This is a genomic window from Thioalkalivibrio thiocyanodenitrificans ARhD 1, assembly GCF_000378965.1.
Classification (GTDB): domain Bacteria; phylum Pseudomonadota; class Gammaproteobacteria; order Ectothiorhodospirales; family Ectothiorhodospiraceae; genus Thioalkalivibrio_A; species Thioalkalivibrio_A thiocyanodenitrificans.
Genome location: NZ_KB900536.1, coordinates 259,583 through 485,320 on the forward strand (window position 1 = coordinate 259,583; position 225,738 = coordinate 485,320).

206 protein-coding genes, 6 tRNA genes, 2 pseudogenes and 1 other annotated feature (1 of these 215 running past the window's edge) are annotated in these 225,738 nt (G+C 64.4%); of the genes and pseudogenes, 118 read left to right on the forward strand and 96 right to left on the reverse strand.

Annotated elements, in window-relative coordinates:
* The first annotated feature begins 799 nt into the window (after positions 1-799).
* Both ltrA and THITHI_RS19600 read left to right on the forward strand, forming a co-directional pair.
* Entirely contained in the window at positions 800-2,311 is a 1,512-nt protein-coding gene (gene ltrA, locus THITHI_RS0101125; RefSeq protein ID WP_033336886.1) for a group II intron reverse transcriptase/maturase, read from the forward strand.
* Positions 2,312-2,394: 83 nt separating this feature from the next.
* Positions 2,395-2,889, forward strand: a pseudogene (locus tag THITHI_RS19600) (IS3 family transposase); the annotation flags it as partial.
* Positions 2,890-2,993: 104 nt separating this feature from the next.
* Here THITHI_RS19600 and THITHI_RS20040 read toward each other — a convergent pair.
* Positions 2,994-3,973: pseudogene (locus tag THITHI_RS20040) on the reverse strand (IS3 family transposase).
* A 454-nt stretch (positions 3,974-4,427) separates the two neighbouring features.
* On the opposite strand from THITHI_RS20040, the gene THITHI_RS19690 reads away from it, so the two are divergent.
* Positions 4,428-6,038, forward strand: coding sequence for a DUF6538 domain-containing protein (locus THITHI_RS19690; RefSeq protein ID WP_198005558.1), 1,611 nt, complete (start codon positions 4,428-4,430; stop codon positions 6,036-6,038).
* Between the two features lie 195 nt (positions 6,039-6,233).
* Here the strand turns inward: THITHI_RS19690 and THITHI_RS20495 are convergent, their stop codons facing one another.
* The 3 genes from THITHI_RS20495 to THITHI_RS0101155 all read right to left on the reverse strand — a co-directional run bounded on the left by THITHI_RS20495 (position 6,234) and on the right by THITHI_RS0101155 (position 10,568).
* Positions 6,234-6,926 carry a hypothetical protein gene (locus THITHI_RS20495; protein ID WP_156820440.1) on the reverse strand — a complete coding sequence of 231 codons (693 nt, stop codon included), beginning with the start codon at positions 6,924-6,926 and terminating at the stop codon, positions 6,234-6,236.
* Between the two features lie 265 nt (positions 6,927-7,191).
* Positions 7,192-8,244: a hypothetical protein gene (locus THITHI_RS0101150; protein WP_018231233.1), complete on the reverse strand. Its 1,053-nt coding sequence runs from the start codon at positions 8,242-8,244 to the stop codon at positions 7,192-7,194.
* Between the two features lie 755 nt (positions 8,245-8,999).
* Positions 9,000-10,568 (reverse strand): rhomboid family intramembrane serine protease, encoded by a 1,569-nt coding sequence (locus THITHI_RS0101155; RefSeq protein WP_018231234.1) that lies wholly within the window; start codon positions 10,566-10,568, stop codon positions 9,000-9,002.
* A 508-nt stretch (positions 10,569-11,076) separates the two neighbouring features.
* Between THITHI_RS0101155 and THITHI_RS0101165 the strand changes: the two genes are divergently transcribed.
* From THITHI_RS0101165 to THITHI_RS0101180, 3 genes are all read left to right on the forward strand, one after another.
* Positions 11,077-12,305, forward strand: a protein-coding gene (locus THITHI_RS0101165; RefSeq protein ID WP_156820441.1) for an IS3 family transposase whose coding sequence is annotated in 2 segments (ribosomal slippage) — positions 11,077-11,356 and positions 11,356-12,305 — 1,230 coding nt in all. Because the reading frame shifts where the segments join, the coding sequence is not laid out codon by codon here.
* Positions 11,355-11,471: a sequence feature (AL1L pseudoknot), on the forward strand. Its footprint overlaps the gene before it by 117 nt.
* A gap of 75 nt (positions 12,306-12,380) precedes the next feature.
* Complete coding sequence (locus THITHI_RS20045) at positions 12,381-13,223, forward strand: hypothetical protein (protein WP_198005559.1); 843 nt, start codon at positions 12,381-12,383, stop codon at positions 13,221-13,223.
* 170 nt (positions 13,224-13,393) lie between these two features.
* On the forward strand, positions 13,394-14,917 hold the full coding sequence (locus THITHI_RS0101180) for a transposase (protein WP_018231194.1): 1,524 nt from the start codon (positions 13,394-13,396) through the stop codon (positions 14,915-14,917).
* A 318-nt stretch (positions 14,918-15,235) separates the two neighbouring features.
* On the opposite strand, the gene THITHI_RS0101185 is transcribed toward THITHI_RS0101180, so the two are convergent.
* Entirely contained in the window at positions 15,236-16,303 is a 1,068-nt protein-coding gene (locus THITHI_RS0101185; RefSeq protein WP_018231239.1) for an IS481 family transposase, read from the reverse strand.
* 203 nt (positions 16,304-16,506) lie between these two features.
* Here THITHI_RS0101185 and THITHI_RS0101190 point away from each other — a divergent pair, with 203 nt between their 5' ends.
* A complete protein-coding gene (locus THITHI_RS0101190; protein WP_156820442.1) occupies positions 16,507-16,749 on the forward strand; it encodes a type II toxin-antitoxin system Phd/YefM family antitoxin in 243 nt (80 codons plus the stop codon).
* Positions 16,746-17,132 (forward strand): type II toxin-antitoxin system VapC family toxin, encoded by a 387-nt coding sequence (locus tag THITHI_RS0101195; protein WP_018231241.1) that lies wholly within the window; start codon positions 16,746-16,748, stop codon positions 17,130-17,132. The genes THITHI_RS0101190 and THITHI_RS0101195 overlap by 4 nt, the downstream gene beginning before the upstream one ends.
* 209 nt (positions 17,133-17,341) lie before the next feature.
* On the opposite strand, the gene THITHI_RS0101200 is transcribed toward THITHI_RS0101195, so the two are convergent.
* Complete coding sequence (locus THITHI_RS0101200) at positions 17,342-17,968, reverse strand: Rieske 2Fe-2S domain-containing protein (RefSeq protein WP_018231242.1); 627 nt, start codon at positions 17,966-17,968, stop codon at positions 17,342-17,344.
* A gap of 218 nt (positions 17,969-18,186) precedes the next feature.
* On the opposite strand from THITHI_RS0101200, the gene THITHI_RS20500 reads away from it, so the two are divergent.
* On the forward strand, positions 18,187-18,324 hold the full coding sequence (locus THITHI_RS20500) for a hypothetical protein (protein ID WP_156820443.1): 138 nt from the start codon (positions 18,187-18,189) through the stop codon (positions 18,322-18,324).
* Between the two features lie 5 nt (positions 18,325-18,329).
* Positions 18,330-19,772 (forward strand): DUF2779 domain-containing protein, encoded by a 1,443-nt coding sequence (locus THITHI_RS0101210; RefSeq protein WP_018231244.1) that lies wholly within the window; start codon positions 18,330-18,332, stop codon positions 19,770-19,772.
* A gap of 352 nt (positions 19,773-20,124) precedes the next feature.
* Here THITHI_RS0101210 and THITHI_RS0101215 read toward each other — a convergent pair whose 3' ends face one another.
* Complete coding sequence (locus tag THITHI_RS0101215; RefSeq protein WP_033336888.1) at positions 20,125-21,123, reverse strand: helix-turn-helix transcriptional regulator; 999 nt, start codon at positions 21,121-21,123, stop codon at positions 20,125-20,127.
* Between the two features lie 515 nt (positions 21,124-21,638).
* Here THITHI_RS0101215 and THITHI_RS0101220 point away from each other — a divergent pair.
* The 6 genes from THITHI_RS0101220 to THITHI_RS0101245 all read left to right on the forward strand — a co-directional run bounded on the left by THITHI_RS0101220 (position 21,639) and on the right by THITHI_RS0101245 (position 28,329).
* On the forward strand, positions 21,639-22,202 hold the full coding sequence (locus THITHI_RS0101220) for a hypothetical protein (RefSeq protein ID WP_018231246.1): 564 nt from the start codon (positions 21,639-21,641) through the stop codon (positions 22,200-22,202).
* Between the two features lie 243 nt (positions 22,203-22,445).
* Complete coding sequence (locus tag THITHI_RS0101225; RefSeq protein WP_018231247.1) at positions 22,446-22,961, forward strand: 3'-5' exonuclease; 516 nt, start codon at positions 22,446-22,448, stop codon at positions 22,959-22,961.
* Between the two features lie 270 nt (positions 22,962-23,231).
* Entirely contained in the window at positions 23,232-24,854 is a 1,623-nt protein-coding gene (locus THITHI_RS0101230; RefSeq protein WP_018231248.1) for a SagB/ThcOx family dehydrogenase, read from the forward strand.
* Positions 24,855-24,997: 143 nt separating this feature from the next.
* A complete protein-coding gene (locus THITHI_RS20945; RefSeq protein ID WP_026185947.1) occupies positions 24,998-25,699 on the forward strand; it encodes a UPF0149 family protein in 702 nt (233 codons plus the stop codon).
* A gap of 1 nt (position 25,700) precedes the next feature.
* Positions 25,701-27,602, forward strand: a complete 1,902-nt coding sequence (locus THITHI_RS0101240) for a DUF294 nucleotidyltransferase-like domain-containing protein (protein WP_018231250.1) — start codon at positions 25,701-25,703, stop codon at positions 27,600-27,602.
* A gap of 4 nt (positions 27,603-27,606) precedes the next feature.
* Positions 27,607-28,329, forward strand: coding sequence for a 3'-5' exonuclease (locus THITHI_RS0101245; RefSeq protein ID WP_018231251.1), 723 nt, complete (start codon positions 27,607-27,609; stop codon positions 28,327-28,329).
* A gap of 76 nt (positions 28,330-28,405) precedes the next feature.
* Here the strand turns inward: THITHI_RS0101245 and THITHI_RS0101250 are convergent, their stop codons facing one another.
* The 3 genes from THITHI_RS0101250 to THITHI_RS0101260 all read right to left on the reverse strand — a co-directional run bounded on the left by THITHI_RS0101250 (position 28,406) and on the right by THITHI_RS0101260 (position 31,733).
* Complete coding sequence (locus tag THITHI_RS0101250) at positions 28,406-30,043, reverse strand: BCCT family transporter (RefSeq protein WP_156820579.1); 1,638 nt, start codon at positions 30,041-30,043, stop codon at positions 28,406-28,408.
* 59 nt (positions 30,044-30,102) lie between these two features.
* Entirely contained in the window at positions 30,103-30,531 is a 429-nt protein-coding gene (locus THITHI_RS0101255; protein WP_018231253.1) for a universal stress protein, read from the reverse strand.
* Positions 30,532-30,737: 206 nt separating this feature from the next.
* The gene (locus THITHI_RS0101260; RefSeq protein WP_018231254.1) at positions 30,738-31,733 is read right to left on the reverse strand and encodes a porin; all 996 of its coding nucleotides are present in this window, start codon (positions 31,731-31,733) and stop codon (positions 30,738-30,740) included.
* A 556-nt stretch (positions 31,734-32,289) separates the two neighbouring features.
* Here THITHI_RS0101260 and THITHI_RS0101265 point away from each other — a divergent pair.
* From THITHI_RS0101265 to THITHI_RS0101290, 6 genes are all read left to right on the forward strand, one after another.
* On the forward strand, positions 32,290-33,633 hold the full coding sequence (locus THITHI_RS0101265) for an NTP/NDP exchange transporter (RefSeq protein ID WP_018231255.1): 1,344 nt from the start codon (positions 32,290-32,292) through the stop codon (positions 33,631-33,633).
* Between the two features lie 6 nt (positions 33,634-33,639).
* Positions 33,640-34,584, forward strand: coding sequence for an aldo/keto reductase (locus THITHI_RS0101270; protein ID WP_018231256.1), 945 nt, complete (start codon positions 33,640-33,642; stop codon positions 34,582-34,584).
* A gap of 660 nt (positions 34,585-35,244) precedes the next feature.
* Entirely contained in the window at positions 35,245-37,680 is a 2,436-nt protein-coding gene (locus THITHI_RS20505; protein ID WP_156820444.1) for a hypothetical protein, read from the forward strand.
* 185 nt (positions 37,681-37,865) lie between these two features.
* On the forward strand, positions 37,866-38,318 hold the full coding sequence (locus THITHI_RS0101280; protein ID WP_026185949.1) for a hypothetical protein: 453 nt from the start codon (positions 37,866-37,868) through the stop codon (positions 38,316-38,318).
* Positions 38,319-38,372: 54 nt separating this feature from the next.
* Positions 38,373-39,302, forward strand: a complete 930-nt coding sequence (locus THITHI_RS0101285) for a DUF3426 domain-containing protein (protein WP_026185950.1) — start codon at positions 38,373-38,375, stop codon at positions 39,300-39,302.
* Positions 39,303-39,363: 61 nt separating this feature from the next.
* The gene (locus tag THITHI_RS0101290; protein WP_018231257.1) at positions 39,364-40,200 is read left to right on the forward strand and encodes a hypothetical protein; all 837 of its coding nucleotides are present in this window, start codon (positions 39,364-39,366) and stop codon (positions 40,198-40,200) included.
* 376 nt (positions 40,201-40,576) lie between these two features.
* On the opposite strand, the gene THITHI_RS0101295 is transcribed toward THITHI_RS0101290, so the two are convergent.
* Positions 40,577-41,485, reverse strand: a complete 909-nt coding sequence (locus tag THITHI_RS0101295; protein ID WP_018231258.1) for a cytochrome c — start codon at positions 41,483-41,485, stop codon at positions 40,577-40,579.
* 7 nt (positions 41,486-41,492) lie between these two features.
* A complete protein-coding gene (locus THITHI_RS0101300; protein WP_018231259.1) occupies positions 41,493-41,969 on the reverse strand; it encodes a c-type cytochrome in 477 nt (158 codons plus the stop codon).
* A gap of 217 nt (positions 41,970-42,186) precedes the next feature.
* Here THITHI_RS0101300 and THITHI_RS0101305 point away from each other — a divergent pair.
* Positions 42,187-42,263: transfer RNA gene (locus THITHI_RS0101305), tRNA-Arg, on the forward strand.
* A gap of 75 nt (positions 42,264-42,338) precedes the next feature.
* On the opposite strand, the gene THITHI_RS0101310 is transcribed toward THITHI_RS0101305, so the two are convergent.
* The 3 genes from THITHI_RS0101310 to THITHI_RS0101320 all read right to left on the reverse strand — a co-directional run bounded on the left by THITHI_RS0101310 (position 42,339) and on the right by THITHI_RS0101320 (position 45,644).
* Positions 42,339-43,628, reverse strand: coding sequence for a TRAP transporter large permease (locus THITHI_RS0101310; protein WP_018231260.1), 1,290 nt, complete (start codon positions 43,626-43,628; stop codon positions 42,339-42,341).
* A 15-nt stretch (positions 43,629-43,643) separates the two neighbouring features.
* Positions 43,644-44,156: a TRAP transporter small permease gene (locus THITHI_RS0101315; RefSeq protein ID WP_026185951.1), complete on the reverse strand. Its 513-nt coding sequence runs from the start codon at positions 44,154-44,156 to the stop codon at positions 43,644-43,646.
* 258 nt (positions 44,157-44,414) lie between these two features.
* A complete protein-coding gene (locus THITHI_RS0101320; RefSeq protein ID WP_018231262.1) occupies positions 44,415-45,644 on the reverse strand; it encodes a TRAP transporter substrate-binding protein in 1,230 nt (409 codons plus the stop codon).
* Positions 45,645-46,049: 405 nt separating this feature from the next.
* On the opposite strand from THITHI_RS0101320, the gene THITHI_RS0101325 reads away from it, so the two are divergent.
* On the forward strand, positions 46,050-47,699 hold the full coding sequence (locus THITHI_RS0101325) for a GMC family oxidoreductase (protein ID WP_018231263.1): 1,650 nt from the start codon (positions 46,050-46,052) through the stop codon (positions 47,697-47,699).
* Between the two features lie 214 nt (positions 47,700-47,913).
* A complete protein-coding gene (locus THITHI_RS0101330; protein ID WP_018231264.1) occupies positions 47,914-48,747 on the forward strand; it encodes an IclR family transcriptional regulator in 834 nt (277 codons plus the stop codon).
* Positions 48,748-48,882: 135 nt separating this feature from the next.
* Here the strand turns inward: THITHI_RS0101330 and THITHI_RS0101335 are convergent, their stop codons facing one another.
* From THITHI_RS0101335 to THITHI_RS0101400, 13 genes are all read right to left on the reverse strand, one after another.
* Positions 48,883-50,418 carry a TRIC cation channel family protein gene (locus tag THITHI_RS0101335; RefSeq protein ID WP_198005560.1) on the reverse strand — a complete coding sequence of 512 codons (1,536 nt, stop codon included), beginning with the start codon at positions 50,416-50,418 and terminating at the stop codon, positions 48,883-48,885.
* Positions 50,419-50,711: 293 nt separating this feature from the next.
* Positions 50,712-53,492 carry a bifunctional diguanylate cyclase/phosphodiesterase gene (locus THITHI_RS0101340; RefSeq protein WP_018231266.1) on the reverse strand — a complete coding sequence of 927 codons (2,781 nt, stop codon included), beginning with the start codon at positions 53,490-53,492 and terminating at the stop codon, positions 50,712-50,714.
* A 3-nt stretch (positions 53,493-53,495) separates the two neighbouring features.
* A complete protein-coding gene (locus THITHI_RS0101345) occupies positions 53,496-54,416 on the reverse strand; it encodes a phosphate/phosphite/phosphonate ABC transporter substrate-binding protein (protein WP_018231267.1) in 921 nt (306 codons plus the stop codon).
* Between the two features lie 267 nt (positions 54,417-54,683).
* A complete protein-coding gene (locus THITHI_RS0101350) occupies positions 54,684-55,388 on the reverse strand; it encodes an MBL fold metallo-hydrolase (RefSeq protein WP_018231268.1) in 705 nt (234 codons plus the stop codon).
* 76 nt (positions 55,389-55,464) lie between these two features.
* Positions 55,465-55,668, reverse strand: coding sequence for a YgaP family membrane protein (locus tag THITHI_RS0101355; protein ID WP_018231269.1), 204 nt, complete (start codon positions 55,666-55,668; stop codon positions 55,465-55,467).
* Positions 55,669-55,720: 52 nt separating this feature from the next.
* Entirely contained in the window at positions 55,721-57,019 is a 1,299-nt protein-coding gene (locus tag THITHI_RS0101360; RefSeq protein WP_018231270.1) for a citrate synthase, read from the reverse strand.
* A 263-nt stretch (positions 57,020-57,282) separates the two neighbouring features.
* Positions 57,283-57,687, reverse strand: coding sequence for an ExbD/TolR family protein (locus THITHI_RS0101365; RefSeq protein WP_018231271.1), 405 nt, complete (start codon positions 57,685-57,687; stop codon positions 57,283-57,285).
* Positions 57,687-58,373, reverse strand: coding sequence for a MotA/TolQ/ExbB proton channel family protein (locus THITHI_RS18260; RefSeq protein ID WP_018231272.1), 687 nt, complete (start codon positions 58,371-58,373; stop codon positions 57,687-57,689). Before THITHI_RS18260 ends, THITHI_RS0101365 begins: the two co-directional genes overlap by 1 nt.
* An 81-nt stretch (positions 58,374-58,454) precedes the next feature.
* Positions 58,455-59,282, reverse strand: a complete 828-nt coding sequence (locus THITHI_RS0101375; RefSeq protein WP_018231273.1) for an energy transducer TonB — start codon at positions 59,280-59,282, stop codon at positions 58,455-58,457.
* A gap of 714 nt (positions 59,283-59,996) precedes the next feature.
* Positions 59,997-60,671 (reverse strand): sulfite exporter TauE/SafE family protein, encoded by a 675-nt coding sequence (locus tag THITHI_RS0101385; RefSeq protein WP_018231275.1) that lies wholly within the window; start codon positions 60,669-60,671, stop codon positions 59,997-59,999.
* Positions 60,672-60,923: 252 nt separating this feature from the next.
* Complete coding sequence (locus THITHI_RS0101390; protein ID WP_018231276.1) at positions 60,924-61,880, reverse strand: sigma-54 interaction domain-containing protein; 957 nt, start codon at positions 61,878-61,880, stop codon at positions 60,924-60,926.
* Between the two features lie 298 nt (positions 61,881-62,178).
* Entirely contained in the window at positions 62,179-62,538 is a 360-nt protein-coding gene (locus tag THITHI_RS18265; protein WP_198005561.1) for a zinc ribbon domain-containing protein, read from the reverse strand.
* Positions 62,539-62,754: 216 nt separating this feature from the next.
* Positions 62,755-62,829, reverse strand: a tRNA-Val gene (locus THITHI_RS0101400).
* Positions 62,830-62,889: 60 nt separating this feature from the next.
* On the opposite strand from THITHI_RS0101400, the gene THITHI_RS0101405 reads away from it, so the two are divergent.
* Complete coding sequence (locus THITHI_RS0101405) at positions 62,890-63,300, forward strand: gamma-glutamylcyclotransferase family protein (RefSeq protein ID WP_018231278.1); 411 nt, start codon at positions 62,890-62,892, stop codon at positions 63,298-63,300.
* 69 nt (positions 63,301-63,369) lie between these two features.
* Here THITHI_RS0101405 and ispG read toward each other — a convergent pair whose 3' ends face one another.
* From ispG to THITHI_RS0101425, 4 genes are all read right to left on the reverse strand, one after another.
* Positions 63,370-64,602: a flavodoxin-dependent (E)-4-hydroxy-3-methylbut-2-enyl-diphosphate synthase gene (ispG, locus tag THITHI_RS0101410; RefSeq protein WP_018231279.1), complete on the reverse strand. Its 1,233-nt coding sequence runs from the start codon at positions 64,600-64,602 to the stop codon at positions 63,370-63,372.
* A 165-nt stretch (positions 64,603-64,767) separates the two neighbouring features.
* Entirely contained in the window at positions 64,768-66,123 is a 1,356-nt protein-coding gene (gene mgtE, locus THITHI_RS0101415) for a magnesium transporter (protein ID WP_018231280.1), read from the reverse strand.
* Positions 66,124-66,130: 7 nt separating this feature from the next.
* Complete coding sequence (mgtE, locus tag THITHI_RS0101420; RefSeq protein ID WP_018231281.1) at positions 66,131-67,498, reverse strand: magnesium transporter; 1,368 nt, start codon at positions 67,496-67,498, stop codon at positions 66,131-66,133.
* A gap of 420 nt (positions 67,499-67,918) precedes the next feature.
* Positions 67,919-68,248, reverse strand: coding sequence for a hypothetical protein (locus THITHI_RS0101425; protein ID WP_018231282.1), 330 nt, complete (start codon positions 68,246-68,248; stop codon positions 67,919-67,921).
* Positions 68,249-68,566: 318 nt separating this feature from the next.
* Here THITHI_RS0101425 and THITHI_RS0101430 point away from each other — a divergent pair, with 318 nt between their 5' ends.
* From THITHI_RS0101430 to THITHI_RS0101440, 3 genes are all read left to right on the forward strand, one after another.
* Positions 68,567-69,256: an ABC transporter ATP-binding protein gene (locus THITHI_RS0101430; protein WP_018231283.1), complete on the forward strand. Its 690-nt coding sequence runs from the start codon at positions 68,567-68,569 to the stop codon at positions 69,254-69,256.
* Positions 69,253-71,769 carry an ABC transporter permease gene (locus tag THITHI_RS0101435; protein WP_018231284.1) on the forward strand — a complete coding sequence of 839 codons (2,517 nt, stop codon included), beginning with the start codon at positions 69,253-69,255 and terminating at the stop codon, positions 71,767-71,769. Before THITHI_RS0101430 ends, THITHI_RS0101435 begins: the two co-directional genes overlap by 4 nt.
* A 221-nt stretch (positions 71,770-71,990) precedes the next feature.
* Complete coding sequence (locus THITHI_RS0101440; RefSeq protein ID WP_018231285.1) at positions 71,991-73,001, forward strand: lipocalin-like domain-containing protein; 1,011 nt, start codon at positions 71,991-71,993, stop codon at positions 72,999-73,001.
* 134 nt (positions 73,002-73,135) lie between these two features.
* Here the strand turns inward: THITHI_RS0101440 and corA are convergent, their stop codons facing one another.
* Positions 73,136-74,209: a magnesium/cobalt transporter CorA gene (gene corA / locus THITHI_RS0101445; RefSeq protein WP_018231286.1), complete on the reverse strand. Its 1,074-nt coding sequence runs from the start codon at positions 74,207-74,209 to the stop codon at positions 73,136-73,138.
* Between the two features lie 262 nt (positions 74,210-74,471).
* Here corA and THITHI_RS0101450 point away from each other — a divergent pair, with 262 nt between their 5' ends.
* Together THITHI_RS0101450 and THITHI_RS0101455 are read left to right on the forward strand one after the other, a co-directional pair.
* On the forward strand, positions 74,472-75,164 hold the full coding sequence (locus tag THITHI_RS0101450) for an HAD family hydrolase (protein WP_018231287.1): 693 nt from the start codon (positions 74,472-74,474) through the stop codon (positions 75,162-75,164).
* A gap of 84 nt (positions 75,165-75,248) precedes the next feature.
* A complete protein-coding gene (locus THITHI_RS0101455) occupies positions 75,249-75,725 on the forward strand; it encodes a low molecular weight protein-tyrosine-phosphatase (RefSeq protein WP_018231288.1) in 477 nt (158 codons plus the stop codon).
* A gap of 86 nt (positions 75,726-75,811) precedes the next feature.
* Here the strand turns inward: THITHI_RS0101455 and THITHI_RS0101460 are convergent, their stop codons facing one another.
* Entirely contained in the window at positions 75,812-78,697 is a 2,886-nt protein-coding gene (locus THITHI_RS0101460; RefSeq protein WP_051079898.1) for an Rne/Rng family ribonuclease, read from the reverse strand.
* Between the two features lie 2 nt (positions 78,698-78,699).
* Here THITHI_RS0101460 and THITHI_RS18270 point away from each other — a divergent pair, with 2 nt between their 5' ends.
* The 4 genes from THITHI_RS18270 to THITHI_RS0101475 all read left to right on the forward strand — a co-directional run bounded on the left by THITHI_RS18270 (position 78,700) and on the right by THITHI_RS0101475 (position 81,962).
* Complete coding sequence (locus THITHI_RS18270) at positions 78,700-78,879, forward strand: hypothetical protein (protein WP_033336889.1); 180 nt, start codon at positions 78,700-78,702, stop codon at positions 78,877-78,879.
* 258 nt (positions 78,880-79,137) lie between these two features.
* Complete coding sequence (locus THITHI_RS0101465; RefSeq protein WP_026185952.1) at positions 79,138-80,109, forward strand: RluA family pseudouridine synthase; 972 nt, start codon at positions 79,138-79,140, stop codon at positions 80,107-80,109.
* Positions 80,110-80,292: 183 nt separating this feature from the next.
* On the forward strand, positions 80,293-80,979 hold the full coding sequence (locus tag THITHI_RS0101470; protein WP_018231292.1) for an HAD family hydrolase: 687 nt from the start codon (positions 80,293-80,295) through the stop codon (positions 80,977-80,979).
* 44 nt (positions 80,980-81,023) lie between these two features.
* Positions 81,024-81,962 carry a S49 family peptidase gene (locus THITHI_RS0101475; RefSeq protein WP_018231293.1) on the forward strand — a complete coding sequence of 313 codons (939 nt, stop codon included), beginning with the start codon at positions 81,024-81,026 and terminating at the stop codon, positions 81,960-81,962.
* A 31-nt stretch (positions 81,963-81,993) separates the two neighbouring features.
* Here the strand turns inward: THITHI_RS0101475 and THITHI_RS0101480 are convergent, their stop codons facing one another.
* From THITHI_RS0101480 to THITHI_RS0101510, 7 genes are all read right to left on the reverse strand, one after another.
* The gene (locus THITHI_RS0101480; protein ID WP_018231294.1) at positions 81,994-82,776 is read right to left on the reverse strand and encodes a CsiV family protein; all 783 of its coding nucleotides are present in this window, start codon (positions 82,774-82,776) and stop codon (positions 81,994-81,996) included.
* Positions 82,776-86,255: a transcription-repair coupling factor gene (gene mfd, locus THITHI_RS0101485; protein WP_018231295.1), complete on the reverse strand. Its 3,480-nt coding sequence runs from the start codon at positions 86,253-86,255 to the stop codon at positions 82,776-82,778. Before mfd ends, THITHI_RS0101480 begins: the two co-directional genes overlap by 1 nt.
* A 172-nt stretch (positions 86,256-86,427) precedes the next feature.
* Positions 86,428-86,655, reverse strand: a complete 228-nt coding sequence (locus THITHI_RS0101490; protein ID WP_018231296.1) for a YgaP family membrane protein — start codon at positions 86,653-86,655, stop codon at positions 86,428-86,430.
* Positions 86,656-86,831: 176 nt separating this feature from the next.
* Positions 86,832-87,503 (reverse strand): Crp/Fnr family transcriptional regulator, encoded by a 672-nt coding sequence (locus tag THITHI_RS0101495; protein ID WP_018231297.1) that lies wholly within the window; start codon positions 87,501-87,503, stop codon positions 86,832-86,834.
* Positions 87,504-87,516: 13 nt separating this feature from the next.
* Positions 87,517-88,392: a carbon-nitrogen hydrolase gene (locus THITHI_RS0101500; protein ID WP_018231298.1), complete on the reverse strand. Its 876-nt coding sequence runs from the start codon at positions 88,390-88,392 to the stop codon at positions 87,517-87,519.
* Positions 88,393-88,535: 143 nt separating this feature from the next.
* Positions 88,536-89,582 carry an agmatine deiminase family protein gene (locus THITHI_RS0101505; RefSeq protein ID WP_018231299.1) on the reverse strand — a complete coding sequence of 349 codons (1,047 nt, stop codon included), beginning with the start codon at positions 89,580-89,582 and terminating at the stop codon, positions 88,536-88,538.
* 8 nt (positions 89,583-89,590) lie between these two features.
* Positions 89,591-89,890, reverse strand: a complete 300-nt coding sequence (locus THITHI_RS0101510; RefSeq protein WP_232199368.1) for a hypothetical protein — start codon at positions 89,888-89,890, stop codon at positions 89,591-89,593.
* Positions 89,891-90,060: 170 nt separating this feature from the next.
* On the opposite strand from THITHI_RS0101510, the gene sfsA reads away from it, so the two are divergent.
* The 3 genes from sfsA to lolD all read left to right on the forward strand — a co-directional run bounded on the left by sfsA (position 90,061) and on the right by lolD (position 92,778).
* A complete protein-coding gene (gene sfsA, locus THITHI_RS0101515) occupies positions 90,061-90,768 on the forward strand; it encodes a DNA/RNA nuclease SfsA (RefSeq protein WP_018231301.1) in 708 nt (235 codons plus the stop codon).
* 66 nt (positions 90,769-90,834) lie between these two features.
* The gene (locus THITHI_RS0101520; protein ID WP_018231302.1) at positions 90,835-92,082 is read left to right on the forward strand and encodes a lipoprotein-releasing ABC transporter permease subunit; all 1,248 of its coding nucleotides are present in this window, start codon (positions 90,835-90,837) and stop codon (positions 92,080-92,082) included.
* Between the two features lie 3 nt (positions 92,083-92,085).
* Complete coding sequence (lolD, locus tag THITHI_RS0101525; RefSeq protein WP_018231303.1) at positions 92,086-92,778, forward strand: lipoprotein-releasing ABC transporter ATP-binding protein LolD; 693 nt, start codon at positions 92,086-92,088, stop codon at positions 92,776-92,778.
* Between the two features lie 173 nt (positions 92,779-92,951).
* Here the strand turns inward: lolD and THITHI_RS0101530 are convergent, their stop codons facing one another.
* Positions 92,952-93,467 carry a DUF2062 domain-containing protein gene (locus THITHI_RS0101530; RefSeq protein WP_018231304.1) on the reverse strand — a complete coding sequence of 172 codons (516 nt, stop codon included), beginning with the start codon at positions 93,465-93,467 and terminating at the stop codon, positions 92,952-92,954.
* A 78-nt stretch (positions 93,468-93,545) separates the two neighbouring features.
* On the opposite strand from THITHI_RS0101530, the gene THITHI_RS0101535 reads away from it, so the two are divergent.
* From THITHI_RS0101535 to kdsB, 7 genes are all read left to right on the forward strand, one after another.
* Positions 93,546-95,852: a DNA internalization-related competence protein ComEC/Rec2 gene (locus tag THITHI_RS0101535; RefSeq protein WP_018231305.1), complete on the forward strand. Its 2,307-nt coding sequence runs from the start codon at positions 93,546-93,548 to the stop codon at positions 95,850-95,852.
* 220 nt (positions 95,853-96,072) lie between these two features.
* Entirely contained in the window at positions 96,073-96,693 is a 621-nt protein-coding gene (locus tag THITHI_RS0101540) for a MotA/TolQ/ExbB proton channel family protein (protein ID WP_026185957.1), read from the forward strand.
* Positions 96,690-97,112, forward strand: a complete 423-nt coding sequence (locus THITHI_RS0101545) for an ExbD/TolR family protein (protein WP_018231307.1) — start codon at positions 96,690-96,692, stop codon at positions 97,110-97,112. The genes THITHI_RS0101540 and THITHI_RS0101545 overlap by 4 nt, the downstream gene beginning before the upstream one ends.
* Positions 97,113-97,122: 10 nt before the next feature.
* Entirely contained in the window at positions 97,123-98,886 is a 1,764-nt protein-coding gene (gene msbA / locus THITHI_RS0101550) for a lipid A export permease/ATP-binding protein MsbA (protein ID WP_018231308.1), read from the forward strand.
* Between the two features lie 144 nt (positions 98,887-99,030).
* Positions 99,031-100,029, forward strand: a complete 999-nt coding sequence (lpxK, locus tag THITHI_RS0101555) for a tetraacyldisaccharide 4'-kinase (protein ID WP_026185958.1) — start codon at positions 99,031-99,033, stop codon at positions 100,027-100,029.
* Positions 100,030-100,033: 4 nt separating this feature from the next.
* The gene (locus THITHI_RS0101560) at positions 100,034-100,228 is read left to right on the forward strand and encodes a Trm112 family protein (protein ID WP_018231310.1); all 195 of its coding nucleotides are present in this window, start codon (positions 100,034-100,036) and stop codon (positions 100,226-100,228) included.
* A gap of 27 nt (positions 100,229-100,255) precedes the next feature.
* Positions 100,256-101,026 carry a 3-deoxy-manno-octulosonate cytidylyltransferase gene (gene kdsB / locus THITHI_RS0101565; RefSeq protein WP_018231311.1) on the forward strand — a complete coding sequence of 257 codons (771 nt, stop codon included), beginning with the start codon at positions 100,256-100,258 and terminating at the stop codon, positions 101,024-101,026.
* Positions 101,027-101,184: 158 nt separating this feature from the next.
* Here kdsB and THITHI_RS0101570 read toward each other — a convergent pair whose 3' ends face one another.
* Positions 101,185-101,466, reverse strand: a complete 282-nt coding sequence (locus THITHI_RS0101570; RefSeq protein WP_018231312.1) for a hypothetical protein — start codon at positions 101,464-101,466, stop codon at positions 101,185-101,187.
* Positions 101,467-101,559: 93 nt separating this feature from the next.
* On the opposite strand from THITHI_RS0101570, the gene THITHI_RS0101575 reads away from it, so the two are divergent.
* Together THITHI_RS0101575 and THITHI_RS0101580 are read left to right on the forward strand one after the other, a co-directional pair.
* A complete protein-coding gene (locus THITHI_RS0101575; RefSeq protein ID WP_018231313.1) occupies positions 101,560-102,153 on the forward strand; it encodes an NUDIX domain-containing protein in 594 nt (197 codons plus the stop codon).
* A 61-nt stretch (positions 102,154-102,214) separates the two neighbouring features.
* A complete protein-coding gene (locus tag THITHI_RS0101580; RefSeq protein ID WP_018231314.1) occupies positions 102,215-102,457 on the forward strand; it encodes a hypothetical protein in 243 nt (80 codons plus the stop codon).
* On the opposite strand, the gene THITHI_RS0101585 is transcribed toward THITHI_RS0101580, so the two are convergent.
* The 8 genes from THITHI_RS0101585 to THITHI_RS0101620 form a co-directional block, all read right to left on the reverse strand.
* Positions 102,418-103,833, reverse strand: a complete 1,416-nt coding sequence (locus THITHI_RS0101585) for a glycosyltransferase family 39 protein (protein ID WP_018231315.1) — start codon at positions 103,831-103,833, stop codon at positions 102,418-102,420. The two genes, THITHI_RS0101580 and THITHI_RS0101585, sit on opposite strands and share 40 nt — an antisense overlap.
* A gap of 310 nt (positions 103,834-104,143) precedes the next feature.
* Complete coding sequence (locus THITHI_RS0101590) at positions 104,144-104,905, reverse strand: SDR family oxidoreductase (RefSeq protein WP_018231316.1); 762 nt, start codon at positions 104,903-104,905, stop codon at positions 104,144-104,146.
* Positions 104,902-106,203, reverse strand: a complete 1,302-nt coding sequence (locus THITHI_RS0101595; RefSeq protein ID WP_051079899.1) for an FAD-binding oxidoreductase — start codon at positions 106,201-106,203, stop codon at positions 104,902-104,904. The genes THITHI_RS0101590 and THITHI_RS0101595 overlap by 4 nt, the downstream gene beginning before the upstream one ends.
* Positions 106,203-107,672, reverse strand: a complete 1,470-nt coding sequence (locus THITHI_RS0101600) for a UbiA family prenyltransferase (protein ID WP_018231318.1) — start codon at positions 107,670-107,672, stop codon at positions 106,203-106,205. The genes THITHI_RS0101595 and THITHI_RS0101600 overlap by 1 nt, the downstream gene beginning before the upstream one ends.
* 245 nt (positions 107,673-107,917) lie before the next feature.
* Entirely contained in the window at positions 107,918-108,712 is a 795-nt protein-coding gene (locus THITHI_RS0101605; RefSeq protein WP_232199369.1) for a methyltransferase domain-containing protein, read from the reverse strand.
* A gap of 52 nt (positions 108,713-108,764) precedes the next feature.
* The gene (locus THITHI_RS0101610; protein WP_232199370.1) at positions 108,765-109,895 is read right to left on the reverse strand and encodes a phosphotransferase family protein; all 1,131 of its coding nucleotides are present in this window, start codon (positions 109,893-109,895) and stop codon (positions 108,765-108,767) included.
* Between the two features lie 113 nt (positions 109,896-110,008).
* The gene (locus THITHI_RS0101615) at positions 110,009-110,419 is read right to left on the reverse strand and encodes a carboxymuconolactone decarboxylase family protein (RefSeq protein ID WP_026185961.1); all 411 of its coding nucleotides are present in this window, start codon (positions 110,417-110,419) and stop codon (positions 110,009-110,011) included.
* 50 nt (positions 110,420-110,469) lie between these two features.
* Positions 110,470-110,736, reverse strand: a complete 267-nt coding sequence (locus tag THITHI_RS0101620) for a hypothetical protein (RefSeq protein ID WP_018231322.1) — start codon at positions 110,734-110,736, stop codon at positions 110,470-110,472.
* Positions 110,737-110,884: 148 nt separating this feature from the next.
* Here THITHI_RS0101620 and THITHI_RS18275 point away from each other — a divergent pair, with 148 nt between their 5' ends.
* On the forward strand, positions 110,885-111,937 hold the full coding sequence (locus THITHI_RS18275; RefSeq protein WP_018231323.1) for a GlxA family transcriptional regulator: 1,053 nt from the start codon (positions 110,885-110,887) through the stop codon (positions 111,935-111,937).
* A gap of 324 nt (positions 111,938-112,261) precedes the next feature.
* Here the strand turns inward: THITHI_RS18275 and THITHI_RS0101630 are convergent, their stop codons facing one another.
* From THITHI_RS0101630 to THITHI_RS0101645, 4 genes are all read right to left on the reverse strand, one after another.
* Positions 112,262-112,738 carry a CHRD domain-containing protein gene (locus THITHI_RS0101630; RefSeq protein WP_018231324.1) on the reverse strand — a complete coding sequence of 159 codons (477 nt, stop codon included), beginning with the start codon at positions 112,736-112,738 and terminating at the stop codon, positions 112,262-112,264.
* Between the two features lie 575 nt (positions 112,739-113,313).
* Complete coding sequence (locus THITHI_RS0101635) at positions 113,314-113,577, reverse strand: hypothetical protein (RefSeq protein WP_018231326.1); 264 nt, start codon at positions 113,575-113,577, stop codon at positions 113,314-113,316.
* 129 nt (positions 113,578-113,706) lie between these two features.
* Positions 113,707-114,225, reverse strand: coding sequence for a DUF7931 domain-containing protein (locus THITHI_RS0101640; RefSeq protein WP_232199371.1), 519 nt, complete (start codon positions 114,223-114,225; stop codon positions 113,707-113,709).
* The gene (locus THITHI_RS0101645; protein ID WP_051079964.1) at positions 114,188-114,703 is read right to left on the reverse strand and encodes a GNAT family N-acetyltransferase; all 516 of its coding nucleotides are present in this window, start codon (positions 114,701-114,703) and stop codon (positions 114,188-114,190) included. Before THITHI_RS0101645 ends, THITHI_RS0101640 begins: the two co-directional genes overlap by 38 nt.
* Positions 114,704-115,229: 526 nt before the next feature.
* On the opposite strand from THITHI_RS0101645, the gene folE reads away from it, so the two are divergent.
* Entirely contained in the window at positions 115,230-115,775 is a 546-nt protein-coding gene (folE, locus tag THITHI_RS0101650; protein ID WP_232199446.1) for a GTP cyclohydrolase I FolE, read from the forward strand.
* 111 nt (positions 115,776-115,886) lie between these two features.
* On the opposite strand, the gene THITHI_RS0101655 is transcribed toward folE, so the two are convergent.
* Both THITHI_RS0101655 and THITHI_RS0101660 read right to left on the reverse strand, forming a co-directional pair.
* On the reverse strand, positions 115,887-116,447 hold the full coding sequence (locus tag THITHI_RS0101655; protein WP_018231330.1) for a Tll0287-like domain-containing protein: 561 nt from the start codon (positions 116,445-116,447) through the stop codon (positions 115,887-115,889).
* Between the two features lie 150 nt (positions 116,448-116,597).
* Positions 116,598-117,143: a Smr/MutS family protein gene (locus tag THITHI_RS0101660; RefSeq protein ID WP_018231331.1), complete on the reverse strand. Its 546-nt coding sequence runs from the start codon at positions 117,141-117,143 to the stop codon at positions 116,598-116,600.
* 138 nt (positions 117,144-117,281) lie between these two features.
* Here THITHI_RS0101660 and surE point away from each other — a divergent pair, with 138 nt between their 5' ends.
* Genes surE through rpoS form a run of 5 tightly spaced genes read left to right on the forward strand, consistent with a single transcriptional unit; the run spans position 117,282 to position 121,158 of the window.
* On the forward strand, positions 117,282-118,037 hold the full coding sequence (gene surE, locus THITHI_RS0101665; protein WP_018231332.1) for a 5'/3'-nucleotidase SurE: 756 nt from the start codon (positions 117,282-117,284) through the stop codon (positions 118,035-118,037).
* 26 nt (positions 118,038-118,063) lie between these two features.
* On the forward strand, positions 118,064-118,702 hold the full coding sequence (locus THITHI_RS0101670; RefSeq protein WP_033337002.1) for a protein-L-isoaspartate(D-aspartate) O-methyltransferase: 639 nt from the start codon (positions 118,064-118,066) through the stop codon (positions 118,700-118,702).
* Complete coding sequence (locus tag THITHI_RS0101675; RefSeq protein ID WP_018231334.1) at positions 118,699-119,286, forward strand: YqaA family protein; 588 nt, start codon at positions 118,699-118,701, stop codon at positions 119,284-119,286. The genes THITHI_RS0101670 and THITHI_RS0101675 overlap by 4 nt, the downstream gene beginning before the upstream one ends.
* Entirely contained in the window at positions 119,283-120,068 is a 786-nt protein-coding gene (locus THITHI_RS18280; protein ID WP_033336890.1) for a peptidoglycan DD-metalloendopeptidase family protein, read from the forward strand. The genes THITHI_RS0101675 and THITHI_RS18280 overlap by 4 nt, the downstream gene beginning before the upstream one ends.
* 34 nt (positions 120,069-120,102) lie before the next feature.
* On the forward strand, positions 120,103-121,158 hold the full coding sequence (rpoS, locus tag THITHI_RS0101685; protein ID WP_018231336.1) for an RNA polymerase sigma factor RpoS: 1,056 nt from the start codon (positions 120,103-120,105) through the stop codon (positions 121,156-121,158).
* Between the two features lie 218 nt (positions 121,159-121,376).
* Here the strand turns inward: rpoS and THITHI_RS0101690 are convergent, their stop codons facing one another.
* Positions 121,377-121,748 carry an Mth938-like domain-containing protein gene (locus THITHI_RS0101690; RefSeq protein ID WP_018231337.1) on the reverse strand — a complete coding sequence of 124 codons (372 nt, stop codon included), beginning with the start codon at positions 121,746-121,748 and terminating at the stop codon, positions 121,377-121,379.
* A gap of 218 nt (positions 121,749-121,966) precedes the next feature.
* Between THITHI_RS0101690 and alaC the strand changes: the two genes are divergently transcribed.
* The 3 genes from alaC to thrC all read left to right on the forward strand — a co-directional run bounded on the left by alaC (position 121,967) and on the right by thrC (position 125,815).
* The gene (gene alaC / locus THITHI_RS0101695) at positions 121,967-123,169 is read left to right on the forward strand and encodes an alanine transaminase (protein ID WP_018231338.1); all 1,203 of its coding nucleotides are present in this window, start codon (positions 121,967-121,969) and stop codon (positions 123,167-123,169) included.
* 43 nt (positions 123,170-123,212) lie between these two features.
* Complete coding sequence (locus THITHI_RS0101700) at positions 123,213-124,523, forward strand: homoserine dehydrogenase (RefSeq protein WP_018231339.1); 1,311 nt, start codon at positions 123,213-123,215, stop codon at positions 124,521-124,523.
* Positions 124,524-124,675: 152 nt separating this feature from the next.
* Positions 124,676-125,815, forward strand: coding sequence for a threonine synthase (gene thrC / locus THITHI_RS0101705; RefSeq protein WP_018231340.1), 1,140 nt, complete (start codon positions 124,676-124,678; stop codon positions 125,813-125,815).
* 101 nt (positions 125,816-125,916) lie between these two features.
* Here the strand turns inward: thrC and THITHI_RS0101710 are convergent, their stop codons facing one another.
* A complete protein-coding gene (locus tag THITHI_RS0101710; RefSeq protein ID WP_018231341.1) occupies positions 125,917-126,789 on the reverse strand; it encodes an ATP-binding protein in 873 nt (290 codons plus the stop codon).
* Between the two features lie 162 nt (positions 126,790-126,951).
* On the opposite strand from THITHI_RS0101710, the gene uvrA reads away from it, so the two are divergent.
* Together uvrA and THITHI_RS0101720 are read left to right on the forward strand one after the other, a co-directional pair.
* Positions 126,952-132,450 (forward strand): excinuclease ABC subunit UvrA, encoded by a 5,499-nt coding sequence (uvrA, locus tag THITHI_RS0101715; RefSeq protein WP_018231342.1) that lies wholly within the window; start codon positions 126,952-126,954, stop codon positions 132,448-132,450.
* Positions 132,451-132,610: 160 nt separating this feature from the next.
* Positions 132,611-133,048 (forward strand): bacteriohemerythrin, encoded by a 438-nt coding sequence (locus THITHI_RS0101720; RefSeq protein WP_018231343.1) that lies wholly within the window; start codon positions 132,611-132,613, stop codon positions 133,046-133,048.
* A gap of 64 nt (positions 133,049-133,112) precedes the next feature.
* Here THITHI_RS0101720 and THITHI_RS0101725 read toward each other — a convergent pair whose 3' ends face one another.
* Complete coding sequence (locus THITHI_RS0101725) at positions 133,113-133,547, reverse strand: Rrf2 family transcriptional regulator (protein WP_018231344.1); 435 nt, start codon at positions 133,545-133,547, stop codon at positions 133,113-133,115.
* Positions 133,548-133,744: 197 nt separating this feature from the next.
* Entirely contained in the window at positions 133,745-135,412 is a 1,668-nt protein-coding gene (gene ettA, locus THITHI_RS0101730; protein WP_018231345.1) for an energy-dependent translational throttle protein EttA, read from the reverse strand.
* Positions 135,413-135,562: 150 nt separating this feature from the next.
* Here ettA and THITHI_RS0101735 point away from each other — a divergent pair, with 150 nt between their 5' ends.
* From THITHI_RS0101735 to selD, 3 genes are all read left to right on the forward strand, one after another.
* Positions 135,563-136,474 carry an alpha/beta hydrolase gene (locus THITHI_RS0101735; RefSeq protein ID WP_018231346.1) on the forward strand — a complete coding sequence of 304 codons (912 nt, stop codon included), beginning with the start codon at positions 135,563-135,565 and terminating at the stop codon, positions 136,472-136,474.
* 484 nt (positions 136,475-136,958) lie between these two features.
* Positions 136,959-138,173 (forward strand): bifunctional alpha/beta hydrolase/OsmC family protein, encoded by a 1,215-nt coding sequence (locus tag THITHI_RS0101740; RefSeq protein WP_018231347.1) that lies wholly within the window; start codon positions 136,959-136,961, stop codon positions 138,171-138,173.
* 51 nt (positions 138,174-138,224) lie between these two features.
* Complete coding sequence (selD, locus tag THITHI_RS0101745; protein WP_026185963.1) at positions 138,225-140,495, forward strand: selenide, water dikinase SelD; 2,271 nt, start codon at positions 138,225-138,227, stop codon at positions 140,493-140,495.
* 8 nt (positions 140,496-140,503) lie between these two features.
* Here selD and senB read toward each other — a convergent pair whose 3' ends face one another.
* Positions 140,504-141,457: a selenoneine biosynthesis selenosugar synthase SenB gene (gene senB, locus THITHI_RS0101750; RefSeq protein ID WP_018231349.1), complete on the reverse strand. Its 954-nt coding sequence runs from the start codon at positions 141,455-141,457 to the stop codon at positions 140,504-140,506.
* A gap of 60 nt (positions 141,458-141,517) precedes the next feature.
* Between senB and senA the strand changes: the two genes are divergently transcribed.
* The 17 genes from senA to lysS all read left to right on the forward strand — a co-directional run bounded on the left by senA (position 141,518) and on the right by lysS (position 157,392).
* The gene (gene senA / locus THITHI_RS0101755; protein ID WP_232199372.1) at positions 141,518-142,816 is read left to right on the forward strand and encodes a selenoneine synthase SenA; all 1,299 of its coding nucleotides are present in this window, start codon (positions 141,518-141,520) and stop codon (positions 142,814-142,816) included.
* A gap of 106 nt (positions 142,817-142,922) precedes the next feature.
* Positions 142,923-142,999, forward strand: a tRNA-Val gene (locus tag THITHI_RS0101760).
* A gap of 133 nt (positions 143,000-143,132) precedes the next feature.
* Positions 143,133-145,064: a threonine--tRNA ligase gene (gene thrS, locus THITHI_RS0101765; RefSeq protein WP_018231351.1), complete on the forward strand. Its 1,932-nt coding sequence runs from the start codon at positions 143,133-143,135 to the stop codon at positions 145,062-145,064.
* A gap of 3 nt (positions 145,065-145,067) precedes the next feature.
* Positions 145,068-145,583: a translation initiation factor IF-3 gene (gene infC, locus THITHI_RS0101770; RefSeq protein ID WP_083908631.1), complete on the forward strand. Its 516-nt coding sequence runs from the start codon at positions 145,068-145,070 to the stop codon at positions 145,581-145,583.
* A 95-nt stretch (positions 145,584-145,678) separates the two neighbouring features.
* Complete coding sequence (rpmI, locus tag THITHI_RS0101775) at positions 145,679-145,876, forward strand: 50S ribosomal protein L35 (protein ID WP_018231353.1); 198 nt, start codon at positions 145,679-145,681, stop codon at positions 145,874-145,876.
* A gap of 12 nt (positions 145,877-145,888) precedes the next feature.
* Positions 145,889-146,248, forward strand: a complete 360-nt coding sequence (gene rplT / locus THITHI_RS0101780; protein WP_018231354.1) for a 50S ribosomal protein L20 — start codon at positions 145,889-145,891, stop codon at positions 146,246-146,248.
* Positions 146,249-146,358: 110 nt separating this feature from the next.
* Positions 146,359-147,378: a phenylalanine--tRNA ligase subunit alpha gene (gene pheS, locus THITHI_RS0101785; protein ID WP_018231355.1), complete on the forward strand. Its 1,020-nt coding sequence runs from the start codon at positions 146,359-146,361 to the stop codon at positions 147,376-147,378.
* Between the two features lie 159 nt (positions 147,379-147,537).
* Positions 147,538-149,910 (forward strand): phenylalanine--tRNA ligase subunit beta, encoded by a 2,373-nt coding sequence (gene pheT, locus THITHI_RS0101790; RefSeq protein WP_018231356.1) that lies wholly within the window; start codon positions 147,538-147,540, stop codon positions 149,908-149,910.
* Between the two features lie 4 nt (positions 149,911-149,914).
* Positions 149,915-150,214 (forward strand): integration host factor subunit alpha, encoded by a 300-nt coding sequence (ihfA, locus tag THITHI_RS0101795; protein ID WP_018231357.1) that lies wholly within the window; start codon positions 149,915-149,917, stop codon positions 150,212-150,214.
* The gene (locus THITHI_RS0101800; RefSeq protein ID WP_018231358.1) at positions 150,195-150,551 is read left to right on the forward strand and encodes a MerR family transcriptional regulator; all 357 of its coding nucleotides are present in this window, start codon (positions 150,195-150,197) and stop codon (positions 150,549-150,551) included. Before ihfA ends, THITHI_RS0101800 begins: the two co-directional genes overlap by 20 nt.
* Before the next feature lie 138 nt (positions 150,552-150,689).
* A tRNA-Pro gene (locus THITHI_RS0101805) sits at positions 150,690-150,766 on the forward strand.
* Between the two features lie 265 nt (positions 150,767-151,031).
* A complete protein-coding gene (locus THITHI_RS0101810; protein ID WP_018231359.1) occupies positions 151,032-151,217 on the forward strand; it encodes a hypothetical protein in 186 nt (61 codons plus the stop codon).
* A gap of 213 nt (positions 151,218-151,430) precedes the next feature.
* Positions 151,431-151,856, forward strand: a complete 426-nt coding sequence (locus THITHI_RS0101820) for a phosphate-starvation-inducible protein PsiE (RefSeq protein WP_026185965.1) — start codon at positions 151,431-151,433, stop codon at positions 151,854-151,856.
* A gap of 5 nt (positions 151,857-151,861) precedes the next feature.
* Positions 151,862-152,890 carry a hypothetical protein gene (locus tag THITHI_RS0101825; protein ID WP_018231362.1) on the forward strand — a complete coding sequence of 343 codons (1,029 nt, stop codon included), beginning with the start codon at positions 151,862-151,864 and terminating at the stop codon, positions 152,888-152,890.
* Positions 152,887-154,635: a single-stranded-DNA-specific exonuclease RecJ gene (recJ, locus tag THITHI_RS0101830; protein WP_018231363.1), complete on the forward strand. Its 1,749-nt coding sequence runs from the start codon at positions 152,887-152,889 to the stop codon at positions 154,633-154,635. The genes THITHI_RS0101825 and recJ overlap by 4 nt, the downstream gene beginning before the upstream one ends.
* Positions 154,636-154,743: 108 nt before the next feature.
* A protein-coding gene (prfB, locus tag THITHI_RS0101835) for a peptide chain release factor 2 (RefSeq protein WP_156820448.1) occupies positions 154,744-155,839 on the forward strand; the annotation gives its coding sequence in 2 pieces (ribosomal slippage) (positions 154,744-154,815 and positions 154,817-155,839; 1,095 coding nt in all).
* Between the two features lie 53 nt (positions 155,840-155,892).
* A complete protein-coding gene (gene lysS, locus THITHI_RS0101840) occupies positions 155,893-157,392 on the forward strand; it encodes a lysine--tRNA ligase (protein ID WP_026185967.1) in 1,500 nt (499 codons plus the stop codon).
* Positions 157,393-157,521: 129 nt separating this feature from the next.
* Here the strand turns inward: lysS and THITHI_RS20730 are convergent, their stop codons facing one another.
* Positions 157,522-157,677, reverse strand: coding sequence for a hypothetical protein (locus tag THITHI_RS20730; RefSeq protein ID WP_018231366.1), 156 nt, complete (start codon positions 157,675-157,677; stop codon positions 157,522-157,524).
* The gene (gene ygfZ / locus THITHI_RS0101850; RefSeq protein WP_018231367.1) at positions 157,677-158,741 is read right to left on the reverse strand and encodes a CAF17-like 4Fe-4S cluster assembly/insertion protein YgfZ; all 1,065 of its coding nucleotides are present in this window, start codon (positions 158,739-158,741) and stop codon (positions 157,677-157,679) included. Before ygfZ ends, THITHI_RS20730 begins: the two co-directional genes overlap by 1 nt.
* 185 nt (positions 158,742-158,926) lie before the next feature.
* On the opposite strand from ygfZ, the gene sdhC reads away from it, so the two are divergent.
* The 11 genes from sdhC (at position 158,927) to THITHI_RS0101905 (ending at position 169,834) form a co-directional block, all read left to right on the forward strand.
* Positions 158,927-159,307, forward strand: coding sequence for a succinate dehydrogenase, cytochrome b556 subunit (gene sdhC / locus THITHI_RS0101855; RefSeq protein ID WP_018231368.1), 381 nt, complete (start codon positions 158,927-158,929; stop codon positions 159,305-159,307).
* A gap of 8 nt (positions 159,308-159,315) precedes the next feature.
* Positions 159,316-159,651 (forward strand): succinate dehydrogenase, hydrophobic membrane anchor protein, encoded by a 336-nt coding sequence (sdhD, locus tag THITHI_RS0101860; protein WP_018231369.1) that lies wholly within the window; start codon positions 159,316-159,318, stop codon positions 159,649-159,651.
* Positions 159,642-161,405: a succinate dehydrogenase flavoprotein subunit gene (gene sdhA / locus THITHI_RS0101865; RefSeq protein ID WP_018231370.1), complete on the forward strand. Its 1,764-nt coding sequence runs from the start codon at positions 159,642-159,644 to the stop codon at positions 161,403-161,405. The genes sdhD and sdhA overlap by 10 nt, the downstream gene beginning before the upstream one ends.
* 56 nt (positions 161,406-161,461) lie before the next feature.
* Positions 161,462-162,352 carry a GGDEF domain-containing protein gene (locus THITHI_RS18285; RefSeq protein WP_083908633.1) on the forward strand — a complete coding sequence of 297 codons (891 nt, stop codon included), beginning with the start codon at positions 161,462-161,464 and terminating at the stop codon, positions 162,350-162,352.
* Between the two features lie 226 nt (positions 162,353-162,578).
* Positions 162,579-163,748: an MFS transporter gene (locus THITHI_RS0101875; protein ID WP_018231372.1), complete on the forward strand. Its 1,170-nt coding sequence runs from the start codon at positions 162,579-162,581 to the stop codon at positions 163,746-163,748.
* Positions 163,749-163,925: 177 nt separating this feature from the next.
* A complete protein-coding gene (locus tag THITHI_RS0101880) occupies positions 163,926-164,966 on the forward strand; it encodes a TAXI family TRAP transporter solute-binding subunit (protein ID WP_018231373.1) in 1,041 nt (346 codons plus the stop codon).
* Positions 164,967-165,054: 88 nt separating this feature from the next.
* On the forward strand, positions 165,055-167,022 hold the full coding sequence (locus THITHI_RS0101885; protein ID WP_232199374.1) for a TRAP transporter permease: 1,968 nt from the start codon (positions 165,055-165,057) through the stop codon (positions 167,020-167,022).
* Positions 167,019-167,984, forward strand: coding sequence for a D-2-hydroxyacid dehydrogenase family protein (locus tag THITHI_RS0101890; protein ID WP_018231375.1), 966 nt, complete (start codon positions 167,019-167,021; stop codon positions 167,982-167,984). The genes THITHI_RS0101885 and THITHI_RS0101890 overlap by 4 nt, the downstream gene beginning before the upstream one ends.
* Positions 167,985-168,027: 43 nt before the next feature.
* Complete coding sequence (locus THITHI_RS0101895) at positions 168,028-168,432, forward strand: carboxymuconolactone decarboxylase family protein (protein WP_018231376.1); 405 nt, start codon at positions 168,028-168,030, stop codon at positions 168,430-168,432.
* Positions 168,429-168,818 carry a VOC family protein gene (locus THITHI_RS0101900; protein ID WP_018231377.1) on the forward strand — a complete coding sequence of 130 codons (390 nt, stop codon included), beginning with the start codon at positions 168,429-168,431 and terminating at the stop codon, positions 168,816-168,818. The genes THITHI_RS0101895 and THITHI_RS0101900 overlap by 4 nt, the downstream gene beginning before the upstream one ends.
* A 164-nt stretch (positions 168,819-168,982) precedes the next feature.
* Positions 168,983-169,834: a response regulator gene (locus THITHI_RS0101905; protein ID WP_018231378.1), complete on the forward strand. Its 852-nt coding sequence runs from the start codon at positions 168,983-168,985 to the stop codon at positions 169,832-169,834.
* Positions 169,835-169,855: 21 nt separating this feature from the next.
* Here THITHI_RS0101905 and THITHI_RS18290 read toward each other — a convergent pair whose 3' ends face one another.
* From THITHI_RS18290 to THITHI_RS19695, 5 genes are all read right to left on the reverse strand, one after another.
* A complete protein-coding gene (locus THITHI_RS18290; RefSeq protein ID WP_018231379.1) occupies positions 169,856-170,362 on the reverse strand; it encodes a DsrE family protein in 507 nt (168 codons plus the stop codon).
* Positions 170,359-171,561, reverse strand: coding sequence for an efflux RND transporter periplasmic adaptor subunit (locus THITHI_RS0101915; protein WP_018231380.1), 1,203 nt, complete (start codon positions 171,559-171,561; stop codon positions 170,359-170,361). Before THITHI_RS0101915 ends, THITHI_RS18290 begins: the two co-directional genes overlap by 4 nt.
* Positions 171,562-171,675: 114 nt before the next feature.
* On the reverse strand, positions 171,676-174,039 hold the full coding sequence (locus THITHI_RS0101920) for an ABC transporter permease (protein WP_018231381.1): 2,364 nt from the start codon (positions 174,037-174,039) through the stop codon (positions 171,676-171,678).
* A complete protein-coding gene (locus THITHI_RS0101925; protein ID WP_018231382.1) occupies positions 174,036-174,761 on the reverse strand; it encodes an ABC transporter ATP-binding protein in 726 nt (241 codons plus the stop codon). The genes THITHI_RS0101920 and THITHI_RS0101925 overlap by 4 nt, the downstream gene beginning before the upstream one ends.
* Before the next feature lie 23 nt (positions 174,762-174,784).
* Entirely contained in the window at positions 174,785-175,438 is a 654-nt protein-coding gene (locus tag THITHI_RS19695) for a YhcB family protein (RefSeq protein ID WP_018231383.1), read from the reverse strand.
* A gap of 531 nt (positions 175,439-175,969) precedes the next feature.
* Between THITHI_RS19695 and THITHI_RS0101935 the strand changes: the two genes are divergently transcribed.
* Genes THITHI_RS0101935 through THITHI_RS18300 form a run of 3 tightly spaced genes read left to right on the forward strand, consistent with a single transcriptional unit; the run spans position 175,970 to position 177,500 of the window.
* Positions 175,970-176,671 (forward strand): succinate dehydrogenase iron-sulfur subunit, encoded by a 702-nt coding sequence (locus tag THITHI_RS0101935; protein WP_018231384.1) that lies wholly within the window; start codon positions 175,970-175,972, stop codon positions 176,669-176,671.
* A gap of 3 nt (positions 176,672-176,674) precedes the next feature.
* A complete protein-coding gene (locus THITHI_RS0101940) occupies positions 176,675-176,950 on the forward strand; it encodes an FAD assembly factor SdhE (protein ID WP_018231385.1) in 276 nt (91 codons plus the stop codon).
* A gap of 13 nt (positions 176,951-176,963) precedes the next feature.
* Positions 176,964-177,500 (forward strand): protein YgfX, encoded by a 537-nt coding sequence (locus THITHI_RS18300; RefSeq protein ID WP_018231386.1) that lies wholly within the window; start codon positions 176,964-176,966, stop codon positions 177,498-177,500.
* A gap of 56 nt (positions 177,501-177,556) precedes the next feature.
* On the opposite strand, the gene THITHI_RS0101950 is transcribed toward THITHI_RS18300, so the two are convergent.
* A complete protein-coding gene (locus tag THITHI_RS0101950; protein ID WP_018231387.1) occupies positions 177,557-179,191 on the reverse strand; it encodes an alpha-D-glucose phosphate-specific phosphoglucomutase in 1,635 nt (544 codons plus the stop codon).
* Between the two features lie 84 nt (positions 179,192-179,275).
* On the opposite strand from THITHI_RS0101950, the gene THITHI_RS0101955 reads away from it, so the two are divergent.
* From THITHI_RS0101955 to iscU (THITHI_RS0101970), 4 genes are all read left to right on the forward strand, one after another.
* Positions 179,276-179,776, forward strand: coding sequence for a DUF1249 domain-containing protein (locus THITHI_RS0101955; RefSeq protein ID WP_026185970.1), 501 nt, complete (start codon positions 179,276-179,278; stop codon positions 179,774-179,776).
* Positions 179,777-180,115: 339 nt separating this feature from the next.
* Complete coding sequence (locus tag THITHI_RS0101960; protein ID WP_026185971.1) at positions 180,116-180,592, forward strand: Fe-S cluster assembly transcription factor; 477 nt, start codon at positions 180,116-180,118, stop codon at positions 180,590-180,592.
* Between the two features lie 10 nt (positions 180,593-180,602).
* On the forward strand, positions 180,603-181,823 hold the full coding sequence (locus tag THITHI_RS0101965; RefSeq protein ID WP_018231390.1) for an IscS subfamily cysteine desulfurase: 1,221 nt from the start codon (positions 180,603-180,605) through the stop codon (positions 181,821-181,823).
* A gap of 118 nt (positions 181,824-181,941) precedes the next feature.
* Entirely contained in the window at positions 181,942-182,352 is a 411-nt protein-coding gene (gene iscU, locus THITHI_RS0101970; protein ID WP_018231391.1) for a Fe-S cluster assembly scaffold IscU, read from the forward strand.
* A gap of 202 nt (positions 182,353-182,554) precedes the next feature.
* On the opposite strand, the gene THITHI_RS0101975 is transcribed toward iscU (THITHI_RS0101970), so the two are convergent.
* The 4 genes from THITHI_RS0101975 to THITHI_RS0101990 all read right to left on the reverse strand — a co-directional run bounded on the left by THITHI_RS0101975 (position 182,555) and on the right by THITHI_RS0101990 (position 187,236).
* Entirely contained in the window at positions 182,555-184,543 is a 1,989-nt protein-coding gene (locus tag THITHI_RS0101975) for a transglutaminase TgpA family protein (RefSeq protein WP_018231392.1), read from the reverse strand.
* Complete coding sequence (locus THITHI_RS0101980) at positions 184,540-185,508, reverse strand: DUF58 domain-containing protein (protein WP_018231393.1); 969 nt, start codon at positions 185,506-185,508, stop codon at positions 184,540-184,542. The genes THITHI_RS0101975 and THITHI_RS0101980 overlap by 4 nt, the downstream gene beginning before the upstream one ends.
* A 15-nt stretch (positions 185,509-185,523) precedes the next feature.
* Positions 185,524-186,471, reverse strand: a complete 948-nt coding sequence (locus tag THITHI_RS0101985; RefSeq protein ID WP_026185972.1) for an AAA family ATPase — start codon at positions 186,469-186,471, stop codon at positions 185,524-185,526.
* Positions 186,472-186,633: 162 nt separating this feature from the next.
* Entirely contained in the window at positions 186,634-187,236 is a 603-nt protein-coding gene (locus THITHI_RS0101990; RefSeq protein ID WP_026185973.1) for a GNAT family N-acetyltransferase, read from the reverse strand.
* A gap of 181 nt (positions 187,237-187,417) precedes the next feature.
* Between THITHI_RS0101990 and THITHI_RS0101995 the strand changes: the two genes are divergently transcribed.
* The 4 genes from THITHI_RS0101995 to THITHI_RS0102010 are packed head-to-tail and all read left to right on the forward strand — an operon-like array spanning position 187,418 to position 191,001.
* A complete protein-coding gene (locus THITHI_RS0101995; protein WP_018231396.1) occupies positions 187,418-188,500 on the forward strand; it encodes an ABC transporter permease in 1,083 nt (360 codons plus the stop codon).
* On the forward strand, positions 188,500-189,309 hold the full coding sequence (locus THITHI_RS0102000; protein WP_018231397.1) for an ABC transporter ATP-binding protein: 810 nt from the start codon (positions 188,500-188,502) through the stop codon (positions 189,307-189,309). The genes THITHI_RS0101995 and THITHI_RS0102000 overlap by 1 nt, the downstream gene beginning before the upstream one ends.
* Before the next feature lie 34 nt (positions 189,310-189,343).
* Positions 189,344-190,351 (forward strand): MlaD family protein, encoded by a 1,008-nt coding sequence (locus THITHI_RS0102005; RefSeq protein WP_018231398.1) that lies wholly within the window; start codon positions 189,344-189,346, stop codon positions 190,349-190,351.
* Positions 190,348-191,001: an ABC-type transport auxiliary lipoprotein family protein gene (locus tag THITHI_RS0102010; RefSeq protein WP_018231399.1), complete on the forward strand. Its 654-nt coding sequence runs from the start codon at positions 190,348-190,350 to the stop codon at positions 190,999-191,001. The genes THITHI_RS0102005 and THITHI_RS0102010 overlap by 4 nt, the downstream gene beginning before the upstream one ends.
* Here THITHI_RS0102010 and THITHI_RS18305 read toward each other — a convergent pair.
* From THITHI_RS18305 to glgB, 3 genes are all read right to left on the reverse strand, one after another.
* Positions 190,990-191,856 carry an HPP family protein gene (locus tag THITHI_RS18305; protein ID WP_018231400.1) on the reverse strand — a complete coding sequence of 289 codons (867 nt, stop codon included), beginning with the start codon at positions 191,854-191,856 and terminating at the stop codon, positions 190,990-190,992. The two genes, THITHI_RS0102010 and THITHI_RS18305, sit on opposite strands and share 12 nt — an antisense overlap.
* A gap of 310 nt (positions 191,857-192,166) precedes the next feature.
* A tRNA-Ala gene (locus THITHI_RS0102020) sits at positions 192,167-192,242 on the reverse strand.
* 190 nt (positions 192,243-192,432) lie between these two features.
* Positions 192,433-194,616, reverse strand: coding sequence for a 1,4-alpha-glucan branching protein GlgB (gene glgB / locus THITHI_RS0102025; protein ID WP_018231401.1), 2,184 nt, complete (start codon positions 194,614-194,616; stop codon positions 192,433-192,435).
* A 166-nt stretch (positions 194,617-194,782) separates the two neighbouring features.
* On the opposite strand from glgB, the gene glgC reads away from it, so the two are divergent.
* The 3 genes from glgC to malQ all read left to right on the forward strand — a co-directional run bounded on the left by glgC (position 194,783) and on the right by malQ (position 199,338).
* Positions 194,783-196,048, forward strand: coding sequence for a glucose-1-phosphate adenylyltransferase (gene glgC / locus THITHI_RS0102030; protein WP_018231402.1), 1,266 nt, complete (start codon positions 194,783-194,785; stop codon positions 196,046-196,048).
* Positions 196,038-197,771, forward strand: a complete 1,734-nt coding sequence (locus THITHI_RS0102035) for a glycoside hydrolase family 57 protein (RefSeq protein ID WP_018231403.1) — start codon at positions 196,038-196,040, stop codon at positions 197,769-197,771. Before glgC ends, THITHI_RS0102035 begins: the two co-directional genes overlap by 11 nt.
* A 61-nt stretch (positions 197,772-197,832) precedes the next feature.
* Positions 197,833-199,338 carry a 4-alpha-glucanotransferase gene (gene malQ, locus THITHI_RS0102040; RefSeq protein ID WP_026185976.1) on the forward strand — a complete coding sequence of 502 codons (1,506 nt, stop codon included), beginning with the start codon at positions 197,833-197,835 and terminating at the stop codon, positions 199,336-199,338.
* A 133-nt stretch (positions 199,339-199,471) separates the two neighbouring features.
* Here the strand turns inward: malQ and THITHI_RS0102045 are convergent, their stop codons facing one another.
* Positions 199,472-199,984 carry a DsrE family protein gene (locus THITHI_RS0102045; protein ID WP_018231405.1) on the reverse strand — a complete coding sequence of 171 codons (513 nt, stop codon included), beginning with the start codon at positions 199,982-199,984 and terminating at the stop codon, positions 199,472-199,474.
* Positions 199,985-200,193: 209 nt separating this feature from the next.
* Here THITHI_RS0102045 and THITHI_RS0102050 point away from each other — a divergent pair.
* Positions 200,194-200,280 (forward strand) — tRNA-Leu (locus tag THITHI_RS0102050).
* 495 nt (positions 200,281-200,775) lie between these two features.
* Here THITHI_RS0102050 and THITHI_RS18310 read toward each other — a convergent pair.
* The 16 genes from THITHI_RS18310 to THITHI_RS0102135 form a co-directional block, all read right to left on the reverse strand.
* On the reverse strand, positions 200,776-201,888 hold the full coding sequence (locus THITHI_RS18310; RefSeq protein ID WP_018231407.1) for a phage major capsid protein: 1,113 nt from the start codon (positions 201,886-201,888) through the stop codon (positions 200,776-200,778).
* 13 nt (positions 201,889-201,901) lie between these two features.
* Positions 201,902-202,531: an HK97 family phage prohead protease gene (locus THITHI_RS0102065; protein ID WP_018231408.1), complete on the reverse strand. Its 630-nt coding sequence runs from the start codon at positions 202,529-202,531 to the stop codon at positions 201,902-201,904.
* Between the two features lie 141 nt (positions 202,532-202,672).
* Entirely contained in the window at positions 202,673-202,927 is a 255-nt protein-coding gene (locus tag THITHI_RS0102070; protein WP_018231409.1) for a hypothetical protein, read from the reverse strand.
* Positions 202,920-203,087, reverse strand: a complete 168-nt coding sequence (locus THITHI_RS20735; protein ID WP_018231410.1) for a hypothetical protein — start codon at positions 203,085-203,087, stop codon at positions 202,920-202,922. The genes THITHI_RS0102070 and THITHI_RS20735 overlap by 8 nt, the downstream gene beginning before the upstream one ends.
* A complete protein-coding gene (locus THITHI_RS20955; RefSeq protein ID WP_033336892.1) occupies positions 203,080-203,406 on the reverse strand; it encodes a hypothetical protein in 327 nt (108 codons plus the stop codon). Before THITHI_RS20955 ends, THITHI_RS20735 begins: the two co-directional genes overlap by 8 nt.
* A gap of 1 nt (position 203,407) precedes the next feature.
* Positions 203,408-203,719 carry a P27 family phage terminase small subunit gene (locus tag THITHI_RS0102085; RefSeq protein ID WP_018231412.1) on the reverse strand — a complete coding sequence of 104 codons (312 nt, stop codon included), beginning with the start codon at positions 203,717-203,719 and terminating at the stop codon, positions 203,408-203,410.
* 110 nt (positions 203,720-203,829) lie between these two features.
* Positions 203,830-204,042 (reverse strand): hypothetical protein, encoded by a 213-nt coding sequence (locus tag THITHI_RS0102090; RefSeq protein WP_083908636.1) that lies wholly within the window; start codon positions 204,040-204,042, stop codon positions 203,830-203,832.
* A gap of 60 nt (positions 204,043-204,102) precedes the next feature.
* On the reverse strand, positions 204,103-204,297 hold the full coding sequence (locus tag THITHI_RS0102095) for a hypothetical protein (RefSeq protein WP_018231414.1): 195 nt from the start codon (positions 204,295-204,297) through the stop codon (positions 204,103-204,105).
* Position 204,298: 1 nt separating this feature from the next.
* Complete coding sequence (locus THITHI_RS0102100) at positions 204,299-204,646, reverse strand: hypothetical protein (protein ID WP_018231415.1); 348 nt, start codon at positions 204,644-204,646, stop codon at positions 204,299-204,301.
* Positions 204,647-204,811: 165 nt separating this feature from the next.
* Positions 204,812-205,972: an AAA family ATPase gene (locus tag THITHI_RS0102105; protein ID WP_018231416.1), complete on the reverse strand. Its 1,161-nt coding sequence runs from the start codon at positions 205,970-205,972 to the stop codon at positions 204,812-204,814.
* A complete protein-coding gene (locus tag THITHI_RS0102110) occupies positions 205,969-206,799 on the reverse strand; it encodes a PriCT-2 domain-containing protein (RefSeq protein ID WP_033336893.1) in 831 nt (276 codons plus the stop codon). Before THITHI_RS0102110 ends, THITHI_RS0102105 begins: the two co-directional genes overlap by 4 nt.
* Positions 206,796-207,041, reverse strand: coding sequence for a hypothetical protein (locus THITHI_RS0102115; RefSeq protein WP_018231418.1), 246 nt, complete (start codon positions 207,039-207,041; stop codon positions 206,796-206,798). The genes THITHI_RS0102110 and THITHI_RS0102115 overlap by 4 nt, the downstream gene beginning before the upstream one ends.
* Positions 207,041-207,238, reverse strand: a complete 198-nt coding sequence (locus THITHI_RS0102120) for a helix-turn-helix transcriptional regulator (protein WP_018231419.1) — start codon at positions 207,236-207,238, stop codon at positions 207,041-207,043. The genes THITHI_RS0102115 and THITHI_RS0102120 overlap by 1 nt, the downstream gene beginning before the upstream one ends.
* 111 nt (positions 207,239-207,349) lie before the next feature.
* Complete coding sequence (locus tag THITHI_RS0102125) at positions 207,350-207,877, reverse strand: hypothetical protein (RefSeq protein WP_018231420.1); 528 nt, start codon at positions 207,875-207,877, stop codon at positions 207,350-207,352.
* Positions 207,874-209,115 carry a tyrosine-type recombinase/integrase gene (locus tag THITHI_RS0102130; RefSeq protein ID WP_018231421.1) on the reverse strand — a complete coding sequence of 414 codons (1,242 nt, stop codon included), beginning with the start codon at positions 209,113-209,115 and terminating at the stop codon, positions 207,874-207,876. Before THITHI_RS0102130 ends, THITHI_RS0102125 begins: the two co-directional genes overlap by 4 nt.
* 376 nt (positions 209,116-209,491) lie before the next feature.
* On the reverse strand, positions 209,492-211,762 hold the full coding sequence (locus THITHI_RS0102135; protein WP_026185979.1) for a PAS domain S-box protein: 2,271 nt from the start codon (positions 211,760-211,762) through the stop codon (positions 209,492-209,494).
* A 306-nt stretch (positions 211,763-212,068) separates the two neighbouring features.
* Here THITHI_RS0102135 and queA point away from each other — a divergent pair, with 306 nt between their 5' ends.
* From queA to secF, 5 genes are all read left to right on the forward strand, one after another.
* A complete protein-coding gene (gene queA, locus THITHI_RS0102140; RefSeq protein WP_026185980.1) occupies positions 212,069-213,127 on the forward strand; it encodes a tRNA preQ1(34) S-adenosylmethionine ribosyltransferase-isomerase QueA in 1,059 nt (352 codons plus the stop codon).
* A gap of 3 nt (positions 213,128-213,130) precedes the next feature.
* Positions 213,131-214,246 carry a tRNA guanosine(34) transglycosylase Tgt gene (gene tgt, locus THITHI_RS0102145; RefSeq protein WP_018231424.1) on the forward strand — a complete coding sequence of 372 codons (1,116 nt, stop codon included), beginning with the start codon at positions 213,131-213,133 and terminating at the stop codon, positions 214,244-214,246.
* Positions 214,247-214,329: 83 nt separating this feature from the next.
* Entirely contained in the window at positions 214,330-214,659 is a 330-nt protein-coding gene (yajC, locus tag THITHI_RS0102150; RefSeq protein WP_018231425.1) for a preprotein translocase subunit YajC, read from the forward strand.
* A 50-nt stretch (positions 214,660-214,709) separates the two neighbouring features.
* Positions 214,710-216,581 carry a protein translocase subunit SecD gene (gene secD, locus THITHI_RS0102155; RefSeq protein WP_018231426.1) on the forward strand — a complete coding sequence of 624 codons (1,872 nt, stop codon included), beginning with the start codon at positions 214,710-214,712 and terminating at the stop codon, positions 216,579-216,581.
* A 15-nt stretch (positions 216,582-216,596) separates the two neighbouring features.
* Entirely contained in the window at positions 216,597-217,544 is a 948-nt protein-coding gene (gene secF, locus THITHI_RS0102160; RefSeq protein ID WP_018231427.1) for a protein translocase subunit SecF, read from the forward strand.
* A 19-nt stretch (positions 217,545-217,563) separates the two neighbouring features.
* On the opposite strand, the gene THITHI_RS0102165 is transcribed toward secF, so the two are convergent.
* Positions 217,564-217,929, reverse strand: a complete 366-nt coding sequence (locus THITHI_RS0102165; protein WP_018231428.1) for a hypothetical protein — start codon at positions 217,927-217,929, stop codon at positions 217,564-217,566.
* Positions 217,930-218,149: 220 nt separating this feature from the next.
* Positions 218,150-218,929 (reverse strand): inositol monophosphatase family protein, encoded by a 780-nt coding sequence (locus THITHI_RS0102170; protein ID WP_026185981.1) that lies wholly within the window; start codon positions 218,927-218,929, stop codon positions 218,150-218,152.
* A 115-nt stretch (positions 218,930-219,044) separates the two neighbouring features.
* On the opposite strand from THITHI_RS0102170, the gene THITHI_RS0102175 reads away from it, so the two are divergent.
* The 8 genes from THITHI_RS0102175 to hscA form a co-directional block, all read left to right on the forward strand.
* On the forward strand, positions 219,045-219,785 hold the full coding sequence (locus THITHI_RS0102175; protein ID WP_018231430.1) for an RNA methyltransferase: 741 nt from the start codon (positions 219,045-219,047) through the stop codon (positions 219,783-219,785).
* A gap of 80 nt (positions 219,786-219,865) precedes the next feature.
* Positions 219,866-220,678 carry a serine O-acetyltransferase gene (gene cysE, locus THITHI_RS0102180; protein ID WP_018231431.1) on the forward strand — a complete coding sequence of 271 codons (813 nt, stop codon included), beginning with the start codon at positions 219,866-219,868 and terminating at the stop codon, positions 220,676-220,678.
* 100 nt (positions 220,679-220,778) lie between these two features.
* Positions 220,779-221,264 carry a Fe-S cluster assembly transcription factor gene (locus tag THITHI_RS0102185; protein WP_018231432.1) on the forward strand — a complete coding sequence of 162 codons (486 nt, stop codon included), beginning with the start codon at positions 220,779-220,781 and terminating at the stop codon, positions 221,262-221,264.
* A gap of 53 nt (positions 221,265-221,317) precedes the next feature.
* Entirely contained in the window at positions 221,318-222,541 is a 1,224-nt protein-coding gene (locus tag THITHI_RS0102190; RefSeq protein WP_026185983.1) for an IscS subfamily cysteine desulfurase, read from the forward strand.
* Positions 222,542-222,659: 118 nt separating this feature from the next.
* Positions 222,660-223,067 carry a Fe-S cluster assembly scaffold IscU gene (gene iscU, locus THITHI_RS0102195; RefSeq protein ID WP_018231434.1) on the forward strand — a complete coding sequence of 136 codons (408 nt, stop codon included), beginning with the start codon at positions 222,660-222,662 and terminating at the stop codon, positions 223,065-223,067.
* A gap of 44 nt (positions 223,068-223,111) precedes the next feature.
* On the forward strand, positions 223,112-223,435 hold the full coding sequence (gene iscA / locus THITHI_RS0102200) for an iron-sulfur cluster assembly protein IscA (protein ID WP_018231435.1): 324 nt from the start codon (positions 223,112-223,114) through the stop codon (positions 223,433-223,435).
* Positions 223,436-223,460: 25 nt separating this feature from the next.
* Complete coding sequence (hscB, locus tag THITHI_RS0102205) at positions 223,461-224,003, forward strand: Fe-S protein assembly co-chaperone HscB (RefSeq protein ID WP_018231436.1); 543 nt, start codon at positions 223,461-223,463, stop codon at positions 224,001-224,003.
* 69 nt (positions 224,004-224,072) lie between these two features.
* Positions 224,073-225,738 carry the 5' portion of a Fe-S protein assembly chaperone HscA gene (gene hscA / locus THITHI_RS0102210; protein WP_018231437.1) on the forward strand. The gene runs 206 nt beyond the window's last position, so the window shows 1,666 of its 1,872 coding nt (coding positions 1-1,666); the start codon lies at positions 224,073-224,075; the stop codon falls past the right edge of the window.

Below are 225,738 nucleotides of genomic sequence, written 5' to 3' on the forward strand. Positions count from 1 at the left end.
CCGTGGCAAGACGGTTCGCACCACCGTGGCGGACCGATCGGCGCCATGTCCGTTGGATCGGGTTAATCGGCAGTTCCAGGCCGAGCGCCCCAACCAGCTCTGGGTGTCGGACTTCACCTACGGTGCGCCCATCCTTCGAAGGTGTCATTGATGATGCTGTCGAAGCTTGAGCATGTCTGGAATGCATCCTGGTTTTGAAAAGGAGGAAATAAACTGGGTGCCCGCTTTCTGCTATGAGAAAGCGCGAGCCGAAGCGGCGGTGACCTGCTGCACATTGGCAGGGTGACGGAGCCCGTGGGAAACGGGGCGTGAGGCGAAGTCGTTACGCCAAGATGCGTCTCTAGGCTGAGTATTGGAAGGTTGAGGAACACGAACCGATTAAACCGCGTCTATGGGTTGAAACGTCACCACCACCTACACGACTTATCAGGTGGTTTACAGACAAGAGCCGGGTACAAGTACGGCCCAGCTCTCAAATGCCTGCGGTATATGTAGGTCAGCAGGTAGGGTGCCACGGGGAGAACATAGTCAGACCGTGGCGTCTGTGGCGACTTGCGGCACGCAAGGGCAAAGACTGCGATCGGCAACCTCACCAATACGTTTGAGTCCGGCATGTGGACTGGGGAAGGTCTATCGAGATGATAAGGGAATGTGGCCCCGATGATCGATAGGCTGGCGGAGTTCCCGTAGTAGTCGGAGGCAGGGAAAACCTGCTACACGGCGAAGGGGAACAGTTCGAGTGGTTTGCTCGGCAGATTACCTGCCGGTAGCGAGGTGAAGACCTTTGATAATCAGCGAAATGCAGAGCAAGCTGGCCACATGGTCCTCGGCGGATACCGAGCGCAAGTTCGACCGTCTGCTGAGGATGATTGCTAACCGGTCATGGTTGCAAGAGGCCGCCCGCGTGACACTGGCATCCAGTGGTGCAAAGACACCGGGCATCGACGGTATGGACAAGCAGGCCATGGAGCGTGATCTCCAGTACCAACTGGACACGATACGCTCCGATCTGTTGGCAGGTAGCTACCAGCCGCAGCCGGCAAGGCGCGTTTATATCCCGAAGGCCAACGGCAAGCAACGACCACTGGGTATTCCGACCCTTCGGGATCGGATCGTACAACGTGCCATGCTCATGGTCATGGAGCCTATCTGGGAGAGCGACTTTCACCGTCTCTCCTATGGCTTCCGTCCGGAGCGCAGTGTGCATCACGCCGTCCGTACCGTGAAGTTCCAGCTTCAGGACAGTACCGATACGTCGGGTCGCTGGGTGATCGAAGGTGATCTGGCCAGCTACTTTGACACGGTGCATCACAAGCTGTTGATGAGCTGTGTGCGGCAGCGGATTCGGGATGCACGCTTCCTGTCGTTGCTTTGGCGATTTATCAAAGCAGGCCATGTCGATAAAGGCCTGTTTCAGGCTGCCGGCGAAGGTGTGCCGCAAGGCGGGGTCATCTCACCGCTCCTGTCGAATATCATGCTCAATGAGTTTGATCAATGGCTGGAGGCGAAATACCTGAGCCCAAAGGCCCGGAAGGATCGCTGGTACTGGAATGACAGTATCAAACGTCAACGACCCATTGCCCTTCGTGAACATCGGCAATGGTTACCGGCGGTGGCATATTGTCGTTATGCTGACGACTTTGTCATCATCGTCAAGGGAAACAAGGCGCACGCCGAGGCCCTTCGTGAGGAATGCCGGGCGTTTCTGGAAGGCACTCTCAGGTTGACGCTCAATATGGATAAAACCCATATTACCCACGTCAACGACGGGTTTGCCTTTCTGGGACATCGCATCATTCGCAAACGGGGGCCAAGGGGTACGATGCGCCCCGTGACGACGATACCCATGGACAAGTTCCGAAACTTCGCCCACAAGCTGGTTAACGAGCTATCCGGCAATTATAGCGTGAACAAGATTGATCTGGTGGAGCGCCTGAATCGCCAACTGGCGGGATGGGCCAACTTCTACCAATTTACGGACTATACCGCGGTCATGTACGGAAAACTGGATAGAATTATTTTCTGGAAACTCGCACACTGGCTGGCACGGAAATACCGGACCTCGATCAAATCACTGATGCGACAATGGGTCCGACGCCCTGCTGATGGCAAAGCCAAGATCTGGCAGCTATTCGGACGAAGCGGTAAAGGCAATCTGTGTGGAGTGACGCTGCGGCGACTGGTCACCAGTCGCAAAGGCCAATTCCGGTGGCGGAATCCTGAAACCAACCCGTATATCACTCGGGATGAACTACGGAATACCGTTACCTCACGCTACCATGATGTTGCTATGGCGATGAGTCAAGCTTGAATGGAGAGCCGTATGCGCTGAGAGGTGCACGTATGGTTCGGAGAGGAGAAGCAGGGAAATAGTGCGACTACGCCCTGCTTCTTACTCTACTTTCGACCTGGCAGGGATGGCTGTACGTGGCCTTCGTTGTCGACGTCTTCGCACGGCGCATCGTGGGATGGCGCGTCAGCTGCACCATGACCACGGACTTCGTGCTCGATGCCCTGGAGCAGGCGCTCTACGCTCGGCAGCCCGAGCATAACGATGCCCTGATCCATCACTCCGACCGCGGGTCGCAATACGTCAGCATTCGCTACACGGAGCGACTTTCCGAAGCCGGTATCGAGCCGTCGGTCGGCAGCCGTGGCGACAGCTACGACAATGCCTTGGCCGAGACCATCAACGGCCTGTACAAGGCGGAACTGATCCATCGCCGCGGCCCCTGGAGGTCCAGGGAGTCGGTGGAGCTGGCGACGCTGGAATGGGTGTCCTGGTTCAATCATCAGAGGTTGATGGAGCCCTTGGGGTATATTCCGCCGGTGGAAGCTGAGGCAAACTACTATCGGCAACTCGCCAGTCAGGCCGTAATGGCGGCTTGACTTAAACCAACCAGCCTCCGCAATTCCCGGGGCGGTTCACTTCACCGGATTTGTAGATATCTAAGAGCTACGATAACTGGGACTTGAGTGTAAACTTCCCCTGTTTAGGTCCACGCAATACTGGAGGTTTCCGGCTGGTGGATCTGCCGGTACTCGACCGGCGTCATGTCGTTCAGTGACTCGTGGGGGATCTGTTCGTTGTAATCGCGGCGCCAGCGCTCCGTATGCTCTCGCACCTCATTGAGGGTCCGAAAGACGTACATGTCGAGCACCCCGCGGCGGTAGCTCCCGTTGAACCGCTCGATGAAGCCGTTCTGCATTGGACGGCCAGGCTGAATGAACTCAAGCTCCACGCCATTCTCCACGGCCCAGTCCGCCAGCGCCTCCCGATTGAAGTCATCGACCAGGTTGAAGGTGCGAAACCGCCGACCATCCCAGAGGGCATCGGACATAAAGTCCGCCGACCAGGTGGCGTTGACCGCCTCGGGCACTGCGAGCGGCTGGGGCTCGCGCTTTGGTAGCCCTTTCTTGCCCTTGCGCCGCAGGTTGAGCTTGAGATCACAGTACACACGCCACACCCGCTTGTGGTTCCAGGGCAGTCCCCGGCGACGGATGAGCTCGTAGAGCTTCGAAAATCCCCGTTCCGGGCAGGTCTCGGAGAGCTCCAGCAGCACCGCGATGACTTCCTCATCCCGGTCCGGGCGAGGGCTGTAACGGGACACCGAGCGCGAGATGCCCACCACCGCACAGGCCCGGCGCTCACTCAGTCCGTGCTCTTCGATCAGCCCAGCCACCAACTCGCGCCTGTGCGCCGGCCTCAGAGCTTTTTTGTGATCACGTCCTTGAGCGCCGTGTTCTCCAGCGCCAGATCCGCGTACATGCGCTTGAGGCGGCTGTTCTCCTCCTCAAGTTCCTTGAGACGCCGAACATCAGCCGCCTCCATGCCACCGTACTTGGACTTCCAGGCGTAGTAGATCGCATCGGAGATGCCGAGTTCCCGGCACACATCCTTGACCTGGCGGCCTCCTTCGACCTGCTTCAGCGTGGCAACGATCTGGGTCTCGGTAAAACGGCTCTTGCGCATCTCGGGCCTCCTCGGCTTAGTGTGCCGGAAGACCTCCAGTTATCCATGGACCTATTATCGGGGAAGGGGACAGTTCGACGTCACTTGTCCAGACGTTCCCTGGATTAACGTGCGCTTCGCAGAAGCCCGTCCGTCGGAGAAGGTCCATCACCTGTGCCGGGTTTGACCCCCGTGGCTTGCGGAGAACGGCGGAAGCTATGACTTTTGATGTTGATACAATGGTCTGATTGAACCATAATTTTCCTTGAAGTTACCTGAACCACCTCGGTGGTACACCAGTCAAGAATTCAGCATGCGTAACATGTTGAAATAACACGTAAATTTAGCGGATCGGGGGAATCCCACCCTCTCCGCCAAATTTTTCTAAGGTATTGAAAGGGTTGCAAGCACTTGACCCTTCGGTGCCTATACATATCCGACTGGTACACCACGGGGGTACACCGAGATGTCGGATATGAGCCAACAAACACACCTGCTGAAACGCGATTCCACGTACTACTTCAGGGCCAAGATCCCGGTCGACCTTCAGCCCTATCTAGGCAAGCGCGAGGAAAGGTTCTCGCTCAAGACCAAGGACCACCGGGAGGCCTGCCGGCTGGCACGCCAAGCCTCAGCGAGCTTCGACCGCCGTTGCCAGCGCTTGCGGGATGAACTCCGGGCCCGCCATGGCGAGAAGACCCAGCTGCTCCTGGATGACAACGTCATCCAGGAAATCTGCGCGTTGTGGCGCCACCATGCCCTGGCCGGCGACGAGTACAGTCGCCAAGAGGCCCTGTTCAGCGAGGAGTTCGAGGAACGGGCAGCTCAGCGGCGCGCCACCCGCGAGCTACTCACGGAGGCCTTGCAACGCAGCCGCCTTGAGCGCATTGAGCCTGCCTTGCAGACCTTCCTCCACCTGCTCGGTGTAGAACTGCGCGGAGACGAGGGCCACTATCGCAGCCTGTTGTATCGTTTCCTGCAAACCGTCACCGAAGTACATGACCAGCAGCTGGTACGCGATGCGGGCGAGGTGATCTGGACACCTGAGCCGCCGCTCACCCGGCATGCCACTGCATCTTCACCGCCTGTAGCCGACGGGCCTGGGCTGGATGAAATCTACGAGGATTGGAAACGCTTCGATCCCCGCCGTCCCCAGCGCACACTCGATGATGTGCGCCGAGTGCTTGAGGATTTCCAGCATGTCGTTGGCCGGAAGGGCGCTGCCGCGATCAACCGTCAAGACATCATTCGCTACCGCGACCACCTCATCGGGCTGGGGTTACGCCCGAAGACCGTGGAGAAGAAGATCACATTTCTCTGCGCCCTGTTCAACGTCGGCATCAACAACGGCAAGCTTACGGTCAACCCCGCCCAGCGCATCCCCATCCCCAAGAGCGACAGCCGGAGCCGGTTACCTTTCGACCTTGACGACCTCAAGCGCATCTTCTGCTCACCCGTGTATATGGCCGGCAAGCAATTGGACCGTCGGGTTGGGGAAGCGAGCGCCTGGCTTCCTTTGCTGTCGCTCTACCAAGGTTGTCGTGTCGAAGAACTCGCGCAACTGCGGGTGGAGGATGTCCGAGAGATCGACGGGATGCACTGCCTCATCATCGATGACCTGACCACTGAAGATGGTGGGGCGCAGCCCCGCACGAAGCGCCTCAAGAACCTGGCCTCGCGTCGCCGTCTGCCGCTGCACCCGGCCCTGATCAAGGTGGGTTTCGTGCGGTATGTTGAACGATTGCGCGAACAGGGGGCGATGCAGGTGTTCCCAGCCCTGAAACCCGACCGCCATGGCAAATATTCGGCCGCTTTTTCGAAGGCGTTCATGAAGTACCTGAGGAAAGAGCTCGGCATAAGCGACCGGCGAAAGGTATTCCATTCCTTTCGTCACACCTTTCGCGATGCCTGCCGCGAAGCGGGGCTCGACGAAGAGATATCGGATGCCCTCATGGGGCACGCCAACTCGCAGAAAATGGGTCGCCGCTACGGCAGCAGTTTCTCGCTGCGACGCCTGAACGAAGCCATCGGAACGATCAAGTATCCGGGGTTGGACGTGCCAGTGATAGTGGCTGATGACTCGTGAAAGAGGGCATCCCCCACCTTGTCTTGCTCCTCTCTCATAGACTCCTCTCAGTCGTAAGATTCGGGCGCCCATGAAACGCGGGTAAGTGCCCCTACGAACAGGGCATACAGGGCGTGTCCGTGCAACCGGGGTAGAACCCGAGTTTCTCAACAGTCTGCTAAGGGTCGAGTGGTAGATTGGCCGTCCTATCTGGCGTCACTTCTCCGGCCCAAGGTTTCTCCCTGAAAGTTCTTCAAATCTTGCGCGAAAGTCACTCATCTTGCCAAAGCGTTCTACACGTATCTCTTTATCCGCCGGACGCGGTTGAATAGAATACGGCCAGTTTCGCTCTTGATTATTCCTCCAGTACTCGCCGGAAGCCAATCTACTGGCTTGTGCCTCTGACAAATATGGGAATTGTTCATCTATCTGGAGATAGTCATCAGGCCTACATGGCTCTTTTGTTTCCAAAAGAAAAAAAGTAATTCCCGCGCCCCTATCGATGTAGCCCACCGCGCGCACCATATCCTTACCACGCAAGTTAACAGAAAGACCGTGTTTGCACTTATTCAAATAGGGGAGGAAGTTGTCTCTCTCCGGATCGACATAGAACGGCTTCCCTTCCAGGGAGCGCAAAACGCGTTGATATGGACTATTAGATGGATCCCCGACAACAATGTTTGCGCCAATACCGCGACTGGCGGATATTCTGTCGCGGGACAGCCCGCTTTGAGTTGCGCGCAAGTCCGCGAGGAGCAGTGCTCGCTTTGAGTCATCGCAGTCATCTGGCAATACCTGATTGATCAGGCACTCCTGATGCGCTTTCGCGGCAAACTCAACGGTTTTTAGTTCACTCGCTTGACACCCAATTAGAAGCAATGTCAAAACGATAAAAACAGTGAACTTCACCGGATCGCCCTCCTTAGTAACATGGCCGGGTGAGGAATTTCGGGTTTCCGTGGGCGTACCCAGGACTCCGAATCCCGCTTGATGTGGGAAACTGCGCATACCAAGCGATGCCCTGTCCGAACAGAAAACTCTGAGTGAATTTTTTCACAGATCACAGTATGGTGGTAACCTCCCAGTTTCTAATAGTCGGCTGAAGTCGCGCCTAGGTTGCCAAGATCAATCCCTTAGAGCTATCGACGTGACTGTGCCCCCCTACCACCAGCCGTCACGGGCTTCTTCGGAACACATAGTGTTGCCGATACACACTGTCTAGAACCTCTCGTGCCAAGGAACTGGCGTCATCGCTCGAGTAATGGAACTGCTCCTCATAGTGCACGGCGAGGGCGCGCTCTGCTTGCGGATACTGAGCCTTGATTCGTTCGTAGAGGTCTCTGTTCCATTCATCGTTTTCCGCCCAAGCCCCTAGACCACGCTCGACCTGGGTTCTTGTGTTGTACGCCGGCGCCCTGATCCAAGGCCGAAACACCGCATTGGCCCAAGAGGTGCGCGTGGCGAATGCGATACGAGCGATAGGCATAAGGGTTGCGCCGGTGTCTTGGCCTAACGTGAGCTCTAGTAACTCGGCTAAGGCTCGCACGGGCTCTGGAAGCAGTAGGAACGCATGTTCCACTTCGGGGCCAAACGCGATCTTGCAAGCGAGATCCGCACCGTTGACTGATACCGAGTACACTTCCCAGGTTCCGAAATAATGACCGAGTCCCTGGACACGCCCAACGTCAAACACCCACAACCCGTCGCTCTCGTCTGTGGAGAACACAAGGGGCGCGTCCCATGCACCGCTTATGAACGCCGATTCCACATCGCTCATGTGACGGTACTTCGCGAAATGGTCCCAAAACTCCTCGATCGACGAATCTGCTGGCCACTCGAAAAGATTATAGATATCGCCTCGCCATCCGACCGGCGTCTCGTGTAGGACAAAGCGATAGTCCCCATACGGGACTTTTTGCCAGTATGTGTTACCACGAACATTGTGGCGATTTCGAACTTTGTCGAACACGTCTGGATGCGTCTTTAACGAATCACCGCCCGTCAAATCCGGTTCGGCGGGCCCGAGAACCGTTTCTCGGGTGAAAAGTTGCATGGCTTTGAACTCGCTCCTGATAGACGACGTCGAGCGATAGATGGCATCGGCGACCTCGTATACTTCTCGGCAAAACTCCACCTCTTCACCAAGCGTGATCTTCGGCCATGAATGGGCAGGCAGGGCTAGCAAAATGCCGCAGAGTGCGAGACTCCTAAGGACTAATCTTCGCATTATAAGGCACTCCAGGTTCGTGTCCCGTTAGGGGTACTAAATGTTAACCGTCGGCAGAAGTAGCTCCGATACCTGCCTGCGATCGGTAGAAATATCGATGTATCTGAAGTGCAATGATATTCTTATGTAGAGATTCCGCTTAGGCACAATCTGAGAACACTCCAGTACTGCCGACTACTACAGCCTGGGAGAATTATCCCGTATTCTAATAATCTCTACAAATGCCTCCATGATTGCGCGCCCATCGTCAGAATGGCCACTCTCCTCTTATGTACGCGTGGTGGCAATGGATGCCGCACTCAGAACAACGATCAAGAACAGGATGGTTCTAAGAAAAACGGATTCCTATGTAAACTAGACGCCTCTCATAGTCGCCATCGTTCATTAATTCCTCGTACTTCATGTAATGCGTTTCTCGGTTTAAATTGGATTTGTGACCCCATTGGTTCGGGGGACCATAGGACAAACAACTCCATACCTACACATAAGGATAAGGCCCGATCTCTTCTTCTCAAGAACGAAGGGATGACATGGTCTTACTTTCTGTGAACTAGCCGTGTCGGTCTACCGACCACCGCTTATGCTTCCCGAGACCCTGGGGAATTTCCGACACTACGCAATCCGCTTCCGGTTATGCTACGGATAAGCGTTCACCGTTCTCGCCATTTCTTCCCCGCGACCAGCAATGTGCCCCCCCAAGGCCGACTTCACGCCATATTCGCAATGATAAGGTCCGAGCCAGGACTGTCTTCCCGTCAACGCGTGCTCTTCAGACTCATCGCAAGCCCCATTACTTTAGAATGCAGAGCATGCTCCCTGTGCGCAAGCAGAGCTTTCAGGCGTTCATTGGCTCGATCTCTGTCTCCTAGATACTCCCACGCCAAGCGGGCTTCAAGAAACCCGGCGCGCACGTGGTCGCCACCACCATCATAGCGTTCCTCGAAATCCCGCACCAAGGCCAGCGCCAGATCTTGTTTGCCAACTTCATCGGCGAACTCGGCTAGCATCACCGCCTCGAATGCGTCCGACAGGCGAAACATTGGGCTGTGTCTGAGCGCTTGCTCACAAACCATCAAGGCTTCGTACTTGTTGCCCCGCGTGATCAACCTGTGAGTATAGATTCGAGCGAAATCCAGCGTGGTCCGGTTGGGAGGCCATTGCAGCATTCGCTCCATGATCATGGCTTGGCGCTCGACATTCTCGCCAAGAGATGGCAGTTCATCGATGAGCAGCGCTGTGGCGGCTGCCGCCTGATCTACGGTGGCGAGCCCATAGACGCGCTCAAGCAAGCGTTCAAGGGCCTGTTCCTGTTTGTGGTGCCACTCTTGGATCTCGATCCTTTCGGTGCTGACGCGTGCCGAATCGAGAATCCCCAGCTTGTCGGCACTTTCCGCCCGGCGATGCTCGATCTCATCCGCAACCAGGGGGGCGATCTCTTCCTTTCGCGTCCGGAAGCAAAAAAGCCCGATCAGATACCCCCCCACACCACCACTAATGTGTGCGCTGTAGTCGATGTCGGTCGCTCCCTCAAGGCGCATCGCGTTCCAGATATCCCAGCCGATAAACCAGAACGCGAGCATCCAGGCAGGCACCAGCAGCACGTTCACATAAAAAAGTATCCACACGAACGTCCTGATCCGTGCCCAGGGCATAAGATAGGCAAAAAGCCCGATCATCCCCATGACTACGCCTGAGAGCCCAAGACTCGGAATGCGATCGGGAGATCCAATCATGGTCAGGGAGTAGGCGAGCGATGTGACGAGCGCCAATGCGAGAAGGACCGTGATGTATCTCTTTCGAGAATCGAGCGCGATCTCGATGCTTCCGGCAAATGCGAAGAAGAAGATAAGGTTCCCTATAAGGTGCCAGAGATCGGCGTGGGCAAGAGCGCTCGTAACCATCCGAAATGGATTGGGCACTTTCGGGTCATACATGATCGCCGCATCGAGGCTGCGGGGCGCGTCACGGGCGAACTGCCAGTAGATTTGCGAGACCGCCTTTTCAACATTTGCCCGGTCGAACTCCGTATGGTACTCATGAAACTCCTCCACCACCAACCGAATCGCCCACTCCTTCGAAGGCAGATTATGCAAGGCCGCGAGTACGAACGAACACGCATACTCGGCCCCCAGGAATCGCCCCACGATGCTGTCCGTGTCGTGGCGTGTTGCTTCACGGCCACAAAACGCCTCCGATTCGTGCTCGATCGCGTGCTGGCGATCCCACTGCACCACATAAAGGGCCACGCATAGGCCGATCACCGCATACGTGATCAAAGGTATACGCAGTAACGAGAGGTTTGCTTGTAGTGGAATCAGTAGCATTTACTCACGTAGCGAGATGCGCGTGGCATCCCCTCACACCTCGCCACGCGTATGCCAAGACAAGAGCAGTACTTTCACGACACTGTCCTTTGCGTACCCCCTTTATGCTTCCATGTTCATAACACGGCCACCCGAAGCGAACTGGTGGCCCAGAGCGCGGGCATTGGGAGAGAGAGAATGAAACGCCCACTCGCCGAACTGGAAGAGAACGTCCAAAGGCGATAAGCTCGCTATAGTTCGGGTACTTGCGGGATTCCGGGTCCACGAGTTTGTCGGTTTACCATTCGCCAAGCTTCTCAACCGACAACACCAATTTGGACCCATCGGGAGTTATGTATGTCCTGTTCCGAAACTGTATGACTACGTTGTCGCAGTATGATCCCATGCTTCCATGCACCCGTTGGCAGATACGCACTTTGTATCTATGGTCATCCATCGAATCCGCTACCGTGTAGAAATGAACCGCCCCGGGTATCGCGGAGGCTCCAACTCTTGAGAGAATGGAGCCATGAACAAGTCAAACAAGTTTTCACCTGAGGTCCGTGAGCGGGCGGTGCGGATGGTCCAGGAGCACCGTGGGGAGTACCCGTCGCTGTGGGCGGTTGTGGAGTCGATAGCCCCAAAGATCGGCTGCGTGCCACAGACGCTGCTGGAGTGGGTCAGGCGAGCGGAGATTGATGCGGGTGCGCGGCCAGGCATGACCACGGCCGAGACGCAGCGCATCAAGGACCTGGAGCGCGAGAACAAGGAGTTACGGCGCGCCAATGAGATCCTGCGTACCGCCAGCGCTTTTTTCGCGCAGGCGGAGCTCGACCGCAAACTGAAGTCGTAAACGCCTACATCGATCAGCACCGGGACGCCTATGGGGTCGAGCCGATCTGCAAAGTGTTGCAGGTTGCCCCATCGGCCTACCGGCGCCATGCGGCCCGGCGGCGCAATCCGGATCTGCGCAGTGCCCGGGCCAAGCGCGATGAGCGGCTGGTTCCACACATTGAGCGTGTCTGGGAGGCCAACCTCCAGGTCTACGGCGCCGACAAGGTCTGGAAGCAACTCAACCGCGAAGGTGTTTCCGTGGCGCGCTGTAGCGTGGAGCGGCTCATGCGCCGCCTGGGCTTGCAGGGGGCACGCCGTGGCAAGACGGTTCGCACCACCGTGGCGGACCGATCGGCGCCATGTCCGTTGGATCGGGTTAATCGGCAGTTCCAGGCCGAGCGCCCCAACCAGCTCTGGGTGTCGGACTTCACCTACGTTTCGACCTGGCAGGGATGGCTGTACGTGGCCTTCGTTGTCGACGTCTTCGCACGGCGCATCGTGGGATGGCGCGTCAGCTGCACCATGACCACGGACTTCGTGCTCGATGCCCTGGAGCAGGCGCTCTACGCTCGGCAGCCCGAGCATAACGATGCCCTGATCCATCACTCCGACCGCGGGTCGCAATACGTCAGCATTCGCTACACGGAGCGACTTTCCGAAGCCGGTATCGAGCCGTCGGTCGGCAGCCGTGGCGACAGCTACGACAATGCCTTGGCCGAGACCATCAACGGCCTGTACAAGGCGGAACTGATCCATCGCCGCGGCCCCTGGAGGTCCAGGGAGTCGGTGGAGCTGGCGACGCTGGAATGGGTGTCCTGGTTCAATCATCAGAGGTTGATGGAGCCCTTGGGGTATATTCCGCCGGTGGAAGCTGAGGCAAACTACTATCGGCAACTCGCCAGTCAGGCCGTAATGGCGGCTTGACTTAAACCAACCAGCCTCCGCAATTCCCGGGGCGGTTCAGATCCCATTGGCTGCTTTCAGCTAAGTTGTTACCCGTTGAGCGAACTCGCGCCTAGCGTTGCGGAGGCCAATCCACATGGAGTCAAGAAGCTAAGTTGGAAGGAGTCTAGGCTAGATGACTCAGAGTTCTGCACACACCTTTTCTTCGGCGCTTATCACGATCAAGCTCTGATAGGTAAATATATCTATGATGCCGGTCTTGAAGGCGATGAGAGAATTGCGGAACAGCTCAAGATCGTGAATCAAATTCTCAATTCGGTTGTTATAGTCCCGCCGAGTGATCGTAAGCTGGCCGCTGATCTCGATAAGTTTGATCGTTTTACTGGTTCGCTCGCGGCATCTCATGACCTCCTATACTCCGCAATTGACTCAGAGTCATTCGTTGAGATCATTGCAATCGCAGCAAATCAGATAGATGCCTATCTAAGGCTGAGCTTGGTAATTGCAAAGCAGCTTAATGAACAGACCAATAACATCGAAACCCGATATCTCTTCCAGGCGGATGGTGATAGAGGAATAATGGAACGGAAGGTCTTCGATGATGCGCTCGAGTTCGATGTGATAGATCAAGAGACATTTGACAACTTGGGCGCACTCTACAATTTGAGAAACCGAGTCATTCACCGATACATCATTTCAAATATCAGAACGCGTGACTTGGTCGATATTGCCGGTAGGTATTTGAATGCGTTAGAGAACACACGGCTAATCCTCCGTGACTTTGAGCAGAGGCAGGCAGACACACCTTTTGGTGTGTATGGCAAGAAGTTCGGTAAAACGTCTGCTACAGAGGAATCTGTAAGACGGCTTCATGCGAGTGCAAATGACAAGCATCTTATTGAAAAATTTAAGAGAAACGTTGGTACCGGAAAAACCTAACAATTTGTTCAAGTCGTTCGCTTCGCTCACTGGGACGCTCCGCCGCATTGCGGCTCCGCGCCCCTTAACAACGCGTTGAGACTGTCGAATAACGCGCCAACCGCTTAGAATTACGGACAAAGCAGAGATAGACCCCCGCCAACAGCGGTTAGTCGCACAGGGAGGGACGGATGCCCCGCTACAAGCCGACCAATCTCGCGCAGGATGCATTCGTTGCGATCTGTTTCGAGAAGCAGATCCTTCCGGGCACTTTCGAGTATGCGCTGCACCACCTCATGGAGCATGAGGTGGATCTGTCGGCGTTCGACGCGCACTACGATAACGATCTGGCTGGTGCCCGCGCCTATCACCCGAAGGTCTTGCTCAAGGCGGTGCTGTTTGCTTACGCCAGAGGTTTGATTGGGAGCCGCCGTATTGAACGGGCCTGCCGCGAGAACGTGCAGTTCATGGCGCTGACCGGCGAGGCCAAGCCGGATCATGCCACGATCGCCGCCTTCATCAGCCGCTCGCCCGAGGCGATCGAGGCGGTGTTTCGCGAAGTGCTGCTGGTGTGCGATCAGGCCGGGCTGATTGGGCGGGAGGATTTTGCCATCGATGGGGTGAAGCTGCCGTCCAATGCGTCAAAGGTATGGAGCGGCCGGCACGAAGAGCTGGCGTCGAAGTCACGCAAGCTTGATCGGGCGGTGCGGCGGATGCTCAAGGCGCATCGTCTGGCAGATGGGCGCGAGGCGGATAGTGAGCTTGAAGGCCACGGTGCCCGGCAGATCGAGAAGCTCAAGCGACAGAGCGCGAAGATCAAGGCGTTTCTCAAGGAGACAAGCCCCAAGCTCGGTCCTCGAGGCAAGGAGCGCAAGAGCAACCTCACCGACAATGACAGCGCCAAGCTCGCCACCGGCAAGGGGGTCATCCAGGGCTACACGGCAGTAGCGGTCACGGACGCCAGGCATCAGATTATCGTCGAGGCGCAGGCCCACGGGGTGCCCCAGGAGCAGGAGCTGCTCAAGCCGGTGCTGGAAGGGTTGCAGGAGTCTTTCCAGGAGTTGGACCTCTGCGACAACATTCTTGCCGACACCCGGTTGAGCGCGGATTCGGGCTTTCACAGCGGCGAGAATCTGGAGTGGCTGGCGGCGCAGCATTGTGACGCCTACATCGCCGACAATCTGTTTCGCAAGCGCGACCCGCGTTTTGTCGATGCAGACAAGTACAAGCCCCCCAAGCCGCCCCCTGAGCATTATCGTCCCAATGACTTCAGCTACGATCCCGATCGCTTGACGTGTGTCTGCCCGGCGGGCAAGTCCTTGTATCGCAACGGGGCCAACGTGCGCATCAACGGACGCTGTGGCATCAAGTTCACTGCGCCCAAATCGGCCTGCGGTCCCTGTCGGCAGCGAGCCCGTTGCCTGAAAGATGTCGGGCAGAAGAGTCCGCGCCAGGTGGTTTTCTTTCGGGAGCCGGCGCAGGAGGCCGACACGGCCGTGCGGCGCATGCGCGAGAAGATCGACAGCCCGCGAGGGAGGATGCTCTACGGCAGGCGCCTGGGGACGGTGGAGCCCCCGTTTGGTAACCTGCGTTATCACAAAGGGCTGGATCGCCTGACGCTACGGGGCAAGGCCAAGGTCGAGGGGCAATGGAGGCTATACGCTCTGGTGCACAACATCGAGAAGCTGGCGCATTACGGAGAAATGAGGTGGTAGGTCGGGCAGGAGGCTGTTCGGATCAGGTGGTCAACGAGTCCTTCGGAAAGGGCCAGACGCCCGTCATGGCCCCGGCGTGTCTTCCACGTGGGAGGACCGCGTCCCGAACGGAATTCCCGTTTCACTCATGGTGAATCCGAAAGTAAACCGGCCGATGCTTCTCAATCCAGAAATTCGACAGTCTCGTTAGAAGTTAAGGAAGGGCGACGATGACGGAAAGGGAAATTACAAGCCTCGCATTGAAGCTGTTTGCCATCTACGTGCTAGTGCATGTACAAGTTTGGTAATTACCCGACACACGGGGCCTCCGGCAGTTGATCATGCCGCCTTTTTTTCCACGTTGGTGTCGTCCTTGGGGACGATGGGTGGAAGCTTCTTTGTGCCGAGCGCTTCGCGCAGCGCCTGAGCAGGGGTTCGGCCCTTCAGGCGATAGCCCTGATGGCTGCGCCTGAGGTTGTAGAACTCGAGGAACCTGTCCAGATCGCGCTGGATCTCCTCGGGCGAGAGATACCAGGTCTGGCGCCCGGCGACGCGGAAGCATTCATCGAGCAGCGTGCGGTTCATGCGCTCGACAAAACCGTTGGTGCGTGGGCTGCGGATCCTGGTGGTGCGATGTTCGATGTCATGGAGCGCCAGCAGCAGCTCGTAGGGGTGCTGCTCGGGACGCCCGCAGAACTCGCGCCCGTTGTCGGTGAGGATCGCTTTTACTGCCACGCCCAAGGTCTCATAGAAGGGCAGCACCCGGTCATAGAGCAGATCAGCCGAGGTGATGGGCATCTTCGAGGTGTAGACCTTGGCGAAGGCGAGTGAACAGAAGGCATCGACCACGACCTGGACGTAGACCTTGCCGACGCCCTTGAGGGTGCCCCAGTAGTAGGTGTCCTGGTTGAGCAGTTCTCCGGGGCCATTGGTCTCGACATGACGCATACGGAACTCGCAGGAATGGCGCTCAAGCAGGCGGATCTGGGCATCGGAGAGCACGAAGGTGTCCTCTTGGGCCCGGGCCTCGAGGCGCAACAGGCGCTTGTGGCGGGTCTCGAGATCGTGGCGAAGCCACACCCCGCGCACACCGGAGGGGCTGACGTTGACATCCCGGAGGCGCAGCTCATTGGCGATGCGCTGGGCGCCGTAAGTGGGGAACTCAAGGCAGAGCGCGAGGATCGCCTCCTCGACCTCGGGGGCGACCCGGTTGGGGTGGGGGTTTCTGGGCCCCCGGCGTTGCTCGATGAGGGCGCCCACACCGCCCACCTGGAAGGCCCGGCGCACCTCGTAGAAGGTGTCTCGGTGATAGCCCATGATCTTGCACGCCTTGGACACATTGCCCAGTTCCTCGGCCAGTTGCAGCAAAGACAGCTTGCGCTTGGTACTCTCTGTGACTGCGGTCATCGGGAGTTCTCCTTGGTAGATGGATTGTCTGGCGACTACCAATCTACCGGAGACCCCGGTGCCCGCCCTAATCAGGGCGGACTGTCGGAAAATTACTCAACTAGCTCAATGTGAGGGTTACATGTCTACGAGGTTCTCATTGCAGGACAAGAAAAGTCTCGCTAAACTTAGCTAAGTCTGGCTAAGTTGGGTAGAGTGCCACCATGAACACAAAGCAGGTCAACATGCATGAGGCGAAGTCGCAGCTATCGCAACTGGGCGAACTCGCCTGGAAAGGGGAGAAGGTGGTCATTGCCAAGGCCGGAAAGCCCTACCTGGATCTCCTTCCTCACCGGGAGGGGCGTGCCAAGCGCACGCCGGGGCGCCTCAAGGGGCAGATCTGGGTGGCGGATGACTTTGATCAGACCCCGCATGAGGTCATAGCGGAATTTGAGGGGCAGGAGTGAGGCGCCTTCTGCTCGATACCCACGCGCTGCTGTGGTGGCTGGCGGACGATCCGCAACTCGGTCCCAGGGTACGAGCCATGATTGGAGACGAGCGCAACGAGATCTACGTGAGCGCCGCCAGCGCGTGGGAGATTGGCATCAAGAAAGGGTTGGGCAAGCTCAAGGGCCCCGACAACCTGGACGCTATAGTCGAAGAAGAGGGTTTCGAGAAGTTGCCGGTGACGTTCTTCCACGGCGAACGGGCCGGTGAGCTGCCCGGTATTCATCGTGATCCGTTTGATCGGATGCTTGTAGCTCAGGCGCAGGCGGAAGGGCTCGATATTGTGACCCGCGACGAGATGTTCGGACATTACGGGATCAAGGTGGTCGATGCGGCCAGCTGATCTGCCGCAATCCCGTCTCCAGGGTTCATATGCAGAGGAAAGGTGACAGATCTATTTTTGCGCTGCAGAAATAGATCTGTCACCTTTCGATCATGAGGCGCAGACCGCGACGCCCGCGTGGCCCGCGATGCCCGCCCGACCCGCATTCGTGGTCGATTCCTTTGGAGCCTTCGGGCACCGCGCCTTGCACGCGGTGCCCGGATCGCCGCTTACCAGTAGGCCAGCAGCCGGTCCTGCTCCACCTTGTGCTCGAAGCGGCGCAGCGGCCGGTTGCCGATCTCCACGCACTCCCCGCTTTCGATGTCGAAGGCCCAATGATGCTTCGGACAGGTCAGGCGTTTGCCCTCCAGGGCCAGGTGAGGGATGTTGGTGACCTGGTGGGGGCAGCGGCTGTCGTAGACCCGGATGTCGTCCTCGGTGCGATAGACGAACAGGTTGCGTCCGTCGCGATCGAAATAGGCCACTTCCTCCATGGGGATCTCGTCCAGGGCCGCGAGGTCGTGCCAGCCGGGCTCGGCGTCCAGGTTCTCCGGCCGGAACTCGGGCAGGTCCATGTCCAGCAGGATCTCCGCGGCCCACACGATCTTGGCAAGTCCCAGTACGGGAAACGCCATCAGCAGCGCATCGATGATCTCGTTGGGCGTGGCGCCGTTGCGCAGTGCGCGGGTGAGGTACTGCCGGAACCCCGGCTCGGTCTGAACCGCCACCTTGGTGATCACGGAGATCAGGTCACGCGTGCGGGGATCGAGATGCTCGCCGGCCTTCTTCAGAAAGGTGAAGTAGCCGGTCATCGCCTCGGGGCGGGCCTTGACCAGGTAATTGAGGGCGTCACTCATGGATTACTCCTGACAATTCGGGAAAGAGAACCGGGTTTGTGAACCTGCGCCTTCGCGCGGTCCGGGTCGCGGGCCGCGCGAAGGCGCCGTGATATGCTTGGCCATGTCGCAATCGGCCGCGCGCGTAAGGATAACGTAATTTGATGCTTCGTGGCCCGCGGCGCCACCCCGCCCGAAGTGCGGGAATGCGCCTTCAGATGCGACCCCGAGAGGTTTCCGTGGAGCAATCCCAGGCCATCCGGCACTTCCAGGTCAGCGTGAACAGCATGGTCGGGCAGGGCGCCGAACCCGCCGACGTGGCCGGGACCCCGCTCGGGATCGCGCTGACGACCCGCGCGCATCCGCCGAGGCCCTGACCCGGATGCACGGCCTGTCGAAGACCGCCTTCCTGGCGGGCCGGCAATGCCCCAGGCGCCTGTGGTGCGAGATCCGGGCGGCGGAGCAGGTGCCCGCCCCCGACGAGGCCCGGCGCGCCATCATCGAGCAGGGCCTGGAGGTCGGGGCCCTGGCCCGTCGTCTCTATCCCGATGGAGTGGACGTCTCCCGTTCGGGATCCATCGAGGACATGATTCAACATACCCGCGACCTGCTCGCGCACAGGCGGGTGATCTTCGAAGGCGTGTTCTCCGCGGCAGGCGGCCATGCCCGCGCCGACATCCTCGTGCCGGAAGGCGAAGGCTGGACCCTCATCGAGGTGAAGAGCGTCACGCGCCCCGACGAGGTGCACCTGCACGACATCGCCTTCCAGTGGCATGTGTTGCGCGCCGCCGGCGTCCGGTTGCAGCGCGCCTGCCTCGCTCACGTGGACAGCGACTACGTGCGCCACGGGCCGGTGGATCCCGCCGGGCTTTTCACGGTCGTCGATCTCACAGCGGAGGTCGAACCCCTGGCCGCCGGCATTTCCGACGCCATGGCCTTCATGCAGGCGCTGCTCGCGGGCGATCGCCCGGCGGTGCCCATCGGCCCCCAGTGCGGCAGGCCACATGCGTGCCCCCTGATCCCCGCCTGCTGGTCGTATCTCCCGGACAACAACGTCACCGAACTGTATCGCCGCAACGGCTTTGATCTGCTGGCCGATGGGTATGAGCGTATCGTCGATGTGCCGCCCGAGCGGCTGAACGCGAAGCAGCGCATCCAGCGGGAGGTGCTGCGCACCGGCGAACTCCACGTGGAGGCCGGGCCGCTCCGCGCCTGGGTCGCTTCGCTGGAGTATCCCGTGTACATGCTGGACTTCGAGACGGTTTCGAGCGCGATCCCGCTGTTCGACGGCACGCATCCCTACCAGCAGATCCCGTTTCAGTTCTCGGTCCACGTGCTCGACCGACCCGGCGCCGCACCCCGCCACCACGAATTCCTCTGGACCGCGGACAGCGATCCGCGCCCCGCCCTGGTGGAAGCCCTGCGGATCATCGGCGCGCGAGGGTCCGTCATGGCCTATTTCGCCGGATTCGAGCGGGCGCGGATCCGTGAACTGGCCGAGGACTTCCCCGAGGCCGCCGACTTCCTCGTAGGTATCAACCGGCGCCTGGTGGACCTCATTGATCCCTTCACCGGTTTCTGGGTTCACCACCCCGCCCAGCACGGCAGCTGTTCCATCAAGAAGGTCCTGCCCGCCCTGACCGGCAGCGGCTATGAGGGCCTGGACATTAACCGGGGCGACCAGGCCGCCCGGGAATGGCTCAAGGCCGTGCGCGGAGGGGAGGGCGCCGAAGCGATATTCCGGGCGCTGCGGGAGTACTGCGCCCTGGACACACGTGGCATGGTGGATATCCTGGCGTTTCTTCGCGCGCGGGCGGGCGGCTGAGATCGCCGTCTCGCCCCTGGAGCTGACACCTGACCCCGCCATCCGCATGGGCACGCTTCGCTTTGCCCATCCTACGGTCGGCACCGGTGGCGGGTTATAGCTCGTGTAGGATGGGTCAAGCGCAGCGGACCCATGCGGAAAGGCGACAAGGCTGCCGGGAGTCGCGATGGGACCCCGCGCGCCAAGCCCCCCGTTGCATGACGCGGAAATGTGCCGCTATGTCCAGTTGATCTTCAGTTAGCAGCGGGACTCGGACCAGCCCGTAGGCCGGATAAGGCGAAGCCGCATCCGGTGCCACGCTGCCGGGAAGCGGTAGCGGTGTCCAGTGGACGGGTTGTCCCGAGGCCCTGTCTCAATCCGGATAAAGCGCCGCTGCATTGCGCAGGGTGTTGCGGATCTCCGTCCGGAGGCGTTTGGGTGTGCGCACCCGGACCTGGGCGCCCAGGCCGAGGATCCACCACCGCAACTGCGAGGTATCGGGCACCGTGGCCCGGACGGTGACCCAGCCCTCGGCATCCGGGGCGCTCATGCGCTGGTCCCGGGAGAGCGGTGTCTCTCCCAGGTGGTGGGCCGTGTCCCGGTGCACGTCAAGGCATACGGATATCTCCTCTCCCAGGCGGAAGTCCAGGCCGCCGTCCTGCAGGTAGCTGTCCAGGTCGAAGCCCCGGGGCCGGCGCACCGGCGTCTGCAGGGGCGTGGCATCGGTCATCCGATGCAGCACCATCTGCACGATGTCGGTGTAATCGAACAGCGTGCAGATCAGGTAGATCACCCCGTCGCGGAACACCAGCCCCAGGGGATTGACCACGTATTCCTTCTCCAGGTTGTCCTTGCGCCGCCGATAGCGCGTCTCGAACTGCCGGTCCTGGAACAGGGCCTCATAGACCACCCGAAGCACCTCGGGGTCCCCCTCCGGGGCAATGAGTGACTGGCCCCGAGTCACAGTACGCACCTTCTTCGGCCAGCGCCGGACGCTCCCCGGGGTCACCTTCAGCAGCTCGCCCGCCTGGCGGAAGTACGGGGTCAGTGCCTGGAGCGTCGCCGGCGCCATCAGGGGAGCCAGAAACTGCTGGGCGAGCTTGAAGGCCAGCGCTGTCTGCGGCTCCATCCCCGGTACATCCAGAATTCTCGCGTCGCGGGCCCACTGCCAGCCGTGGGGCCGGCTGCGATCGTCCACCACCAGGGCGAACCCCTGTCCGGAGAGTGCCTGGAGGTCCCGCTGAATGGTCCGCGCCGTGGTCTCGTACCCCTGTTCCTCCAGCCCATGTTTGAGTTCGCTGACGGTGATCTTGCGCGGGTGCCGGGGGATCATCCGCAACATGGCCCATTGGCGCAGGAGGGTCGAGGACATGGTGGTCTCCACTGGTGTGGGTCGGAAGTTTCCTTGCCCGAACGGATGGCTCGCGCCGACCCGGACGGGTATACCTGCCCGGAGAGCATATCAGCTATGAGCCGGATCGCTGAGACCGACCGCGAATCGTTGCGACACAAGATGTCGCATGGGCGCCGCATGCTTCAGGCTGAGTGAGACACGGGGCACGGGCGCGACGGCCCTGCCAATGAGTCGGGACAAACGTGCCGCATCCGGTAAGGCGTGGACCGAATCAGGTTGCCCGGGTGCAGGCGGGATCCATTGAGCCTCGTAGGGTGAGGCAGCATCCCGGAGACAGGAAACAGTCCGGTGCATGTTCGGGAAACCGCCTGGGCACACGGGTCATGCATTGCATCACATAGTGGCGCGTCTGCCGAAGACGCCTGGCGCGCGCAAGTTGCGGGGGCGAGCCCGGCCAGGCCCCCTGTCATGACGTCAGTGGCCTTGCCCCGCCTCTTCATGGCAATACATTACAGACCGCACGGGAGGGTGACATGAACAAATGGCTGAGCGCGTTCGCAGGGCTGGCCCTGGGACTGATGCAGGTGAGCATGGCGTCCGCCGGGAATTTCTGGGAGCACAGGGATTGGTCGGTTGACCGGCTCGGCGAACTCGTCCGCTACACCACCCATGGCTCGGTCGTTCACGGGCATGAGTTCGGATTTCTGCTGCGACCCGGGGATTGCCGGGAGGTGCTCTGGCTCTCCTGGTCGACCTACGATGACGGGGTCTACGAATTATCCGGGGAGAGGACACGCTTCCAGCTTGAACTGGATGGGATGCGGGGTATGCTGTCGGCCCCGTTGGGCCTCGTCGAGGAGTTGACGCCCATGCTGCCCATGACCAAGGTCATGGTGTTCTCGGATGTGTTGCTTCGCCCTGAGTTCATGCGCGAGCTTGAGAAAGGGCAGGGCCTGGAGGTGCGGGTAATCGGGCCTGACGAGATGCTCAGGGTCCTGGATGTGGCCGAGGATCAGTTCAGCCTGATGGGATTCACCGCGACCCGTCTCAAGGCGCGGGAATGGTGTGAAGGGAACGCGCCCGGAGGCGGGGCCTGACACCGGATCGGGTCAGTTCGCGGTGCAATCATCCCCGATATGTAGGAGCCCGGTCCCCCGGGCGATCGGGTCCGGCATCGGTGGGTTATTCATCGCCCGGGGGACCGGGCTCCTACGGGGTAGGTTCCTGCATTGCGGGGACCCTTTGGATGAACAGCCGGTTGAGAGATCACAGCCAGAGAATCGGCGGATGACGATCGCAATCTGAACGTTCGGATTGCGATAGAATCTCCCGATACGCTCATGACACGTTTCGCCGCCATCGATTTCGAAACCGCCTGCCATCGGGCGGACAGCGCCTGCGCGTTGGGTGTCGTGATCGTGGAGGGCGGGCGCATCGTGGAGCGTCTGTATGACGTGATCCGCCCGCCCACGCGGCAGTTCTCGTTCACGTATGTCCACGGCCTGACCTGGAACGATGTGAAGGACGCGCGGACGTTCGATGCGGTGTGGGGCGCCTTTGCCCGCGAGCTGGCGGGCATCGACTTCTTCGCGGCACACAATGCGCCGTTCGACCGCGGTGTGCTCCGTGCCTGTTGCACGACCTACGACCTGCCCACGCCTTCACCGCCCTTCGTCTGCACGGTGCGCCTGGCACGGGCACAGTGGGGCATCCGTCCGACCACGCTTCCGGACGTGTGCCGGCACCTGGGCGTGACATTGCGCCACCATCAGGCGGATTCGGACGCGGAGGCATGCGCGCGCATCGTCATTGCGGCGCAACAGGCGGGCTGGCGCTACGACGGCGGGGCCGCCTGAGACGGGGGCGGTATCCGACCGGTCGCGGGGCCGCCCGCGTCCCCCCCTGACTGGCACCTGCCCCCGGGAATGCATGGCCGGGGCCAGCCGGCATGCCGGCCCAGGGTATCCCCGATGTCCGGAGCGCAAGGTTCCGCATGGCGGACAGGGCGCCCGGGGTGCCTTGGCCAGTGGACGTCCACACCTCTTATACTCGTCACTGCTGTACCAAAGCCACGCCTCGGGTGTGCAACCGCGCATCCGACGGGAAGACATCCACAGTTCCTGTCCATGCCTATTCCAGCAGCACGCATACGCGCCTATCACGAGGTCACCAAGCACCATCCGCGCCAGTACGCGCCCGGACCGGGCCGCCTGGACTGGATCAACCAGCCGGATCCGTTCCGGCGGTTTCAGGGCGCCCCGGCCGTCCGCTTGCCGCTGGCGGCGGACAGCCTGACAACCGGCTATGCCGATCTGTACCGTCCCGGTGCCGTGCCGGCCTGTCCGCTGGACGGGGAGCACGTGGCGATACTGCTGGAGCTGTCCCTGGGACTGTCGGCCTGGAAGTCCCACGGGGGCAGTACCTGGGCGCTGCGCTGCAACCCCTCCAGCGGCAACCTGCATCCCACCGAGGGCTACGTGGTGTGCCCGGCACTGCCGGGCCTGGACGACGGGGTCTGGCACTACGTCGCCGAGTCGCACACGCTGGAACGGCGCGCGCGGCCCGGTGCGCCGGGCTGGTCCGCGCGTTTCCCGGCCGGCGGGGTGCTGGTGGGCCTGAGTTCGATCCACTGGCGCGAGGCCTGGAAGTACGGGGCACGCGCCTATCGTTACTGCCAGCACGATGCCGGCCACGCCATGGCGGCGGTGCGCTACGCGGCGGCGGCACTGGGCTGGCAGGCACGCCTGCTGGACGGCTGGGACGACGATGCGCTGGCGGCGCTGCTGGGGCTGGACCGGGAGGCGGATTTCGAGGATGCCGAGGACGAGGCACCGGATGCGCTGCTGTGGGTGGGGCCCGGGCGCGCGGCGCCGTTACCCGGGGACCTGTTGCCGGGGCTGGCGGATGCCTGCTGGCAGGGCCGGGCCAACCGCCTGAGCGCAAGCCATGTGCACTGGTCGCAGATCGCGGCGGCGGAGGCAGCCGCGCTGAAGCTGGAGCCGGGGGCGAACGCGCGCCGGGCGCCGCCGGCACGCCCGCCGCTGGCTGCGCCGGCCGGGAATCCGAACGCGGCAGGCCTCATCCGCCAACGGCGCAGCGCTGTTGCCTTCGACGGGGTGACGGGCCTGTCGTCGGACGCGTTCTACCGCATGCTGGATACCCTCCTGCCCCGGGAAGGCACGGCGCCGTGGGACATGCTGCCCTGGGCGCCGCGGGTGCACCCGGTGTTGTTCGTGCACCGGGTGGACGGCATCGCGCCGGGTCTGTATGTGCTCGCCCGCGAGGATGCCGCCCTGCCGGCATTGCGGCGGGCCATGCGCGAGGAATGGTTGTGGCACCCCGTGCCCGGCTGTCCCGCGCACATCCCCCTGCGCCTGCTGGCGTCCCTGGACGTGCGCGATTCGGCACAGCTTATCTGCTGTCATCAGGAGATCGCCGCCGATTCCGCGTTTGCCGTGGGCATGCTGGCGGCGTTCGGCGTCGCCCTGGAGGCGGCGCCGTGGTGGTACCGGCGGCTGCACTGGGAGGCCGGGGTGCTGGGTCAGGTGCTTTACCTGGAGGCGGAGGCGGCCGGCGTGCGCGCCACCGGCATCGGCTGTTTCTTCGATGACGAGATGCACCGCCTGCTGGGGTTGCGGGACGACGCCTGGCAGACCGTGTACCACTTCACCGTCGGCGGCGCGGTGGATGATCCGCGGCTCAGTACGCTGCCTCCCTACGCGCACCTGGATCCCGGGAACTCGCGGTAGCCGTCACCCCGTGCTGACATTGAACGGTTGAATATTGGCACGACGGTCCAGCAGACTTGTCCTGTGGAGTCCCGCCGATCCGCCGCCACCCGTTCCCGGGGCACCTTCGTTGCGCCGTGGTTCAAAGCCCGTCAGGAGCGAGCATGACGATATCATCCGCTGCATTGACCGACACGGAACTGGATGCCCTGGAGGCCTTCCTGACCTCCGACGTCACCCCGGAGACCGCGATGACGCTGTCCACCCTGGACGGATACTTCACCGCTATCGCCCTGAATCCGGACCTGATCATGCCGAGCCGCTGGATGCCGTGGGTGTGGGATATGGAATCCGGCAGGGAGGCGCCGGAGTTCGAGTCGCACGAGGAGGCCGAGCGGGTGCTGGGGCTTCTCATGCGCTATCACAACGAGGTGACGGCGGCCGTGAGCGCCGGCGAACCGGACCCGGTGTTTGTGGGAGACAAGGATGGGGAGGTGACCCTGGTGAATCTGTGGGCCGGCGGATTCCTGGTCGGAGTCCTGAAGTTTGCGGAGCCCTGGTGGATGGAACTGATGGAGAAGCAGCCGGACAAGGTCGCTCCGATTCTCATGTTCGGAAGCGAGGACGGACTGAACTCCCTCGAAGACCATTTCGAGGATCTTCAGCAGGTGATGGACCGCGCGCCGGATATCATCACGATGGCGCTGGATGGCTTGTGCGAATACTTTACGCCGCTTCGGGCACGGGCCGCGGATGAGCGCGTGAGCACGTACCGGCGGAGCGAGCCCAGGGTGGGCCGCAATGATCCCTGCCCCTGCGGATCGGGAAAGAAGTTCAAGAAATGTTGCGGCATGAAACTGCATTGATATGGAAGCTGAAGTCCGGGAAATCCGTGATCACCTTGTCCAGTTCCCGCCCTTTGATACCCTGAGCGAGGAACTGCTCGACGAGCTGGCCGCATCGGTGGAGATCACCTACTTCCAGGCCGGTTCTGCCATCCTGGCGTCGGGCGACCCGATTCACGAGCTGTTCTATATCCGAAGCGGGGCGGTGGAGGTATATCGCCACAACGGCGAGCTCTACAATCGTCTCGGGGAGGGCGACATCTTCGGCCAGCTCGGGCTGCTGCATCACCATCGCGTGCGATTTCCGGTCAATGCCATCGAGGACACACTGTTGTACCGGATTCCGGAATCCCTGTTCGACCGTCTGTGTTCCGAGGATGACAGTTTTGCCGACTTCGTCGAGCTGTCGGGTTCGCGCCTCAAGAGCACGGTCGAAGAAAGCATGCGCAACAACGATATGATGGTTACGCGTGTGCGTCGACTGATCACCCGCCTGCCGGTCATGATCGAGGAATCCGCCTCGGTGCAGGAGGCCGCGCGCCTCATGACGGAGAACGACATCTCCGAGGCACTGCTCCTGGCGCCGGGCAATGGCGAGGATTCGGACCGCGTGTTCACTGACTCGGAGGACCGGCCATGGCGGCTGGCCGGCGTGCTCACCGATCAGGACCTGCGCGAACGCATTGTCGCCGAGGGCGCATCTGCCCAGACTCCGATTCGCGAGATCAGCCACGGCAATCTGATCACCATTCAGTCCGACGAGTCGGTGCACGAGGCCATGCTCGTGATGCTGCGCAACAATATCCATCGGCTGCCCGTGCTTCATCGGCGCCGCCCGGTAGGCGTGGTGCATCTCTCTGACATCGTTCGTTACGAGACCAACAGCAGCGCATACCTCGTCAGCAATATCTTCAATCGGACGACCGTGAAGGGTCTCGCACGCCTCACGCCCGATATCCGTGCGGCCTTCGTGCGGCTGGTGGACCAGGGCGCCACGTCGCAGATGATCGGCAACGCCATGTCGAGCATCGGCCGCAGCCTGATGCGCCGCCTCGTCGAACTGGCCGAAGCGGATCTGGGTCCGCCCCCGGTTCCGTACTGCTTCATGGTGCACGGCTCACTGGCCCGCAACGATCAGTCCATCATCACCGACCAGGATAACGCGATGGTGCTGGACGACTCCTTCGATCCGGAGGCGCACGACGATTACTTCCGCGAGCTTGCCCGGCGGGTGAGCGATGGGCTCGACGCCTGTGGGTATCCCTACTGCAAGGGCGGCATCATGGCCACCAACCCGCAGTGGCGCCAGCCGCTCGCGCACTGGAAGCGAAACTTCGAGCAATGGATCGCCAGGCCCGATCCGCAGCGGCTGCTCCACAGTTCGATATTCTTCGATCTGGATGCGGTCTGCGGCGAAGAGCGCTTTGTCGAGGAACTGCAGGACCTTGTCGCCGCGCGCGCACAGGCCAGTCCCTTGTTTCTTGCCGCACTTGCGCGCAACGCCATCAGCCGCACACCACCGCTCGGCCTCTTTCGGACCTTCGTGATGGAAAAGGACGGCAGGCACGACAACACGATCAACATCAAGCGCCGCGGTGTTGCGCCGATGAACGATGTGATCCGCGTGCATGGGCTCGGCGTGGGTTCGAGCGCGCAGAACGCCTTCGAGCGTCTGGACGACATCGGCAAGGCCAGTGCGCTGCCGGCCGGGCAGACGGACAGGCTGCGTTATGCCCTGGAGTTCCTCTCCCTGGTGCGCTTGCGTCACCAGGCCCACGAGATCAGGAATGATCAGCCGGTCGACAACTCAATCGAACCGGAACACGTGTCGGCCGCCGATCGGCATAATCTGAAAGAGGCCTTCCAGGTTCTGAGCAACGCGCAGAAGTTCCTGCGTTTCCGTTATCCCAGCCCCGTGCGTTGAGCCGATGGCCGGCGACCGGTCACACCAAAGCGAAGCGCCCACCTGGCACGAATACTTCCGCCTGCAGGCGGAAGCCTGCACGGACCCGGTTCTCAAGCGGTTCTATCATGCGGGTCTGCCGCCGGAGGATGCGTTGATCAAGGACGTGCCGCTGATGGCGCTCGATTTCGAGACCACGGGAATGGATGCGCAGACGCACTCGATCGTCAGCATCGGCATGGTGCCGTTCAGCCTGCGCACCATAAGGCCGGCTGCGGGGTGCTACTGGATCGTCAAGCCGTCGAACGCGCTGCTGGAGGAATCCGTCGCCTTCCATGGCATCACGCATTCCGAGATCGAGCGTGCACCGGAACTCGATTCGGTGCTCGATGATGTGCTGGATGCGCTGGCCGGTCATCTGGTCGTGGTGCACTATCGTGATATCGAACGTCCGTTTCTGGACCGCGCCGTCATGGACCGGCGCGGGGAGCACTGCCTGTTTCCTCTGATCGATACCATGACGATCGAGGCGCGATGGGAGCGCGAGGGCCGCCTCAGGCGCATCAAGCGCTTCTTCGGTATCAAACCACCCTCCATTCGGTTGTCGGAAAGCCGTGCCCGTTACGGTTTGCCCGCCTATTCGGCCCACCATGCCAAGGTGGATGCCATGGCCACGGCCGAGCTGTTTCAGGCGCAGGTGGCACGGCATTACTCGCCGGAGACGCCGGTTTCATCGCTCTGGGTTTAACGCCCCTGCGAGGTTGGCGCACGAGGAAACGAAAGTAGCGGCCGAGGCCGCTGATTTCAGCGGATGGCCGGTGCGTTCACGTCTTGACCGGCCGGGGCTCGCTCAGCAATCCCTTGACGATGGCAAAGCATCCGATCAGCAGAACCAGCGTAAAGGGCAGCCCGGCGGAGACCGCCACGGCCTGGAGAGCCGCCAGACCCCCGCCGAGCAGGAGGGCGATGGCGACCGCGCCCTCGATCACGCCCCAGAACACGCGCTGCGGTTTGGGGGCATCGATCTTGCCGCCCGCCGTGATCGTGTCGATCACCAGAGAGCCGGAGTCCGACGAGGTGATGAAGAACACGATCACCAGCACGATGGCGATGAACGAGGTGATCTCGGTCAATGGCATTTCTCCGAGTACCATGAAAAGCTGCAGGGAAAGATCGGCGGCGGCGGCCCCTTCGAATCCGCCCGTCAGCTGGTGGATGGCGGTGCTGCCGAAGGCTGTCATCCAGAAGACAGACACGGTCGAGGGGATCAGCAGGACGGCGATCAGGAACTCCCGTACCGAACGGCCCCTGCTCACGCGGGCGATAAACATGCCCACGAACGGCGACCAGCTGATCCACCAGGCCCAGTAGAAGGTCGTCCATCCCTGGCTGAAGTTCGCGTCGTCGCGCGCGAAGGGGTTGGCGAGAAAGGGAAGCGCGACCAGGTAACTGCCGAGGTTCTTGAAGAATCCCGTGGCAATCATCAGCGTCGGACCGACAAACACGACGAACATCAGCAGCAGGAATGCCAGCAGCATGTTCAGCTCGGACAGGCGTTTCACGCCCTTGTCCACGCCTGCGACGATGGACACCACCGCTACGGCGGTAATGCCGGTGATCAGCAGGACCAGTGTGGTGTTGCCGCCGCCGAGCCCGAACAGATGACCGAGACCCGAAGCGGCCTGCTGTGCGCCGATACCGAGCGAGGTGGCGAGCCCGAACAATGTGGCGAACACCGCGAGTATGTCGATGACATGCCCCGGCCAACCCCAGATGCGCTCGCCGAGCAAGGGGTAGAAGATGGAACGCATGGTCAGGGGAAGGCCCTTGTTGTAGGCGAAGATCGACAGTGACAGCGCCACGATGGCGTAGATCGCCCAAGGATGCAGTCCCCAGTGGAAGATGGTCGCGGCCATGGCCAGGCGCGTCGCCCCTGCCGGATCGTCGGCCGCCGCCCCCAGCGGGGACCAGTCGGTGCGGACACCGTCCTCGCCCAGGGTCGTGCCGCCGAGCGCGGTACCGTAATGCGTGAGCGGCTCGGAGACGCCGTAGAACATCAGGCCGATACCCATGCCCGCCGCAAACAGCATCGAGAACCAGGAGAGCCTCCTGAAGTCGGGGGTCGCGTTGGCGCCACCTATGCGCACTCGGCCCAGCGGCGACAGGATCAGGCCAAGGCACAGCAGCACGAAGATGTTCGCCGCCAGGAGGAAGAACCAGGTCATGTGCGTGTTGATCCAGTTCTTCATCGCATCGAACGTGGCCGTCGCCTGATCGGGGAGGGCGAGCGTAAGTATGACGAAGGCGAGAATGACCAGAGAGGACACGGCGAACACCGAACCGTGGATGTCGATGTTCACTCCAAGCGGGCTGGCCTGGTAGTTGTCCTGACCGATCTGATAGTCGGTATCGATCAGGTTGGCCGCGCCCTCGGGGGCGGGGACACCAACCGATTCGGTCATGTTCCCGGAGGAATTGTCCGGTTCTTTGTCCACGGGACTCTCCCTTGAATGCTTATGGATTATTCAGGCGCTTCCGGACGCACGAGAAACACGGACGCCTTCGTATGGCCGGCGACCTTGCTGCCGTTGGCGGGGATGATCGCATCCAGATGCCTGGGAAGGTGGGTACCCATGACGATCAGGTCGGCGTCGACCTCATCGATCGCCCGCACAAGAATATCGTCGAGGTCGGCCACCGGATCGTGGCTGTTGTAAACGCGGACCGTCGGTTCATGTCTGCTGTCCGCCGCATGCTCGTGAGCGAACGCCTTGAGCTTCTGCGCATACTCTTCAGGGGTACGCGCCACGGAACTGGGTTGGGAGGTTGTCACGCCGACGTAGCAGAGCGCCGCGTCGTAGTGACGTGCCAGGTCGACAGCAGCGGTGAGCGATCTCTCCAACGCGCCCAGATGCGCAAGATCCACCGGTACCATGATCTTCTGGAACATGAGCAAGGCTCCTCTTGCAGTTGCAGGAAAGGAAGTCCTCCGGGTGATTCATCATGATTAGCCTAGCATCAATTGGCCGCCCGGGTGGCCGCGGCCTGCTGTCGCAACAGACGGCAACCGGGTGAGAAACGGACATCCGCTCCGGACCCGATACGGCGGGCCCCGGGGGCGCGAGTCAATTGAGAAACGGCGCATGAGACGATCCCCTAGAAATCAAAGCGCGCGCCCGCGGCAAGGACCTGGCCGCCCCCCGCGGTCCATGCGGTTTCCGCGAGGCCCCCGCGCTTCTCGGTGAGGGCAGCGGTGTCTTCCTCGTAGTAATACTCGGCAAAGAGCTTCATCCGGGGGAGCAACTGGTGATCCACGCCCAGGTGGACGATGTTCTCGCCATAGTTCTCCACATTGGCCAGCATCAGCTTGAAGGTGTTTTTGCCCGCCGTATATCCGCCATAGAGGTTCACGGCGCGGTCGCCATCGGCGCCGTAACCGGAGGTGATCCGGCTGTCGTGCACCTCGTACTTGGCGCCGATGTACAGGTTGCCCATGGTCCGCAGCATCGAGATGCCGTAGATCCGGGAGTTGAATTCTCCGCCAAGATCATCCATGCCCACGGATACGGTCGTCCTTCCGTAGGTGTAGCTGCCTGTCACCTGGATGCGGTCGTCGCCATCCGCACCGTTACTGTCGCTCCAGCCCGCCCCGAAGTAAAACCCGCGGAAGCCGGGGCTGTAGTAGGCGACCGTGTCGCCGCGGCGAAAGGCGGTATAGGTTGCGAAACCGCTGTAGTAGGAGCTGAACATGTCCACCGGATAGGCGATGGCATTGTAGTACGGCATCCACATCTGGCCGTAGGAGACGCTGCCGAAATCACCCCGCAGGCCGATCTGGGCGACCCGGATGTCCTGGTCCTGATCCCAGGGGTCCTGCACCGCCTTGTTGGCGAGATCCAGCGGCAGTTCCAGCTGGCCAAACAGCTCCATGGTGCCGCCAAGCGCATAGTCGGCTTTGAAACCGATGCGCGAGTATGCATCCCGGATCCCGGTGTAGGCATCCAGGACCGAGGTGTCGTCGGGACGCACGGATTCAGCGTGGACACGTGCCGATCCGTAGAACTGAAAGTTGATCTCGTCGGCGTTCGCGGCGGCAGGCGCGGTGAGGGTCATGGCCATGGTGGTGGCAATCAGATTCTTGTTCTTCGGCATGAGTGCGCTCCTTGGCGGGAAAGGAACCATTTTCTTCTCACGTTGTTCTTTGAACCGGCCGGACCGCAATGGCCTGCAGGCGTGAGATGCATCCCACGCGAGGCGCGATCCGCCCCTGCGTCGGCAACGAGTGCGTTGGACGCGGCACGGGTTGTCCGGAGCCGGCAGGATGTTCGACGCATCGGGCGGGTTCCGGTCGTGGCTGTTGCGGGGCACCGATGCATTCCACGGCGACGGATGAACGCTCGTGTGAGTATAGCCGTCTCCCGGATCCCCTCCGTGGATTCCGATGCAAGGTTCGGTCGGGCGCGACGGAGGTGCCCGTGCTATTCACGGACATTCGGGAGGGACTTGGATCGCGTCGGTATGCCCGGTCTCGCGCAGCGATGACGGCGGAGCGGATCCTGGGGTGCGGGAACCCCGACATCCATGGGGCACCCCGGAGAGAATTCCCCGCCGGCCAACATCGGCGTCCCCGACCGGCCCTTTGTTCGCCGCTTTCGCCTTCCGACGGAGTGAATGGCACCGCACGAGGGGTAAGGTACACTGATCCACCATGACCGCGATCTTCCAGCGTATCTTCAACGTGCGCCGCGACGAACTGGTGCCGGTGCTGTTCGCGGCGCTGTTCTTTTTCTGCATCCTGACGGCATTGATGCTGCTGCGGCCCGCGCGCGACGCGCTCGGCCTGCAGCGCGGTATCGAGGCGGTGCGCTGGCTGTTCATTGGCACGGCGGTCATCACGCTGCTGGTGAACCCGGTGTTCGGCCTGCTGGTCAGCCGCTTCCGGCGCCTGCACTTCATCTCTCTCACCTATGTCTTCTTTGCCCTGAGCCTGCTGGGCTTCTACCTGCTGATGGTGCTTACACCCGAGGCGGTGGGTGTCACCAGCGGACAGGTGTTCTACGTCTGGTTCAGCGTATTCAACCTGTTCGTCACCATGGTGTTCTGGGCGCTCATGGCGGACCGCTTCTCCCTGGAGCAGGGCAAGCGCTTCTTCGGCATGATCGCCGTGGGCGGCACCTGCGGCGCCATCTTCGGGCCGTGGCTGGCATCGGTGCTGGTGCGGCCCATCGGCACGCCCGCGCTGCTGCTGGTGTCGGCCGGGTTTCTGATGCTGGCACTGGCCGCCGCCTGGATGGTGGCCCGCCTTCAGCCGGAGCAGCCCCGGGAGGTGGATCCTGCGGACCCCGAGGCCCCGCCCGTGGTCAGCGAGCACGCCATCATCGGGGGCAGTGCCTGGGAGGGCTTTCGCGCGGTGTTCCGGTCACGCTACCTGCTGGGCATCGCCGCCTACGTGGTGATCCTTGCGATCATGGCGACCTTCATCTATTTCACCCGCCTGCAGATGGTGGCCGCGCTGGGCGACGATCTGGATCTGCGCACGACCTGGTTCGCGCGCATCGACCTGATCACCCAGGTGGCCACCCTGCTGCTGCAGGGGATCGTCGCAGGTCACCTGATGAAACGCCTCGGCGTGCACGTGACGCTGGCCCTGCTGCCCGTCACGGTGGCGCTGGGCTTCATCGGGCTGGCGATCGTCGGTTCGCTGGCGGCGCTGATCGTGTTCGAGGCGACATTCCGCGCCGTGCAGCGCGCCATCATGCGCCCCGCGCGCGAGACGCTCTACACCGTTGTCAGCCGCGAGGACAAGTACAAGTCGAAGGCCTTCATCGACACCTTCGTCTACCGGGGCGGGGATGTGGTCGGCGCGCAGACCGAGGGCCTTCTGGGGCGCCTCGGTATGGGTCTGGCGGCACTGGCCAGCGTCGCCGTGCCGCTGGCACTCGCCTGGGCGGCGCTCGGTTTCTGGCTGGGCCGGGCGCAGCAGCGGCGCGCGGGCCATGCGGATCAGGGGGCGCTCGTCCCGGGGCTCGAACCACTGGAACAGAGGAGATAGAAGACCATGACCACACGCCGCCAAGTGCTCAAGCTCACACTGGCCGCCGGCGCCGCACTGGGGCTGCCCGCTGGGCTCCTGCAGGCAGGGTCCGCTCGCGGGAATCTGATCACGCGGGTCATCCCCTCCACCGGCGAACGTGTGCCGGTGGTGGGCCTGGGCAGCTCGGCCACCTTCGCTCAGGTGGCCCGGAGCGAGGATGTGTCGGCGCTGCGCGAGGTGATGTCCGCCATGCTTGAACACGGTGGGGCGATCTTCGACACCGCGCCTTCCTATGGCGCCTCCGAGGAGGTGGCCGGCGACATCGCGCGTGCGCTGGGCATCACCGACAAGGTCTTCTGGGCCACCAAGGTGAATGTGGCCGGGCGTAATGGCGGGCGCGCGGATCCGGAGGCGGCGCGCGCCCAGCTGGAGAGTTCGTTCTTCCACCTGAACACGGAGGTCATCGACCTGATCCAGGTGCACAACATGGGTGACGTGCCGACCCAGCTGGGCATGCTCAAGGAACTGAAAGAGGAGGGGCGTGTGCGGTATATCGGCGTCACCACCACGTTCCCGCACCAGTATCCGGAGCTGATGGAGGTGATGCGCCGCGAGCCGATCGATTTCATCGGCACCGACTACGCCATCGACAACCGCGACAAGGAGGACACGATCCTTACCCTCGCGCGGGATCGCGGCATCGGCGTGCTGGTCTATGCGCCGTTCGGTCGCACAAGGCTGTGGGAGCGCGTGCGCGGGCATGAGGTGCCCGGGTGGGCCGCCGAGTTCGATGCCCGGTCGTGGGGGCAGTTCTTCCTCAAGTTTGTGCTGGCGCACCCCGCGGTGACCGCCGCGACGCCGGCCACCAGCCGCGCGCGCCACATGATCGATAACATGGGTGCGGCGTACGGGCGTCTTCCGGACGCCGATGCCCTCCGCCGGATGGTGGCGCATATCGAGAGCCTGTGACCGCCGGGTCTCCCGGACGGTCCGCCGGCATCGGCCCGGCCGGGTCCATGCCCGGCTGTTGAGGCACGGTGAGCCGGCGGTTCCGCGTCGGCCAACCGCTCCAGTCTGTCGTCAGTCAAAGGGCCCCGAATCAATCGGGGTCCTTTGCGTTGCGGCAGGGTTTTCGTGCGGGCCGGGACCCGGATGCCTCGTGTGTTGCTGGGAAGCAACACAGAAAAATCTTTTCCCAAGAGTCGCTTAGGTGGGTTCCGTGCCCCCCTGTTGTCACTGGGTGACAGCCAGGCGCCACGGCATCATGCGGTTTTCACGCGGGGCCTGTACCCGGGAGGCGACACGGCGTCGGTTCATGTTGCGGTGCGCCCGCAGAGGCGCTCTCTTAAATTTCGCAACATAAACAATCAGTTGAAATGACATTTCCATCGTTGACAGACGATGGCATCGATATTGCTCCTCCATGGCCGTGACGCGTCAACGGATCTGACAGCGGAGAAGTTCGCACCTCGCCTGGTCATGCACGGAAGTGCGAAGGCGCTCGCCGGGGATGGCGAGGCGTGGTCACGGTATGCGGTGAGTGATTGTCACACGGACGGACATGAACCCGCGAAGACTCTGCGAAAACATCGAGTCACTTGCAGAGAAAACTCGTTAAGGAGGGAAATCATGTTGAACAAACAGTTCAGACGACCATTGATCGGCGCCACGAGTGCGTTGGCCCTGATCCTGGCCGGCGGACAAGGCGTCGCCGAGTTCACCCAGGATCGCACGCACTTGCATGCCTCGCACATCGTGCTGGCGCAGGCGGCCGGTCTGGATGCCGGTGCAAACGCCGCCACCGGTGCCGAGGCTGCTTCCGGTGCCAACGCCGGGACAGCGGCTGACGCCGCTGCCGGTGCCAATGCCGCGACCGGTGCCGAGGCTGCCTCCGGCGCCAATGCCGGGACAGCGGCTGACGCCGCAGAGGGCGCCAACGCCGCAACCGGTGCGGACGCCGCTTCCGGTGCCAATGTTGCTACTGATGGCGCGGATGCCGCCACCGATGGGGCGGATGCTGCCGCGGGTGCCGATGCTGCTACGGGGGCCGAGGCGGCCACCGATGGCACTGACGCTGCCGCGGGTGCCGATGCCACTTCGGGTGCGGATGCCGCCACCGACGGTGCGGATGCCTCTGCCGGTGCCGAAGCGTCGGCCGGTGCGGATGCCGCGACCGACGGGGCTGAGGCCTCCGCCGGTGCCGATGCGTCTGCGGGCGCCACGTCCGTTGATGACGGCAGTGCGTCCGCCAGCGCCGAGAGTTCGGCCAGCGCCACTTCCAGCTCCGACGGCGGCAGTGCTTCTGCCAGTGCCGACAGCTCTGCCAGCGCCACCTCCGGTGATGATGGTGCGTCCGCCAGTGCCGAGAGTTCGGCCAGCGCCACTTCCAGTTCCGACGGTGGTAGTGCTTCTGCCAGTGCCGACAGCTCTGCCAGCGCCACCTCCGGTGACGATGGTGCGTCCGCCAGCGTGGATGCCTCAGCCGGCGCGACCTCCAGTGCCGATGGCGGCAGCCCGTCCGCCGATGCGTCCGGCAGTGCCGGGGCCAGCATCGATTCATCGGGTGCCTCTGCCGAGGCGGATGCTTCCGCCAGTGCCTCCAGCTCCATCGACACGGGTGCCGAAGGCGGTGCCAGCGTCGAGAGCAGCGCGTCTGCCGATGCCGGAGCCGCTTCGGGCGGCACGACCGACACTACCGCCGGTGCGGACGGCATTGCCGCGGGCGACGGTGGTGCGGATGCAACGGTCGACGGTGGCGCCACCGCCGGTGTCGATGGCGGCGCGTCCGATGGCGTGAGCAGCGGCACCACGTTGGGTGCCGCCGCTGAGGGCAGTGCCTTCGGCGCCAGCGAGTCCGGCGAACCCGTGTCGGCCAGCGCCAGCGCCCAGGCCTCCGCCAGCGTGCAGACCAGCCCCGAGGGCGTGGTCAGCGGCTCGGCGACCAGTGGTGCCAGTGCCGACGTGAACGCCGACATTGGTACCGCGACCACCTCCGCTTCGGCCACCGGCGCTTCCGGCGCCGAGAGTGGCGGTATCGGCGCCGAGGCCGGTGCGACCACCGAGGTGGGCGCCACGGCCGAGATCGGTGATAGCGGCATTGCGAGCAGCTCGTCCCAGGCCGGTGCCGGTGCGTCTGCCGCCAGCAATGAGAGCGGTGGTATCGCGCTTGCCGAGTCCATGGGCATGGCCCAGGCCGGTTCCATCGACGGGTCCGGTGTCAACCAGGCCGCGACCGCCGCGTCTTCCGCTGCTGCCGCCGCGTTCGGCATTGCCGCCGACGGCTCGGTGAGTGCCGCGGTGTCCACTTCGGTCGAGGCCGCTGCCTCCGCCGCCGCCAATGCCGCCGAGGCGGCCCAGTCGGCGGCCCAGGCGAGCTCCGCGGCCGAGGCCCAGGCCAGTGTCACGCAGGCCGGTGAGGCTGCGGTTGAGGCCCAGGCTGCGGCGGAAGCGGCTGCCGAGGCTGCGAGCATTGACGGCTCCGCGGAGGCCCAGTCGGCCGCCGAGGCGGCTGCCGAGGCCGCGAGCCAGGCGCAGGTGGCCAGTGATGCAGCCGATGGCTTTGTAACCGCGCACTCGAGCTCCTGGTCCAGGACGGTGGAGACGCCGCACATGACCATGACACTCGCCCGCAGCCACAGCGTGGCCAACGCGCCCGGTGAGGGCAATGCCGTGGCGCATTCCTTGGCCAAGGCCCAGTCCTTCAACACGCCGGGGAATACTTCCTCGACTGCGATGGCCAGGTCCATGGCCAAGGCGGTTGGTGATGCCGAGGCTTATGCGAGTGCGGCCGCCGAGGCTGCGGTCGATGCCGAGACTGCAGCAACCGCCGAGGCCGTTGCCGAAGCGACGGCGCGTGCCGAGATGGCCGCCGAGGCCGCGGCGCAGGCCGCGGCTGAAGCCCACTCGATCGCGACCAGCGAGGGTACGGCTGAAGCCGAGGCTGCTGCCGAGGCTGCCGTGGAAGCCGCACTCCTGGCCCAGGCCCAGGCCGAAGCCGCCGCGCGTGTGGCGATCGTCGAGCCGGATGTCTCCGAGCCCGAAGAGGCGACTGCCTCCATTCAGTGATGCACATCGCTGGATGACCCGTCCAGGGAAGGACATGACCGGGTGGCCGCTGCTCACGCGCCGGCCACCCGGTCATTCCCATTCTACCGGCGCAAGACTCACGAACCGGCAAGGCCGGTGGCGACGGTCGAGTGGACAGGACACTCGGGCAACTGATCAATCGCAACCCGTTTCGAGGAGTGACCATGTTTGAACGCATATCCATATTCATCATCGCAGCCATGTTCACCATGCTGGCAGTGCCCGGGCTGTGGGCGCTCACGCTGTCGGCCACGGCGGATGAACACGTCGAAGGAGGGACCACGATGAGCAGTCAGGAAACATCCCGAGACACGCTGCGCGCCGGCAAGTCGGATACCGGCGCCCGGGCCAGCGCCAGCGCCACGGCCAGCGCAAGTGCAAGTGCAAGTTCGAGTGCCAGCGCCAGCGCCAGTGCCAAGGCGGGCGCGTCGTCTTCCGCGGACGGTTCCGGGAAGGGCGGTTGCCGGGCGGAGTCCTCATCGACCGCCGAGGCGAGGTCCGGGGACGAACACGTCTACGACTCGGATCGGGACGCGGCATATGACGAAAGCGGCGATTGCCGGGCCGAGGCCGAATCCAGTGCAAGCGCGAGGGCGGGAGATCGAGGGGGCGAGTGATGCTCGCCCGGTCCGGCTTGTTTCAGCAACTTCAGTCAGAGGAGAGCCGCAAGAATGATGTACACAAATGCGGACCGATTGTTGCGCGGGGTCGCGACGACCCTGCTCGTGGTGAGCGTGTCGGGGTGCTCATGGATCGGCCTTGGCGGCAGCAGGGATGCCGCTCCCGGTGATACCGGTCTCTACGCAGCGCATGCGGGTGAGCTGCAGCGTCTGGACGGAGACCGGGAATGGGAGATGCAGACCTGGGAGACGCGCTCCAATCTCTCACCGGGTACGGAACTGGTGGTGCGGCATCCCGACCTGCAGGGCGCGGGGGACGCGCTCCGGGAGATGATTCATCTGCGCCGGGTGGCATGGGTGAGAAGCGAGATCACTCATGAGGGCGACATCGTTCCCGTGGAAGGCAGCACCTGGGCGGTGGCAGACGTCGATGAACTGCGGGTGCCGTTCAGAGTGGAAACCTATGACTCCGATGCGCAGACCGTGCGCGTGATCCCAGAGGACAGACTGGGGCGGGGCCTCTACTCGCTGCAGCTTCGCACCAGGTCCAACACACTCAGTGCCCGGCTCGGCATTGACTGGAATTCCGTGGACAGGCGGCAGTACTCCGCCGCCCACTGCGTGGATCGCTATCTTGGCGCCACGGTTCGCTATCGCCCGTGTTCCGAGCAGGAGCAGGCGCTGGCGTCCCGGTGGCTGAGGATCCATCTGGTCGACCCGGAGATGCGCGAGGCTCTTGGGCAGCAGAAGCTCATCGTTCAGGGCGTGGTGGTCAATACCTCCGAGCGCAAGCGCAGGGTGCCCACGCTCGAGGCGCAACTGCGTTCCACCGAGGGCGAGGTGCTCAAGACATGGCGGTTCGATCCCGTGTCGGCAGAACTCGATCCCGGCACTTCCACGCGCTTCCGCAGCGAGATACCGGATCCGCCCCCCACGACGAGGAACGTGCACGTCACGTTCTCGTTGGGCGGCGCGAGCTGATCCGGGCGCGGCATCTGCAGCGTGCAGTCTTCCCTAAAACCAATCCAAGGAGAACAACCTCATGGCCTTCAAGCCTGTATCAAGAAAAACGATGATCTGCAGCGCGGGTGTGCTGTGTCTGGGTCTGCTGCCGCAGGTGGTGCTCGGCGCGGCATGGACGCGGCCGCAGGGGAGCCTCCTGGTGCTCGCGCCGGTGTCCTACACAGTGGCCGACAAGGCCTTCGATGACAGCGGCAATCGCGTGGACCGGCTGCGTTTCAGGATGGTGGAGTTCAGCCCGCTCATCGAGTACGGGGTCACCGATTCCTTCACCGCCGGCATACAGCCGAAGTACAGGCGGGTCAGTGTCGACACGGGAAACGGAACGGCCACCAACTCCGGACTTGCGGAGACCGATCTGATCGCCCGGCAGCGTTTGTGGAGCCGGGATCAGGCGGCCTTCTCGGTTCAGGGGACCGTCAAGGTCCCGATCAACCCGGATGAGGATCACGCCGCCGCGCTGGGACGCGACCAGGTGGATGCTGAGATCAAGTTCATGTACGGAAACCGTCGCCCGGTGGGAGGGGGGCGGATTTTCTACAACAGTGAAATGGGGTTCCGCAAGCGTTTCGAGGGGCCCGACGATGAACTGTCGATCAATGCATTCATCGGCTGGACGCCGGGAGGCGCATGGTCGGTCATTGCACGCTCCGCCAACACCTTCGGCATCGGCAACGATGATGAGAACGGTGACGTGCTGACCGCCGGACCCAGCTACACGCGTCACGATGCGCAGCTTATGGCGAGCTACCGGCTTCCCAACACCATGTCCGTGGTGGGCGGCGTCTCGACCACTTATGCGGGTGAGAACGTGGGTGTCGGCCGAACCGGGTTCATGGCCGTGACGATGCCTTTCTAGCGGCGCCTTCTCACCAGGTTGTTCATCTGGAGGGTTGCCGCGATGCAGGGGCCTTCTCGCGTAGGAGCCCGGTCCTCCGGGCGAACGGCCCCCCGCACCGATGGATCGATCGCCCGGGGGACCGGGCTCCTACAATGCGTGGGTGTGTACACAGCCTGCTTACGGTCCGGATAGGGCGCAGCCGCATCCCGCCTACCGGGCTGAGGCATGGCGGATGCGCTTTGCTTATCCGCCCTACGTCTCCAAGCTCGCCTGTGAACAATCTGGTGGGTTTACGCATCTGGCACTGCTTCGGCGAGAGGAGCGGTAGCCCTGGTACAGGGGTGTCACGTGGAGCCCCTTTTCTTTCGGAAGGAATTCAGCCCCCGGGAGTCCATCAGTCCTGCTCGTGCAGTTCGTGACGAACAGGGTCCAGGGACATCAGGTAGACGGCGATCGCGCGCCGGTCGTCGTCGGTGAGGTGGCTGGTGCCTTCGTTTATCACGTCGGCCATGTCGCTGCCTGCGAAATCCCCGTCCGGATCCATGCCCATGTCCAGGTAGCGCACGATGTGGCGCCCCCGCCAGCGGCCGATGCCGGTTTCCTCGTCCGGCGTGATGTTTGGGATCACGTCGCCATTGGGCAGGCGCTGGCCGGCGAACAGCCGGCTCGGGTCCAGACCCCCGGTAAGGGTGCGAGGGGTATGGCACTCGGCGCAGTGGGCCATGGCGTTGGTCAGATAGGCGCCGCGGTTCCATTCGTCCGATTCGGATTCACGCGGATGAAACTCGCCGGGGCGAAGGTGCAGCACGTTCCAGAAGCGCAGCCCCGGGCGGAACCGGGCGTACCAGACCAGCTCGTGGGGCCGATTCTCCTTCCTGACGGGTTCGATTGACTGGAGATAGGCCCAGATGGCCTCGATGTCCTCGCGCTTCATGCGCGTGTAGGAGGTGTAGGGCAGGGCCGGGTAGTAGTGGCGGCCGTCGGGTCCACGGCCCTGCTGCAGGGCGCGTACCAGGTCGTCGGCGGTCCAGGCGCCGATGCCGGTGTCCGGATCCGGGGTGATGTTGGGGCCGTAGAACGTGCCGAACGGGCTGTCGATGGCACGGCCGCCGGCCAGGAACGGGGCGTCGTCCGATTTCGCTGTGTGGCAGGAAACGCAACCCGCGGCGCGCAGGTTGTACTCGCCCCGCTTGACGAGTTCCTCGTCCGGTCCGGCGTGCAGAACGGACGCCGCCGCGAACAGGCAGCCGAAAAACAGCGCGGGCCGAAGCCCGCGCCCTGGTAACGTGCGGAAACGCAACATCAGGCCGTCAGTTGCTCTGACGGAAGTCGTCGTGGCACGCGGTGCAGGACTGGCCCAGTTCGCGGAAACGCGGTCCGAGGTTCTCGTCCCCGCCTTCGATGGCCTCCAGCAGTGTCACGGCCGCGTTGTGGGTTTCCGTGGAGAGCTGTTCGAAACGCTCCATGTTCTCCCAGATACCCGGCAGGGCATCCGTGTCGCCGAAATCGGTGCCTTCCGGGAAGAGGGAGGGGATGTCCCGGGACATCTCCACGATGAACCCGGCGTGCAGGGCCAGATTGCCGCGATAGTCCTCCGCGCCGTCCACGATCACCGCCGCCAGGGAGGCCATGTTGCCGCCGATGGCCCGCATCGCGCCCTTGCGGTAGTCGATCTTGATTTCGTCTTCCTCGAACGCATGCACCTGGGTCACGGCGCCGAGCCCGAGCCCCAGCGTCAGGGCAATTCCGAAACACAATTCACGGACCAACAAAGCGGGTTGCTGCATGTCATACCTCCTTGATCAAGCCGACTTGGGATGTAACGTGCGCAGAAGTTATTGATTGTAAATAGCTATCCGGACGGGGCCGGCGGGGAGACCGGTCCGCGGCCCGGTTGCGGTTATTCTAGACTCATGAGGTCTAGACTCAACCCCGGACCGATGGTTCACCCGTGCCCCGCACTTGACGCCCGGCGCCCGCCCAAGGATAATTCGCCGCTTTCAAGCGCCCGTAGCTCAGTTGGATAGAGTACCTGGCTACGAACCAGGTGGTCGGAGGTTCGAATCCTTCCGGGCGCGCCAGACCAGAAAGGGCCCACCTCTGAGGTGGGCCCTTTTTTGTGTCCTGAAGGGGTCCGGCCGGATCCTGCGCGCTCGTTACCGTACCCCGCTGTACTGCACCAGTGTCATCGTCAGGGCGGGCCAGAAGGCGATAACCAGCCATGCGAACATCAGGGCCGCGAGGTAGGGCAGCACGAAGCGCACGAGCCGGAAGTAGGGAATGCCGGTGATGCTGCTGGCCACGTAGAGGTTCAGGCCGAACGGCGGGGTTATGAAGCCAATGGCCGCGCCGACCAGAAAGATCACCGCGAAGTGGATGGGATCGACGCCCATGGACACCGCGATCGGGGCCAGGATCGGGGCCAGGATGATCGTGACCGGCAGGCTTTCCAGCACCATGCCGGCGATCAGTACCAGCGCCATGCAGGCGAGCAGGACGGTGTAGTAGCCGCCCAGTCCGCCCAGAAAGGCATTGAGCACCTCGGCCGCGCCGAGCAGTGACAGCACCTGCTGCATGACCACGGAGACTGCGATCAGCGGTGCCAGGATGCCGGTGATCTGTCCCGAGCGCATGAGGATATCCGGCAGCTTGCGCAGGCGGATCTCCCGGGTGACGAGCACGCCGGCGAGCAGGCAGAAGCCGACCGTGATGCCGGCGGCCTCGGTGGGGGAGAACAGGCCGGAATAGATGCCATAGAGCACCAGTGCGATTGCGACAAAACCCAGGTAGGCCCGCAGACCCATGCGCAGCGAAGTGACCGCATTGAAGCGGATCACGGTGCCCCACTTGTACCGGCGCGCCACAAGGAAGCAGGCGAGCATCATCATCACCACCATCAGAATCCCGGGCAGCATGCCGCCGATGAACAGGTCGCTGATGGAAAGGTTCATCAGGAAGCCGTAGACGATGAAGATGATGCTGGGCGGGATGATGATGCCTACCGTGCCGCCGGCAGCGGCGGTGGACGCTGCAAAGCGCTTGTCGTAGCCGTTCTCCACCATCTCCGGGTGCATGATGGAACCGATGGTGGCCGTGGTGCCCGCGTTCGAGCCGGAGATGGCCGCGAACAGGCCGCAGGCTCCGATGGTCGCCATGCCCAGGCCGCCACGCAGCCAGCCGAGCACCGAATAGGCGAAATCGGCCAGACGTTTGGCGATGCCTCCGGCGTTGATCAGGTCCCCGGTGAGTATGAACAGGGGCAGGGCAAGCAGGCCGTAGAAGGACAGGCCCTCGAACAGCGTCGAACCCAGATTGAACAGGGTGAAATCGATGATCAGGCTCACGCCGATGATCCAGAAGCCGATCACGAGGAAGACCGGCACGCCGATGATGAACAGGAACGTCACGCCGAGGGTCACCAGCAGTATCAGTTGTCCGTCACTCATCTTCGTGCTCCGCGCTCAGTCGAGCAGAGTGGGTTGGTCGAAGGGGCGCCCTGTCCGGAAGGTTCGCCAGTCCTCGTACAGGTTCTGCAGGGCGCGCACGATGATCAGGGACCACGCGAGCGGCGTGGCCAGATAGAACCACCACTGCATCATGTTGTCGGTGCCGGGGACGATCGCGAAGTTCTGGTGGGCAAGGACGACCTGCTGGCTGGCAAAATAGATCACGATGATCGCGAAGCCGATCCAGAGCATGGCATCCAGCACGTGGCAGCCGAACTGCAGGGAATAGGGCAGGCGAATGCGTATCTCGTCGAGGCTCAGGTGCGTGCGCCTGCGCACGTTGTAGGAAGCGCCGAACCATGCCAGCCAGAGGAACAGCAGGATCGGAATGCTCGTGCTCCAGGGCGCCTGTACGTTGAACAGAAAGCGACGCACCACCTCCACGCAGATGATGCCCGCCATGAAGGAGTAGGCGATCAGGATGATGATCTTCTCGATGTTGCGGTCCAGCCAATACAGCGTGCGCATGGGAAGGCCGCGCCTCTTGCCGGCTGGGTCGGAGCCGGCGGGCGGCGGCCCCGGCGGATGATCGTTCGCGGACATGGAGGCTTACCGTACGCTCAGGAGAGGATCCGCGGCGGGTGTCCGTGATGGCCAAACGGGAGCTGCCGTCCCTTGCGCCGCGGCCGCGGAACCCGGTGAGCCCCGGATCCCGCGGCCGCGGGTGGAACGGTATTGCTCCCTTGGCTGGAAGTCAGAGGCACCCTGCCGGTGTGGTTCTGGAAATCAGCTCTTCCACCAGCGTCGCGGAGGTACGTTGACCGCCGCCATGTCCCTGGGGATCTCCCGGGCGATGGTGTGGATCTCCTTGTAGGTATCATGACCGCCGGACCACTGGTTGAGCCGCTCGCGCCATTGCTCCCACGGGCCGGGGTTGAATTCCGGCGAACACATCTCCTCGGCCTTGCGCAGCTCCGCGTCGGAGAGCTCTGCCACCCGCACGTTGTGTTCGGCAAACAGCGTACCCGGGCGCGGCGGATTGCTTGCCCCGACGACGGTATGCAGCGCGCCCTCATGCATGCCCTGGGTATAGATCTGCGCGGTATAGGCGGACTCCATGACCTGATCCTGGATGTCGGAATCCATGCGATCGAACACCCGGGCGTCCATGGCGGTGTGTTCCGTGCCGCAGAAGAAGCGAAGATCCACGGCCTGGGAGATGACCGGCGTCATGCCGGCGTAGGCAACCGCACCCATCCATGTCTCGGCGCCGTCGATCAACCCCTGGCGCAGCCCGTCGAGGGTCTCTTCCCAGGCGATGGGCATGGGGTTGAGGTCGAGCAGCTGCATGGCGATGCGTCCGAGCTGTGTTCCCGTCACGCGATTGCGCGTGCCGGCAATGTCCTCGACGCTGGTTACCAGCGGCCGGTCGCGCCAGCGCTGGCCCAGCATGATGCCGCGCAGTTCGCAGTGGGTGAACAGGAAGTGGATATTGTGGCGACTGCGCAGGGGTGCCCGGAACAGCTCTTCGCTGCGCGGATCATAGAAGAAGTGATACTGGGAAGCCCGCGTCGGGAACATGTAGGCATAGTCCAGCACGTTCATGTACGGTGCGGCGCCCGCGGAGTTCTGGGTGGAGGCCGAGTACACCTGGATAATGCCCTGCTGGGTCTTGCGGGCGCAGTCGAGCTGGCCGCAGATCTGGTTGCTGCCGATGAACTCGATACGGACCGCCCCGTCGGTGCGATCCTCCAGGTCCTTGACGAAGAACAGCTGTCCGGATTTCTGGATATCGAGGTTGCGCTCGTTGAAGCCGGAAGCGCCGAACTTGAGTTCAATCTTCGGTTTGGTTGCGTTGCGTTGCCGTTGCGTGTGCTCGGCGGCTTTGGCCAGTTGGGGCAGGGTCACCATGCCGCCCATGCCGGCCGCCGCAATCAGTGTGGATGTCAGGCCGTAACGCGCCGAAACCTTGAGAAAATCCCGGCGCGAGATGCCCTTCAGCGTCTCGTCATTCATCTTTCCCCCTCCTCACCTCTGGTCTGCTGCTTCATCTGCGGGCCGTGCGATTCGCGCCGCCCCGCTCGTTTTCCTCTTTCCACGCCGCCCCCGGCCGGGGCCCGGTGCGGGTGGGAAGCTGGAGCCGATCAGTTTCAGTATTGACGACATCCGAGGGATGTCAAGTACAAAATGAGACAAAATGTCTCATTCTTGTGCTATATGATTTCCATATGCCAAGATTTGTGGGCGGGAGTGAGACATAGGGTCCCATCGCCAAGGGCCTGTGGATCGGCATAAGAGGCGCTCTCCGCAGCCCTCAGAGTCCGTCTGTGCCGGGAGGCCGACCGGGGTGGGGCGTGCGGCTGAATGAAGGCGCGGTGTTGCCGAGGTCGGGCATGCACGAAAATTCAGGCGAGGTTTGTCATGGGGAACACAGAGGGTGCGTACGACTACATCATCGTCGGGGCCGGCTCGGCCGGCTGCGTGCTGGCAAACCGGCTTTCGGCCGACCCCGGCAACCGCGTGCTGCTGCTGGAAGCGGGGGGCAACGACACCAGCCCCTGGATCCATATTCCGGTCGGCTATTTCAAGACCATGCACAATCCGAAGACGGACTGGTGTTACCTCACGGATCCTGACCCGGGTATCGCCGATCGGCGCCTCCAGTGGCCGCGCGGCAAGGTGTTGGGGGGGTCCAGTTCGCTCAACGGTCTGCTCTACATTCGCGGTCATCGGGAGGACTATGACCGATGGCGGGATCTCGGCAATCCCGGCTGGGGCTACGAGGATCTGCTGCCCTACTTCATCCGCTCCGAAGACCAGTGCCGGGGCGCAAACAGGTATCACGGGGTGGGCGGTCCGTTGCGCGTCTCGGACCTGCGCCTGCGTCGGGAGATCGCCGAGCGGTTCATCAAGGGCGCCGAGGAGATCGGTATACCGCCCAATGACGACTTCAACGGGGAGGAGCAGGAAGGCGTCGGTTACTTTCAGCAGACCGCCTACAGGGGCATGCGCATCAGCGCCGCCAAGGCCTTCCTGAAGCCCGCGCGCAAGCGTCCGAACCTGCATGTCGAACTGCGCGCGCATATGCGCCGGTTGTTGCTCGATGGTCCGCGCGCAACGGGTGTCGAGTACCAACAGGGAGATGGCGTCCTGCGGCGTGCATATGCGCGCGCGGAGGTCATTCTTGCCGCGGGGGCGATCGGTTCACCGCAGATTCTCCAATGCTCCGGCATCGGTGACGGCAAACATCTGCAGGAACTCGGCATCCCGGTTGTGCACCACCTGCCGGGCGTGGGAAGCAACCTGCAGGATCATCTGCAGGTCAGACTGGTGTTCAAGACCGGTCTGCCCACCATGAACGATGAGGTCAACAGCCTGATCAAGCGGGCATGGGTCGGCCTCCAGTACGGGCTGTTCCGCACGGGTCCGATGACCCTCGCGGCCAGCCAGGTCTGTATCTTCACGCGCTCGAATCCCTCCGTCGAGCGCCCCGACATCCAGTTCCACATGCAGCCGCTCAGCGCCGACAAGCCCGGGGAAGGGCCGCATCCCTTCTCGGCGTTCACTGCGTCGGTCTGTCAGCTTCGTCCCGAGAGCCGCGGGCAGGTTCGGATCGTCTCGCCGGATCCGCTGCAATACCCCTCAATCCAGCCCAATTATCTCTCGTCGGAACTGGATCAGCGGGTGACGGTCGGCGGGATCAAGGTGGCCCGGCGGATCGCGGCTGCGCCTTCGCTTGCCCCCCACATCCTGGAGGAATATGTGCCGGGCGCAGAGTTCCAGAGCGACGAGGAACTGCTCGAGGCCGCGCGCCGCTTCAGCCAGACGATCTATCACCCGGCGGGAACCTGTAAGATGGGGGTGGATGGGCATGCGGTGGTGGATGCACGCCTGCGGGTCCACGGTGTCGAAGGACTGCGGGTCGTGGATGCGGCCGTCATGCCGGAGATTACCTCGGGCAATACCAATGCGCCGGTCATCATGATCGCGGAGAAGGCCTCCGATATGATCCTCGAGGACGCTCGCCGGGGTGAGACAGCCGCCGGTGCCGGAAGTGAAGCGGGCCCGTAACAGGCGGTTGGGAAACTGCCGGGCGGCCTCATGCTGTGGTGCGGAGCGGCTTGACTGCGTCTGTCCTCACATGCACAGATCGCATTCCCGCCGCTTTGCCTCTTTCCCGGCATGCGCCCGACGCTGTTTCGGCAGTCTGCGAGCTGCGCCATGGCGTGTGCCGCCGGAGAGCGCGCTCGGCTAGAATGCCGGATCACGGGAGAGAACTGACTTGATGAAACGCAAACCTGACACTGTGCCCCCCAAGGGTGCAAATCGGGGCCATACGGGCTCCACGCTCACGCGTGCCTTCAGTCTGCTCGAGCAGGTGGTGGAGGCAGAGCGGCCGCTCACCGGGGCGGATCTCGTGGATCTGCTCAGGTTGCCCAAACCGACCGTGCACCGGCTGGCCCAGCAGCTTGAACAGCAGGGCCTGCTGCAACGTGAGCCGGACGGACGTCGCTATGCGCCCGGTCACCGGTTGCGCAAGCTCGCCTTGCGGGTGCTTGCGCACTCCTCGGTGGCTGCGCCCCGACACGCGATTCTTCAGTCGCTTTCCGACCAGCTCGGCGAGACCTGCAATATCACGGTGCTTGACGGCAACCAGACGGTCTATTTCGATCGCGTGGAAACCAACTGGCCGGTGCGCGTCCAGCTGCCTCCGGGTTCGCGGCTTCCCCTGCACTGTACGGCCAGCGGCAAGCTGTTCCTTGCGCACATGTCGCAGCGCGACCGGGGCCGCCTGATCACGGCGGCGCCCCTGAAGGCATACACGGACCATTCCCTGACCGATCCCGGGCTGCTGGAAGACGAGCTGCAGCGCATTGCCGCCGAGGGTCTGAGCACGGATAACGAGGAATTCATCACCGGTATGGTGGCGGTTGCCGTGCCGGTCTACGATGCGAGCGGCCATATCTGTGCCACGGTCGCAGCGCACGCACCGACGGTGCGTAAACCGTTGCAGGAGCTGCGCCGGCATGTGCCGGCCCTGCGGCTCGCCGCGGCCTCCCTGGCATCCCTGTTCGACGGTGAGGCAGCCGTCGAACAGGGCTCTGCCAGGCGGCGGTGAGCGTCGGTGCGCACCTCCGAGCGTCACGCCGGCTGAGCCGTATGGTCAGACCCTGCCTGCCGCGTGAGGCCGAAGGCATGCCCCGTCAGACAGTTTCGACATCCCTCCCGTGCGTTCGGGGCGTCACTGCGGCTGTCATGCGAACGCCGGGCTGCGCATGCGAAGCATGACAGCCGTCATGCGCGTCAGGAAAGCGCCGGCCATCGTGACGATGACGGCCATCACCAAGTGGTCCATTTCGAGTATCGGGGTCTGCCAGGTCAGGTAAAGCGACAGCAGCAGGCCCCAGATCAGGGGCACTTCGGCGTAGAACTCGCCCTTGAGGCTAGCGATGCTTCCCGATTGGCGCACCAGGTCTCTCAGGATGCCGCCGCCCGCGGCGGTGATCATGGCCAGCAACGGCGCCCACAACCACAATGGCTCGGTGCGTGCCGTGACCGCGACAGCGACCCCCGTCACGGTAAATGCGGCGATGCCGACGGCGTCGGAGACCTGGTAAAGGTTGCCGATCAGACCATGACGGCCAAGTGCCTCGATGCGTATCCGAAGCCAGTCGCGCTGACGCAGGATCCGGACTGCGCGGATCATCAGAAATCCAAACAGAACCGTTGCGCCGACCAGGCTCAGGTATAGCGGTGAGGCCAGTACGGCAATGGGCTCGCGACCGACAAGCAGGTCGCGTAACGCACCGCCGCCCACCGCAGGCAACGCCGCCAATACAAGTGCGCCAAGGAGGCTGTAACGTTCGCGTATGGCAATCAGAATTCCGGAGATGGCAAAGGCGACTGTGCCGATGATGTCGAACACGCTGAACCAGCGGCTGTCGAGCGTCTGTGCCAGAAAGAGCGGGAACAGATAACTGCTGATGATGCGGCGTGTTTCGCCCGTCTCTTCATGCGCGAGGATCGCCTCATTGAAACGCGCTACGGTTTCCGGATCGACCGTCTCCTTGCTGAACATGAAGTGGATATCCACCGAGAAACGGAACGGATGCTCGTCGACCAGCTCGCGCCAGCCGCCTCGCCAGGCCGACGTGCTGGCCACCAGCCTGTCAGCCAGAAATCCGTCGATCCGGTCGTCCATCAGATTGCGAAAATTCTCGTAATCGTTCTCGGCATACACGATGTATCGCGCATTCTCCGGATCCACGATGTAGGCATTCACCGCCGGGTCTGCATAGGCAAAGCCGGAGATCACGCCGAGGCGCATGCCGGTGTCGCGAAATGTGCGCAACATGCCCTGGATATCATCGAACGGGTAGTGCGATGCCTCGCCACGCGGCAGGTACAGCACATTGGTTTCCTGCCGGTAGGGTCTTGAATAGCGCACGAACTCGGCACGATCAGCAGTCCATGTCGCACCGGAAGCCAGTTCTGCGTGGCCATCGCGCAGCTGCGCAATATGCTCGTGCCAGGGCCGGTAGCTGTAGTCCACCGCAAATCCGGCAGCCCGGGCAATGGTTCGGGTAAGCTCGACGTCGAGCCCGGTCAGTACAGAAGTACCGTTGCGCAGCTCGTTGTACTGGTAAGGATCCCAGAGATACCATCCACCGCGCAGAACCGGCAAATGACGTCCCTCCTCGTCAACCATGCGCGCGGACTCGCCGGAACCGGCGGACGCAGACACCATCGGGGCCAATAGGATGTACGCAGTCAGCGCAAGCAGCACCATGAGATGCGTCCTGCCGGCGGTATGGAACCAGGACCTCATGTGCTTCTCGCTGAAAAGTACATGGATGGGCAAACAGGGTCAGCTCGACGGAGTGTCCTGTCCCGCGTGTCGATACGTCAAGGTTTGGTGTGAGATTCGACCCGGAATGCCCGGGAGCCCGCTAACTCTGATCTCTCGGCAGGTTGTTCATCTGTGGGCCGGGGTCCCGCAATGCAGGGCCGTTCCTGCATGAGCCCAGCCCCTTGGGCGAACGGCCCCGATACCGATGGATTGAACGCCGGAAGGGCCGGGTATCAGTCGTTCGTGCCGGTACGCCCGGAGGCGACGATATCCTCCAGGGTCTCCATCGGGCCCGGATGGCCGAACAGGTAGCCCTGGAAGAATCGGCAGCCCCGGGATCTCAGGAACTCCAGCTGTTCCCGCGTCTCGACGCCTTCCGCAATGACCTCCAGCCCGAGCGTGCGGGAAAGGGTGATGATCATTTCCGCGATGGCGGCGTCGTTGGGATCGAGCAGTACGTCCCGTACGAAGCTGCGGTCGATCTTCAGCTTGGACAGGGGCAGGCGCTTGAGATACGAAAGGGATGAATAGCCTGTGCCGAAGTCGTCCAGGGCAAAGGTGACGCCCAGGGCGCGGATGGCGTTCATGCGCTTCATGGCGGCTTCCGTATCCTCCAGCAGCAGGCTTTCCGTCAGTTCAAGCGTCAGACGCCCGGCGGGCGCACCGGTTTGCTCAAGTACCCGTGTGAGTTCGTTGTAGAAATCCGGGTGGCGGAACTGGTAAGCGCTGACATTCACGGCCAGGACGAGATCCGCGTACCGTTCGTCGCCTGCCCATTCGGTGAGACGCGTGCAGGCGGATTCCAGCACCCAGTGCCCCAGTTCCATGATCAGGCCGGTCTGTTCCGCCACCGGGATGAACTCCATGGGCGGAACCAGGCCGCGCTCGGGATGATGCCAGCGAAGCAGCACCTCCGCGCCGCGGGCACTGCCCTGATCGTCCACGAAGGGCTGGTAGTGAAGGAAGAACTGCCCGTCTCGGACAGCCTTGCGGAATGCGGCCTCGAGCGCCGAACGCTCTTCGGCCGCCCGGTGCATCTCGGGGGCGAAGAAGCTCAGCGTGTTGCGGCCCGCCGCCTTGGCGCGGTACATGGCGAGATCGGCCTGGCGCAGCAGTTCGTCCACGGTGGTGTTCTCCTGTCCGAACAGGGTGATTCCGATGCTGGGGGTGCAGTGGTGCTCCCGTTCCCCGATGTGGAAAGGCGCCGCCATCAACCGGATCAGCTTGCGTCCGACGGATTCGGCCTGGGATGCGGCCCGTTGCGGGTCCGCGTGCAGGTCGTTCAGGACCACAACGAACTCGTCTCCGCCCAGGCGCGCGAGGGTGTCTGCCTCACGGATGATGTCCTGCATTCGGGAGGCCACATCGCGGAGGACGGTGTCCCCGATCTCGTGACCCAGCGTGTCGTTGATGTCCTTGAAGTTGTCCAGGTCGATGAACAGTACGGCCCCATGCCCGTGATTGCGGTGCGCGACGGCCATGGCCTGCTTGAGGCGGTCGTGGAGCAGGCTGCGGTTGGGCAGGGCGGTGAGTGTGTCGTAGAAGGCGAGCCGCCGGATCTCTTCTTCCGCCTGCTTGCGTTCGGTGATATCGCTGAGTGTTCCGAAGGTCGCGGCGACATTGAGGCTGGCGTCCCGGGCGGCCCGCGTGTAGATACTTACCCAGCGAAATCCGCCGTCCCGGGTCGCGACACGAATCTCGTCACGGTCGGAGACTCTGTCGCCCTGGATCAGTGGCGCACAGAAGGCTGCGATCCGCGGTCTGTCATCGACATGGATGAAGTCGGCCACGGGCCGGCCGAGAGATTCCTCCACGGTGAATCCGGTCAGTTCCTCCCAGGCGGGATTGAGCAGTGTCCAGCGGCCCTGCGCATCGGTGCGGAAGATCACCTCGGAGATATGGGTCAGGACTTCGCGGTAGCGGGCTTCACTCTCCGCCAGCGCGGCCCCGGCCTTGCGTTGCACCGTCACGTCCAGCGTCAGGCCGCGCAGGACGGTGTTGCCCTGGGTGTCCATGGCCGAGGATACGATGTCCCGGAGCCAGATCCATTGGCCGCTGCCGTGCCGGAAGCGGTAGTCCACCGAGTGCGGCATCTCGCTGGCCGTATCATAGGCCTCGTCCAGGCGGGCGAGATCGTCCGGGTGGATCAGGCGCCTGCGCGACCCGGCGTCCGACATGCGGGAGGTGGGGATCCCAAGGATGATGTGGGTGTCGCCGCCCATGAAGCGCCATTGCCCGGTCCGCGGCACGGCCTCCCAGAGAATCGCATCCACCCCCTGCAACAGGGTGTGCAGCCGCTCTACGGAGTCGAGCAGCCTGAGGTTCTGTTGCTCCAGGCTGGACCGGGATCGGTCCAGCTCCGTGGCCAGGGCATTGAGGCTGTGCGCCACCTCTCCCAGTTCGTCGCTGGACTGATCCGGGATGCGATGCCGCAGATTGCCCTCCTGGAAGGCCTGGGCACCTTCCTTGAGTTGTCTGAGTCGACGGGTGATCCCAAGGCCGAAGATGATGACTGCAAGGATGGACAACAGGAGCACAAGGATGCCCAGTATCAGGTGGCGCTGGCGCAGCACGGTCGTGAGCGCGTCCACCGATTCCGTCGAGTAGGCCACGCCCAGTGTCCCTAGCTTCTGACCTTCCAGGTGGATGTCCCGGGTAATCTGCACTTGTCCGGGCAGGATGCGGACGTGGTCGCTGGCGGGAGGCAACGGGTCCGGCGGGTCGCCCAGGTGCGCCAGGTGACGCTGGTTCGTGTCCATGACCACCACGTACATGAGGTCCCGTTCACCCGCCGAAAGTTCCACCACTTCCTGGAGCAACGCGGGATCCCTGTACGCCAGTCCGGGGACCAGGGCACTGGCCATGATCAGGCTCTGCTGTTCCATGTGGCGTGCCAGCAGCTGGGAATGACTCTTCTGGATCTCCTGGCCGGTACTCCACACGAGCACGATCACCATGGCCACCTGAATGGCCGCCGCGCCCAGGATGAGTTGCAGTGCGAAGCGAAAGCGCATGGTTCAGGGCGTGTCCGGAGGTGCTTCCAGGTGACGGCGGGTTTCAGTAAGGATAGGCCGGAACGGCTCGTAGGTCTGCGCCGAGGTGGATCGGTAGCCCGCGTAGTCCATCTGCCGGAGCACATCGCTGCCATCCGCCTGGTCGGCCATGGTGATCAGAACATCCGCGATATCGTCCCGCAAACGTTCCGTGAGCCGGCGGTGCGCCAGTACGCCGATACCCGGGAATCGATCGGACTCCTCCAGGATGCGCACGGCGAGATTCTGATTGATCTCGTGACGCGCCGCGTTGATGGAGGCAATGGCGGCACCCGCCAGTCCGCTGGTCACGGCGTGGATGGCGGCGTTGTGGGAGGGGTAGGCGACGAATGTGGGAAGCCGGTCGGAGGGGTCCATATAGTCGAGCAGGTACTCTTTGCCCACCATGGTGATCAGGGCCTCCGGCGGCGGCGTGGCGATTGTCCGCTCTGCCAGGTCATGCAGGGTGAGCGCCTGGTCGTCGCGTGCCACCACGAATGCGGCGGACAGTTCGCTCCGGTGCCCGGCGATGAGATGATAATGGCCCGAATCGAGGGCGATCAGTACGAAGTGCGGGGCCGTCAGTACCAGGTCATATTCACCGGCTTCGATTCGCGCCACATGCACCGCGAAACTGCGCGCGCTCTCCAGTTCGAAGGATGTGCCCAACCGGTCTGCGAGGTAATCCCTCAAAGGGGCAAAGCGCTGGAACAGCGACACGGGGCTTGCGAATGGCAGCAGGCCGAACCGAAGGGGCCCGCTGGTGTCGGCCTGTTCCGCCGCTGCCGGTGCGCAGAGGAGCAAGAGGCCGCAGAGGAGCGTGAGCCCCGGGAAGCCGGTCCCCGCGCGGCGCGCCGGGTCCTCGAGGTTGTCCGATGGCCGGGGTTCCTGCTGGCGTTCTCGCATCGGTGTCCTCCGGGTTAGTGCGATGGCCGCGATCCTCAACTCAGGGCTGCGGTGCGGATCCCCGCCTGACCCGGCGACGCCGTCTGTCGAACATCCGCGAACGTGCCCGTGCCCGGAGTGCAGCGTTCCGGTGCAAGGTCATGAAGGGATGGTCCTGTATTTTCCTGTCACGCAAGTATGCCAGTGTCGCGGCCCGGAGCCCGTTGGCGGCCCGGCGCAATCCGACAGGCAAGCGGTTATTGGCGACGAGTGATCGGGCGGCGTCCTTCAGTGCCCGTGATCGCAGGGCTCCGGGCGATAGGGGGTGTCGCGGATGCGATCGTGTTCGATCATCCGGTAATGGATGAACCGGTCCACCTCCCGGAAACACATGAAGGGGTTGCCCTCGATCTGTTCGGACAGGGTGGAGGTGGGTTTCTCGGCGTAGTTGTGGCCCGGGTGGATGACCATGTCCGCGGGAAGACCCTCGCGCATGCGCTTGAGCGTCTGGAACATCTCCTCCGGATCGCCGCCCTTGAGGTCGCAGCGCCCGCAGCCGAACACAAACAGGGTGTCACCGGTGATCAGGTCGTTGTTCAAGCGGTAGCAGGCCGATCCCGGGGTATGCCCGGGCGTGTGCAGGACTTCGATGGCCGTCTCGCCGAGCTGAATGTGATCGCCGCCGTGATGCAGTTCGGGGCGCGCCAGTTGCTGGCCCCAGAAACGGGCCTCGGGCTTGAGCAGGTGAATGCGGGCGTCGTGCGCCTCCATGATCTCGCCGATGCCGTTGATGTGATCGTGATGGCTGTGGGTGAGCAGGATATCGGTGATGCGCACCCCGAGCCGCTCGGCGAGGGCATTGATCTGCGGCACATCCCAGGCCGGATCCACCACGGCGGCGGTGCCCGATGCCCGGTCCTCGATGAGGTAGACGAAGTTTTCCATGGGACCCAGTTCCAGGGCGTGGATGCGGTAGGGGGCGTCTTTCTGCATGGGAACTCCTCCGGGCGTCACAATGCGCCGGGCCGGGAGGACCCGGCCCGGGTGGTGTGCCGGCGTTCCGGCCCGGTCAGCCGAAGGCCTGGCCGGGGGTGACGCCGAACTTCTTTAGGATGATAGCCAGCGGGCAGAAGCCCGTGAAGGCGGACTGCAGCAGGTTGAAACCCACGAAGGCGGTGAGCCAGTGCCAGTGCGGGGCGTGGTAATAGCCCAGCAGCAGGCTGATAAGGATCACCGTGCCGGCAAATGCCATGACGAAACGATCGATGGTCATTGGTTTTCGAGCCTCCTTATAACTATTAGAAAACTCTAATATACAGACCGGCTCATCGTTGTTCAATGGGCACGTACTTGCGGGGCTGGCTTCCGGTGTAGAGCTGACGCGGGCGTCCGATACGGGATTCCGGATCCTTCATCATCTCGTCCCAATGGGAGATCCAGCCCACGGTGCGGGCCAGGGCGAAGATCACGGTGAACATGTTCAGGGGAATGCCCATGGCCCGAAGGATCAGGCCGGAATAGAAGTCCACGTTGGGGTAGAGCTTGCGCTCGATGAAGTAGTCGTCCTCGGTGGCGATGCGCTCCAGTTCCAGGGCCACCTCGAACTGGGGCTGATTCTCGGCCCCCAGTTCCGCCAGCAGTTCATGGCACATGGCGCGGATGATCTTGGCCCGGGGGTCGTAGTTCTTGTAGACCCGGTGGCCGAAACCCATAAGGCGGAAGGGGTCGTCCTTGTCCTTGGCCCGCTTCACGTAATGATCCACGCCCCCGCCGTTCTCGGCGATCTCGTCCAGCATGTGGATCACCTTCTCGTTGGCGCCGCCGTGCAGCGGCCCCCAGAGGGAAGCGATCCCGGCGGACACCGCCGCGAACGGGTTGGCCTCGGAGCTTCCGGACAGGCGCACCGTGGAGGTGGAGGCGTTCTGTTCGTGATCCGCGTGCAGGATCAGGATCAGGTCCAGTGCGCGCACGAACGTGGGATTCGGCTGATACTCCTCCGTGGGTACGCTGTACATCATCTTCAGGAAGTTCTCGGTGTAGCCGAGGCTGTTGTCCGGGTACTGAAAGGGCTGGCCCATGGCGTACTTGTAGGACCATGCGGCGATGGTGGGCATCTTGGAGATCAGGCGGTGGGCGGAGATCTCCCGGTCCCTGGGGTTATGCACGTCGGTGTTGTCGTGGTAGAAGGCCGACAGCGCACCAACCACGCCGACCATGATGGCCATGGGGTGGGCGTCATGGCGGAACCCGCCGTAGAAGCGGCGGATGGCCTCATGGAGCATGGAATGCTCCTTGATGATCCGCGAAAAACGGCTCAGCTGATCGGAATCCGGCAGTTCCCCGTAGATCAGCAGGTGGCAGGTCTCCAGGTAGGTGCTGTGTTCGGCCAGCTCCTCGATGGGATAGCCGCGGTACATGAGCACCCCCTTGTCGCCGTCGATGTAGGTGATGGCGCTTGAACAACTGGCGGTGGACATGAAACCGGGGTCGTAGGTGAAGTAGCCCAGTTCCTTGTACAGGGTCCGGATATCGATGGCGCTCGGACCGTGTTCTCCCTCGTGAACGGGTAACTCCACCTGTTTTCCTGTGGTGTTGTCGGTGAGGGTGACGGTACGGGGTTTCATGGGGGGTCCTCGCGTGTCGGTGGGTCGAATCCGGTCGGGCAAAACGTATATTACACCACATGGGCCGGCCTTCGTCGGCGCCCACGGTGCGGCTGTGGGTTCGCGGCCCGGGCCGCGGTTTCAGGGCGTTCAGCCACGATCCTAGGCCGTCTGGTCCGGGATATCGATAGGATGTCGGCAATAGTGATTATTACCGCGCTTAACCCTGACATGGCTGCCTGCAGGGCCCCGGGCGGGTGCCCGGCGTCCGGCAGGTGTCGATGTCAGGGGCTGCGTGTGGCGAAGGCGATACGCCGCACACCGCTGCTCTGCAACAATGAAACCAGTTCGGCCACCGACTGATAGGGCACGGTGGCATCCGCGCCCAGTCGAATCACCAGTTGCGGTTCATCACGCAGGCGGACGGCGAGCATGTCGGGGAGTGCATGGCGGCGTACCGGCCGGTCCTCCAGCAGCAACCGGCCGTCGGCATGCAGCACGAGATTCGCCACCTGCGGCTCCGTGCCGGGTTGTGCCTCGGCCCGGGGCAGGTCCACGTTGAGCGCCTGGGCAAGAATGGGCGCCGCGATGATGAACATGACCAGCAGCACGAGGATCACGTCCACGAGAGGGACCACGTTCATCTCGGAAAGGGGCTGGTCGTCGTCTCCGAGCAGACCCCCGGCCATCAGCCCGCCCTCCCGGCGGCATGGCCGACGGCTGACACCGTGCTCGCGGGAACCGGTGCCTCGTGATTCAGTCCGGCCAGCATGCAGGCGGCGTTGCCTTCGAGCAGCACCAGGATGCGGCGCAGCCGGCGAAGCAGCAGGTTGTAGCCCACCACGGCCGGAATGGCGGTGAACAGGCCCGCGGCGGTCGCCACCAGGGCTTCGGCCACGGGACCCGCGATCAGATCCATGGAGACGGCCGTGCCCGTGCCTCCCAGTGCCTGCAGGGCGTGCATGATGCCCCACACGGTGCCCAGGAGGCCGATGAAGGGCGCCGTGTTGCCAATGGTGGCCAGGATGACCAGGCCGTTCTCCAGTTCGGTGCGCTGTGCCCTGACCCCATGCGCGGCCGTCTCCGCCAGGCCCTCGCGCGGGCCGCTGCCGCGCAGGGCGGCGGTTCGCAAGGCATCGTGCACGCGGCGCGACGCGGATCCGGCCGCCACGGATTCACCGGCCCCATGCGGCGCATCGAGCGCCAGTTGACGTGCGGCTGACCGCTCCATGCGAAGCGCCCGCCCGAGCTGCACACCCTTGTACAGGATCACGCTCCAACTGAGCAGCGACAGGCCGATGAGCAGCAGGAACACGCCGCGCACGATCCAGTCGGCATCCTGCCACCATCCCAACCACAGATTCTCGCCCATCATCGACCCTTCAGTGATATGCCGGGTACCGGTCGTTACCCCGTCTTGCGTTCGTCACCCTCTCCGCCGGGGCGGCGCGCCCGCCTACCCATTCTCCAGCGTGAAGCGGATGGGTACCTCGACCGTGGCGGCGACGGGCCGACCCATGCGCCGCGCCGGCTCGAAGCGCCAGCCCTTCACGGCATCCCGCGCCGACGTATCGAGGATGCGGAAACCCGAGCCTTCCAGCACCCGGACCGCGAGTGGCAGGCCCTGCGCGCTCACTTCCACCTCGAGCCGTACCACGCCTTCCATGCCTCGACGGCGGGCGGCCATGGGGTACACCGGCTTGGGATTGTCCAGGTAGGCGGCCCCGGCGGTGGGCGGCGTGTAGGCATCAGCCGGATCGTCCCGCTGTCCGTCGATCGGTGGGTGTGGTGCCGCGGCACCCGCCGCAGGTAAAGGTGGCGGGGATTCCGCAGATCGCTGCACGTCCCGGGGCTCCGGTACGGGTTCAGGTTCAGGTTCTGGATCAGGCATCGGTTCGGGCTCCGGCACGGGCACGGGCACGGGCTCGGGCTCAGGCTCAGGCTCAGGCTCAGGCTCAGGCTCAGGCTCAGGCTCCGGCACGGGCTCAGGCTCCGGCACGGGCTCAGGCTCCGGCACGGGCTCAGGCTCCGGCACGGGCTCAGGCTCCGGCACGGGCTCAGGCTCCGGCTCCGGCTCCGGCTCCGGCTCCGGCTCCGGCTCCGGCTCCGGCTCCGGCTCCGGCACGGGCCGGGCAGGTTCCATCGATGGCGGATCGGGTTCGGGATCAGGGGTTTCGTGCGTTGCCCCGCTGCTGGACATGGATTCAGCGAGCCGGACCATCTCGAATCCGGCCGCCATCGGCGTGGCTCCGGGACCCTCGGCCGATCCCCAGGCCAGCAGCATTGCGAGACCGGCATGCACCGTGGCCGCTCCGGCCACGGCGAGGAATTTTGCACCACCTCGCGGGAGGACATGTTCATGGGCAGGCGCGGGGGGGCTAGTCGTGCCCGCATCCGTCCCCCGTTGACCGGGCGCAGATCCGGCGTGCGCCCCGCTCCGCCGACCGTTTGCCGCTGACTGCATGGTGACTGTGATCCGGTGGGTAGAAGTAGGTGCGTGGCGGTTCGCCGTACCGGTCCCGGTCGATGGCCGGGCGAAGCCGACGCGCGATGGGGTGGGCAAAGATCCGATATCCGTGTTGGCGGAGACCACGGCCGTCGACGCGTTTCGTGGCCTCGTCGGCGAGCTCCCCGTCGTCCGCATGGATGGATCATGGTGACCTCGTTGGTTGTTGTCCGGTGACTCAGAAAGCAGGAAGCCAAAGGTGTGCCAATCCGTAAAACTGTCCGGATTTCCTCATGTTATGAACTCATGCGGTGATTGCCACAAGACGTATCGCAGGCATATGCCGCACCGAACGCGCCATCTGCCACACGCCTTGTCCCACGTGTCCGGCCGGGCATCACAGTGCGTGCCCTGGAAAGGAAACGAGGGGGAATCGGACGCGCCGCATCTTTCGAGCCGGGGCCGGTGCGGGAGAGGTATCCCGATGCATTCCGCGGCGTGGCTGTGCACGGCGCGTTGGAACAGGACAGCCGGGCCCTGTTCGGCAGCTTGCTAGGGGTAAAACAGGGTGGCCACCGCCACGGCCACGATGGTCAGGCCGATGATCTGACGCAAATGCGTGATCCGGGCCAGGCGGGCGAGCTGGGCCGCGAATACCCCGGCGGTCATGACGGCGGGCAGGGTGCCGAGGCCAAAGGCGAACATCAGCAGGGCGCCTTCCAGGGCATCGCCGGCCGTCAGGGTCCAGATCAGCATGGAGTACACCAGGCCGCAGGGCAGCCATCCCCAGGCGGCGCCGAACAGCAGGGCCTGCAGCGGCGATGAGACCGGCAGCAGGCGGCGCCCGTAGGGCTCCAGCCGCCGCCACACGGGGGCGCCGATGTTCTGGAGCTGTGCAAATCGGGGGAACCATCCGGCCAGGTACAGACCGATGCCCACGAGTACCGCGGCCGCCAGCGTCTGGGCCAGCACGTGGAGAAAGGCCATGTTGCCGCCGCCACGAAGCAGTATCGCGCCCACCGTCCCCGTAATCGCCCCGGCCAGCGCGTAGCTGCCGATGCGACCGAGTCCGTAGGCCAGCAGGTAGGCGGGCAGGCGCCAGCGGCTCTGGCGAACCTCAACGGGCAGGCTGAACGTGAGCGCACCGCTGATGCCGCCGCACATGCCAAGGCAATGGAAGGTGCTGGCGAGGCCGATGAGCAATGCGGTGGCGAGGCTGAGTTCCAAGGGGTCTCCCGGCAGGTCGTCAGGGCGCGCGCAGCCCCCTCACGGGTTGGGGGAACAGGCCGGCTGGCGCCTGTTCTGCCATGGTACAGGACGGCCGGCGGGCGATGTCGGGCATCGGGGTATAGGGTTCGTCATGGACAGGGGTTACCACGGGGAGCGGACGAGTGGGCGGGTAAGGCAGGGGTGCGATCGTTTCCGCTCCAGGCGGAACACGGTTTTCTTCGCCACCCGGCCGTCATGGGACAGGCGGCTTCAGTTGATGGCGTACTTCTTGAGGCGGTACTGCAGCGTGTCCCTGCTCAAGCCGAGAAGCCGCGCGGCGCGCGTGCGATTGCCGAGGGTCTTTTCCAGGGCCTGGCGGATCAGGTCCGCCTCCAGTTGCGCCAGGTGGACACCGTGCTCGGGCAGGGCAAAGTCACCCTCCGGCGCGTTGACGGGCGGTTCGGTGAACTCCTTCGGGAGGTTGGTCGCGTGGATGGTCCGCCCGCCCAGCAGGATGAGCATGCGCTCGCAGAGATTGCGCAGTTCGCGCACGTTGCCGGGCCAGGGGTAGCGTGACAGCACCTGGAAGGCGTCCGGCTGATACTCCGGGGCGGGCAGGCCGTGCTGCCGGGCGAGTGCCTCGGTGAGATGTCGCAGGAGCACCGGCACGTCTCCCCGGCGCTCACGCAACGGGGGCAGTTCCAGAGGCACCACATTGAGTCGGAAGAACAGATCCTTGCGGAAACGGCCCGCGCGAACCTCGCCCTGGAGATCGCGATTCGTGGCGGCGATGACGCGCACGTCGAGCTTCTCCGGTGCCGCCTGCCCGACCGCCTGGGATTCCCCGCACTCGAGAAAGCGCAGCAGTTTTGCCTGACAGTTCAGGGGCAGCTCGCCGATCTCGTCCAGAAACAGCGTACCGCCGGCGGCGGCCCGGATTCTCCCCGGCTGATGGGTGAGGGCCCCGGTAAACGCCCCGCGGCGGTGGCCGAACAGTTCCGACTCGATCAGCTGCTCCGGCAGCGCGGCGCAATTGATGGTGGCCATGGGGGCATGGCTGCGCCGGCTGGCGCCGTGGATGGCGCGTGCCATGAGTTCCTTTCCGGTCCCGCTCTCACCGTGGATGAGCACCGTGACGTCCACATGGGCAACGATGCGTGCGGCATTGACCACGGCCTGGAGTTCCGGGGATTCCCCAATGAGCAGGTCATCGAAGTCATTGGTCATGGTTGTCTCCATGCCTCGTGGGATGAGTTGGGCATCCGCCTGTTCCCGCCGGGAGCCTGCCTGCCCGTTGCGGGCCGTCAGGGGGCAGGCACTGTGCCAATGCTACCGTCATACGCCCGTCAACGGCTTGACTTCGGTCATGAGGCAGGTGAATGCCGGGGTTGATACCATCGGCCAGCGGTGTAGGCAGTCGGTCCCCGGTGAGACACGGGCTCGAGGCCGCCCGGGAGAAGGGGGCGGGTGTGCATTCTCCGTCCGTGCCCGGAACCATGCTGGCGGATGCCCCGGTGGCAATGAATCAGTGGTCCGGTTGTTCCAGCAGCTTCTTCCTGATGCGCGTGATATAGGACCAGGTGATGCCGCCCAGGAAGCAGGCGATCCCAATGGCGGAGAGTGCCAGACGCAGGAATCCCTTCTGCTCCTCCTGCGCTATGTTCGTCTCCGCCAGCAGTACGAGTCCGCCGATCAGGACCAGGAGGATCGAACCCAGGGAATGCCATCGGAGTTTCTTTCGGGTCTCGTCGATCTCCGCCCGTCGCCGGTCGTCGTTCTCGGGTTCATGGAGGGAATTGATGGGGGCGCCGCACTGGGGACAGGATGGTGCGAAGGGGTCGACTTTCGTTCCGCATTCGGGGCAATTGATCAATGCCATACTCATGCATCTCCGGGATCCCGGCCCGCCTCGACTGCGCAGAGGCATGCGCATGCGAGCCCTCGAACGGTTGCTGTCGGCTGCAGGCATTCAGGTGGGGCACAGTGCCGGGGAGAGAGTGTAGCAGGTGCCGGCCCCGGCCCGCATGCGCGATGGCGAGCGGCCGGAAACAGAAACGGCGATCCCGGGCATGCCGTAAATCGCCGTTTCTGAAGCGGTTTCTGGTGGGCGGTACTGGGATTGAACCAGTGACCCCTGCCGTGTGAAGGCAGTGCTCTACCGCTGAGCTAACCGCCCAGGAAGCGCGTCATATTAATGATCGGGTGGTGAGGCGTCAATGGTGGGCGGGGTACGGACATGAACGAGTATCTGTTTGTTTACGGGACATTACTGGGGGGGGCGCCCGACCCGGAGGTCAACCGGGTGGTGCGCAGCCACTGCCGCGATGCGGGCGCGGCGTCGGTGGCGGGGCGGCTGTACCGGTTCGACTGGTATCCCGGCCTCGTGCCGGATCGGGAAGACCCGCCACGGCGCGTCAGCGGCCGCCTGCTGCGGATCCAGGCACCGGAACGCTGCTGGCCCGTGCTGGATGCATATGAGGGGTATCGTCCCGGCGCGCCCGACAAGAGTGAGTTCGTTCGGCGGCGGATCGTTGCGCGCAGGGAACCCGAGGGTGAAGCCCTGGAAGCGTGGGTCTATGTCTACAACGGCGCAACGGGCGCAGGTCGCCCCATCGTGTCCTGGCCGTCCCCGGGCAGATGCGGATGAGCACCGCGAACCCCAACGGGCCGGTCTTGTCGGAGGTCCGGTGTGCCGGGGATCGTTTCTCGGCCGGAGCTACGCCCGCGTGTAGGTCCGCTGCACGTAGGCATCCACCAGTGCCTGGAACTCCTCGGCGATGTGATCCCCCTTCAGGGTGACGGTCTTTTCGCCGTCTTCGTAGACCGGCGCCACGGGCACTTCACCGGTGCCGGGCAGGCTGATGCCGATGTTGGCGTGCCTGCTCTCCCCGGGCCCGTTGACCACGCAGCCCATCACCGCCACCGTCATCTCCTCCACGCCCGGGTAATGTTTGCGCCACTCGGGCATCTGGTGGCGGATGTAGGACTGGATGTCCTGGGCCAGATGCTGGAAGTACTCGCTGGAGGTGCGCCCGCAGCCGGGGCAGGCCACCACGGACGGCAGGAAGCTGCGCAGGCCCAGGCTTTGCAGGATCTCCTGGGCGACGAGCACCTCCTGGGTCCGGTCCCCGCCGGGTTCCGGGGTGAGCGAGATGCGGATGGTGTCGCCGATGCCCTGCTGCAGCAGCACGGCCAGCGCCGCCGTCGAGGCCACGATGCCCTTGACGCCCATGCCGGCCTCGGTGAGCCCCAGGTGCAGGGGATAGTCGCAGCGTGCGGCGAGATCCGTGTAGACACGGATCAGGGGCTGCACGCCGCTCATCTTGCACGAGAGAATGATGCGGTCGTGGGGCAGGCCGATCTCCTCGGCCCGTGCGGCGCTCTCGAGCGCTGAGGTGATCAGTGCCTCGCGGGTCACGTCCTCCAGTTCCATGGGTTCGGGCCGTGCGGCGTTCTCGTCCAGCAGGCGCGCGAGCAGGTCCTGGTCCAGGCTGCCCCAGTTCACGCCGATGCGCACGGGCTTGTCGTAACGGCAGGCGATCTCGATCATCTGCGCAAACTGGGTGTCGCGCTTCGCACCGCGCCCCACGTTGCCCGGGTTGATGCGCAGCTTGGCCAGGGCCTCGGCGCAGGCGGGATGCTTGGCGAGCAGCTTGTGGCCGTTGAAGTGGAAATCTCCCACCAGCGGCACGTTCAGACCCATGGCATCCAGCCGTTCGCGGATTTCGGGCACGGCCGCTGCGGCCTGTTCGTTGTTCACCGTGACGCGCACCAGTTCCGAGCCCGCGCGTGCCAGCTCCGCTACCTGAACCACGGTACGCATGACGTCGGCCGTGTCGGTGTTGGTCATGGACTGCACCACGACGGGCGCATCTCCGCCTACGGTGACGGGGCCGATCTGTACGGGGACGGTGGCGTGGCGGGCGATGGCGGGATTGCGGGAGGTCATGGGCGGTCGGGGGAGCATGGGGGTGTAAGGGGGGTATTTTAACGCATCTGAATGAGACGAGTGACCGGAAGGCGTGACAGGTGAACCGTCATCCGTCACCAGTCGCTCGTTACGGGCATATCCGCATGGGTCAAGCGAAGCGGACCCATGCTGCGCGGGCGCTTCTCAGGTCAGCGAGAGCCGCAGGATCGTGGTGGCCACAGAGAAGTAGATCAGTACGCCGAATACGTCCGCCACCGAAGTGATCAGCGGCGCGCTGGCCGAGGCGGGATCGAAGTTGAGCCGCTCGAGGGCAAACGGCAGCACCATACCCAGCATGCTGGCCATGACCACCACCAGCACCATGGAGATGGCGACCGCCAATCCGACGTCGGCGCCGCCAAGCCATGCCCCCGCGCCCCAGACGGCGAGACCCATGGTGGTACCCAGTGCGATGGAGACCAGCAGTTCCTTGCCCCAGAGCCTGAGCCAGTCCCTGGCCTGCACGTCGCCGGTGGCAAGTGCGCGTACCATCAGAGTGGAGGACTGAGCGCCGGCGTTGCCGCCGCTGGCGATGACCAGGGGCAGGAAGAACACCAGCGCCACTACGGCCTCGATGGCCGTCTCGAACAAGGCGATGGCGGCACCGCTGAAGATGTTGACCACCACCAGGATCACCAGCCAGCCGATGCGCTTCTGATAGAGCAGACCGGCACTGGATTCCTTGAGGCTCAGGCCCACGCCCACGCTGGCCATCTTGTGGAAGTCCTCGGTGGACTCTTCCTCCATGACATCGAGCACGTCGTCCACGGTGATGATGCCGTGTAGCTGACCGGCCTCGTCCACCACCGGCAGGACCTCAAGGTCGTAATGGCGTATGATCCGGGCGGCCTCCTCCTGATCCGCGTCGGTGAGGATGCTGACCACGTCGGTCATGGCGATGTCACCCACCCGGGCGCCCGGATGCCCCAGCAGCAGGTCGCGAAGGCGCAGGCTGCCCAGAAGCTCCCCCCTTTCTCCGGTGACGAACACCATGTTCATGGTTTCGCCTACCTCATGTTGTTCCCGTACATGCTCCAGTGCCTGACCGACGGTCCAGTCCGGACGCAGGGCGATGAACTCGGGCGTCATCAACCGGCCGGCGCTGTCCTCCGGGTAGGTGAGCAGGGTCTGGAGGATCTGCTGATCCTCCGTTGGCAGCATCCCCATGAGCAGTTCGGTATGTTCATCGGGGAGATCGTCGAGCAGCGCGGCGGCGTCGTCGTAGTGCAGTTCGCCGATGATGCGCGCCTTGTCCTCATCCTCCAGCACATCGAGCACTTCGGTCTGCGCCTCGGTGCTGAGGTGGGAGAACACGTTGGATGCACGCTCCGGGCTCAGCAGGTGGGCCAGGAGGCGTTCGCGATCCATGGGTGCAAGGTCGGGGATGGCCTTGGCGATGTCCTGGTCCGCGAGATCGGCCAGTATGCCGCGCAGGGCGTCCCAGTCGCGGGTGGCAACCAGTTCCGGGAGTTTGTCGAGGATGTCGGTGCTTTCGGTCATGGATGTCTCACAGGATGCCGCCGGCCGGCAGGTTCAGCATGGCCACCGCGAGCGAGAAATAGATCAGGATGCCGACGATGTCCGCCGCTGAGGTCACCAGCGGCACGCTGGCGGTGGCCGGGTCCATGCGCAAACGGGTGAGAATCAGTGGCAGCATCATGCCCACCAGACTGCCCATGGCCACCACCAGGGTCATGGCGATGGCCACCAGCAGGGCCACATCGGGCCCGCCGCGCCAGAATCCCAGGGCGGATACCGCGAGGCCCATGGTCAGTCCGAGCGCGATGGATACGCCGAATTCGCGGCCCCACAGGCGCAGCCAGTCCTTTGCCTCGACGTCGCCCACGGCCAGGGCGCGCACCATGAGGGTGGAGGACTGGGCACCCGCGTTACCGCCGCTGGCGATGATGAGCGGCAGGAAGAAGATCAGTACCACCAGGGCCTCGATGGCCTCCTCGAACCCGGCGATGATGGTGCCTCCCACGAGGTTCAGTGCCACCAGCACCAGCAGCCAGCCGATGCGTTTGCGGTAGAGGAGTGGAAACCCGGCGTCGCGCAGGCTCAGATTGAACATGCCCACGGAGCCCATCTTGTGGAAATCCTCGGTGGTTTCCTCCTCCACCACGTCGATCACGTCGTCCACGGTGATGATGCCGAGCAGGATGTTGTCCTCGTCGACGACGGGCAGGACCTCCAGGTCGTAGTGCTGGATGAGCCGTGCCGCGTCCGCCTGATCGGCCTGGGCGTTGATGGACACCACCGGCCCCGTGGGAAGTTTTTCCACGGGGTCGTTGGCGCGTCCCAGCACGAATCGTTTCAGGGGGAGCGCATGGAGCAGATGGCGGTCGTCATCGGTGACGAAGATGACGTTCACCGTCTCGCCCCGTTCACTGTGCTCCCGGATGTGGGCCAGGCTGTCGGTGATGGTCCAGTCCGGGCGCACGGAGACGAACTCCGTGGTCATGAGCCGACCGACGCTGTCTTCCGGATAACCCAGGAGCGTCAGGGCACGGCGGATGGCCCGGAACGGGAGCAGGCGCAGGAGGCGCCGCACCTCGTCGCCGGGCAGGTCCTCCAGCAGCGCGGTGAGATCGTCCGGCAGCATCTCCGAGAGGATGTGGCGGGCCTCGGCGGAGGAGATGTAACCCAGCAGGCGGTACTGATAATGCGGATCCAGATAGGAGAACACATCCACCTTGCGGCCCCGGGGCAGGGTGGCGAAGACCTGCGGGATCTGCTCCTCTTCGAGTTCCATCAGCGCATGGGCGATGTCCTGGATGCGCATCAGGTCCAGCAGGTCGCGCAGGCGCGGCAGGTCCCCCCTTTCCAGGAGTTCCCGGATCTCGATCAGGTAATGTTCGAAATCATTCTCCATTGCTCGCTCTCCATGGTGCGACGCGCGCACGGGACCCTTGTGACATCGACGCACGAAAGGCCGATGTCAACTGCCCGAACCGGCACCGCAACGGCGGTCGGACGGACCGGTTCGCTGGAAACGATCAACTTGGGCGCCCGCAAAGGGGCATGCTGCACCAGGTCTTCCCGTTCCCGCCTGCTGAGCCTGCGGGAAGCGGAGCCTGGACGTCAGAGGGGTCTAGGCGGGCTTCACCGCAGGAAGGAGTCAGTTAAGGTACAACTGGAACTTTCCAAGGTAACGTGACCTCTCGTATCAGACATGGCTGATTATATAGAGCCGGTGCAAGGGGTCAAGGGAGCGGTGAAGCGGAAAGGGTCAATCGGGAAGTGCAAAGGCGAATCGGATCTGTATTCACGGTCCCCGGTCCGGGCTTCTGACCTACCACGCCGGTTGCAGTACGATGGCCGCGTAGCCGAGCAGTGCGTAGTCCTGATACAGGGCGGTGCTCGAGGGCACCACGTCCAGGTCCGGCGGGAAATCCGAAGCGTCCATGTTCATGTCGGCGGCCAGTGCGCCGCACAGGTGGACGTCGACGTTGTCCAGACCCGTGAGCGCCACGGCCTGTGCCTGAAGGTCGGGGTAGGCGGCGCGCAGGCGGTGGGACAGGGCGGCCAGTTCCGGACCGTAGCTGATGACGGCCACGTGGACGTTGGGCAAGTGCTCCCTGAGGTGGTCCGCGTAATAGCGGGCCCGTGGCAGCAGTTCCACCAGGGCGTCCTCGCGATGTTGCGGATGAGCAGCATCACGCCGTGAGGCGGGGGATTTGTCTCCAGCAGGGCATCCACCTGATGATGTTCCGGGTAGAACTCCGGAGGGAGATCCGGGTCTGCCCGGGAGGTGGCGGACAACGCGAGCACCCCTGCCAGGAAACACTGTCCCAGGATGCGGCCCGGCAGGCGGGGCGCGACCCACCGGCCGGCGGTGTTGTACGCACGGCGGGTCCACATCATCGGAGCATAGCATCAGGGTCGTCCCGCCACCCGAGCATGCACCCTTTCGACTTCACAGACCCGTGAACCCGCCAGCATGTCCGACACCGATCTGATTCGACTGGAGTCCGTTACGCGCCGCTACCGTGAGGGTGCGCGCAGCCGATGTGTGCTGGACGGCGTAAACGCCCGGGTCGCGCCCGGGGAGATCGTGGCCCTGCTGGGGCGCAGCGGCTCGGGCAAGTCCACGCTGCTCAATCTCATTGCCGGTATCGATCTGCCGGACGAGGGACGCATCCGGGTGGAGGGCCGTGACATTGCCGCCATGGACGAGCGCAGCCGGACCCTGTTTCGCCGGCATCGCATCGGGTTCATCTACCAGTTCTTCAATCTCATCCCGACGCTCACCGTGGCGGAGAACGTGGCCCTGCCGCTGGAGCTGGCGGGACACCCGGACCGGGGCAGGGTGTCGCGGCTGCTGGAGGCATTGGGGCTGGCCGGTCGCGCCAACGACGATCCGGACCGGCTTTCCGGCGGTGAACAGCAGCGCGTCGCGCTTGCCCGGGCCCTGATCCATGAACCCACGGTGCTGCTGGCGGACGAACCCACCGGCAACCTGGATGCCGAGACCGGCGAACAGGTCATGGGGCTGCTGGTCCGGCTGGTCCGGGAACGGGGCGCGACGCTGGTGCTGGTGACCCACAGTGCCGAGGTGGCGGCGGTGGCGGACCGGGTGTGGCGCTTGGCCGACGGCCGCATCCGGGACGAGGAGGGAGCGGCCCCATGAGCCTGCCGTCCCGGGCTCTGTGGCGCGATGCCCGGCGCCACCCCTGGCAATGGATCCTGGCGGTATTGGGTGTGGCGCTGGGTGTTGCGGTGGTGGTGGCCGTGGATATCGCCAACCACAGCGCCTCCCGTGCCTTCGGCCTCTCGCTGGAGGCCGTCTCGGGGCGTGCGACGCACCAGATCCTGCCCTCCGGCCCCGGTGGTATCGACGAGTCCCTGTTCACGCGGCTTCGACTCGCCGGTGTCCGCCCGAGTGCCCCCGTCGTGGAGGGCCATGCGCGCATCGACGGCGAGACCTTTCCGCTGCTGGGGCTGGAGCCCTTCTCGGAAGGCCCGTTCAGGGAACACGTGGCGGGCGTTCTGGATGCCGATGTGCGCGGGCTCATGGTGCGCGGCGATGCCCTGGCCCTGAGCGGGGGGCTGGCCCGCCGCCTGGGGGTCAGCGGGGGAGACAGGGTGCAGCTCACCGTGCCGGCAGGCCGCGTGGACCTGACCGTGACCGCGCTCATCGGGGACGGTCCACCCGGCCTGGACGGGGTGCTGCTCACGGATATCGCCACCGCCCAGGTGCTGCTGGATCGCGTCGGGCGGCTGGATCGGATCGACCTGATTCTTTCTGAGGGTGCCGATCCCGCGCAGGTGCTCGAAGGTCTGCTGCCGGAGGGGGTCCGCGTGGAGGAGGCCGGGGCCCGGGAACGGTCCGCCCGGCAGTTGACACGGGCCTTCCACATCAATCTCACCGCCATGAGCCTGCTCGCGCTGCTGGTGGGTGGCTTTCTCATCTACAACACGCTCATGTTCGCCGTGTTGCGGCGCCGTCCTCTCCTGGCCACGCTGCGGTCGCTGGGAGTCACCCGCGCCGGCGTGTTCCGCCTGGTGATGAGCGAGGCGGCCGTATTGGCCCTGCTGGGCGGCATACCGGGCCTGCTGCTTGGCGTGCTCATCGGGCAGGGTCTGGTCCACCTGGTCACGCGCACCATCAATGACCTCTATTTCGTGCTGTCCGTGACCGCGCTCCATGTGCCGCCCTGGCTGCTCCTCAAGGGCCTGGCCCTCGGCCTGGGTGCGGCCCTGATCGCCGCCTTGGGGCCGGCTTGGGAGGCGGTCCATATCCGGCCCCGGGAGGGGTTGCGACGCTCCTCCCTGGAGCGCCGCGTCTACCGCCTCACCCCCTGGCTGGCCGTGGCAGGCGTGGCCCTGATCCTGCTGGGATATATCCTGGTCCACGTGAGTACCCGTGGCCTGGTGATCGGCTTTGTGGCCCTGTTCTTCATGATCATCGGTTACAGCCTGCTGGTGCCCCTGGCGGTCCTGCTGCTTTCCCGCCTGCTCGCCCCGCCCCTGGGTGCGGTGCTGGGTGTCACCGGCCGGCTGGCCGGGCGCGGACTCGGTGCGGCCCTGAGCCGTACGGGCGTGGCGGTGGCGGCGCTCACGGTGGCTGTGTCCGCCACGGTGGGGGTGGGCGTGATGGTGGACAGTTTTCGCACCACCGTGCAGGGCTGGATCGGTCATACCCTGCAAAGTGCCCTGTACGTGACCTCGCCGGCCCCCGGGGACGAACGGGCAGGTTCCCTGTTGCCCCGGGGGGTGGCCGAGCGGGTGGCGGCGCTGCCCGAGGTGGCCTCCTTCAGCACCGGGCGACGGTTTCAGGTGGATTCAGGGCGGGGACCGGTGGAGTTGTTCGTGCTGGGGCCGGCGCCGGACAGCTACGCGGGCTTTCGCTTTCGCGCCGGCGATCCGGCGCGCGCCTGGCCCGCGTGGGAGGCCGGGCGCGCGGTGCTCGTCTCCGAGCCCTTTGCGTGGCGGCACGGGATTGCGGTGGGCGATGCGTTGAGCCTGCACACGTCGCGGGGGGAACGCAGCTTCACCGTGGGCGGCATCTACCAGGATTACGGTTCCCGGCAGGGCGTGGTGCTCATGGCCCGGAACACGTTCCGGGCGCTCTGGGACCCACGCACGGAAGGCACCCTCGGCGTGTATCTTGCCCCCGGCGTATCGGTAGCGCAGGGTGTCGAGGCGGTTCGCCGTGCCGTGGCGGACATGCCGGAGGCGGTGTTGGTTACGCCGGCCTCCGAGATCCGCGAGAACTCCATGGCGATCTTCGATCGCACCTTCGCTATCACCCACGTGCTGCGGCTGCTGACCGTGGGCGTGGCCTTCGTGGGCATCCTGAGCGCACTCATGGCCCTGCAGTTCGAAAGGGCCCGGGAGCACGGCGTGCTGCGCGCCACGGGCATGACGCCGGGTCAGGTCACCGGCCTGGTGAGTCTGCAGGGCGCGCTGCTCGGTCTGGCGGCGGGGCTGCTGGCGATTCCGTTGGGGCTGATGATGGCCGATGTGCTCATCGACGTGATCAACCGCCGATCCTTCGGCTGGAGCATGCTGCGCACGGTGCCGGCATCCGTGCTGTTGGAAGGCGTGTTGCTGGCGGTGGGCGCCGCGTTGCTCGCGGGGCTTCGGCCCGCGTGGCAAACGGGCCGCGCGCGGCCGGCGGATGCGTTGAGGGAAGAATGATGAAAGTGGGAAGTGTGAATTGGGAAGTCGGAAAAAAAACCACCTTCACCCCGACCCTCTCGCTGAGGGAGAGGGGGAAGAACGGATTGCGAATTTGCTCCCACCCCCGCTTGCGGGGGAGGGTTGGGGAGGGGGTCTTTGCCACTGTCGTTCTCCTTCTTACCTTGCTGGTCGGTTGCGCCGTTGATCAACCGTCGGAAAGTGTCGATGTCTCCGTGGCGTTGGGCGGTGACGACGTGGCGGGCTACCTGCGCGCGGACCGGCCGCGGGCGTTTCGCTTCCCCGAGGACCACGGGCCGCATCCGGGCTTTCGCAACGAATGGTGGTACGTGGTGGGCAATGTGGACAGCGAGGCGGGTCGGCGCTTCGGGTTCCAGATCACGTTCTTTCGCGTGGCGCTGACGCCCGATGTGCCGGAGAGCCTCTCCGCCTGGGCGACGGATCACGTGTGGATGGCGCACCTCGGGGTGACCGATGCGGGTTCGGGAGAGCATCACGCCTTCGAGCGTTTCGCCAGAGGCGCGGCGGGGCTTTCCGGGGCGGATCTGGATCCTTTCCGGGTGTGGCTGGAGGACTGGAGGCTCATCGCGCTTGAGGGCAACGACTTTCCGTGGCGCCTCGAGGCCGTCGAGGGGAACACGGGCGTGGACATGGTCTTCGAACAGCGCAAGCCGCCCGTGCTCCAGGGTGACGGTGGATTGAGCCAGAAGGGCGCGGGCGAGGGCAATGCTTCGTATTACTACTCCATGACCCGCCTCGATGCGCGGGGCAGCCTGCGGATCGGCGACGAGGTGCACGAGGTCTCCGGCAGCGCGTGGCTGGACCGGGAATGGAGCACCAGCGCCCTGGCCGAGGATCAGGCGGGGTGGGACTGGTTTGCCCTGCAACTGGATGACGACCGGGAGGTGATGTACTACCGGATGCGCCGCGAGGACGGCAGCACCGACCCCTACAGCAAGGGATTGATCGTGGCGCCCGACGGCGGCAGCCAGCTCATCCGGAGCGAGGACGTGAACCTGGAGGTGCTGCGCACGTGGCGCAGCGATACGGGCCGCAATTACCCGGTCGAGTGGCGTCTTCGCCTTGCGCCGATGGATCGCGAATTCGAGATCCGCGCCGTGCACGATGCACAGGAGATGAACATGACCGTGCGCTACTGGGAGGGCGCGGTGGATGTGTTGGAGGATGGCAAACCCGTCGGCAGGGGGTATGTGGAACTGGCGGGGTATTAGGAAAGGATGAAGGATGAAGGTTGAAGGATGAATGAAACCCACCCCACCCTGGCCCTCCCCATGAGGGGAGGGGAAGTACAGGGTTGGACTCTGGTTTCATCCTTCATCCTTCATCCTTCAACCTTCTGCCTTTCCTAGAACCATCCGCGCCGCTTGAAGGCGTAGAGCATGCCGCCGGCCACCAGGATCATGATGAACCACACCACCGGGTAGCCGTAGTAGGTGTAGAGCTCCGGCATGGACCAGGGGCTGTCCGGGTGTGCGAAGTTCATGCCGTAGACGCCCACCAGGAAGGTGAGCGGGATGAAGATGGTGGCGATCACCGTGAGCACCTTCATCACCTCGTTGAGGCGATAATTGACGCTGGAGATATAGACGTCCACCAGGCTGGCCGCCATCTCCCGGTAGGACTCCAGCAGGTCCATGATGTGCACGGTGTGGTCGTAGACATCCCGCAGATAGGGCATGGTGGCTGCGTCGAATACCCCCGTGGCCTCGCGCATGAGCCGCCCCAGGGCTTCCCGCGTGGGCCAGAGCTGGCGGCGAAGCAACAGGAGCTCGCGCCGCAGGTTGTGGATGCGTTCCAGCGTCTCGCGGGTGGCCGAACCCAGGACCTGTTCTTCCAGGTCTTCCAGCAGTGCGCCCAGGTCCTCCATGAGCGGGAAGGACTGATCCACCACCAGGTCCATCAGGGCATAGCCCAGGTAAGGCGCGCCCATGTTCGACAGGTTGCGATTGCGGCTTTGCATGCGCCGGCGCACGGGCTCGAAGGGGTCGCCCGACCCGCTGTGGAAGCTCACCACGAAGTTGGCGCCCACGAACAGGTTGACCTGCTCCAGGACAATCTCGTTGTCATGCCAGCGGGCGTGATTGAGGACGATGACCGCATGATCGTCGTACACATCGGACTTGGGCCTTTGCCCGGTATTGGCCACATCCTCCAGCGCCAGTGCATGCAGGCCGAACCACTCGCCCAGCTGTTGCAATTGGCTGTGGGACGGTGATCCCTGCACGTGCACCCAGACGACGCGGTCCAGGCGATCCGTCGTCCAGTCCGCGAGTTGTGTTTCGTCGGCCGCCTGGGCCTGTCCTTCGGAGAACAGCAGGATCGGCATGGGCGCCCCGTCCGCCGGAGGCTGCTGGCCGGTGGACAGGGTTCCGGGGGCGGTGCCCGGCGGATGATAGCTCTTGCGGAATACGTCAATCATTGGGCTGCCTCATGGGTGTCCGTGATGCCGCCGCGGGACACACCCCGGGGAGGGTCCGCGGTGCCCCGGGGATTCCCGGGGATGATGGATGGATCCGTCGGTCCGCGCCGCGCACCGGGCGTCATGGTCGTTTGCCGCCGTACGGGTTTCTTTCCGGGTGCCCCACGTTTCGTCCCGCTTCCGGGGAAGGGTGATCCCGTGGACATCGGACCGCCGGCAAAATCGGTTAACATATGCCCCCTAGTACTTTATCTGCCCCCACATGCCTATCCGTTGCATCACCTTCGATCTGGACGACACACTCTGGGACTGCATGCCCGTCATACGCAGGGCGGAACAGACGTTCCACACGTGGTTGTCGGTGCATTATCCCCGCATTGCCGAGCGTTACGACCATGATGCCATGGTGGAGCACCGCAAGGCCTGGTTCGCCCGGTTCCCGGAACTGCATCATGATCTGACCACCTTGCGCAAGCGCTGGCTTGCGCTGATCGCCCGGGAGTCGGGCTACGACGAGACCCTGGTGGAGCCGGCCTTTCGCGTGTTCTGGGAAGCCCGCAACCGGGTGGCCCTCTACGACGATGTGACCGTCACCCTGGAGCGCCTCCGGCCCCGCTATCGCCTGGGGGCCATCACCAACGGCAATGCCGATGTCCATCACATCGGCATTGGTCATCACTTCGATTTCGTGGTCACCGCGGCCCGTGTCGGCGTGGCCAAGCCCCACCCGGAAATCTTCACCGCCGCTCTGGACGAGGCGGGCACTGCCGCCCATGAGACCCTGCATGTGGGCGATGATCCGGTGCGTGATGTGGCGGGTGCGGCGGCCGTGGGCCTGCGCACGCTCTGGGTGAACCCGCGGGCGGACATCACCCCGAAAGGCTGTACGCCAGATGGCGTCGTGTATTCGGTGGGTGAGGTGGTGGAATGGGTCGAGTCGAGGGATGAAGGATGAAGGGTGCTCTCCCAATGGGGTGATGGACCCGGGATGTTTGATGATGCGATGGTTCCATGCCGCTCAATTGGGAAGGTCTGATCAATGGTGAACGTGCTTTTCGTCTGCATGGGCAATATCTGTCGCTCCCCCATGGCCCACGGGGTCTTTCAGTCCATGCTCGATGAGGCCGGTATCGCGCACCTGGTCCGGGTGGACTCCGCGGGCACCCATGCCTACCACGTGGGTTCGCCCCCTGACGAACGCGCGCAGCGCATGGCTACTGTTCACGGTGTTGACCTGAGCGGGCAAAGGGCCCGGTTGCTGGAGGCGCAGGACTTCGAACAGTTCGATTACGTACTCGTCATGGACGAGGACAATCTGGAGAACGCCCGGCGTATCTGTCCGCCGGACTGCCGTGACCGGATCCGCCTGTTCCTGGAATTCGCGGAGGGTCTGGGCGAGCGGGAAGTGCCCGACCCCTATTACGGCGGGAACGACGGGTTTGAACGGGTCATGGAAATGGTCCGGAGCGCGGCCCAGGGCCTGCTGGACGAGCTTAAACGCCGCTACCGGTTCTGATCCGGTAACGTGGCGCACGGTTGAAACGTAAAGAGGGCGATCCGGGGATCGCCCTCTTTACGTTGTGAGACCGGCCCCGGGCCGGGTTATCCGCCGCCCGGCTTGTCCGCGCCCACCGGCTCCACCGGGCGCGGCCGCTCCTGGGCACCTGTGGTTGCCGGTTCGGCTACCCGTGTGGCGGATTCGGTCGCTGCAGGGCGTGGGGGCGGTGCGGCCTTTGCCGGTGCCTGGGCCGCCGACGGCAGGACCGCCGACTCCGGACGGGTCCGGGGCGGTGCGGAGCTGTCCCGGGTGGATAGTACCGTCTCGGAGACCGGCCGCGCGGGGACGGGGGAGCCACGTCGTGGCTCTGACGGCTTGCCTTCGCTGACCTGTCCTGCGCCCTGGCCGGCGGGCGGGCGGTGCTCACCGGCCGGTGCTGCTTGCCGGGACGCGGGCGCGTCCGTGGAGGCGGTCTTGTCCCGGGCGGTCGGGCTGCCCGTGGGGGGCGTATCCCCGGAGGCCGGCCGCGCGCCGGCATCGCCGGACTGACGCGAATGCTCCGCAACGGGCTTGTTGCCGGTCGTGTCGCGGTCCTGGGCTTCTCCGGACCTGTCCCCCGGGGCCGGGGAGAGATCGCGCTTCCCGGGCGGCGTCTCCGGTCGGGCCGGCGACGTGTCCTGCCCGGCGCCGGGGCGCGGTGCACCGGCCGCCGGGGTGTCCGTGGCAGTGCCTTTCTCCCGGGCGGGCGGGCTGCCTGCGGCCACATCCCCGGCCGCATCCTCGGCGCCGTGCCGCGGTTCGCTGCCACCAGGCTGAGGCGGGTTGCCCCCGGCGGTTTTGCCGCTGCGGGTTTCACGTGCCGCCGAAGCGCGGTCCTGACCGGCACCCTGACCTTCACCGGAACTCTGGCGTTCGCCGTTCTGCCGGTCCTCGCCGCCGCCGCCGCGACGCCGGCGGCGCCCACCGCGGCGTCCCCGGCTGCGGCCGCTCGGTTTGCCGCCATCGGTGTCCTGGTCGGGCTTGTTTGCCTCGGTCCCGGTTCCGGAATCCGGGCGGGGGGAAGACTGGGCCTTCTTCTTGGCTTCCGCGTCGCTGCCCTCATCGGCACCACTGCGCCGGTTGCGTGTGCGCCCGGTCGTGCGCCGATTGCTCTGGGTGCGACCGCCGCGCTTGCCGTCGTCCTCCCGGTCGCTGCGCCCCGATGCGGCACGGGACTTGCGCGGGCGCGAGGGGCTGGCCTCGTCCTCCGCCCCACCTTGAGAGGTCCCGGCGAACAGGCTCTTCCACACGCGGGTGAGGAAACCCGGCCGGGCCTCGGTCTCGCGCGGTTCGCTGGGAGGAGTCCGGGGCGTCTCCTCAGCCCTGGGGGCCGGTGCCGGCGGGCGAATCGTCTGCACCGCGGGCCGCTCCAGGTCGGGCAACTCCGTGGTGGCGGAAATCACTTCCACCACGTCCGGCTCGGGAAGCATCTGATAGCTGCTCTTGTCGCGCAGTTCCTCGGGCACATCGTCGAAACGGATGCGGCGAACCTGGAAATGCGGTGTCACCATGTCCGGGGTGGGCACCAGGGTGACCATGACGCCGTGGCGGCGCTCGATGGCGTTGACGGCGTCGCGCTTCTCGTTGAGCAGGAAGGTGGAGACGTCCACGGGCAGCTGCGCCAGAACGCGGCCCGTTTTGTCCTTCATGGCCTCCTCCTCGACCAGCCGCAGCACCGACAGCGCCAGGGATTCCACGCTGCGGATGTGCCCGTGACCGCTGCAGCGCGGGCACACGATCTGGCTGGATTCCCCGAGGGAAGGGCGCAGGCGCTGCCGGGACATCTCCAGCAGGCCGAACCGGGAGATACGCCCTACCTGAACCCGGGCACGGTCCACCTCCAGGGCGTCGCGCAGGCGGTTCTCCACCTCACGCTGGTTCCTGGCCGGCCCCATGTCGATGAAGTCGATGACGATCAGGCCGCCCAGATCCCGCAGGCGCAGCTGGCGGGCGATCTCGTCCGCGGCCTCCAGGTTGGTGTTGAGGGCGGTGTCCTCGATGTCACTGCCCTTGGTGGCGCGTGCGGAGTTCACGTCGATGGAGATCAGCGCCTCGGTGTGGTCGATGACGATGGCGCCGCCGGACGGCAGGGAGACCTGGCGCTGGAAGGCGGCCTCGATCTGGCTTTCCACCTGGTAGCGGTTGAACAGCGGGACGTGTTCTTCGTAGAGCTTGAGCTTGCGCAGGTTGTTGGGCATCACCTGCTGCATGAACTCCTGGGCCTGTCGGTGCACGGCGGGATCGTCAACGATGATCTCGGAGATGTCGTTGCGCATGTGATCGCGCAGCGCCCGGATGATGACGTTGCTTTCCTGATAGACCAGGAAGGGGGCCTTGCGGCTTTCGGCGGCCTCGGTGATGGCGGCCCAGAGGGTCTTGAGGTACTCCAGATCCCACTGCAGTTCTTCCACGCCACGGCCCACGCCCGCCGTGCGCGCAATCAGGCCCATGCCCTGCGGCACTTCCAGCTGGCTCAGGGCCTCGCGGATCTCGCTGCGGTCCTCGCCCTCGATGCGCCGCGAGACGCCACCGGCACGGGGATTGTTGGGCATGAGCACCAGATAACGGCCGGCCAGGCTGACAAATGTGGTGAGCGCGGCGCCCTTGTTGCCGCGCTCTTCCTTCTCCACCTGGACGATGAGCTCCATGCCCTCCTTGACCAGATCCTTGATGGAACCCTGCTGACTCTCGTCGCCCTCGCCGTTGCCGCCGGAGGGCAGGCAGCTTCGGGCGATTTCCTTCAGGGGGAGGAAGCCATGGCGTTCGGCGCCGTAGTTGACAAAGGCGGCTTCGAGACTGGGTTCAACCCGGGTGACAACGGCCTTGTAGACGTTGGCCTTTTTCTGCTCCCGGGACGGGACTTCGATATCCAGGTCGTAGAGCTTCTGGCCATCGACCATGGCCACACGCAGCTCTTCGGGCTGCGTGGCATTGATCAGAATTCGCTTCATGAATGGTTTCTCGAGGGTTCGGTTTCGCCACATCGCGGGTTACGCCGGACTGTCCGGCGATCGTCGCCGCAGGCGCGGGCGTGCGTGCGCGCATCAACAGCAGCGCGCACAGGCACCACCAGGGGATCGCCAATCCCATGGGCCGGCCGGTGACGGATGCGGTGGCAAGGTTGTTCAATTGAGCGCTCGGGTGCATGCGTTCTCGTTGTGCTCCCGGTCGGTGAATCCAGGCGCTTTGGCGCGTGGAAACGCATCGTCCGGGGAAAATCTGCAGGTCACGACGGGGGAGGGCGCTCCGGGGCACCGCAACGAATGGGCCGGTGCAGAGGGAATGAGCCGATCCTTCCCTCGTGACACCCCATGATACCAATTGGCAACAGTGCGTTCAAACCCTTGATGGATCGGTTATTATCCGGGTCCATGTCAGCCCTGCCCTTTCCATGAAAGTGCCCGCGACAGCCCGTTCCGGGGTCGCCCTGGTCCGGATTGAAGCCGGCCAGGCGGGCCAGCGCCTGGACAACTTTCTCATGGGGCGGCTCAAGGGCGTGCCCAGGAGCCATGTATACCGCCTCCTGCGCAAGGGGGAGGTGCGGGTGAACAAGGGGCGGGTCAAGGCCGACTACCGCCTGAGCGAGGGGGACCAGGTGCGGATCCCGCCGGTGCGCCGATCCGGAGTGTCCGCCGATGACAGGGCACAGCCCCTGCCCGAGGGCCTGGCCCGCACGCTTCGCGGGGCCATCCTGCTGGAGGACGATGATCTCCTGGTGATGAACAAGCCCGCGGGCCTTGCGGTGCACGGGGGCAGCGGGGTGCGCCTGGGCCTGATCGAGGCCATGCGCAGGCTCAGGCCCGACGCGGCCTTTCTCGAACTGGCCCATCGTCTGGACCGCGAGACCAGCGGTTGTCTGGTGCTGGCCAAGCGCAGGGGGGCCCTGCTGGCGTTTCAGGAGGCCCTCAAGTCGGGCGGGGTGGAAAAGCATTACCTGACGCTGGTGGCCGGGGTCTGGCGCGGTGGTCCGCGCCGTGTGTCGGAATCGCTTGCCCGCAAGGGCCCCGGGACCCGGGTACGCCCGGTAACGGTGGACGAGACGGGCAGGCACGCGGAGAGTTTTTTCTTCCCGCGCCGGCATTTCAGCGATTCGACACTGATGGGGGTTGAGATCGGCACCGGCCGCACCCATCAAATCCGGGTACATGCGGCCCACGCGGGTTTCCCCGTGGCCGGCGACAGCCAGTACGGTGATTTCGAGTTCAACCGGCGCATGAAGCGCCTGGGGCTGAAACGCCAGTTCCTCCACGCGGAGAGCCTGCGTTTCCACCTGCCGGACCATGCACATCCGTACCGGATCCAGGCGCCCCTGCTGGCGGAACTGGAGGCGGTCCTGGAACGTCTGGAGCCTCTGGACGTCTGAGGGGTTCCGGGAATGATTTTTTTGCCACAAAGGTCACAGAGGTCACAGAGGTAAAGACAGCGGCTGGAAGACTCGGCCGGTGGCGTGCGTGCATCGGGCGTTGAGGGACGCACCGTCGCCGGTTCGAAGTTCTCTCTCTGTGACCTCTGTGGCCTCTGTGGCCAGTGAGGCTCCTGATTTATCATGTCATCCAGATCCTACCAACTCCTTGTGTTCGACTGGGACGGGACGCTGATGGACTCGGCGGCCCGGATCGTGTCGTGCCTGCGCGGCGCGATCGCCGAAACCCGGGCCGAGGCTCGGGACGACACCGCGCTTCGCGATATCATCGGCCTCGGGCTGGACGAAGCGATCCTCGACCTGTATCCCGAAGCGGATGCGCGCTTTCTGACGGATTTCCGGGACGCCTATCGGGCGTATTTCCTGGAGCGGGACGAGACCCCGTCGACGTTGTTCCCCGGAGTGGCGGAACTGCTGGCGGGGCTGGAGGCGGCGGGCTACTGGATGGCCGTGGCGACGGGTAAGTCCCGGCGGGGGCTCGACCGGGTGCTGGAGGAGACGGGCCTGGGGGATCATTTCCTGGCCACCCGTTGCGCGGACGAGACCTTCTCGAAGCCCCATCCGGCTATGCTCAACGAGATCATGGATCAACTGGGCCTCACGCCGGACACGACTCTCATGATCGGCGACAGCGAGTACGATATGCTCATGGCAAGCAATGCGGGCGCCGACCGGCTGGGCGTCACCTACGGAGTCCATGGGGGCCAGCGGCTTGCGCAGCATGGGCCGGTGGCGCTGATGGATGACCTGAGGCACTTGCCGTCGTGGCTCTCTGGAAGCGGGAAGCGTGAATCGGGCAGTGCGACGTAACGTCACCTGCTTCCAGCCAACCTAACCGTCAAAGGACGTGATGTATGGCGCAGGATGAAAACTGGGAACGCGAGGCCCTGACCCGGATCGCCCTCGCGGGTGTGCAGGAGCAGCGCAGGACGAGGCGCTGGGGCATTTTCTTCAAGCTCCTGGGGTTTGCCTATCTGTTTGCGCTGCTGGCACTCTTTCTGGCGGGGCCGCTGGGCACCGAGGCCCGCAAAGCGGGTCCCCACACGGCACTGGTGGATCTGCAGGGCGTGATCAGCGAGGGCAGCCGGGCCAGCGCGGACCTCGTGACTCAGGGCCTGCGCAGTGCCTTTCGGGACAAGAACACGGTCGCTGTCCTGATGCGGGTGAACAGTCCCGGCGGAAGCCCGGTGCAGTCCGCATACATCAACAATGAACTGCGCCGTCTCAAGGACGAGTACCCCGACACGCCGGTGTACGCCGTGATCAGTGATGTCGGCGCATCGGGCGGCTATTACGCCGTGGTATCCGCGGACTGGATCTATGCGGATGCCTCCAGTGTGGTCGGGTCCATCGGGGTGCGCATGGACGGCTTCGGGCTGGTGGAAGCCATCGACAAGTTGGGCATTGAGCGCCGCCTGATGATCGCGGGTGACAACAAGGGCCTGATGGATCCGTTCCTGCCCATCAACCCCGAGGAGCAGGCCCATGTGCAGCGTCTGCTGGACAATATCCACACCCGGTTCGTGGACGCGGTGAAGCTCGCACGCGGCGACCGGCTCAAGGGAAACGAGGACGTACTGTTCAGCGGCCTGATCTGGACCGGTGACGAGGCCCTGGAACTCGGCATCATCGATGGTCTGGGAAGCCCCGGCTACGTGGCCCGGGAAGTGATCGGTGAGGAGAACATCGTGGACTTCACGCCGCGCCAGGATCTGTTCCGCCGCCTGGCGGAAAGCCTCGGCACGGCCATGGTTCAGGCTGTCATGAAGCTGAGTGAACCCACCCTGCAGTAGGAGGCCCGACCCGGTTGCTCCTGCGCGGGTTTCAATCCGCCAGCGGGGTGATCTCCACGATCACCCCCAGCATCGGATGATCCAGGTAATGGATCTCCCGTGAGCGCATGCGCCGGCGTTCGCTGACGTAGCTCTCCACGAACTCGCGTCCTTCCAGTGTCTGTACATGATCCCCGGGCAGGGTTTCATTCGTGGCGCGGCGATAAAGCAGGTCGGTCTGCAGGTGCAGGAAGCGGGCGAGGCTCAGGGTGACCGTGCCGTCCACGTCGTAGAGGAGCTCCAGGTCCTGAGGCGCCCGGGGCGCGCGCTCCATCACCGGCATCACGTGCCATGGTTCGGACAGGGGTTGTTCCGGTGCGGGTGCCACATGGCCCAGCAACTGACCGCCACGGATGCGCACGGGCAGCGCCTGGTCCTGGGGCAGGCCCGGCTGTTCCCAGGCGTAACTGGCGATCACCTCGAACAGGGGCGACTGTTCCAGGCGCGTGACCACCCCGCGCAGCCCGAATGGCGTGCCGGAGACATCGCGAAACAGCGGTTCGTATTCGGTCTCTCCCGGCGCGCCGAACTCCACGGCATCCTCCAGGCGCGGCACGATCCCGCTTTGCCACACCTCGCTCCGGATCGCGTTGCGGTCCGTGTGACTGACCAGCACCATCTCCACCCGGAACATGCGCGGTTCCTCGGCGGCCAGCATTGCGGGCAGCGTCGCCCACAGGCACAGGGCCGCCGGGAGCCAGATGTGCAGGCGGGTGCGGCGCCTGGCACGCACGGTGACAGGCAGGGGTTTCCGTGGGCCTTCGGGAGCGCGCATCAGGCGGCCTCCTGTTTGAGGTCCAGTGAGTTGAGGATACGCTTCACGGCCTGCACGCGCTGTTCCAGGCTGTCCATGGTCTCGAAGAAGCGCAGCCGCTGTTCCGGATCCAGCCTGAACTTCACGGGGTCCGACTGTATCAGTGCAATCAGCCGTGCGGGATCCAGATCGGGATTGGCCTGGAAGGTGAACCGGCCGCCCTGGAGGCCTGCCTCCAGCTTGCGCACGCCCAATGGCTGCAGGCGCAGGCGCAGCCGGGTGACCTCCATCAGGTTCTTCGCCTGGGCCGGCAGCAGGCCGAAACGGTCGATCATCTCCACCTGCAGTTCCCGCAGCGCCGCCTCCGATTCGCACCCGGAAATGCGCTTGTAGAGAATCAGGCGCGTGTGCACGTCGGGCACGTAGTCGTCCGGGAGCAGGGCCGGGACACCCAGGTCCACCTCCGTGACCTCTGCCATGGGACGGTCCAGGTCCGGGATTTCGCCCTTCTTCAATGCCTTGACGGCACGATCCAGAAGTTCGTTGTAGAGCGTGAACCCGATCTCCTGGATCTGGCCGCTCTGGTCCTCGCCCAGCAGTTCGCCGGCCCCGCGGATCTCGAGATCGTGGGAGGCGAGGGTGAAGCCCACGCCCAGGTCTTCCAGGGATTCGATGGCCTCCAGACGCTTCACCGCGTCCGCCGTCATGGCCGAAGGGTGCGGCGTGAGCAGGTAGGCATAGGCCCGGTGATGGGATCGGCCCACTCGCCCGCGTAGCTGGTGAAGCTGCGACAGGCCCAGCTTGTCGGCGCGGTCGATGATGATGGTATTGGCGGTGGGTACGTCGATACCGCTTTCGATGATGGTGGTGCACACCAGCACGTTGTGGCGCCGGTGATAGAAATCCAGCATGACGCGTTCCAGGGTGCTTTCGCGCATTTGGCCGTGGGCAATGCCGATATCGGCGGCGGGCACCAGCTCGGCCAGTTCCCGTGCAGTCTTCTCGATTGTCTCCACCGAGTTGTGCAGGAAGTACACCTGGCCGCCGCGGCGGATCTCGCGGGTGACGGCTTCCTGGATCAGCGCATCGTTCCACTGGCTGATGAAGGTCTTGATCGCGTGCCGCTCCATGGGCGGTGTCGCGATGATGGACAGGTCGCGAAGCCCTGAAAGCGCCATGTTGAGTGTGCGCGGGATCGGGGTGGCGGTGAGCGTCAGCATGTCCACTTCGGCGCGCAGGGCCTTGAGGCGTTCCTTGTGGCGTACGCCGAAGCGGTGTTCCTCGTCGATGATCACAAGGCCCAGGTTCTTGAAGGTCAGGTTCCCCTGGATGAGCTTGTGGGTGCCGATGACGATGTCCACACGGCCGTCCGCAAGCCCCTGCATCACCGCCTTCTGATCCTTGGCGGAGCGGAAGCGGGACAGGGATTCGATGTGGACCGGCCAGTCCGCGAAACGGTCGGTGAAATTCTGGTAGTGCTGCTGCGCCAGCAGGGTGGTGGGTACCAGCACCACCACCTGCTGACCGCTGTTGGCGGCCACGAAGGCGGCGCGCATGGCCACCTCCGTCTTGCCGAAGCCCACATCGCCGCACACCACCCGGTCCATGGGCCGGTCGGCGGCCATGTCCTCCAGGACCGCTTCGATGGCGCGGGCCTGATCCGGGGTCTCCTCGAAGGGGAAGGCGGCGGCAAAGGCCTGGTATTCCGTGGCCTCCACGTCGAAGGCGTGTCCCTTGCGGGCGGCGCGGCGGGCATAGATCCCGAGCAGTTCGGCCGCCACATCCCGTGCCTTCTCCGCTGCCTTGCGCCGGATCCGGCTCCACTGCTCTCCGCCCAGCTTGTGCAGCGGCGCGTGTTCGGTGTCCGCGCCGGTGTAACGGCTGACCAGGTGCAGGGAGGCGACGGGCACGTAGAGCTTGTCGCCCCCCGCGTACTCGAGTGTCAGGAACTCCGCCTCCTGCCCGCCCACGGCGAGTTTCTGCAGACCCAGGTAACGGCCGACACCGTGTTCCTCGTGCACCACCGGCGCGCCGGGATGCAGGTCGGTGAGATTGCGGATGACTGCATCGGAATCCCGTGTCGGGCGCTTGCGCCGCCGCTCCTGGCGGACCCGTTCGCCGAACAGGGCGGACTCTGTGATGACGGCCAGCCCGCAGCAGGCCATGCGCATGCCGTCCTCGATGGGCGCCACGGTGATGGCCAGCCGCGCATCGCCATCCAGAAAGCCCTGCCAGTGATCCACGGGCGTGGGCCCAAGGCCAAAGGGCCGCAGGCTGTCGATGAGGAACTCCCGCCGTCCGGCGGATTCCGCGGCGAACAGCACGCGACCGTCGAAGCCGTCGAGAAAGGTCTTCAGCGCCGCTGCCGGGTCGGCCTGGCGGATCCGGATGCGAACGTCCGGCAGGGCTCCCACGTCAAAATTGACGGCGGGTTCGGTCCGCTCCAGCTGTTCGGGGCGTTCCACCCGGACACCGGGGCGGGCGGAAAGCCTGGACCTCAGCTCGTCCGGTGTGAGAAAGAGCTCTTCCGGTTCATGGATGGGCCGTTCACGGTCATGGCGGCGCTGTTCGTGGCGCTGAACCGCCTGGGCGAGAAACTCTGCGCCCGCGGTTTCGATATCGCCTGCCTGCACCAGGCGTACGTTGCCCGGCAGGTAGTCGAACAGGCTGTCCAGCTTGTCGAAGAACAGCGGCAGGTAATACTCGATGCCTGCCGGAGCCGTGCCCTGACTCACGTCGCGGTAGATGACGCTGGCCTGGGGGTCACCTTCAAAGCGTGTGCGGTATCGCTGGCGGAAGGCCTTGATCGCTTCCTCGTCCAGGGGGAACTCATGGGCCGGGAGCAGGCGCACCCGTTCCACCGTGTCCAGGCTGCGCTGCGTCTCCGGATCGAAGCTGCGGATGGACTCGATCTCGTCATCCAGCAGGTCCACCCGGAAAGGGATGTCGCTGCCCATGGGAAACAGGTCGATGAGCGAGCCGCGTACGGCGAACTCGCCGTGTTCCATCACCTGGCTTACGCAATGGTAGCCTGCCTGTTCCAGGTTGCCCCGCAACGCGTCCCGGTCCAGCCGGTCGCCCGTGGCAAGCATGAGCACGCGACCCCGAAGCCAGGCCCGCGGGGCGATGCGCTGCATGAGCGTGTTGACCGGCACCACCAGGACACCCCGTTCCAGATCGGGGAGTCGGTGGAGGATTTCCAGGCGCTGGGAGATGATGTCTTCGTGGGGCGAGAACAGATCGTAGGGGAGTGTTTCCCAGTCCGGCAGGGTGAGCACCGGGATCTGTTCGCCGTGCAGGAAGAACTCCAGCTCCCGCGCGAGCGTTTCCGCGTCCCGCGTATCCGGAACCATCACCACGCCGGGGCCTGCATGGGCGCGCAGCGCACGCGCAATGGCCAGGCCCCGCGCGGCGCCGTAGAGCCGGCCCCAGCGACGGATGCCGGGGCGCTCGGGAATCGGGGGCGGGGTCAGTGGGCTGTGCAGTGCGTGGGCGGACATCAGGGCAGTCGGTGTCTGAACAAACGGCCGCCTATTCTACTGCACCGGGGATAGCAGTGCAGTAAAGCAATGGCAAGTCTCAAGTGGTCAGTGGCAAGGGAAAACCGCCGGATCCTCCCCCGCATGGCGAGGGCGGGGGTCGTTTCCCTTGCCACTTGAGACTTGCCACTTGCTACTTACAAGTACGCATGCCCAGCAGGCTGTAGGCGGGACACCAGCTGATGACTGCGGTGGCCAGCGGGATGATGCCGATCCAGCCCCAGGGGGTCTGTGGGCCCACGAACACCAGGCTGATCAGCACGAGCCCCACGATGGCGCGCAGGGCGCGGTCCACGGTACCCATGTTCTTCATGCCTTCCAGATCCATGACTCTGTCCTCGCGGTTGAGGGACGACATCATGAAGGATAGTGCGCGGCGGGGCGGATTTCAGTGATTTCATCACCCAGAGAAGTGGTGACGGGTGAACGGGCGGATCGGCGGCGGAGAGGATTGCGAATCGCGCGGTTTTCCCTGACCGGCTGTTCCCGCATCCCTCGCGTGTACCGGTGCGGTCTGCCTGTTCATTTTCCCGAGGGTTATCCCTCAGCCACCAAGCGCAGGGCCTGGATGTCCAGCAGATCGATCTGACCCCGGGCGAGGCGTACCCAGGCGTGGCGTTCGAAGTCCTTCAGGACACGGCTGATCACTTCCCGCGCGGTGCCCAGCTCCACGGCCAGGTCCTGGTGGGTGCAGTGCAGGGTGCCGGCGCTGTCGGCCAGTTCCAGCAGGCGATGGGCCAGGCGGGCATTCAGCCTCCCGAAGGCCACCTCGTCGATCAGCGTCATGAGTTCCGCGATGCGCCGGCCGTAACTCTGGAACACGAAGCGCCGAAAGCCTGTCGAGTGTTCGATGCCTTCCATGAAACGGACCTCTGGAATGGCGATGCCCGTCACCGGGGTCTCGCAGATCCCCTCGGCGCTGTAGCGGCTTCCGCCCAGGAGGCAGGACGTGGTCAGTACGCAGGATTCCCCGCCCTGAACCCGGTAGAGGACGATCTCCCGACCGCTGCCGGAGATCTGCTGTACCCGCACGGAACCCTGTATGACCAGGAGATACTGTTCACAGGCGCTGCCCGGGCGGAACACGACGGTGCCCGCCGGGGCCTCCAGCGGGCAGGCGTCGCGCAGCAGCGTGCGCCCGACCGGGTCGTCCACCTGGTCGAGCCGGGTGAAATTCCGGGTCCATGCGGGCAGGTCATCGAGGGTCATGGGTATGCTCGTGTCAGTCCCGGTAGCGTTTGAGCAGATCGTGGTAGGCGTCGATGCGCCGGTCGCGCAGGTAGGGCCAGATCCGGCGTACCTGCTCCGCCCGGGCCATGTCCACATCGGCCAGCAACACCGTCTCCGCGTCCGGGGGCGCCTGGGCCAGCATCTCCCCCTGGGGTCCGCAGACGAAGCTGGAACCCCAGAAGCGGCTGCCGGCGGTGGCGCCGCCGGGATCGGCCTCGAAGCCCGTGCGGTTGCAGGCGGCCACCGGCAGGCCGTTGGCGATGGCGTGGGCGCGCTGGATGGTGATCCAGGCGTCGCGCTGGCGGGCCTGTTCCTCCTCGGAGTCGTTCGGGTCCCAGCCGATGGCGGTGGGGTAGATGAGCAGTTCTGCTCCCGCAAGCGCCATGAGCCGCGCGCCTTCGGGGAACCACTGGTCCCAGCATACCAGCACGCCGAGGCGGCCCACGGAGGTGTCCACGGGTTCGAAGCCCAGGTCTCCGGGCGTGAAATAGTATTTCTCGTAGTAGCCGGGGTCGTCCGGAATGTGCATCTTCCGGTAGAGGCCGGCCAGCCCGCCGTCGGAATCCAGTACCACGGCGGTGTTGTGGTAGATCCCCGCCGCGCGCCGCTCGAACAGCGACCCGACGATCACGACCCCGTGTTCCGCCGCCGCTCGCGACAGGAAATCCGTCCCCGGGCCGGGGATGGGTTCCGCCTGATTGAATACCGCGGGATCCTCGGTCTGGCAGAAATACAGGCCGGTGTGCAGTTCCTGGAGCACCACCAGGCTTGCTCCGGCCTGTGCCGCCTCGGCGATGCCCGCCAGGCTCTTCTCCAGGTTCGCCTCACGGTCGGCGCTGTTGGCCTGCTGCACGAGCGCGATCTTCATGATTTTTGGTCCGGATGTGTTCTGTCTTGCGAGATTAAGTAACCCGTGATGGGAACGCAAAGGGCGCGGAGACGCAGAGACCGCAAAGGGGGTCTAAACAGAGGGCTTCTCCGCATCCTCTGCGTCTCCGCGCCCTCTGCGTTTCAGCCAGCGGTTGGGATCAGCACGCCTTCCGGCAGTTGCATGGTGACGCAGTGCAGGCTGCCGTACTGGCGGATGAGGGTGCGGCAGTCGATGCCGATGATCTCGCGCCCGGGGAAGACCCCGGTGAGGCGGTCCAGCGCCAGGCGGTCCGCGGGGTCATCGTACGTGGGCACCAGCACCGCGCCGTTGATGATGAGAAAATTGGCGTGGGTGGCGGGCAGGCGCCGGCCGTCGGTGTCACGGATGGGGGCGGGCAGGGGCAGGGGGACCAGCCGGTATGGTCGTCCGTCCGCCGTGCGCAGGGCCCGGAGTTCCGCCTCCATGGCCTTCAGGGGGCCGTGGTGGGCATCGTTCCTGTCCGTACAGGTGATGTAGGCGATGGTGTCCGGGGAGCACAGGCGGGCCAGGGTGTCCACGTGTCCGTCGGTGTCATCCCCCTCCAGACGCCCGTGCTCGAGCCAGAGCACCCGTTCGACCCCGAGGGAGGCCTTGAGCGCATGCTCGGTGGTTGTCCGGTCGAGATGTGGATTGCGGGTCGGTGTGAGCAGGCAGCCCGAGGTGGTGAGCAGCGTGCCCAGACCGTCGGACTCGATGGAACCGCCCTCCAGGACCAGGTCGACCGGTTCCAGGGGCGTCTCCCCGAAGACAGCCTGCGCGTGCAGGCGGGCGGTGATACGGTTGTCACGGGCAGCCGGGTACTTGCCGCCCCAACCGTTGAAGATGAAGTCCAGCAGTACCGGCCGGCGGTCTTCCAGCACCGTGACGGGGCCGTGGTCCCGGGCCCAGGTGTCGTCCGAGGGCGCGAGCGCTGCGGTCACGCGGGCCGGGTCCGCGCCCTGCTCCGTCAGTCGGCGGGTGACATGCCCGCGATGCTCCTCGTCGCGGCACACCACCAGCAGGCGTTGAAATCGGGTGACTGCAGTGCCGATGGCGGCAAAGACGGTGTCCGCCTCGTTCAGGAGGGGTGCCCAGTCGCTGTCGTCATGGGGCCAGGTGAGCATGACGCCGCTCTGGGGCGCCCACTCGGCGGGCAGTACGCGGGTCATGCGGCGGGCTATCGGGATTCCGAGACCTCTTTGCGTACCACGGTATGGATCACGAAGGGGCCTTCGAAGAACACGGAATAATCGTTGTAGTCCCAGCGGCTGATGGGCGGCTCGCCCACGGCGTCATGTCGCGTGCCGGGTTCACCGAAGCGGGACAGTACTGTACGTTCGTGCATGCCGCGGGTCGGCTGGTCCGCCCGCTCCACCACCCGGGGTTCGCCGTCAATGAGCAGCACGTCGGCGGATACGGGCAGGGTGATCAGGCCGAGGGCCAACAGGCAGGGAAGGAATCCGCGTAGAATGGACATGATGCGCTCCGGCATGCTCAAGGGACCATCGTCAGACTATAGCATTGAACTTTAGCCTCAGGAAACCGATCCAGGTTGTTGACCAATCGACATTTTTGACCTTTCGTCAGCCGCGTGGACTCCGTCACGGAATCCCTGGCGGCGACGCTCCCGGCCCAGGTGAACTCACCATGCATTTCGATCCTGCCCTGACGGAGGCCAGACTCGTGCGGCGTTACAAGCGTTTTCTGGCCGATGTGCGCACCGACGACGGCCGTGCGTTCACGGCCCACTGCCCCAATACGGGGTCCATGCTGGGCTGCATGACGCCGGGGACCCGGGTCTGGCTGAGTCATTCCTCGAATCCCAAGCGCAAGTATGCGTACACCTGGCAGTTGGTGGAGGCGGACGGCACGATGGTCGGCATCAATACGGGACTGGCCAACCGGCTGGTGGAAGAGGCCATCGCATCCGGCGTGATCTCCGAGCTTTCGCGCTGGCCGTCGTTGCGCCGGGAGGTGCGATACGGGGCCCGGCGCAGCCGCATCGACCTGCTGCTGGAGGCCGGGGACAGGAGATGCTATGTGGAAGTCAAGAACGTTACCGCCGCGGTGGACGGGGGAGTGGCCATTTTTCCGGACGCGGTGTCCGCTCGGGGCACCCGCCATCTGGAGGAACTGATGGCCATGCGCCGCGAGGGTCACGAGGCGGCCCTGGTGTTTTGCGTCCAGCGGGGCGACGTGAGGCGTGTCCGTCCCGCCGATCACATCGATCCCGCCTATGGGGAACGCCTGCGCGAGGCGGCGGATGCGGGTGTCCGGGTGCTGGCCTACCGGGCCGACGTGGACTCTGCAGGGGTCCGGCTGGCGAAACCGCTGAACGTGGACCTGTCTCCATGACGCATCCAGCTCACCGGCGGTGGCGTCAGTCATGCAACGTGTCGTCCGCTGTGATTTAATCCGCGCATGTTCCGGCCTCTAGAACTGTTTATCGGGCTGCGCTATACCCGCGCCAAGCGCCGCAATCATTTCATCTCGTTCATCTCCCTGATCTCCATGGTGGGGATCGCGCTGGGGGTGATGGCCCTGATCACGGTGCTTTCCGTGATGAACGGCTTCGAGAAGGAACTGCGCGAACGCATCCTCGGGATGGTGTCCCATGCCACGATCAGCGAGTATTCCGGCCGCCTGCGCGACTGGGAGGGGCTGGCTGCGCGCCTGGAGGGCCAGCCGAGTCTGCTGGGTGTTGCACCCTACGTGCAGGCCGAGGGCATGCTCACCGCCCCGGGGCAGGTCAGCGGCGCCATGATTCGCGGCATTGTGCCCGACCGGGAGGAGACGGTGTCCCGGGTGACCGAACATATGCAATTCGGCAGCCTGGACCGGCTCGCGGGCGGTGATTACGGCATCGTTCTGGGCCGCGAACTGGCGGCGACCCTCGGCGCCGGCGTGGGGGACCGGGTGACCCTCGTGACGCCCCAGGCCTCGGTGACTCCGGCGGGTGTCATGCCGCGGCTCCGGCGTCTGCTGGTGGTGGGTATCTTCGAGGTGGGCATGTACGAGTACGACCGGGGCACCGCCTTTGTCCATCTCGATGATGCCCGGCGCATCTTCCAGATGGGCGATGAGGTCACCGGACTGCGCCTGCGAATGGACGACATGATGCGCGCGCCGTTCATCGCCCGGCAGCTGGCGCAGGATCTGGGCGGCGGATTCTGGGTCAACGACTGGACGCGTCAGCACGCCAATTTCTTCCGTGCGGTACAGACCGAGAAAACCGTGATGTTCATCATCCTGTCGCTGATCGTGGCGGTGGCCGCCTTCAACATCGTCTCCACGCTGGTCATGGTGGTGACCGACAAGCAGGCTGATATCGCCATCCTGCGAACCCTGGGTCTGTCGCCCCGTTCGGTGATGGGGGTGTTCATGGTGCAGGGGACACTGATCGGATTTATCGGCACTACGGTGGGCATCGTTCTGGGCATACTGCTGGCCCTGAATGTCGAGACGATCGTGCCCGCCATCGAGCAGCTGCTCGGGCGGCAGTTTCTGGCGCCCGACGTGTACTACATCAGCGACCTGCCCTCCGAACTGCGCGGCCTGGACGTGGCGCGGGTGGGGGGGCTGGCCTTCCTGGTGACCGTGCTTGCAACCCTGTATCCCGCCTGGCGCGCATCGCGTACCCAGCCGGCCGAAGCCCTGCGCTACGAGTGAACCATGGTGGATTCGGATTTCATGACAGGCCCCGTGCTTGAGGCAACCGCCCTCTCCAGGACTTTTGATGAGGGCGGTCTCAAGGTGACCGCGCTGAACGGCGTGAGCCTTGTGGTGGAGCGTGGTGAGCGGGTCGCGATCGTGGGTGCTTCCGGCAGCGGCAAGAGTACGCTGCTGCATCTGCTGGGTGGGCTGGATCGGCCGACCTCGGGCCACGTGAAGGTCTGCGGTCGGGACATGAGCGCACTCGGCGATGCCGCCCGGGGGCATGTGCGCAACCGGCACCTGGGTTTCATTTACCAGTTCCACCACCTCCTGCCCGAGTTCACGGCCGTGGAGAACGTGGCCATGCCGCTGCTGATCCGCGGCATGCACCCCACGGCGGCGGCGGACCGGGCCGTGCACCTGCTGGAGCGGGTAGGGCTGACCAACCGGCTCATCCACAAGCCCGGCGAACTCTCCGGCGGAGAGCGCCAGCGCGCCGCCATCGCCCGTGCGCTGATCACCGAACCCGAGGCGGTGCTGGCCGATGAACCCACGGGCAACCTGGACAGCCGCCGCGCCGAGGATATCTATCAGCTCATGATGCGCCTCAACCGCTCATCCGGGACCGCACTGGTGGTCGTCACCCACGACATGCGCCTGGCCGACAGGATGGATCGCGTGTTGACGCTGGTCGACGGCAAATTGCAGTGATCTATGGTCAGTTGTCAGTGGTCCGTTGTCAGTTGTTGAAAACCCCTTGACATACACTCTGCCGGATTCACGCTCCTGACAACTGACAACTGACAACTGACAACTGACAACTGACAACTGACAACTGACAACTGACAACTGACAACTGACAACTGACAACTGACAACTGACAATCACCCCCTCTTCTGCCGCCGCCAGTTCAGGCGGCGCAGGATGTGCAGGCGCCACAGCAGGCGGATGGCGATGTAGCCGGTCACCGCCGCCGCCACGCTGAAGATCAGGCTGCCCAGGAGCAGCGGCTTCCAGATGATCAGCATCTCCTCGGTGAACCACGCCATGCTCCACTCGAAACGGAACCGGACCTTGGGCAGATCCAGTATCCGTCGCCCCAACTGGTAGGCGCTGTAGTAGATTGGGCCCATGGTCAGCGGATTGGTGATCCAGACCAGCAGTACAGAGATGGGGAGGTTGACCCGTACCAGGATTGCAACGGCTGCTGCGGCCACCATCTGGAAGGGAATCGGGAGAAAGGCCACGAACAGGCCCACGGCGAACGCACCGGCCACGGAGCGCCGGTTCAGATGCCACAGATTGGGATCGTGGAGCAGCGTACCGAAGAATCGCAGGGATTCGTGGTCCCGGACCCGGTGGTACGACGGAAACAGCCGCTTGATGATCTTCTTTGCCATGCAGATTGATTGCGGGTTCTAATCGTTTCTCATGGCAGCCTGATCCGGCCCGGCGCCGGGATTCCCAGGGAGGGGAGAATGCCCGCCATCGCAATCGGTTTCCTGCTGGGTGTCTGGATACTCCAGCAACAGCCTCATCTTCCGTCGCCCGTGTGGTGGATGTCGCCGTTGGCGGTCGTCTTCGTGCATGGACTGGCATTGTACCTGCTGCGCGGCCGGAATCATCCCCGATGGGCGCGCCCCGCCATGTTCTTCATCGTCGCGGTCTCCGTCGGGTTTTCCTGGGCGCTGCTGGATGCGCGTGGCCATGCTGATGCACCACCCGCCGAAGATCGAGGCGAGGCGGTTCTGGATGGGCGCATTGCCTCCCTGCCGGTTGAGTCCGGCCATGTGGTGCGGTTTCTGTTCGAGGTGCCCGGGGAAATCGGCCACCGTCGCATACGCGTCAGTTGGTACGGGACAGCGCCCCAGGTGCGCCCCGGCGAGACCTGGCGGTTGACGCTGCGGCTGCGGGTACCCAGGGGCTTCATGAACCCGGGCGGGTTCGATTATGAAGGCTGGTTGCGCCAGCAGGGCGTCGGGGCGGTGGCCACTGTGCGCCCGGGGCCGGAGAACCGCCGCCTGGCGCCGGCCCGGGGCGCGGACGGCCGGGTGGACCGGGTGCGCCTTCGCGTCGTGGAGGGTTTTCGAGCGCAAGCGGAGCGCCGGCCGTTCCATGGCGTCCTTATGGCGCTGGCGGTGGGTTACCGGGCGGATATCAGCGACACACATTGGGACGTGTTCCTGGCCACCGGCACCAATCACCTGATGGCCATCTCCGGTCTGCACATCGGTCTCATGGCCGGACTGGGCTTCGCGCTGATCAACCTGCTCTGGCGGCGGCTTCCCGGCGCGGCGCTGGTTCTGCCCGCTCAGCGGGCGGGGGCCCTGGGGGCCATCCTGACCGGTACGCTCTATGCGTTGCTGGCGGGCCTGTCCGTGCCCACCCAACGGGCGCTGGTCATGCTTTGCGTGACCATGATCGCCGTGTGGCTCGGTCGAACCGGCCGGCCGTGGCATGTGCTGTCGGTGGCCCTGCTGGCCGTGCTGCTGTTCGATCCCGCCGCGGTCCTCGGACCTGGCTTCTGGCTCTCCTTTGCAGCCGTCGCCGTGATCCTGATGGCGGTGAGCGGCCGGCTGCGGCCGCCATCCGGCTGGTATGCAGCCGCCGTGATCCAGGTGGTGGTAGCCGTGGGACTCACGCCCCTGCTGCTGATTCACTTCAACCAGACTTCGGTGGTGGCGCCACTGGCAAACTTTCTGGCCGTGCCCATCGTGGGTCTGGCCGTCGTCCCCGTCACCCTGCTGGCCGCGGCCCTCATGCTGATCCATCCCGAACTGGGAGCCCTGCCGGCTGCCCTGGCCGACTGGCTCATGGGCACTGTATGGCTGTGGCTGGATTTTCTCGCCGGCCTGCCCTTCGCCCGATGGCAGGCCGCCCGGCCGGCCTGGGTCCTGGCGCTTGCGTCGCTGGGCATTGTCCTGTGGCTTGCGCCCCGCGGACTGCCCGGGCGTGCCCTTGCGCCCGCGCTTTGCCTGCCGCTGTTGTGGCCGCCACCGCCGACCGTGCCAGCGGGGGGATACCGGCTCACGCTCCTGGACGTGGGGCAGGGCCTGGCCGCGGTGGTGCAGACGCGCCATCACACGCTGGTCTACGACACGGGGCCCGCTTTCCCGTCCGGCCTGAACACGGGGGATGCGGTGGTCGTGCCGTTCCTGAGGCATCAGGGGATCGGGCGTGTCAACCGCCTGCTCATCAGTCACGGCGACAATGATCATGCCGGCGGTGCCGCTGGCATCCTGGCACGCATGCCGGTCGATGCCGTGAAGGGTGCCTGGGGACGAACCCAGGATCAGGTCCCGGCACTGGATTGCGAGCGTGGCACGCGCTGGCAATGGGATGGCGTGGAGTTCCGGATCCTGCATCCGCCGCCCGCGTGGGGTGATGACAACGTCTCGTCCTGCGTGCTGCGGGTGTCGGGTCCGGGAGGCGCTGTCCTGCTGCCCGGAGACGTGGACGGTCTGGGCGAACGGGTGCTCCTGGATTATGCCGGGGAGGCCCTGCACAGCGAGGTGCTCGTGGTACCTCACCATGGCGCACGCGATGCGGCCAGTGAGGCGTTTCTCGACGCAGTGTCGCCGCAACTGGCGCTGGTGTCGGCGGGCTTCAACAGCCACTTCGGGCATCCCCACGCGGAAGTCAGGGCACGCCTCGATAACCGGGGAGTCGTCTTGCGGAATACGGCCGAGGAGGGCGCCATCCGAGTGGACGTGTTCCCCGGCGAACCCATCCGCAGCCCGCCGGGCTGGCGTATCACCGCGCGCCGCTACTGGCATGGGGAGTGATTCAGGATTCAAGGTTCAAGGTTCAAGGTTCAAGGTTCAAAGTGGGGCGCGGTGCCTCCCACCGTCGCCGTGCCGGACCCGGGGCCGCTTGAACCTTGAACCTTGAACCTTGAATCGCCCTTACGGGGCCCGCCTTCCGGCCCCGCGCGCAAATCAAGTATCATGGCCCACGCCGGGGAATTGCCGGCCCGAGTTCATTGCCTGCGAGGAATCCAACACCGTGTTCGAACTGGTCAAGGCCGGGGGGTGGTTGATGCTCCCCATTATCGCCTGTTCCGTGGTGGCACTGGCCATCGTGGTGGAGCGTTTCTGGAGCCTGCAGCACCGAAGGGTGGTCCCGCGTCAGCTGGTGGTCCGGATCTGGCAATTGATTCAGGCGGGCAAGCTCACCGAGGAGCGCCTGCGCGAACTGCGCGATGGCTCTCCCCTTGGGCGCGTGCTGACGGCGGGGCTGCTCAACCTGGGGAACTCCCGGGAAGTGATGAAGGAGGCCATCGAAGAGACCGGCCGGCACGTGGCCCACGACCTGGAGAGATTCCTCAACACCCTGGGAACCATTGCCGCCATCACGCCGTTGCTGGGTCTGTTGGGTACCGTGGTGGGCATGATCCAGGTGTTCTCGGTGATCACCGATGTGGGGGTGGGCAGTCCCGGTGAACTGGCCGGGGGAATCTCCCAGGCCCTGATCACCACGGCCGCGGGCATCTCGGTGGCGGTGCCGGCCCTGATCTTCCATCGCTATTTCCGGGGCCGGGTGGATGAACTCGTACTGGAGATGGAAATGGAATCCATCAAGCTGGTGGAGGTCGTTCACGGCGAGCGCGAGGCCTCCGGCGCGTGAACTTCCGGCCACGACAGACCGAAGAGGTGGGCATCAATCTCACGCCGTTGATCGACGTGGTGTTCCTGATGCTGATCTTCTTCATGGTCTCCACCACCTTCGAACGTCATGCGGAACTGCTCATCGACCTGCCGAAGGCGGACGCGGCCCAGGAAGAGCAGCGCCGTGAGATCATCGAGCTGGCCATCGACGCGCAGGGGCGTTTCTTCGTCAACGGCCAGGAACTGGTGAACACCCGGCCCGCAACCCTGGAGGCCGCCCTGACCCGGGTGTCCGAAGGTGATTCATCGCTGCCCCTGATCGTGCGCGCCGACGGGCGCACGCCTCACCAATCGGTGGTGACGGCGATGGATGTGGCCGCGCGCCTCGGCTTCTCGCGCCTGTCGATCGCGACCACCCCCGATCGCGACGGCGATTAGTGCCCCGCCCATGACCCGTGAACCTGAACAGTACACGGGCGTCCAGGTATACCGGCGCCTGCTGGGGTATTCGCTGCGCTACTGGCCGGTGCTCGCCCTTTCCGTGGTGACGATGATCGTGGTGGCCGCCACGGAGACAGGCTTCGCGGCGCTCATGCGCCCCCTCATGGATGACAGTTTCGTGGCCCGGGATCCGGCCGCCATCAAGTGGGTGCCCCTGGCGCTGATCGGCATCTTCGCCCTGCGGGGCGTCGCGGAGTTCACGGCCGTGTACACCATGAAGTACGTGGGCCGCATGGTGGTCAAGGAACTGCGCGGCGCCATGTTCCATCACCTGCTGGGCCTGCCGGTACGCTATTACGACGGCTCCTCATCCGGACAGCTCATCTCGCGCCTGTCCTACAACGTGGAACAGGTGGCACGAGCGGCCACCGATAGCGTCTCGATCCTCATCCGCGACACCCTCACGATCCTCGGCCTGCTGGGCTGGATGTTCTATCTCAACTGGATGCTCACCCTGGCGGTGCTGATCATCGCGCCCATGGTGGCACTGCTGGTGAGCCAGGTGACCCGGCGCTTCCGGCGCATCAGCCATCGCATCCAGCACAACATGGGCGACGTCACGCAGGTGGTGCAGGAGGTGATCGAGGGCAACCGGGTGGTGAAGATCTTCGGCGGCGAGGCCTATGAGCGGGACCGTTTCGAGGACATCAACGAAAACAACCGGCGCCTGCACATGAAGATGGCGTTTACCCACGCCATGCACCTTCCCCTGGTGCAGTTTTTCGTGGCCCTGGCCCTGGCCCTGATCGTCTGGCTGGCGACGCTGGAGCCCGTGCTGGAAACCGTTACCGTGGGCACCTTCGTGTCCTTCATCACCGCGCTGCTGCTGCTGCTCACCCCGATCCGCCGGCTCACCAACGTCAACGAGATGCTGCAGAAGGGGATCGCCGCCGGTCAGAGCATCTTCGCCCTGCTGGATTCGGACCTCGAACGCGACCGGGGGGAGCTGCGCATCCGGCGGGCCCGGGGCGACATCCAGTTCCGCGACGTGCACTTTTCCTACGACGCGGACAAGGGCGACGTCCTGTGCGGCATCGACCTGCACATTCGCCCGGGCGAGACCGTGGCCCTGGTGGGCCGTTCCGGCAGCGGCAAGACCACACTGGTGAACATGCTGCCCCGTTTCTACGATCCCCAGCGGGGCCAGGTGCTGCTGGACGGTGCGGACGTGATGCAGTACCGGCTCGCGGACCTGCGCAACCAGATCGCTTACGTGGGTCAGCACGTGACCCTGTTCAATGACACCATCGGTCGCAACATCGCCTACGGCAGCCTGGGTGACGTGAGCGAGGAAGATATTGTGCGCGCCGCAGAGGCCGCCCACGCCATGGAGTTCATCCGCAACCTGCCCAAGGGTCTGGACACGCCGGTGGGTGACAACGGGGTGATGCTTTCGGGAGGGCAGCGCCAGCGCCTTGCCATTGCACGTGCCCTGCTCAAGGATGCACCCATCCTCATCCTGGATGAGGCCACCTCCGCGCTGGATACCGAGGCCGAGCGGCATATCCAGGCTGCCCTGGAGAACCTGATCCGCAATCGGACCACGCTGGTGATCGCTCATCGCCTGTCCACCGTGGAGCGGGCCGACCGCATCGTGGTCATGCAGGACGGAACCATGGTGGAGTCCGGTCGCCACAAGGAACTCGTCGAACGGAATGGGGTGTACGCGCGGCTCCATCGCCTGCAGTTTGAGGGCGAAAGCCTTGGCTGAAGCCCGTGGTTCCGTCCATGGCGCCCGGCCGGAGAGCCGACGGGGAGTTCGGGAGGCGCGCAGGGGCATGGATTCCATGATGTGCACATGTTGGCGACGCGGGGGCGGCCGGTGACTCGGCGGGCCGTCGGCCGTCGTGACGGCATGACCGGTCTGACCCGGTTGTGGGACACCCGCAATCCGGTGGCCCTGTGCCTGTTTCCGGTCTCGCTCGTCTATTGCGGACTGATGCGGGTGCGGCGCCTTGTGTACGGGTGGTTATCCGTGCGGCGCGTGCCGGCGCGGGCGGTGATCGTGGTGGGCAACATCACCGTTGGCGGCACGGGCAAGACGCCCATGGTCATCTGGGTGTGCCGCCTGCTGGCCGATCATGGCTACCGCCCGGGCGTGATCAGCCGGGGGCACGGCGGACGCCGGGATCATGGCCGGCCCGTGTTGGTGACGCAGGAAAGCGATCCCGCCCGGGTGGGTGACGAACCGGTGCTGATCGCGACGCGCACCGGCTGCCCGGTGGTCGTGGACCGGCGCCGCGCGCGCGGCGCCAGGGCACTGGTCACGGAGCTGGGCTGCGATGTGGTTGTGGCCGATGACGGGTTGCAGCATTACGCGCTGGCGCGGGATGCGGAGATCATCATGGTGGACGGGACGCGCCGCTTCGGCAATGGCCTGTGCCTGCCCGCCGGACCCTTGCGCGAGTCCGTGGAGCGTCTGCGGGATGCCGATTTCGTGGTGGCAACAGGGGGCACGCCCGTATCCGGCGAGTACGGCATGGGCCTGGTGGCCCCGGTGGCCTTGATGGTCAGGGATCCATCGCGGGCAAGGCCGCTCAGCGACTTTGCGGGCATGGCGGTGCACGGAGTGGCGGGAATCGGCCATCCGCCGCGGTTTTTCAGCATGCTGGAGGCGGCCCGCATGCAAGTGGATCGCCACCCGTTTCCCGATCATCATCCTTTTCGGGCAGCCGATATCCGCTTCCCGGACAGCCTGCCGGTTCTGATGACGGAGAAGGATGCCGTAAAATGCAGGAGCTTCGCCGATGAAAGACACTGGTTCGTGCCCGTCAGCGCCTCGCCGGATGAGGACCTCGGGCCGGCCATCCTGTCCACCATACAAGCGGTTTCAAGTCTGCACAGCCTGAGGTAATCCCATGGACAAGCGTCTGCTCGACATTCTCGTCTGCCCCGTCACCAAGGGTCCCCTCATCTATGACAAGGCCCATGAGGAACTGATCTCCCGCAGCGCGCGTCTCGCCTATCCCGTCCGCGACGGCATTCCCGTGATGCTCGAGGATGAGGCCCGGCCATTGAGCGACGACGAACTGGATCAATGGAAGGACAAGTAGGCGTTACGCGCGTCTGAGGCGGGAGACATGTCGTTCAAGGTCGTCATTCCGGCCCGTTACGCCTCCACGCGCCTGCCCGGCAAGCCGCTGCGCCTGCTGGCCGGCAGGCCCATGATTGAGCACGTGTACGAACGTGCGCTGGAGAGCGGGGCGGGGGAGGTGGTGATCGCCACCGATGACGCACGTGTGTGCGAGGCCGCCGAGGCCTTCGGAGCGCAGGTGTGCATGACCGGCGCGGAGCATGAATCCGGCAGCGACCGGATCGCCGAGGCAGCCCGCACGATGGAGTGGCCGGACGAGGCGATCGTGGTCAACCTGCAGGGTGACGAACCGCTCACGCCGCCTGCGATCCTGGGCCAGGTGGCCGGGGCCCTGCTGAGGCACGTGGACGCGGCCATGGCGACCCTGTGCACGCCCATCACGTCGGTGGCCCAGATGCTGGACCCGAATGTGGTCAAGCTGGTGCGCGACGCCAATGACTTCGCCCTGTACTTCAGCCGTGCCCCCATCCCCTGGGACCGGGATGCCGCCACCCCGGAAACGCGCAGCCTGGAGGGTTGTTACCGCCACATCGGTCTGTATGCGTACCGGGTCGGTTTCCTCAAGGCCTTCTCGGCGATGTCTCCCTCCGTGCTGGAGGTGACCGAACGGCTGGAGCAACTGCGCGCACTCGATGCCGGTGCCCGGATCCAGGCGCCGGTGGCGGCCGAGGTGCCGGGCCAGGGGGTGGATGTGATGGAGGATCTGGAGCGCGTGGAGAAGGCGCTTCAGGATTCAGGATCCGGATCGCGAGCGTAAACGAAGCCCCCGCAGGAGCTTCGACCCCGTATCCAACTCGGTTGATGCCAGCAGAACAGCGGCCCGTGAACGACGTCCTGGCGTGTGCGAGGGCAGGCAAGCAACCCAAGGGCAGATGCCCCCTGTTGCCCTTCCCGGCCTGCGGCTGAAACGGGTCCCTACAGAAGCGAACGCAGCCTTCGGGTCAGCTCGTCACCGGCGAGGGCGCGCACCACCGGGTGCAGGTCCTGCTCCAGCTGGCTTCTGAGCGGCAGGGTATGGGTGCGGGGCACCCGGCGCTGGGGATCTCCGTACTGATTGGACTGGATCTCGGCGCCGGCGGTCTCGCACACGACCACGCAGGGCCCCGCCTCCAGGATCTCGATCACCTGGCATCGGACGCCGTCCACCAGCGCCTCGCGCCCGATCAGTTCCCGCAATGTCAGTACCAGCGTATCCATCACCGGCGAGTATAGATTAGCCGGGCAACAGCGGTATACGTGCGCCCGGATTCCCCTGTATCTTGTAGCCGTTCACAGGTATCGGGTGTTGTCATGAAATGGGAAATTCTCGACGACCGTCTCGCCTACACGGGCTTCTTCCGCATCCGCAGCCTGCGCCTGAGTCACAGCCGTTTCCGGGGCGGTGCCCCCCTTGAGATCAGCCGGGAACTGCTGGAGCGGGGTCACGCGGCGGCGGTGCTGCCCTATGACGCCGTGCGTGACCGGGTGGTCCTGATCGAGCAGTTCCGGGTGGGTGCGATGGAAGGGGAAAGCAGCCCCTGGCTCATGGAGGTGGTCGCCGGCATGATCGAGCCCGGAGAGCTTGCCGAGGAGGTGGTCCGGCGCGAGGCCATGGAGGAGGCGGGCTGCCGGCTGGGGGAACTGGAGCATCTGTACGAGTACCACTCAACCCCCGGCGGTTCGTCGGAGCGGATCTCCCTGTTCGTGGGGCAGACCGACAGCGACGGCCTGGGCGGCGTGCACGGCCTTGAACACGAGGGTGAGGATATCCGTGTGCACGTGCTGGACGCGGAAGAGGCCTTTGCCCGGATGGACAGCGGGCTGATGAACAACGGTATGACGTTGATTGCGCTTCTGTGGCTTCGGTTGCATCGGGAGACGCTGAGAGAGAAGTGGAGCGCATGAAGCGTGAAACCGGAAGAGCAAGGTGCAATGGAGGAAACCCGGTTCCGACCGGGAGGTGCGTATGACCGGGGACGAACTCAAGAAGGTACTTCGCGACTGGGGTCTGAATGCGGCGCAGGGGGCGAAGGTTCTATGCCTGCACAGCAACAAGCTCAGCGAGTACCTGGAGGATGTGAGCCGCATTCCCTGCGCGGTGGCGTTTCATGTGGAGGCGCTCAATCTTCTGCCCGCAGGGCAACGGGAGCGTCTGCTGGCGCAGCGGCTTCAGCGCAAGACCCATGAGCGGCCGGGCAGCGGCCCCTGATGGCCCCGAGTTCTAGCTGCTGACAATCCGTGGCCCTGCCTCTCACCTTGCGATTGATCCGGATCAGGGCACGCTTCCAGCCCTGGAATGGACGCGTGACCCTTCACCAGGATGTATGCGCCGTTCATGCGGGATTGAGGCGGCGCGTGGCACGACCACCCCGTGTAGTGCGTCCGTAACGCCTGCAGCGTATTGGGCCATATATTCACCGCGATTACGGGTCTGCGCTGCTCCTCCCGGAGATCAGCCAGCGCTTCCAGGGACAATACGGCCTGCGCAGGATCCGGTCCCATGTCGGGAGCGAAGTAGAAGGTATACATCCGCGGCCCGGGACCGCCAAAGAACCAGCAATGCGGCGAACAGAGGCCTTCCCTCTGCACGATCTCCGCGAGCCCCTTCCAGTCCTGTCGGGGTGCCCAGCGATTCTCCATCATGCGGTAGCTGACATAGGCCGACGCGAGGACGTGGCCGGTGACCGCAAGAATCAGGATGAACTGGAGGAACCTTCCTCTATAGGTGTTCCAGAAGGCTTGCACCACCAACCCGTACATGAGCGCCATCGGCGGCAGAAGGACAATGTAGTTGCGCCTCGTCGACATGGGCGTGTGCAGGTCGATCGCAGCCATTACCGCAACAAAGCTCAGCACAATGGCCGCTGCCTTGAAAAGCGCCCTGCGTTGCGCGTGCCCGGCAATTCTTGAGAACCAGATGAGGAGAGCCAGGATTCCCGCCGCGAGAGCGATGTACCCTGCGGTCGCGCTTAGGTACGGAATGCGCTCGATGGTCTCGTGAAAGGGGCGCAGATGTGCCGAGGAAAAGGTCAGCAGTGTCGAATGAATACCGTCCGACGTGATCCAGAGATGTCCGCCTGTCCGGTTGAGAATGCTGCCGAAGGAGAGATGGATGAGGGGATAGACGAGCAGTACGGCGCCTACCAGTACCCGCTCAATCACCCCCTTGATATGCCGGACTGAGACAAGATCCGCAAGCAGCAGGATACCCGCAAGCACGAGACCGAAGTAGTGCGTCAACGAAAGCGCGAGGAGCAGCAGATACCAAACCGTCCGCTGGCGTGCCCCGGATGTGTGCGTGCCCTCCATGTAGAGAAAAAATCCGAGGGTGGAGAACATCAGAAGCATTGCGTAGCTCCGAGTCTCCTGCGAGTAGTAGACAAACAGGAAGGAACTCACGAAGAACGCGATGGTAGCCATCGCCAGGACACGGTCCCTGTCGCGCATGAATCTCAGCAGGGAGGCGAGCGTGACCAGGGAGAAGACGAGACTCAGACTTCGTGTTTGTGTCTCACCCGTCCCGAACAGGAGAATCCACCCTTTGAGAACCGTCTGGTAGAGCGGTGGATGGACATCGTTGAGCATCGAAATCCGGAATTGGGCCCATCCTTCCGAACTGACCGAAACCGAAAATATCTCATCCAGCCAGTAAGAGTATGGAGACCAGATGTTCCAGACAGCAAGAACGACAAAAGGCGCGGCTATTGCCAGTGAGAGCATTCCTGTGTGTTGTTGATGTGGTCTGCGCATGGTGGGTCAGAGAACGGCTTCCGGATGTTCGTTTGGCGTGTTGAAGGAGTACTTCGGTGGTGCGAATCAAGGTATCTCGGTCAGGCGGAATGATCCCGAAGACGTGTTGTTCCGGATGGGGTCCGCCGGTACCGGCATGCCTCCATCACAGACGCATTCGTTTGAAGATGTATCGGGGGATACCGCGGATGACGAGCATGATGAGTGCCCAGAAGCGTGGCGTATAGATGACATTCCGCTGACGCGAGATGCCCCTCGTGACGGTCATGGCCACTTTCTCCGGGGTGCTGACCAACAGGGCGGGCAGCGAAAGGTGCCGGGTCATGGGTGTGTCGACGAATCCCGGACGGATCTCGGCAACGTGTACGCCGGTCTTGAAAAGCCTTGCCCGAAGGCCTTCACAATAGGTGGTGACCGCGGCCTTGGCGCTGCCATACAGGTAATTGGATGGCCGTCCCCGAAGGCCTGCGACGGAGGTGATCACAGCCAGCGTGCCGTGTCCTTGCGCTTCGAGGCGCGGTGCCACGGTGTTCATCAGGGCAATGACGCTGGTGCCGTTAATGGCAAATTCCCGGAGCGCGGAATCGGTATCCCGATCGCAGGTCGCCTGGTCGGGCAAGGTGCCGTAAGCGATCAGGACAATGTCGATGCCGCCCAGTGCCGCCCAGGCTGCATCCAGTATCACACCATGAGCCCCCATGTCTGTCATATCAAGGAAATGGGTATGGGCTTCATGTGCACCCCGGGCGCGAAGATCCCCGGCGGTGTGAGCCAGGCGGCTCCGATCACGGGCAACCAGAAAGAAATCAACACCCTCGCCGCCGGGTTTCCCGAACTCAAGGGTCCATCTCCGGGCACAGGCGCGGGCAATGGCGGACGTGGCGCCAAGGATCAGGATGCGTTTCATGAAAGCACCCGTTTCCAGAAGCTCGAACAGAATGCGGGATCACGGAGGGCTTCCAGGCGCTCCCAGGCGGGATAACTTCGGCGAAAAAAGGGCCCTGCCATGTGCGCATCCTTGGCCGGATACAGCCTCCCACCTGCGTCCTGGACAATGGCGTCCAGTTCCGGGAACAGCGCCTGTTCGAGATTCCTGGACTGCGGAAAATCCAGGGCCAGTGTCACTCCCGGCATGGGAAAGGACAGCAACCCGGGCGATGCCCGGTGACCGAACTTCTTGAGCACGGCCAGGAGCGAGCCCTGGCCGCGATCGGCGACGGTCTTGAGCAGCGCGGCCAGGCCCGCCCCTGCCGATTCTTCAGGGATCACGCACTGATACTGCTGAAAGCCCCGGCGGCCGTAGATACGGTTCCAATTGGAAATGGCATCCAGTGGATAGAAGAAGGACCGGTAGCCCTGCGTGCTATGCGCAAGCGAGGTTGGGTGGCGGCGCCAGTAGAACTCGTTGAAGACCCGAGTCGTCAGTGTGTTCACGAGTGGAATCGGCGGGATGAAGGGCACGGTCAGCGAAGGGGATCGGGATCGATCGTTGAGCGAACCAGAGGTTGTGAAGTTACCGGCCATGAATACTCCGCGACCTGCGGAATCCCCCTGCGCGAGGCAATCTATCCATGACACGGAAAACTCATGCTGGGTGTCGAGCGCGGCCGAGACTTCGAAAAACTCTTCGAGGTTCCGGAAGCGCTGCGCGGTGGTTTCGATATCGCTGGCGTGGATGGGTGCCAATTGGATCTCCACCCAGTGAATCAACCCTGTCAGGCCGAGTCCGCCGATGGTGGCCTGAAACAGTTCCGGGTTCTCCATCGGGGAGCATACGACCGGTTCGCGGTCCGAGCGCACAAGCCCCAGGCGCAGCACATGGCAGCCGAACGTTCCTGCCCGATGATGATTCTTGCCGTGCACGTCGTTGGCCACGGCTCCGCCGAGCGTGACATGGCACGTCCCGGGCGTGACCGGCAGAAACCATCCGTGGGGAATCACCACTTCCAGAATGTCGGCGAGCAGCACCCCGGCCTCCGCGCACAGGATTCCGGTGCCGGGGTCAAAGGCGATCAAGTGGTCCAGCCCCTGTCCCAGGAGCACATGACCGCCGTCATTGAGACAGACATCCCCATAGCTCCGGCCGTTTCCGAAAACCAGCATCGGCAGGTCACTGTCCGGCAGCCGCGCATTGCGATCGGCAAGGCGCGTCACCCTGGCGGGCGTCGCCTGTGGATACCTGCCCCATGATTCGATCGGTCGCATCAGATGGAGACACCCGTGGCGGCCAGCATCACGATCCCGGCAATCAGGGCCCCGCTCAGGACGCTGGCTCGGTCCTTAAGGGCGAATACGACCGGATCGTCGTGCATCTCGCCGCGATGTGTCTTGAGCCACAGCCGGATGAGCCAGTAAATCAGCAACGGGCATATCAGCCACAGCGCTTCCGGCACCGCATAGAGGGCAAGGGCGGGGGTGCTGTGAATGTACAGGGCAAGTACGAGCACGCATGCCAGGCCCGAGCTGATACCCAGCCATCGCACCAGGGGCAGGTCATCCACGGTCCAGCCTCGACCCGCAGCGCGGAGTTCCCCGCGCCGCGCCAACTGAAGCAATTCGGTATAGCGCTTGCAGAGTGCCAGACTCAGAAAGATGAACGCGGAAAACGCCAGCAGCCAGTAGGATGGCGGGATCGCAACCGCCGCGGCTCCGGCGATGATCCGGATCGTATAGAGAGCCGCCAGCAGAATCACGTCGACAATGGCCACTTGCTTGAGGGCGAGCGTATAGGCAGCGTTCAACACCAGATAGCCCGACAGCACCAGGATGAAGCTGATCGGCAGAAACAGCAGGCTCAATATGACGGCCGTGCACAACAGGATGGGTGCAAGCAGTAATCCCCAGACCAGGGGCAGATCGCCCGAGGCGAACGGACGACCGCGCTTGCCGGGATGACGGCGGTCGGCCGGCAGGTCCAGCAGATCATTCAGGAGATAGACCGAGGACGCGGCAAGGCCGAAGATGAGGAAGGCCAGTGTGGCAGACAACAGATCCGGACCATGAGTGAGCTGATGCGCGGCAATCAGCGGAACGAATACCAGCAGATTCTTCACCCATTGGTGCGGGCGCAAGGCGCGCAGCACAGCCGGAACGCGCGGTGGGTCATGGGGGATTACATGCGCCACTTCGGCAACCCGGGCAGCGGCCTTTTGCAGGGACGGGCCGCCAACCACGATCGCCCTTCGTGCGGCACGCCAGACCGGGATATCGGTGCGGGCATCACCGGCGTAATCAAATCCGCCCGTACCAAAACGGGAGACGAGTGCGGCGGCCTTGCGCTCGCCCTTGAGATTGCGGCCGTTGTCGGTGGCGAGTACACCATCAAACAGCCCTATCCGGGCCGCCACTGCATCCGCAATGCGCCGGTCTGCTGCAGTGACAAGCAACAAGGTCCTATTGGCCGAGCGTTGCGTCCTGAGCCACTGAATCAGTGTTGTATTGAGGGGTAGGGAATCGACGTCCGGCAAGACCTGATCGGCAATCCACGCCTTGAATCCGGCGCGGCCACGGGTCAGGGCGGCGGATGCGCCGGCCAGCGCGCTCGGTCTGGCACGCACCAGCGACAGTACGGCTTCGACCAGCGTATCCGTCTTGACCAGTGTCCCGTCCAGATCAACGGCCAGCACCGGCTCCTGGGACGAATCGTTCTGTTGGAAATCTGGCTGTTCAATCATCCTTTTCCCGATCACTCTCGGATACCAAGCCACCGGGTCAGGTGAGACCGCGGCAAGAGTGACCGGTGGCGCCCCGGGACATCTTAAAGAAAAAGTGTGTTTCGATGTTGAAGAATTGGAGTCAGGCCTGGTGAGGCATCGCCTGCCCCCCGTGACCCGTTTCAGGCGGTATCCGGAACGTCACCCGAATCAGGGTGGGGTTGGAGTGGACGTGATGCATGCTGATGCCGTGTCGGCGTGGCCGTTCATGATGGCCCGCTCCCGGTCGGGTCTTCGTACCCGGCGAGACGGTCTGCGGATTCGGGCACGTTGCCGGCGACGGCGATACGGGTGACGCAGACGAAGAATTCACCGCTGGCGATGGCGCGGCCCACATCCCCCCACCACAATGTGAGGCGCCGGGCGTCGACGCCAGCCGCACGGGCGACATCCAGACGCGATTCCAGGAATGCCACCCAGTGGGGGTCGCCGGTGTTGACGCTGTCCACGAATGCATGCACCTGCACATCCCGGAGCCCCGCACGGCGGAACAGGGAGGTCAGGCGGCGGCCGGAGGCGGCATTCGCCTGCCGGTCGGTATTGGCATGTACGATGCGCCGCACGAGGTCGGTGTCTCCGGGGGAAATGCACAGGGTGTCCCAATCCGTTTCCACGACCAGCAACCGGCCGCCGGGGCGTGTCACGCGCCGCATCTCCATGACGGCCGCGAGGGGATCGGGCAGGTGCAGCAGCAGCCATCGGGCGAAGACGCGGTCGAACCGACCTGCGGGGAAGGGCAGGGCGGCCGCGTCTCCCTGTATGCCGAACAGATTCCGGTTCCGTTGTCGGGCGTGAGCCAGCAATGCTGCGGAGAGGTCCAGTGCACAGACGGTGCCGTGGGCTGTGACACGGGTGGCCAGATGGTTCGCGATGTGGCCGGCCCCGGCACCCACATCCAGCACGTCGTGTCCCGGCTTGAGTTGCAGGAGGTCGGGATAGCGAAGCACCGCCGCCTGTTCCGCCGGTGTGCCGTGCAGTTGCTCGATGCGCGACAGTGCCATGTGCGCATTGTCGCTGCTGTCGACGGTCGCCCAACGGTCGGGCTCATACGGGCTAGCCCGCATATCTGTCCGTTATGGCCTGTGCCGTGCGCAGGGCGTGCCGGCACAGGGCCTGTTGGCGGCGGTCGACCTCGGGGTCGTCGCCTGCGTCGTCATTGTCGGCCAGCACGAAGCCCAGTTGCAGAAAGACCCGTAGCCAACCGAGCTCCCAGGCCCCATTGAAGGCCTTTCGATCCACCTTGTGTCCCAGGAGATTCTCCAGTTGCTCCAGGTACGCATCCCGCATCCAGAGCCTGTCTTCGGGCCGGCGTCCGTCATCGGGCGGATAGGCCCAGTACTGCAGAAACCAGTGCCAGGTGAGATCCAGTGCCGCCGGCCCGTGCATGGCGAAGTCCCAGTCGAACATGACCACCCGGTCCCTTACGAATGCGAGGTTCGCTCCGCGTGTGTCGCCGTGGAGGCGGGTGGGTGTGAACGGTTCCAGGGCGGCGACCACCTTCGGCCAGGCCCGGCACAGGTCGAGGTAGATCTCGGCGTCCCGCGCGCCCAGCAGTTCGAGAAAGCGCGGCAACAGCGCAGCCGCAACCCTGAACTCCCCGGCGGCACCCTCGGCCCAGTTGGCGCGGGCATCGCCGGTTGCGGCGTAGATGGCCGTCTCGACGAACACCCGCGTGGTGCCGGCAGGCGTCCCCAGGGTCTCTGCCAGTCCGGCTTCGCCCCAGGCATCTGCATGAAGGGCCGCCAAGGCCTCAAACAGCCGCAGGGTGTGTCGTTCGGTCCAGTGCCCGCGGGGCACGATGCCTTGCGAGACGTCATCCATCAGGACCCACCACTCGTCCCGCTCCTGATGATAGGCGACGTCGAAGGTGGGGTTCGCCAGGGGCGGGGGCAGGTTCCGGGTCGAACCGGCCAGCCAGAACACCGCTTCGCCCTCGGCGCCGAGGCCGCGGGCGAAGGCCCGCCGCCTCGGCACACGCTTGAGGACATAGTGCGGACCCGTCCCGCACACGAACCGGCTCACGGGCTGGCTGGTCCTGCCTCCTGTCAGGGGGACGCTCCGTGGCGCCCGTGCGCCGGCCGGCGGCTCCCGGCCCGCGCGGCGCAGCGCCGCGGTGAGAAAAGCGCCATCGGGCGCCCCCCTGACGGTGGGTGCGCGTGCGGTGGGTTCGCTCGTTGTTGACATGACTTGCCTCCTGGCAGGAGACCCGCGTCGTCCGTCCCGGCCACGCGCGGCTTCCCATTCGGAAGCCGACATGCCGAGCGGATCACACGCGGCGCCGGGGCGGGTCTGCTGCGTCATTGTCCGGAGAACATGGCGTCCACTTCCCGCTGCCAGCGGGTTTCGCTGTACTGCGATCCGTTGAGCATCGTGCTCCACTTGCGGATCAGCGAAGCGACTGCCAGGGCTTCCCGGATCTCGGCCTCCGTGGCGCCGTGCGCGCTTGCTGCCCTGGTGTGGTAGTACACACAGTAGTCACAGGGCACCTGTGCCGCAACGGCGAGGGCCATGAGTTCCTTGGTCCTCGTGTCCAGCGCGGCATCCGGATCCAGGAAGACGGACTTGTAGCTCGACCAGGCTGCCTCCACCCCCTGTTCGGGGAATGTCTCCTGAATGAATGCAGGTGGCTCTCCGCCTTGCGCCGGACTGATCATCGCCATGAATGTGAAGGCCAGTGCGGATGCTGTGGTGATCATGATGGAGTTCATGGTTACCTCCCATGCAGGTTGCATTAAAGGACAGGTTGCTGCTGCGGCCCTCAGGCCAGTTGACGCGGGGGCAGCCCGATGGCGTGCGCCTCGGCGACCGGAAAGTAGCGTTGCGTGCTTGCGGTCCCGAGTGCGCAATCCAGGTAGCTGCGAAGATGCTCCACCGACGGCGCCTCGTAGAGGCAGGCGGCCCTGCTCAGGTCGTCGGCGGGCAGGAAATGGTGCACACGCAGGTCCTCCGGCAGCGGGAAGACCTGTTCGGCGCACCGCCGGAACGCGTCGGGGTCATGAATCGCGTGCTCGATGGCAATGAACATGGTCGTCTCCTTGGTTGTGGGTTTGAGGGATTCGGGCGGACCCTGATCGGTTGCCTGTCTCCCTGTGGCAAACGATGCGCCTTGAAACATGCCCGTCCCAGAGCCAGACTGCTCGGAAGCGGCCCATTCCGATCATCGGAGGAGAAAAATGGCGTCGATTGCCCCGCCCAGGCGTGTCAGTGTCCTCGCGCTGCCCGAAGAATCCACGGGCACACCCATCAATGGCCTCTACGAGACCCTGGTCCTCGTGGATGCGGTGGCCAGTTCCCCTGACGGCGGCGCGGCGCGGCTGTTTGACGTGGAGATCGTCGGTCCCGAGCGCGGTGTCTTTCAGAGCGCCTGTGGTCTGCCTCTCAAGGTGCACCGGGCGCTTCGCGAGGTCGATGACACCGACATCGTGATCGCCGCCTCCATGCTGATCGAGAACCTGGAATGGGTGACCGGACGTCACCCGGAAACGGTGGAGTGGCTGCGCCGCATGCACGGCAAGGGCGCGGATCTGTGTTCAGCCTGTGCCGGCGCCTTGCTCCTTGCCGAGACGGGCCTGCTCGACGGGCTGGAGACCACGACCCATTGGGCGTTCGCCCCCACATTCCGGCGCAATTTCCCGAACGTCAACCTGCGGGTCGAAGAGCTGCTCATCGTGGCGGGGCGGAACGGCGAGTTCGTCATGTCGGGCGCCGCCAGTTCCTGGCAGGACCTGATCCTGTACCTGATCTCGCGCCATGCCAGCGCGACGACGGCACAGGCGATCGGCAAGTTTCTCCTGTACCAATGGGACTCCAGGAGCCAGGCACCGTTTGTGCCCTTCGCCCCGCCGACGGATCATGGGGACGGCGCCATACGGACAGTACAGGACTGGCTTCATGGCGGCGACGCACTGGACGTTTCTGTCGACCAGATGGCCCATCGGTGCGGATTGCCCCGCCCCACCTTCAATCGCCGCTTCAAGCGCGCTACCGGCCACTCGCCGGTTCACTATCTGCAGCATCTGCGTGTCGAGCAGGCCAAGCAGCTGCTTGAGCGGACCGATACTCCGGTGGAGGAGATCAGTTGGAAGGTGGGCTATGAGGAAACGGCCGCCTTTCGGCGCGTATTCAAGCGCATCACCCGCCTGAGCCCCAACGAATACCGCCGGAAGTTCCGTTTCCCCAGGCACGGCGCCTGCACGAAGAATGGGGTCAAGTCTAGCAATATATAGTTTATCGTCCTGGAGTGCTTTCAGGGCATCCTCACGCCGCCACCCTGTCCAGGGGTGACCAGCAGATCCGGTGATGTTCTGTGACGCCGGTCCCCGGAGGGGACACGGTGACGATGGCGAATCCGGATCGCGGGGGGCATGTGGGGCCTTGCTGATTTTGTGTGATCGATGGGGCATCCTGCCGGATGGTCCCCGCGCGGATTCCCGCCATCCGGAACCCACGCCACGGTTGGTGCCGGGGCATGCCCCTGGCCCGGAGAGCCATCCTGTCCGACCCGTTGACCCCGCAACCATGGGCGCGGTGACGGGGTCAACGGGTCCGGATCAGCGGATCTGGCCGCGGACCTCGCCCGCGGGATGGGCCTCGGTGTGGACGTTCACGTAGGTCTCGCCCGCTTCGATCGCGTCAAGAAGGTCCTCAAGCAATTGTCCGGCAAGCGGCCCGACCAGGTCCGCCGACGTGATCGCACCGGCGGCGATCACGCCGTCAGACCGCCCGGGTATCAGCACGGCCGGCGGAGTTGCGGGATACAGCCAGGCGACGACCGGGCCGTTGGTGCCTGCGGGCGCAAGATGGATGTGTGCCTGCGTGACGTCCTCGATGTTTGCCACCATGAGACGGTACTGAAGGGACATGCCGTCGCTTGTGAGCTGGAAAGTGGCCTGGCCCCGTGCCCGGGTATCCACGGGCGCAACCTCTTCAGCCCCCGTGAGATGGGTTCGGTAGTTGACGGGCTGGGCGTGGGCGGCGGCAAAGAGACCCGCGACGATCATGATCATGCCGATGTGTAATGCACGCATATCGACCTCCTCGACCGGGATGGCCAAAAGGTTGGAAATCCCCCGGAGCGCGCAAAAATCCGACTGCTCCGCGCGGAATAATGGTCGGGATCCCGGGGGTGTCAAGGCAGGAGGGGAGAATATGCAGACCAGGTCAAGCAATGGATCCGGAACCATAAAACGATTCAATCGGGCTCCGTATATCCGCGTTATGCGCGAAGGCGTCTGACCCGCAAAGATGCTCGTAATCACACTGGCAGAGTGCCTGTGCCAGGTCGTACGCCTCGCTGACATCATGCTCCTGTACGTACGATCATGTCGGCCAGTTCGCCGCCGGGCTGGATGAACGGTTGGAAGATGGAGTTCACATGCGTGTGCACAAGGGGTGCTGTAGCAGCATGACGGGTGAACCGCGTCCGACGAAAGGTTGGCGCGAGCAGACCTGGTCAAGTAGCTGGAAGAAGCCCTGGCCCTCGATCTCCGCCAGGGTCTCGCACCGGTTTGCCGGGAATGTTGCGATGGCCGACACGGGTCCGCACGGGCGCGCGAGGGACTGCGCTTGCCGCCTCGATCCTTCCATGTGCTGCAAGGTGCGGTCAGCGGTCCGGTTGATCCAGTGCCTCCACTTTTTCCCGGACCTGGCGCAGCCGGCTCGGACTGGTGCGCACGATGAGCCTGTGGCCGGTGCCGGTGAGCGCGTCCCGGGGGCCGAGCAGAGGTTCGATGTGGGGCAGCAGATCATCGGCGGTGCGATGCTGGAGCTCGATGATCTCTACGGGGACCTTGTCATCGGTCTCCGCATGGATACCCCCAGGGATCAGGATGGCCAGCAACAGGAAGGAGGGTGTGAGGTGTTTCAAGCTTGGTGATTTCCCTGCGGTTCTGGGGGCGTTGGAGCACTCGGGCAGCATACCCAGGACATATCGTCAGACAGGATGAACAGGATTCACATGATGATGCAAAACGCCTTGAATCTGGCAACCGCAGCTTCAAATCTTCAGTCGCCGCAGTTCAGGATCGGGTATCGCGTGGTTCCAGTAGGTGCGAAAGCGTCCCTCCAGGGTCTGAACCCTTGGGGGGGCGTTGGCGTCGGCGAGGGCTACCGGATCACCGGCGCGGGGCTGATGCAGGTAGGCGCCCGCATCCACGAGCAGCATGGATTCCTCCAGCGCCGGTTCGTCCGGGGCCTGGCGGCGCAGGTGTATGCGGCTGCTGATGCGCAGGGCCAGATCCACCAGCCGGTGCTTTTCGGCGGGGAGGCTGCGCCGGTCCTGGATGAGGATGCGTACGTCCGCGTGGCGGCTGCGCCGGGCCAGCCCGGAGATGGCGTCCACCAGATCGGCGTCGTCGTAAATGACGGGACTGAGGTCCGGACTCAGTATCCATACGCGGCGCCGGGCATCGGCGACGCGTGCGTGGACGAACTCGCGAATGGTCTCCAGGCCTTCCAGGCGCATGAGGCCGGACGGTTCAGTCGGCGTCCGAGGCGGTTCTTGAGTCCCGGTCATGGCTCAGGATCCCTTGTACCATGCGGATGTGTGGAATGCCGGCGTCCATGAAGACATCCCCGATCTCCCGGAATCCGGCGTTTCGATAGAACGCGCTCGCATGGCATTGCGCGTACAGTTCCACTTTATCCATGCCCAGTTCTTTTGCAAGTTCCACGGCGGCGGCGACCAGGGCCATGCCCACACCGCGTCCCCGCCACGCGGGAAGTACCGCCATGCGGCCGATCCGTCCGTCCGGGGACAGTCGCGCGGCACCAACGGGCTGACCGTCGCTGCTTCGGGCCAGCAGGTGCAGGCAGGCGATATCCATGCCGTCGCGTTCCAGTTCCAGGGGGACGCCCTGTTCCTCCACGAAAACCGGTTCACGCACGCTGCGCAGAGCCGGGGCATCCCGGGGCCACATGGCCTCGACCACATCAAAACCGGAGTACCCGGCGGGGCCGTTCTGCGAGGTTGTTGATGCCTGCTTGTGCGACATGCGGTTATCGTTTGCCTGCATGTTGGGCGAATGAGCCATCCTAGTCATCACGCGCCCCCGGCAACAGTGACCGGGATCAATGGAAGTGTTGGTTGCGCCGGATCCCGGTTCAGGAGGGACGGGGGGCTGCCTCGGCAACGCCTTCTTCGTGTCCAGTGCCACCTCCGTCCCGCAGACAGGTACACACCCGGCCGCCGGGCGTGTGCCCCTGTCCATTCGGGATCCATGGGATCGTGCATTGGCCTTCGGCGGGGTGCCTCCCGCCCCCCCTTCCGATGGCGTTGACCCTGGTGCGAGCCACGTATTTATGCGCAATCCGGTGGGCCCGGGTATGATCAGCGCCTGAGCCGGTTGCCGGGTGCGGCGGTCAGGTTGTGTGCCGGGCAACCCGGCTGATCATGAGCGTGACCGGCAAGCGACCGTAGCGTCATGCCGCGATAGCATAGGCAGGGAAAGGAAAAAGCTGATGACCGACCACGATTGCCATAGCGACGACGATGATCCCGCAACTGACTCGGAGCGGCGCATGGCCGAGGATTTCACCCGCATCATCCGGGGGATCGGGGAGGATCCGGCCCGCCACGGACTGTCGGGCACGCCGCTTCGGGCGGCCCGGGCCATGGCCTACCTTACCCGGGGCTATGCACAGAGCCTTGAAGCGCTGGTCAACGGCGCACTGTTCGACACCGACAACGATGAGATGGTGCTGGTCCGGGACATCGAGTTTTACTCCCTGTGCGAGCACCACCTGCTGCCCTTCCTGGGCAAGTGTCACGTGGCCTACCTCCCCAAGGGACGGGTCATCGGATTGTCAAAGATCGCGCGCATCGTGGACATGTTCTCCCGCCGGCTGCAGATCCAGGAGACGCTCACCCGCCAGATCGCCGAGGCCATCGAGTCAGTGACGGATGCCCGCGGCGTGGCGGTGGTCATGGAGGCACGCCACCTGTGCATGATGATGCGCGGGGTCGAGAAGCAGAACGCCACCATGACCACGTCCATGATGCTGGGCACCTTCCGGGAGGACGCCCGGACCCGGGCGGAGTTCATGGGACTGCTGCGGGGCGGATGAGGGGGCCAGGCACCGGCCGTACCCGGTGCGGACATTGCCATCCCGCCAACGTAAAGAGGCCGCCGGCATCCGGCGGCCTCTTTACATTGGACTTGAATGCGCTTTCCCGGGCTACATGGGCTGGCGCACGATGAAGGCACCCCGCAGGTCGCCGATCTCGTAACCCCGGGCGGCATCCTGCGGATACAGGCGCTTGAGCGCGTCTTCCACCGGCGTGGCAACCTGGGCCCCGTGGCAGTTCAGGCAGACTTCGCCCGTGGGGATTGCCTTCATGAAGCGGTATTCCTTCTCTTCGCCACGGATGTAGATGGCCTGTGTCTCGATGTGGGCCGGGTTCTCGCCGGCGGCGCGACGGGCGTCAAACTCTTCCAGGACCTGGCGTTCCCAGGCGTCCGGCTGGTTGTTCGGATTGCGGATCTTGAGGCTGGTGCGGCCGATCTCCACCCCCCGTTCCCGGGAGACCTGGCTGGCGATCTCGGGTGCGCGGTCGCTGCAGATTTCGATGGCCTGGACGGGGCCGCCGGCCTTCATGGCCGCCTGAAGCTCGCCCTGCAGGCTCTGGGCGAACTGCTGGATGGCGGCGCGGCTGGCCTGCAACTGCGGGCTGAGGTCCTGGGCGGCGACGGGAACGGCGGCCATGGCCAGCAGACTGATTGCAATGAATCGTTTCATGAGAGACTCCCTTGGTAGCGTGCTTTACGGGTTGACAGGCTGGATTACGGCATGTAATCCGCCGCCTCCTCAGTGACATGGTCACCGAGGGAGACACACATTCGCGTGGACGAGCATAGCCCCCTCATCCCCCGCATTACCTGACCGGCGTCATGTCCTTTGACGAATCAGCACGTAGACGGCGCCCGTCCCCCCATCGGCGGGCCGTGCCGAGCAGTAGGCGAGCACTTCGTCGCGCTGGGATAGCCAGTGCGCGACGTGGGACTTGAGGACGGGGCCGCGATTGGAGGAACGCAGGCCCTTGCCGTGAATGATGCGCACGCAGCGCCAGCGGGCCTGCCGGGCATCCGCCAGGAACCGCGCCAGGGCCTGGCGCGCCTCGACGGTGGTCATGCCGTGCAGGTCCAGTTCCGCGCCGATACGGTACTGGCCCCGCCGCAGCTTGCGGTAGACGCTGCGTTGCAGGCCGGTGCGTGCGAACTGGAGTTCATCGCCGGGCTGAACGTCGGTGCCGCCGAAGGGGTCCGACATCAGGTCGCGCAGCACCTCCCGGTCGGCGGCCTCGGACTGGCGCGGCCGGGGCGCGGGGGCACGGGCGCGTCCCGCATGGCGGTCCTGGGGCAGGCGCCGCACCGGCCCGACGGCGGCACGGAACAGGGTGGTGTCATCATCGTCCGGCGGGGTGTCATGAGCCATGGGGATGGCCTCCGGTAGATTGCGGTGTCCCTGGCGCGCACAAACCCGGATGAGGGGGCCGTATCGGGGGACAGACAGGTCTGCGATTACCGCGGGCTTTCAAGTATATTACCCGTCATGCCGCGAACCCGCCCACCGATGCGCATCCTGCTGAGCAACGACGATGGCGTGCACGCTCCCGGACTGCAATGTCTCGCGGCGGCCCTGCGCACCGTGGCAGAGGTGTTCGTGGTGGCCCCCGACCGGGACCGCAGCGGAGCGAGCAACTCCCTGACCCTGGCGCGCCCCCTGCGGGCCACGCGCCTGGACAATGGTGACGTACGCGTGGACGGCACCCCCACGGACTGTGTTCACCTGGCCATTACCGGGCTGCTGGAGGAGGAGCCGGACATCGTGATCTCCGGTATCAATTCCGGCGCCAATCTGGGGGATGACGTGCTTTACTCCGGCACGGTGGCGGCCGCCATGGAGGGGCGTTTTCTGGGCCTGCCGGCGATTGCCGTATCCCTCAACAGCCACGAGGGAAAGCACTACGATTCCGCGGCCAGGGGTGTGCTGGACCTGCTGCGCCGCCTGGGACACATGCCCCTGCCGGCCAACACCATTCTCAATGTCAACGTGCCGCACCTGCCCTGGAACGAGATCCGCGGGTTTCAGGCCACGCGCCTGGGCCATCGGCACAAGTCGGAGCCGGTGGTCCGGAGCCAGGATCCGCGCGGCAGACCGATCTACTGGGTGGGCCCGGCGGGCCCCGAACAGGACAGCGGGCCCGGCACGGATTTTCACGCCGTGCGATCCGGGTTCGTGTCGGTCACACCCATCCAGGTGGACCTGACCCGCTACGATGCCATCGACACGGTGGCCAACTGGCTCTCGGAAGGGGGCGGTGAGTGAACAGCACGCACACGACCGGCATCGGCATGACGTCCCAGCGTACGCGGGACCGTCTGGTACGCCAGCTGGAAGAGGCCGGCATACGCAACCGGCGCGTGCTCGACGTGATCGCGAACACGCCGCGGCACCTGTTCGTGGATGAGGCCCTGGCCAGCCGGGCCTACGAGAATACCGCGCTGCCCATCGGCTTCGGGCAGACCATCTCGCAGCCCTATGTGGTGGCGCGCATGACCGAAGCGGTGCTCGAGGGGGGGGTGCGCAGAAGGGTCCTGGAGGTGGGCACCGGTTCCGGATACCAGGCAGCCGTGCTGGCGCAGCTGGTGGAGCGGGTGTACAGCGTGGAGCGCATTCACGGATTGCAGCGCCAGGCGCGGGAGGTCTGCAGCGCCCTGCGCATCCGAAATGTCAGTCTCAGGCACAGCGACGGGATCTGTGGCTGGCCGGAGCAGGCTCCCTTCGATGCCATCGTACTGACCGCCGCGCCGCGGGAAGTGCCGGAGGCACTGCTTCAGCAGCTTGCGCCGGGCGGTGTGCTGGTGGCCCCTGTGGGCGGGGATGGGGGCAGCCAGGCCCTGGTGCGGATCACACGGCATTCGGATGTGTTTGAACAGCAGTTTCTGGAGTCGGTGAGTTTCGTGCCGATGCTGCCGGGAACGTCCAGGTGAAGCTGTTCGAACCGCTCTATGATCGGGTCATGCAGTGGTCGCGTCATCGGCACGCCCCCCGCTATCTGGCGGCCCTGTCGTTCGCGGAATCCTCCTTCTTCCCGGTACCGCCCGACGTGATGCTCGCGCCCATGGCCGCCGCCCGACCGGATCGAAGCGTACGGCTGGCCTTCATCACCACCGTGTTTTCCGTGCTTGGGGGCGTGCTGGGCTACCTGATCGGGTGGCTGGCCTTCGGGCTGGTGGAGCCGTGGGTGGTATCGGCCGGTTATGGAGACCGCCTGGAGACCGCCCGGGCGTGGTTCGATATCTGGGGGGTCTGGGTGGTGCTCATAGCCGGCTTCTCACCGGTGCCCTACAAGCTGTTCACCATTACGGCGGGGGCCCTTTCCATGGCCCTGCTGCCCTTTGTGATCGCCTCGTTCATCGGCCGGGGGGCGCGGTTCTTCGCCGTGGCGCTCCTGATCGGCTGGCTTGGACCCCGGGTGGAGCGCCAGCTGCGCCCCTACATGGAGTGGCTGGGGTGGTTCACCGTGCTGCTGCTGGCGGTGGCGGCAGTCATTTACCAGATGCAGGGGAGATGACGGTCTGGCGCGCTGTTGTGCTCGTGTCCATCTTGGTGGCCCTGCTGGCGGGTTGCGCGGCCCCACGGTCCACTGACACGGGGTTTCGCACCGGTTACTACACGGTGCGCGCCAACGATACCTTGTATTCCATCGCATGGCGGTACGGCGTGGACTGGCAGAGCCTTGCCCGCTGGAATGGAATTTCGGAACCCTACACCATTCGTCCGGGGCAGCGGCTGCGGATGAATCCGCCGCCCGGCGCCACGGTGGCGACGACACCTCCGCCACCGGCGCGTACGCAGAGGTCATCGACGCCCCCGCAAGGTACTGCCCCCCGTCCTCCCACCCGATCGGCAGAGCCCGCACGCAGCGTCCCCGCGCCGCGACAGACCGCGCCCGCGAGTCCGCCTCCCGCCGCGGCCGCAACCGGCATCCGCTGGCAGTGGCCCGCCGACGGACAGGTGATCCGCACGTTTCCCACCGGTGATACCGGCAAGCGAGGCATAGGAATTGCCGGCACGCGTGGACAACCGGTGAGGGCGGCGGCAGCGGGCCGCGTGGTCTACAGCGGAAGTGGACTTGTCGGATATGGTCGGCTTATCATCGTGAAGCACGACGAGAACTTCCTAAGCGCTTACGCGCACAATGAAAAACTGCTGGTCAACGAAGGGATGGACGTGGCCGGCGGACAGCAGATTGCGCAGCTTGGTGATACGGGGACCGATCGCCTCATGCTGCACTTCGAGATCAGGTACGACGGCAGGCCTGTAGACCCGATGCGGTACCTGCCGAGGCGATAAAACGGGGAACGATGAAACCCCAGCTGGAGGTGACATGCCAAAGCGGCGAAGGGTCGAACCCGATTCCGACGTGGCGGAGGAAGTGCTCAAGGAAGAGGAGCCCGTCCTGGCGGGCAAGGTCGATGCAGACGAGTCCGGGGCCAATCTCCTGGACAGCGAGGAAACCGTGCTGGACACGGACGCTGCGGATGACGACGAGGACGATGGTGCGGATGCGAAGGCGAAGGTCTACGCCGCGGGCGACGTCCCCAAGGGAGAGCTGGACGCCACCCGCCTGTACCTGAACGAGATCGAATTCCGGCCCCTCCTGACCCCGGAGGAGGAAGTCCACTACGCGCGCCTTGCGCAGAAGGGGGACGAGTCCGGCCGCCGCAAGATGATCGAATGCAATCTGCGCCTGGTGGTGAAGATTGCACGCCGCTACATGAACCGGGGCCTTGCCCTGCTGGACCTCATCGAAGAGGGCAACCTGGGCCTGATCCGCGCCGTGGAAAAGTTCGATCCCGAACGCGGCTTCCGCTTCTCCACATATGCGACATGGTGGATCCGCCAGACCATCGAGCGGGCCCTGATGAATCAGACCCGTACCATCCGCCTCCCCATTCATGTCATCAAGGAACTCAACGTCTACCTGCGCACGGCCCGCAAGCTTGCCCAGGAACTGGATCATGAACCGACCGCCGAAGAGGTGGCCCGCCACCTGGACCGCCCGGTGGCGGACGTGAAGAGGATCCTGGCGCTCTCCGAGCGGGTGACCTCCGTGGACCTGCCGATAGGCAAGGATGGAGAACGGGCCCTGCTGGACGTGATCCCCGATGAACACACCCCGGAGCCCTCGATACTCATCCAGGACGAGGATGTCGTGCAGTTTGTGGACGAATGGTTGCTGGAACTGGACGACAAGCAGCGCGAGGTGATCGTGCGCCGGTTCGGACTGCACGGTTATGAGCGCTGCACCCTGGAACAGGTCGGTGCCGAACTGGGCGTCACCCGGGAGCGGGTGCGACAGATCCAGATGGATGCATTGAAGCGCCTGCGCAAGATCCTGGAGAGCAGAGGGTTTTCGGAAGAGGCACTCTTGCAGGGGTAGGAGCGATTCAGAGTTCAAGGTTCAAAGTTCAAAGTTCAAAGGGTGAATGGCATCATCTCGTTGAACCTTGAACCTTGAACCTTGAACCTTGAACCTTGAACCTTGAACCTTGAACCTTGAACCTTGAACCTTGAACCTTGAACCTTGAACCTTGAACCTTGAACCTTGAACCTTGAACTTTGAACCTTGAACCTTGAACCTTGAACCTCCAATCGCCTTCAAATCATCAACAGCGCCGCCGCCACGGGCCGTCCCTCGGCCATGATGATATTGTATGTCCTGCAGGCGGCGCCGGTGTCCATGACCTCGAAGCCGATGGAGCGGCTGCGGAAGGCTGCCAGTATCTCCCGGGGCGGGAAACGCTGACTGGCGCCGGTGCCCAGGATCACGATCTCCGGCGGATCCTCCAGCACGGAGCAAAAGCACGCCAGATCCAGTTCCTCGAACCGCTCGGGGGCCCAGGCCGTGTCCAGCGTTTCCGGTGTCACGATCAGGCTGGTGGTATGAGGCGTCTCATTGATCCGCACCATGCCCGGCCCGTAGCCGGTGATCAGATGGGTGGCGGTGCCGAAGTCCTCGGTCATCTTCATGGGGTGAGCCCGTACAGCGTGCCGGATGCGGATCAAGCTACCCCTGACACACCCGGCTTCGCAAGGGCGGGGCATCCATCACGGTTTTCGGGTCTCTCGGGGCCCGGTTACATTGACAGCCCAATCACCCCGAAGTAACTTTGCCAGTTTACCCGCGCACGCCGCCTGACGGGCGGCGCGGGACCTTCGTTGAACCACCAGCCCCGGCGAAAACACCCGTGATCGATGAATTTCCCAGAATCAAGCGCCTGCCGCCCTACGTTTTCAATATTGTCAATGACCTGAAGGCCAAGGCCCGGGCCCGTGGCGAGGACATCATCGATTTCGGGATGGGCAACCCGGATCAACCGACGCCAAAGCATATTGTCGACAAACTGGTGGAGGTGGCGCAGCGCGATGACACCCATCGCTACTCCATGTCCAGGGGCATCCCGCGTCTGCGCCGTGCCGTCACACGCTGGTACAAGGACCGCTTCGATGTGGACCTGGATCCGGAGACCGAGGCCATCGTCACGATCGGATCCAAAGAGGGTCTGGCGCACCTGTCGCTGGCCATACTGGGCCCCGGTGACGCGGTGCTGGTGCCGAATCCGGCTTACCCCATCCATCCTTACGGCTGCGTCATCGCCGGCGCGGACATCCGGCATGTTCCGCTGACCCCGGGTGTGGATTTCTTCGCGGAACTGGAGAAGGCCATTCAGGACAGCTGGCCCCGCCCCAAGATGCTGGTGCTGAGCTTTCCGGCCAATCCCACGACCCAGTGCGTCGAGCCGGGCTTCTTCGAGAAGGTGGTGGACATCGCAAGGGAATACGGTATCTGGGTGGTGCACGACCTGGCCTACGCGGAGATCGTGTTCGATGGTTACCGGGCGCCTTCCATCCTGCAGGTCCCGGGCGCCCGGGACGTGGCGGTGGAGTTCTACAGCCTGTCCAAGAGCTATAACATGCCCGGCTGGCGCGTGGGCTTCATGTGCGGCAACAAGACCCTGATCGCGGCCCTGGGGCGCATCAAGTCCTACCTGGACTACGGGATGTTTACGCCCATCCAGGTGGCCGCCATCGCCGCGCTGGAAGGTCCCCAGGAATGCGTGGATGAGATCCGGCAGGTCTACACGCGGCGTCGCGATGTGCTCTGCGATGGGCTCAGTGCCTTGGGGTGGGCCGTGGAGAAACCCAAGGCCACCATGTTCGTATGGGCGCCGATTCCGGAGCAGTATGCCCATCTGGGCTCGCTGGAGTTCAGCAAGAAACTTCTCAGGGATGCCAAGGTCGCCGTCTCTCCGGGCATCGGTTTCGGCAGTTACGGAGACAGCCATGTGCGTTTCGCCCTGATCGAGAACGAGCATCGTACGCGCCAGGCGATCCGCGGCATCAAGGCCATGTTCCGGGACGACAGCCGGGAAGCCGGCACCGGCGGCTGAGCGCCGATGGCCCGACGAAAAATCACATGCTCGAGGAACTTACGTGAAACCGGTTAATGTCGGCCTGCTGGGCCTGGGCACCGTGGGGTGCGGTGCGATCAATGTACTGGCCCGCAACGGTGACGAGATCGCGCGCCGCGCGGGACGGGGCATCGAGGTGGTCGCGGCCTCCGCCCGGGATCTGGAGCGGCCCCGTGAATGCAGCCTCGACAGGATCCGCCTTCACGCCGACCCGTTCGATGTGGTCAACGATCCGCAGGTGCAGATCGTGGTGGAACTGATCGGGGGCACAAGCCCTGCCCGGGAGCTGGTGCTGGCGGCCATCGAGCAGGGCAAGCACGTGGTCACCGCCAACAAGGCGCTCATCGCCCTGCACGGCAACGAGATCTTTGCCGCCGCCCAGGCGCGCGGGGTGATGGTGGCGTTCGAGGCGGCCGTGGCCGGCGGAATTCCCATCATCAAGGCGATTCGCGAGGGGCTATCCGGCAATCGCATCCTGTGGCTTGCCGGCATCATCAACGGCACCGGCAACTTTATTCTCACGGAGATGCGCGACAAGGGCCGCGAGTTTGCCGACGTGCTCGCCGAGGCACAGCGCCTGGGGTACGCCGAGGCCGATCCCACGTTCGACGTGGAAGGCATCGACGCCGCTCACAAGCTCACCATCCTGGCTTCCATCGCCTTCGGAATCCCGCTGCAGTTCGACAAGGTCTACACGGAAGGCATCGCCCGCATCACCCGGGAGGACGTGGCCTACGCCGCCGAGCTGGGTTATCGCATCAAGCACCTGGGGATTGCGCGCCAGAGCGAGCAGGGCATCGAACTGCGGGTGCATCCCACCCTCATTCCGCATCGCCGCCTGATCGCCAATGTGGACGGAGTGATGAACGCCGTGCTGGTGATGGGTGATGCCGTGGGTCCGACGCTCTACTACGGTGCCGGTGCCGGCGCCGAGCCCACCGCTTCCGCCGTGGTGGCGGACCTGGTGGACGTGGTGCGGGCGCTCACGTCCGATCCGGAGAACCGGGTACCGCACCTGGCCTTCCAGGCGGATGCGCTGTCCGACACGGCCGTGCTGTCCATGGAAGAGGTACAAACGGCGTTCTACCTGCGTCTGCGGGTACAGGACAGGCCCGGCGTGCTGGCGGATATCACCCGCATCCTGGGCGATCAGGACATCAGTCTGGAGGCTGTACTGCAGCGCGAGCCCGACGAGGCCGCCGCCGAGGCCAGTGTCATTCTGCTCACGCACAAGGTGCGCGAGGGCAACATGAACAAGGCCATCGAGGCCATCCAGCGGCTGGAGACCGTGATCGCCCCGGTGATCCGCATCCGGCTGGAGAGCCTGAAGTAAACCCTAAACCTCGACGCGAAGGCGCAAAGACGCGGAGGTTCGCAAAGAGTGCCTTTTGAAGTGATTTCAAGCTCTCTTTGCGTCATTGCGTCTTCGCGTCAAATCTTTTGACTTTCAGCCTCGAAAGCTGAATCAGATACGAGTACATCAAGATGCCATTTCGAACCCGCTACACCGGTCTGATCGACCGTTACCGTGACCGGCTGCCGGTGCACGACGATACCCGCATCATCAGCCTCGGCGAGGGCAACACGCCGCTGATCCGCCTGAACAACATTCCGCGCATCGTCGGCAGGGAAGTGGATATCTACGTGAAGTACGAGGGGCTGAACCCCACAGGTTCATTCAAGGATCGCGGCATGACCATGGCCGTGACCAAGGCGGTGGAGGAGGGTTCAAAGGCCATCATCTGCGCCTCCACGGGCAATACGTCCGCGGCCGCCGCCGCTTATGCGGCCCGTGCCGGCATCGCCGCTTTCGTTATCATTCCGGACGGCAAGATCGCCATGGGCAAGCTGGCCCAGGCCATGATGCACGGCTCGGTGGTCATCCAGATCAAGGGCAACTTCGATGACGGCATGCGCCTCGTGAAGGAAGTGGCCAGCGAGGCACCGGTGACCATCGTCAACTCCATCAATCCCTATCGGCTCCAGGGCCAGAAAACCGCCGCCTTCGAGATCACGGAGGAACTGGGGCGCGCGCCGGACTATCACTGTCTGCCGGTGGGCAACGCCGGAAACATTACCGCGCACTGGATCGGCTATTGCGAGTACAGTTCCGCCTCCGGCGATCATGTCACCGAGGCCTGCACCTTCTGCAAGGGACATTGTGCGTACGCGGGTGGCGCCATCGTGGGAAACCGTCCGAAGATGGTGGGGTACCAGGCCGCCGGCAGCGCACCCTTCATGCGCGGCGAGATGGTGGACAACCCCGATACGGTGGCCACTGCCATCCGTATCGGGCATCCCCAGTCATGGGATTCCGCCTGGAAGGTGAAGGAGGAATCCGGCGGCTGGTTCGATGAATGCACGGACGCCGAGATCCTCGCGGCGCAGAAACTGCTGGCCGAAAAGGAGGGGGTGTTCTGCGAACCGGCCTCCGCCGCTTCCCTTGCCGGCGCGTTGCGGGACGTGCAGAACGACAGGATCCCCGAGGGCTCCAGCATCGTCTGCACCCTCACCGGCCACGGGCTCAAGGATCCCGACACCGCCATCGCCCAGAGCACCCGCCCGCTGATCAACGTCGAGGCCACTCTGGATCAGGTGAAGCGGGCGATTCTGGATAACATGTAATCGAAGTGGGAAGTGTGAATTGGGAAGTGAGAAGTGAAACCCGGGGCGGTGCCAATCGCTCATTCATCGATTGTTCGGATATCCCTTCTCGTTCGCACTTCTCAATTCCCACTTCTCACTTCCAGCCCCTTCCGCCCCGCCCGGTCCTTCGCGAACTGCCAGGCCACGCGTCCGCTGCGTGAGCCCCGGCCCAGGGCATAACGCAGGGCCTCGGCGCGGCTTTCCTCTGTCATGGTGCCGCCGAGCCTGACGAGCCAGTGGTCCACCACGGCGAGGTACTGGTCCTGCGTGAAGGGATGGAAGGCGAGCCAGAGGCCGAAGCGCTCTGACAGGGAGATCTTTTCCTCCACCGCCTCGCCCGGGTGAATCTCGTCGTCCACCCGTTTCACCTCCAGGTTGTCCATCATCTTCTCCGGCATCAGATGGCGCCGGTTGGAGGTGGCGTGGATGAGCACATTCTCGGGCGTCCCTTCCAATGAGCCGTCGAGCATCGCCTTGAGCGCCTTGTAGCCCGGATCGCTGGCCTCGAAGGACAGGTCGTCGGCCAGCAGGATGAAGCGCTCGGGCCGTCCGGCAAGCGGCTTCGCGATATCCGGCAGGTGTGTCAGATCCTGTCCGTCCACCTGGATGATGCGCAGGCCGTCCTCGCTGAACTCGTTGAGCAGCGCGCGCATCAGCGAGGATTTGCCCGTGCCCCGGGCGCCCCACAGCAGCACGTTGTTGGCGGGCAGGTGTTTCAGGAACTGCCGGGTGTTGCGCACCAGCAGCGTCTTCTGGCGCTCGATGTGGAGCAGGTCGTCGAGGGACAGTGGCGCGATCCCGTGCACCGGGCTCAGGTGCCCGTCGCGGTGCCAACGGTGGGCCGGGGCGGTCCAGTCCGGGTCCGGCGCCGGCGCAGGCAGCAGCCGCTCGGCCCGGTCCATGAGCCGGGAGAACTGTGCCAGCACGGCTTTTAGTTCGGTGTCCTGGGGCATGGTGGATGTCCGGTTAATGCATTTCTGCAAGCATCGGGGAGAGTTGCTTGAAAAGTCAAAATCCAAAGTCTCTGCGCCCCTGCGGCAAGCTTATAGGGTTTATGGACACAGCTCCCATCGCATCGGTTAATCTGTGCCGTCCCGCAAGCCGCCATGAAGCACATGTCCCAGGACCGTATCCGCATCTTCGGTGCCCGCCAGAACAATCTCAAGGGCCTCGATATCGAGCTGCCGCTCAACGAATTGATCGTGGTCACCGGCGTGTCGGGGTCCGGCAAGTCCTCGCTCGCCTTCGATACGGTGTATGCGGAGGGGCAGCGCCGCTATGTGGAGACCTTCTCGCCCTACGCCCGGCAGTTCCTGGACCGCATGGACAAGCCGGCGGTGGATCGCATCGAGGGCGTGCTGCCGGCCATCGCCATTGACCAGACCAACCCGGTGCGCACCTCCCGCTCCACCGTGGGTACCATGACGGAGCTGAACGATCACCTGAAGCTGCTCTATGCCCGGGGTGCGCACCTGCACTGCCGGGGCTGCGGCGCGCGGGTGAGGCGGGATACGCCCGAGTCGATCGCCGGCGAGTGGCTCACCCGGGACGGGACGGGGCAAACGCGCGTCATGGTGGTCTTTCCGGTGTCCGTGCCGGAGAACTTCACAGTCGAGGAAGTGAAGGGGCACCTGAGGGCCCAGGGTTACGAGCGTCTCCACCTGGATCTGGCGTCGCGACTTGAGGTGATCCAGGACCGGTTGCGGGCGCAGCCCGCCAATCGTGGGCGCCTGGTGGAGGCCCTCGAGGCGGCCCTGCACCATGGCCAGGGACGCGTGCGGGTCTACCCCCTGGGCGAGGACCGCGAGCCCCACGCGCCCATAGACTATTCCGCGGATCTGCACTGCGCCGCCTGCGACCTGCATTACAGCGAGCCCACTCCCAACCACTTCTCCTTCAATTCCCCCATCGGCGCCTGCGAGGCCTGCCGGGGGTTCGGGCGTACCATGGGCATCGATCTAAACCTGGTGATCCCGGACGGCCGCGTGAGTCTGGGGGACGGGGCGGTGAAGCCCTGGCAGACCGATGCCTACTACGAGTGTCAGGCGGAGCTGAAGACCTTCGCCCGCAAGCGGGGCATTCCACTGGACGTTCCCTGGGACGAGCTGACCGACGAACAGCGGGAATGGGTGATCGAGGGGGAGGGGGATTTTGATGAGGGTGTCTGGTACGGCGTCCGGCGCTTCTTCGACTGGCTGGAGACCCGGAGCTACAAGATGCACATCCGGGTGCTGCTGTCGCGCTACCGCAGCTATGAGCCCTGCAAGGCCTGCCATGGCGCGAGGCTCAGGCCCGACTCCCTGCTGTGGCGCCTGGGCACGAAGCCCGATGCGGATGCCGTGCTGTCACCCACCGCGCGCTTCCTGCCCGCGGGGGTCTCCTGGTCTCGGGATCTGCTCCAGTCATTGCCGGGCCTGTGCCTGCATGATCTCATGCAGGTGCCCCTGGAGCGCTGCAAGCAGTTCTTCGATGGACTGCATCTGCCCAAGCCACTGGACGAGGCCACGGACCTGCTGCTGTCCGAGATCCGCGCGCGGCTGAACTATCTCTGCGAAGTGGGGCTTCGTTATCTGACCCTGGACCGCCAGTCCCGCACCCTGTCCGGCGGCGAGGTGCAGCGGATCAACCTGACCACTGCGCTGGGCACCTCGCTTGTGAACACCCTGTTCGTGCTGGACGAGCCCTCCATCGGCCTGCACCCGAGAGACATGGATCGGGTGGTGGGCGTGATGCGCCGGCTGCGGGATGCGGGCAACTCCCTGCTGGTGGTGGAACACGATCCCCAGGTGATGCGCGCCGCCGATCGCATCCTCGACATGGGGCCGGGTCCGGGTGAGCGGGGCGGGGAGGTGGTGTTCTTCGGCACGCCGGCGCAGATCCTGCGTTCCCGCAGGTCCCTCACGGGGCAGTATCTGACTGGCCGCAGACAGGTGGCCCCGTCCTCCGCCAGCCAGCCTCCGGACCGGGACACGGCGTGGCTGGAACTGCGCGGTGCCGCCGAGCACAACCTCAAGGGCATCCATGCGCGCTTCCCCCTGGGGCGTCTGGTGTGCGTCACCGGCGTGTCCGGCTCGGGCAAGTCCACCCTGATCCAGGATCTGCTGTATCCGGCGCTGGCCAGGCTCAAGGGTCGCCCGGAGTATCCGTCCGGGGCCTTCGAGTCCTTGTCCGGTCACGAGTCCCTGGACGCGGTGGTGATGGTGGACCAGTCCCCCATCGGCCGCACCGCCCGTTCCTGCCCGGCCAGCTACGTGGGCGCCCTTGATGCCATCCGCAAGCTGTTCGCCGAGGAGCCCCTGGCAAAGGAACGGAGCTACACCGCCGGGACCTTCAGCTTCAACTCCGGCAACGGCCGCTGTCCGGTGTGCACAGGCTCCGGCTTCGAGCATGTGGAGATGCAGTTCCTCTCGGATGTCTACCTGCGCTGCGGCGAATGTGACGGCAGGCGCTACCGGCCCGAGGTGCTCCAGGTCAAGGCCCTGGGGGCGCAGGGTCACGCCGCGGATCTGTCGGCGGTGCTGGAGATGACCGTCTCCCAGGCCCTGGCATTCTTCGCCCATGTTCCCGAGGTGCTGCAGAGTCTGGAGCCGTTGGCGGCCGTGGGTCTGGAATACCTGCGCCTGGGCCAGCCGGTTCCGACGCTCTCCGGCGGCGAGGCCCAGCGCCTGAAGCTGGCCGGACACCTGGCGGCGCGTCAGCGGGGAAAGGGCCGGGGCACCACACTGTTCCTGCTGGACGAGCCCACCACGGGCCTGCATTTCGAGGACATCGCCCGGCTGCTCAAGGCCCTGCGCCGACTGCAGGCGGAGGGGCACTCCCTGATCGTCATCGAGCACAACCTGGACGTGATCCGCGCCGCCGACTGGCTCATGGACCTGGGCCCCGAGGGGGGCGACGGGGGCGGCGAGATCGTCTGCGAGGGCGCCCCCGCGCAGGTGATGAAACATCCCCGCTCCCATACCGGTGCCGCCCTGCGCGCGGACGCGCAAGGACTCGTCGCGGAAACCGCCGCGCCTGCCTACAGGACTTCACGGGCCCTGCCCGCGGAGATCCGCATCAGCAACGCCCGGGAGCACAACCTCAAGGGCGTGGACATCCGGGTGCCCCGGGACCGCTTCACGGCGATCACCGGCGTGTCCGGCTCCGGCAAGAGCACCGTGGCCTTCGACATCCTGTTCAACGAGGGTCAGCGCCGCTACCTGGAGTCGCTGAATGCCTACGCCCGCTCCCTGGTGCAGCCGGCCTCCCGGCCTGAGGTGGACGCGGTCACCGGCATCCCCCCCACCGTGGCCATCGAGCAGCGCACCAGCCGGGGCGGACACAAGAGCACCGTGGGCACGCTCACCGAGGTGCACCACTTCCTGCGCCTGCTGTACGTGAAGCTGGGGACCCAGTACTGCCCGGACTGCGACGTGGCCATCGAGCCTCAGACCCCAGAGGCAATCCTGGCCGCGCTGCTCAAACAGTGGAAAGGCAGGGAGGTGCAGGTGCTGGCGCCCCTCGTCTCGGCGCGCAAGGGCTATTACACGGATCTTGCCCGCTGGGCCCGTGCCCGGGGTTTTGAACACCTGCGCGTGGATGGCGAACTGATCCCCACCAACCCCTGGCCGCGCCTGGATCGCTACCGGGAACACGACATCGAACTACCGGTGGCGAGCCTTAAGATTACGCCAATGGCCGAGGCAGAGCTGCGTCAGGCCATTGCCCGGGGACTGGATCTGGGCAAGGGCATGATCCGGGTGGCAACCGTCGCAGGCCGTGCCGCCGAGAGACTCTATTCCACGGAACGGGCCTGTCCCTCCTGTGCCCGGTCCTTCGACGTGCCCGATCCGCGCCTGTTCTCCTACAACGCCCGCCACGGTTGGTGCATTACCTGCTTCGGCACCGGCGTGGTGTTGAAGGGCTTCGACGAGGTCCACAGTGGCGAGGAAGGGGAATGGCTGGAAGAGGGCGAGACGCGCCAGACCTGTCCTGCCTGCCATGGCCAGCGCCTGCGGCCCGAGGCCCTGGCCGTGCGCTTCCGGGAGCGCTCCATCGGCGAGCTCTCGGCCCTGCCGGTGAAGGTGGCGCGCGGCTGGTTCGAGAAGCTGAAACCGAAGGCGCGTGAATCTGCCATCGCCCGGGACATCCTGCCGGAGATCCGCGGCCGGCTCGCCTTCCTGGAACAGGTGGGGCTGGGTTATCTGAGTCTGGATCGCGGCGCTCCGACGCTGTCCGGCGGCGAGGCCCAGCGCATCCGCCTGGCGGCCCAACTGGGCACCAACCTCCAGGGGGTCTGCTACATCCTGGACGAGCCCACCATCGGCCTGCACCCCCGGGACAACCGCATGCTGCTGGATACCCTGCATCGCCTGCAGGCCAAGGGCAACACCGTGGTGGTGGTGGAGCACGACGAGGAAACCATCCGCAGCGCCGAGCACGTGATTGATCTGGGCCCCGGTGCCGGGGAGCGGGGCGGACGGCTGGTGGCCCAGGGCAGTGTGAAGCAGCTGATGAACACGCCCGAGTCCCTGACCGGGCAGTTCCTGGCGCACCCTCTGAAACACCCGCTCATGGCGCGCCGCCCTACCCGGGCAGGGCAGGAGCCGGCCCTGCGCATCCGGGGAGCCCGGCTCAACAACCTGCGCGACGTGGACGTGTCCATTCCCCTCAACCGCCTGGTATGCGTCACCGGCGTATCCGGCTCCGGCAAGTCCACCCTTGTGCGGGAGGTGCTCTACCGGAACCTTTCCGGGCGGGTGGGCAGGCGGGGCCGCAAGCCGGCCCTGACGGGCTGTGACGCCCTGGAAGGCTGGCAGGACCTGGAACGGGTGCTGGAGGTGGACCAGACCCCCATCGGGCGCACGCCGCGATCCTGCCCCGCCACCTACGTGGGCGTGTTCGACCGCATCCGCAGGCTGTTCGCCGAGACCCCCGAGGCACGACTGAGGGGCTGGAACGCCTCGCGTTTTTCCTTCAACACCAGTGGCGGGCGCTGTGACGTCTGTGAAGGGCAGGGTGTGCGGCGCATCGAGATGAGCTTCCTGCCCGACGTGGTGGTGCCCTGCGAGGCCTGCGGCGGCGGGCGCTACGGCCGGGAAACGCTGGAAGCGCGCTACCGGGAATGTTCCGTCGCGGACGTCTTGCAGATGAGCGTGGACGAGGCTGTGCCCTTTTTCACCGCCCACCCGGCCATCCACCACACCCTGCAGTTGCTCCAGAACGTGGGCCTCGGTTACCTGCGCCTGGGCCAGCCCAGCCCGACCCTGTCCGGTGGTGAGGCCCAGCGAATGAAGCTGGTGACCGAGCTTGCCAGGGTGCGCCCGGATGTGCGAGGGCGCCGCAAGGAACCCAAGGGAAGTCTCTACGTCCTCGACGAACCCACCGTTGGTCTGCACATGGCCGACGTGGTCAGGCTGATCCGCGTGCTGCACCACCTGGTGGAGGCGGGGCACTCGGTGGTCGTCATTGAGCATAATCTTGACGTGATCGCCGAGGCCGATTGGATCGTGGACATGGGCCCCGGGGGGGGTGACGGGGGCGGCCGCGTTGTGGCGCAGGGAGCGCCTGAGCGCATGGTGCGGCGAAAGTCGGCCACCGGTCGTGTCCTGCAGACGTTTCTTGCCGACCGTTGATGACCGCGTTGCAGGCATCCCCGGACGTTGGAATCAGGAAAGACGGGGGCCTCACGGGTCCGGCCACTCCCGAGGCCGGCATTCTGCGGATCGGTCCATCGTCTGGCCCGGCCGAACGTGATATGGTTTTCACTTGAACACGGATCCGTGAGAGAGCCCCATGAACCACGACGCCAATCAGAGCAGCGACCCCGATCGGGCGGTGGCGTTCATGTCCCATGACCACGAGGAAGCCCGGCATCTTCTGGAGCGGATCGTGGAGAGCCTCGCGTCCAGCACGGGCGGCGAGAGCCCGGACCTTCGCAAGGATCTCCGGGATTTCATCGAGCACACGCGCGCGCATTTCAACCGGGAAGAATCCCTGATGCGGGAGATCGACTTTCCGCCATTGCCTGTCCACAAGCAGGAACACGACGCGCGTCTGGAGGAACTGGTCAGCTGCCTTGACGATCTGGACGCGGGCGCTGTGAGCCTGGACGAGGTGCGGGAGCTCTTCATGGGCCGGTTCCTGCCCTGGTATCGCCGCCATTGCGCCACGATGGATGTCGCCACGGAGAAATTCGCCAAGGCACATATTGAAACCAAGGATGACGGTTGAAGGATCGGGGATGAACGCCTGATCTGCCCGCTGACCGGGAGGGGACCCATTCAACGGTCCACCTTCACCTCTTGGTGATCAGCGTCCCCGCCAGTTTGCTCTCCCGGTTCCGGACCAGGTCGGCCAGGGTGACCCGGTCCAGTGTGTCCATGAATGCGTCCCGGGCATCGTTGAGCACGTTCTTCAGGCGGCAGTCCGGCAGGATGACGCACAATGAAGGCGCGCTGCAGTTGATGATCTCCAGGTTCTCTTCCATGTCCCGGACCACATCACCCACGCGTGTCTCTTCGGCGGGTCTTGCGAGGCGCATCCCGCCGCTTTTGCCACGGAACGTCCGGATATGGCCCAGTCCGGCCAGTTCATGGACGACCTTGACCAGGTGGTGGCGGGAGATCTGGTAGGCCTCGGCGATGTCCGAGATCCGGCTCAACCGGTCCGGGTTGACCGCGAGGTAGATCAGGACGCGCAGGGCAAAGTCAGTACGGCGGGTGATCTGCATGTGGGGTTACCAGGGGCAGGGGGGCCATACTCACCGAGCAGGCGTCGGCGGTCCCCGGTGCGGATAGCGTGGTCATGATGATCGACTCGAAACCTGTGGCATAACATTCAGTAAACCATGTAATCCCCTCGGGTTTACTGACCGGGATCAACCAATTCCCTGCCCCTGCGTCCTCGCTTCGGCCGACGAATCCCCAATCAATGCTGCAGCCGCCGGTACTTCATGCGGTGGGGGGTGTCCGCGTCGCTGCCCAGTCGCTTGTGGCGATCGGCCTCGTACTCAGTGTAGTTTCCGTCGAAGAACACCACGCTGCCGTCATCCTCGAAGGCCAGGATATGGGTGGCGATGCGGTCCAGGAACCAGCGGTCATGGGAGATCACCACCGCGGAACCCGGGAAGTCCAGCAGAGCCTCTTCCAGGGCGCGCAGTGTCTCCACGTCCAGATCGTTGGTGGGCTCGTCCAGCAGCAGCAGGTTGCCGCCGCTCTGCAGCAGCTTGGCCAGATGAACCCGGTTGCGTTCACCCCCGGAGAGCTCCTTCATGAGTTTCTGCTGGTCGGAGCCCTTGAAGTTGAAGCGGCCCACATAGGCCCGCGAGGGCATCTGGAAGTTGCCCACCTGGATGATGTCCTGGCCGTTGGAGATCTCCTCCCAGACCGATTTCTCGGCGGCGAGCGCATCGCGGCTCTGGTCCACATAAGCCACCTGTACCGTCTCGCCCACGCGGATGTCGCCGCTGTCCGGCTGCTCCTGCCCCACGATCATGCGGAACAGGGTGGATTTGCCGGCACCGTTGGGGCCGATGATCCCGAGGATGCCGCCCCGGGGGATGCTGAACGAGAGGTCTTCGTAGAGCACGCGGTCACCGTAGGACTTGGTGATGCCGTCCATTTCCACCACCACGTCACCCAGGCGAGGGCCCGGCGGGATGTAGATTTCCTTGGTTTCGCTGCGCTTCTGGTAGTCCGGCGACGACAGTTCCTCAAAGCGTTTGAGGCGCGCCTTGCTCTTGGTGCCGCGCCCCTTGGGATTGGAACGCACCCATTCCAGCTCCGCCTCCATGTTCTTGCGCCGGGCGCTTTCCTGCTTCTCCTCCATTTCCAGGCGCTTCTCCTTCTGCTCCAGCCAGGAGGAGTAGTTGCCTTCCCAGGGGATGCCGTGACCGCGGTCCAACTCCAGAATCCAGCCGGCCACGTTGTCCAGGAAGTAACGGTCATGGGTCACCGCCACCACGGTACCCGGGAACTCCTGCAGGAATCGCTCCAGCCAGGCCACCGACTCGGCGTCCAGATGGTTGGTGGGCTCGTCCAGGATCAGCATGTCCGGGTTGGACAGCAGCAGTTTGCACAGCGCCACGCGGCGGCGCTCACCGCCGGAGAGCGTGCTGACGTCCGCCTCCCAGGGCGGCAGGCGCAGCGCATCGGCCGCCACCTCGAGCTTTCGCTCCAGGTCCCAGGCGCCGGCGGCGTCGATCTTGTCCTGCAACTCCGCCTGCTCGGCCAACAGGGCGTCGAAGTCCGCGTCCGGGTTGGCGAACGCCTCGGCGATGGCGTTGAAGCGGTCCACCAGGGCCTTGGTCTCGCCGACGCCTTCCTCCACGTTGCCGCGCACGTCCTTGTCGCTGTCGAGTTGCGGCTCCTGGGGCAGGAAACCGATCCGTATGCCGGGCTGAGGACGGGCTTCGCCCACGTACTCCTTGTCGACGCCGGCCATGATGCGCAGCAGGGTGGATTTGCCGGCGCCGTTGTAACCCAGCACGCCGATCTTGGCGCCGGGGAAGAAGTTCAGGGAGATGTCCTTGAGGATTTCCTTCTTGGGCGGGACGACCTTGCCCACACCGCTCATGGTGTAGATGTATTGAGCCATGGATACCTTGAGAGAATCGGGAACGATTGTGAATTGATGGACTCGTAATGGACGGGCATTATCCGGCAAAGGTCCCGCTGCTTTCCAGTCGGGCTCCCCCTGCCGGGCGGACAAACAAGAAAAAATAGCAACTTCCAGAGGATATCCAGCATGTACCGACATATCTGCAAGACATCCCTTCTGGCCCTGACGGGCGCCGCGTTTCTCACAGTCGCGGCTGTCCAGGCCGCCGAGCGGGTGGAACTGGAAAGGGACGGCCTGACGCACATCGCTCACCTGGAGATGGCTTCGGGCAAGTCCCTGGAGGATGGCGTGATCCTGATGCTCCACGGTACCATGGCCCACGGGCGCATGGAGATCATGGAGAGTCTGCAGGGGCTCATGGCGGAGCGGGGCTATAACAGCCTCTCCATCAACCTGAGCCTGGGCATCGATGCCCGGGAGGGCATGGTCGACTGCGCAATCGATCACGTGCATCGCCACGAGGACGCGCTGGCGGAACTGGATATGTGGATGGGGTGGCTGAACGAACAGGGTGCGGGCAGGGTGGCCCTCATGGCCCATTCCCGGGGTGGTGCCCAGATGGCGTGGTATGCGGCAGAACACAAGCCGCAGGGCGTGGAACACGCGGTGCTCATCGCTCCGGCAACCGCCGATCATGCTGCCACCGCCCGGGCGTATGAGGAGCGCTATGGTGCGCCGCTGGCACGGGTCTACGAGCAGGCTGCGGAACTCATGCGCATGGGCCAGCCGGACACCCTCATCGAGGACATCGGGTTTCTGTACTGCGAGGGTGCCAACGCCAGTGCGGCGGCTGTGGCCTCCTACTATGCGGATAACCCTGATTTCGACACGCCCGCGCTGCTGCCCGGGATGGACATGCAGGTACTTGTGATCGCCGGCAGCGAGGACGCTACCGTGGCCGATCTTCCTGAACGAATGGCGGAGCTGAAGGGCGAAGCCCACATCCAATATGGGGTTGTAGACGGGGCCGAGCACTTTTTCCGTGACTTCTTCGCCGACGATGTGGCCGATCTGGCGGCCGAATTCATCGGCTGGTAATCCGGTCCTGACAAGACGGATCATCGAACACTCGAGGCCCTGGGCAGGGGCACAGTGCAGGGTCGAATGAGCGATTCCCGCTGAAGTGGCCCCCGCGTTTCCCGTGTGCCTCGCATCGTTGGCAGTGCACTGTTGCGGGTCTGAACATGAACACACATGGTGTGTGAGAATGTGCCGGTGCCGACCGGATGTCCCGAGTTGTTCGGTCTGACCGCACTCAACCGTTCCATGGCCCTGTGCTATGGTGGAAACGAGCGCACTGCACACGCTCAACGGTGGCGCCCACATGCGGTAGTCCGTGCACGTCCGGTTTCGGACCTGCACACCATGAGGCGGCTCAACAGCCGTTGTTGCCGTTGTGCAATCACGCCGATCGGCTGATCGGCCGGCAGCTCCGGTGCGGGCCGGGCGCAAGGCTGCCACCCACGACCGGAACGAACGGTCGCACCGGTGGACCACTCATTGATATAGCGGAGGGGTTGGCATGGCGGGCCAGCGGATCGATTTTCCCGGAGCGGACGAACACACACTGGCGGCGAGGCTGGATACGCCGCCGGGAGAACCGCGGGCCTGGGCGCTTTTCGCGCATTGTTTCACCTGCGGAAAGGATATCCGCGCGGCGAGTCGAATCGCGGCCGCGCTGACCGAGCGCGGCATCGCCACCCTGCGCTTCGATTTTACGGGGCTCGGGGCGAGTGAGGGAGAATTCGCCAATACCGGTTTCAGTTCCAATGTCGCGGACCTTCTGGCCGCGGCGCGTTTCATGCGCGAAAGCGGACGCCCGGTCTCCATTCTCATCGGGCACAGCCTCGGGGGCACGGCGGTCCTGGCCGCCGCCGGCGAGTTGCCGGAGTGCGCCGCGGTCGGGGTGATCGGTGCCCCGTTCGATCCGGAGCACGTGCTCGATCATTTTTCGGACAAGCTGGAGGTCATCGAATCCGAGGGGGAGGCCACCGTCACATTGGCTGGACGCCAGTTCCGGATCCGCCGTCAGTTCCTGGAAGATGCGCGCGACCAGAACCAGGCCAGGCACATTCGTCAGCTGCAGCGTCCCCTGCTGGTCATGCATTCCCCTGTGGATGCCGTGGTGGACGTGGACAATGCCCGGCGAATCTTCGAGCATGCCAGGCACCCAAAGAGCTACGTCTCACTGGACGATGCGGACCATCTGCTCAGCAAGCCCGAGGATGCGGAGTACGCGGCCGGGGTGATCGCCGCGTGGGCGGCCCGTTACCTGCCGGACCGGGACGATCCGGCCGATGAGGCCGGCGGGGATGGTGGCGTGACGGTGGAGGAACTAACGCCGGACGGCCTTGCACAACAGGTGCGGGTGGGCCGTCACCGGCTGTTTGCCGACGAGCCGGAGAGTGCCGGCGGTGCTGACATGGGTCCGGGCCCTTACGACTACCTGCTGGCCGGACTCGGGGCATGCACCTCCATGACGCTGCGCATGTACGCCCGGCGCAAGGGGCTGGACCTGACCCGTGTGCAGGTGAGCCTGACGCACGACAGGATTCACGCCAGGGATTGCGAGGCGTGCGAGACGCAAACCGGCCGGCTCGACCTGATCACCCGGCGCATCATCCTGGAAGGCGAACTCTCTGATGCGGAGCGCAAGCGGTTGCTGGAGATTGCCGACAAGTGCCCGGTGCATCGCACGCTCCACGGTGAGGTCGAGATCCGGACGCTCCCCGGTTGAGGTTGCTCGGGCCTGAATCCACGCATTACCTGTAACCAGAGAGAATTGTCCATGCAGAAACCGGACCGGCCGGTTCTAAGGGATATAGTGCTGATCGGGGGAGGCCACAGCCATGTGGGGGTCCTCAAGCGTTTCGGCATGAAGCCGGTGCCCGGCGTGCGTCTGACGGTGATCTGTCGGGATACCCACACGCCGTATTCCGGCATGCTGCCGGGGTACGTGGCCGGACACTACGATTTCGACGACATCCATATCGATCTGAGCCGGCTGGCGGAGTTCGCCGGCGCCCGTTTCTACCGGGATGAGGCCGTGGGCCTGGACCGGTCCGCACGGACCGTGCTTTGCCGGGAAAGACCGCCCGTGCCCTACGACAAGCTGTCCATCAATATCGGATCCACGCCGCAACTGGGGCACGTGACAGGTGCGCACGAGCACGTGGTCCCCGTAAAGCCCATTCACCGCTTCAATGACCGCTGGCAGGCATTGCTGCACCGGGTGAAGGAACACCCCGGCAGGAGACGCATCGCAGTGGTTGGCGCGGGCGCCGGCGGCGTCGAACTGGCGCTGGCGATGCAGTACCGGCTGCGCAGGGAGCTTTCCGCCCAGGGGCGTGACCCCGGGGAACTGGAGTTCCATCTGTTCAGCCGAAGTGCCGACATTCTGCCCACGCACAATGCCCGTGTGCGCGGGGTGTTCGAGCAGGTCCTGGCCGAGCGGGGTGTGGTCCTGCATACGGCCGCGGAGGTGGAGCAGGTGGGTGACGGATGCCTGCGCACCGTCGAATCCGGTACCTTCGACGCCGATGAGGTCGTCTGGATCACGCGGGCGGGCGGGGCGCGCTGGCTTGGGGATACCGGGCTCGAACTGGATGACGACGGCTTCATTCGGGTCACCGATACCTTGCAGACCGTCACGGATCCAGAGATTTTTGCCGCGGGGGATATTGCCTCGATGGTCAACCATCCGCGGGAGAAGGCCGGTGTGTTTGCCGTGCGTCAGGCTCGGCCGCTGGCGGACAACCTGAGGCGCGCGGTCACCGGGCGGGCACTGCGGCCCTATCGGCCCCAGCGTCACTGGCTTGCCCTGATCAGCACCGGAGAACGGTACGCGGTGGCGTCCCGCGGCCCCATCGGATTCAAGGGGGCGTGGGTGTGGCGCTGGAAGGACCGGATCGATCGCCGGTTCATGGCCCGGTTCAATGATCTCCCGCCCATGGACACCGACAGGGACGATGCATGGCATTCGGTGCGGCTGGACGGGGAGGAGGCGGTGCAGGCCATCTCCGCGGTGGCCATGCGCTGCGGGGGTTGCGGCGCGAAGGTGGGCGCATCCGTACTGTCCCGCACCCTTGGCCTGCTCACGCCGGTGGATCGTGACGATGTGCTCGTGGGTCTCCACGCGCCGGATGATGCCGCCGTGCTGCGCGTGCCGGAGGGCAAGGCCCTGGTGCAGACCGTGGACTTCTTCCGTGCGTTCATCGAAGACCCGTACCTGTTCGGCAAGATCGCGGCCAATCATGCCCTGGGCGATGTGTTTGCCATGGGCGCGGAGGCACAGTCGGCCACGGCGATTGCCACCGTGCCCACGGGGCTGGAGTCCAAGATAGAGGACGTAGTGCTCCAGATGATGTCGGGGGCCATCGAAATCCTCAACGATGCGAACTGCGCGCTGGTGGGCGGCCACACCGGGGAGGGCCGGGAACTGGCCCTGGGGTTTGCCGTGAACGGGCTGGTCGACGAGGACGCCCTCCTGCGCAAGGGGGGGATGCGCGCGGGTGACGTGTTGCTGCTCACCAAACCCATCGGGACAGGCACGTTGTTCGCCGCGCACGCGAGGCTGGCCGCCCGGGGCCGCTGGATCGATTCCGCCCTCGCCTCCATGATCCAGTCAAACCGGCAGGCTGCCGCGTGTCTGCGAGAACACGGCGCCACGGCGTGTACGGACATCACCGGATTCGGGTTGCTGGGACATCTGGTCGAGATGACGCGGCCGTCCGGCGTTGACGCCGAACTGGATCTCACCGCGCTGCCGCTCCTGGAGGGCGCGCAGGAGACCGTGGCCCGGGGGATCATGAGTTCCCTGCAGCCCGCCAACGTGCGTCTGAGCCGGGCGCTTCGCAACCAGGCGGACATGGCGGACCATCCCCGTTACCCGCTGGTGTTCGATCCCCAGACCGCAGGCGGCCTGCTGGCCAGTGTGCCCGCGGATCGGGCGGAAGCCTGCGTGCAGGCGTTGCGGGCGCTGGGGTATTCCGACGCGGCCGTCATTGGCCGGGTGCTCGCCCGGAGCGATGCCCTGGAACCCATCGTCCTCAATCCATGACCGGCACGTCAGGACAAATGCCCGACCACGTTCTCAAGCGCAGCCTTCTCCTCCTCCGGCCGAAAGGCGGGGGCACGGGCCTCGCAGCTCCGGCGCAGGGACTCCACATAGTCCGGATCGCCCTCGGCGCGCAGCAGGCGTTTCCGCAGTGCCGCCGTGTCACCCACCGGATAATATCCCGGGTAGTCTTCGCCCAGCAGGCCGATATTGCCCGGGATGTCGGAGGCGATGACGGGCAGGCCCGCCACGCACGCTTCGGAGACCACGTTGGCGCCGCCCTCCATGATGGAACTTATCACCATGAGCCGCGCCCGGGCCATCAGGCGGCGTACCTGCCAGTGAGGCACTTCGCCGCGCCAGACGAAGCGCGGATTGATGCGGGTTTCCTGCAGCGCGGCGGCTTCCCATTCGCTGTCATGGGCGCGGCCCATGAGAACGATCCGCAGCCGCGAACCCGCCGGCAGATCACGCACGGCATAGGCCGGACGCAGCGAATCCTTTTCCTCGCGAAGATGTCCGGCCACACAGACATCGAAGCGGGATCTGACCGGGGGCAGGCGCCGGGGCAGGGGATCGGCGGACTGCAGGACGGTATGCAACCGGGTACGGAAACGGGCCGGAATGTCTTCATGGACCCGGTCATGGAGGCCGATCAGGGCGTCCGCCCGATCCATGCTTGCCAGAGTGGTCTCGGCGTGGGAATACTGGAACCGGTAAATGTCCGTTCCCGTCAGCACGACGATCAGCGGCCGGTGCGGATGGCGGTCACGGAAGGCACGGACGGCGTCCGCGCTGCGCCATGCATGCAATGCGATCATCATCCCGGCATCGCGCCCGTCATAGGTCGTGGAGACGCGGACCCGATGACCGAGATCGCGCAGGAACTTCGCCCAGCGGGTGGCCGTGGCCCGGTTGCCCGAGCGTGTGCCGGGCCTGGCCGGCGTGATCAGTGCGATGTCCATGTGACTGTTGCCATTCGACCGGGGGTTTGAATTCCAATGGATGTGCCTGCCACCCATCGCGTGCCTGCAGATCACCTCATCGAGATGCTGGGCGATGCCCGGAAGCGGACGCTCGCCCTGACCCGGGATCTGACCGGCGAGCAGGCGCTCGGGCCCAAGCTTAACATTGTGAATCCTCCCCTGTGGGAAGTGGGCCACGTGGGCTTCTTTCACGATCACTTCGCCCTGCGGACGCTTTACGGCCTGGACTACCGGCATCCCGATGCCGAAGCGCTCTACGATTCCGGCGGCATAGAGCATGATGCGCGCTGGGGTCTGCCGCTGCCGGACTGGGAAGACACGCTCGATTATCTGCGCACGGTCCAGGATGCCATGATTGAACGGCTGCCCGACGGGCTGGCCAGCGAGGCGCAGAGTTACGTCTACCAGCTCACCACCTTCCACGAAGACATGCACGGAGAGGCCTTTGCCTATACACGGCAGACGCTCGCGTACCCTCCTCCGGACATGGGTTCAATTTCGGGCGTGTCGCCGGCTCAACACGCCGGTCCCCTGGACGGTGACGTACACATCCCGGGCTGCATCCATGAGCTGGGTTCCGACGAGACCGTGCCCTTTCGATTTGACAACGAAAAGGGAGTCCATGCGGTGGATGTGCCGGCCTTCAGCATCGCCAGAGCACCGGTCACCAACGAGGCGTTTCGTGCCTTCGTGGAGGACGGGGGTTACCGGCGCCGTGAGTTCTGGAGCGAGGAGGGCTGGGCGTGGCGCAGCCGGGCGGGGCTCGACGCCCCGGTGTACTGGCACCATGCCGACGGGCACTGGCAGGTGCGCTGGTTTGACCGCTGGCTGACCCTGCCGCCCTGCCAGCCCGTGAGCCATGTCAGCGCTTACGAAGCCGATGCCTATTGCCGTTGGGCGGGCCGCCGGCTGCCCACCGAGGCCGAGTGGGAGGTCGCGGCCAGCCGGGTACCGGCCGGCGACGGCCGGGGGCTGCTGCCCGGCAAGCGGCGCTTTCCCTGGGGCGACACCATGGCTGGCCGGGTACCGGCCAATCTGGACGGTGACCGGCTCGGATGCGTGGACGTCGCTGCCTTCCCCGAGGGCGACAGCCCCCTGGGATGCCGGCAGATGCTGGGCAACGTCTGGCAATGGACAGCCTCCGTCTTCGGGCCGTTTCCCGGCTTCAAGGCCGATCTCTACGCGGACTACTCCGCCCCGTGGTTCGCGGAGCAGCGGCGGGTATTGCGCGGCGGCGGATGGGCAACCCGGAGCCGGTTGATTCACAACGGCCATCGCAATTTCTTCACCCCGGATCGCAACGACATCATCGCCGGTTTTCGCACCTGTGCCCTCTGATCGGGGCGCCCCGACGTCGCCGGAGCCGGCGGCTGCCGGCAGTGTGCGGGCGGGCCCTGGCGTTGTCGGGGGCGCGTGGCGATGGTAAGATCCCGGGTTCCAACGCAGGCGCGTAGCTCAGCTGGTTAGAGCACCACCTTGACATGGTGGGGGTCGTTGGTTCGAGTCCAATCGCGCCTACCAGGACTGCAGTGCGGGCTGCAAGCGACAGTCATCCGGAACAGAAACCGCTCCGGTACGGCTGATCGACTTGCAGCCTTTCTTTGCCAAACAAGCAGCGCACGACCCTTCGTACCGGCCGGCGCAGGAGACAGACATGCCCCTGATTACCCTCCCCGACGGAAGTGAACGGCGCTTCGATGGTCCCGTGACGGTGCGCGACGTGGCGGCGGATATCGGCCCCGGGCTCGCCAAGGCCGCCCTGGCCGGGCGCTTGGACGGGCGTCTGGTGGATACCAGCCACCGTATTGAGGACGATGCCGAGCTTGCCATCGTCACCGCCCGCGACCCGGAGGGCCTGGAGATCATCCGTCACTCGACGGCGCACCTGCTGGCCCAGGCGGTGAAGGACCTGTTTCCCTCGGCCCAGGTGACCATCGGGCCGGTGATCGAGGACGGTTTTTACTATGACTTCGCCTTCGAGCGCCCCTTCCATCCGGAAGACCTCGAGAAGATCGAGGCGCGCATGAAGGCGCTGGCGAAGGAGGACCTGCCCGTGGCGCGCTCGGTCATGGACCGGGACGAGGCCGTGGACTTCTTCCGGGGGCAGGGCGAGGAGTACAAGGCCCGCATCATCGAGGACATCCCCGCGGGAGAGACCATTTCCCTCTACCGGCAGGGAGATTTCATCGATCTGTGCCGCGGCCCCCACGTGCCCAGTACCGGCAAGCTCAAGGCCTTCAAGCTGACCAAGGTGGCCGGCGCCTACTGGCGCGGCGATTCCGCCAACGAAATGCTCCAGCGCATCTACGGCACCGCCTGGCCCGACAAGCAGCAGCTGGAGGATTACCTCCATCGCCTGGCCGAGGCGGAGCGCCGGGACCACCGGCGTATCGGCACGGAGCTGAACCTGTTCTCCATCCAGGATGAGGCCGGCGGCGGGCTGGTGTTCTGGCACCCGAAGGGTGCGCGCATCCGTCGGGTGATCGAGGATTTCTGGTTCGACATGCATGAGCGGGCCGGTTACCAGTTCCTCTACACCCCGCACATCGCCAACCTGGACCTGTGGAAGACCTCGGGGCATGCGGACTTCTACGCGGAGTCCATGTACGAGCCGATGGAGGACGACACCCAGGCGTTCCAGCTCAAGCCCATGAACTGCCCGTTCCACGTGCTGGTGTACAAGGACCGGCTGCATTCCTACCGGGACCTGCCGCTGCGCTGGGCGGAGATGGGCACGGTATACCGCCGGGAGATGTCCGGCGCCCTCCACGGTCTCATGCGCGTTCGGGGGTTCACCCAGGACGACGCCCATGTCTTCTGCCGGGAGGACCAGATCGAGGACGAGATCCTGCGCATTCTCGATCTGACGCTGGATGTGCTCCGGGCCTTCGGTTTCGACGACTACGAGGTCAATCTCTCCACCCGCCCGGACAAGGCGGTGGGTTCCGAGAAGATCTGGACGCACGCCACCGCAGCCCTCAGGGCGGCGCTGGAAAAGAAGGGCCTGGATTACTCGGTGGACGAGGGCGGCGGTGCCTTCTACGGCCCCAAGATTGACATCAAGATCCGGGATGCCATCGGCCGGGAATGGCAGTGTTCCACGGTGCAGCTGGACTTCAACCTGCCGGAGCGGTTCGGGATGGAGTACGTGGCGGAGGACAACAGCCGGCACCGCCCCATCATGATCCACCGGGCCCTGCTGGGCTCCGTGGAACGTTTCTTCGGGGTGCTCATCGAGCACTATGCCGGTCTGTTCCCATTATGGCTGGCCCCTGTGCAGGTGCAGGTGCTGACCATCACCGATCGGCAGGACGATTATGCCCGGGAAGTGGCCGAAAGCCTGCGCAATCGGGGCCTGCGGGTGGAGACGGACTTGAGAAACGAGAAAATTGGCTTTAAAATCCGCGAGCATACGCTACAACGCGTCCCTTATCTGCTGGTCCTGGGTGACCGGGAGATGGAGACGAAAACCGTGGCCGTGCGCACGCGAGCCGGCGAGGACCTGGGAAGCATGGATCTGGACGATCTTGCCCGGCGCCTCTCCGGTGAGATCGCGAGCCGCGGCCGCTCTCATTTGGAGGATTAACGTATCAGCGCTGGAAAAGAGACTCGTCTCAACGAACAGATCACCTGCCCCGAGGTCCGTCTGATCGACACGACCGGGGAGAACGTGGGGGTCGTGTCCATCGAAGAGGCATTGCGAATCGCCGAAGAGGCTGAACTGGACCTGGTGGAGATCTCGCCGAACGCGGAACCGCCGGTCTGCCGGGTCATGGACTACGGCAAGTTCAGGTTCGAGTTGAGCAAGAAGGCCCAGCAGGCGAAGAAGAACCAGAAGCAGATACAGATCAAGGAAGTGAAGTTCCGGCCCGGGACCGATGAGGGTGACTACCAGGTCAAGCTTCGCAACCTGAACCGGTTCATCAACGACGGCGACAAGGCCAAGGTCACCATCCGTTTCCGGGGTCGCGAGATGCGCCACCAGGAATTGGGCGCCAAGCTGCTGGAACGCATCGAGGCCGATCTGAGCGAGATCGCCACCGTCGAGCAGCGGCCCAAGATGGAAGGGCGCCAGATGGTGATGGTGTTTACACCGAAGAAATGAATGACACAGCCCACGTTCGGCGCCAGGGCGGCCGACGGGGGATACAGCGACCAAGGCGGGGCATTGCTCCGGCCTTTTGATTCAGGAGAGCAAACATGCCCAAGCAGAAGACCAACCGGGGAGCCGCCAAGCGGTTCAAACCCACCGGTTCGGGCGGGTTCAAGCGAGCCCAGTCCCACCGGCGGCACATCCTTACCAAGAAGAGCACCAAGCGCAAGCGTCACCTTCGCTCCACCGGCATGATTGCCGAGAGCGACAAGGCATCCGTGCGCCAGATGCTGCCTCACGCATAAGGAGACACCGCCATGTCACGAGTCAAGAGAGGCGTCACCGCCCACGCCCGTCACAAGAAGGTCCTGAAAAAGGCCAAGGGCTATTATGGTGCGCGCAAGAACGTCTACCGCGTTGCCGTTCAGGCAGTCACCAAGGCCGGCCAGTACGCCTACCGTGACCGCCGTCAGCGCAAGCGTCAGTTCCGGGCGCTGTGGATTGTGCGCATCAACGCGGCCGCGCGTCAGTTCGGTCTGTCTTACAGCCGCATGATGGACGGTCTGCACAAGGCCAATGTGGAGGTCGACCGCAAGGTGCTGGCCGATCTCGCGGTGTACGACATCAACGCGTTTGGGCAGATTGCCGAAAAGGCCAAGGCTGCCCTGGCGGCGTAACGTCCGCGTGCGCATGTGTCGGGATCCGTGAAACGCGGGCCCGATGGACGCTCGAGAGGGGAAAGGCCTGGCCTTTCCCCTTTTTATTTTCAACCCGAGGGGGACCCGTTGTGGAGGAACTCCAGAACCTGATTCGCGAGGCCCTCGAGGCCATCGACCGGGCCGCAGACACCCAGGCGCTCGATGCCCTGCGAGTGCGCTATCTGGGCAAGAAGGGCCTGCTCACCGAACAGCTCAAGGGCTTGGGCAAGCTGCCTGCCGAACAGCGCCCGGCGGCGGGACAGGCCATCAACCGGGCCAAGCAGCAGGTGAACGATGCGCTGGCCACCCGCCTGGAAGCGCTCGCATCCGCCGAACGCCGGCAGCGGTTGGCCGGGGAGTCCGTGGACGTGACCCTGCCGGGCCGACGCCAGGCGGTGGGCGGCCTTCACCCGGTCACCCGCACCATCGAGCGCATCATCGACCTGCTGGGCCGCCTGGGCTTTCAGGTGGCGGAGGGGCCGGAAGTGGAGGATGACTACCACAATTTCGAGGCGCTCAACATTCCGGCCCATCACCCGGCCCGTGCCATGCACGACACCTTCTACTTCGACGGCGGACTGCTGCTGCGCACGCATACCTCGCCGGTGCAGGTACGGGTGATGGAATCCGGCGAACCGCCGTTTCGCGTCATTGCCCCCGGACGCGTGTACCGCTGTGATTCCGATCTGACCCACAGCCCCATGTTCCACCAGGTGGAAGGCCTGCTGGTGGACGAGGATGTGACCTTCGCGCACCTGCGCGGCGTACTGGATGCCTTCCTGCAGGCCTTTTTCGAGCAGACGGATCTCAAGACCCGGTTCCGTCCGTCCTATTTCCCCTTCACCGAGCCTTCAGCAGAGGTGGATATCCAGTGCATGCACTGTGGCGGGGACGGCTGCCGGGTCTGCAGTCACACCGGCTGGCTGGAGGTGATGGGTTGCGGGATGGTACACCCGAACGTGTTCGCCCACGTGGGCATCGACAGCGAGCGCTACACAGGATTCGCCTTCGGCCTTGGCGTGGAGCGGATGGCCATGTTGCGCTACGGCGTCAATGACCTGCGGCTGTTCTTCGAAAACGACATCCGGTTTCTGCGGCAGTTCGCGTGATCTTAAAGATCGAATGGACAGGATGGACAGGATTTTTTCATGATTAACATAATCGTTTAAATAATTAATGTAATTATTTGTTTTAATTATATTTAGATCCTGTGAATCCTGCGAAATCCTGTTCATTATGTCCATTGGTTTACCAAAAGAGCGACAAGCATGAGAATCAGCAATCAGTGGCTTCTGGAGTGGGTGGACCACGGGCTGACGCCCGGGGAACTGGGGCATCGGCTCACCATGGCGGGTCTGGAGCTGGACAGCATCCAGCCGGCCGCACCGGATTTTTCCGGGGTGGTGGTGGGTCTCGTGCGCCAGGTGGCGCCGCACCCGGATGCGGACAAGCTGCGGGTCTGTCAGGTGGACGACGGTTCCGGCCAGCCTGTGCAGGTGGTGTGCGGGGCACCCAACGTGGCCGAGGGCATGCATGTGCCTTTTGCCCGGGTGGACGCGATGCTGCCCGGGGATTTCAGAATCAGGAAAGCCAGGCTGCGCGGCGTGGAATCCTTCGGCATGCTGTGTTCCGCGAAGGAACTGGGCCTGGCCGAGTCCAGCGAGGGTCTCATGCCCCTGCCGGCGGATCTGATCCCGGGCACCGATGTGCGCGAGGCCCTGAGTCTCGATGACCTCGTGCTGGAGGTGGACCTCACGCCCAACCGGGCCGACTGCCTGAGCATGGCGGGGGTTGCCCGAGAGGTGGCGGCGCTCACCGACAGGCCCCTGAGGGTGTCCGGCATCGCGCCGGTCAGCGCCGTGGTGGATGACCGGGTACCGGTCAGCATCGAGGCGGCGGCGGACTGTCCCGTGTATGCGGGCCGCGTGGTGCGCGGTGTGGATCCGGGGGCCGAGACACCGCTCTGGATGCGGGAAAGGCTGCGCCGGGCCGGCATCCGCAGCCTCGGTCCCCTGGTGGATGTGACCAACTACGTGATGCTGGAACTGGGCCAGCCCATGCACGCCTTCGATCTGGCGCGCCTGGACGGCGGGATCGTGGTCCGGCGCGCGCGGGATGATGAGAATCTCGTGCTGCTGGACGGGCAGGAGATCAACCTGACCGGCTCGGATCTGGTTATCGCCGACGAGAACAAGGTCCTGGCGCTCGCCGGCATCATGGGAGGCGAGGTCAGCGGCGTCGGGCAGGACACCCGGGATGTGTTTCTGGAAAGCGCCCACTTCACGCCCATGGCCATTGCCGGCCGCGCCCGTCAGCACGGCCTGCATACGGACTCCTCCCATCGTTTCGAGCGGGGGGTGGATCCGGCGCTGCCCACCCGGGCCCTTCAGCGTGTCACGGAACTGCTGTGCGGGATTGCCGGCGGCGAACCCGGGCCGGTGGTGGAAGCCACGGGTGCCGCGCCCCGGGAGGCCGCGCCCATCATGCTGCGGGCGACGCGCATCGCCCGCGTGCTGGGTGCCGTCATCGACGAGACCGAGGTCACCCGCTTGTTGTCGGCCCTTGGCTGTCACGTGGAACCCATGGCCGGTGCGTGGCGGGTCACGCCGCCGGGTTTTCGCTTCGATCTGGCCATCGAAGCGGACCTGATCGAGGAGGTGGCCCGGGTGCACGGCTATGATCGGTTGCCCGCCACGGTGCCCCCGTTGAGTCCGGAACTCGGGCGCATGGATGAGGCCCGGGTGCCGATGGCACGCATGCGCCACCTGATGGCGGATCTGGGGTACCAGGAGGCTGTGACCTACAGCTTCGTGGATCCCGAATGGGAACGGCTGTTCGCCCCGGATCACCGCCCGCTGGCACTGGCCAACCCCATCTCATCGGAACTGGCGGTGATGCGTTCCAGCCTCTGGCCGGGGCTGGTCAGGGCGCTCCGGCACAATCTCAATCGCCAGCAGGAGCGGGTGAGATTATTTGAAACGGGTCTGAGGTTCGTATCTCAAGGCAATGAATTAAAACAGGAATCTATGATCGCGGCAGTCGCCTGCGGACCGCTTCGGCCGCTGCAATGGGGGGAGCGGGCACGGGATCTGGATTTCTTTGATCTCAAGGGGGACCTGGAGAATCTGCTGGGCTTTGCGGACGGGGAGGTGCATTTCCAGGCGTCCGTTCATCATCCGGCATTGCATCCCGGTCAGTCGGCTGCCGTATCCCTGAACGGTGTACCCTGCGGCTGGATCGGTGCGCTCCACCCCGAACTGCTCGATCGCCTGGACCTGGATCGGGCGGTGTTTGTCATGGAGGTGAACCTGGAGGTGATTACCCGGGGTTCGGTGACAAAATTCTTTGAACAGTCCCGATTCCCGGCAATCAGGCGTGATCTTGCCATTGTGGTCGATGCGGACTGCCCGGCTGAGCGGGTGCTGTCCAGCATCCGGAAACTGGGGATTCCGTCCCTGCGGGAACTGGTTGTATTTGACGTATATACGGGCCAAGGCGTACCCGTTGGTCGAAAAAGTCTCGCTTTGGGATTGATTTTACAGGAGTTGTCACGCACTCTTACTGATGAGGAAGTGGATGAAGTCATTGAGGGAATCATCAGACAACTCGAACAGGATGTAGGGGCTACTCTAAGGGCGTGAAAGCATGGCGCTGACCAAAGCGGAAATGGCCGAAAAACTCTTCGACGAGTTGGGCCTCAACAAGCGTGAAGCCAAGGAACTGGTGGAGATGTTCTTCGAGGAGGTTCGAAGCGCGCTGGAGAATGGAGATCAGGTGAAGTTGTCCGGTTTCGGCAATTTCACCCTGCGCGACAAGAATCAGCGGCCAGGCCGCAATCCAAAGACCGGAGAGGAAATTCCCATCTCGGCGCGCCGGGTGGTGACTTTCCGCCCGGGACAAAAACTCAAAGCGCGGGTCGAAGCCTATGTTGGAAGCGGGGAATAACAGCGAGCTGCCGGCCATACCCGGCAAGCGCTATTTCACCATCGGCGAGGTCAGCGAGCTGTGTGGCGTGAAGCCCCACGTGCTGCGCTACTGGGAACAGGAGTTTCCCTCCCTGAAGCCGGTCAAGCGGCGCGGAAACCGCCGCTACTACCAGCGCCATGACGTGATCCTGATCCGGCAGATCCGAAGTCTGCTCTACGAGCAGGGTTACACCATCGGCGGTGCACGGCAGAAGCTGGCGGGTCAGGAGGCCCGCGAAGACACCAGCCAGAGCCAGCAGATCATGCGCCAGATGCGTATGGAACTGGAAGAGATCCTGCAGTTGCTCAAGCGGTAGGAGTGGCGTTTCCGGGGCGTGGGCGCAGCGGCAACCCATCAGCTTCCCGGTATCCGGCGATCCGGTGCGGACGGTTCGGCCCGCGGGTCGCCCGGCAGCTTTCCTTCCGCGACAGGATCGGCTATCCTTCGCAACCCTCGGGGCGTAGCGCAGCCTGGTAGCGCACCTGCATGGGGTGCAGGTGGTCGGAGGTTCAAATCCTCTCGCCCCGACCAGACACTTGAAAGACGGTCGACGATATTCGAGGAAGTATCCCCATGGACGGGGCAGTCCGCCGCCACCACTTTTCTGCCCGATCCCTACGCTCCGGTTTCTCAGGCACGCAATCGTGCGTGCCGCATGTGCCTCCCGCGAAGCCGATACGCCCGAAGATACGTCCAGGGTACCCGCTGGCCCGTGCCCGGCACCCCGGTGTTTGCCGGCCCTGACACAATCCGGGTAGGATCGGCGCTTGCCCGTGCAGTCAGGGGAGTTCAACCGATGGGATTTCTGAGAAGCAGGATTGTGATCTGGGCGATCATGATCGCGGGCGCGCTGGTCATTACGGTTTCACCGATCCTCGGCGTTCTGATACTCGTGGTGGGTGTCGTGGCCTGGGGGTTCGATATATACGACACTTCCGTGTCCGCCCGGGCGGCGCGATCCAGGTCCGATGACGAAGGTTGAGACCGGCCGGAGGCTTCGTCTTTATCCGCCCGCGTCAGGACCGGCGGGCCCACTCGTTCCCATCGGTTAACGCCGCCGCCATACCGCACGCAGAGACCCGTTCCGCCAGATGAACCCTGACGGAGTCGGTCTCGTTGCTTTCCCGCCCCAGGCTGTCGGGAGCGGGTACAATGACCGCCATGCACCGCTCCGGTCCCGCGAGGAGGGCCTCCCATGCCCACGACCGTCCGTACAGCAGGCCTCAGGTCACTGAAGCTGATGGAGTACGCAGCACTTGCGACCATAGCGGTCGCCACGGGAATTGCCATCATCCAGGAGGTCCTGGTGATGGTCGAGCGACTGGAGGTGCGCCTGGCGGACCTGCTGCTGCTGTTTATCTACCTGGAAGTACTTGCCATGGTGGGTGTGTATCTCCGGTCCGGGCAACTGCCGGTGCGCATGCCGATCTATATCGCGATCGTGGCCCTGGCCCGATATCTGATCCTGGACATGAAGGGTATGGATTTCTGGCAGGTGGTGGGTGTGACGCTGGGTGTGCTGTTGCTGGCCATTGCGGTCCTTGTGATCCGCTACGGGCATGTTCGCTTTCCCTATGAAGGCTACTCGGCGGACGAACCGACGGATCGGCGCGGCGGCTGAGCGCCATGCCGGAACGCGCACCTTCGGTGCTGTACCTGGTGGTTCCCGGCCTGCTCGACCGGGTTGCCGGATGGCAGGCGGATTTTGGTGACGTGGGGCATTACCCGGCGCTTGAATGGCTGCTTGCCCGGGCTGATGCGGGACAGGAGCAGGGCGCCGGCGTGGAGGCGGTGCTGTGTGCGTTGTTCGGTGTCCACGGCCCCGTGCCGGCCGGGGCACTGAGGCGCCTGGCCCTGACAGGCCGGCGGGACCCCGGGCGATGGATGTGCATGGATCCGGTGCATCTGGAAGCGGGCATGAAGGACCTGGTGCTGACCGATCCGGGGCAATTGCATCTCCAGACAGAGGAAGCCCGGGCGCTGGTGGGCCGGATCAATGCATATCTTGCGGACGACGCGTTGCAGGTCGAAGCCACCACCGCGGATTGCTGGCATCTGTGTCTGCCTGAATCCATGCCGACACCCGACACGGTCAGCCTGTCCCGGGTATCGGGCCGCCCGATCAATGCCTTTCTGCCCGCTGGCGGGGATGCCCGGTTCTGGCATCGGCGACTCAATGAATTGCAGATGCTCCTGTTCGACGCGCCCGAGAACCGGGCCCGGGAAGCGCGGGGCCTGCCCACGGTGAACAGCGTATGGCCCTGGGGTGCCGGCGGGCTTCCCGGGACGGTGCACGCGCCGTTCTCCCGGATCTACTGCGACGACCCGCTGGTCGCGGGGCTTGCCTGGTGTGCTGACCTGTCGGCCGCGCCCCTGCCGGACACCGCCGAACCGGTATTGGCCGGAAGCGGCACCCGTCTGGTTTGTCTGGATACGTTGTCCGGCGATGTGGCCCGCGATGACCTGGAAGCATGGCAGGCCGGCATGGAAGGTCTCGAGGCCGCCTGGTTTGCGCCCTTGCGCCGGGCCCTGGGTTCGTCCGCCCTGAGGCATCTGAGGGTATACAGCACCTGCGGGCCCGTGTTCGATCTCGTGCCCGGCGCGCGCTGGCGCCTGTGGCGGCGGGTACGGCCGTTGGCGGCGTTTGCGCCATGAAGGCCCCGAGAAGCATCAGGCGGAGAACGCTGCCCGCCGGCGTCGTGCTGCCCGAAGATGTACTGGGCCGCGTACTTGCCCTGCGCGGAGTCGTGGATCCGGCACAGTGCGAGTACGGATTGGCGGGACTGGCGGCCCCGCAGCTGCTCTCCGGCATCGACCGGGCCGTGGATTGCCTGGAACGGGCGTTGCGCCGGGACGAGCGCATTGTGGTGGTGGGTGATTTCGACGCCGACGGGGCCACCAGCACCGCCGTCGCCCTTCGGGCCCTGACCGCGATGGGTGCGCGGGATGTGCATTTTCGGGTGCCCAATCGTTTCGAATACGGCTACGGTCTGACATCCGGGATCGTCTCGGTACTCGCGCCTCTGAATGCGCGGGTGCTGGTGACCGTGGACAACGGGGTCTCGAGCCTGGACGGCGTGGCCGCGGCACGCGCCGCCGGCATGTCGGTGGTGGTGACGGACCATCACCTGCCGGGCGCCGTGCTGCCGGAGGCGGACGCCATGGTCAATCCGAATCTCCCCGGCGATCCCTTCCCCAGCAAGCATCTGGCCGGGGTGGGGGTGATCTTCTACGTGATGCTCGCCCTGCGCGCGCGCCTGCGCGAAACCGGCTGGTTCGCGCACCGGGGCATCGCCGAACCCAACCTGGCGGACCTGCTGGACCTGGTGGCCCTGGGGACCGTGGCCGACGTGGTGCCCCTGGATCACAACAACCGCATCCTGGTGGAACAGGGTCTGCGCCGTATCCGTGCGGGGGCCACCGTCCCGGGCATTGCCGCTTTGCTGGAGGTGGCCAATCGCAGTCCCGGGAGCACGGTGGCCGCGGACCTGGGTTTCGCCGCCGGACCCCGGCTCAACGCGGCGGGCCGGCTGGACGACATGGCGCTGGGCATCCGTTGCCTGCTGAGTGACGACCCGATCGAGGCCCGTGCCCTGGCGGCCGCCCTGGACGAGCTCAATCGGGACCGGCGCGAGATCGAGGCGCAGATGCAGGCCGAGGCGCTGGCGATCCTGGCCCATCAGCCGGTGGACGACTGGGGCCAACGGCACGGGATCTGTCTGTACGAACCCGGGTGGCACCAGGGCGTCATCGGCATCCTGGCCGCACGCATCAAGGAACGCCTGCACCGCCCGGTGATCGCCTTTGCGGATGCGGATGACGGGCAGGTGAAGGGTTCCGCCCGGTCCATACCCGGGCTCCATATCCGCGACGCCCTGGACGCGGTGGCCGCGCGCAATCCGGGGCTTGTCACCCGATTCGGCGGCCATGCCATGGCGGCGGGTCTGAGCCTGCCGCTTGCCCACCTGGAGGCCTTCGGCGAGGCCTTCGACCGGATCGTGGCAGAGCAAGTGGCACCGGAGGATCTGGAGGGGGTGATCCATAGCGATGGTGAACTGGCTGCTCACCAGATCAACCTGGAAACCGCCGCTCGACTGCGGGATGCGGGGCCCTGGGGACAGGGGTTTCCGGCGCCGGTGTTCGACGGCGAGTTCCGCGTGCTGGAGCGGCGCGTACTTGGCGAGCGGCACCTTCGCCTGCAATTGCGCGCTGCACCCGATGCACCGCCCGTCACGGGCATCGCCTTCAACGTGGACTGGAACGACTGGCCGGAGGATCGCGACCGTGTGCGGCTTGCCTACCGCCTTGAGGTCAACGAATTCCACGGCCTCGTCAGTGTGCAACTCATGATCGAGCATGTAGAGGCGATTCAAGATTCAATATTCAAGATTCAAGGGTGATGCGGTTCGGTGTCCTTGAATTTTGAATTTTGAATTGCCTCCCGCGCCTTATTCGCGGGAGGCACTTGGTGTACAATTTCACGCTTTTCCGAGCCGGAACCCGCATTCATGGAACTCAATCCGCTTTATACCCAGATCGACGATCTGCAAGGCCGCGTGGATGCCTTGAGGGGGTATCTTTGACTACGATGCCAAGCGTGAACGCCTGGAGGAAGTGAGCCGGGAACTGGAAGACCCCAACATCTGGAACAATCCCGAGAAGGCCCAGGAACTGGGCCGTGAGCGCGCCCGCCTGGAAGAGGTGGTGCTGCTGATCTCCCGCATGGACGAGGCGCTGGGAGACGCCAGGGATCTTCTGGATCTGGCGGCCGGCGAGGACGATGCGGAGACCGTGGGCGCGGTGGAGGCCGATCTGGCCGGGTTCGAGAACGACGTGGCGCAGCTGGAATTCCGGCGCATGTTCGCCGGCGAGATGGACGAGGCCAACGCCTACGTGGACATCCAGGCCGGTTCCGGCGGCACCGAGGCCCAGGACTGGGCCAACATGCTGTTGCGCATGTACCTGCGCTGGGGCGAACGGCGCGGTTTCAAGACCGAGCTGATGGAGGTCTCCGACGGCGAGGTGGCCGGCATCAAGAGCGCGACCATCAAGTTCGAGGGACCGTATGCCTACGGTTGGTTGCGCACGGAGACCGGCGTGCACCGGCTTGTGCGCAAGTCCCCCTTCGATTCGGGCAACCGCCGCCACACGTCGTTCGCCGCGGTGTTTGTCTCCCCAGAGGTGGATGACAGCATCGAGATCGAGATCAACCCGGCGGATCTGCGGGTGGATACCTACCGGGCCAGCGGTGCCGGCGGACAGCACGTGAACCGAACGGAATCCGCCATCCGCATCACGCACATGCCCAGCGGCGTGGTGGTAGCCTGCCAGGCGGACCGTTCCCAGCACAAGAACCGGGACACGGCCATGAAGCAGCTCAAGGCCAAACTCTACGAGATCGAGATCCAGAAGCAGAATGCCGAGAAGCAGGCCCTCGAAGATACCAAGTCCGACATCGGCTGGGGCAGCCAGATCCGTTCCTACGTGCTGGACCAGTCCCGCATCAAGGATCTGCGCACCGGCGTGGAGGTGGGCAATACCCAGGCGGTGCTGGACGGGGATCTGGATCAGTTCATTGAGGCATCGCTGAAGAGCGGACTGTAATGAAGTGGGAAGGGTGAATTGGGAAGTGGGAAGTACTTGAAGCGGGCAGAATGATGATTGAAAAAGAGCAGGGCCAGGACGAGCACAAGCTGATTGCGCAGCGGCGGGAGAAACTCGCGAAGCTGCGGGAGCGGGGACTTGCGTTTCCCAACGACTTCCGGCGCAACGTCATGGCCGGCGAGCTGCATGCCGAATACGATGACAAGCCCGGAGCGTTCTTCGAGGAGAACACGATTCGCGTGGCCGTGGCCGGGCGTATGATGGCCAAGCGCGTCATGGGCAAGGCGAGTTTCACACAGATCCTGGACATGTCCGGACGTATCCAGTTGTTCGTGCAGCGCGACAGTCTGCCGGAGGGGGCCTACTCGGATTTCAAGACCTGGGACGTGGGCGACATCCTCGGTGCCGAGGGCAGCCTGTTCAAGACGAAGACCGGTGAGCTCACCGTGCAGGTGGACACGCTGCGCCTGCTGACCAAGTCCGTGCGTCCCCTGCCCGAGAAGTTTCACGGGCTGTCCGATACCGAGACCCGCTACCGGCAGCGTTACGTGGATCTGATCATGAACGAGCCGGTCAGGGAGACCTTCCGTGTCCGTACCCGTGTCATTCAGTATGTCCGCAGTTTCCTGGATCAGCGGGGATTTCTCGAGGTCGAGACGCCCATGATGCAGGCGATTCCGGGCGGTGCGGCCGCGCGGCCCTTCGCCACCCATCACCATGCCCTGGACATGCAGCTCTTCCTGCGCATCGCGCCCGAACTGTATCTCAAGCGCCTGGTAGTGGGAGGATTCGAGCGCGTCTACGAGATCAACCGCAACTTTCGCAACGAGGGTCTGTCCACCCGGCACAATCCGGAATTCACCATGGTGGAGTTCTACGAGGCCTACGCCACCTACCATGATCTGATGGACCTGACCGAAGACCTGTTGCGCGGCCTGACCCTGGACGTGCTCGGCACCACGGTGGTCGCGTACCAGGGTGAATCCTACGACTTCGAACGGCCGTTCACGCGCATGACGGTCAGGGAGTCGATCCTGCACCACAATCCCGACGTGAGCGAGGCGGACCTGGACGACCCGGAACGTGCGCGGGCCGTGGCCACGGGTCTGGGGATACCGCTGAAGGACAGCTACGGTTTGGGCAAGGTGTGGATCGAGATCTTCGAGAAAACGGTGGAGGACAACCTCAAGCAGCCGACGTTCATCACTGCCTATCCCACCGAGGTTTCACCGCTCGCCCGGCGCAACGACGAGGACCCCTTCGTTACCGATCGCTTCGAGTTCTTCGTGGGTGGACGCGAGATCGCCAACGGCTTCTCGGAGTTGAACGACTACGAGGACCAGGCGGAGCGATTTCGCAGGCAGGTGCAGGAGAAGGAGGCGGGCGACGAGGAGGCCATGCACTTCGACGCCGACTATCTGCGCGCCCTGGAACACGGCATGCCCCCCACCGCCGGCGAAGGCATTGGCATCGACCGCCTGGTGATGCTGCTCACCGACAGCCCGTCCATCCGGGACGTGCTGCTCTTTCCGCATATGCGGCCGGAAAGCTGAAAGAGGGTTCAAAGTTCAAGGTTCAATGTTCAAAGGGCCTGCATGTGAAGCGCCAAGGTATCGTAGCGCAGCAGTTTCTTTGAACTTTGAACATTGAGCCTTGAACCTCAAGCTTCAAATCGGCCTTCATCAGACCAGCCGCAGCCACCCTGCCACCAACAGCACGGTCATGATCCCGCCGACGATGTAGAGGATATTGGACAAGCGCTTGTTGTTGGGGCGGCTGAAGAACGCCGCCCAGAACACGAGCAGGACCAGGACGACCAGGAAGAACAGGAAGCGCATCAGGACGCCGCTGCCATGTCGAAGGGGTAGGGCAGTGTCTCCAGTGTTACGTCAGGACCGCCGTCTCCCGCCAGGCGCAGCCCGCCCGCCTCGGCGGCCGCGATCTGCAGCACGGCCAGCGCGGCCACGTTGCCGTCCGGGTGCAGCTGGGCATCGACGATCTGACCGGCGGCCTGGGGTTCCCCTTTGTCATCCGTGGCGGCACCCAGGATCTCGGTGCCCGGTGTCGGGGGATCGTCCGTGTCGATGGAGATGCGATACATGCGGCGCTTGAGTTTGCCCAGATAATGCATGCGGGCCACCACCTCCTGACCGGGGTAACATCCCTTCTTGAAGCTCACGCCGCCGATCAGCTGCATATTGGCCATCTGCGGCACGAAGGCCTCACTGGTGGCGGGCGTGACGGTGGGAATGCCGGCCAGGATGTCCAGCAGGGCCCACGGCCCGGCGCCCACCGGGGCACAGCGCACGTTGAGTTTCTCGTAGAGGCGCATCATGGGTTCCAGCTCGCCGTAGCATTCGAAGCGAGGGTGCGGTCCCGGAACCCGAACGGCGGTGATGTCTCCCGGGTGTATGATTGCGTCCTCCGATTCGGGCGCCGCGCCCAGGGCCGCCTTGAGTTCGTCAACCGCATGCGGGCCGGAGAGGCCAAGACGCACCAGCGCGTCGTCGGCATCCTCCAGCGTGACCCGGCTGCGCAGCACGAACATGTGCAGCCGCTTGAGCGTCGGCTCCACCAGGGCGCGATGCAATCGCAGGTAATAGCTCTCGCCCCGCATGAACAGGCGGAAGTTCGCCAGCATCCGGCCCTTGGGTGTGCAGTAGCTGTTCATCTGGCTGGTACCGCTGTCCACGCGCAGCACGTCGTTGCTGAACTGGCCCTGAAGGAATGCGGCGGCCTCGTCGCCGTGGGCCGCGATCAGGCCCGTGTGGGACAGATCGCAGATCACGTCACCGCTGGTGACCACCCGCCGTTCCCGCTCGGCGTTGCCGTAGTGGGCCACCAGACCGTCGTCGAACTCGGCACCGGCATCGGTGAGAAAGGCTTTCCACTCGGGTTTCATGGTATCTCCTGGAGGGGAACGATCATCCGGGCATATTAGACCAAAGGGCGAAATTGGTGTCAGTAGCTGACATGGGGGAACTAAGACGTTAACCTTGGGGTGGACAAGGACAAAGACGATGCTGGTGTCCCGTTGCCTGGTCTGATGTCGCCTGCCGGCCCATAAAAACCATAGGAGTGCCCCGCATGCGCCGAGACGGTCGGCCTGTGTTTCTGAATCTGCTCCAGATTCGACTCCCGATCCCCGGGGTGGTTTCCATCGCGCATCGAGTTTCCGGCGTCCTGCTCTTCCTTGCCATCCCCGTGTTCCTGCTGCTCTTTCAGCGCTCCATGCAGGGCGAGGCCGGCTTCGCCCAGACCCTGACATGGCTGCAGAACCCCCTGGTCATGCTCATGACCCTGGTGGTGGTGTGGAGCCTGCTGCACCACTGGCTGGCGGGGATCCGCTACCTGTTCATTGATCTGGATATCGGCGTCGAGCGTATGGCGGCGCGGCGCACGGCCTGGGTGGTGCTCCTCCTGGCCCCGGTGCTCACCCTGATCCTGCTGGGGGTCCTATGGCTATAAGAGGGGGGATGAGCGGCATGGGGCCCTGGCTGTGGCAGCGCCTCACGGCGCTCTATCTGGGCGTGTATATCCTGGTCCTGCTCCTGGCTCTGGTGTTCAGCGGCGGTCCGGACGCGGCGGCCTGGCGGGGCTGGATGAGCCACCCCCTGGTGCTGCTGGCCACGGCGCTGTTTCTGGGCGCGTGGCTGCTGCATGCCTGGATCGGGCTCCGGGATGTGGTGGTCGACTATGTTCACCCCTTTGCCAGCCGCGTTGCGGTACTGACCACGGTGGGGCTGTTTCTGCTGCTCTGCGGGATCTGGGGCATCTACATACTCTTTCAGGCGGCATCCTCATGGGCGTAACGGTACGCAGGTTCGACGCACTCATCATCGGCGCCGGCGGGGCGGGTCTGCGTGCGGCACTGCAGCTGGCCAATGCGGAGGCCAGTGTGGCGGTGGTCTCCAAGGTCTTTCCCACCCGTTCCCACACGGTGGCGGCCCAGGGGGGCGTGAATGCGGCGCTGGCCAACGTCCTGCCGGACAGCTGGCACTGGCACATGTTCGATACGGTCAAGGGGAGCGACTACCTGGGCGACCAGGACGCCATCGAGTACATGTGCCGGGCCGCGCCCAAGGTGGTCTACGAGCTGGAACACTTCGGCGTGCCGTTCTCGCGCCTGGACAACGGCAACATCTACCAGCGGGCCTTCGGCGGCCAGAGCCAGAATTTCGGCAAGGAGCAGGCAGCCCGGACATGCGCCGCCGCCGACCGTACCGGCCATGCCATCCTGCACAGCCTGTACCAGCAGAACATCCGTGCCAAGACCCATTTCTTCGACGAGTTCTTTGCCGTTGATCTGCTCCAGGACGAGTCGGGCCATGTGCTCGGTGCGCTGGCATTCGAGATCCTCACGGGTGAACCCATCGTTATCGAGGCCAAGACGACGCTGCTGGCCACGGGCGGCGTGGGACAGCTCTACCGTACCTGCACCAACGCGCTCATCAACACCGGCGACGGCATGGCCATGGCGCTTCGCGCCGGCATCCCCCTGCAGGACATGGAGTTCTTCCAGTTCCATCCCACCGGCATCGCCGGGCGCGGCATGCTGATCACGGAAGGGGTGCGCGGCGAGGGCGGCTATCTGCTCAACCGGGACGGTGAGCGCTTCATGGAGCGCTATGCCCCGAATGCCAAGGATCTGGCCAGCCGGGATGTGGTGAGCCGGGCCATCTACACCGAGGTCAAGGAAGGCCGCGGGTGCGGCAAGGACAAGGACCACGTTCTCCTGCAGCTCTCCCACCTGGGTGCCGAAAAGATCAAGCAGCGCTTGCCGGGTATCCGCGACACCTGCATCACGTTCCTGGGTCTCGATCCCATCGATCACCCGATTCCCATCTACCCGACCGCCCACTACATCATGGGCGGCATCCCCACCGATCGCTTTGGCCAGGTGGTGACGCCCTTGAAGGATACCCCCGAGGACCCGGTGCCGGGGCTCTACGCGGCAGGGGAGGCGGCCTGTGTCTCGGTGCACGGGGCCAACCGTCTGGGGGGTAACTCGCTGCTGGACATCCTGGTGTTCGGTCGGGCCGCTGCCAACCATATCATCGATTTCCTCAGGGATAATCGTTACCACCGACCCCTGTATCAGCCGTCCGTGGATGCCGCACTGGAGCGGCTGCATCGCTGGGACCGCAAGGGTGACGGCGAGCATGTGGACCAATTGCGCCAGGAGCTTCGCAAGGTGATGGAGGACCACTGCGGCGTTTTCCGCACCGAGGAAGTCATGGCCGAGGGGGTGGAGAAGGTCAAGGCCATCGCCGCACGGGTGGAAGATGCGGTGCTCCGGGATCACAGCAAGGTCTTCAACACCGCCCGCGTGGAGGCCATGGAGCTGGAGAACCTGGTGGACTGTGCGTTGGCCACGGTCCAGTCGGCGCTGGGCCGCAAGGAGAGTCGCGGAGCACATTCCCGCATCGACTACCCGGATCGGGACGATACCCAATGGCTCAAGCACACGCTCTACTTCAGGAACTCCGACAGTCTGGACTACAAGCCGGTGCGCACAAAGCCCATGACGGTGGAAAGCTTTCCGCCCAAGGTGCGGACCTACTGATCGGGGCCCGCATGTGATGCGCCGCCTCCATTCCAGTCCCCCGAGGTGAGCCCGTCATGAGCGGGCTTATGGACCGCGTCGATGTTCTGCAGAAGGTCCTGTGCGTCCTGCCCGTGGGCGTGTGGATCACGGATGACCAGGGGGTGATCCGCTACGGGAACCGGGTGGGACAGGAGATCTGGCAGGGAGCTCGTTACGTGGGCATGGATCAGTTCCACGAGTACAAGGGCTGGTGGCTGTCCACCGGGGAGCTGATCCGGGCAGAGGAGTGGGCTGCGGCCCGTGCCCTGTCCCGTGGGGAGACCTCCATTGACGAAGAGATCGAGATCGAGTGTTTCGACGGCACCCGAAAGATCATCCTGAACTCCGCGATGCCGATACGAGGCGAAGACGGCAGGATCGAGGGCGCCATCATCGTCAACATCGATATCACCCGGCGCAAGCGCATGGAGATGCGCCTTCGGGAGATCTCCGAGCACGACTACCTGACCAACACCTACAACCGGCGCCAGATGTACAGGCTGCTGAGCGTCGAGTTCGATCGTTCGAAGCGTTACGGAACGCCGGTCAGCGTCATGATGTTCGACGTGGACAACTTCAAGGCCATCAACGACACGTACGGGCACATCGCCGGCGATACGATCCTGACACGCATGGTGGACGTGATACGGGCACACCTGCGGAGTTCGGATCATTTCATCCGGTTCGGTGGAGAGGAATTCGTGGTCATCCTCCCCGGCATTGATGTGCCGGAGGGTGTCCAACTGGCGGAGCGCATGCGCAGGCTGGTGAAGAGCATCGATTTCGATTTCACCTCGGGCGTGACCTGCAGCTTCGGGGTGTGCGGACGTCACGAGGATGACGATATCGATGCCTTGATCCGGCGTGTGGATCGTCTGCTGTACCGGGCGAAGGACGGGGGGCGGGACCGCGTCGTGGCCGGCTGAGCGGGTATGGTACGCACCCCCGGCCCGGGGGAGACGCAGGGCAATCAACGGGTATACTTGCCTTCATTTTTCACCGCCCGATGGCCGAGAGCACCGTCACCACCCGTCTTTGCGACCCGGTGACCCGGCGCTTCCCGGGTTGCGTTGTGCCCGTGCGGTCGGCCTGACGTAATGCCGTTCGCGCCGGCACCGCCTTGTGGGCCGTGTGCCAGAACTGGAGATTCCCTTGCCCATCACCCACCTGCTTACCATCCAGTACTGCACCGTCCTGGTGATGGCGGCACTGTATGCGCCGCAGCCGCTGCTGCCCGTGCTCTCGGAGGCCTTCCAGGTGGGCGAGGCACGCGCATCCCTGTTGATCACCGTGACCCTGCTGCCTCTGGCGCTCGCCCCCATCGCCTACGGTTTTCTGTTGCAGCGTGTCTCGGCCAGGCGGTTGCTGATGGTCTCCATCTGGGTTCTGGCGATCAGTCAGGCAGCGGTCTTCCTGGTGGACCGTTTCGACCTGTTTCTCGTGCTTCGCCTGATCCAGGGGTTGGCCATCCCGGCCATGCTCACGGGACTGATGACCTACCTGGGGGCCAGCGCGGGACCCGGACGGATCCCCCAGGTGATGGCCATGTATGTGGCCTCCACGGTGATGGGGGGGTTCCTGGGCCGGGCGCTTTCCGGCGCCATTTCGGCCGGCTTCGGCTGGCGCTGGTCATTTCTCGCCTTTGCGATGGCCACGGTACTGGGCGCGCTGCTGCTGCAGCGCCTGAAGTCCGATCCGGCGGTCAGTTTTCAGCGGGTCGATCCGGGCGCGGCTCTGGCGGTGCTGCGCAGGCCCCAGTTTCTTCGTCTGTACGGCGTGGTGTTCTGTGCATTCGGGGCATTCGCCTCCCTGCTCAACTTCCTTCCCTTCCGGCTCACGGAACTGGGCCTTGGACTCAGCGAGCGAGGCATCGGGCTGATGTATTCGGGTTACCTGATGGGGGTGGTGGTCTCGCTGGTATCGCTGCATCTGGCCAGCCGGATAGGCGGGGCCATGAATACCATGCTGGTGGGTGTCCTGGTGCTCATGTTGGCCCTGGTGTTTTTCGCCATGGGGTCCCTTTGGGTGATCTTTGCCGGGATGTTCGTCCTGTGCGCCGGCATGTTCCTGATCCACTCCCTGGCGCCCGGCGTGCTCAACCAGCGCACCGGCGAGCAGCGGGGTGTGGTCAACGGGCTCTACATTGCCTTTTACTATGCGGGGGGGACGACGGGTTCGTTCCTGCCGGGGTTTATCTACCACGGTTTCGGCTGGCATGCCTATCTGGCAAGCCTCGCGGTGGTGGTGGCCGTGGGTGGCTGGCTGCTCCGGGGACTGCGACCCGCCCGGAAGGCGCCGAAAGTCCCGGCGGGGCGGCCATGAGTCGTCCGGCTTGTGCTATGGTTAAACTGTTGTTCAAGGAGGCTCTTCGGCAAGGATGTTATGGTATAACGCACATGATTCCGCCTGATCGGCCGCCGACCTGTGGATCGGCGGCGTCGGCATCGTGTCTGGGGCCATTTACCCGGAGCGCCAGACAATAATAACGGAGAGGTAAACATGTCATCGGTCAAGTCTCGTTTCTTCAGTACGCTTGTCGCGCTCGGCTGCACAGTGGCTCTCACCATGGCGGCCATCCAGCCGGCCGAGGCGCAACGACAAACCATTCGATTCGCCACCTCCAATGTGGGTTCCTACGGTTATGCCGTCGGCAGCGTGATGTCCGACGTGCTGCAGCGGAACCTGGGCAGCGACTTCGCGGTGGTCGTGCAGCCCTATCCCTCCACCTCGGGCGCCATGATCTCGGTGATGAACGGGGAAGGGGAATTCGGGTACACCGCCGACGTGGGCATGCGCAGCCTGTACGACGGAGGTCGTCCCTATGACGATTTCACGCCGCGGCGCGGGATGCTCGTGCACAGCCTTTACGTCTATCCCATGGAGACCTTCATGCTGGTGGCGGACCGGCGCAAGGATGAGTTCAGCTCCTATGCGGATTTCGACGGCAAGCCCGTCTTCTTCACGCCCGCAGGCTTCATGAACTGGCTCAACATGCGGCGCATCTTCGCCGCGCTCGGCTACGAGTTCAATCATGTGGAGATCGACAGCTCCACCGTGGCCGACGCGTTCGAGGCCGGTACCATCGACGGCTCCGCCGGTTACACCACCGCCGGGGCATCGCTGCCCACCTACTGGCGCGAGGCCGAGCTGCGAGCCAATCTAGCCGCCATCAACCTCACCGAAGAGGAGATGGACAAGCTCCGTGCCGCCGGCCTGGGTCCCGTGGAAGTGGATCCCTCCAAGGCCTTCAGCCAGGAGCTGGGCGTTGATCGCATCTGGGGCGTACCCATCTACTTTGCCTATAATGTCCGTGCGGATTTCGATGCGGACGTGATGAAGCGGATCCTGGATATCCTCCACGAGAACGTGGATGTGCTCGTGGAAGGTGACCCGGGATTCGGTCCGCTGGCGGCCGATTTCGTCGGCACCCAGGCGGCCGGTGTGGCGGCCAATCCGGACATCCCGGTGCATCCGGGATTGGCGGCATTCCTCAAGGAACACGGTCAGTGGAACGACAGCTGGACAATTGCCGGTCAGTAACAGGTAGTTGATGAAGCGCCACAGGGCGGGAAGCGATTACACGTTCCCGCCCTTTTTTCGTTCGCTTAAGGGATTCTGGGGGCTGCCTGTGTCCTTCCTCAAGAGCATCCTGACACTCCGAAACCTGACCTTCGTGGCGGGTGCGATCCTGTTCTTCACCCTGCTGCACTACTTCTTCACGGGTGCCGGCGGGCAGCGTTACCTGGCTGTGCGCCTGGTGCCGCTTGCGTTGATCATTCAGATCCTGGTCCTTTATCAGGACCGTTTCCTGTATCCCCGCCTGCCTGCGCTGCTGAACCACGTCATCGTGATTGCGTACCTGGGTGTCGCCCTGTACGTCATGTACTACTTCACGGTCAATTACGAGGATATCGCCATCTGGCGGCAGGCGCGTTATACGCAGCACGACTTTATCGTCGGCGTGCTGGTGTTCCTGCTGGTCATGGAACTCTCGCGCATCATTCATCCCATACTTTTCTGGGTGAACGTGGTGCTGGTGTTCTATGCGCTTTGGGGGCAGCTCAGCCCTATCGACTTCTTCTGGCATCCGGGCGTCGATCTGAACCGCCTGATCACCTCCAGCACGGTGGAGTTCTCCACCGGAGTGTATGGACGCTACGCGCAGCTTGCCCTGACCCTCATCGCGGCCTTCCTGCTGCTCGCAGCAGCGGCCAGCGGTTTCGGCGCGCAGCGGGCGCTTGTGGACGTGATGCGGCGCCTCGCGGGGCGTTCCCGTCATACCATTCCGCAGACAGCGGTGCTGGCGTCCGTCTCCGTGGGCATGGTGAGCGGCTCGGGCTCGGCCAACACTGCGGTGACCGGCAGTTTCACCATTCCCCTGATGAAACGCTACGGGGTGCCGGGCACCTTTGCCGGGGCGGTGGAGACGGCCGCATCCATGGGTGGGCTGATCATGCCGCCGCTCATGGCGGTGGCGGGCTTCCTCATGGCCGAGTTCCTGGGCGTGCCCTATTGGGACGTGGTGGTGCGCGGCTTTGCCGTGGCCTTCGTGTACTTCGTGTCCCTGATCCTGGCCGTCTACCTGCTCAGTGTCCGGTTGCTGCCCAACACGTCCATCCAGATCCCGACCGTGCCGCTCTACTGCTGGACGCGCACCGTCATCTTCTTCGGCGGGATCATCTACCTGATCCTGCTCATGAGTACCTTCGGTTACGGGGCGTTGCGCGCGGCCCTGTACACGGCCGCTGCCGTCCTGTCCGTGCTGGTACTGACCTGGCTGTATTTCAAGTACGTGCTCAAGGATCCGGCGGTGGCGAAGGAGAGTCTGCTGGGCAATCTGCGTGTTGTTATCGAGACCCACGCGGAGATGACGTCCTATCTGACCCTGCTGATGGCCACCCTGGGGATCATGATCGGCCTGTTCACGGTGACCGGGTTCATCACCCGCATGGGTTCACTGCTGTTGCAACTCGGCGAGTTCCACATCATCGCCACCATTATCATGGCGTGGATCTTCGGCTGGCTGGTGGGCACGGGGCTTCCGCCCACCGCGACCTACATCATTGTCGCGGTGATCATCGTGCCACCGCTCAGGGCCCTCGGTATCGACCCATGGGTTGCACACTTCTTCGCGTTCCTGCTGGCGATCTGGGGCGAGTTGTCACCGCCCACTTCGCTCACGGCAGCGGTGGCCGCGAAGATTGCCGAGGCCTCGTTCATGCGAACGATGTGGGAGGCACTCAAGATCTGCCTGCCCATCACGGTCATGTCCTTCGCCATCTTCGTCCGCTCGGACATGGTGGTGAATCCCGGATGGGCCCAGATCACTGATACGTTGCTGGTGGCAGCCGGTACGGCGGGGGTGACCTATGCGGTATTCGGCCGCTTCTTTGCACGCCCGCTTGCCAGGTGGCTCATGAGCCTGGTGTTCCTGATCCTGGCGGTGCCGGTGATCTTCCATCCGGACGACAACGTGGCCATCGTGATCTCGGCGATACTCGTGCCGTTGATCATTGTCGGCGTGGGGCGGCATCGCAGGATTGCGCCGCCGCCTGAAGTGGCCGAACCCACCGAGACTGCGGAGAGCAGGGCATGAAGATCGTGATCCCCGATGATTACCAGGATGGCGTGAGATCCCTGGAGTGCTTTTCCCGCCTGTCCGGGCACGAGGTGACGATCTACAACGATACGGTACGGGATTTCGATCAGCTCGAGGAGCGCTTCAGGGACGCCGAGGCGCTGGTGCTGATCCGCGAGCGCACCCCCATTACCGACGCGTTGCTCGAGCGCCTGCCCCGATTGCGCCTGATCAGTCAGACAGGCAAGGGCATCGCCCATGTGGACCTGGATGCCTGTACACGGCGAGGCATTGCCGTGGCCACGGGAACGGGTGCGCCGTTCGCCGCCGCAGAGCTCACATGGGGGCTGGTACTGTCCGCCATGCGCCACATCCCGGACGAGGTGGCCGCCATGAAGGCGGGGCGCTGGCAGACCAGGGTGGGCACCGGCCTGCGGGGGCGCACCCTGGGAATTTTCGGCTACGGGAAGATCGGCAGCCTGGTGGCCGAGTACGGCCGGGTCTTCGGGATGCGTGTGCTGGTCTGGGGGCGGGAAGGGAGTCTGGAGCGTGCCACCGCGGCCGGGTTCGATACCGCGGACAGCCAGGATGATCTGTTCGAGCGATCCGACGTGCTCAGTCTGCACCTGACCTTGAACCCGGGCACCCGGGGAATCGTGACGGCTGCCCATCTGGGGGCCATGAAGCCGTCGGCGCTCCTGGTCAATACCAGCCGGGCCGAACTCATCGTCCCGGGTGCCCTGGTCGACGCGCTCAAGGCGGGACGCCCGGGCATGGCGGCGTTGGACGTCTACGAGGACGAGCCGGTGCGGGATCATCCGCTGCTGCATCTGAACAACGCCCTGTGTACGCCCCATGTGGGGTTCGTGGAACGCGATGGTTACGAACTCTACTTCGGTGCTGCATTCGACAACCTGCTGGCCTTCGCGGAGGGGTCGCCACGCAATCTGGCCAACCCCGAAGTGGCCGGACAGTCCTGAGCCGGGAAGGCTGTCAGCCGCCCCAACGAAGCTGGAGAGATACATGAAACGCAAGCTCAATCCCGAGGGCCTGGCCACCCGTCGCGAGGTCCTGGGGGACGCCTATGTGGATCGGGCCCTGGATAACGCCGATGCGTTTGCCTGGCCCATGCAGGAGCTGGTCACCGATTTCTGCTGGGACGGCATCTGGAACCGGCCTGGCCTGCCGCGCAAAACCCGCAGCCTGATCAACCTGTCCATGCTCACGGCGCTCAACAGACCGCATGAACTCAAGGTGCACATCATCGGCGCACTGCGCAACGGCTGTTCGCCGGAGGAGATCCGCGAGGTGCTCCTGCAGGCGGCCGTGTATTGTGGTGTACCGGCGGGCGTAGACGCCTTTCGCGTAGCCCGGGAGGCCCTGTCCGAGGCAGGTGTGACGGTCGGGGAGGATGCCGGGTCCCCATGATCCGTCTCCGGTCCATTGACCACCTGGTCCTCACGGTGGCGGATATCGATGTCTCCTGCACCTTTTACGAGCAGGTGCTGGGCATGGAGGTGATCACCTTCGGTCAGGGGCGCAAAGCCCTGAAGTTCGGTCATCAGAAGATCAACCTTCACCAGGCGGGCCGGGAGTTCGAACCCAAGGCGCAGCGGCCGGTTCCGGGCTCGGCGGACCTGTGCCTGATTGCCGATACGGCGGTCGCGGATGTCATCACCCATCTTCAGGCCTGCGGCATCCCTATACTGGAAGGTCCCGTGGAAAGGACGGGAGCCACGGGGCCGATCATCTCGGTGTATTTCCGTGATCCGGACGGGAATCTCATCGAGATCGCCAATCCGGCCGCTGCCTGAGATCGGCGCACGGACATGATAGTATGATGATCGGGCAATGGTATGGCCGGTCTGAGTGGCTGCCGATGGTGTCAACGGGGCCTTGTATACGGGCAAGGGTCCGGCGGCCATGACCGGGTATTTCCCGCTACCCGCCTTTCGGAGAAACCGGCAGGGGAGGTCAGATGTCGGTTCGATCCACCCAACATAAACGGACTTATCCCCGCGTACTGCTGGCGGAGCCCAACCGCATCAGCCAGCGGCTGTTCGTGCGCATGCTTGCCCGCTTGGGGTACGAGGTCTGCCTCGCCGACGATTGCGAAGAGGCGTTGCGAATCTATCAGCACCGCGCCGCCGAGTTCAGCCTGGTGATCCTTGACCTGAAGGCGCCGTTCGACGGCGGCATCGATCTGCTGCGCCGGTGGCCCCGGGATGCAAATGCCCGTCATGTTCCCCTGATTGCCCTGGGCGATGACCCGGCAGCCAGGGCCCGGGAAGCCTGTCTCGACGCAGGCGCGGACCTGTATCTGGCGGAAGCCCTTCGGGATGAGCGACTCACCCATGCGGTGATGTCGCTCGCGGGCCTGCCGGGCGGCGCCGGAGCGTCCGTCCGGGATGGGGCGGCGGCAGGGCCTGTGCTCGCCGGGCCATTGGATGAAAAGATCTTCCGGTCCTTGCTGGACCTGAGTCCTGAACCCTCTTTCATCCGGGAACTGATGGACGATTTCCATCGCGAAGGGACGGGCCACTTCACCCGTCTGCAGGAGGCCCTGAGGGAGCGGGACGTCACCGGCTGGCGTGAGGCCCTTCACGGCCTGAGGGGTTCCGCGGTGGGTCTGGGCGCGGCCCTGCTGGCGCAGCTGTGCGGCCGGCTGGAAGCCTTCTCTGAAGACGCAATTCGAGCGGGCGAGGGCTACTCGGAGTACGCCTATCTCCTGGAAGTCTTCAACAGCACGGCCGATGCCATGCAGGCCATGATACTGGAGCGGTTTCAGCTCACGGAACCGGATCAGGGCGCCCGCGGGTCCGGTGTCTGACCGGGATCCCGCGGTATCGCGCTACCACGTATCGATGATCTGCCCGGCGTCGGCTCCCGGTGGACGCAGGCGAATGACCCGGTAACCCAGGGCGCGGAAATCGTTGATTCTCGCCGGTCCCGATTCGACCACCTGGACGTAGTCCGGAAAGGCCTCCGGCGGGATATCCCGCCAGCTGGCGTAGGTGGCGCATACGGCCACTTCCACATCCCGGTCCCTGACCAGACCCTCGATGGCATCATGGAGCTGTGCCCGGGCGTCTCTTTGCGGGCGCGAGAGGGCAAATTGCTCGTTGCCATGGCTCACCACCGCGATGCCGATCCCCGGATGATGTTCCCGCAGGATATCGATGTATCCCAGAATCCGGGGCAGCAGTGTCTGCAGGGCCTCGTGATCGTTCTCCACAAGCTCGAACACGACGCCGGGCGGCGGCGTGTCCCGGTCAATCAAAGCCTGCACGGCCGATTCGCCGGCGCTGGCCCAGGCGGTGACCACGGCGAGCAGTACGATCGCCAGTCGCGCCATCATTCCCCCCGGACGCGCAGGCGCACGCCCTCGCTGATCTCCCTGTCAGGATGCACCACCACCCGATCGCCCTCGCGCAGGCCATTCAGGACCTGGGTGTACAGCGCGCCCCGGCGGCCGATCTCCACCCTGGCAAGCTGTGCGCGGCCGTCCGCGATGCGGAACGCGGCCCAGTCCCCCTGGTGGCGGAACAGGGCACTGGTGGGAACCCGCAGGACATCCTCGGCCTCCCAGAGCACGAACCGGGCGTTGACCCGGTAGCCGTCGCCCAGGCGCTGCCATAACAGCGGCTCGGAGGTAATGTCGGCAATTACCCAGACCCGCTGCTCCTCCACGCCCAGGGCGGAGATCTTGGTGAAGCCCCTGGGTTCCACCCGTCTGACCCTGCCCTCCAGCGCTTGCGGTTCACCCCAGCGCTCGAAGATCACCCGCATGCCGGGTTCGAGGCGCACCGCATCGGAGGACAGCACGTCCACCGCGACTTCCAGCCGGGTCGGGTCGCCGATTTCCAGGATGGGATCGCCTGCCTGTACCACGCGTGCGCTTTCGAAAGGTCGGTGCAGGACGCGCCCCGGCACCGGGGCCGTCAGCTCGAGCACGCCGGAGGCCTCCGGATCCTGTTCTCCTGCGTAGGCCAGGGCGGCGCGTGTGGCTTCCAGCTGCGCCCGGGCGGTCTCCAGCCGGAAGGCGGCGGAACGGGCCAGGGCTTCCGTCTGGCGGGCCTCCGCGGCGGCCCGCTCGACGTCGCTCGGCGATATCACCTCCCGCGCCTCCAGACCTTCGAGCCTTGTCAGTTCGTCGCGGGCAAAGCGCGCCCGCGCCTCGGCGGCCGAAAGCTCCTCGCGCGCCGTTTCCAGGCCCGATTCGGCGGCCGCCACCCGGGCCCGGCTCTCCTGGATGCTGCGCACATCCAGCGGAGGGGCTGCCAGGGCGTCCAGGGTCGCCAGCACCTGTCCCGCCGTCACCTCGTCCCCGGCCTCCAGCGTGATGCGCCGGGCGTGGGAGGCGAGGGGTGCAGAGACGGTGTAGCGGTCCATGACCCGCGTGCGGCCCTCGTCCTCGACCGTGATGGCGAGATGCCCGCGGGACACGGTGTCCATGTCCACCAGCACCGGCGCGGGCCGATAACCCAGCACAAGGAGGCCCGCGGCGAGGAGGACCACGATGGTGGTGATCAGTCTTCTACGCAATCTGGACGCCATGGGCGGTCCGGTCATTGAGTTCGATACAAGGTACGGCACAAGATAACAGATAGGGGACCAGTCGCGCCGTGCTCCGGTGCCGCTGACGCTCTCCACCCGACGGGTTCACGCCCGCTACTCCCGGGATTTCAATACCTCGACCAGGTCGAGGCGGTTGAGCCGACGCATGACCACAAGCGACGAGATGGCCGTGGCGAACAGCACGACGGTGGCGGCGAAGGTAAAGACATGGACGGGTACGAAGAGCGGGATGCGGTAGAGTTCCGAATCTACGGTGGCGATGATCACGGCGACCAGCCCCATGCCGACCAGGTAGCCCAGGGGCAGTGCGGCCAGGGTGAGCAAGATCAGTTCGCCGATCAGGATGAAACTGATCTCCCCTCGGGTGAACCCCAGTACGCGCAGGCTGGCCAGCTCGCGGGAGCGTTCCGTGAGCGCGATGCGTGCACTGTTGTACACCACGCCGAAGGCGATGCTGCCCGCCAGCAGCGTGGTAAAGAACGTGTAGGTGAGCATGATGTCGGCCATGGAGTCCCAGAAGTTCTGGATGGCGGTGAGCCGGTCGGTCACGGCCGCCACCCGGGGCACGTCCTTGAGGGTCCGGACCACCTCTGGGTGGGCATCGGAAGTGACCGAGAGCCACACCCCGGAGATGGACGTGCCTTCACGCATCAGCCGGTTCAATGCCTCCATGTCCATGTAGGCGGATACGCCGGTGAATTCCCGCACCACTCCGGCAACGTGCACTTCATGGGTTTCACGGCGGCCTTCGAGAAACTCCACCGTGACCCGGTCGCCGGGGCGGGCATCCAGGTGTTCGGCCAGGAAATCGTTCAGTACCAGTCCCTCGGAGGGAATGGCGACGACGCGCAGTTCGTCGTCCAGCACACGGCGCAGTCGTGTTCCCGGTTCCATGCCCTGGATGGCGGTGCGATAGCTGGCGGTGCCCCGCCTGAGGGTGGCGCCCGTGGCGCGGAACGGTTCCGCGAGGTCCACGCCGGGCATGGCGGCCAGTTCGTACAGGGCCCGGCGCGATGTGGGTTCCACGAAGGTGACGGTCAGATCGTCGCGCTGGGCCTGACCGTACTGCACCTGGATGAGATAGCTGATGGCGCTCTCCTGAAAATTGCCCAGCATCAGGATGCCGCAGGCGAAGGCGATGCCCGTGACTGTCAGCAGTGCCTTCAGGGGACGGCGTTCCAGGTTGCGCAGGATCATCCGGCTGGGCTGGGAGAACAGGCGCTGCAGGCCCAGGCGCTCCACCACCGTGGGCCGGAACACCGGGGCGGGTTCGGGGCGCATGCCTTCCGCCGGGGGCAGGGCGATGGCCCGGCGCAGGGCGGAGAAGGTGCCCAGCAGGCCGGCGGCGGCCGTGACCACTGTGCCGATCGCCAGCGAGCGGGGGCTGAGCTGGAACTCCAGGTAGGGAAAACGGAAGAATTCCTGGTAAAGGGCGGCCAGCATCTGCCCGAGCCAGAGCCCCGCCGCGGTGCCGATCGCCAGGCCCAGCACGATGATCACGAGGACCATCTGGGCGTAGTGCATCCCGACGGTCCAGTTGCCGTACCCGAAGGCCTTGAGGATGGCCACCTGGTCGCGCTGAGTGTTGATCAGCCGGCTGAGCACCACGTTCAGCAGGAATGCCGCCACGCCCAGGAAGATGGCCGGGAACACGGTGGCCATGACGCGCAACTGCTCCAGTTCAATCTCCAGGTAGCGATGCGAGAGCTGATCGTTGCGGTCGATCGCGCCCTGCCCCCCGTAGGGGGCCAGCAGGAGATCCAGCCGGTCGATGACGTCCTGGCTGCGCGCGTCCCGGGTCAGGGTCAGGACCAGATCGTTGAAGGCCCCGTCCATGTCGAAGGCGTGGGCCAGCTGCGTGCGGCTCATCCACAGGATCCCCAGGCGCTCGAAGTCCGGAAACAGCTCCCCCGGCGCCACGTGGTAGATGAACTCGGGGGACAAGGCGATGCCGACGATTTCCAGATTCTGGCGCCGGCCGTTGATCACCGCACCGATCCGGTCCCCGGGGCGAAAGGCGTGGGCCTGGGCGAAGGACTCGTGGACCACCACCTCCCCGGCGCGCACGGGATCCGGGAGGCGTCCCTCGCGCAGGAAGAGGCGGTTCAGTTCCGCGTTGCGCCCGTCGGGGAGCGAGACCAGGATGCCGCGCGCCGGATCTCCGAAATCGGGAATGTCCAGGTTGGCCCCGGAGACCACCCGGGTCTCCAGGTGCTGCACGCCCGGGATGGCCTCGACGCGCTCGCGCAGGGATTCGGGGGCGCGCTTGAGGGAGGCGAACACGTGGGCAAAGCGGTACTCCTTGTAATAGGCGTCCTGGGTGACGGTCAGCGTGTCCAGCGAGATGAACGACATCACCAGGGTCGCCATGCCGCCGGCGATCACCACGGAGATGGCGATCACCTGCCCGCGCATCTGCCACAGTTCCCGGAGGAGCTTGAGGTAGAGCGACCTCACCAGCTCAGATCCCGGGGAGATTTCTTCACCTCGGGGCTGTAGATCTCATGGATCCTGCCGTCCGCCAGGTGGATCACCCGGTCGGCCATCCCGGCGATGCCGGCGTTATGAGTGATCACGGCGGTGGTCGTGCCCAGTTCCCGGTTGACCCGGTCCAGCGCCTCCAGCACCACCACGCCGGTCTTTGAATCCAGCGCCCCGGTGGGCTCGTCACACAGCAGGACCGCCGGGCGCTTGGCGACTGCCCGGGCGATGGCCACCCGTTGCTGTTCGCCTCCGGAGAGTTGGGCGGGAAAATGGTCCATGCGGTTCTCCAGGCCCACCATGGCCAGGGCCTCTTCGGGTGTCATGGGATTCCGGGCGATCTCGGTGACGATGGCCACGTTCTCCCGGGCGGTGAGGCTGGGGATGAGGTTGTAGAACTGGAAGACGAAGCCCACGAACTCGCGCCGGAACCCTGTGAGTTCCCGGTCGCCGGCCCGCACCAGGTCCTGGCCCCGGCAGATCACCTCGCCGCCGCTGGGGGCGTCCAGGCCGCCAAGGATGTTGAGCAGCGTGGACTTGCCGCTGCCCGACGGGCCCAGCATGACCACGAACTCACCTTCGTAGAGGTCCAGGTCCACACCGCGCAGTGCGTGCACCTCCACCTCGCCCATGCGGTAGACCTTGGTAAGCCCCCGGGCGCGGAAGACCACATTTCGATCGGGGGACGGTTCATCCATGACGTCGACCCCGTCTCAGACTTTCAGGCGCGTTCGCGTTCGGATGCGCCATCCCGCCCGGGCGTGTCGCCCTCGCCGGATGTCTCTTGATCGCCATCCGCTGCGGGCTCCGTGCCCTCCCGGGGAGCGTCCGGCGAGGGGCTGCCGTTGGTGGCGGACTGTTCGTCACGGCGGGTGGTAATGGGGCGCTCGGGGGCTTCTTCCATTTCCAGATCCCGGGGGATGTACGGCGCATCACCGAGCATGTCCTCCGAATCCGTGCCGGACGCGGCAGCGTCCTGGCCCGTGCGCCCGGCGGTCTTCTCAGCGGAGTCCACTTCCGGTGGGCGCTCGGAACCGGCAACCGGGCGTTTCTCTCCCTCCAGCAGGGCGCCGGCACTTTCCGGCAGCAGCGGCCGGCCGGGGGTATCGGTCAGGTCACCGTAGCTCTCGCGCAGGTGATCGTAGAGTTCCCGGTAGGAACCGGCCATGCTCGTGAACAGCGTCGCGGTCTTCTCGAAATGCCTGCTCACGGACTGGCGGTAGTCGGTCATGGCCTGCCGGTTCTCGTCCAGTTCCTTCTGCAACGCATCCACCTGCCGCTTGCCGGGTGCGGTGTGACGGCCTGAGTAGAAGCCGATGATGGCGGCGGCTGCCACGGCCATTATGATCAGGATCCAGGCGGCGGTAGGGGACATAGCAACTCCATATGAAGATTGATCGGTGATTCGGATGATGATGCGAGTGTGACCCACGGACGGGGCTATCTCAAGACGGTCCCGCGGCCATGCCGCGTGATCCGCGCCCATCCCCGTATGCGGGTGCATGAAGTGCCGGACCGGTCACAAGATCCGTGACAGCGCATCCGGGACTGTTAGAATGGCCATGTATCAGCACATTGCCCCGTTGCACGAAACGGCACCTTATGACTGACCCGATCGCCGCCGACTTGTTCCGGCCGATCCTGACAGAAAGGCGGGCGTTCCTTGAGCAGCACTCGGGGACGGCCCACGATGCCGCCCTGGCACCACCGGACAGCGGTGAGTGTGGTGAATGCGCGGGATATGGGAACATGATCCCTCCGGGACGCCTGAAGCCGGATCCGGGCGCGACGCTCCGCCCGACCAGCACGAAGCGGGCTGAGGCATCCGCAGCCGCAGGCAGGTAGTCCGGAACCCTTGTACGTATGCACGACCCTGGAGCCCATCAGCAGCCCGGAGACAATGCCCATGCGTTTTTCCATCTACCGTTATAACCCCGAGACCGATACCGAGCCCTACATGCAGGACTTCGAGTTGCCGGATGACGAGGTGGAGCCGGGCATGATGCTGCTGGAGGCCCTGTTGAAGCTCAAGCGCCGGGACGAGACCCTGGGCTTCCGGCGTTCCTGCGGCGAGGGCGTGTGCGGTTCGGACGGCATGAACATCAACGGCACCAATGGCCTGGCCTGCGTCACGCCTGTCGCCGGCCTCAAGCAACCCATCACCCTCAGGCCCTTCCCGGGAATGCCGGTGATCCGGGACCTGATCGTGGACATGGAGAACTTCTACAACCAGTACCGGGAGGCCAGGCCCTACCTGGTGGTGAACGACCCGATTCCCGAAGTGGAGCGCAAGCAGTCTCCGCAGGACCGTGAAAAGCTCGACGGGTTGTATGAATGCATCCTGTGCGGCTGTTGTTCCGCATCCTGTCCGTCGTATTGGTGGAATCCGGACAGATTCCTGGGGCCGGCCGCGCTGCTGCAGGCCGCCCGATTCATTCTGGATACCAGGGACCAGGCCACGGCAGAGCGTCTTGAGCAGCTGGACGACGCCTACAAGCTCTATCGCTGCCACACCATCATGAACTGCGTGCAGGTCTGCCCCAAGGGCCTCAACCCCACCAGGGCCATCGGGGAGATCAGGAAGCACATGCTCAAGCGTTCCATGTAGCTCATGGCCGCAGCGGATTCCGCCAACACCGAGGAGGTCGCGCGCCGGCTGCGCTGGAGCTGTCGGCGGGGCATGCTGGAACTGGACCTTCTGCTGGAGGGTTTTCTGAGGCACGGCATTGCCGGTCTCGACGTTCGCGGACAGGAGGCCTTCGAGCGGCTCCTCGCCTATCCCGACACCACCCTGCTGCAACTGCTCCTGGGGCAGATGCAGTCCAGCGACAGGGAAGTCGCCCATGTGGTCGAACTCATTCGCGACAGCACTAGACGTTCGTCCTGAGGCTTCCCGCCGGGTGGCCTGGCTGCTGTTGGGCATCCATGGGCTGGCTCTCGCCGGCCTGATGGGCGTGTCACCCCTGGCCGGTTTCCTGGCCCTGCCGTTGACGGGCGTTTCCCTCGTGCTGCATCTGCGCCGGGCCGGTTGGCTGGGCGGGCGGTTCGGTGTGGCTCGCCTGCGCGTGGAGCCGGACGGCACATGGCGTGTGATGGACTCCGGCGGGCAGTGGACGCGGGTACGCGTGTCACCCGCAAGCTTCTGCGCCGGTGGATGGTGCCTGCTGCACCTGCAGGGCAGGCAGGGCCGCCACGTGCTGGTGCTGGCCGCCGACAGTGCCGATGCGGACTCCCTGAGACGCCTGCGCAGCCGTCTGCTGGGGGTCGATGCGGACTCGCTCGTTCCGGACGCCAGCCCCGGGGGGCGTCTGAAGCGTTTTCGGGTACCGGGGCGCCGGAACGGCCGCGAGGCACCGTCCCCGGTTTTCGGTCAGGAACGCCTGGAAGCACTGCCCGGCGAGACCCGGCGGATCGGGCATCGGCGGCGTCGTGGATGAGTGCCGGATACTGGAGGCAGAATCCACGACGCAGGGAAGGATCCGTTCATTTCATTTCACGTCACTACATCCGGCTCTTCGCGCCCGGTATGCCCGCGGATGCCCGCGATCTCATCCGCGATCCCGGCCAGATCCGCCAGGGCTTCCCGGGTGTCCAGGTGGTGACGCTCCGGGTCGGGCTCGAAGCGTTCCAGATAGACCCGCAGTGTGGCGCCCTCGGTGCCGGTTCCGGAAAGCCGGAAGATCACCCGAGCGCCCCCTTCGAACAACACCCGGATCCCCTGATGCTCGCTGATGGAACCGTCCACGGGATCCGTGTAGGTGAAGTCATCCGCCAGTTCCGCACGGTAGTCACCGAAGGTACGGCCCGCGATGTTTGGCAATGAGTCGCGCAGATGCTGCAACAGGGTTTCCGCCCCGTCAGGGTCCACACCCTCGTAGTCGTGGCGTGCGTAGTAGTTCCGCCCGTAGGTGCGCCAGTGTTCCCGTACAATCTCCTCCACCGACTTGTGCTTGACCGCCAGCAGGTTGAGCCAGAAAAGGACGGCCCAGAGCCCGTCCTTCTCGCGCACGTGGCTGGAACTGGTGCCGAAGCTCTCTTCGCCGCACAGGGTGACCCGCCCGGCATCCAGCAGGTTGCCGAAGAACTTCCAGCCGGTGGGTGTCTCGAAGCATGGCACGCCCAGACGGGCGGCCACACGGTCGGCAGCCTGGCTCGTGGGCATGGATCGGGCGATGCCGCGAATGCCGTCCCGATAACCGGGCACCAGGTGGGCATTGGCCGCGAGGATCGCCAGACTGTCTCCGGGTGTGACAAAGAACCTTCGGCCCAGAATCATGTTGCGGTCACCGTCGCCGTCCGAGGCCGCTCCGAAATCCGGGCCCTGCCGGCCATTGAGGATCCTGACCAGTTCCCGGGCATGGACCATGTTCGGGTCGGGATGGCCGCCGCCGAAATCCGCAAGTGGCTCCGCGCGCATCACGGACCCCGGTGGCGCCCCCAGGGTTTGCTCGATGATCTGCACCGCGTAGGGGCCTGTGACCGCATGCATGGCATCGAAACGCATGTGAAAAAGCCCGGAATTGAACAGGGCATGGATCTGGTCGAAGTCGAACAGGGTGCCCATCAGTTGCGCGTAGTCCGCCACCGGGTCGATTACCTCGATGACCATGTCCCCCAGGCGGCGCTCGCCCGGATGATCGATGTCCACGTGGGCGGATTCCGCGATCCGGTAGCGCTCCATGCCCAGGGTTGCCTGATGGATGGCGTTGGTGAATGCTTCAGGCGCCGGCCCTCCGTTGGCAATGTTGTATTTGATGCCGAAATCACCCTCGGGCCCGCCGGGGTTGTGGCTTGCGGAAAGCACGATGCCGCCTGCCGCCCCGTGCCGCCGGATCACGCAGGAGGCGGCGGGTGTCGAGAGAATGCCCCCCTGGCCCACGAGTATGCGCGCCACGCCGTTGGCAGCGGCCATGCGCATGATGACCTGGATCGCGTCCCGATTGTGATAGCGGCCATCCCCGCCCAGTACCAGGGTCGCGCCCTGCAATTCACGCCGGGTATCGAAGATCGCCTGAACGAAGTTTTCAAGGTAGTGGGGCTGGCGAAACGTCCGGACCCGTTTGCGAAGACCCGAAGTGCCGGGTTTCTGATCGGGAAAGGGGCGTGTCTCCACGGTCGTGATCTTCATGGGCGCGGTCCGGACTCCGGTCGAATAGCTATGTGAAAAGTTAGCAGAGTAGGGGCCGCTTGTCCCTGTGATATGATCATTTGCATGTTGATTGAGGAGCGCCAACCGGCATATCTCGAATCCCGCCCGTGCAGTTTTTCGGCGCTGATGGATATGTATGAGGCGAACTACATTCGTCTGCGCTGCCTGTGTCCGGATCTGGGATCCCTGGAAGGGCACCGGATTTCACGGGTACCGGGTGCCATGGATCTGCACCTGAGCATTGAGGAGCAGACGCCATACACCACCACCGCCCGACTCACCTATCTCTTCAATGGCGAAGGGGGACGGCTTCGTCCCAGTCCCGACGTACTGGTGCGCATGTACCACGATGCCCGCCAGGTGGAGGTGCTGGCCCGTCACTGCCGGCCGCTGGACCTGAAGATCAGCCTGGATGACCTGCCACGGTTGCGCGCGCTCGAGTGCAAGTGGCGGTTGAATCGTTTCCTGTTCAAGTGGCTGGCTTATTGTCAACGTCAGGGGCATCACCTGGGTATCCTGGAGCCGGATGGGGTGTCGTCCGATCCGGACGTGGTTGGCCCCTGATCCCGCGTTCCGTCGTCTCCCCCCATGGTGCCCGGTCCCGGCCCGTGCACAGCGCGATGTCCATCTCCGTGATCTGCCTACCCCTTTTTCCCAATGTGTAAGCCGCTTTAAATAACAATAATTACAAATAGATACGAGTGATTTCCCTGAGCTTTATCGAGACCGGATCCAGACCTGTTTCCGACTGACTCCCCACACGCATCCGCCCGGGGAACATCCGGGATGAGCGCAGGTCGAATTCTTGACCAGCGCAGTCAACTTTTGTATATAATGGCGCAAAGTCCGACGAATTCAGTCGGAAATGGATCCCTGACCAACCCAACCGAAAAGGGGTGGATTATGAAACTCTCGACCAAAGGACGTTACGCTGTCACGGCGATGATGGACCTGGCCATTCATGACAAGATCGGCCCGGTGACACTGGCGGATATCTCTCAGTGCCAGGGCATTTCCCTGTCCTATCTGGAGCAGCTGTTCGCCAAGCTGCGCAAGCAGGGACTGGTGGAAGGCGTCCGGGGTCCGGGCGGGGGCTACCGGCTGGCGCGCCCCTCCGACCAGATCACCGTGGCGAGCATCATTACTGCCGTGGATGAAAGCGTGGACATCACCCGGTGTCGCGGCCATGAAGACTGTCAGGATGGCGAGCGCTGCCTGACCCACGAGCTGTGGGATGATCTCAGCAACCGCCTGTACGAGTTCCTGGACGGCATCACCCTGGACCAGTTCGCCAACCGGCCCGAGGTCCAGGCGGTGGCCAAGCGGCAGGACCGCGACGTCAACCGTCATCATTTCATCTTCCGTCGCACAGCGGCGTAAGGAGATGGCGATGCCCCTGAAGTTACCCATCTATCTGGATTATTCGGCGACGACGCCTGTTGACGAGCGAGTAGCGGAGCAGATGTTGCGTTATCTGACGCGGGATGGGTTGTTTGGCAATCCGGCGTCGCGTTCGCATGCCTTTGGCTGGGATGCGGAGAAGGCGGTGGAGGGTGCGCGTGCCCAGGTGGCCGAGTTGGTGGGTGCGGACCCGCGCGAGATTGTCTGGACCAGTGGAGCGACCGAGGCGGACAACCTGGCGATCAAGGGTGCGGCGCATTTCTACCAGAAGAAGGGCCGTCATATTGTCACGGTCAAGACCGAGCACAAGGCGGTGCTCGATACGTGTCGTCAGTTGGAGCGCGAGGGGTTCGAGGTGACGTATCTGGATGTAGGCCCTGACGGGTTGCTGGATCTGGAGGTATTGAGGTCTGCGCTTCGAGACGACACGGTGCTGCTCTCAGTGATGCATGTAAACAACGAGATCGGCGTGATTCAGGACATTGAGGCGATCGGAGCGATTGCGCGCGAGCGCAAGGTGTTGTTTCACGTGGATGCGGCGCAGTCCACGGGCAAGGTGGCGATTGATCTGTCGAGGTTGCCGGTGGATCTGATGAGTTTTTCGGCGCACAAGAGTTATGGTCCGAAGGGTATCGGTGCGTTGTACGTGCGCAGGAAGCCGCGTGTGCGCATTGAGGCGCAGATGCACGGAGGCGGTCACGAGCGCGGCATGCGTTCGGGCACGCTTGCGCCGCACCAGATTGTGGGCATGGGCGAGGCGTTTCGCATTGCGCGCGAGGAGATGGGATCGGAGTCCGAGCGCATTCGCATGCTTCGGGACCGTTTGTGGTCGGGTCTCTCGGACATGGAGGAGGTATATCTCAACGGTGATCTGGAGCGTCGCATTGCGGGCAATCTGAATGTGTCGTTCAATTTTGTCGAGGGCGAGAGTCTGATCATGGCGTTGAAGGACATTGCGGTGAGTTCGGGTTCGGCGTGCACGAGTGCGAGTCTTGAGCCGAGTTATGTGCTGCGAGCGCTGGGTCGGGATGACGAGTTGGCGCACAGTTCGATCCGTTTCACCCTGGGGCGTTACACGACGGTCGAGGAGGTGGACTACACGGTGGATCTGGTCAAGCATGCGGTGGCGAAGTTGCGCGAGCTCTCGCCGTTGTGGGAGATGTACCAGGAGGGTGTGGATCTCAAGAGCATTGAATGGGCGGCGCACTGATGCGCTGTGGCAAGTTTCAAGGAACTTTCTTGCCACTTGAGACTTGCCATTGGTAGATAAAGATCATTCGTCCTCCCCTGTTGCGGGGAGGGCACAAGGAAAGACCTGGAGGTAATGTATGGCATACAGTGACAAGGTACTGGAGCATTATGAGAATCCGCGCAATGTGGGTGCCATGGACAAGGCGGACCCGTCGGTGGGCACCGGTATGGTGGGTGCGCCGGCGTGCGGGGATGTGATGAAGCTTCAGATCAAGGTCAATGATCAGGGAGTGATCGAGGATGCGAAGTTCAAGACCTATGGATGCGGTTCGGCGATTGCCAGTTCGAGTCTGCTCACGGAGTGGGTGAAGGGCAAGACGCTGGAGGAGGCCGGTGAGATCAAGAACACGCAGATTGCCGAGGAGCTGGCGTTGCCGCCGGTGAAGATTCACTGTTCGGTGCTGGCCGAGGACGCCATCAAGGCGGCCATCGCGGACTTCAGAAAGAAGTCCGACAACGAGGAAGGTGAGGAGCGGCAGATCGCCTGATCAAGTGCAGTGGCGAGTTTCCAGTCTCAAGTGGCAAGGAATATTCCTTGCCATTTTTTTTGCCTCAGGATAGAGGGTGGTCTGTGAACAGTAACCGGCAGCGGGCCGCAAGGACGCGCGGGAAGGCTTCTGTTGAAAAGACTCTTGCGACCTTCTCGCCTTGTGGTCCCGTTCATGACGCCTGTTCACGGCCGGATTCTTTTCAGGACAGCCCGCGAAGCCGGGTCCGCAGAATCCGGAACATGTCGGGATCCGGGTCCGGGCCGTAGCGCAGGACCTCGTAGGTGCGGGTGAAGCGCGCCACGGCCTCATGCAGTTCCGGGCGCTCCCGTGCCACCCGGTTAGCGAAATCCCGGGGGCCTTCATGGGGCAGGGGGGGTGTGCCCAGCCTTGCCATGCGTTTCGTGAACTGCCGATACATCCGGGCCAGAGGGTCCCGTTCGGGACGCCTGTTGTGCCAGAGAAAGGCCAGGGCAAACATCATGGCCACCAGCACCAGCAGGCCCGCCATGAGGGCCACGGTGCCGCGCCAGTCCAGGCCTCCGAGGCCCAGTCTTCCCAGCAGTTCCCGCTGGCGCTCGGGCCCAAAGCCCAGCACCCAGCCGTTCCAGTAATAGGCAGTCGTTTCCCGCCAGTACTCCCACTGTATCCTGAGGGCTGCCAGGCCGCTGAGACCGTCGCTTCGGCGCAGAAAGACCGGCAGGTTCTCCTCGTGACTCAGGGCGGCGCGGATGCCCAGTTCGATGCGCTCGGGTGCCACCGCGCCGGTGGGGTCTACCCGTACCCAGCCACGGTCCTCCAGCCAGACCTCCGCCCAGGCGTGGGCGTCGGATTGCCGCACCAGCAGATACCCCCCCGCCCGATTCCATTCGCCGCCCTGGTAGCCGGTGACCACCCGTGCGGGGATGCCCGCGGCACGCATGAGAAACACGAAACTCCCCGCATAGTGTTCGCAGAACCCCGCCCGGGTATCGAACAGGAATCCGTCCACCGGGTCGGCGGGAAGGCGAGGCGGCGAGAGCGTGTAATGGAATGGCTCCTCATTGAAATACCGCATGGCCTGTTCCACGATGCCTTCCGGGGGGGGGCCGTTCTCAGCCCATTGCGCCGCCAGCTTACGGGCACGTGGACCCGCGGTATCGGGAATGTGCAGCGCCTGACGGCGGCGCTCCGCGCTCAGATCCACCTCCAGGGCGGCCCCGGGGACCGCGTTCAGGTCGTACGTCTGCACACGCCGAACCGGGCGCGGGCTGAACAGCACGTAATCCGCGTTGAGCCGCATGCCTTTCGGTGCGGATGCCGGGGGGTCCAGCGCCAGAAGCCAGCGGTGGCGGTGGGGTTCCAGCCGCACCGAATACTGGATCCCGACCACGGCATCCGACGGGTCCGGATCAGTCGCCGGCGTGAATGCCTGTCCGGCGCGCCAGGTACGGCCGTCGTAGTCGCTGAATACCGGCCCGCGCCAGTAGCGCAAGGCCGCCGGAGGCGGGCCGTCGGGGAAGCGCGCGCGCAGGGCCGGGGCGTCGGAGTGGAGCAGGTCACTGATGGATCCCGGGGACATGCTGTCGGACAGCCCTGTTCGCGCAGTGGGTTCGTCCTGGGGTATGCCCCACAGGGGCCCGGGAAGGCGCGGAAACAGGAGGAACAGGATCAGCATCACCGGCAGTGCCTGCACCAGCATGAGGCCCGCAAGACCGGCCTGCTCGCGAAGGCCCGGGGGCGGTCCGGGTGCATTGACACGGATCAGCACCATGGTGGTGAGCAGCATGGCCGCCACCAGGTAGGCGACCATCGGGATCTCCTGACTGTAAAGGAAATGGGTCACTACCACGAAGTAGCCGAGAAACACGGTCAGCATGGCGTCCCGCTGATTGCGGGTCTCGAGCATTTTGAATCCCGTCATGATCAGGAGCAGCGAGACGCCCGCATCGCGTCCCAGAACGGTGCCGTGGGTGGCGATCACGCCGGCCGTGGCCATGAACGCCAGCACCGCCAACAGCCAGCGCCCGGGCAGGGGGACGCGATGCCTGACAGCCAGAAAACGCCATGCAACCGCCAGCAGGGCGAGACCCACCACCCAGGTCGGTTGGGTCAGAAAGTGGGGCGCCAGCAGGACGATCAGGGCGGCCACAAGCCAGTGCACGGGCCCTTCGCCCACGCCGGGTTCCGTCGTGTGGCTGATCAGGCTCACCGCGGTTGTCCGAAATGGGCCAGCGCCGAGAGACAGCGGGTGCGGTGCTCCGCCCCCCGGTTGGGTTCGAATGCCAGACCCGGCAGGCGCAGGCCGTAACACAGACCCCGTTCATGGGCCTTGAGCACCTGGTAACACAGCATGGAAAGGCGTGTTTCCGCATCTGCGGTCGGCAGGGCGTCCCAGTCCAGCCAGGCGTTGCCGCCGCGCTGCTCCTCGAAGTTTCGCGTGTACAGGTCGCCGGTGCGGGCGAGTGCCTTCCAGTCCACGTGCCGGGGAGAATCCCCGGGTTGGTATTCACGCAGGCCCGCGAACTCGTCGCCCCCGAATGATTCGGTGATCCCCGTGCCTTCGTCGCCACCCGGCCGGAGAGGGTCGGCATTCACCGGTACGGGCCTGGGATAGACCGTGACGGCCTCATCGAATTCGATCCATGACCAGGCTCTGAACAGGCCCAGCGGATAGACGGTGGATATGCTGAAACGGCCGGGGCGCAGGTGACCCCGGCGTTCGGCGGGCAGACTCAGCCGGGCGATGGTCCCGCTGCGGGCCTCCACGGCGACGGGTTCACCGCCCGACGGGCCCCGATACAGCGTCAGGGCGCGGCGTGGCACGTGGCCGGGGTTCTCGATGCGGTACAGGCAGTGCGCCGACTCACCCGCGAACACCGGTTTCGCGGGCAGGCGGATCACCCGCAGGCCCAGGAGGTTGCGGTGCGTATGCCAGATGCCGTTGGCGCCCAGGCCCACAAGGAGGAAGGTGAGCAGAAAGGCCATACTGTTGGTGTAATTGACGGCCCCCAGCAGCATGATGACAAGCATCATTCCGTACACGTAACCCGCGCGGGTCGGAAGGATATAGATCCGCCTGCGGTGCAGGGTCACCTCGCGCCCGGCCGGATGCTCCCGGCGGGTCAGCCAGCGAATGGCGGGTTCGAGCATCTGCGCGGAGGAGTGCCACTGCATGAATCGTTCTTCGCCTCACGGAATGGCCACCGCCTCGATGAGCTGGCGTGTGAGCCGGTCAGGGCTCATACCGGTCCCTTCCGCGGGCGCGAGCCGGTGACCGGCCACCGGCGGCAGGATGGTCTGGAGGTCCTCGGGGATGACGTGGTCGCGGCCGTCCAGGGCGGCCCATGCCCGGGCGGCGGCAAGCAGTCCCAGGGCGGCCCTGGGGGACAGGCCCCGGGCATAGTGATGCGGATCGCGGGTATGGGCGATCAGACGCTGCAGGTAGTCGACCAGTGCCTCGGAGACATGCAGCTGATCCACCTGATGCTGCAAGGCGAGCAGGGCCTCGGCATCCAGCAGGGCGGGCAGCTCTGCGATCAGGTCGCGACGGTCCCGGCCCTGCAGCAATGCTCGTTCGGCGGCGGCATCGGGGTACCCGAGATGAATGCGCATGAGAAATCGATCCAGCTGGGATTCAGGCAGCGGAAAGGTGCCCGCCTGTTCGCGGGGATTCTGGGTGGCGATCACGAAGAAGGGATCGGGCAGCGATCGGGTCACGCCTTCCACCGTCACCTGCTGTTCCTCCATGGCCTCCAGCAGGGCACTCTGGGACTTGGGCGGTGCGCGGTTGATCTCGTCGGCCAGCAGCATCTGGGTGAATACCGGGCCCGGGTGGAACTCGAATCCCTTGCCTCCCCCGTTGAACACCGATACCCCCACGATGTCCGCGGGCAGCAGGTCACTGGTGAACTGGATGCGCTGGAACTGGAGTCCCAGAGTGCGGGCCAGCGCATGGGCCAGTGTGGTCTTGCCGACACCCGGATGATCCTCCAGCAACAGATGTCCCCGGGCCAGCAGGCACGCCAGGGCCAGCCTGATCGGGCGCGGCTTGCCCAGGATGACGCTGCCCACCTGGTCCATGACCTGCTGAAAGAGCGACGGGCTTCCGGAAACTTGGGGCAGGGGCAAAAGAGGCATGGGTTGTTCCGGTTTGCGGCCGCCGACGGCCGGTGCAGACAGGGGAATTCCAGTGATGTTCATTGAAGATACCAGCGGGGTCCCCCTGCGGCAAACACGGACATCATGGGGTTATGGAGCGCGGCAATGGCCCCGGAGCATTGCGCGGCATGAAGCCCCGTTTCAGTCCCGAAGTCGCTTCATCCAGAAGGTCATGGACTTGGGCGATTCCCGGTCTTCGTCCAGATCCTGCCAGGAAAAACTGGCCTTGAGGGCCGGCTGGCGGCGGTAGCCGCGTTTCTCCCAGAAGCGGTCCAGGGGCTGGTAGCCGGTGGAGCGGCGGGGATGGTCAAGGGGGCGGTCCACGGCGCAGAAGCAGGTAAGATCGAACCGGCCCAGGGAGCGTGCATGATCTTCCCGCTCATGAAAGAAACGCACTCCGAGGCCGCGACCCCGGTATTCCGGGAGCAGCACGGATTCCCCGAAATAGAAGATGCGATCCACATCCATGGCTTGCTCGCGAAAGGGTGCGATCACGTTGTACGTTTCGTCCGCCAGCGGCAGACCCGTGGAGGCGCCGACGATGCGCGCTCCGTCGAATACCAGCACCATGACACTGTCGGCCGAGTCAGTGTAGGTTCTCAGGTAGCGTTCCTCATAGGCGGCGTCGCCATCGTAGAGGTAGGGGAATTCACGAAACACGGTGATGCGCAGGCGGGCCAGCTCCGGCAGGTACCCGGATACCTGTGCTCCGGTGAATCGCTTGACGGAGAGTGTCCGGCTCATGGGTGTCGGGGAGGATGCGCGCGGGATGAAAAGCGGGGCCAAGTGTGGCAAGTTTGCCGGGAGGTTTCAACGTCACACGTGATTTCACGGGGCACGCGCCTGTGTCCGCGACCATTGCCGGAGGGCACGACGCTTGGTCACCTCGCACGCCCGACTTTCGTGGGAAGAATCCGGTGCCGGGATGACGCTGCGCCTGGGCGGGCGGCTGGATGCCCACACCGTGTCCGATATCTGGAACGAAGCGCTCAACGGTCTGGGTGCGCACGCCGGGCGCCCGGTGTGCATCGATACGGGCGCCGTGGAGTACTGTGACGGCGCCGGTGTCGCGCTGCTGATGGATCTGTTGCGTCAGCCGCGGTTGCCCGAGGCCGGCGTGAGTCTGGGCGAAACGCCGGAGGCCGTGCAACGCATGCTTGCGCCGTTTCAGGCCGGGGATTTTGCCGACAGGCTCGAGGCATCGCGCCCCGTACGCCCGGGGCTGCGCCGGCTTCTGGCCAATGGTCTCTATGAACTGGGCCTTCACCTCTACCAGCAGGTGACCTTCATCGGCGAGGCCACCACCGCGCTGTTCCATGCGGCGCGTCATCCCAGGCAGGTTCGCTGGCGCGATGCCCTGGATATCGCCCAGGAAGCGGGTGCCAATGCGCTGCCCATCGTCATGCTCATCGCTTTCCTCATGGGGGTGATCCTGGCCTATCAGTCGGCGGTGGCGATGCGCCAGTTCGGCGCCGAGATCTTCGTGGCCAATCTGGTGGCCCTGTCGCTGTTTCGCGAGCTTGGGCCGCTCATGACCGCGATCATCCTGGCCGGCCGCTCCGGCGCCGCATTCGCCGCGGAGATCGGTACCATGAAGGTCAACGAGGAGATCAACGCGTTGACCACCATGGGATTGGATCCGGTACGTTTCCTGGTGGTCACCCGGGTACTGGCCGCCGTCGCGGTCATGCCCCTGCTGACCATCGTGGCGGATCTTGTGGGACTCGTGGGCGGCGCGGTCGTGATGCTGACCTTCGACATCCCGCTGGTAACGTATTTCAATCAGGTGACCAGCGCGGTTTCGCTGGGTGATTTCCTGGGCGGGCTTTTCAAGGCCACGGTGTTCGGATTGCTGGTGGCGGGCGTCGGTTGTCTGCGCGGACTGGAGACGCGCAGCGGTGCCGCCGCGGTGGGGATCTCCACAACCCGGGCCGTGGTGAGTGCTATCATCCTTATCGTCATGGCGGACGGCCTGTTCGCGGTGATGTACTTCCACCTGGGGATCTGATGACTGCGTCCTTGGCTGACATACAGGCGCCGGAGGGTTCGGACGGGGAGACGTCGGACGACATCATCCGCGTACAGGATCTGACCATAGGGTTCGACGGCGTTCCCCTGCTGGAGCATCTGAGTTTCGGTGTCAGGCGCGGCGAGGTGTTCGTGATACTGGGCGGTTCCGGCAGCGGCAAGAGTACGCTTCTCAAGCACATGATCGGCCTGTATGAGCCCATGTCCGGGCGGATCATCATCGACGGACAGGACATGGCGGCCGCCCATGGTGAGGTGCGCATGGCCCTGTTGCGCAAGCTCGGGGTGGCCTATCAATCGGGCGCCCTGTTCGGCTCCATGTCCCTGCTGGAAAACATCTGTCTGCCTCTGGAGGCGCACACGCGGCTCGACCACGATGCCCGGGAACTGGTGGCGCGCATGAAGCTGCGTCTGGTGGGTCTTTCGGGCTTCGAGAATCATCTGCCTTCGGAGTTGTCCGGCGGCATGCAGAAACGGGCCGCCATCGCCAGGGCCATGGCCCTGGACCCCATGGTGCTGTTTCTCGACGAGCCGTCCGCGGGACTGGATCCGGTCACATCCGCCGATCTGGATCAGCTGATCCTGCGGCTGTCTTCGATCCTGGGCATGACCTTCGTGGTGGTCAGCCACGAGATGGCCAGCGTCCACATCATCGCGGATCGGGTGATCATGCTGGATCCGGAAAGCCGGGGCATCATCGCCAAGGGGGAACCCGGCTGGCTGCGTGAGCATGCCCGCCATCCCAGGGTCCGGCGCTTCTTCCACCGCCAGGCATCGGAGGCGGCATGAAGCGTCTGTACCGGTTCGTTAAGGGGCAGTCCGCATGAAGACCCGGGCCGGTTATTTCCGTCTGGGGTTGTTCATCGTGATCGCCCTGGGCACCGGCATCCTGGTCCTGCTGCTGCTCGGGATCGGCAACCTCTTCCGCCCCAGTGTGATCATGGAGACCTACTTCGACGGGTCCGTCCAGGGCCTCGATGTGGGTGCCCCGGTCAAGCTGCGCGGCGTGACCATCGGCGAGGTCAGCCGGATCGGTTTTACCCACGGATACTATCAGCAGGATCTGCCTGTCACCGAGCGATACCAGTACGTGATGGTCGAGGCCGTGATCCGGGCGGACCGGATCGGCGCGAGCGGGCGGCTGCCCACGCCGGAGATGGTTCAGACCATGGTCGACCGGGGCCTGCGCGTGCGCATGACCCCGCAGGGCGTGACGGGGATCAATTTCCTGGAGTTGGATTTCATGGATCCGGCGATGCAGATTCCGGTCACCATCGACTGGGTGCCGGAGAACATCTATGTGCCGTCCGCGCCGGGTACCGTGACCCAGTTCATCGAGTACGCCGATCGTATCGGCCGGCGCCTGGATCAACTGGACGTGGAGGGGGTGGTGGATAATCTGAACCGGGTGCTCGGCAGTTTGGAAACGGCCATTGGTGCCCTGGAGGTCTCGCGCATCAACGAGGAGCTGATCGCCGTGCTGACCGGTTCCCGGGCCGCCGTCCGCCGCCTCGACGATCTCTTGTCGTCGCCCCTGTTGGCCGATGTGCCAAGGGATCTGGGTGTGGCGGCGGCAAACCTGCGCGCGCTCTCCGAGAGTCCGCGATTCGACGAAAGCATGAATGCTCTGGAACGGGCCATGGAGAGTATCGAACGTACGGCCACCGGACTGGAGGGGACCATGCTGGGTCACGAGCACGATCTGGTCATTATCCTGGACAACCTGCGGGTCATGTCCGAACGGTTGCGGGACCTGAGTGAGGAGGCGGCCATGTATCCCGGGATTCTGCTGGGCAGCCCGCCGGTGCGCCGAGAGGATACGGCCCGATGACCAGGGTGCAGTCCTGGTTCCGGAACATGGGGTTCGTGCTGACGGTCCTTTCCATGAGCGCCTGTTCCATTGCCGTGAATCTGCAGCGCCCCGTGCCGGAGAAGCAGCACTTTATCCTGGATGTACAGCGTACCGCAGCCACGGCGCATGGTCCGGACGGGTCCAGACTGGTACTTGGACCCGTGCGGGTCGCCCCCGAGTTCGAAAGCCGTGCCTTTGTCTACCAAGTGGAGGCGCAGCGTTACGAGAGCGATTTCTATCATCTCTGGCTGACCAGTCCCCGGGACCAGGTGTCGAGGGTGGTCACGGAGTGGTTCCAGGAGAGCGGGGTGTTCCGGGAAGTCGTGCCTCCCGCGCTGTCGGGTGCCGCGGATTACCGGCTCGACCTGTCGGTGACGCGCCTGTACTGGGACCTGCGGGATCCCGGTGAGCCGGTGGCACACCTGACCGTCCGTGCCCATCTGTCCGCCGGATTGCGGCCGGAACGGGACGTTCGGCTGAGCACGCGCGTCGAGGCCGGCGAGCGGGCGGCATCGGCGGCGGCACAGGACAGGGTGACGGCCATGTCGCGGGCCTTCTCGCGGGCGCTGGCTGAGCTGGAAGTCGAGGTCGCCCGGGCGGTTGGCGGGCAGCCGGCCTCAGGACCGTGAGTCGTCGGGCTCGGAAGGTGCATCCTGCGGGACGAGCTTCAGGCTCACCACCGGGGACTCATCCTCGGGCCCGGCATCGGCCACCGGACCGGACAGAGCCTCCCCCGGACGGTGGGCACGTACCAGGCGCGGACCCAGGCGCAGCGTGACGCTTTCTGACTGACCTTCCCGGGCGTGGGCCAGGGCTCGTTCCGCGATCTCGTGGAGTTCCTCCGCAGTCACGTCGACAATGACGTTCATCTGCTCGATGGCCCAGGAGAGGTCCTCCTCGCGTGGTGCTGTCTGCGGCGGTTCGCCCTCGTGATGGGGGTAGAGCAGTGCGACCGGATAGCGGCGCCACCGGAAGGGGTAGTTGGCCGCCACCGCGGCCGTGAACAGGATCAGTACGTTGAACATGATCGGCGCCACCACGAAGAGGTAGCCCATACCGTAGACGGTGCTGCCGCCCAGGGCCGCGGCGAGCGCTGTCGCCCCGCCGGGCGCATGGACGCAACGGAAGAGTTGCATCATCCCGATGGAGAGCCCCACGGCCAGAGCCGCTGCGAGCGCCGGCTGGGGAAGCAGCACGGCGCAGGTCACGCCGGTCAGGCCGGAGATCAGATGTCCGCCGAACAGGGGCCAGGGTTGCGACATGCTTCCATGAGGTACGGCAAACAACAGCACTGCGGAGGATCCCATGGACGCCGCCACGAAAAGCACCGCAAGACCCTCAAGAAACCAGACGCTTACCACGTAGACCAGCAGAATCCCCAGCGTGGCGCTCAGGGCGGATACGAGGATCTCGGTCCAGCCCACGGCATTGGTGCTGGAGCCCAGCAGGCGCAGTCTGCGGATGAAGGACGGGTTTGATTGCATGGGCGCAACCCCTTTCAACGACGATCAACGGCCGCGCCGCGGCAGTGGTCTGGAACACGCGGCCTGGGAATTTGTCCAGGGAATACAATGATGTACATAAAGTACATGATTCCATGCCGACCGTCCATGGCCGGGTGATCACCCGCACCCGATGGCAGACTCGGCGGAGATGGCGCGGCCCTGCTACTGGCTGCCGCGCCCTGACGGTTTTTGGAAGAGAGCCGGTTTGGGCAGGAAGGTTTGCCTTACATGCACCCGGCTGTCAAACAGCACGAAAATGGGCTTTTAAGCCCCTGATTTTATGCGAATATGGTGGAGCGGATGGGAGTCGAACCCACGACCTCAGCAGTGCGATTGCTGCGCTCTCCCAACTGAGCTACCGCCCCATAAGCAGCGCATTGTACAAGGGCCCTCATGCCACGGCTAGCCCGGATGTGAGTGGCGGTCGCCCGGGCTTTGCCATCGACGAGGCGCCGTATCGTATTGTGACCGGAGCGGTCAGTTGCAGGATCCCGCTCCCGTGGGCGATATGCCAATGCATGGCCATCGCCCGGAGGACCGGGCTCCTACCGGGGGTCAGGTTTCGCCGGCGCTCAGGATCAAGCCCCCCAATGGGGGCAGGGTGAGCACGATGGAATGGGGGTGTCCCATCCAGGGGATGTCCTCGCTGTGGGCGGCGGGATTGCCCGCGTTGCTGCCCCCATAGTGTTCGGAGTCGGAATTGAGGAGCACCCGATAGGTGCCCGGCCGGGGTACGCCGATCCGATAGCCCTCGCGGGGGACAGGGGTGAAATTCAGGGCCACGATGACCAGATCGTCGTCCGCCCTGCGCAGGAAACTCAGCACCGATTGTGCCGCGTCGTGACAGTCGATCCACTCGAATCCCGGCCAGTCGAAATCGAGCCGGTGCAGGGCGGGGACCTCGCGGTAGAGGCGGTTGAGGTCCGAGACCAGGGCTCCGATGCCCTGGTGCGGCGGGAAGTCCAGCAGATACCAGTCCAACTGGCCGGCTGCATCCCATTCATCGCCCTGGCCGAACTCGGAACCCATGAACAGCAGCTTCTTGCCCGGGTAGGCCCACATGTAGGTATAGAGGAGGCGCAGATTGGCGAAGCGTTGCCATTCGTCGCCCGGCATCCGGTAGAGCAGGGAGCGCTTGCCGTGCACCACCTCGTCATGAGAGAAGGGCAGGACAAAGTTTTCCGTGAAGGCGTACAGCAGGCCGAAGGTGAGCTGGTCGTGATGGAAGTGCCGATGTATCGGATCCTTCCCGAAGTACTCCAGGGTGTCGTGCATCCAGCCCATGTTCCACTTCATGGAGAATCCCAGGCCGCCCAGCCAGGTGGGCCGTGTCACCTGGGGCCATGAGGTGGATTCCTCCGCGACGATCAGTGCGCCGGGATGCTGTCCCTGCACCACGTTGTTCAGTTCCCGGATGAAATCGATGGCCTCCAGGTTCTCGTTGCCCCCGTAGCGGTTCGGCTCCCACTCCCCCGCTTCGCGGGAATAGTCCAGGTAGAGCATGGAGGCCACCGCATCCACCCGCAGGCCGTCGATGTGGAATTCCTCCACCCAGTACAGGGCACTGGAGACGAGAAAGTTCCGGACCTCGTTCCTGCCGTAGTTGAAGATCAGGGTCCCCCACTCACGGTGTTCGCCCTTGCGGGGGTCCTCATGCTCGTAGAGGGCCGAGCCGTCGAAGCGGGCCAGGGCATGGCGGTCTTTGGGGAAATGGCCGGGCGCCCAGTCGAGCAGCACGCCGATGCCGTTTTCGTGACAGTGGTCGACGAAATAGCGGAATTCGTCGGGGGTCCCGAATCGGCTCGTGGGGGCGTAGTACCCGGTGGTCTGGTAGCCCCAGGAGGCGTCGAAGGGATGCTCGGTGATGGGCAGCAGTTCGATGTGGGTGAACCCCATTGCTTTCACGTAGTCCACAAGTGCATGCGCCAGTTCCCGATAGCCGAGAAACTCCCCTTCGGGACCCCGCTTCCAGGACCCCAGGTGCACCTCGTAGATGGACATGGGGCGATGCAGCCACTGGTCCCCGTGGCGCGCGGCGAGCCAGTCGCTGTCACCCCAGTCGTACCGGTCCGGAGCGGGCACCACGCCGGCGGTTCTCGGACGCAGCTCGAACTGTTGCCCATAAGGGTCGGTCTTGATCAGGATCTCGCCCGTATCCCGGTTGCGGATCTCGTACTTGTAGAGGCAACCGGGCTCCAGGCCGGGGATGAAAAGTTCCCAGATGCCGCTTCCGCCCCGCACCCGCATGGGGTGCACTCGCCCGTCCCAGCGGTTGAAATCGCCTACCACGCTGACCCGCTCCGCACCCGGCGCCCACACGGCGAATCGCACGCCCTCCACATCGTCCACGGTGTGACTGTGGGCGCCCATGATGCGGTAGGCATGCCAGTGGCGGCCTTCATTGAACAGGTGAACGTCGAAATCGGGCGTCTGTGGGGCGAAGGCGTAGGGGTCATAGGCCACCTGCTCGTGCCCGTGGCCGTCACTCCAGCGGATACGGTAGGGCCGGTCGGGCAGTGAGTCGCCCTGCCACTGGAACAGGTCCGTGTCGTCCAGCCGCTGCATGGGTGCGTCGGACGCCTCCACCACCCAGGCCTCGACGGCCCGAGGCAACAGGGCCCGAACCAAGCTCTGTCCATCAAGCGGATGGCGTCCGAGCACGGCGAAGGGATCGTGATGACGGGCATCAAGAACTCTTTGAACTTCCGGTGGGATGATGATCTTGGTGGTGACCGACATTTTTGCTCCGAGGATCCTGCCGCCAGATGGCAAATGTAATAGAATTGCAATCGAGGATGCGCATCATGCGCAATGACGCCCCGGTCATCCGTGGCCGTTCCTCCCGGCAGCTTAACATGCCCGTGACGACCCGAAGCCGCCCCACTGAAAGGAGCACTCAAGGGCTATGAAAGCACAATCCCAGCGCTTCGTCAGTCGTATCACGCGGGACACGCTGGCGCTCATCCTCGCGGGCGGCCGGGGATCCCGCCTCAAGCAACTGACCATGTGGCGCGCCAAGCCGGCGGTGCCTTTCGGCGGCAAGTTCCGGATCATCGATTTCCCCCTCTCCAACTGCATCAATTCCGGCATCCGGCAGGTGGGGGTGTTGACCCAGTACAAGGCCCACTCGCTGATTCAGCACATACAGAAGGGGTGGGGCTTTTTGCGCGGCGAGTTCGGGGAGTTCATCGAACTGCTGCCGGCGCAGCAACGCATCGAGACCTCCTGGTATCTGGGTACGGCGGACGCGGTCTACCAGAACCTGGACATCATCCGCCAGCACGCGCCCGGCTATGTGCTGATCCTTGCGGGCGATCACATCTACAAGATGGACTACGGCGACATGATCGCCTATCACGTGGAAACGGGCGCCGACATGACCGTGGGGTGCCTGGAAGTGGATCTGGATACGGCAAGGGCCTTCGGCGTCATGGCCGTCAACGAGAACGGGCGCGTGCGCGAATTCGCGGAGAAACCCGAACAGCCCGCAGCCATGCCCGGTCGGCCGGATCGTGCCCTGGCCTCCATGGGCATCTACGTGTTCAACACGCAGTTCCTGTTCGAGCAGTTGATCAAGGATGCCGATACACCGGGTTCGAGCCGGGATTTCGGCAAGGACATCATCCCCAGCGTGATCGGGCCCTATCGCGTGATGGCGTATCCGTTTCGTGACACCCAGACCGGCAGCCAGGCGTACTGGCGCGACGTGGGCACCATCGATGCCTACTGGGAATCCAACCTGGAACTGATCGGTGTGACGCCCGAGCTCAATCTCTACGACATGGACTGGCCCATCTGGACCTATCAGGAGCAGCTTCCGCCGGCGAAGTTCGTGTTCGACGACGAGGACCGGCGCGGCACGGCGGTGGACTCCATGGTCTCGGGGGGGTGCATCATCTCCGGCGCGACGGTCCGCCACTCCCTGCTGTTCTCCAATGTGCTGGTCAACTCCTACGCCCAGGTGCAGGACAGCGTGGTACTGCCCAACGTGGAGGTGGGCCGCTACTGCCGTATCACCAGGGCGGTCATCGACAAGGGCTGCCGGATCCCGGAAGGCACGGTGATCGGCGAGGACCCCGCCGAGGATGCACGGCGCTTCTACGTGTCGCCGGGCGGGGTGGTGGTGGTCACGCCCGAGATGCTGGGTACCGGCGAACGCTATGTGCGCTGAGCACGCGCGAAGGGCGGCCGGCCGGCCGCTCAGGGTCGTGCTGTGCTGGCATATGCATCAGCCCCAGTACCGGGATGTGGAGAACCGCCGCTACGCGCTGCCCTGGACCTACCTTCACGCCATCAAGGATTACGTGGACATGGCGGCCCACCTGGAGGCGGCCCCGGATGCGCGGGCAGTGGTCAACTTCGCCCCGGTGCTGCTGGAGCAGATCGAAGACTACGCCGCGCAGGTGCGGGACCATCTGGCGCGGGGCGAGGAGATCCGGGATCCCCTGCTGTCGGCCCTGGCCGGCGACCATATGCCCGACGATCCGGCCGGGCGCAGGGCCCTGGCGGAAGCCTGCCTCCATGCCAATCACAAGCATCTGATCGAGCCGTTTCCGCACTTTCACGTTCTGGTGCAGATGGCCCAATGGCTGTGCGATCAGCCGGCGGGGTTCCTGTATCAGTCCGAGGGTTTCTTCGCCGACCTGGTGACGTGGTATCACCTGGCGTGGCTCGGCGAGACGGTGCGGCGCGAGGATGCCCGGGTCCAGTCGCTTATGGACAAGGGCCAGCAGTTCAGTCTCCAGGACCGCCGCTGTCTGCTTGAGGTCATCGGGGAGATCCTTGGCGAGGTGGTGTCGCGTTACCGCCAGTTGGCCGAACAGGGGCGGGTGGAGCTGTCCTTCAGCCCCTATGCCCACCCCATCGTGCCACTGCTGCTGGATCTGCGCGCGGCGCGCGAGGCCGTGCCGGACGCGCCGCTGCCCCGGTGCCGCGCCTATCCGGGCGGCGAGGAACGGGTGCGCTGGCACCTGGAGCGGGGGCTCGAGGTCTTCGAGCGGCACTTCGGCAGGCGCCCAGACGGCTGCTGGCCGTCCGAGGGAGGTGTAAGTACGGCCACGTTACGGCTGCTTGCGGAGTACGGCATTCGCTGGACCGCGAGCGGGGAAAACGTGCTGGCCAACAGCCTGCGCGAGGCGGGAATGCTCGAGGATGGCGAGGACCGCGGCTGGTTGCACCGGCCTTACGTGCTGGAAGGCGCCGATACCGTCTGCTTCTTCCGGGACGACGGCCTGTCCGACGCCATCGGGTTCAGGTATGCCGACTGGCATGCGGATGATGCGGTGGGTGAGTTCATTCATCACCTGGAGAACATCGCGGCGCAGGGCGTTGATCCGGATACGGTGGTGTCCGTGATCCTGGATGGCGAGAATGCCTGGGAATACTACCCGGCCAATGGTTACCACTTTCTCCAGACCCTCTATGCCCGGCTCTCGGCGCACCCCGGATTGCAGATGACCACGTTCTCGGAGTGCCTGGGGGACCTGCCGGGTACCACGAGCCTGTCCCGTGTCGTGGCGGGAAGCTGGGTCCATGGCAGTTTCTCCACCTGGATCGGCGATGCGGAAAAGAACCGGGGATGGGAGATGCTCGTCGAGGCCAAGCAGCGGCTGGACGCGGCGATCCGCGAAGGGCGCCTGGGCGGCGATCGCCTGGAACAGGCCCTGGAACAACTGGCCATCTGCGAGGGTTCGGACTGGTGCTGGTGGTTCGGCGACTACAATCCGGCCTCGGTGGTGAGCGAGTTCGAGCGCCTGTACCGACATCATCTGTCCGTGCTCTATCACCTGATCGACGAACCCGTGCCCGAGAGTCTGACCCGGGTGTTCACCCATGGCGGCGGGCATCCGGCGGCAGGCGGCACCATGCGGCGCGGCACCGCCGGTCACAACTGAAGCGACCGAGACGCGGATATGCCGATCCCCAGGCCCGCGACAACGATATCCGGGAGGATGCGTGCCCAGAACCCATGAAACCCCATCCCCCCTGGACCAGCGCCGTGCCGGCGTCCTGCTGCATCCCACGTCGCTACCGGGGCCGGGACCCGTGGGCACCCTGGGCCTCGATGCCCTGCGCTTCGTGGAGTTTCTTCAGGCCGCGGGCCTGACCGTCTGGCAGATGCTGCCCCTGTCGCAGCCGCACGATGACGGCTCACCGTACCAGTGCATGTCCGTCAATGCGGGAAATATCGATCTGATCTGTCAGCGATCCCTGGTGGAGTGGGGCTGGCTGGACGCCACGGACGAAGACATCGGCCGGCGCAACCCGTTCCATTGCGAACAGCTGCGCCTGGCCCGCCAGGGGTTTCTTGCGGTGGCGGAGGATTCGGAGCGGGAAGGTTTCCAGCACTTCGTTCAACAGCACGCCCACTGGCTGGAGGACTACGCCCTCTATCTGGCTCTGAAGCAGGAACACGGCGGACGTCCCTGGTGGCAGTGGGACGCCGCGCTTCGTGACCGGCACACGGGGGCGCTGCACAAGGTGCGCAAGCGGCTGGATGAAGTGCTCGACCAGTATCGCTTCGAGCAGTACGTATTCTATCGCCAGTGGGGTCTGCTCAAGGAAGCAGCCAACGCACGGGGGATCCTGCTGTTCGGTGACATGCCCATCTTCGTGGCACACGACAGCGCCGATGTCTGGGCCCACCGATGTCTGTTCGATCTCGATGATGCCGGCCAGCCCCGAAGCGTGGCCGGCGTGCCCCCGGACTATTTCTCGGCCACCGGCCAGCGCTGGGGCAATCCCCATTACGACTGGACACGCATGCAGGCGGAAGGCTTTCAATGGTGGATCGAGCGCATCGCCTCGCAGCTGGAACTGGTGGACCTGATGCGTATCGATCATTTCCGCGGTTTCGAGGCCTACTGGTCCATCCCGGCCGATGAGCCCACGGCCATGAACGGGCAATGGGTCGAAGCGCCGGGCGAGGCGTTGTTCCGGACGCTGAAGCAGCGCTTCGGCCGCCTGCCCCTGGTGGCCGAGGACCTGGGCGTGATCACGCCGGAGGTGGAGGCGTTGCGCGACGGATTCGGCCTCCCCGGCATGAAGATTCTGCAGTTTGCTTTTGAGGGCGGGGCGGACAATCCCTATCTGCCCCATGCCCACGAATCCAACTGCGTCGTCTATACGGGCACCCACGACAACGACACCACGGTAGGATGGTTCCAGTCCTGTGACGAGGGACTGCGGAACCATGTGCTGGACTACCTGGGCCAGCCCGCCGAGCCCATGCCCTGGCCGCTCGTGCGCAGTGCATTCGCGTCCGTGGCGCGTCTGGCCGTGGTTCCCCTCCAGGACCTCCTGGGTCTCGATGCGCGCCACCGCATGAACGTGCCCGGGACCACCGAGGGCAACTGGACCTGGCGTTTCACCTGGGATCAGTTCGAGGATGGACTCGACGAAAAGGTGAGGGCAATGGCGGCCATGTACGGCAGGACACCCCAGGCGAAGTCGGAAGGGTGAATTGGGAAGTGCGAAGTCGAGGTCTTTCCCCTCCCACTTCCCAATTCACCCTTCGTACTTATAGTGTCGTGTCCCATGAATATCCTGCGTTTCAGAGCCCCGCTGAAACGCAGGATATTTATGGGAGACGACACTAGGGTATCGCCACCAGACCATAGCCCTGCTGCTGGAAGCCGATCAGGGTGATGAAGGTGTTGTCCACCACGTTCACTGCCTCCAGCACGCCGTCAACCGGCACCTCGAATCGATCCATGGCCACCTTGCAGGCCTCGATGCGGATATGACGCGCGTCCAGGGCTGCCACCGCATCCGCAATCTCCTCGGCGACGATCTGGTCCGCATGGGGAATGGGGCTGCGGTCGCTGCGCAGGTAGCGTACCGCGCCGCCACGCATGGCCACGACGATGCGTCGATCCAGACCCATCTCCTTCAGATCCTCGTCCATCTGCGCCACCAGTTGCAGATAGCGCAGCACCGTGGCGGGTTCCCCGTGGCTCAGATCCACCACACCGCGGAACTCTTCCACGCCCTCGAGAGACACATACCCGCCCGTACCGGCGGATCCGGAGGCAAGGGCAGGGCCGGCCATCAGGGCCAGCACCAGACACAGGGATCGGAACGTGAGGGTGGGGCGTTGCGGGCTCATGAATGGCTCCTGTTCAGGTGGGGGTCGGGGCCCTGCCGGATGAAGGGCGGCGCGCAGGCAGCCAGTGTAAGGGATGCTGCGAAGCGCCACGTCTGGTGCGGTTGATCCGGGTCAGATTCAGGAGAGAGTGCGGACCCCTGGATCCGCCGCGGTACGGGCGTGGCGGCCGCTTTACTCCGGGCGGGATTGCTTTAGACTATCCGTCCCCGGCCGGGATGGCGGAACTGGTAGACGCGCCGGACTCAAAATCCGGTTCTGGCAACAGAGTGCGAGTTCGATTCTCGCTCCCGGCACCACATATAAAACAAGAAGTTACGGACTATCGGGCTAGGCAGGGAATCAGACTCACGGAAGGGCATGTAACCCATATGTAACCCAGTTTGAACCTGCAATAGCCTGCATCGGGTTACACTTCACCCCGGGCCGCCTTCGCCCCCAATGCCGACGCCCACAGGGAAGTCAGCGCACGCGTTGGCGGTCCACCCTCTCCAGGCTGCAATGGCCGCAGCGTGTGCCGTGAGTTCGCCACGGATCACGGATTCGGCAAGCTGCGGGTTGTCGCGCTTGAGGCGTGAGATTAGGTATTGCTGGGAGTCACCATGCTTCAACCTGATATTATCAGCTTGCCTCCTAGCCCCACCATGTCCTTTCGCTGGCTCCACCTGCTCCAGCAGCATGGCCCGGCACTCCTTGTCCTGCCCGCCTTGCACCCATAAAAAAGCCGCCCGGCATCACGCAAGGCGGCTTTACCCTTCGGGCAGGCCGGGTCAGCCCACAGGGTTTACTCGCCCTTAGAAGCTACCATGCACAATCGCAGTCGGAAGGATCACGGTCACCGTGCTGCGCATCTCCGCCCGAATCGTCACCAGGTTCCGCTGGACGTTGGTTTCGTCCTGCTCGAACATCTCCACGGTGACATTCTGCCGATCCCACAGAATGGCCGCCCGGTTGAAGTCGGCCACCAAGAACTGACCTTGCGGCATGGAGTTCGACGGCACCACGGGAAGCCCCCACAGCATCGCAGCAGAGGCCGCAGGGCCGCCCATAAGGTAGCGGTCCTCGTTATCCTTCAGGCGCGTGATTGCTCGCCAGTCAGCGACGTTCAGCACGATGCCGGAGGCGGAATAATCCGCCACCTCCACCTGCTCGATTGCCCGTGACAGGGTATCCAGGTGGGTATCGCCGGTGGCGGGTCCGGTGAAGGCGGTTGCGTTCTGGATCAGGCCGGACATATTCGACCCGGTGCCGTTGCCGGTAAGCACCTGCACTTCCTCGGCCAGCCCGACCCCGTAACGCATCCGCCGATCCAGGTAGAGGCCCAAGGCGGCCTGATCGCTCAATGCCTGCTTGGATACCTTGATGAAGTGCGCGATGGTGCGCACGGGGGCCTCGATCAGTTCAAAGGTCAGATCCGTTTCGGCCTTCTCGGCACCCTCGGACGCCTGGGGCGCGGCATTGTTGGAGAACGCCAGTTCCCGCGTGACCTCCACCAGGTTGGAATCCGCCTGCATGACCGGCAGCAGGTCGCGGATACGCAAGGACCGCTCGGCAGGCATGACAATACCGGGCATCCGGGTCGCGGGACTGAGCGTTGACCCGGGCTGTGCAGGGGAACCTTCATCGCCGGTAAGCGTGTTCTTCGACAGCAGGTCCACGTCCAAGCTCATTTTCACATGCTTGGCGTTGCCCGAGGCCAGGGCCTTGAACTGCTCGGACTCCACCACGGCGCGTCCGAAGTCATGCACGGTCCCGGAGTTCGCGGGACGCATCCCGCCAGCGCCTTTTTGCTCGACCTCGTGAAGCCGATTCTGCAACTCGTGGACGGCCTCGCCCATGGTTTTGATCTTGCCGCCGAACTGCTCAACGGCGGCCTTGTTTTCTTCGATAATCTGCTTGAGTTCCATCGTTCGTACTCCGTCAGGAAGCGAATAGGTTGTTCAGTTCGCGCAGTGCCTCGGCCAGTTCTTCGGCCTCGGCCTGCTCATCGGTTTTGAGAAGTTCGCGGTAGCCGCCGGACATGAGCCGTTTGGCCTGTCTGGCGGACAAGCCGACTTCGCGCAAGGCGGATTCCAGGGTGCGCGGGGAAGTGATATCCACGGACAGATTCTTGACCCCGGTCAGACGGGCACCAGCAGCCGCAGGGACACCCACAAAGCTAATCTCGAATAGATCCAGCTTCTTCAGTATCCGGGCACCATGCGCATAGTCCGCGCCACCCTCGGCAAGCCTGAAGCCGATGGACAGGCCAACGGCGTCTGCCTTCGATAGCTCGTAAGCTTCACGTCCGGCGTCTGTCTTTAGCGCGAGTTGACCGCGTACCAGCAGCCCGGCGTCCGTCTCGCGCACCTCGGACCACTTGCCCGCAACTTTCGATTGATCGTGGTGAAGCAGCATCGCCGGGAGGCGCTTTTTTAGGGTGTCGCTAAACGCACCAGGCATCACCACGTCGCCCTGGGCATCCTGCTCGCCATAGGGCGATGCAATGCCTTCCACGATGCCTTGCGGCGTGGTCGCGGCCTTGAGTTCAAACAGGAGATTTTCAGTCATGGCGACCTCTCCACAGTTAAACGTCCGGCGTTGCCGGTCCTGTGCAGTGCGTCGCGCACTCGCTCCGGTGGGTCTGGCCTCGCACGTCGCGCACGGGCCAGCGGGAGCAATACTGTAAGTTTATACACTGCCCGGGCATTGTCAATGCTCCTTGGGTGCCAGCAGGTCATGAATGCGCTCATCGGCAACGGTCAGCAGCCGGGCAGCGGCCTGGGGTTCACCCGACTCGATATGCTCAACGGCACGGCGGAAGGTGAGTTCCGCCATCTGCAAACTGAGCGCCTGGATATGTATTGTTTTCTCCAGCAGCGTCATGGGGCCTTGCCAGGACTCCGGCAGTGTCTCGCGTGGCGGGGACTCGGGAATCAACTCGTTTACGTCCGCGTAATCACTCATCGGCGGCACCCTCCAGGGCAGCGCGGATATCCCGGGCCAGGGTCTTGAGTGAGTCCGTAAGGTCGGGCACGGACTGCGCGAAGTTCTCGGCCTTCACCTCCAGCGCGGTCAAGGCGGAACCCTCGGCAATGGCGTTCCAATCGGGTGTCTTGTCACTCATGGTCAAGCTCTCCATCGGTCAGCAGCCCGTGACGGGCCAGATACTCACGCTCGGCCTCAGCCTCGGGGCGCGGCTCCGGGGCATCAAACTTCCACCAGGCGTAGGGCCTTGTCCCGGGGTTCGCCTTGATCCACTCGGGCAGCAACACGTCCCGGTGACGTTGCCAGTCCAGGCGCATCCGGTCGTCGTCGCAAACCGTCTCCGGCAGGTAGGTGTGATAGCCAAGTCCCGCCAGCAGGCACGGGCCGTTGAGCAATTCGGACCGGCACCAATCGTCCAGGGCACCGCCCCGCCTCTGTCGTGTTCTGTTCGTCGGCATATCAGGCCACCATCGGCGGGCGGCCCACCGCCTGCAAAGGCTCGACGTCGAAATTCATCTGGCGCATCGTGGCCGCCAGCTGCTTTTCGGCATCGCGGATCGTCGCCAGCAACGGATGCGCCTTGCCATCGACCACCAGACCCTCCCGGGCCACAATCTCGCGGGCTTCACGGGCCAACTGGTGCGCCCGGCAAAGCTGGTGCAGCAACACAAGCCCAGGCGCGTCCTGAATATCGAAATCGTCACGCAGCCGCACGAATATGTCCGCCTCGGGTGCGGCCAGTGTTTCAGGTGGTGCAAATCTGTTCTTCATGCCTTCTTCTCCTTACCCGCGCACGCGGGAATCCTTAGTTGCGATAATTCGTGACTTCCCCTTGCGGTCCTTCAGGCGTTGCCATTCCACTTTCGGACACCCCCTCCCCCTCACTTCTCGCCCGTCCAAGCTCGCGTCCCGTCCGGCTCCGGGCTGTCTGCCAGGTCGGCAGCCGTGACGCCTCTCGCCTGCAGTGCCGCCTTTAGCTTCGCCAGTGCCCGGCGCTCGATGAGTCCCACCAAGGCACCCGACACGCCTAGCTCGGCGCCCACCTCGTCGTGGGTCATCAAGGCCAGGTTGTCGGGCACACGCTTACGCGGCACGTCAGCCCCACCACCCGGCAGCCCATAGAGTCCCGATCAAGGCGGCGTGCACGTCCACGGTCAGCGCTCCATCATCGGCATGGTGCAAATCATCTCCATTAGGTCGCGGGCATGGGCCATTGCCGGGTCGTCCATGCTCATGCGGTCGCGCAGCCGGTCCGCCTCCAGATAAAGCTCTATACGAAAACGGTTGTACGCGTTGCGCTCGGCCTGCGAGAAAGCCTTGTTTGCAGTGCTCCAGAAGGTCGTTTTCATGTCAGCCCCTCGCTCTGCGTCTGGCGGCTTGTCTCTTGGCGCATTCCTCCGGCGCATTGGCAAGCTCCAGGCTGTCCCAGGTTCTGATGTGCGTATCCTCCACCCTGCCGTCGGGCCGCAGCAGGAACGAGTCCGTGTCATCTACCCGGCCTTCCGTTGTCACCGGGTAGACCGCCTGGAAGTAGGGGACTTCGTGTCTAGACGGATCTTCGTACTCAAGCGGAACGAGCTCCCAGGCAAGCACAGGCTCGGGGTCAAACAGCTCGCCGGTTTCAGTATCCACCCACAACCGGAACCAGCCGGGTTGTGCGGGGATAATCGTCGGGGTTGGCATATCGTGGTCGCTCATTCGGTGCCTCCAGTGTCTAATTGCCAATCTGCCGAAACTGATTCTCTGCACAAATGGACTGCACAAATGCCGCACAAATGCCGCTCGAATGCACAAATGAAGTGCGCACACACACACCCCTATAGGGGGGGGTGTGTGCACTTGTGCACTTGTGCAAGCACCCATTCACTTGTGCACCTCCACCAATCCTTTCTTTGGAGAACGGTTTGGGTACTGACCTACAACATCCGTTTTGAGTCGTCCGGCCTTCAACATCTCGCGCATGGCGGCGGCAAACTGCCTTTTGTCGATGCCGTCGAGCAATCCGTATTCTTTGGCCACCTTGGGCGCGTAGGACGGGCTTGCCGTGGATGCTGTGGCGTCTGTGCCCATCTCCGTGAGTTTGCGAAGGGCGCGGAGCACCACGTCTTGCGCGTACTGGGGGCCAAACCGTTGCTTTGGTGCGGCAGACTCGGGAATGAGCACGCCGTCCCGGTACTCGAAGCGGCGCCAGTCCTTGCCGGAGTAATTGGCCTTCCTTCGGGTCAAGTACCGGGTGTCGTCCGTATCGCTTCCCTCATCGGGATCCCCATCGGGCAGGGTTGGCGATAGAAACAGGCGGGAGCGGACAGAGCCTTCCCAAGCGGTGGTTCCCGAGTATTCGGACCCTTGGCCCTTGGCAGGGTGCGCGAGCAGCATCACGGCGGCGCCTTGGGCGGCATTGTCGAGCCATGAGACAAACTGAGTGACCTGGTGGCGGTCGTTCTCGTTGCCTCCGTAGACTCGGGCCGTAGAGTCAAGAATGATTACCTCGGGCTTGGTGTCCGATACCTTCTCTCGAAGCTCCTTCAGTGCGCTTGTAGGGGCCAGGTGCCCATTTATTTGCTCGGCAAGGGTGATGTCAGCGCCGTTACATGGATGGAGCATGAAGCGGCCCTCAAGCTCTCCCATGTCAAGATCCATCCAGCGGCATATATCCTCCTGCCGCCTGTGCAACTCGTCGGCATCATCTTCACCGGCCCACATGAGCACCTTCCGGGATTCCGGGACCTCGTCGAAGTAATCCCGGCCCATTGCAAGGCATGTTCCGAGTGTCTGCGCCAACAGTGTCTTACCCAGCCCACCCAAACCCGCCAACAGGGTTGTGTGTCCCATCGGCACCCATCCCCTGGTGGCCCAAACCCGCTCAGGCGCTTTCACGTCCTTTAGGCGTGCCCAGTCGAGCGGGGCAGGGAAGCCCGAATCCTTGATATCGGCGCTTTTCAGAATCTCCGGCGACTCGCGGTAATCGTTAATGTCCTTTTCTCCTGCGATCCCTTCGGGGAGCAATACTCTTCGGGTCGTCATAGCCTGCCCCCCTGGTCGGCGTCATAGATGATCAGCACCTCTCGCGGCTGGAATCGCTCATCTATGGCGCGGGCTATATCCTCCATGCGTCCGACTCCAAAGGCGCATATTCCGACCGCGTTTCCGTGGTGCCAGTGCCACACAAACGACACGGCATCGGCCCACCCCTCGACCACGGCCCAGGGAATGGACTTGTCCAGGTCATTGCCCAGCAGCAGGGCACCCCCGGACAGTTGCCCGAAGGTCTGTTTCGCACCTTCGGGGTTGATTACCTGCACACCCTGTACCCGGCCTGTAGCTCCCTCACGAATCGGCACCACCAGGCAATCAGCATCGCGGCCAATCACCCGGCCCGATGCCTTCACCCGTCCGGCTCCGGCTGCCCAGGTGATGCCCTTTGCGATTGCGTAGGGATGTGATGCCACGGCTTCGCTGGAACGATCAGCGGCCATCCAGAGGCGCAAGGCATAGGCAAGGGTCGGGGACTCCTGCGGGGACTCCTGCGGCCTCTCCGGCGCTCTCGGTTTGGTGGTGGGCGTGTCGGTTGGTCGCCAGCCGTGTGTGCGGGCCATGTGAATCAGCGTCCCGATGGTCACGGACCTTCCGTTAGGGGCATCGCTAAAGCTCCGCCAGGTTGCACGGGCGGCACGCGGGTCGTAGCGGTCGGACGTTCGGCTCCACTGGTCCCACACGTCCCATGCAGCGCCCCCGAATTCATGATGCAGGGCCATGCCCATCTGCACCCACACGTCGCGGTCGTCGCTCGGAATTGCCGAAAGCATGGCTTGTGCATCGGCCAAGGTTGTTTCACGCAGGCGGGCGGTCATCGCACCACCTCGAGCCGGTGCAGACCGACACGCAAGCGGGCACCGTTGCCCAGCCGCAGGTGGGCGGCGTCACGCTCGACGGCCAGGACCTCCAGGTGTTCGCCGGGGAGGAGATTGCAGGTGACGATGCAGCCGGGCTTGAGGACGGCGGGCGGGGTGGTATCATTCAGGGGCGCGTACAGATCCCCAAGCGCATCGACGTATCCCGCCCCCGGTTGCCGCCGGGGGTTTTTCGTTTTCATCACGCGGCCCCGGCGCTGGTGGACGTCCGAGTGCGGGACTCCAGCCAGGAATCCAGGTCGGCGGCGCGGTATCGCACGCATCGTCCGAGTTTCACGAAGCGGGGGCCAAAGCCTCGAACCCGCCAGGCTTCCAGCGTGGTCCGTTTCAGGCCAAGGCGCTCGGCGGCTTCCTGCGTGGTGAGGGGAAGTTCTGCCATCGCTGCATCCTCATGTGTGGACATGGCGCCCGCCAAAATTCGGCGGGCTTGGATGCAATTGTGGCAAAAAAAGCCAGAAAAACAACGACTTAATAGACAAAGGGCCTTTGTCTATTTAATGGGCGGGCGACCTCTTACTGGCGGGGGAACGCTGAACTCTGACCTCGGAAGGCTCTTGTAAAGCTCGGCAAGGCGGCGTTCCACAGTCTTGCGGCTGGGCGCGGTGTCGGCGTGTCTTTCCTTGGCAAGGTTCAGCGCGTCGGAAACTGTTTCATGGAAGGTGCGGCCCGCCTGGTTGCTCATGTAGAACGACTCCGCCAGGGTCATCACCACGGCGTCGGGCAGGCGTCGGGCCTCTCCGGTCTTCGCGTGTTCGAGCACCCGGGCGCGGCAATCCAGTCCATCCGCGTACGCCTTCATCAGCGGGTCGATGACATCCATCACGGTTTCGATGGTGTGCGGCTCCAGCTCCTTGGCTGCCAGTTCGTTACGGACCAGGAGTCGCATGGCCTCTGCCTGCATCTTGTTGGCATCGGCCACGGACAGATTCAGCAGCCACTCCAACTTCCTTCGGGCCTCTGCCTGTGCGTCCTCATGGCCGTCCGTGATTAGCCGCATGTAGGCGTTAACGATGTTCATGCTTTTCGCTCCAGCGTCACCACGTTGCCGGCCTCGAAGACGCGCTTCTGTTCCTCGAAGAACTGCGCGATCCGGTCGGCCTCGGGCTTGAGGTCGCGCACATCACTCAGGTCCGCGTAGTGGGCGAGGGTGATGTCCTGGTCCTGCTTGTGGTTCATCAGGGCCTTGGTGCGCCACAACTCGACACCTACCTTGGCGGCCACGGTCCGGAATGTTCTTCGCAGATCATGGGCGGTCACGTCCACCCCGGTCTTTTCCGCCAGGATCATCAACTGGCCCCGGCAGTCCTTCAAATGCCCTTTACCGGAGCGGGCGGGGAACACGAACGGGGTCTTGTTCCTGCGGGCCTCGATGATCTCCATGGCCAGGTCCGAAAGCGGGAGGCGAACGTCGGTGCGGTTCTTGGTGTCGGTGAGTCGAAGGCTTGCGTCCTCGATCTGATCCCAGCAGATAGAACGGGCCTCCCCGAGCCTCAATCCGGTAACGGCCAGCAGGGCCACCAGATCGGCAGCGGAGCGCGATGCGGGGGTCAGGGCGGGATCGGCCCTCATGGCCTGCACAGCACTCCACCATTCCCCGAGGCGGTCCAATGGCACCATGCTTTTCTTCGGGGCCACAGCTCGCAGTACGTTGGCGTCACGCAGGACCTCCACGGGGTTGTCCTGGATGATCCGGGTTCCCTCGGGGGTGCGGTAGGTGGCTCCGGCGTAATTCAGCAGGGCGGACAGCACCCGCATGGACTGATTGGCCTGTGCCACGGAGGTCTTGCACTTGGCTTTGTAGCGGGTGAGCACCATGTCCCGCGTGATCTCGGCCACGGGCTTGTCCTTCCACTCGGAAAAGGTGCCATCCAGGTGGTAGCGCACATCCTTTTTGGTGCGTTCCTTGAGCGGTTTTCCGGCCCGGGTGCGACGGCTATCCAGATATGCATCGGTCACGTCCGCCAGGGTCACGGAGAGCGCCTTCTTGCGGCGCTTCTCGGCCACGGGGTTCTTGCCCTCGGCCATGTCTCCGAGTTTGGCCTTGGCCCTCTTGCGGGCCTGGTCGGGGGTGAGCACGCCATGCTTGCCCAAGGTATGGCGCACGGTCTTGCCGTGGATCTTGGCCTGCACAATGTAGGACTTGGCACCCTTGGCGGTGACGCGCAGGCCGAAACCTTGCAGATCATCGTCCCATAGCAGAACATACCCGCTTTGCGGTGCCTGGACGGACTTGATGGTGGTGGCGTTTAGCTTCATGGTCAGAATCCGGTGCGTTCCCGTGTAACCCATATGTAACCCGATTTGAGCGGATTACATCCAAAAGCATCGGATTTAGTATGGTACTAAGTGCCTGATATATCAATAACCATAGGGTTACATAAGACTCCATCATATGGGTACTATGCGGACTCAAAATCCGGTTCTGGCAACAGAGTGCGAGTTCGATTCTCGCTCCCGGCACCAATAAAATCAATATCTTGAGATAAGTTCCTCTGCTTGTTTCTCGCCATGGAAGGCTCGGTGCACGTGCAACAGGGGGCTGTCGCGACGATTCCCGGAGCGGGCGTGGCCCGGGGACACGTCGAACTGAAACCATCTGGGCCGTTTCAACCGTCGCGCTTGCCTTGCGATGTCAGCGTTGTGCGCACGCGACGCGGTTTCGCCCTCGGTCCTTTGCCCGGTAAAGCGCCTTGTCGACCCGGTTCAGCAGCGAATCCGGATCGTCGTCAGGCGCAAGCTCCGATACGCCGAAACTGGCCGTGACGGTGCCCACGCGGTCGAACCGGAAGTCCTCGATGGTCCGGCGCACCTTCTCCGCCACCTTCGCCGCCGCGGCCAGATCGGACTGGGGCAGCAGCACCATGAACTCCTCCCCGCCCCAACGCGCTGCGACGTCGATATTCCGGATGTTCGCGGTGACCAGTCTGACCACGTCCTTCAACACCTCGTCGCCCACTCCATGGCCGAAGGTGTCGTTCACCTTCTTGAAGCGGTCAAGGTCATACATGATCAGCGACAGGGGGGTGCCGTACCTTCGTGCGCGATCGATCTCGTGCTCCAGTATGCGGGTGAGTTCCCTGCGGTTGGCGATGCCGGTCAGCTCATCGGTGGTGGCGAGGACACGGATCTTCTCCTCGGCCTCCTTGCGCTCCGTGATGTCCATGACGACGCTCTGGAAGTGATGGGCCTGACCGTCCGTGTCCCGCTCCACCACGGTGCGCGCGTACACCCAGCGTACCCGGCCGTCGGCGCAGACGATGCGATACTCCTGCTCGAACGAATCCGCATCGGCCTCATAATGGGTCTTGACCTCGGCGGAGACGCGCTCAAGATCGTCCGGATGGATCATCGCGTCATACGTGGTCATCCCTTCCTGCAGATCCTCGGCCGAATAGCCGAACTGCCGGACGTTGTCCGACACCAGATCCAGCGGCCAGCCCGGCTCCACCCGCCAGCGAAACAACACGGTATTGCTGTTCTCGATGATGATCCTGTCCTTTTCGAGCCTGTCCTGGTATCGCCTGCGCTCGGTGATGTCCCGGAAGAACCACACGCGTCCGTAGTGTTCCCCATCCTGCCCATGAACCGGTGCGCTGTACCGATCGAAGGTCCGGCCGTCCCGCAGGCTGATCTCGTCCGAGGCCGTCCAGTTCGGGTCCTTGTACAGCCCTTCGACCCGTTCAAGGAACGCCGCGGGGTCAACGAGATTGTCCAGGACCGTCTGCAGGACCTGATGATCCTCGCCGGTTGCCAGCACGGGCTCGGGAATGCCCCACATGGCCACGAACCGGCGGTTGTAACTGAGGATCCGCCGGTCATTGTCGACGACGAGGATGCCGTCCCGGGACGCCTCGGTCTGTGCTTGGAGCAGCGCCTTCTGGAAAGCGATCTGCTCCGCGTTACGCACCTGCTCGGTCAGGTCAACCAGGGCGCCCACGAACCGGGTGGGGACCCCGGCGGCATTCCGGATGATGTGGGCCCGGTCGAGCAGATGAACGTAGGCGCCGTCAGCTCGACGGAAGCGGTACTCGACGGCCCATGAGCGATCACCGCCGTGCACCGCCCCGCGCACCTTGTCGACTGCCTGGTCGCGGTCGTCGGGATGAACGAGATCCTTCCACCAGTGGAACCTCGCACCGATCTGATCGGGGTCATAGCCGAAGGCGACCTTCAGGTTATCGTTCCACCAGAGTTCACCCGTGGTGAGGTCGTAATCCCAGATCCCGTCCCGGGTGGCCTGGCTGATCAGGTCGAAGCGTTCCCGCAACAGGAGCAACGCTTCCTCGGCGTGCTTGCGGGCCGTGATGTCGGTCTCGATGGAAACGAACCTTGTGACGATACCGGATTCATCGTGGATTGCGTGCACCTCGATTGCCGAGCAGTGGCGTCGGCCTGATTTGCTGTAGGTGATGAGTTCGCTGTTGAAATCCTGACCCCTTCGAAGTTGCTCGAACATGAAGGCGACCGTGGCCGGGTCCGTGTCCGGACCGTGCAGCAACTGGTCGGGCCGTTTCCCGAGCGCCTCATCCATTGTGTACCCGGTGATCCGGGTGAAGGCGTCATTGACCCATTCGATGCGGGCCTGCGGATCGGCGATGAGCACGCTGCTTGAGATCCGGGCGGGGACCAGGGCGAGTTTCTCCAGCCCGTTGTTCCGGTCCATGGCTCTTCGACGCGCGACAAAGACCGCGGATCCCGCGAACAGGCTGAACAGGAATGCAATGCCCAGGGTGATCGACCATGTTTCGCGGAGGGAGGCGATCCGTGCCTGATCACCCGCGTAGAGGATCAGGCCGGGGATCAGTGCGGCGAGAAACACCACGGTGCCCGAGATCAGGGCGTCACGCACCGGGCGAATGTGCAACCGGCGCTTGCTCGTGCAAGTGGCGGTGGATTCGTTCATGGGTGACGTCCCCGAAGGAGACAGACCCGGGGCCGGGTCGGATCGCCATGCCATCCCTCGTGTTCGAATCGGAGCATGCGGAGCCCAGCCCTGATGGTGTGATGGATGCGACGGCACTAAGCAGAAACTAGCATGTGAAAGACAGGTTGCCCGCAAACCCTTAATAAGAGAATGTATTATGGGCGGTGTTACGGGTCGCAATGCCATGCCCCTTCGCCGGCATGGTTCCCCGGCCGCGTCCGGCCGTTCGTCCCGGACGGCCGGTCCGGGCGCCCCGTGCGGCGGCTTCTGTTAACATCGCGCGCCATGCGATTGAGCGACTTCCACTATGATCTGCCCCGGGAACTGATTGCCCAGCGTCCCCTGGCCGAACGCTCGGCTTCCCGCCTGCTGTGCCTCGATCGGGAATCGGGGGCGCTGGCGGATCGGTTGTTCCGGGACCTGCCGGCGCTGCTTCACCCCGGGGACCTGCTGGTATTCAACGACACCCGGGTCATCCCCGCGCGGCTCCTGGGCCGCAAGCGGGACACGGGCGGCCGGGTGGAAGTCCTGGTGGAGCGGGTGCTGGACGCGCACCGGGTGCTGGCCCATGTGCGGGCGAGCAAGTCCCCCGCCGAGGGGGTGGTGTTGTGGCTCGAGGAGGCGGTCGAGGCCCGGGTGGAAGGGCGTGAAGGGGACCTGTTTCGGCTGTGCTTTTATGGGGAGGCGGAGGCGCTGCAACTGCTCGAGCGTCACGGGCACATGCCCTTGCCGCCCTACATCGAGCGTTCCGACACGCCCGAGGATCGCAGCCGGTATCAGACCGTATTCGCCGCCCGACCGGGGGCCGTGGCCGCGCCCACGGCCGGCCTGCACTTTGACGAAGGCATCATGGAGCAGATCAGTGCCCGGGGCGTGGAGACGGCCCGGGTGACGCTGCACGTGGGGGCCGGCACCTTCCAGCCGGTGCGGGCGGAGGATCCGGACCGCCACGAGATGCACTCCGAGTGGATGGAGGTCAGCCGGCAGGTCTGCGAACAGGTGGCGGCCTGCCGTGCGCGGGGCGGACGGGTGGTGGCAGTGGGCACCACGGCCGTGCGCAGCCTTGAGTCCGCCGCCGCGTCGGGCATACTGCGGCCCTTCACCGGGGATACGCGTCTGTTCATCAGCCCCGGCTATGAATTCCGGGTGGTGGATGCCCTGATCACCAATTTCCATTTGCCGGAATCCACCCTGCTGATGCTGGTGTGCGCCTTTGCCGGCCATGGTCCCGTCATGAACGCGTATCGCCATGCGGTGGCCCGGCGTTACCGGTTCTTCAGCTACGGGGATGCCATGTGGATCGGGGCAGTGGCACGGGATTTCAAAGGGAAGGCGGGTTGCTGAATCATGCGGTTTGATCTGATTTCGACTGACGGTGCCGCGCGGCGGGGGCGGCTCACGTTTGCGCGGGGGACCGTGGAGACGCCGGCATTCATGCCCGTGGGGACTTACGGCACCGTCAAGGCGATGACGCCGGAGGAGCTGGAGGAGACCGGCGCCGAGATCATCCTGGGCAATACGTTTCACCTCATGCTCCGCCCCGGTACGGAGGTGATACAGGCCCACGGGGACCTGCATGATTTCATGCACTGGGAGCGCCCGATTCTGACGGACTCAGGGGGTTTTCAGGTATTTTCCCTGGCGGAACTGCGCAAGATCACGGAGGAAGGCGTCAAGTTCCGGTCGCCGGTGGACGGCGCGGAGATCCTGCTCACCCCCGAGCGCTCCATGGCGGTGCAGCGGGCCCTGGGCGCGGATATCGTCATGATCTTTGACGAGTGCACCCCGTACCCGGCCACGGAGGAGGAGGCCCGGGCGTCCATGGAGTTGTCGCTGCGCTGGGCCGCCCGCTCCCGGGAGGCCCATGGTGACAGCCCTTCGGCCCTGTTCGGCATCGTCCAGGGGGGCATGTATCCGGGCCTTCGCCGCCGTTCACTGGAGGGGCTTCGGGTCGTGGGATTCGACGGCTACGCCATCGGGGGGCTCAGCGTGGGCGAGGGCATGGCCGAGCGGCATCAGGTGCTGGATGCGCTCCTGCCGGAGATGCCCGGCGACCGGCCCCGTTACCTGATGGGGGTCGGCAAGCCCGAGGACCTGGTGGAGGCGGTGCGCCGGGGTGTCGACATGTTCGACTGCGTGATCCCCACGCGCAATGCGCGCAACGGTTTCCTGTACACGCGGGAAGGCGTGATGCGCATCCGCAACAGCCGTTACCGGGACGATACCGGCCCCATCGATCCCGGCTGTACATGCTATGCATGCAGAAACTACTCCCGGGCCTATCTCAAGCACCTGGAAAAGTGCAACGAAATCCTGGGTGCGCGGCTCGCCACCATTCACAATCTGCACTACTACCAGACCCTCATGCGGGAGATGCGCGAGGCCATCGCCGCCGGCGGCCTGGACGCCTGGGTGGCGGAGTTCCACCGCCTGCGCTCGCAACCGGCGGCGTCTGTGCCATAATACCGGCCTTTGCCTGAGGCGGGCCCGGGCGCGCGGCCCAAAAGCCGGTTCAAGTACGTCCCATAGACAGAGGAGTCCAGCACATGAATTTCTTCATCGCGGATGCCGCAGCCCAGAGCGGGCAGGGCCAGGGCGGGCTCGGCATCGATTTCCTGATCATGATCGCGGTGTTCTTCGCGATCATGTATTTCCTTATCATTCGCCCCCAGACCAGACGGGCCAAGGAACACAAGGCGCTCGTGGAAGGTCTGTCCAAGGGTGACGAGGTGGTCACCGCCGGCGGACTGCTCGGACGGGTGACGGAACTCGACGAGAACTTCATTCGTGTCGAACTTGCCGAAGGCGTGCAGGTCACTGTACAGCGCCAGGCCGTGACCGCCGTGATGCCCAAGGGCACGCTCAAGGGCATCTGACCGTCACCTGTTTCTGCCCGTACCCGTTCTGACAGTTCCCCGGACGCCCCATGCTCAATCAGTATCCGCTTTGGAAGTACGTGCTCATCGTCGCCGTCGTGCTGGTGGGCGCCCTGTATGCGTTTCCCAACGTGTTCCCCGAGGATCCGGCGGTGCAGATCTCCAATTCCGCCACGGACGAGGTGGACGAGGCGACCCGCCGTCAGGTGGAGGCGGTGCTCGCCGCGCGTGGCCTCACGACCCGGACGGGACTGGAGTACGACGGTCGGCAGGTGCTGCTGCGCTTCGACAGCACGGATGATCAGCTTCAGGCGGCGGATCTGCTGCGAACGGCGCTGGTGGGCACCAACAACGTCGTGGCCCTGAGCCTGGCGCCTGCGACTCCGAACTGGCTGGACGTGGTCAACGCGCGCCCCATGTCCCTGGGGCTGGACCTGCGTGGCGGCGTGCATTTTCTCATGGAAGTGGACATGGACGCGGTCACCACCGCGGCCCATGAGCGTTACGTGGGCGAGTTCCGCACCCTGCTGCGTGACGAGCGCATCCGCTACCTGAGCGTGGAACGGGAGAGCGACGGGGTCAGCGTGCGTTTCCGGGACGCACAGGACCGCGATCAGGCCTATGATTTCCTGCGTCGCGAGTATCGGGGCGACCTGAACTTCAGCACGTCCCAGGTGGGCGAGACGGCGATCCTCTCGGCGACGCTCAGCCAGGAGAACCTGACCGACCAGCGCCGCCTGGCTCTGCAGCAGAACATCACCACCCTGAGGAACCGGGTGGACGAACTGGGTGTCTCCGAACCCATCGTCCAGCAGCAGGGCGAGGACCGCATCGTCGTGCAGCTGCCCGGCGTGCAGGACACGGCCCGGGCCAAGGAGATCCTGGGCGCCACGGCGACCCTCGAATTCCGGCTGGTGGACGAGGACAACGACCCTTACGAGGCCCAGGCCACCGGCCGCACGCCGTCGGGCTCGCGCCTGTACCGGGAACGTGACGGCAGCCCCGTGCTGCTGCGCCGCCAGGTGATGCTCACCGGCGACTACATCACCGACGCCTCCTCGGGTATCGCCCAGGATACCGGAGGGCCGGCCGTATTCATCAACCTGGATGCCCAGGGCGCGCGGATCTTCAGCCGGGTGACCGGCGAGAATATCGGCAGACTCATGGGCACGGTGTTCATCGAGACCAAGACGGAGACCGTCGAGGAAGACGGTGAAATGGTGCGGCGCACCACGCGCACCGAAGAGGTCATCAACGTGGCCCGGATCCAGGATCAGCTGGGTCGTCGCTTCCAGATCACCGGACTCGAAAGTACCCGCGAGGCCCGCAACCTGGCGCTCCTGCTGCGCGCCGGCGCCCTGGCCGCGCCCATGATGATCGTCGAGGAACGGACCGTGGGGCCGAGCCTCGGCCGGGACAACATCGAACGCGGATTCAACTCGGTGGTGATCGGGTTCATCCTGGTGCTCGTGTTCATGGGCCTTTACTACCGGGTCTTCGGTCTGGTGGCCAACCTGGCGCTGGCCCTCAATCTGGTGCTGATCGTGTCGGTGTTGTCGATGCTCCAGGCGACGCTGACGCTGCCTGGTATCGCGGGCATCGTGCTCACCGTGGGCATCGCGGTGGATGCCAATGTGCTCATCTTCGAGCGCATACGGGAGGAACTGCGAAACGGCAACTCCCCGCAGGCGGCCATCTCCTCCGGTTACGCCCGTGCCCTTTCCACCATTGTGGACGCCAACATCACCACGCTGATCGCCGCGCTGGTGCTGTTCATGTTCGGTACCGGTCCCATCAAGGGCTTCGCCATCACGCTGTCCATCGGGATCCTGGTGTCCATGTTCACCGCGATCATGGTGACCCGGAGCATCATCAATCTCGTCTATGGCCGCAGACGCCGCCTCCAGGCGCTGGCCATCTGACGCGGAGTACGTTCCATGCTGAATTTTGCGAATGCAAATATCGATTTCATGGGCCGGCGCCGTATCGCGCTGGTCATCTCGGCGATCCTGATCCTCGGCTCCATCCTGCTGCTGGCCACCCGGGGGCTCAACTTCGGCATCGACTTCACCGGCGGGACGGTCATCGAGGTGGGCTATCCGGAGCCGGTGGCCCTGGAGGAAGTGCGCGAGCAGCTGGAGTCCGGGGGATACGGCCGGGCGATCGTGCAGTATTTCGGCACATCCCAGGACATCCTCATCCGCCTGGCGCCCCGGGAGGGTGAGGACTCCGCCGAGCTGTCCACCGAGGTGATCCGGGTCCTGGGGGCGGGCCCGGGCACGGACATCGATCTGCGGCGCGTGGAGTTCGTGGGGCCTCAGGTGGGCGAGGAGCTGCGCGAACAGGGCGGACTGGCCATGCTCTATGCCATGTTCGGCATCCTGATCTACGTGGCCCTGCGCTTTGAATGGCGATTCTCGGTGGGTTCCGTGCTGGCGCTGGTGCACGACGTGCTGATCACCCTGGGGATCTTCTCCCTGATCCAGGCGGAGTTCGATCTGTCGGTGCTGGCGGCCATCCTCGCGGTGATCGGCTATTCGCTCAACGACACCATCGTGGTCTATGACCGAATCCGGGAGAACTTCCGCAAGCTGCGCAAGGAGCACGCGGAAGCCGTGATGAACAAATCAGTGAACCAGATGCTCTCGCGCACCATCATCACCAGCGGCACCACGCTCCTGGTGCTGCTGGCACTGTTCTTCCTTGGCGGGGCGGTGATCAACAACTTCGCCCTGGCGCTGATCATCGGCGTCCTGGTGGGCACCTACTCGTCCATCTACATCGCGGCCGCGCTGGCCCTGGTCATGGGTGTGGACCGTACGGTGATGCTGCCGGTGAAGAAAGAGGGGGAGGAGACGGCCCCGGCCGGCGAGGAACGGCCGTAAGGCCGACCCGCCGGGCAGGTCAGTTTTCCCGGCGCAGACGGCGGACTTCTTCCAGGGGGTCGCTCTCGTCCGAGTCAGCCCCTGCTTCCGGCGACGTCGGGTATTCCCCCCGCCGCCTGTTCTGACTCTGGCGCTGCTTGCCATCTTCGACGCTCTGGATGGTAAGCAGGGCCCACGCGGTAGCGGCGATCCAGAGCACAATGCCCAGCCCCACCACGGACCAGCCCACCGAGCCGGAACGCAGCGGCCCCCCGAGCCCCCCGTACACAAGGCTGGCGATCCCCGCTATCCAGAACACGCCGATCGGCGCTGCACAGCAACTCGCGCAGCTATAGCGGCTGACGGCCAGTGGTGGCGCCAGCAGGCTCAGACTCACTCGTGTCATCGGACCCTCCCCCGGGTTTGCCTCGGTGGACGGCTGTTGTCGTTTTGATGGTGTTCAAGGTGCCGTCCGGGCGTGGAAACACCCGGGTGTCGACCCGGGTTGAGTCTTTCTACAACACAAGCCGATGAATGCGCAAGGGCGCAAAACCGATTCAATGGTCAATACTTAGTCACCGGGACCGGGCCCCTTTGAATCCTGGATATTGAATATTGAATCGCCGTTACCGCGCTTGGGCCAGGCGTTGCACCATGGCCTTGTAGAGCTTGGGTCCGGCAGCGACCACATCGCCGCTGGCCAGCGCATCGGCACCGCCCCTGGGGTCGCCCACCAGGCCGCCGGCCTCCTGGACCAGCAGTGCCCCGGCGGCCATGTCCCAGATGTTGAGACCGTATTCCCAGAAGCCATCCAGACGTCCGGCGGCCACGTAGGCCAGATCCAGGGCGGCGGAGCCCGCCCGGCGCACCCCGGCGGTACCGGGGAGCATGGCCCGCAGACCCTTCAGGTAGGCGTCCAGATCCTGGTCCTCGCGAAACGGGATGCCCGTGCCCAGCAACGCGCCGTTCAGGTCCTTGAGGCCGGTGACGCGAATGCGCCGGTTGTTCAGCGTGGCGCCGGCGCCTCGGGACGCCGAAAACAGTTCTTCCTTGACGGGGTCATAGACCACCGCCTGCTCCAGGCGCCCCTGGTGGCGCAGGGCAATGGACACGGCGAACTGGGGAAAGTCGTGCAGGAAGTTGGTGGTGCCGTCCAGGGGGTCGATGATCCACTGGTAGTCGCTGCTGCCCTGAGCGCCGCTTTCCTCCGCCAGGATGCCGTGATCCGGGTACGCACGGTGGATCACGCGTATAATCTCCCGCTCGGCCAGGTGATCCACCTCGCTCACGAAGTCGTTGGGCCGCTTGTCCTGCACGGTCAGCGAGTCCAGGCGGCCCATGTGACGGACAATGACCTGGCCCGCGGCACGCGCGGCCTTGATCGCGATGTTGAGCATCGGCTGCATGGGAGAACCCCGAAACGGATCTGGAAAAGAGCGCCCGACACCGAGGCCAGGGCCCGCAGGCTTTCAAGACCGCGAACGATACACAACCGCACCGTCCCCGTACAAGCTCGGATTCATGAATCTGCTCAAACAGACGAGAATCATCCTGGTCGGCACATCGCATCCGGGAAACATCGGCGCCAGCGCACGAGCCATGAAGACCATGGGCCTGTCGGACCTGCGCCTGGTGAACCCGGTGCGCTACCCCAGCGCCGAGGCGACCGCCATGGCGTCCGGGGCCGATGACATGCTGGCGCATGTGCCGGTGTACCGGCAGCTGGACGAGGCGCTGGCCGGTTGCGGGCTGGTGCTCGGCACCAGTGCGCGGCAACGCAGCCTGCGCTGGCCGGAACTGAGCCCGCGCGGAGGGGCCGAGGCCCTTGTGGAAGCGGCGGCCGGCGGCCCGGTGGCGCTTCTGTTCGGGCGTGAACAGAGCGGACTCAGCAACGAGGAACTGGACCGTTGCAGGGCGCTGGTGACCATTCCGGCGGACGAGGCCTACAGCTCCCTGAACCTGGCGGCCGCCGTTCAGGTGCTCAGTTATGAATTGCGGCTGGCAGCCCTGGCGCGGACGGGTCCGAAATCTCCGGCAGACGATCTGCCGCCGGAGGATCGGCCGGCCACCGCCGACGCGCTCGAAGGGTTCTACACGCATCTGGAGGACACCCTGATCCGGCTGGATTTCCTGGATCCGGACAATCCCCGGCATCTCATGCGGCGGCTTCGCCGCCTGTTCGGCCGGTCCACGCCGTCGGTCAACGAGATCAATATCCTGCGCGGTATCCTGACCGCGGCCGGGAAGGGGCCGCGCCGGTGACCGGCCTGTCAAGCGCCTGCGGCTTGCGTATAATAACTTAGTACATTACTCGGATATTCATGCCATGAATGGACAAATCCATGTTTGACCGCATCAGGGAAGACATTCGCTGCGTGTTCGACCGCGACCCGGCGGCCCGCAACGCCTTCGAGGTGCTCACCACCTACCCGGGCGTGCACGCGGTGCTCATGCACCGCTTCAGCCACCGCCTGTGGCGCTGGCGCCTGTGCTGGCTGGCGCGCATCTTCTCCAACCTGGGCCGTTGGCTGACAGGGATCGAGATTCATCCGGGGGCACGCATAGGCCGGCGCTTCTTCATTGATCACGGCATGGGGGTCGTGATCGGGGAGACGGCGGAGATCGGCGAGGATTGCACCCTGTATCACGGCGTGACCCTGGGTGGCACCAGCTGGAAACAGGGCAAACGCCACCCAACACTGGGCAACCGGGTGGTGGTGGGGGCGGGCGCCAAGATTCTCGGACCGCTGCACGTGGGGGACGATGCACGCGTGGGTTCCAACGCCGTGGTGCTCAAGGACGTGCCTGCCGGGGCCACCGTGGTGGGCATTCCGGGCCGGGTGATCAGCAAGCGCACGGTGGATGAGGCGCGCCGCGAGGCCATGGCCGAACGCATAGGTTTCGACGCCTACGGGCTGTCCAAGGAGATGCCTGACCCGGTTGCCAATGCCATCAATCGCATCCTGGACCACTTGCACACCCTGGACCGGCGCGTGGATCAGAACTGCCACGCTTTGAAGGAACTGGGTGCGGATGTGGACGACTCCAGCATCCCTGAACTGGATGCCAGTGACATGGAAGGCCTGGAGGACGAGATGGGCGGTGACGCGGAGGACGATATCCGGGCGCGGAAAACCGGCGGGGGTAATACTTGATCTTTTTGCTAGGTTATTGTTAAGATCCAACAAGTGCGACTTGCGATGCCTCGGGCAGAGCAGGTCCGGGCGGACTGATCGAGGACGGAGGCACCAGCACATGAGACTGACAACCAAGGGCCGCTACGCAGTGACCGCCATGCTGGATCTGGCGATTCACAACGAGAATGGCCCCATTTCCCTTGCGGACATCTCAAAAAGGCAGGGTATCTCACTCTCCTACCTGGAGCAACTGTTTGCGCGCCTGCGCAAGCAGGGTCTGGTGGTCAGTACCCGGGGGCCGGGCGGCGGCTACACCCTCAGCCGGCCCGCCTCCGATACACCCATTGCGGATGTGATCTCTGCGGTGGACGAGAAGGTGGATACCACCCGTTGCGGGGGCACGGCGGATTGCCACAACAATCAGCGCTGCCTGACCCATGATCTGTGGACCGATCTGAGTGACCAGATCCGCCGGTTTCTCACCGATATCACCCTGGCGGATGTGATGGCCCGAAACGGCGTGCAGGAGGTTGCGGCCCGGCAGGATCGGGGCACCGCGCAGCGTGTGGTGATGCGCCGTCCGGAAACCAGCCGCGTGGACTGAAGTGGCGCGCGGTGGTCCGGCAACCAGGAATTCAAAATCGCGAGGAGTATGCAGTGACTGATCTGAAGTTACCCATCTATCTGGATTATTCGGCGACGACGCCTGTTGACGAGCGAGTAGCGGAGCAGATGTCGCGTTATCTGACGCGGGATGGGTTGTTTGGCAATCCGGCGTCGCGTTCGCATGCCTTTGGCTGGGATGCGGAGAAGGCGGTGGAGGGTGCGCGTGCCCAGGTGGCCGAGTTGGTGGGTGCGGACCCGCGCGAGATTGTCTGGACCAGTGGAGCGACCGAGGCGGACAACCTGGCGATCAAGGGTGCGGCGCATTTCTACCAGAAGAAGGGCCGTCATATTGTCACGGTCAAGACCGAGCACAAGGCGGTGCTCGATACGTGTCGTCAGTTGGAGCGCGAGGGGTTCGAGGTGACGTATCTGGATGTAGGCCCTGACGGGTTGCTGGATCTGGAGGTATTGAGGTCTGCGCTTCGAGATGACACGGTGCTGCTCTCAGTGATGCATGTAAACAACGAGATCGGCGTGATTCAGGACATTGAGGCGATCGGAGCGATTGCGCGCGAGCGCAAGGTGTTGTTTCACGTGGATGCGGCGCAGTCCACGGGCAAGGTGGCGATTGATCTGTCGAGGTTGCCGGTGGATCTGATGAGTTTTTCGGCGCACAAGAGTTATGGTCCGAAGGGTATCGGTGCGTTGTACGTGCGCAGGAAGCCGCGTGTGCGCATTGAGGCGCAGATGCACGGAGGCGGTCACGAGCGCGGCATGCGTTCGGGCACGCTTGCGCCGCACCAGATTGTGGGCATGGGCGAGGCGTTTCGCATTGCGCGCGAGGAGATGGGATCGGAGTCCGAGCGCATTCGCATGCTTCGGGACCGTTTGTGGTCGGGTCTCTCGGACATGGAGGAGGTATATCTCAACGGTGATCTGGAGCGTCGCATTGCGGGCAATCTGAATGTGTCGTTCAATTTTGTCGAGGGCGAGAGTCTGATCATGGCGTTGAAGGACATTGCGGTGAGTTCGGGTTCGGCGTGCACGAGTGCGAGTCTTGAGCCGAGTTATGTGCTGCGAGCGCTGGGTCGGGATGACGAGTTGGCGCACAGTTCGATCCGTTTCACCCTGGGGCGTTACACGACGGTCGAGGAGGTGGACTACACGGTGGATCTGGTCAAGCATGCGGTGGCGAAGTTGCGCGAGCTCTCGCCGTTGTGGGAGATGTACCAGGAGGGTGTGGATCTCAAGAGCATTGAATGGGCGGCGCACTGATGCGCTGTGGCAAGTTTCAAGGAACTTTCTTGCCACTTGAGACTTGCCATTGGTAGATAAAGATCATTCGTCCTCCCCTGTTGCGGGGAGGGCACAAGGAAAGACCTGGAGGTAATGTATGGCATACAGTGACAAGGTACTGGAGCATTATGAGAATCCGCGCAATGTGGGTGCCATGGACAAGGCGGACCCGTCGGTGGGCACCGGTATGGTGGGTGCGCCGGCGTGTGGGGACGTGATGAAGCTTCAGATCAAGGTCAATGATCAGGGAGTGATCGAGGATGCGAAGTTCAAGACCTATGGATGCGGTTCGGCGATTGCCAGTTCGAGTCTGCTCACGGAGTGGGTGAAGGGCAAGACGCTGGAGGAGGCCGGTGAGATCAAGAACACGCAGATTGCCGAGGAGCTGGCGTTGCCGCCGGTGAAGATTCACTGTTCGGTGCTGGCCGAGGACGCCATCAAGGCGGCCATCGCGGACTTCAGAAAGAAGTCCGACAACGAGGAGCCGGCCAAACAGAGCGCCTGAGCCTGTTTGCCTGATGAGAGACGCACGACCCTATAGGAGTTGCCATGTCCATCACACTGACAGACACAGCCGCTGACCGCGTCAAGACCTTCCTTGCCAAGCGCGGCAAGGGCGTCGGCCTGCGTGTGGGCGTGAGGACCACCGGCTGTTCGGGAATGGCCTACGTCATCGAGTTCGCCGACGAGCTGGAAGAGGGCGATACCGTGTTCGAGGACAAGGGCGTCAAGGTGATCGTCAATCCCAAGAGCCTGGTGTATCTGGACGGCACTGAACTGGATTTCGCCCGTGAGGGCCTCAACGAGGGCTTCAAGTTCAAGAATCCCAACGAGAAGGACCGTTGCGGTTGCGGCGAGAGCTTCAGCGTCTGAGGCGCCCCGGGCGCCGGTCATCCCCGTGAACCTGGATTTCAATCAGAACCATTTCGAACTCATGGGTCTGCCGGTGTCCTTCCACCTGGACAGGGCGGCCCTGGATGCGGCCTATCGACAGCTGCAGGGCAGGTTGCATCCGGATCGTTTTGCGCAGACGGGCGATCAGGAGCGCCGCCTTGCCGTGCAGGGGTCGGCGTGGATCAACGAGGCCTACTCCACCCTGAAGGACGACACGCGCAGGGCGCGATACCTGCTGATACTGCAGGGCATCGAGTTCGACGATGAACGCGATACGGCCAGCGACCCGGAGTTCCTGATGGAACAGATGGAATTGCGCGAGGCCCTGGAAGAGGCGGCGGACGCCCCCGACCCGCTGGCGCGCATCGACGCGTTGAGTGCCGATATAGAGGCGCACAGCAGTACGCTGAGCAGGGCGTTCGAGACGGCATTTACCGGGGGGCGGCTGGACGAGGCCAAGGCACTGGTGATCAAGATGCGTTTTTACGACAAGCTTCGCGACGAGGCGCTGCGCACGGCGGAGCGCCTGGAAGACGACCTCGTCTGAGCCATTTCGCGGCAGTCGTGTCCCGGTAACCGCCAGCTATTCATAAGGTATTGTTCACACAGGACTTCCATGGCGCTTTTGCAGATCTCCGAACCCGGCATGTCCACCAATCCCCACGAGCATCGGCTCGCGGTGGGGATCGACCTGGGCACGACGAATTCCCTGGTGGCTACGGTGCGAAACGGGGTGGCAGAAACCCTGTCCGACAGCGAAGGCCGTCACATCCTTCCCTCGGTGGTGCATTACACGCGTGAGGGCGTTGAGGTGGGCCACGAGGCCAGGCGCCGTGCCGCGCTGGATCCGCTCAACACCATTGCGTCGGTGAAGCGCCTCATGGGCCGGGGGGTGAATGACCTCAAGACCCTCGACGGCCACGTGCCCTATGAGTTCGTGGAGGGCGAGGGAGGCGTGCCCCGCATCCGCACGGCGGCCGGCGATGTCACGCCCGTGGAGGTATCCGCCGAGATCCTTCGGACCCTGCGCGTGCGCGCCGAGGACAGCCTGGGTGGCGAACTCACGGGTGCGGTCATCACCGTGCCCGCGTATTTCGATGACGCGCAGCGCCAGGCCACCAAGGACGCCGCGACGCTGGCGGGCCTCAACGTGTTCCGCCTGCTCAACGAGCCCACCGCCGCGGCCATCGCCTACGGCCTGGACAAGGGACAGGAAGGCGTGATCGCCGTCTACGACCTTGGCGGCGGCACCTTCGATATTTCCATTCTTCGCCTGTCGCGGGGTGTGTTCCAGGTGCTTTCCACGGGGGGCGACAGCGCGCTCGGCGGTGACGACTTCGACCGGGCCATCGCCGAGTGGATCATGCAGGAAGCCGGGATGGGCGGTGAATCCGACCACGGGCGCATGCGTCAGTTGATGATGGATGCCTGTGCGGCCAAGGAGGCGCTCACCGACAGCGACGAGGCCGAGTTGCGCATCCGGATGTCCGGCGAAAAGGTCTGGAACGGCTGCATGACCTGTGAGCAGATGAACTGCCTCATCGATCCGCTCATCAACAAGACCCTGGCGGCCTGCCGCCGCGCCCTGCGCGATGCGGGGGTGAAGGCCGATGAGGTGATGGAAGTGATCATGGTGGGTGGATCCACCCGGGTGCCCCGTGTGCGCAGCCGGGTGGCGGAGTTCTTCGGGCGCGAGCCCCATGTGGACATCGATCCGGACCGGGTGGTGGCAGTGGGGGCGGCGTTGCAGGCGGATGTGCTGGCCGGCAACAAACCCAACGACGAGATGCTGCTGCTGGATGTGATTCCGTTGTCGCTGGGTATTGAAACCATGGGCGGACTGGTGGAGCACATCATCCCGCGTAATACCACCATACCCGTGGCCCGCGCCCAGGAGTTCACCACCTTCAAGGACGGCCAGACGGCCATGTCCCTGCACGTGGTCCAGGGCGAGCGGGACGTGGTGGATCACAACCGCTCGCTTGCCCGGTTTATCCTGCGGGAGATACCCCCCATGGTCGCCGGCGCCGCGCGCATCGAGGTGACCTTCCAGGTGGATGCCGACGGGCTGCTCAGCGTCACCGCCGTGGAGCAGACCAGCGGTGCCCATGCCGGCGTTGAGGTGAAGCCGTCCTACGGTCTCACCGATGTGGAGATCGAAACCATGCTCCGCGATTCCATGAGCCACGCCCAGGAGGACATGGAGGCCCGGCGGCTGCGCGAGCAGCAGGTGGAGGCCGACCGGGTCATCGAGGCCCTGGACGCGGCATTGGAGGCCGACG

What these genes read in the sequence shown, in the direction of transcription:
- sfsA (WP_018231301.1), top strand. Translation starts at nt 90,061, where the DNA reads ATGCATTTCGATCCTGCCCTGACGGAGGCCAGACTCGTGCGGCGTTAC.
- THITHI_RS0102045 (WP_018231405.1), bottom strand. Translation starts at nt 199,984, where the DNA reads ATGAGCCCGCAACGCCCCACCCTCACGTTCCGATCCCTGTGTCTGGTG.
- THITHI_RS0101605 (WP_232199369.1), bottom strand. Translation starts at nt 108,712, where the DNA reads ATGGCACTGTCGCGCATCGAGCAACTGCACGGCACACCGGCGGAACAG.
- THITHI_RS0101940 (WP_018231385.1), top strand. Translation starts at nt 176,675, where the DNA reads ATGGCCGCAGCGGATTCCGCCAACACCGAGGAGGTCGCGCGCCGGCTG.
- THITHI_RS0102185 (WP_018231432.1), top strand. Translation starts at nt 220,779, where the DNA reads ATGAGACTGACAACCAAGGGCCGCTACGCAGTGACCGCCATGCTGGAT.
- selD (WP_026185963.1), top strand. Translation starts at nt 138,225, where the DNA reads ATGCAGAAACCGGACCGGCCGGTTCTAAGGGATATAGTGCTGATCGGG.
- THITHI_RS0101460 (WP_051079898.1), bottom strand. Translation starts at nt 78,697, where the DNA reads ATGAAGCGAATTCTGATCAATGCCACGCAGCCCGAAGAGCTGCGTGTG.
- THITHI_RS0102165 (WP_018231428.1), bottom strand. Translation starts at nt 217,929, where the DNA reads ATGACACGAGTGAGTCTGAGCCTGCTGGCGCCACCACTGGCCGTCAGC.
- THITHI_RS0102105 (WP_018231416.1), bottom strand. Translation starts at nt 205,972, where the DNA reads ATGACGACCCGAAGAGTATTGCTCCCCGAAGGGATCGCAGGAGAAAAG.
- iscA (WP_018231435.1), top strand. Translation starts at nt 223,112, where the DNA reads ATGTCCATCACACTGACAGACACAGCCGCTGACCGCGTCAAGACCTTC.
- THITHI_RS0102035 (WP_018231403.1), top strand. Translation starts at nt 196,038, where the DNA reads ATGTGCGCTGAGCACGCGCGAAGGGCGGCCGGCCGGCCGCTCAGGGTC.
- lpxK (WP_026185958.1), top strand. Translation starts at nt 99,031, where the DNA reads ATGACCGGTCTGACCCGGTTGTGGGACACCCGCAATCCGGTGGCCCTG.
- THITHI_RS0101455 (WP_018231288.1), top strand. Translation starts at nt 75,249, where the DNA reads ATGGTGAACGTGCTTTTCGTCTGCATGGGCAATATCTGTCGCTCCCCC.
- THITHI_RS0101505 (WP_018231299.1), bottom strand. Translation starts at nt 89,582, where the DNA reads ATGACCCGCGTACTGCCCGCCGAGTGGGCGCCCCAGAGCGGCGTCATG.
- THITHI_RS0101585 (WP_018231315.1), bottom strand. Translation starts at nt 103,833, where the DNA reads ATGCTCAACGATGTCCATCCACCGCTCTACCAGACGGTTCTCAAAGGG.
- sdhA (WP_018231370.1), top strand. Translation starts at nt 159,642, where the DNA reads ATGGGCGTAACGGTACGCAGGTTCGACGCACTCATCATCGGCGCCGGC.
- lysS (WP_026185967.1), top strand. Translation starts at nt 155,893, where the DNA reads ATGATTGAAAAAGAGCAGGGCCAGGACGAGCACAAGCTGATTGCGCAG.
- THITHI_RS0101430 (WP_018231283.1), top strand. Translation starts at nt 68,567, where the DNA reads ATGTCCGACACCGATCTGATTCGACTGGAGTCCGTTACGCGCCGCTAC.
- THITHI_RS0101880 (WP_018231373.1), top strand. Translation starts at nt 163,926, where the DNA reads ATGTCATCGGTCAAGTCTCGTTTCTTCAGTACGCTTGTCGCGCTCGGC.
- THITHI_RS0101925 (WP_018231382.1), bottom strand. Translation starts at nt 174,761, where the DNA reads ATGGATGAACCGTCCCCCGATCGAAATGTGGTCTTCCGCGCCCGGGGG.
- THITHI_RS0102100 (WP_018231415.1), bottom strand. Translation starts at nt 204,646, where the DNA reads ATGAGCGACCACGATATGCCAACCCCGACGATTATCCCCGCACAACCC.
- THITHI_RS0101590 (WP_018231316.1), bottom strand. Translation starts at nt 104,905, where the DNA reads ATGAAACGCATCCTGATCCTTGGCGCCACGTCCGCCATTGCCCGCGCC.
- THITHI_RS0101670 (WP_033337002.1), top strand. Translation starts at nt 118,064, where the DNA reads ATGACGTCCCAGCGTACGCGGGACCGTCTGGTACGCCAGCTGGAAGAG.
- THITHI_RS0101640 (WP_232199371.1), bottom strand. Translation starts at nt 114,225, where the DNA reads ATGACCGGGACTCAAGAACCGCCTCGGACGCCGACTGAACCGTCCGGC.
- THITHI_RS18285 (WP_083908633.1), top strand. Translation starts at nt 161,462, where the DNA reads ATGAGCGGGCTTATGGACCGCGTCGATGTTCTGCAGAAGGTCCTGTGC.
- THITHI_RS0101935 (WP_018231384.1), top strand. Translation starts at nt 175,970, where the DNA reads ATGCGTTTTTCCATCTACCGTTATAACCCCGAGACCGATACCGAGCCC.
- THITHI_RS0102110 (WP_033336893.1), bottom strand. Translation starts at nt 206,799, where the DNA reads ATGACCGCCCGCCTGCGTGAAACAACCTTGGCCGATGCACAAGCCATG.
- THITHI_RS0101220 (WP_018231246.1), top strand. Translation starts at nt 21,639, where the DNA reads ATGAACAAATGGCTGAGCGCGTTCGCAGGGCTGGCCCTGGGACTGATG.
- THITHI_RS0101390 (WP_018231276.1), bottom strand. Translation starts at nt 61,880, where the DNA reads ATGACCAATGACTTCGATGACCTGCTCATTGGGGAATCCCCGGAACTC.
- lolD (WP_018231303.1), top strand. Translation starts at nt 92,086, where the DNA reads ATGGTGGATTCGGATTTCATGACAGGCCCCGTGCTTGAGGCAACCGCC.
- iscU (WP_018231391.1), top strand. Translation starts at nt 181,942, where the DNA reads ATGGCATACAGTGACAAGGTACTGGAGCATTATGAGAATCCGCGCAAT.
- THITHI_RS0101350 (WP_018231268.1), bottom strand. Translation starts at nt 55,388, where the DNA reads ATGCAGAAAGACGCCCCCTACCGCATCCACGCCCTGGAACTGGGTCCC.
- THITHI_RS0101905 (WP_018231378.1), top strand. Translation starts at nt 168,983, where the DNA reads ATGTCGGTTCGATCCACCCAACATAAACGGACTTATCCCCGCGTACTG.
- THITHI_RS0101335 (WP_198005560.1), bottom strand. Translation starts at nt 50,418, where the DNA reads ATGGTGCTGCTTGCGCTGACTGCGTACATCCTATTGGCCCCGATGGTG.
- THITHI_RS0101345 (WP_018231267.1), bottom strand. Translation starts at nt 54,416, where the DNA reads ATGCGAGAACGCCAGCAGGAACCCCGGCCATCGGACAACCTCGAGGAC.
- THITHI_RS0101655 (WP_018231330.1), bottom strand. Translation starts at nt 116,447, where the DNA reads ATGAAACGATTCATTGCAATCAGTCTGCTGGCCATGGCCGCCGTTCCC.
- THITHI_RS0101620 (WP_018231322.1), bottom strand. Translation starts at nt 110,736, where the DNA reads ATGTTCATTGCCATCGAGCACGCGATTCATGACCCCGACGCGTTCCGG.
- THITHI_RS0102120 (WP_018231419.1), bottom strand. Translation starts at nt 207,238, where the DNA reads ATGGCAGAACTTCCCCTCACCACGCAGGAAGCCGCCGAGCGCCTTGGC.
- THITHI_RS18310 (WP_018231407.1), bottom strand. Translation starts at nt 201,888, where the DNA reads ATGGAACTCAAGCAGATTATCGAAGAAAACAAGGCCGCCGTTGAGCAG.
- THITHI_RS0102000 (WP_018231397.1), top strand. Translation starts at nt 188,500, where the DNA reads ATGACTGCGTCCTTGGCTGACATACAGGCGCCGGAGGGTTCGGACGGG.
- THITHI_RS19695 (WP_018231383.1), bottom strand. Translation starts at nt 175,438, where the DNA reads ATGTCCCCTACCGCCGCCTGGATCCTGATCATAATGGCCGTGGCAGCC.
- corA (WP_018231286.1), bottom strand. Translation starts at nt 74,209, where the DNA reads ATGATTGACGTATTCCGCAAGAGCTATCATCCGCCGGGCACCGCCCCC.
- THITHI_RS0101265 (WP_018231255.1), top strand. Translation starts at nt 32,290, where the DNA reads ATGACCGCGATCTTCCAGCGTATCTTCAACGTGCGCCGCGACGAACTG.
- THITHI_RS0101340 (WP_018231266.1), bottom strand. Translation starts at nt 53,492, where the DNA reads ATGCGCTTTCGCTTCGCACTGCAACTCATCCTGGGCGCGGCGGCCATT.
- ihfA (WP_018231357.1), top strand. Translation starts at nt 149,915, where the DNA reads ATGGCGCTGACCAAAGCGGAAATGGCCGAAAAACTCTTCGACGAGTTG.
- THITHI_RS0101280 (WP_026185949.1), top strand. Translation starts at nt 37,866, where the DNA reads ATGTTTGAACGCATATCCATATTCATCATCGCAGCCATGTTCACCATG.
- THITHI_RS0101285 (WP_026185950.1), top strand. Translation starts at nt 38,373, where the DNA reads ATGATGTACACAAATGCGGACCGATTGTTGCGCGGGGTCGCGACGACC.
- THITHI_RS0101490 (WP_018231296.1), bottom strand. Translation starts at nt 86,655, where the DNA reads ATGATGTCGTCCCTCAACCGCGAGGACAGAGTCATGGATCTGGAAGGC.
- recJ (WP_018231363.1), top strand. Translation starts at nt 152,887, where the DNA reads ATGAAGGCCCCGAGAAGCATCAGGCGGAGAACGCTGCCCGCCGGCGTC.
- THITHI_RS0101200 (WP_018231242.1), bottom strand. Translation starts at nt 17,968, where the DNA reads ATGAGTGACGCCCTCAATTACCTGGTCAAGGCCCGCCCCGAGGCGATG.
- THITHI_RS0101600 (WP_018231318.1), bottom strand. Translation starts at nt 107,672, where the DNA reads ATGATTGAACAGCCAGATTTCCAACAGAACGATTCGTCCCAGGAGCCG.
- THITHI_RS0101800 (WP_018231358.1), top strand. Translation starts at nt 150,195, where the DNA reads ATGTTGGAAGCGGGGAATAACAGCGAGCTGCCGGCCATACCCGGCAAG.
- THITHI_RS0101325 (WP_018231263.1), top strand. Translation starts at nt 46,050, where the DNA reads ATGGGGAACACAGAGGGTGCGTACGACTACATCATCGTCGGGGCCGGC.
- THITHI_RS0101980 (WP_018231393.1), bottom strand. Translation starts at nt 185,508, where the DNA reads ATGCAGTGGCACTCCTCCGCGCAGATGCTCGAACCCGCCATTCGCTGG.
- THITHI_RS0101660 (WP_018231331.1), bottom strand. Translation starts at nt 117,143, where the DNA reads ATGGCTCATGACACCCCGCCGGACGATGATGACACCACCCTGTTCCGT.
- ltrA (WP_033336886.1), top strand. Translation starts at nt 800, where the DNA reads ATGCAGAGCAAGCTGGCCACATGGTCCTCGGCGGATACCGAGCGCAAG.
- THITHI_RS0101960 (WP_026185971.1), top strand. Translation starts at nt 180,116, where the DNA reads ATGAAACTCTCGACCAAAGGACGTTACGCTGTCACGGCGATGATGGAC.
- THITHI_RS0101260 (WP_018231254.1), bottom strand. Translation starts at nt 31,733, where the DNA reads ATGCCGAAGAACAAGAATCTGATTGCCACCACCATGGCCATGACCCTC.
- THITHI_RS20730 (WP_018231366.1), bottom strand. Translation starts at nt 157,677, where the DNA reads ATGCGCTTCCTGTTCTTCCTGGTCGTCCTGGTCCTGCTCGTGTTCTGG.
- THITHI_RS0101255 (WP_018231253.1), bottom strand. Translation starts at nt 30,531, where the DNA reads ATGTTCCAGAAGATCATGGTACCGGTGGATCTTGCGCATCTGGGCGCG.
- THITHI_RS0101895 (WP_018231376.1), top strand. Translation starts at nt 168,028, where the DNA reads ATGAAACGCAAGCTCAATCCCGAGGGCCTGGCCACCCGTCGCGAGGTC.
- THITHI_RS0101290 (WP_018231257.1), top strand. Translation starts at nt 39,364, where the DNA reads ATGGCCTTCAAGCCTGTATCAAGAAAAACGATGATCTGCAGCGCGGGT.
- mfd (WP_018231295.1), bottom strand. Translation starts at nt 86,255, where the DNA reads ATGTCCGCCCACGCACTGCACAGCCCACTGACCCCGCCCCCGATTCCC.
- THITHI_RS0101965 (WP_018231390.1), top strand. Translation starts at nt 180,603, where the DNA reads ATGCCCCTGAAGTTACCCATCTATCTGGATTATTCGGCGACGACGCCT.
- THITHI_RS0101295 (WP_018231258.1), bottom strand. Translation starts at nt 41,485, where the DNA reads ATGTTGCGTTTCCGCACGTTACCAGGGCGCGGGCTTCGGCCCGCGCTG.
- THITHI_RS0101365 (WP_018231271.1), bottom strand. Translation starts at nt 57,687, where the DNA reads ATGGCCGGGGGTCTGCTCGGAGACGACGACCAGCCCCTTTCCGAGATG.
- rplT (WP_018231354.1), top strand. Translation starts at nt 145,889, where the DNA reads ATGTCACGAGTCAAGAGAGGCGTCACCGCCCACGCCCGTCACAAGAAG.
- THITHI_RS0101820 (WP_026185965.1), top strand. Translation starts at nt 151,431, where the DNA reads ATGCCCACGACCGTCCGTACAGCAGGCCTCAGGTCACTGAAGCTGATG.
- secF (WP_018231427.1), top strand. Translation starts at nt 216,597, where the DNA reads ATGCTGAATTTTGCGAATGCAAATATCGATTTCATGGGCCGGCGCCGT.
- THITHI_RS0101735 (WP_018231346.1), top strand. Translation starts at nt 135,563, where the DNA reads ATGTACCGACATATCTGCAAGACATCCCTTCTGGCCCTGACGGGCGCC.
- THITHI_RS0101500 (WP_018231298.1), bottom strand. Translation starts at nt 88,392, where the DNA reads ATGAAGATCGCGCTCGTGCAGCAGGCCAACAGCGCCGACCGTGAGGCG.
- THITHI_RS0101710 (WP_018231341.1), bottom strand. Translation starts at nt 126,789, where the DNA reads ATGCCCCAGGACACCGAACTAAAAGCCGTGCTGGCACAGTTCTCCCGG.
- rpoS (WP_018231336.1), top strand. Translation starts at nt 120,103, where the DNA reads ATGCCAAAGCGGCGAAGGGTCGAACCCGATTCCGACGTGGCGGAGGAA.
- THITHI_RS0101615 (WP_026185961.1), bottom strand. Translation starts at nt 110,419, where the DNA reads ATGAACTCCATCATGATCACCACAGCATCCGCACTGGCCTTCACATTC.
- sdhC (WP_018231368.1), top strand. Translation starts at nt 158,927, where the DNA reads ATGCGCCGAGACGGTCGGCCTGTGTTTCTGAATCTGCTCCAGATTCGA.
- mgtE (WP_018231280.1), bottom strand. Translation starts at nt 66,123, where the DNA reads ATGACCGAAAGCACCGACATCCTCGACAAACTCCCGGAACTGGTTGCC.
- THITHI_RS0101825 (WP_018231362.1), top strand. Translation starts at nt 151,862, where the DNA reads ATGCCGGAACGCGCACCTTCGGTGCTGTACCTGGTGGTTCCCGGCCTG.
- THITHI_RS0101955 (WP_026185970.1), top strand. Translation starts at nt 179,276, where the DNA reads ATGTTGATTGAGGAGCGCCAACCGGCATATCTCGAATCCCGCCCGTGC.
- THITHI_RS0102010 (WP_018231399.1), top strand. Translation starts at nt 190,348, where the DNA reads ATGACCAGGGTGCAGTCCTGGTTCCGGAACATGGGGTTCGTGCTGACG.
- glgB (WP_018231401.1), bottom strand. Translation starts at nt 194,616, where the DNA reads ATGTCGGTCACCACCAAGATCATCATCCCACCGGAAGTTCAAAGAGTT.
- THITHI_RS0102115 (WP_018231418.1), bottom strand. Translation starts at nt 207,041, where the DNA reads ATGAAAACGAAAAACCCCCGGCGGCAACCGGGGGCGGGATACGTCGAT.
- THITHI_RS0101435 (WP_018231284.1), top strand. Translation starts at nt 69,253, where the DNA reads ATGAGCCTGCCGTCCCGGGCTCTGTGGCGCGATGCCCGGCGCCACCCC.
- iscU (WP_018231434.1), top strand. Translation starts at nt 222,660, where the DNA reads ATGGCATACAGTGACAAGGTACTGGAGCATTATGAGAATCCGCGCAAT.
- THITHI_RS0101510 (WP_232199368.1), bottom strand. Translation starts at nt 89,890, where the DNA reads ATGTCCATTCTACGCGGATTCCTTCCCTGCCTGTTGGCCCTCGGCCTG.
- THITHI_RS0101155 (WP_018231234.1), bottom strand. Translation starts at nt 10,568, where the DNA reads ATGCTACTGATTCCACTACAAGCAAACCTCTCGTTACTGCGTATACCT.
- THITHI_RS0102135 (WP_026185979.1), bottom strand. Translation starts at nt 211,762, where the DNA reads ATGAACGAATCCACCGCCACTTGCACGAGCAAGCGCCGGTTGCACATT.
- kdsB (WP_018231311.1), top strand. Translation starts at nt 100,256, where the DNA reads ATGTCGTTCAAGGTCGTCATTCCGGCCCGTTACGCCTCCACGCGCCTG.
- THITHI_RS0101610 (WP_232199370.1), bottom strand. Translation starts at nt 109,895, where the DNA reads ATGTCAACAACGAGCGAACCCACCGCACGCGCACCCACCGTCAGGGGG.
- THITHI_RS18280 (WP_033336890.1), top strand. Translation starts at nt 119,283, where the DNA reads ATGACGGTCTGGCGCGCTGTTGTGCTCGTGTCCATCTTGGTGGCCCTG.
- THITHI_RS0101475 (WP_018231293.1), top strand. Translation starts at nt 81,024, where the DNA reads ATGGCGCAGGATGAAAACTGGGAACGCGAGGCCCTGACCCGGATCGCC.
- THITHI_RS0101595 (WP_051079899.1), bottom strand. Translation starts at nt 106,203, where the DNA reads ATGCGACCGATCGAATCATGGGGCAGGTATCCACAGGCGACGCCCGCC.
- THITHI_RS0101210 (WP_018231244.1), top strand. Translation starts at nt 18,330, where the DNA reads ATGCACGGCCTGTCGAAGACCGCCTTCCTGGCGGGCCGGCAATGCCCC.
- THITHI_RS0101580 (WP_018231314.1), top strand. Translation starts at nt 102,215, where the DNA reads ATGACCGGGGACGAACTCAAGAAGGTACTTCGCGACTGGGGTCTGAAT.
- THITHI_RS0101225 (WP_018231247.1), top strand. Translation starts at nt 22,446, where the DNA reads ATGACACGTTTCGCCGCCATCGATTTCGAAACCGCCTGCCATCGGGCG.
- THITHI_RS0101270 (WP_018231256.1), top strand. Translation starts at nt 33,640, where the DNA reads ATGACCACACGCCGCCAAGTGCTCAAGCTCACACTGGCCGCCGGCGCC.
- THITHI_RS0102065 (WP_018231408.1), bottom strand. Translation starts at nt 202,531, where the DNA reads ATGACTGAAAATCTCCTGTTTGAACTCAAGGCCGCGACCACGCCGCAA.
- glgC (WP_018231402.1), top strand. Translation starts at nt 194,783, where the DNA reads ATGAAAGCACAATCCCAGCGCTTCGTCAGTCGTATCACGCGGGACACG.
- thrS (WP_018231351.1), top strand. Translation starts at nt 143,133, where the DNA reads ATGCCCCTGATTACCCTCCCCGACGGAAGTGAACGGCGCTTCGATGGT.
- THITHI_RS0101985 (WP_026185972.1), bottom strand. Translation starts at nt 186,471, where the DNA reads ATGCCTCTTTTGCCCCTGCCCCAAGTTTCCGGAAGCCCGTCGCTCTTT.
- THITHI_RS0101310 (WP_018231260.1), bottom strand. Translation starts at nt 43,628, where the DNA reads ATGAGTGACGGACAACTGATACTGCTGGTGACCCTCGGCGTGACGTTC.
- THITHI_RS18260 (WP_018231272.1), bottom strand. Translation starts at nt 58,373, where the DNA reads ATGATGGGCGAGAATCTGTGGTTGGGATGGTGGCAGGATGCCGACTGG.
- THITHI_RS20505 (WP_156820444.1), top strand. Translation starts at nt 35,245, where the DNA reads ATGTTGAACAAACAGTTCAGACGACCATTGATCGGCGCCACGAGTGCG.
- THITHI_RS0101890 (WP_018231375.1), top strand. Translation starts at nt 167,019, where the DNA reads ATGAAGATCGTGATCCCCGATGATTACCAGGATGGCGTGAGATCCCTG.
- THITHI_RS0101495 (WP_018231297.1), bottom strand. Translation starts at nt 87,503, where the DNA reads ATGACCCTCGATGACCTGCCCGCATGGACCCGGAATTTCACCCGGCTC.
- THITHI_RS0101520 (WP_018231302.1), top strand. Translation starts at nt 90,835, where the DNA reads ATGTTCCGGCCTCTAGAACTGTTTATCGGGCTGCGCTATACCCGCGCC.
- mgtE (WP_018231281.1), bottom strand. Translation starts at nt 67,498, where the DNA reads ATGGAGAATGATTTCGAACATTACCTGATCGAGATCCGGGAACTCCTG.
- tgt (WP_018231424.1), top strand. Translation starts at nt 213,131, where the DNA reads ATGCGGTTTGATCTGATTTCGACTGACGGTGCCGCGCGGCGGGGGCGG.
- THITHI_RS0101250 (WP_156820579.1), bottom strand. Translation starts at nt 30,043, where the DNA reads ATGACCGAATCGGTTGGTGTCCCCGCCCCCGAGGGCGCGGCCAACCTG.
- THITHI_RS0101190 (WP_156820442.1), top strand. Translation starts at nt 16,507, where the DNA reads ATGAACACAAAGCAGGTCAACATGCATGAGGCGAAGTCGCAGCTATCG.
- THITHI_RS20735 (WP_018231410.1), bottom strand. Translation starts at nt 203,087, where the DNA reads ATGAGTGACAAGACACCCGATTGGAACGCCATTGCCGAGGGTTCCGCC.
- THITHI_RS0101450 (WP_018231287.1), top strand. Translation starts at nt 74,472, where the DNA reads ATGCCTATCCGTTGCATCACCTTCGATCTGGACGACACACTCTGGGAC.
- THITHI_RS0101990 (WP_026185973.1), bottom strand. Translation starts at nt 187,236, where the DNA reads ATGAGCCGGACACTCTCCGTCAAGCGATTCACCGGAGCACAGGTATCC.
- THITHI_RS0101530 (WP_018231304.1), bottom strand. Translation starts at nt 93,467, where the DNA reads ATGGCAAAGAAGATCATCAAGCGGCTGTTTCCGTCGTACCACCGGGTC.
- THITHI_RS0101690 (WP_018231337.1), bottom strand. Translation starts at nt 121,748, where the DNA reads ATGAAGATGACCGAGGACTTCGGCACCGCCACCCATCTGATCACCGGC.
- THITHI_RS0101185 (WP_018231239.1), bottom strand. Translation starts at nt 16,303, where the DNA reads ATGACCGCAGTCACAGAGAGTACCAAGCGCAAGCTGTCTTTGCTGCAA.
- THITHI_RS0101915 (WP_018231380.1), bottom strand. Translation starts at nt 171,561, where the DNA reads ATGGCGTCCAGATTGCGTAGAAGACTGATCACCACCATCGTGGTCCTC.
- THITHI_RS0101570 (WP_018231312.1), bottom strand. Translation starts at nt 101,466, where the DNA reads ATGGATACGCTGGTACTGACATTGCGGGAACTGATCGGGCGCGAGGCG.
- THITHI_RS0101405 (WP_018231278.1), top strand. Translation starts at nt 62,890, where the DNA reads ATGAACGAGTATCTGTTTGTTTACGGGACATTACTGGGGGGGGCGCCC.
- secD (WP_018231426.1), top strand. Translation starts at nt 214,710, where the DNA reads ATGCTCAATCAGTATCCGCTTTGGAAGTACGTGCTCATCGTCGCCGTC.
- THITHI_RS0102170 (WP_026185981.1), bottom strand. Translation starts at nt 218,929, where the DNA reads ATGCAGCCGATGCTCAACATCGCGATCAAGGCCGCGCGTGCCGCGGGC.
- THITHI_RS0101810 (WP_018231359.1), top strand. Translation starts at nt 151,032, where the DNA reads ATGGGATTTCTGAGAAGCAGGATTGTGATCTGGGCGATCATGATCGCG.
- ettA (WP_018231345.1), bottom strand. Translation starts at nt 135,412, where the DNA reads ATGGCTCAATACATCTACACCATGAGCGGTGTGGGCAAGGTCGTCCCG.
- THITHI_RS0101995 (WP_018231396.1), top strand. Translation starts at nt 187,418, where the DNA reads ATGACGCTGCGCCTGGGCGGGCGGCTGGATGCCCACACCGTGTCCGAT.
- THITHI_RS0101355 (WP_018231269.1), bottom strand. Translation starts at nt 55,668, where the DNA reads ATGACCATCGATCGTTTCGTCATGGCATTTGCCGGCACGGTGATCCTT.
- THITHI_RS0102005 (WP_018231398.1), top strand. Translation starts at nt 189,344, where the DNA reads ATGAAGACCCGGGCCGGTTATTTCCGTCTGGGGTTGTTCATCGTGATC.
- THITHI_RS0102130 (WP_018231421.1), bottom strand. Translation starts at nt 209,115, where the DNA reads ATGAAGCTAAACGCCACCACCATCAAGTCCGTCCAGGCACCGCAAAGC.
- yajC (WP_018231425.1), top strand. Translation starts at nt 214,330, where the DNA reads ATGAATTTCTTCATCGCGGATGCCGCAGCCCAGAGCGGGCAGGGCCAG.
- THITHI_RS0101575 (WP_018231313.1), top strand. Translation starts at nt 101,560, where the DNA reads ATGAAATGGGAAATTCTCGACGACCGTCTCGCCTACACGGGCTTCTTC.
- THITHI_RS18290 (WP_018231379.1), bottom strand. Translation starts at nt 170,362, where the DNA reads ATGATGGCGCGACTGGCGATCGTACTGCTCGCCGTGGTCACCGCCTGG.
- THITHI_RS0101245 (WP_018231251.1), top strand. Translation starts at nt 27,607, where the DNA reads ATGGCCGGCGACCGGTCACACCAAAGCGAAGCGCCCACCTGGCACGAA.
- THITHI_RS0102085 (WP_018231412.1), bottom strand. Translation starts at nt 203,719, where the DNA reads ATGAAGAACAGATTTGCACCACCTGAAACACTGGCCGCACCCGAGGCG.
- THITHI_RS0101320 (WP_018231262.1), bottom strand. Translation starts at nt 45,644, where the DNA reads ATGAATGACGAGACGCTGAAGGGCATCTCGCGCCGGGATTTTCTCAAG.
- THITHI_RS0101315 (WP_026185951.1), bottom strand. Translation starts at nt 44,156, where the DNA reads ATGCGCACGCTGTATTGGCTGGACCGCAACATCGAGAAGATCATCATC.
- pheT (WP_018231356.1), top strand. Translation starts at nt 147,538, where the DNA reads ATGAGAATCAGCAATCAGTGGCTTCTGGAGTGGGTGGACCACGGGCTG.
- uvrA (WP_018231342.1), top strand. Translation starts at nt 126,952, where the DNA reads ATGTCCCAGGACCGTATCCGCATCTTCGGTGCCCGCCAGAACAATCTC.
- THITHI_RS0101740 (WP_018231347.1), top strand. Translation starts at nt 136,959, where the DNA reads ATGGCGGGCCAGCGGATCGATTTTCCCGGAGCGGACGAACACACACTG.
- THITHI_RS0101375 (WP_018231273.1), bottom strand. Translation starts at nt 59,282, where the DNA reads ATGCTGCTGGCCTGGGGATCGGCCGAGGGTCCCGGAGCCACGCCGATG.
- THITHI_RS0101900 (WP_018231377.1), top strand. Translation starts at nt 168,429, where the DNA reads ATGATCCGTCTCCGGTCCATTGACCACCTGGTCCTCACGGTGGCGGAT.
- THITHI_RS0101360 (WP_018231270.1), bottom strand. Translation starts at nt 57,019, where the DNA reads ATGAAACCCCGTACCGTCACCCTCACCGACAACACCACAGGAAAACAG.
- rpmI (WP_018231353.1), top strand. Translation starts at nt 145,679, where the DNA reads ATGCCCAAGCAGAAGACCAACCGGGGAGCCGCCAAGCGGTTCAAACCC.
- queA (WP_026185980.1), top strand. Translation starts at nt 212,069, where the DNA reads ATGCGATTGAGCGACTTCCACTATGATCTGCCCCGGGAACTGATTGCC.
- THITHI_RS0102095 (WP_018231414.1), bottom strand. Translation starts at nt 204,297, where the DNA reads ATGAAAACGACCTTCTGGAGCACTGCAAACAAGGCTTTCTCGCAGGCC.
- THITHI_RS18270 (WP_033336889.1), top strand. Translation starts at nt 78,700, where the DNA reads ATGGTTTCTCGAGGGTTCGGTTTCGCCACATCGCGGGTTACGCCGGAC.
- THITHI_RS18275 (WP_018231323.1), top strand. Translation starts at nt 110,885, where the DNA reads ATGGCGTCGATTGCCCCGCCCAGGCGTGTCAGTGTCCTCGCGCTGCCC.
- THITHI_RS0102125 (WP_018231420.1), bottom strand. Translation starts at nt 207,877, where the DNA reads ATGAACATCGTTAACGCCTACATGCGGCTAATCACGGACGGCCATGAG.
- ygfZ (WP_018231367.1), bottom strand. Translation starts at nt 158,741, where the DNA reads ATGAAACCCGAGTGGAAAGCCTTTCTCACCGATGCCGGTGCCGAGTTC.
- THITHI_RS20945 (WP_026185947.1), top strand. Translation starts at nt 24,998, where the DNA reads ATGACGATATCATCCGCTGCATTGACCGACACGGAACTGGATGCCCTG.
- THITHI_RS0101630 (WP_018231324.1), bottom strand. Translation starts at nt 112,738, where the DNA reads ATGCGTGCATTACACATCGGCATGATCATGATCGTCGCGGGTCTCTTT.
- THITHI_RS19690 (WP_198005558.1), top strand. Translation starts at nt 4,428, where the DNA reads ATGAGCCAACAAACACACCTGCTGAAACGCGATTCCACGTACTACTTC.
- THITHI_RS0101240 (WP_018231250.1), top strand. Translation starts at nt 25,701, where the DNA reads ATGGAAGCTGAAGTCCGGGAAATCCGTGATCACCTTGTCCAGTTCCCG.
- THITHI_RS20955 (WP_033336892.1), bottom strand. Translation starts at nt 203,406, where the DNA reads ATGCCGACGAACAGAACACGACAGAGGCGGGGCGGTGCCCTGGACGAT.
- THITHI_RS0101180 (WP_018231194.1), top strand. Translation starts at nt 13,394, where the DNA reads ATGCCCCGCTACAAGCCGACCAATCTCGCGCAGGATGCATTCGTTGCG.
- cysE (WP_018231431.1), top strand. Translation starts at nt 219,866, where the DNA reads ATGTTTGACCGCATCAGGGAAGACATTCGCTGCGTGTTCGACCGCGAC.
- msbA (WP_018231308.1), top strand. Translation starts at nt 97,123, where the DNA reads ATGACCCGTGAACCTGAACAGTACACGGGCGTCCAGGTATACCGGCGC.
- THITHI_RS0101645 (WP_051079964.1), bottom strand. Translation starts at nt 114,703, where the DNA reads ATGTCGCACAAGCAGGCATCAACAACCTCGCAGAACGGCCCCGCCGGG.
- THITHI_RS0101330 (WP_018231264.1), top strand. Translation starts at nt 47,914, where the DNA reads ATGAAACGCAAACCTGACACTGTGCCCCCCAAGGGTGCAAATCGGGGC.
- folE (WP_232199446.1), top strand. Translation starts at nt 115,230, where the DNA reads ATGGCCGAGGATTTCACCCGCATCATCCGGGGGATCGGGGAGGATCCG.
- THITHI_RS0101470 (WP_018231292.1), top strand. Translation starts at nt 80,293, where the DNA reads ATGTCATCCAGATCCTACCAACTCCTTGTGTTCGACTGGGACGGGACG.
- THITHI_RS18305 (WP_018231400.1), bottom strand. Translation starts at nt 191,856, where the DNA reads ATGCAATCAAACCCGTCCTTCATCCGCAGACTGCGCCTGCTGGGCTCC.
- sdhD (WP_018231369.1), top strand. Translation starts at nt 159,316, where the DNA reads ATGAGCGGCATGGGGCCCTGGCTGTGGCAGCGCCTCACGGCGCTCTAT.
- thrC (WP_018231340.1), top strand. Translation starts at nt 124,676, where the DNA reads ATGCCATTTCGAACCCGCTACACCGGTCTGATCGACCGTTACCGTGAC.
- THITHI_RS0101950 (WP_018231387.1), bottom strand. Translation starts at nt 179,191, where the DNA reads ATGAAGATCACGACCGTGGAGACACGCCCCTTTCCCGATCAGAAACCC.
- THITHI_RS0101465 (WP_026185952.1), top strand. Translation starts at nt 79,138, where the DNA reads ATGAAAGTGCCCGCGACAGCCCGTTCCGGGGTCGCCCTGGTCCGGATT.
- senB (WP_018231349.1), bottom strand. Translation starts at nt 141,457, where the DNA reads ATGGACATCGCACTGATCACGCCGGCCAGGCCCGGCACACGCTCGGGC.
- THITHI_RS0101300 (WP_018231259.1), bottom strand. Translation starts at nt 41,969, where the DNA reads ATGCAGCAACCCGCTTTGTTGGTCCGTGAATTGTGTTTCGGAATTGCC.
- THITHI_RS0101725 (WP_018231344.1), bottom strand. Translation starts at nt 133,547, where the DNA reads ATGCAGATCACCCGCCGTACTGACTTTGCCCTGCGCGTCCTGATCTAC.
- THITHI_RS0102070 (WP_018231409.1), bottom strand. Translation starts at nt 202,927, where the DNA reads ATGAGTGATTACGCGGACGTAAACGAGTTGATTCCCGAGTCCCCGCCA.
- THITHI_RS0102175 (WP_018231430.1), top strand. Translation starts at nt 219,045, where the DNA reads ATGAATCTGCTCAAACAGACGAGAATCATCCTGGTCGGCACATCGCAT.
- THITHI_RS0101535 (WP_018231305.1), top strand. Translation starts at nt 93,546, where the DNA reads ATGCCCGCCATCGCAATCGGTTTCCTGCTGGGTGTCTGGATACTCCAG.
- THITHI_RS0101215 (WP_033336888.1), bottom strand. Translation starts at nt 21,123, where the DNA reads ATGTCCTCGACCCTCCTGCGCCAATGGGCCATGTTGCGGATGATCCCC.
- surE (WP_018231332.1), top strand. Translation starts at nt 117,282, where the DNA reads ATGCGCATCCTGCTGAGCAACGACGATGGCGTGCACGCTCCCGGACTG.
- THITHI_RS18265 (WP_198005561.1), bottom strand. Translation starts at nt 62,538, where the DNA reads ATGAGTATGGCATTGATCAATTGCCCCGAATGCGGAACGAAAGTCGAC.
- THITHI_RS0101230 (WP_018231248.1), top strand. Translation starts at nt 23,232, where the DNA reads ATGCCTATTCCAGCAGCACGCATACGCGCCTATCACGAGGTCACCAAG.
- THITHI_RS0101480 (WP_018231294.1), bottom strand. Translation starts at nt 82,776, where the DNA reads ATGCGCGCTCCCGAAGGCCCACGGAAACCCCTGCCTGTCACCGTGCGT.
- THITHI_RS0101560 (WP_018231310.1), top strand. Translation starts at nt 100,034, where the DNA reads ATGGACAAGCGTCTGCTCGACATTCTCGTCTGCCCCGTCACCAAGGGT.
- THITHI_RS0101150 (WP_018231233.1), bottom strand. Translation starts at nt 8,244, where the DNA reads ATGCGAAGATTAGTCCTTAGGAGTCTCGCACTCTGCGGCATTTTGCTA.
- ispG (WP_018231279.1), bottom strand. Translation starts at nt 64,602, where the DNA reads ATGACCTCCCGCAATCCCGCCATCGCCCGCCACGCCACCGTCCCCGTA.
- THITHI_RS0101720 (WP_018231343.1), top strand. Translation starts at nt 132,611, where the DNA reads ATGAACCACGACGCCAATCAGAGCAGCGACCCCGATCGGGCGGTGGCG.